Source organism: Ignatzschineria larvae DSM 13226 (assembly GCF_038500265.1).
GTDB lineage: Bacteria > Pseudomonadota > Gammaproteobacteria > Cardiobacteriales > Wohlfahrtiimonadaceae > Ignatzschineria > Ignatzschineria larvae.
This window is the reverse complement of record NZ_CP150637.1, coordinates 2,050,514-2,281,199: the sequence shown is the minus strand read 5'-3', so window position 1 is coordinate 2,281,199 and position 230,686 is coordinate 2,050,514. Positions and strand designations below refer to the sequence as shown.

Genomic DNA, 230,686 nt, shown 5'->3' with positions numbered 1-230,686 from the left:
AATGATGGTATTCAAGATAGTATTGTTCTCCTTGAAGGTGCTGAATGGTGTGGTTCAGGCGGTTGCACAATGTTAGTGTATGAAGGCTTACCGAGTGGTGATTATAAGTTAGCCTCCTCTTCAACGGTTGCAAGCGCACCGATCTATGTATTAGAGCAAACCTCGAATGGTTGGTCAGATCTATCTGTTTATAGCACCGGTAAAGGGCAAGTAGTGATGAAGTGGGGTGGCTCTGGTTACCCATCTAATCCCTCTTTACAGCCAACCTTAATTATCGATAATAAAGCTGTTAAACCGGCGATTCCTGATATCAAAATTCCTTAATGATAAATGGCTTTGAGGCCAAGCTCCAACCATTAAATGATGAATCCTAAACGCTACCGAGAATGATCTTAGTAGCGTTTTTGTATAAGGGCGCTTTCTATTTTTTGATAAAAAATGATAGACATTCCAATCGGCTTGCATAATGATATGAAACAGTACGGTTTTTACTTGATAGAGAGACATAGGACGGATTTTAATCGATCAAATAGCGCCTATTTTGGCGATCCATATCGTTCTCTTTGTGAAGTGATAGAATTGTGAATCCTAAAATAAAATAAATAACGCAGAAGATAACGCGAGGAGCAGTAATGGATGTAGCAGCACAATTGAGATCTTTAGTCACCCAACGGATTTTAATTTTAGATGGTGCAATGGGAACAATGATCCAGAAGCACCGTTTAGAAGAGGCCGATTTCCGTGGGGAACGATTTGCCGATTGGCCACAAGATCTCAAAGGTAATAACGATCTGCTCTCTATTACCCAGCCCGATATTATTCGCAATATCCATCGCGCGTATCTCGAAGCCGGCGCTGATCTATTAGAAACGAATACTTTTAATGCTACCCGAATGTCGATGGCCGATTATGGGATGGAAGCGCTGGCCTATGAGCTCAATTTTGCTGGCGCGCAATTGGCCAAAGAGGCTTGCGCCGAATATTCAACGCCGGAGAAACCTCGATTTGTGGTCGGGGTTTTAGGCCCAACGAGTAAAACAGCTTCGATCTCGCCTGATGTTAATGATCCTGGGTTTCGTAATACTAGTTTTGACGCATTAGTAGAGGGTTATCTTGAAGCACTTGCCGGCTTAATGGATGGTGGTTCTGATATTTTGATGGTGGAAACGATCTTCGATACGCTCAATGCTAAAGCCGCGCTCTTTGCGATAGAAACGATCTTTGAAACCCGTAATATTCGTCTGCCGGTGATGATTTCCGGGACGATTACGGATGCTTCAGGCAGAACACTTTCCGGTCAAACGACAGAAGCATTCTACAATGCGCTACGTCATATTCGGCCATTTTCAATAGGGCTGAACTGTGCGCTAGGCCCTGATATGCTACGGAACTATGTGGCTGAATTATCGCGGATATCAGAATTTTATCTCTCGGCGCATGCTAATGCCGGCTTACCGAATGCCTTTGGCGAATATGATCTTGGGCCTGCGGAGATGGCGGCTGAAATGGCCGAGTGGGCAAAATCGGGATTTTTAAATATTGTCGGCGGTTGCTGTGGTACCACGCCGGAGCATATTGCCCAAATCGCAGCAAAAGTCGCCGGTATCGCCCCTAGAGTGCCGGAAGAGAAACCCAAATCATTACGTTTATCGGGATTAGAGGCTTGTAATCTCACGATTGGGCAATCGCTCTTTGCCAATGTGGGAGAGCGAACCAATATTACCGGCTCTCTTCGCTTTAAACGATTGATTAAAGAGAAAAATTATACCGAAGCTTTAGAAGTTGCTCGGGATCAAGTGGAGAATGGCGCGCAAATCATCGATATCAATATGGATGAGGGCATGCTTGATTCTAAAGCGGAGATGGTCACTTTCTTAAATCTGATTGCCTCTGAGCCGGATATCTCAAAAGTGCCTATTATGGTGGATTCTTCTAAATGGGAGATTTTAGAAGTGGGGCTCAAATGTATTCAAGGGAAAGGGATCGTCAACTCTATTTCGATGAAAGAGGGACTTGAACCTTTTATTGCCCAAGCGAAATTAGCCAAAAAATATGGAGCCGCTATTGTTGTAATGGCATTTGATGAGGATGGACAAGCGGATAATTATGAACGGCGCGTAGAGATCTGCTCAAAAGCGTACCATATTCTTGTGAATGAAGTAGGTTTCCCGGCGGAAGATATTATCTTTGACCCGAATGTATTTGCCGTAGCAACGGGGATTCCTGAGCATAATCGTTATGGTTTAGATTTCTTAGAAGCCACAAAATGGATTCGGGAAAATCTCCCTTATGTGCATATTTCAGGTGGCATTTCCAATGTCTCTTTCTCTTTCCGTGGGAATAACTTTGTACGGGAAGCCATTCACGCGGTCTTTCTCTATCACGCTATTGCACGAGGCCTTTCAATGGGCATCGTCAACGCCGGACAATTAGCGCTCTATGAGGATATCCCACAAGAATTACGGGATGGTATTGAAGATGTCTTATTTGATCGCAATCCTGAAGCGAGTGAGCGATTATTAGAGCTTGCACAAAAATATCAAGGTGAGGGGGCAGAGCGTAAAGAGGAGAATCTTGCGTGGCGGGAATTACCGGTTGGAGAGCGTTTAACTCACGCCTTAGTGAATGGTATTGATAGTTATATTGAGGAAGATACTGAATTAGCACGGCAGAGTTTTGCCCGACCGATTGAGGTAATCGAAGGGCCTTTAATGACCGGTATGAACGTTGTCGGCGATCTATTTGGCGATGGTAAGATGTTCTTGCCACAAGTGGTAAAATCGGCGCGCGTTATGAAGCGAGCAGTGGCTTACTTGATTCCTTTTATCGAGGAAGAGAAGAAAAAATTTGGCGATACGAGTCAATCAAATGGCAAAATTCTGATGGCAACGGTCAAAGGCGATGTGCATGATATCGGTAAAAATATCGTGGGCGTTGTGTTGCAGTGTAATAACTTTGAAGTGATCGATATGGGCGTTATGGTGCCAACGCCGGCGATTATCGAAAAAGCTTTGGCAGAGAAAGTGGATGTTATCGGGCTTTCCGGTTTAATCACACCATCACTAGAAGAGATGGTGGGGTTTGCGAAAGAGATGGAACGCTTAGGGCTTGATATCCCGGTGATGATTGGCGGTGCAACTACTTCACTTGCCCATACGGCGGTACGCATTGCCCCACAATATAGCCATACAGTGATACATGTCCGCGATGCTTCTCGCTCTGTGGGGGTTGCACAGTCGTTAATTAGCCCAGAATTACGGGATGAATTTAAACGGAATGTTAAAGCGGATTATGAAAAGCGCCGAAAAGCATATTTAGAGCGGCAGCGCGATATTAAGTTAATTCCTTTTAATCAGGCAGTTGAGAATAAATTAACACTCACTTTTGATGCCATTGTGAAGCCAAAACAGTTGGGGATTTTTGAATTTGAAGTACCGCTCTCTGAATTAGTGGATACAATCGATTGGACACCCTTTTTTGCCTCATGGCAATTACGGGGGAAATTCCCCGATCTCTTGCAAGATGAGGTGATCGGTGAGGAGGCAACTAAGGTCTATCACGATGCGCAGAAGATGCTCACTCAAATTTTAGAGGGCAATTGGTTAACTGCAAAAGCGGTGATTGGGCTATTCCCTGCGCAAAATGCCGGTGAAAGCACTATTCTATTTACAGATGAAAGCAGAACGGAAGAGCTAGCGTGCTTACATCATCTTCGCCAGCAGACAGAGCGCCCAAATGGTATGCCGAATCGCTCTCTTGCGGATTTTGTTGGCGAGGAAGATTATATCGGTGCCTTTGCGTGTACTGCCGGCATTGGGATTGAACCCTATATCGAAGCCTTTGAAGCAGAACACGATGATTATAGTGCCATTATGCTTAAAGCGCTTGCCGACCGTTTTGCTGAGAGTTTAGCGGAATATCTGCATAAAAAAGTGCGCCGAGAATATTGGGGTTATGCCGCTGATGAAACCCTTGATAATGATGCTTTGATTCGTGAAGAGTACCGTGGGATTCGTCCGGCACCCGGTTATCCTGCTTGTCCTGAACATACTGAAAAAGCCACCTTATGGGAGCTACTAACCCCTACGGAACGGATCGGCCTTGAAATAACCGATAGCTTTGCAATGTATCCACAGGCCGCCGTTTCAGGTTGGTATTTTGCCCACCCTGAAGCCGGCTATTTCGGCGTTGGCAAAATCGGTCGAGATCAAGTCAAAGACTACGCAAACCGCAAAGGTTGGGATCTCAAAGAAGCAGAAAAATGGCTCGCCCCCAATTTAGGGTATGAGCCGGAGGAGTAACTTGATTGATCATTATAAATAAAGGGATTCGTATTTTTACGAATCCCTTTATTATATGTGATATTGCGGTGTTAGTATGAATTCAGTCTCAATAAATCAATAAATCCACAAATAAGGTCATGATTGATTGAGTGATCCATTATTTGCATATATCTATTTACTATCGATATTAAATTGATAGTTTACACCATTAGGAGATTGATGACGTGGGCCATCTTTCTTTTGGTTATAAGTTGTAAGCTGTGCCGGTGTTAAAATTTTAGAGAGTTTAAAATCATATACGGGAGATACAACTTCTTGATTAGGGATACCACCTAATGCATTAATCTCTTTGATCTGCTCTGCTGTAAGATCATTTAATACTTTTTGAGGAGGAAGTTGTTGTGCTACGGCGATATGAGCACTTGAAACAATCGCGATAGTTAAAAGAGCTTTTTTAGTGAAATTTTTCATAATATTTCCTTTGAGTAACGAATTGAATAAAAATTATATTTCCTTCATCTAGTAGGAGTAATGTACGCTTTTAAAGTTCTTACTAATATAGCAACTTAGAAAATCATTAATTCTTTTTAGGCAACAATCAACGTTGTAACCAAAAGGGTTTCTCATAGTGATTTAGAATAGGAAACGACTTATATCCTAGTGATCATAGGATTTCTGATATTAATTTTTAGGCTGTAGATCGCAACCTGTTAGATGGCAATGACTTGAATTATGGTCTAAAGGGCAAAAGTTGTATGCTTGTATTACGAATAATAGTCTGATTGATCCTTAAAAGATTGAGTATTTCTGATCAGAATGGGTAAGTTTTGTATAAATAGTAACCAATGACAAATTATGGCAATTAAAAGAATTTGAAAAATAGGGCTGAAAAGCAGTGTAGTGCTATTTTTTAGATCATTACATCCTTTAAAAAAGTCAAAATAGAGGGAATCGATATAGAGAATGATCGATTTGAGAGATTTAAAAGGATGGTTTTAGTGCTTTTTAACATAAAAATCTGTACAACAATGAACTTTTATTTCTAATTAAAAGTTTAAATGAGATTAGATGTTTGTGAATAAAATATTAATTACAAATTGAGGTCTATGGTCGCTATCCTGTCTTCTGCTTTAGTAATCAATTGTTTACTAAGTTAAAAATTAAAGTAACGTATTTAATAATCATTTTTTATTGATATCAGGGGCTTGTTTAGGGTTTGCGACTGGTATTTCCAACAGGTCAATAGTCATGGACTCCCCTAATAAAAAAGAGTGGTATTAGAAGAAATTCGTGGGTTCATTAGGGAATATTGACTTTACAAGGAGATTTATGACAGACACAGAAAAACAACATCAACCAATGGAATTGAGTGATATTACGATCGTAAAAGGGGATCAATTCAAGAAAGCGATTACCGCAGCTGCGCTCGGTAATGCGATTGAATGGTTCGACTTTGGGGTTTATGGCTTCTTAGCCTATGTACTTGGGAAGGTATTCTTTCCGGAAGCCTCACCTGGTGTACAGCTTGTTGCATCATTAGCAACATTTTCTGTTCCATTTTTAGTTAGACCGGTCGGTGGGATTTTTTTTGGAATCCTAGGGGATAAATTTGGACGTAAGAAGATACTGGCAGTCACCATTATCATTATGTCCGTCAGTACTTTTGCGATCGGTTTGATTCCATCTTATACCACTATTGGCATTTGGGCGCCGATTCTCTTACTGATTGCGAAGCTGGCACAAGGCTTCTCTGTAGGCGGTGAATATACTGGCGCGGCGATCTTTGTAGCGGAATATGCGCCGGATAGTCGTCGAGGCTTCTTAAGTAGCTGGTTAGATTTTGGTTCAATTGCAGGGTTCGTTTTAGGTGCTGGCGTAGTTGTTTTAATTACCGCACTTTTAGGCGATGCCCGTTTTGAATCTTGGGGTTGGAGAATTCCTTTCTTTATCGCAGGACCTTTAGGGATTTTAGGGATGTATCTGCGCCATGCGTTAGATGAAACACCTACTTATCAAAAGCATGCAGATACGCTTGAAGGGCAATCTGAGCCTGTTGAGAAAGAATCGCTTATTACTATTATTCGTAATAATACTAAGAGTGTATTCCTTTGCATCGGAATCGTGATTCTGACGAATGTCACCTATTATATGCTCTTAACTTATATGCCAAGTTATCTATCGCATAGCTTAGGTTATAATGCCGATCATGGCGTTCTAATTATTATTGCCATTATGATTGGTATCCTCTTTGTCCAACCTATTGTCGGCCTACTCAGTGACCGATTTGGCCGCAAAGTCTTCATTAAGATCGGTAGTATTGGGATGTTAATCGGCGCAATTCCGGCCTTTTATCTCATCAATACCGGCAATGTTGCCTTGATCTTCTTAGGACTTGTTTTCTTAGCGTTGATGTTAAGCTGCTTTACCGGTGTGATGGCTTCAATTCTACCTGCGATCTTCCCAACGAAAGTACGCTATAGTGCGATGGCTACGGCATTTAATATCTCTATTTTAGTGGCAGGATTTACGCCTACAGTGACTGCGTGGTTAATCGAGTTAACCGGTAATCTTTATGTGCCGGCTTTCTACCTAATGGTCACGGCAGGCGTTGGAATCTTCTTAACTTTTAATATGAAAGAGACAGCTAATCGACCACTTCGTGGGGAAACACCGATTGCATCTGACCGTAGTGAGGCAAAAGAGATCTTGCAGGCGCATTATGATCGCATCGAGAGCCGTATTGAGAGTATTGATGAAGAGATTGAACGTTTGCAAAAACGCCGTGAGCGCTTAATCGATCAACATCCTGAGATTGATGGCTAAAGATTCGATTCTGGTTTTATAGAGTTTGTAATTGCGACTAAATATCTATGGAATCATTACCATCCTTTAATCGATGCTAGAAGTGAAGTTATAAAACCTATTTATCCATCTGTATTAAGGGGGTAAATGGGTTTTTTATTATCTGTAATAAAAGGAGAGCCTAGAAAATAGCGATAGGGAATCGGTATTAGTATAGTAAATTTGGTTTAAGAAAAATGGCTTTTAAACAACACTTGCATGATGCCGGATAGAACGGTTTCCTTGCCTCTATCAACCGATGCGCCGGCATTTTAATAAGCTTATTTTGAACCGATCTCACTATATATTAAATAGCTATAGAAAAACCGCCCTTACGAGCGGTTAATAACGTTATTTTTGTATTACTTAATTCAGTGATAATTGATTATGCGCCAAAGACGATAAAGCGCTCATCGGTCGGCATAAAATCTTTAGGCTCTGCCGGTGATTCAATTGAACCGAAAGGCATCTGTGCACGTATTGACCAGGTCTCAGGAATATCCCAACGTGCTTTGACCTCTGCTTCAATGAGTTCATTGTAATGCTGAAGGGAGGCACCGATATTCACTTCTGCTAAAGCCATCCAGATACCATACAGCGTAATACCATGCGCATGCTCTGACCAACGTGGGAAATTGTGGGCATACGCTGGGAACTGTTCTTGTAAGTTTTTGACAACTGCTTCATCTTCAAAGTAGAGGATGGAACCAAATCCGGCACGGAAAGAGTCTATTTTTGCTTTTGTTGGAGCGAAATTTTCAGCAGGAACCACTTTGCTTAAGGCTTTTTCTACGATATCCCAAAGCGCATTGTGCTCATCGCCAAAAAGGACGACAACGCGAGAACTTTGTGAGTTAAATGCAGAAGGTGCTTGTTTCGAAATTTCACGAACAATCTCGCTGATCTCAGCGGCTGATTGTGTCACATTTTTACCGATATGGTAGATCGAACGGCGTTTAGTCGCTAATGGTAATAATGCACTCATTGAATAACTCCTTGCTTATAATAAGTAATTGAAAGTTGAATGACGTATATCATTGTATTTTTTGATCAATATCGTCAAAATGCTAATTCTCTGTTATCACATAAAATTATCATAGGCTTTTTCATTTATTGTTGCTATAGCCTCTAGGAAATTCTTTCATGCCTAATTGGCATCAATGATGCTTGAAGTCTTTTAATAAACGAAAATATTATAATTATGATCGGTCAATGACGGAGGGATAGATTTGAGTATACAAAGTAAAACGACCTACGGTTAGATAAAGCTATTGTTATTTTTAGTGGTAATTTATTCAAAAATTTTAAAAAAGAAGGTATTGATTGTAGACAAGGGGCATCTTAAGGCCTACAATTATAGTCAAGTCTTGTTACGGATGATAAAAGGACAAAATAATGAAAACGATAGATATAACTCCTGCAGAATGGGAAATTATGAGAGTTTTATGGGCAAATGGAGAATCTCGTAGCGCCGATTTAGTCAAAATTTTTCAAAAAAAACGTAACTGGCGACCAACAACGACCAAAACCTTATTGTCTAGATTAGTTGCAAAGTATTGCGTAGAAACCTTGCAGGAGGGAAATCGGTATCGTTACCGTCCTCTGGTCACAGAACAAGAAGTGTGGAATAGCGCAACACATGAATTATTTCACTTTATTTGTGATAAAGAACGAGGGACTAAAATTGCAGAATTGATAGAGTCTTGGCCATTGTCAGGTGAAGATTTGTTAAAAATACAGCAGAGCTTAGCAAAAGCTACTAAAAATAGCGTAGCTGAAGTCGCCTGCCAATGTTTTAAAGGGCAATGCCGCTGTAATTTGCAGCAGTGACAATAGTGATCGAATAACAGTAAACTTACAAGAAATCATGTGCAAAAGGAAGAGAGTATGCAAAGAGAGATGGCACAATCGATGGATACACGAGCCTTTAGTCGATTAGCGATTACAGGTATGACCTGTGCCAACTGTTCGGGTAGAATTGAACGGGTTTTAGGGAAAAAGCCTGGTATTTATCGTGCGAATGTGAATCTAGCAAGTAAAAAAGGGCGCTTTGAATATGATCCCTCACTATTAACCGAGTCTGAGATTATTGCGATGGTGGAAAAAGTGGGGTTTGGCGCGATTCCGGATGATGATGCACACCAAGCGGAATTATTAGCTTATGAGGCAAAAAATGCCCATAAGATGCGTCTGCAGCTGATCATTAGCATTATATTGAGTCTGCCGATGTTACTAGGCATGATTGCGATGATGCTTGGGTTTCATGGCGGATGGGTAGCATTTGTTCATAAACCTTGGGTGCAATTGTTACTGACCGCACCGATTCAATTCATCATCGGCTGGCGCTTCTATAAAGCAGCTTATGCTTCTGTTAAAGCAAAAGCACCGAGTATGGATCTATTAGTGGCACTTGGGACAACGGCGGCCTTTTGTTATAGCTTCTACAATGGCTTTTTAGGGGGCAATCCCGAACATCTCTATTTTGAGAGCAGTGCGGTGATTATTACACTGATTCTTTTAGGGAAATATCTCGAAGAACGGGCAAAAAATCGTACCGGAGCTGCAATTCGTGGATTGATGGCTTTACAGGCGAAAACAGCTTTGCGCTTAGAGCAATACACTCGATCAAATGGAGATATTGAAACTCGAATGATCGATGTACCGATTGATGCGGTGATGGTGGGCGATCAGTTACTCGTGCATCCCGGGCAGCATATTCCGGTAGATGGCGTTGTCATTTCAGGGCAATCCACCATTGATGAGAGTATGCTAACAGGGGAAAGTCTACCGATTGATAAGACGGAGGGAGATCCTCTTTATAGTGGTACGGTGAATCAATCAGGGTCGTTGACGATGCAAGCGACTAAGATGGATAGTGATAGCACTTTGGCGAAAATCATTGCACTTGTGCAAGAGGCGCAAGGGAGTAAAGCGCCGATTCAGAAAGTGGCGGATCGTATTTCGGCGATCTTTGTGCCGGCGGTGTTAGTGATTGCGCTTGTAACTCTATTGATTACTTGGTGGGTGACAGGCAGCGGAGAGTCGGCGCTGATTCATAGTGTGGCAGTATTAGTGATTGCGTGTCCTTGTGCATTAGGATTAGCCACACCGACAGCGATTATGGTGGGTACCGGCGTGGGCGCTCGTAATGGGATCTTGATTAAAAATGGGGAATCCCTCGAGCGAGCAGCAAAGATTAATGCGATCGTTTTAGATAAAACCGGCACGATTACCGAAGGAATGCCAAAAGTCACCCATTTTGCTACGAAGATGGATTTAAAAGCAGGAATGGAAGTTGATGTAGAAGGAATTATTGAAACAGAAGGGCTATCGACAGAAGTTGAATATAAAACAACTATCTTAACCCAATTAGTGGCACTAGAAGCACATTCTGAGCATCCTCTTGCGAAAGCGATCTTGCGCTATGGAGAATACTGTGGAATCACATCTCGGCCTGTAGTTGAGCATTTTAAGGCTTTAGTGGGTGCCGGTATTGAGGGAAAAATTGAGGGGAAATCCTATTTTGTAGGTTCGCCTCGATTAATGAAAGAACGAGGGATCGAGGATCGATTATTTGCTGACTTGATTACTAAGCATGAATCGATGGGGGAAACTGTAGTATTGTTGGCCGGTGCTTCGAAAGGCGCTCTTGCGGGATCTCAAATCAGTCAATCTCAAGCATCTGAATCTCAAATATCTGAATCTGAGGAATCTGAAATTCTCGCGATGATTGCCATTGCTGACCCTGTGAAGCCTAATGCAAAATTAGCCATTGAAAAACTACAAAGTCGAAATATTGAGGTGTGGATGTTGACCGGCGATAATGCTCGCACGGCCGCTAAAATTGGTGCAGATGTGGGCTTAGATGAAGCGCATATTGTGGCTGAATTAAAACCGGAAAATAAAGCAGATGTTATCGCACGTCTACAGAAAGAAGGGCGAATTGTCGCGATGGTGGGTGATGGCATGAATGATGCACCGGCGCTTGCATTGGCTGATGCTGGAATTGCGATGGGAACGGGAACCGATATCGCCATTGAATCGAGCGATGTGACGATTATGAATGGCGATTTAGAGAGCTTGCCGAAGATGATCGAGCTTTCCGAACAGACGATGCGTAAGATTAAGCAGAATCTCTTCTGGGCTTTTATTTACAATGCAATCGGGATTCCTTTTGCCGCATTTGGTTTCTTAAGTCCTATTTTGGCAGGTGGTGCGATGGCCTTTAGCTCTGTGAGTGTGTTGCTCAATTCTCTCAGTTTGAATCGTCTTCGATTAGGATCGATGCAGGCGAAAATAGAGGGTAAGTAATAGCTAAAGATTAATATTATAGTAAGACTGGCTCAAAATAAGCTTATCCAAATGCCGGCGCATCAGCTGATCGAGGCGAGAAAACTGTTCTATCCGGCATCTTGCAAGTGTTGTTTAGTACGGTGTGATGTTCTTTTAAAGCGCTATATTAGCTACATAAAAAACATTTTTCTTAAACCAAATTTACTATAAAAATAAAAATGCAACCCTAACTGAGGCATCAAAAAAGCGTTTCAAGGAGCCTTTCTTGAAACGCTTTTGTCTATTTTAATGAATCATTTATGTAATGAATCTTTTATGAACTTTCTACATAAAGGAGAAGGCAAATATAATCAGAATCAATGCCGGAATCACATATTTAATATGATAGAAGAGCAGCGTTGCCACTTTTTGATTGCAAGAGCCGTCATTGGTGATCTCTTTGATTGCAAGCTCTTTACGAAGCACAAAACCGATAAAAATGGCGCAAAGTAGGCTTGTGGTAATAAAGAGAATATTGGCGCTAATGTAATCAAAGGCATCAAAGATCGACATGCCGAAGATATGAACATCTTGCCATACGCTACTTGAGAGAATGCTCGGCACATTACCGAAGATAAAGACTACGGCTAAGGTTAAAAATGTGGCAACCGCACGTTTCATTTTGGTCTTTTCAATCAGCGTTGTGATGGCCACTTCATAGATAGTTAAAGAAGTGGTAAGCGCTGCTAATAAGAGCAGTAAAAAGAAGAGTACTGCAAAGAAGGCACCGAAAGGGACTGTAGAGAAGACTGCAGGCAATACTTGAAAGACAAGAGAGGGTCCTGATGCTGGCTCAATGCCTGCAGAGAAGAGCGCTGGGAAGATAATAAAGCCGATCGCAAGCGGAATCAGCGTGTTGATGATGCCGGCACTGACACTGATGCTGACGATATTCTCTTTTTTACTAAGATAGGATGAGAGTGTAATCATGACGCCAAAACCGATACTTAAAGCGAAGAAAACTTGTCCGAGTGCGAGCAGAATAACTCGTGAAGTGATCTTACTAAAATCAGGAATAATGTAGAATTTGACCCCTTCCATTGCATTTGGCAAAAATAGTGCACGAATCATTAAGGCAACGACAAGGAGTAAAAAGAGCGGCATGACCCAACGGATCACTTTCTCAATACCATCAATAATCCCTTTTACGAGAATATAGTAGTTTACAGCGACGAAGATAAAGGTATAGAGGATCATCTTCCAAGCGTTATGTGTCGAGCTCTCAAAGAAGTTTTTGGTGACTTCTGCGGAGAGGGGTGTGGAGAGGTCAATTTCGCCAAATGAGATACCGCCCATATAGCTCATGACCCAGCCGCCTAGAACCATGTAATAGGCAAGAATTCCAAAAGCGCCTAGAAGGGCTAATATCCCTACACCTTTCCACCATTTTGAAATGGGGTGATCAATCTCTTTATTACTGAAAGAGTCAATGACATTGGTATGTAGACGCCGGCCAATAAGGTGCTCGGCGACCAACATCGGTACACCTAATACTAACATGGCGATAAAAAAGACGAGTAGATAGGCTCCACCACCATTTTCACCAACAAGGTAGGGGAAGCGCCAGGTTGCGCCAAAACCAATCGTTGCGCCCGCAACGGTTGAAATATAAATCAGTTTGCTGCTCCAGCTTTCGCGAGCCATGAATAAGATCCTCCAAAACAGAACCATCTGCTATTACGTTATCTGATTTTGAATAGATTATAACGAGCCTTGTTGCAAAGCGTGCTCGATTGCCTCTATTAGTAGAATAAGATTGTGCGCCAGCAGAACAAAATGTTCAAAAATGATAAAAGTTACTTTATTAGTAGCACAATGGTCAAACTTGTGAAGTTTTATTTTTGCCTATCGGGTTTAAAGCGACCCTTAAAGAATAAAAAACCGGCGCTATGCCGGTTTAATTTTATTCATTTATTTTGATATTACGATATTACAAATACAATTTCTTAATGATTAATTTTTATAATCATCTTTGGGCATCTAATAGATAACGTTTATCATTTGCATGTTGTTATTACTATGTTGTTACTATTTTTGTGCTTCTGCTTTCACCATATCTTGATCTAAGAGCATGGTGCCATTTTTAGCAAGATTGGTATGCCAAGAGAATGCTTCTTCTAACAGATGAGGCGTGTTACCTCCGCGCTCTTTTTTCGCTCGCTCAAAATAGTCACGCGCTTGTTGTTTATACTTTGGATGCATACAGTTTTCGATAATCTTCTCAGCCGCTTCTACAGGGCAAAGACCGCGAATATCGGCATAACCTTGCTCGGTAACAATGACATCAACTTCATGATTGGTATGGTCAACATGGGTCACAAATGGGACGATTGCCGAGATTTTGCCATCTTTTGCGGTTGATTGCGTTACGAAAATGGTGATACGGGCATTACGAGCAAAGTCGGCAGACCCGCCGATTCCATTCATAACATGAGTACCGCTTACATGGGTTGAGTTGACATTACCGTAGATATCGACTTCAAGCGCAGTATTGAACGCGATAACACCTAAGCGACGCACAACTTCAGGGTGATTGGTGATCTCTTGCGGACGGAATAGAATCTTATCTTTATACTTTTCAAGATCCGAAGCAAGATTCTCAACGCGTTTTTTGGAGAGTGAGAAAGCGGTTGCCACAGCAAAATCCACAACGCCGGCATCGATAAGGTCAAAGATGCCATCTTGTAATACTTCAGAGGAGACTGTGAGGTTTTTGAAGCGATCTGATTTAGCCATACCGCTCAATACGGCATTTGCCACAGAGCCTACGCCTGATTGTAAGGGGGCAAGGTTAGGGCCTAAACGACCATCTTCAACCTCTTTACCGAGGAAGTGAAGAAGATTATCCGCAATGGCTTGCGTTTCTTCATTGGGTTCAAAAAGCGGTGATGGAATATCAGGGCGATCAGAGAGGATTACGCCTTTCACCTTGGCAGGATCTACTTTAATACCGATGGTGCCAATGCGCTTGCTTAGATCATCATAAACAGGAATAGCTTGACGGTTATCCCCTTGATCTTTCGGGATATAGATATCATGAATCCCCTCGTAGCTATCCGGCGTTGAGGTATTGAGTTCAATAATAACGTGTTTAGCGCGTTCAACAAAGATCGGTGAGTTTCCGACTGAACCTGTCGGAATAATCATGCCATCTTCGGTAATAGCCGCCGCTTCAATGATTGCATAATCAATCTCCCCTAAGTTTCCTTGACGAAGCGTCTCTGCGGTATGAGAGAGATGCTGGTCAATATACTTGATTTCTCCGGCATTGATCTTCTTGCGAAGAACCGGATTCCCTTGATAAGGTACACGAAGATTAATGATGTCCGCCTCAGCCATAGCTTGGTCGGCGTCAGGGCCGAGAGAGGCGCCTGTGTAGAGATTCACTTTAAATTTCTCTTTTTTACCACGCTCAGCAAGAGCTCTAGGGAAGACCTTAGGTTCTCCAAAGAGGGTGAAACCACTCATTCCTAGAGTCATTCCATCTTCAATCCAGCTTGCAGCCTCCTCTGCAGAGACAATTTTGTTTAGAAAATCTGCATGTCGAATCTTTTTACTTAAATCTTTTGTCATAATGTCGATCCTTTAAGGTTAATTGCTTCTTTATTGCTTCAATTCTTAAATATAGCTTGTCATTAAGGGGGCTACCCTCTATTTTAAGACACTATTTTTATCCATTTTAGGCTATGAAAAGGTTATTTATTAATATAGGCAGATAATGGATAATACTTCAAGTATAAAAATAGTTTTTTTAGAAGGATGTGATGATTCAAAGAATAGAGAATAATAGGTACGATTTCGATATCATTAACCTATTATTGGAATTATTTTTGGATTTCGTTAAATATTTTCTTATAATTTAAGTGTTTATTTGTTAATATGTGTTAGTTGTAAGGGCTAATATAGTATTATACTTCACGGTTAATAGAATTAGTGAAGATAAAAAGACACTGTTATATGACCATATTTTATATGACGCAATGACGAAATAATCGTTTAGAATTATTACAACCTGATTCATTAAAGTGTAATTATTGAATTCTTTATTTGAGAGAGTCTATGTCAAAATTTTATATAACCTGTGCCCAAGGGCTTGCACCTTTTGTGAAAGGGGAGCTACTCGATCTTGGATTAGATGCTAAGGAAGAAGGGACAGGGGTTTCATTCACAGGAGAACCTAAAGATGCTTATCGGGCATGTTTGTGGGTTCGTTGTGGATCGCGTGTCTTATTAGAGCTTAAAACTGGGAAGTTTATTTCGCTTGACCAATTGCATGAGGAGCTCTCGCTCTTCTCTTGGTCAACGCATATGAAAGAGACAGATACCTTTGCTACCAAAGTGACAACGCGAAAGGCGGGGAATATCCATACGCATTTTGCGGCGCTTCGGGTCAAAGATGCAATTGTCGATTATTTTAATGAGTTAATGGGGACACGTCCGAATGTGAATTTAGACGCACCTGATCACCGTTTCTATCTGCATATCGATGAGAAACAATATACGCTTTATCTCGATATGAGTGGAGAACCTCTGCATAAACGAGGATTTAGAAGTGAGCAGGGAACAGCGCCTATTAAAGAGAATCTGGCGGCAGCACTCCTCTATCGCTCTAATTGGCCGGAAAAAGCGGCGAATCATGAGCATTTTATTGATCCTTTATGTGGCGCCGGTACTATTTTGATTGAGGCGGCACTTATGGCAAGAGATATTGCGCCGGGTCTGTATCGTAATGATTTTGGTTTTATGCGTTGGCGCCGATTTAATGCCTCCGATTGGGAAGCTTGTTATCAAGAAGCTAAACGACGAGCTACTGAAGGGGAAGCGCGTTATCAAGGGCAATTAGTAGGTGTTGAGCGTAGTTCGATGATGATCGGAATTACTAAAGCCAATGCGGATCGTGCGCGAGTTTTGAAAAATATGTGCTTTAAACATATGCCATTTCAAGATTATAGTCGCGATCCCGCATTGACTACAGGATTGATTGTTACGAACCCTCCTTATGGTGAACGGTTAGGTGAGAAAGAGACGCTCGTTGAAACCTATCAAGATTTGGGGGATTTCTTAAAACGCTATGAAGGTTTTACAGCCGGCGTGATCACCTCTTCACCGGAGCTTGGACGCGTGATGGGGCTTCGGGCAAAGAAGATCAACAAGTTTTGGAATGGGGCGCTTGATTGTGTTTATCTGCAATTTGAGATTACGCCTGAATATTTCGTTGACCGAAAAAAGGCAGATGCGAATGATCGCCGTGTTGCCTTAGAAACCTTACTTGAAGATGGGGGCGATGCTTTTATGAATCGCCTCACAAAGAATTATAAACATTTAGCAAAATGGGCTAAGCGGCAAAATATTGAGGCGTATCGGCTTTATGATGCCGATATCCCGGAATTTAATGTTGCGATTGATCTTTATAACGATCAGATCGTAATTTATGAATATGAAGCGCCTTCGACAGTGGACAAGAAGCTATCTGAAGTGCGTTTTAATAAAGTTGTACAGCTGATTCCTCATGTTGTAGATGGGATTACTCCTAAAGATATTCACATCAAACAGCGGGCAAAACAACGGGGAAAAAGGCAGTATGAGAAGCTTTCTGAATCGGAGGGAGAGCTCTTTCCGGTGAAGGAGGGTGGTGCAGAGTTACTTGTGAATCTCACTGATTATCTCGATACAGGACTCTTCCTAGATCATCGGGAAGTTCGAATGATGATCGGTAAGATGGCAAAGAGAAAACGTTTTTTAAATCTCTTCTGTTATACCGCAAGTGCGACTGTACATGCCGCAAATGGGGGCGCATTAAATACGCTCTCAGTGGATCTTTCTCGCACCTATTTAGCTTGGGCAGATCAAAACTTGGCACTCAATGGGCATTTCGATGGTCATGCGTTAATCCAAGCAGATGTGCTGAAATGGCTCAAAGAACGTGTAGAGAAGATGCGTGCAAAGCCGTTATTGAAACGAAATGAAGATAAGTTTGATTTGATTTTTATGGATCCTCCTACATTCTCAAATTCTAAACGGATGGAAGATGTATTGGATATCCAGAGAGATCATATAGCACTGATTAGTGATGCAATGCGTCTATTAGCGCATGAAGGAGTGCTTCTTTTTTCGACAAATCTGCGGCGGTTTAAAATGGATAGTGAATTATTGGAAATATTTGATATTACGGATATTTCTAATAAAACATTACCCGAGGATTTCAAACGGAATCCGAAAATTAGACAATGTTTTTTGATTAAACATAAAATAAATATTTAATGTTATTAATATAATTTATATAATAGTAATAACTAGTTTTGCTAGTTATAATTAGATAAAGATTATTGGAAATAGTCATTTTATTGAATGGAGACATGTAAGTGATGAAAGATTTAGATTTAGATGGACTAAGTATTGACAAGATGGAGACGCTTATTACTGAATTAAGTCAAGAGATTGAGAGTCGTCGTGCTGCTGAAGCGGAGCAAGTTCGTAAAGAGATTGAGAAGCTATTAGATCATTCAGGACTCTCGTTCCACGATGTATTTAGAGATAAAGTGGGTCGTAAAGGGCGCAAGGTACCTATGAAATATGGTAATCCTGATAATCCTGAGCAACTCTGGAGTGGTCGTGGCAAAATGCCTCTTTGGATGAAAGAGAAAGTAGAAGCGGGCGCAAGCAAAGAAGATTTTCTACTCGCTACTGAAGAGTAATTTTGTACCATTGCGTTAAACAATGAGTAGTAACACGTTCAATAGTTTAAGGTTCGATCGTAAGATTTAGTAACGAGTTATTGAATAGTGATAGCGATGAAAGGCAATTTAGTAGATTTTGGCTAAAGTGAAAGAGTTGGCGTTTCATTATGAGAGATTTCTCGCATAATGATTTGCCAAAAATGCGAGGAGAATGTTGTACTGCTAGGTACAGCAGGATCGTTAGAGAGATCTGTGATACAGGTAGACTCAATCATTGAAGTGGGGAGATAAAGAGCAAATGCGCTCTTTGTCGCGCTCCTTTGATGGTTTAAAGTCTGTAGTAGAAGCGTCCCCTCTTGTAGATCGCCTTGCATTATTTGATGCTTAGGCTTTAGAAGAAGTGTGTGTAAGGCTTGTAAGCCTCGCCCATCAGCTTTGAGATAGGCTTCTTTTGCGGACCACAGAAGAAAGAAACGTTCTATCGCTTCAGGTGATAGCGTTAAATTCTTTTGGAGAGGGAGTGCCGGCTGTTCGGTTAACCCTAAAATCCATTGGATTTCGGTGATTGAAAAGGTTTTTTGTAGCAATCCGGCAAAGTTTCGTCGGGGTTTTATTGTTTCAATATCGATGCCTAATGGATGATTACCTCTGGTAATCAGAAGTCCTAGAAACTGATCTGTATGGGTGAGGTTAAAGCTGATATTGCAAGTTGGGAAGTATGGTTTCCCATGGGCAGAATAGGCGAGTTCAGGTAGTATTTTGAAATCGTAATAATTTTGCAAAACATGTAGTAGTAGTGCACGACTTAAAAGATAACTAATTTGCCGTTTCCCCCTCAATTTTTCATTGAAGAATTGAGGGTAATTTTTGTGTGCCCAATCAATAGTGGCCTCATCCACATTGAGTAGAAAGACTCGCGGTGCTTCTTCTGCTAGATTTCTATTAACAGTGATCGATGATGGGGTCATAATGGCAATTTTAAGGGTTATAACAGGTTATAACTGGTTATAACTCAATTTCAGCATTCCAGAAGATCTCTTCTGTATGGGTGAGTTTTGCAATCGTTCTGGCCATGACAAAGAAATAGTCCGACAAGCGATTAAGAAGCTTGAGTGAGTACTCATTGACTTGCTCATCTTGACTTTTAAGTGCCCAAAGCGCTCGTTCACCTTTGCGACTAATCGCGCGGATATAGTGTGTTTGTGCGACTAATAGTGAACCACCGGGGAGAATAAATTCTTTAAGTGGCGCAAGATTCTCATTGTATTCAGTGAGTGCGATTTCCAATTTAGTCACATGATCTTCTTTGATCAGATCGATGCCGGGCATTGAGAGCTCACCACCAATGTTAAAGAGAAGGTGCTGAATAAAAGACCACTCTTTCTCAATAGTGCGAAGTTGCGTTGCCGATTGAGGTGCATTATTACCTTCGTAATGGGCAATCTCTTGATGAAGATGGGCAATACCCACACCGAGTAGCGAATTGAGTTCATCAATTAAACCAATGGTTTCAATGCGTGGATGATACTTCTCAAGGCGAATATTACCGGTAATCCCCGTTGTGCCATTGTCGCCGGTTTTTGTCACAATCTTCGATAAACGATGTCCCATAATGTCCTCTATCCTTTTGTTATTGTCTGTAAAATCCGTACTATTTTGTAGGGTTGTTGAAATTCTTATGACTGAAATAGTTATGGTAAATAATTGAGGAAAAGCCCAATAAATATCACTAATCCCACGTAATGATTGTGCAAAAAAGCTTGAAAGCAACGTATTTTATCGTGTGTTTTAATGAGTGTAACTTGATAATAAAACAGAATGATGACAAATAAAATGGCCCACAGGAAGTAGGTTGTTATTTGTAACTGTAGTGCGATGATGATGAGGCATAAAACCATCAGGATCTGTAGTGCGATAATCAGATAATAATCCCGTTTACCCAGTAATGCTTCAAATAGCAGGGCGGAGGATTTGATATTGAGCGCTTTATCTTCTTCACGATCACTCATTGCATATTCAGTATCATAAATCAGTGTCCATAGAATGTTGGTCACAAAAAGGAGATAGCCCACCGCCGGAATTCTGCCTTGAATTTCCATAAAGGCCATTAATATCCCAAAGGCAAAGGCCACGCCTAAATGAGCTTGTGGCAGTGAATGAAATCGTTTCATAAATGGGTAAGAGAGCGCAATTAAAAGCGCCGGAATAGAGAGTAGTAATGTCTTCCAAGAGAGAAAAAGCGCTAGAATGCCGGAGAGCACCACTAATAAAACAAGGAGTGAAATCGCCTCTTTTAAGCTGACTTTCCCGGCAGTTAAAGGACGGTCTTTAGTTCGCTCAACATGTTTATCAATATCCCGATCGGCAATATCATTGATGACACATCCTGCAGAACGCATCAGAAATACGCCGAGCATAAAGATCACCACAATGTGTGCTTGCGGTGCTCCTTCGCTTGCCATCCAAATGGCCCATAATGTCGGCCACATTAAAAGATAGCTACCAATAGGTTTTTCCACTCGCATGAGCTGTAAATAGTAAGGGATATGTTGAATTTGTAGCATCAGAATACTCTGTATCGGTCTATTTATGGATGAATGTATGGATTGATGAAATATCGATCGCCAAAAAACGGTATTTTAATTTCACGAAATCTTCTATCAGGAGATAGCGGTTGTCTCTAGCGAAATTTTGATTAAGAGAGAGTACCGTCTTGTTACCATACCACATTATACAGCTTATAATATGCAGAATAGAATAGGCAGATAGTTAAAATCGCATGGTTAGAGACAGAGGGCTAAGGCAGAGATTTTAGATAGATAGCTCTAAGATATAGATATCTGAGGGCGGAATCCAATTCCTAGCGCAACACTTACTTAAGGAGTAAAATGTTGCCATGAACTATTCAAGATTATCACTTAATGAACGGATCAATATTGAAGTTGGTATACAACTTAATAAAAGTATTCGAACCATTGCTAAAGAGCTAAACCGATCGCCTTCGACAATTTCCAGAGAGTTAAAAAGAGTTGAGGATAAAGATCACTATGCTGCAACAAAGGCACAGTACGCCTATTTACAAGCTAGAAAGAGATGCGCCCCTGATGAAAAACTAACGCCAGGAACGGTCTTATTTGGTTTTGTGGAACAGTGTTTACGTGCTAAATTATCTCCTGAACAAATATCCGGGGTACTTAAAAAGATGGCTAATTCTAGTTACTATGTTTGCCAAGAAACAATCTACAATGCCTTGTATGCTTTACCCGTTGGCCAATTAAAAAAAGAATTACTCCAATGTTTAAGGCAAGGACGTACCACACGAAAACCCCGAAAAGGAACTGTGGATAGAAGAGGGCAAATTCCTGATTTAGTAAGTATTCACTTACGTCCTCCAGAAGTTAAAGATCGTTTAACACCTGGACATTGGGAAGGTGATTTGATCAAAGGAAAAGGCAACGCTTCAGCTGTCGGCACATTAGTTGAGCGCACTAGTGGTTATGTTATGTTAATCAAAATGGAAGATGCAACCGCAACCTCTGCCGTTATAGGGTTTAGCGCAGCACTCAATCGAGTACCTTTAACATTTGCACGAACAATGACCTATGATCGAGGGAAAGAAATGGCTTATCATGCTCAAATCACGCAAAATACGGGAGTTGCTATCTACTTTTGTGATCCCCATAGCCCCTGGCAAAGAGGGAGTAATGAGAATATCAATGGTTTGATACGACAATACTTGCCCAAAGGGACAGATCTTTCTATTCATAGTCAGGAAGAGCTTGATGAAATAGCGCTATCACTCAATAGTCGACCTCGAAAACGCTTTAATTTTAGATCGCCTATCGAAGTTATTACAGAACTATTTCACAAGGAATATGAAGCTACTCAGATGACGAAACATTAACTGTTGCGTTAGAAATTGGAACTCAAGGAGATATAGGGTTGTAATAATCAGCGCTTAAAATATGATACAGTAAGAGCTCCATTTAGCATCAGATAATATGTAAGGTAATGGCTATGATCGATACAGCACATCTCTCTCTTTCTTCCTCTTTTCAACCCTTTACCTTTAGTAGTGCATCATTGGCTCGTTTGGTTGAAAGTTCCGCCTATACTCTAATCGGTAAACGGGTGCTTTTTGGAATTCGAGGGGCGACCTTAGTGGCAGGAGAGTATGGGCAATTTAGCTCAGAGGTGACCCTAGTTGAATCGATTTTAGATGGTGAGAATCTTCGGTGCTTAATGGGGATTTGGGATTTAACCAATGGCAAAATTGCGCTGTTCCCTGCTTCCACTATCCCTCATCAATATTGGCAACAAAAGCAGATCGATTCCCCGAAAGAGGCAATCGCGAATTGTCTAGGAATGGGCGCATATGATTATCGTATTGGTGCTCATGAACCGCATAATCGGCCCTTTGAAGAGGGGGCATTCCGCTTAACTCGACTCCAACCTGTTTTTGCTTGGCGTTTTTATCAAGCAGATCATCAATATCGGCTTAGAAATGGCAAGGGAACACTTGGCATTGTGAATGATAATATCCATAGCGCACAAACAAGTTCTCAACCACAAGGAATCTCTTTTGCTTCTGCGGGTTGTCAGGTGATTGAAGGAGATCATTGTCCACCGGAGATGCCAAACGGATATTATCAACAATTTCGGATATTATCAGGACAATCTGCCATGCCATCCCCTTTAGAAGTAGGGCAATCCTATCGTTATCTACTGACCTCCGCCCGAAAATTAGAGAACATCGTTGCTGGCGATAGTGCACCTGAATTATTACAAGGTTCCACCGGATATGCGGTACGTCTGTTGCAGGAATATCTACTCAAAGAGGGCTTGCTGGACGAAGTATTGATTGATAAAGGCTATTTTAACGGTCATACTGCTTATGCGCTCTACCAGTTACAGCAAGCAAAAGGTGTTTTAGCCAATGGCATTATGACCACAAAATTGTGGCACATGCTAAAGTTGCCAGAAGCCTATTTTAGTTAAATTTGGATGAGCCCATTACCCCGAAAGTCTGCAAATTGGTCAACTCTAATTAATTGATGATTAGAGATCTATCATCTGTTTCTGATGAGGTTTGATAGTGGTAGAAGAGTAGTCAAAAGGGCGTAGCAAAAAATATTCTACAGTAAGATTGGTTCAAAATAAGCTTATTGAAATGCCGGCGCATCGGTTGATCAAGGCAAGGAAGCCGTTCTATCCGGCATCTTGCAAGTGTTGCTTAGTGAGGTTTCATGTTCTTTTAAAATCCCATGCTAGTGGCTTAAAAACCATTTTTCTTAAACCAAATTTACTATTCATGGTGTAATTCATTCCTTTTAATAGTAGATATCTCTTTATTTATCAGTGGTATAGTGAGTGGAATTAGATGTTCTATTTTTAGCTTATTGAGGATTGAGATGAAAAAAGATTCATTTACGGCTATTTTTGCAGACATTAAAGCAGATCCGATGAACGCAACTTATGAGCAGCAAGGGATTGCCCCCTTGTATAGTGTAAATAAACAAGCCAAGATTGTGATTGTGGGGCAAGCGCCAGGGAAGCGGGCAGAAGAGAGTGGACTATATTGGAATGATCCTAGCGGGGATCATTTGCGAGAATGGCTCAATGTGAGTCGAGAGGATTTTTACCATCGTTCTGAATTTGCTATTTTGCCAATGGATTTCTATTTCCCAGGAAAGGGGAAATCAGGGGATCTTCCACCTCGTAAAGGGTTTGCAGAAAAATGGCATCCACGACTATTACAATTAATGCCGAATGTTGAATTAATCCTGTTAGTGGGAAATTATGCAGTTCATCGCTATTTACAGCAACCAAGTAAAGTTTCATTGACAGAGATCGTGCAGCATTATCGGGATTATCTACCGGAATATTTCCCGTTGGTGCATCCATCGCCTCGCAATCGTATTTGGGAGCGTAAAAATCCTTGGTTTGAAACAGAGGTGATTCCTGAATTACAACGGCGGGTAGCGAAGATTTTACAAGGGTAAAAAGTAGGGTAAGCAAGAATATTTCATAGACATCTAGCGTATTCACTGAATAAGTAGAAAGTATTGGGATATATAGTAATGTCGGTTCAAAATAAGCATTATTTAAATGCCGGCGCATCGGCTGTAATAAGTAAGGAAGCCATTCTATCCGGCATCTTGCAAGTGCTGTTTAAAACCATTTTTCTTAAACCAAATTTACTATACTATAAAATAACCCCGAGTCTAAGACTTGGGGTTATTGCTTGCGACTTTTAATAGGTTGTTACCTGACAAAGTCTTTAATTTATAAAGTTGTGACTTTTACAAATGCCTTTTGACTTAGAGACCTTTGCAGGTAAAGTCATACCCTTTATCATCTGATGTACCGTCCCAGCCAGTTAAATCTTCTGCAAGAGGAATGCCCCGGGCTTTCTGCCGTTTTGCTTGCCAGAAAAAGAGCGCTACTAAGATGACAGTAATAATCGCCGCGCCAATTTGTGAAGTGGTTGAAGGAAGATTAAAACCGATCGGCTGTTCAAGGATATAGGTTGTTGTCACCATCAACATGAAGACGCCCGGTAAAAGCGAGATCCAATAGTTACGACCACCGATATAGAGGTAGATGGCACCCACGAAGAGGGCAATAACGGCTGTTGATTGGTTTGCCCAAGAGAAGTAGCGCCATAGGATATCGAAGTTTAATTGTAAGAGTACTACAGCGATTAAGAAGAGTGGAATCGCGATGACTAAACGATGAGACATCTTCTCTTGCCCCATTTTGAGGTAGTCTGCCACAATCATACGGGCACTTCTAAAGGCCGTTGCGCCAGAAGTGATCGGTAGAATAATGACGCCGAGGACAACAATTGTACCACCTACGCTACCAAGCAGCATCGTTGCAATTTTACTGACCACAACTGCAGGATCTTCTCCTGCTTGTGTAAGAATTGCACTTAAGCCAGTGCCATAAGGTGTGCCTGGTTCATAGAACATCGCCATTCCAGCGCCTGCCCAGATCATCGCAATGATTCCTTCGGCAATCATCATTCCGTAGAAGATCAGACGGCCATGACCTTCATTTTGTGCTGTACGGGAGATAATAGGTGATTGCGTTGCATGGAAGCCAGAAAGCGCGCCACAAGAGATCACTAAGAATAGAAGTGGGAAAATAGCAGTACCACGAGGGTTTAAGTTCTCGAGCGTAAGCTCAGGGATATTGCCCACTTTACCCGAAAAGAGCAGACTTACACCAATTCCGATAGCACTGAGGACTAATAGGATTCCGAAGAATGGATAGAATTTACCGATAATTTTATCGATAGGAAGGAGGGTTGCCAAAATGTTGTAGATGAAGATGGCAATGATGATAATCACAATACTGACATGCCCACCCATGAGATCGTACAGTAATGTGCTCGGTGCAGTAATAAAGACGGTTCCTACTAACACTAGAAGCACTAAGGCAAATGCATTAACGATATGGCGCATTGATTTACCTAAGAATTTTTCGGTAAGTTCTGGTAAATGCGCGCCGCGATTACGGATAGAGATCATTCCTGTAAGATAATCATGAACACCGCCGGCAAGGATACAGCCGAAAACGATCCAGATAAAGGCGACAGGTCCGTAAAGTGCTCCTAAAATAGGGCCAAAAATAGGACCTACACCGGCAATATTGAGGAGCTGAATGAGCGAGTTTTTGCGGTTAGTCATAGGGACATAATCCACACCATCGCCTTTAGTATAAGCTGGCGTTGGTCGTTTACTAACACCAAAAACCCGTTCGACAAATTTACCATAGGTAAAGTAGCCGACAATTAGTAATACAATGCCGCCAAGGAATGTAAACATATGTGTTTCCTCCGAATAATATGGAACAGATCACCTATTTTTAATCTCTTAATAAACTCAAGAACCAAAGGGGGATGATTAAAAGTATATGACTATATGTTGATATGACTCTTAATGTGGCTTAAGGGTCTAAAATTCTTTCAACTCCATTAACCATTGGCACAACTTTGCTTATCCTGAGATTAAATCAAAAATTAAACTCGAAAATTAAACTAAAACATATAATTTGTATTAATAGAGTATTTTCAATGGGCTGATTTTTCAATGAAATTTTTCGGGGAAAAGATGCTCAGAATCAGGTTTTTAGTGCCTTTTAGAATTCCTGTTAAATCAGGCATTATGGAAAATAAGCAAAATGTACTAAAATAGAGACTCGACCGGCTGCGGGAATGGGTTGATATTGACCAATTACCCGTAAACCGACAATAGGCGCTAGCCGTGATGCATCTTGATGAATAGGCTGTTTTTAGTGATAAAGAAACGAACATAGAACGCTAAAGAAAATAGAGATAAGCTTGATTGAACGCAAGAAAGCAGGAATTAAACAGAAAATCTAATATCAAATTTTGAAGATGACATGGACTATGCGTGGATTTATCATAGGAAATATCTATTATGGCTAAGAAAAAAGGTAACACGAGTGGGCAGATCGCCGGCAATAAACGTGCTTATCATGATTATTTTATTGAAGAGAAAATCGAAGCAGGGATCTCGCTTCATGGTTGGGAAGTAAAGAGTTTACGTGATGGACGTGGGCAGTTGTCGGAAGCTTATGTCTATATTCGTGATGGTGAAGTTTATCTCATCGGCTCGCATATTCCCCCCCTCAATTCCGCTTCAACGCATGTGTATGCAGATGATACAAGAACGCGTAAATTACTGCTTCATCGCAAAGAAATCGATCGTTTAATGGGCGCCGTGGATCAAAAAGGTTATACATTGGTACCTCTGAGTCTCTATTGGAAACGGGGTTTAGTGAAAGTAGAGATCGGGTTAGCGAAAGGTAAGAAAGCTCACGATAAACGAGCAACCCTGAAAGAGCGTGATTGGAATCGTGAAAAACAACGGATTTTACGTCATGATAATCGTTAATTATGATCATAATCATAATTGTTAAATCGTAGGATTGGCGAGAATGAATAAGGGAACCTTCTATATTGCGATATAGAGGGTTTTTCTTATTGTAGGAGAAGGCTAGAGCTTCCTATAAGAGAATGGTAAGGTGGGGAAGGATATGACACATAATGAGATAAGGAGTAGAGATATGACGATGAATAGAAGTATTGTTTTTTTAGATCAAGGGACTTTAACGCGAGGAAAGCTGCGCTTTAATTTCCCCTATACTCTGACGGAGATTGATAATTGTCCTCATGATGAAGTCTCAAAAGCATTACAAGGCCATGAAATTGCCATTACTAATAAAATTCCGATTAATCGAGCGGCAATGGAAGCGAATCCTCAATTGAAACTAATCGCCGTTGCAGCAACAGGCTACAACATGATTGATATAGAGGCCGCGCGAGAATTAGGCGTTACAGTCTGTAATGTCGCGGGCTATAGCCAAGTGGCAGTAGCAGAGCATGCCTTTATGATGATGATTGCTTTGATGCACCGCTTACCGCTTTATGAGGCACAAATTCGAGAGGGAGCATGGCAAAAATCGCCTTTCTTTACGATTTTTGGCGCGCCTATTTTTGAATTAAAAGGTAAAACATTAGGGATTGCCGGTAAAGGGAGCATCGGGCAACAATTCGCGCAATACGCCGAGAGTTTTGGTATGCAGGTACTTTTTGCCGAGCATAAAGATGCAAAAGAGGTGCGCGCAGGCTATCAGTCATTTAAATCGGTATTAGCGCATAGTGATGTATTCTCATTACACTTACCCTTAACAGAGAGCACACGTAATTTAATCGGCTATGAAGAGTTAACGCAGATGAAACCCGGGGCAATTTTACTCAATGTGAGTCGGGGCGGGTTAGTGGATGAAGAGGCGCTTGCAGAAGCCTTGAGAGAAAACAGAATTGGCGGTGCCGGCGTGGATGTGCTGACGACAGAACCGCCCAAAGCGAATCATCCTTTATTAGCTAAGGATTTAGGGAATTTTATTTTAACGCCACATACAGCCTTTGCGAGTGAAGAAGCATTAGCAACTTTAGTGCATTTGTTAGAGAATAACATCAATCAATTTGTCGCTGGGAACCCCGTTAACGTTGTGAGTTAAATTGGGGGAGGCAAATTTTAATCTGATTGATAATCTAATTGATTATAGGTCGAAATTTGTGATCGGCCTTGATTGATCCATTTTTAAATTTAAAAGGAATTATGATGTTAGCAACTTACTATATGGGCATTAAGCACACGCATATTATGCTTGCCTTCTTTTCGATTATCTTCTTCAACTTTCGTTTTTGGAAATACTTTTTAGTCTCTAGGCCGAAATGGGCGCGTATTATTCCCCATATTGTCGATACTTTTTTGCTATTGACTGGGGTGTTATTGGCCGTAATACTGCACATTAATCCTTTTGCACCAGGCGGTGGTTGGTTAGCTTTGAAATTACTTTTTATGGTGCTCTATATTCTCTTTGCAATTTTCGCTATGCGTCAAAAGTTTGTGCTTTCGACACGTCTTATTGCTTATTTAATCTCAAATAGTATGGCGATGGGGGTGGTCTATATGGCGATTGAGAAGCCTTTTATCTATTAGTCAATTCTCGAATTGGGATGATTTTTTGTTTGCTTGGGTAAAATTATGCTTATTTAGTGCACAAGTTAGAAAAAGATAAGATCTGCTTTTAGTTTCTCAATGATATTCGATGCACGCTTGTAAGCAAAAGCATGATAAAATTACTGTATTTTAAATTCTTTAAAAACAATTGGTTGAGTTGATAGTTGCAAAAAGATGTAAAAAATATTGCGCAAAGAGTGATCAAATTGTTGAAGAAGGCAAATTCTGATGTATACTACACATCTTAGTTAAGCGCCCATAGCTCAGCTGGATAGAGTACCTGGCTACGAACCAGGCGGTCGGAGGTTCGACTCCTTCTGGGCGCGCCATATAGATAACCCGTAACAACCAATGTTATTACGGGTTTTTCTTTATCTACAATTTAGAGTGGTATCGATATATTGGACACAAAGGGGTCTTAATATGGCGATATCAACTTTAATTAGACAAGAAGCTTGTGAAAGGCTTTTTTATCATCCTCCACATTAAATCTCTTACAATTAGGATATGCGATATTGACGGCTTGTAGAGAGTGATAATTGCATTTGCGAGCTGAATATTGAATTTTAACGAAAAGAGCACTGCAATCTAATTGCAGTGCTCTTCTAATATGGCTGGGCTACCAGGATTCGAACCTGGGAATGGCGGGATCAAAACCCGCTGCCTTACCGCTTGGCTATAGCCCAAATATGTTCTCATTCATATGAGAATGAAGATTCTACCATGTAAAAATATTTCATCAAGCTTTTTGCTATATAAAGAATCAATTTTTTTAATTGTAATGTTAGCTTGACGGACTGATTGTGTTTTTATGTTATGTAAAATTATTTTTATATAATTGTTAAAAACAGATTAGTGTCTTTGTTCGTTGTAAGTTAAAATATGGCCTTAAATTTTAAGGGGGATTTAATAACCCTTGGGCTTAGTGATAGTGGACTGATTGAAAGGATGGGAATATGTTGTGGAATGATGGTTACCGTACAGATATTGAGTATACATTTGGTTATTACCCTAATTTAAGCCCAACGCAAATGCGCTTTGCTGCACTTGTGCATGGTTATGATGTTAAGCCTGAAAGTGATCATGATGTACATCTTGAACTTGGTATCGGGCAAGGGTTGTCGGCGAATATTCATGCTGTTTCTCATAAAGGACTGTATTTTGGAAATGATTTCAATCCAAGTCATATTGCATTTGCCAATCTAATCTCTTCCCATTCCGGCGTTCAGGTAAATTTTACGGATCAAAGCTTTGAAGAATTATTGCAACGAGATGATATCCCTCAATGCGATACTATTGCTATTCATGGTGTCTGGAGTTGGATTAGTGAGAGTAATCAACGCTTTATTGTTGAGATCGTGAAAAAGTTTTTAAAGCCAGGGGGATTATTCCACATTAGTTATAACTGTAGTGCGGGGCATAATCATTTTGTAGAATGGAAAAATAGATTGCATCGCTATTACGGCGGCTTATCCGGTTCGCCTCGAGAAAAAGCGGAGAAGACATTTGCGCATTTTGAGGGGATTTTTACACAGTTCCCTGAGCTATTAGAGAATAATCCGCCACTTAAAGTGAGTTGGAATGGCATTAAGAAGCAGGTGAATTCTGGTAATTACAATTATCTGATTCACGAGTATTTGAATGAGCATTGGAAACCGATGACGTTAGAGGAAGTAGCGCAATATTTTGATGATGCGAAGCTCAGTTTTATCGGAAGTATGAATTTTAATGAAATTATAGATGCTTATCGCTTCTCGGAGTCAGTGAAAACCTTTTTAGCGACTCAATCTATTCTCGATCGAGAGATGTGGCATGATACTTTTGTTAAAGAGACTTTTAGAAAAGATCTCTTTATGAAAGGGGGGTACCGTCTAAATGGGCAGCAGCAGTTAGATCGCTTAAAAGAGTGGTATTTTATCTCTTTTGGTTTTCGGGAAGAGCTTGAGAATAAGATGTTTAAATCAGGAACGATGGAGATTAAAAGCGATCTTTTTGATCCTATTGCGGATTGTTTGTGTGCTGAGGATTATCGGCCGAAAAGTTTTGCTGAGCTTTTAGAAGTGCTTCCTTCTAACTATGGCTGGAATGATCTCCTAAAAGTATTGGTAGTTAAAATACAAAGAGGCGATTTTGCAATCGTAAATAATCCCGTGCCAGATCAGTCTGTCGTGGCTAGGAGTCAACAGTACAATGACTATATCATTCATAACTTGATGCCGAGAAGAGGTATTAATTATTTAGCTTCTCCCGTATTAGGGGCAGGTTACTCAAAAATGGGGATGATTTATGTTGCTTATATGAAAGTGGTGTCAGAGAATCCGACGATGAATGATCAAGAGATTGCCGAAGCGATGTTTGACTTTATGGATAAACTGAATGTTTATGCTCGTAAGGAGAACTCCTCTGAGTCTTGTAATCGAGAAGAGAGTATTGAACTCTTTGTGCGGAAACAGATTCCTGAAGCGAAGAAATACGCCTCTATTTGGAAGCATATGAAGTTCATATAAGAGTTCATATAAGTATTTTTAGTTGAATGTATTGTTTCGATTAATTGTGATTCGAACAATGAAGCGTCAAGGATCATTTTCTTGGCGCTTTTTATATTTGAAATGATCGAATTTTACAGGATTTAACAAGCCTCAATATCGAGATTTGATGTCGAGTTTTGATGTCGAGCTTTTATCGAATATCTGCTAATATTCATTAGGGTATGAAACGAATGTTGAGTATTAAAAATTAAATAGAGCGGTTAGAGGAGAGGGAGATGAATCGGAATCAGGTCATTGCGTTGTCGGCGGTTATGCAAGCTGCTATTTTGGTGGATCGTTTGGCAACTACAGGGTCGATTCAAAATGAGGTACGAAATCCATTGTTGCATAGTATTTTTGTATTACATCCAGAAAATATTGATGATGTCTATGATGGGATTGCCAATATTCAACCTGGTTTACAAGCTTTCGCAAATGGATTGCAAAATACTTCAGCACAAGCGAAAATCTATTTCTACTCGCTAATCGCCTTAGAAAAAAACTTAAGTAAAGATAGCGCTATGCTCAATTTATTGGGTGCGGGGTTAGAGTCTCTCTCGGGAAGATTGCAGCATTTTGAGATTGGTCATGAGAATATGATCGCCGGCATTGCAGACCTCTATAGTCAAACATTAAGTAAACTGTCGCCTAAAATTATGGTAAGAGGCGAGCAGAATATTTTAAGTCAAGCCTACATTGCGAATGAGATTCGAGCGATTCTGCTTTCCGGGATTCGTTCAGCGATGTTATGGCGACAATATGGAGGGAGTAAGTTTAAGTTACTTTGGCCTTGGAATAACTTACCACAAACTGCCCAGCAGATTCTGTTAGAAATCTAAAGTAGACTTGCTCAATGATGGAAGATTAAGCAAGTGCGCGTTTGCCTTCGCCTTCGGGGATTTCCACAATAAGGCGGGGAATGCAGATGCCGGAGATCTCTTGTCGTAATGTTTCCACTAATTTAATTGCGCGTGCCTCTTCTACTACAAAGTGGCTAGTTCCGCGTGCTAAATCCATTTGATGGAGATAATAGGGTTTAATACCATTGATAATAAAGGCGCGCATAAGGGCTGTTAATGCCTGAATTGAATCATTAATGTCTTTGAGTAAAACAGATTGCGAGAGTAGTAATACGCCGGCTTTTCGTAGTTTTTTGAGGATTATTTTTGCATCCTCTGAAAACTCAGAAGCGTGATTGGCATGAATCACAAGGGTAATGGCTTTACCTTGATCTATACAATTCTCTAGTAGCATGAGTAGCTCAGGAGTGATTTTTTCCGGTGAGATAATCGGAATTCGGCTATGAATCCGGATATTTTGAATATGAGGAATTGTGCATAGGGCTTCAAATACGATCTGCAAGCGCCGAGCGGAGAGAATAAGTGGATCACCCCCAGTTAAGATCACTTCCCATAGTTCAGTGTGCGCTTGAAAATAGGTGATGGCAGCTTTTAGTTCTGACTCTGAAAGGGTTGCACCTTTTTGACCAATCATCTCTTTGCGGAAACAGAATCGGCAATAGACTTCACAGAGTTGGGTAATTTTAAGTAATGCACGATCTTTATAGCGATGGACAACGCCGGGGATCGGGGTAAAACGTCGGTCGCCGATGGGGTCATCGAGTTCTGTGGGGAGAATATTCGCTTCTAAGGGAGAAGGGATAAATTGCCGAATTAAAGCGTCTCTCTCGTCAGCTGTGACATTTTCGAGTTGCTTTTGTATCGTGGGGCTGATCTTGATTTGAAATGCTTTTGCAACTTCTATAAGCTCAGCGGTTTCTGTGAGCAACCCTTCTTCATAAAGATCGGCAAGATTCGTCCAATATCGACTCATTACGGTATACTACTCCTCTGTTATAGGGTATTTAAGCGTGAATCATATCATAAGGGATTTTAGATGAATAAGAGAGTTATTTGTTTGATGGGGCCAACGGCAACCGGCAAAACGGAGGTAGCCATGCGCCTATCTGATCAGTTACCTATTCAGATTATCTCTGTAGATTCGGCAATGATTTACCGAGGAATGGATATCGGCACAGCAAAGCCTGATGCACAAACGCTCGATCAATATCCCCATCAATTGGTGGATATTTGTGATCCGACAGAGCGTTATTCGACGGCTGATTTTCGCCGAGATGCCTTGGTGGCGATAGAAGAGAGCTTTAATGCCGGCAAGATTCCCTTATTGGTCGGCGGCACATTTCTCTATTTTCAGTCTTTGCTTGAGGGGATCTCGCCTATTCCATCGGTATCTCAGTCGATTTTAGATGATTTAGCAGAAAAGCTTGAGTTAGAAGGCTCACCGGCATTGCATCAAATATTGTCAGAAGTCGATCCTGAAAGTGGGGTAAGATTAAATCCTAATGATTCTCAGCGGGTTGTGCGCGCATTGAGTGTCTATTATGAGACAGGAAAGCCATTAACCTATTTTTGGAGTTTACCGAAACAGGCCGGTTTACCCTATCCTTTTATAAAACTTGCGCTCGCGAATCATGATGAGAAGAAACGCAATCAACAAATTGCCTTGCGCTATCAGGCGATGATTGAGCGAGGTTTGGTGGCGGAGGTTGAGCGCTTGCGACAAATGTACCCTGAGCTTGATCTTGACTACCCTTCTATGCGAGCGGTGGGTTATCGGCAGATTTGGAATTATTTGGAAGGTGAAACCTCATTAGAAGACGCAGTTAAGCTTGCGATTATTGCGACACGACAATATGCTAAGCGCCAACGAACCTGGCTTCGTCGGGAGGTGGATCTCTTAACTTATGATGTGGGGAAGCCGAATTTTCTATCAGATTTATCTCAGAATGTAATGCAATTTTTGCGATAACTTAGATAGATATTAAGGTGTATCTGTTACGTCCGTAGGGGGATTCGTATCTGTGGATTTCTGATGCTTTTCCGTTAGCTGTAATAGTAATGCTTCACCTAGCGGATGGAGAGTTGATTGTAAGTTTTCTGCATTTTCGCTAATCGAGCGTTCAGAGATGGCTAATCCTCGCGTGTAATCAAGCTCTTGAATGAAGTTGCTCAATATTTCTGTTAATTCGCTTTCATCAATGGAATTTTGATTGATCGCAAGTAAATAACGCACGCTAAGTGTTTCAATATCGTGCGGAATACGCCAATAGTAAGATTTAGGAATTGTTGTTTGGTAGAGATAGCGGTGACGCTGAAAAAAGTTCTTAGGAAGGTTGTTCACGATGGAAACAGGAATACCGTCACAAAGAGTGTTGAGTTGGCGGATAATTTGGCTTGGTTGAATACTGGTGATAAAAGCCACATTGATATCAAAACTGCAAAATTGGTCAACAAGTGCATTTTGATCTAATGGCGTAATGGCTAGTTTTTGGGGGGATAGATTGAGCGCTTTTAGAACATCTTTGAGAACAATTTTTTGTAGCGGTTGATTTAATACGCCGTAATTGAGTTGATTTGAAAAGAGTTTATCTTGAGAGGGTTCTCGTGTGACGGCAATAAAAGCTTGTTGATAGAGAGGAATGAGTAGTTGAAATTGTTGTGCTAGTGAGTTATTGAAATACTGTTCAGAGGTAATAATAAAGTCGAAATCGACTAACTCTTTGGTTGAGAGTTCCCCTTGTTCCGCATAATATTCTTGACACCGATGAGAGGGGTGAAGTAGCTCATAGCTGTAACAGAGGTGGCTGCTTATCATACGATCAAGTTCAGAGGGTGTTTGGCGTAATATTTTGATCTCATGTTCCGCTTGAGCCATTGCGAGGCTGAATAAAAGCCCTACAAAGGCGAGCCATTTTAGTAAAGAAGTTTTCATTAGATGATACCCTTCAATTAGTCTTCGATCTTATTATTGTTTAGCACTATTTTTTATCATTGATGGATCTGTTGATGATAGATGAATCATTGATATGAAGCGTTATTTTAGCTGAAGCTAGTGAGGAATGAAATGATTAGGTCGTTGCAGGCAATAAAAAAGCCTGAATCATTGATTCAGGCTTCACTTAATTTGGCTCCTCGACCTGGGCTCGAACCAGGGACCCCTTGATTAACAGTCAAGTGCTACTACCAACTGAGCTATCGAGGAATTAAGGATTGTCATCTTAAGGGAGAAGTCCTCTTTTGTCAAACAAGAAAACTCATTTGTTGAAAAAATAGACAATTGAAGCGCTCTTCTCCCTGTTTTACCGCTTTTTTATCGATCATAAAGAGACTATCTGATGCTTGAATGAATGCCTCATTATTTCCTCTCTGATGGGATTAACTATTATTAAGCTGCTCGCTATTAAAAGTGAGTTCAACCGCTTCTAAATAGTTGCCACTAAAGGGAAGAATCTTAAATGTCATATCATCAAGTTCCACAATCGTGTTTTCCGGTGGTAAGCTTCCGGCTGTCATCATGATCAATCCGCCTAGCGTTTCAACATCTTCCTCTTCGTAGTGTCGATCAAAATAAGCGTTAAACTCTTCAAGTGGAATTAGCGCATTGACTTGATAGAGATTTTCACCAATAATTTTGACAAACTCTTGAGGTTCCTCTTTACGGTCATGTTCATCATCGATATCGCCGACGATCTGTTCTAAGAGATCTTCAATGGTAATTAATCCTGATACTGAGCCAAATTCATCCACTACTAAGGCGAGATGAATTCGTTTCATTCGAAAATCATTAATGAGCGCCGTAATAAATTTTCCTTCAGGTACATATTCTACAGGGCGAATTAGCGACTTAATATCAAGTGAAGATTCGCCTACATAAGGAAGGAGATCTTTAGAGAGTAAAATCCCCATAATCTCTTCATGATTTTCTGAAAGTACTGGAAAACGTGAGTGTCCCGAAGCAATAATACGATCCATAATTACCTCTGGTGCTTCATCGATGGAGATGGTCACCATTTTGGCTCGAGGGATCATGATGTCTCGTACGATTTGATTAGAGCCAGCGATAATAGCGCGGATCATCTCTGCTGAATCATCGCTAATAAGTCCTTGTGCTCTAACTTCCTCACAGTCACGTAATAATGTATCGATTGTTACGTCTTTATGTTTATCGAACCCTAATCGTTGCAACCAAGATTCGCCTTTCCTACTTCCGTCATCAGTCATTGTCTTAACTTTACCTCTATGGACTAATTTACAGGGTTTTTGAAATATTAATCAGGACGCTATTTACGATAATATTCATTATCATAGCGACTATTTTTATCTAGATTATACTGTTACATTGTAAAATACTACTCTATAAAGCAGGAAAAAGTATATTTTTCATTAAAGATAGTATCTTATATAATGCCATACTTGCGGTAGGTCAATTTTCTGTTTTGCCACCTAATTTACACCACTAGAAGTATTTTTGAACAGCACTCAAGGATGGGTTCTGTCAATGAAAACTTCTCATTATTGTTGGTTTATCTATCTTTATGAAAGACAAAAAGAAATATCTTACATTCGGTGAACGTGTGAATCGTGCAATTGCTTATCTAATGCGATTAATCATTTCCATTATTGTAATTTTTGCGCTGTTATCTTTACCGATATTTGCTTATTTTATTATTAAGGCAGATCATGAAGTGACGCCTGAATTTGAAAATCGGCAATGGGCGCTTCCGGCGCGGGTTTATGCTCGGCCCTTAGAACTCTTTGCAGGGCAGCATCTTAAATCGAAAGATCTACTTCAAGAGCTTGAGTGGATTCTTTATCGACCAACAAAATCGGTCTCTCAACCAGGAACTTTTCATTTTGATGAGGCGAAGAATATAGTAACGATTCATACTCGTCCATTTACCTATAGTGATGGTACTGAAGAATCTCACACGCTAGAGGTCTTTTTTAATAAAAATACCATCTCTAAGGTGATTGACCGTGCAACCGGGCATGAACTCTCTTTGACTCGTATTGAACCTCTGTTGATTGCTTCAATCTACCCTACTCATAATGAGGATCGTATTTTACTGAAGCGGGAAGATATTCCACCGATGTTAATTGATACGTTGCTTGCGATGGAAGATCGATCCTATTACCAACATTTTGGTATTAATCCGAAAGGGATTCTCCGAGCAGTTGTGACCAACTTTAAAGCAGGGCGCAATGTTCAAGGGGGATCAACTCTTACGCAACAATTGGTTAAAAACTACTTTTTGACCAATGAAAAAACATTAGAACGAAAAATTCAAGAGATGTTCTATGCAATTGTCTTAGATTGGCGCTTTGATAAAGATGAAATTTTAGAGGCTTATATTAATGAAATTTACCTATCGCAAGATGGAGACCGGGCGATTCATGGCTTTGGTTTAGCCAGTGAATTTTTCTTTGGAAAGCCAGTCAATGAACTCTCTATCGGTGAGATTGCAACGCTTGTCGCAGTCATTCCAAGTCCGAGTAGTTATAATCCCCGTCGTCACCCTGAAGTAGCCATTAAACGTCGTAATCTCATTATTGATGTATTGGTAGATCAGGGGTTACTGAGTGCCGAAGATGGTGCGTTGGTGAAAGCCGAACCGCTTAAGATTTTAGAGAATCCACCACCGGCGAATACTAAATTCCCGGCGTTTATCGAGCTTGTTTATAAACAGCTCAAAGCGCAATATAGTGCAGATCAGCTTAAAGCAGGTGGGCTTCGTATCTTCACAACGCTCGACCCGATTGTGCAGGACTATGCGGAAAAATCTGTGGTTGAGACATTAACGCAAATTGAGAAAAATAGAGGGCTCTCTTCGAATATTCTACAAGGGGCAATCGTCATTGCGAAGAATAATACCGGGGAAATCTCTGCGATTGTTGGGGATCGTAATGTGCGACAAGCAGGATTCAATAGAGCACTCAATACCAATCGTCCAATTGGCTCATTAGTGAAACCTTTTGTTTACCTGCGAGCGCTTGAAGAACCAAGTCGCTACTCATTAGCAACCCCCCTTGATGATGCCTCACCGGTGAGTCTACCTGTAGGTGGGAAAATATGGGAGCCGAATAACTATGATCGGCGACTACATGGATGGGTGCCTTTAATTACGGCATTAGCGAAATCATATAACTTACCTGTGATACGAGTAGGGCTTGATATTGGTCTTGAAAATGTGGTGGATACGCTCTATCGTGTCGGTGTAAATCCTATAAAATATACATTACCAGCAGTACCGGCTTCTCTTCTTGGTGCTGTAGATTTGCCGCCGATTGAAGTGGCACAGATGTACTCAACAATTGCAAATGGCGGGTATTTTACACCACTTAGAGCAATTCGTGAGGTGACAGATATGCGTAGTAATTTGTTAGCGCAATTAGAAGTAGACCCAATACAGGCTATTGATTCGGCGCCCAACTATTTGATTACACAAGCGATGATGGAGGTCGTCTCTCAGGGGACAGCCGGATCTGTCCGGAATAGTGTCGGAAATGTGAAAATGGCGGCGAAGACAGGGACAACGAATGATTATCGTGATAGCTGGTTTGCTGGATTTACTGGCAATTACACTGCTGTGACTTGGGTTGGGCGAGATGATAATAAATCGATTCATCGTTTAACCGGTACGGCTGGCGCGCTCCCTATTTGGGCGAATGCGATGAAAAACCTCTATTTAGAAGATATTGCCCAATCACGCCCTTCTGACGTGATTGATGTGGCCGTAGATCTCTCAACGGGCTTGTTACCGCCGATGACTGCTTGCCCAGATACTAAGATTCGAACACTTCCTTTTATTTCAGGATATCAACCGATGTTTGCGACGGAATGTTATACAGTACCGACGCCAGAATCAGGTGGATTTATTTTTGATTAATAGAGGTAAAACACTCACTGTATTAAACTGTTAACTTGTGATAAATTAGTGCAACATTATATGCATTATTGATCATGCAACAGAATTTAGTTTAAGGATATTTTCGTGAAAAGAAATGCCATTTTTTTAATGAGTTTACTCGTATTGACGGCTTGTGCCGGAACGGCGCCACAAGGTGCGCGTGTCCGTCCTGTACAAGGTCAACCTTATCAACAACCCACTTTTTCAGGTACTGATGGAACAGCGACAGCCTATGCATTAAATGATGCTCCAGCTGTTCAAGCGCCTCAAAGCAATGAAATGGGCTTCCTTGGAATGCAAGCACCACAAAACGGCGCTAGCACAGTGCCTAATGAGCCTGTTTTTCCAGAGCCTACGGCTAATTGGCCAGTTGCGGCGAATAGTACTAATAGTGGATACCCAATGCCGGCGCCAAATGCGACAGTCCCGCAGCCTAATTATGGCGGCACAACTGTTGCACCTGCGCCCGCACAACCTGTAGCGCAAGCCCCAGTGGCCACAGCGCCAACAGCTCAAGCACCAGCCCCTGCAGCAGGCAATAATGCAGTAAAAACATTGCTCGAAGATGCACGTAAAGCCGTATCTGAAAATCGTTTAGATAAAGCAGCAAGTTCACTTGAGCGTGCTGTTCGTCTAGAGCCGAGAAATGCAAGTATTTGGTATGATTTAGCGCAAATTCGCCTACATCAGAAAAATTATGCAGCGGCCGAACAGATGGCGAATAAATCTATTAGCTTTACGCAAAATGAAGAGCTTATTCAACGCAATCGCCAAATTATCGCAGCGGCACAAAGTGCTCGATCAGCGGGTAACTAGATCGCGCATGATAATTTAAGTAGCTTTCAGCAAAACATTATAGATGTAATGATCTAGCCCACTGGACGATTGTCTCTTGGGCTAATCTGCATTTTAGATTATGTTTGAAAGTGGTTTAAAAATAGTTTCAAAATAAAGTTACTTTAAAAGCAATTTGCTAAAAGCAATTTGCTAAAAGCAATTTGTTAAGAACAATTTGTTAAGCACATAATTGTTAAGAGTAACTTTAATAAAAACACCTTAAGAACAATACGTTAAGAATAATAATTACATAAATATCGGTAGTGAGCATGATCTTTTTCAAATAGGGTAATCACTTGATGAATGTCTATAATAAGGCGTTCTCTTCTATTTTCGAGACACAATTTAAATACGTAATCAATCACAAAAATCACAATTCGTGGATCATCATTTTTTAACGGCTCTTGGTAGTCTAGATGATCTAAAGCGATCGGTGGAATTTCATTACGAGACATTGAACGGGAGAATAAACCGTAATTGTGACCTTAGAAATTAAGAAGTAAACCACAAGACGTTGTGATGGAGTAATTTAATAACCTATTTACAGCGTCATAGGGCGACAGGTGTAGCCCCAAAAAGAGATGTTAGCTACTGTACTGGAGAAAAAATGAAGCGGATGCTAATTAACGCGACTCAACAAGAAGAGATGCGCGTAGCCCTAGTGGATGGGCAACACTTATATGATTTAGATATTGAAAATGTGGCAACAAAACAGAAAAAAGCCAATATCTATAAAGGGAAAATTACACGAATTGAACCTTCGCTTGAAGCATGTTTCGTAGATTATGGTTCAGAGCGCCATGGATTCTTGCCTTTTAAAGAGATCGCAAGAGAGTACTACAAAAATCCAGGCGATCATTCATTGTCAGTGAAGGATCAACTTGAAGAGGGCACAGAACTTATTGTGCAAGTAGAGCGAGAAGAGCGGGGTAATAAAGGCGCGGCTTTAACAACGTATGTCTCTCTTGCGGGTCGTTATCTTGTTTTAATGCCGAACAACCCTAAAGCGGGAGGAGTCTCTCGTCGCATTTCTGGTAAACAGCGTGCAGAGATTCGTGATGCGATGTCGGCGCTTGCAATTCCTGAAGAGATGGGGATTATCGTTCGTACTGCGGGAATGGGGCGGACAGCAGAAGAATTACAGTGGGATTTAGACTATCTCATTATGCTTTGGGAAGCGATTTTAGATGCCGGTAAAAAGCCTGCACCACTCCTTATTTTCCAAGAGAGTAATATTATTATTCGCGCACTTCGGGATTATTATCGTAGCGATATTGGTGAGATTTTGATCGATGATGAAGAGGTCTTCAAAGAAGCAGAGATCTTTATCAATAATATTATGCCGCAAATTGGCGATAAGATTAAACTCTATGAAGATCAAGTACCACTCTTTACCCGTTTCCAAGTAGAGTCACAAATTCAAACTGCTTATGAGCGAAATGTCCGTCTTCCTTCTGGGGGTGCTCTCGTTTTTGACCATACAGAAGCATTAGTATCGATCGATATTAACTCGGGGCGTTCAACAAAAGGAGCTGATATTGAAGATACAGCACTTAATACGAACCTTGAGGCAGCAGAAGAGATCGCGCGTCAGTTAAAGTTACGAGACCTTGGCGGTTTAGTGGTGATCGACTTTATCGATATGCTTGAGAGTAAGAATCAACGGAAAGTAGAGAGTGCACTTCACGATGCGCTTGCTTCAGATCGTGCGCGTATTCAAGTAGGACAGATTTCTCGTTTTGGTCTACTTGAGATGTCACGTCAACGTCTTCGCCCTTCGTTAGATGAAACATCTCATATTGTCTGCCCTCGTTGTGAGGGACAAGGTACGATTCGGGATACGAAATCATTAGCACTTGGTATTTTGCGTTTGATCGAGGAGGAATCCCTTAAAGAGAAAACCTCTGAGCTTGTCATTCAGGTTCCGGTCAACGTTGCAGTTTATCTCTTAAATGAAAAACGAGCAGATGTTGAAGACATTGAAGCGCGTTTAAATGTTCGCGTTATTATTATTCCGGATACGCATTTAGACACACCTCATTTCAAAATAACACGCTATCGTGTGAGTGACGAAATTGTTGGGGAAGATAGTGAAACGCATCTTATTAAGGAAGAAGTGACCTTAGAAGATATGCGTAGTGAGGCTGTCATACAGAGTAAAAAAGTGATGGAGAAGCCGGTTGTTTCTGGTATCTCACCCATTGCACCACCGCCAAAAGTAGTAATAGCAGAGAAAAAAGCAGACATTTTGGCTAAATCTCAAACGCTTTTGAACAGTATTCTAAGCTATATTAAAGGTTTCTTCGCGAAGGATGAGGCGCAAACAGAGAGTAAAGAGAATAATAAAAAACCGCGAGATAACAAAAATCAGCGTAACAATAAAAATGGTAATCGTGCACGGGGTAATAATAGTAATCGTCAACGTAATCAGCGCCATAATCATCCAAGTCGCAATACGATTGAAACGATTGAACGCGAGGTTGATTTAGGGGCTGAGTTTAATCAGAATGCGAATGCTGAAGAGTCAACTCGTGAAAGCAATAATCAGGGGCAGAAAGGTAATCGCCGTAATGGGCAGAATGACCGAAGTAATGATCGCAATAACGAACGTAGTGATCGTAATAATGACCGTAGACGTAATGAGCAAAATGGCTCAGGGAATGATCAGTCTCGCCGGCAATCGAAGCAAGAGAATGATAACCAAGTGAATCGTCAGCAAGATCAAAAATCTCAAGTGAGAAATAATGAGGGGAAAGGCCGTAATGATCGAAATGAGGCGAGAGATAATGATCGCAAATCTCGTAATCAAGCGGTAACGCCGGATCACGATACTAAAGAGAATACGGCTAAAGATAATGACGCGAAAAAGAGAGATTCTGTCGAGAATAATGCGCAAGAAAAAGGTGCAAAACAGGAGAGTCGTTCCTCATCTCAAAATCGTTCACGTCGCAGTAATAAGCAGAGTCGTCCTGAAAAACGGGATCCTGATAGCGTGATTAATGAGAAAGGGGAAGAGGTTATTCAGGTGACTGTCGGCGATAAAGTTGAAGAGCGGGTTATTCGTCAAGGCCGTCCTCGTATTGCAAAAGAGCAGGTTAAAGAGATCGTGAGTGAGCCGGTATCTAATGAGAAGAAAGCCGTAGAATCAATACGCCCTGTAATCTCAGATGATGCAATGGATATTATTACAAAACCTGAGAAAACCATTGCGGCAACGGTGGCAGTGATTGCATTAGAGAATGATTCTGTGCAGAAAATGACGATTAGCAAAGGTCGTAATCGTAGAGCGATAAAGATGATTGAGGCTGATGCTTTAGAATCGACAGATGCGATTGAAGCGAGTTCAGAAACCCACTCAGCGGAGAATTCAATGACGACCCCCGTTGCGGCAAATGTGGATACAGTAATTGTAGAGAGCACAACTTCTGTCGCTAATCAAGAGGCTGTTTCTGTCGCTACTGAAGCAAAACAGGATGTATCCATGCCATCGGTAGAGTCTTCTGTTATGGAGTCTGATAGCTTTTCTTCAGCACTAGAAGTCACCGAGTTGGCAGATAATAAAGCAGAGGCTGTCATTACAACTGATGTTCAAGATACTGCAGCTGTAGTGGTTACATCGACTTCAGTGGAATCTACTCATACTGCTGATACGAATCACTCAGAGGAAGTCACTGTGCCGGCAGATACTTTAGAAACCAATAACGTTGCAGAGAAGGTTGTCGAATCTGACGTAGTGCAAAATGTTGCTATGGAGCCTAAAGAAGCTGAAGTGATAAATAGTTCAGACTCTCTAACGACTGAAATCACTGCGAAGGCAGCAGAAGTATCTGAAGATTCAGTTGTACAAGAAGCTATCGCAACAGCGGCTGTAGTTGTAGAGAATGCACAAGATAGTGCGAATCAGGAAAAAAGCAACGACACAGATACGTCAAAAGCTGTAGAAACGATAAAAGAAGAAGTGGCAAAAGAGGAAAAAACGACAGAGGAAACTAAAGAAGAAGTCCAAGATAAACGTCCTTCGAATAATCGCGGGCGCAAAGGTGGCCGGACAATTAAACCGGGAAAACCTACGCGTTCAAAAGCGAAAAATCGGACGAAAGTGATTGTCTCTGATGATGTATTGCCTAATAAAAAAGGAAATTCAGAGCCTAAAGCGGCAGTAGAAGCTGGAAAATCAGAATCTACCAGTCAGGCTTCGACAGATTCAGATAAGACTTCTTCATAAGAAGCTCTCTGTTATGAGGAATAATCTAGCTTTAATAGGGGATAATTATTTTAAATTTCGCATCATTAATAATAATTATAAGAGCCTTTCGATAATTCAATGAGTCTATCCATTGAATTGTCGGAAGAAAGCCCCTATTATAGATTATGTCGAGAGTGGAGAAATAATCTTCATTCCAATTAGTTTCCGAATCACTTTGTTTAAATAAGGAGTTTTCAATGGCTTTTGAAACAGACTTTACATATCGTATTCCTAAAACAGTAGGTGACACTTTAGAACCATTTGAAGTGGTTGCTGCTAAACCAGGTTTTAATAATCCTGAAGAGAATGGTGAATCTGCATTTGAAACAATCACAGAAAAATCATTCCCAGGTAAATGGAAAGTGATTTACTTCTATCCAAAAGACTTTACATTTGTTTGCCCAACTGAAATCGTTGAGTTCGGTAAAATTGCAAAAGAATTTGAAGATCGTGATGCAGTATTAATGGGCGGTTCTACAGATAACGAATTCTGTAAACTTGCTTGGAGACGCGACCATCCAGATTTGGATAAATTAAACCATTACTCATTTGGTGATCCAGCGGGTGAATTAGTGGATATGCTTGGTGTTCGTGATGAGAACTCAGGTGTTTGCTTACGTGCAACTTTCATCGTTGACCCACACAATGTTATCCAACACGTTTCTGTAAACCCAGATAGCGTTGGTCGTAATGTTCCTGAAGTTTTACGTATCCTTGATGCACTTCAAACTGATGAGCTTTGCCCATGTAACCGTCCTGTTGGTGGTGCAACACTTTAATTTGAATCGTCAAATCATACCGAATCCTTGTGATACGATGATTGGTTAGATGACAATTTAAAGATTTATAGTCAATAGGCTATAAGCATATGATAATGATAGAGCCGGGTATTTAAATACCCGGCTCTTTTTATTACCCTAGAGAAATCTGAGTTTGGGAGGGAAGGGTAACCTTATTAAACAACACGTACAAGATGCCCGATAGAATAGCTTCTTTGCTTCTGAGAACTTGATGCGCCGGCATTTGAATAGATGTATTTTGTACCGATCTTGCTATAAAAAACCCCTCCGACGAGATTAAAGCTGATCGAAAGGGATTTAAGAGATGATCACTAGTGACCTGTTTCTAGAGATCTGTTTACTCGAACTATCTTGAAGACTGCAGTTTTATTGTAGTGCCCAAAAGCAGAGTAGGCTTAATGGAATCAATAGAATGATCGCATACAGTAATCTCTGCCAGATCGAACTTAAAAATAGACTTCGTGATTGTTTCATGTGGAACCTATATTGCTGTTTATACAACATTAAAGAGAATATAGTAGGTTAGCACAACAATCGCAATCAGTAGAATAATACCGATCAGTGAGCGATCTTTTTGAATCGCTGCATGATTAGGTGTATGAGCCTGTTTCAGTGCGCGTTTACCTGTGACCATTGTGCGAATTAAGTTTTGTTTTTTAATGATGAGATAAGCAAATACGGCGGCGATATGTAGACCAATTAGCCAAAGAAGTACGGCGCGACCACCGGCATGGATAGAGAGGAAATCTCCACGTAATGCGCCGCTAATATGTTCTGAAAGGGGAGCATTAGAAAAGAGATAAGTATTATCTTCTAGAAATAGACCTGTTGCAACTTGTACGAGTAACATCAGGATTAGTGCCACAACCATTAAAGCCCCTAAAGGATTGTGTCCTTCTGTTGGGGTTTTTGATGCTTTGAGATAATTAATGATATGAGATGGGCCTTTGATAAAGTCACTAAAACGAGATGTTGTAGAACCAAAAATTCCCCAAATCACACGGAATATTAAGAGCGCTACAATGAGTATGCCGGCATATTGATGAAGCGCCATTGCTGAATAGCTACCAATGGGACCGAAATTATAATAATCAGAAAAATTATAAGAGGTATAAACACAGACAATCATCGCTAAAACTAGCGTCCAATGAAAAACACGGGTGGGTAGATCCCAAACCTTAATCATGATAACTCCTTTATGCTATCAATATTTGTAACGGAAGTTAGTTTTTTGATTTAAAAACTAACTCAAATCCCTCTTTTGCGAGGTATTTTCTCACAAGAGGGTCATCAGGCATAGGGATTTTTGTGGCGGTCAAAATAGCAACAAACACACTATCATCAAAATTTTCATTGCCACTGCTTTTAACGATTTTAGGATCCCCAACAATGGTGCCATCTTCTTTGACTTGAAATTGTACAGTCGCTTCTAGACCATAATTTCCAATCGGATTTGTCCAGAATGATTCCAAATAAGATTGAACTTTTGCAAGATAATCATTATTAAGTGCGGCGGCAATACGAGCATTTTCATCGGCAATGCGTGCCGCTTCCGCCTCGGCCTTGGCTTTCTCTTGTGCTAATCGTTTCTCTTCAGCGGCTTTTTTCGCGGCTTCCGCTTTGGCTTTCTCTTGTGCTAATCGTTTTGCTTCAGCGGCTTTTTTCGCGGCTTCTGCTTTGGCTTTCTCTTCCGCTAATCGCTTCTCTTCAGCGGCTTTTTTCGCGGCTTCCGCTTTGGCTTTCTCTTCTGCTAATCGTTTTGCTTCAGCGGCTTTTTTCGCGGCTTCTGCTTTGGCTGTTTCTTCGGCAAGTCGTTTTGCTTCAGCTTCCTTTCTAGCCGCTTCCGCTTTGGCTGTTTCTTCGGCTATGCGTTTTGCCTCAGAGGCTCTTTTCGCAGCTTCTGCTTTGGCTGTTTCTTCGGCTATGCGTTTTGCCTCAGCTGCTTTTTTAGCAGCTTCCGCTTTGGCTGTTTCTTCGGCTATGCGTTTTGCCTCAGCTTCCTTTCTAGCCGCTTCCGCTTTTGCTTTTTCTTCAGCAAGTCGTTTTGCTTCAGCGGCTCTTTTCGCAGCTTCTACTTTAGCTTTCTCTTCTGCAATTCGACGCTCTTCTGCCGCTTTACGCTCAGCGGCAACTCTCGCTTTTTCGGCAGCAATACGAGCTTCTTCTGCTCGTTTCTCTTCAGCGAGTCGATTGAGTTCATTCTCAACGACTTCAGTATCAATGCGCTCGCTCTGCTGCACTTTATTTTCATCGCTGATTTTAAACTCAGGATTGATAGAGGCCGGCTTTGGCTTCTCATAGTTACTGTAAGTGAATAACCCTACACCGATAAAGACTAAACCGGTGAGAACTGCGCTGACAATATTGATAATTTTATCTTGATTTTGACGATTCATAATAGATCCCCGCCTTAGAGTGGGTTGCGTTACTCTTCAAATGGGGTAGTCATAAGCTGTACATTTTGTTGCGTAACCCGCTGCAGTAAGCTCATAGCATCAATGATTCGACCATAAGGTGCCGTCTTATCCCCTTTGACAAGCGCTTTAATATTCGGGTTTTCGGTAAAGAGCAGGTGGGCAAGATCTAAAATTTCCCCTTCGCTGAGCACTCGATCTGGCTCATCGGCGAGATTAAAGTAGAAATTCCCCTCACTATCTACAGAGATCACCATCATCTGATCCCCTTCTACGGCAACCGCTTGACTGCTATCTGTTTGTGGCGGATCGACATCGATTCCGACAGAGATAGTGGTTGCAGTGACCATAAAGATTGTTAACAGTACAAACATGACATCGACATAAGGGACGATATTCATATTGGCATTGAGTTTTGCTTCGCGTCGCTGGCGTCTCATTGATTAACCTCTATTCACGTATCTTGATATGGGCAGACTATGATTAACAAGCTTTACTTGTGAATGCTCGGTTTTTGTACAAGCTGTACATATTGACGTGCAAGAATATTGGCAAATTCATCAATAAAGCTATCATAGCGAGTCATGGTGCTGTTGATATCATTGCTAAATTTATTGAATGCCATCACTGCCGGAATCGCTGCTAATAGGCCAATGGCTGTTGCAATAAGCGCCTCTGAAATTCCCGGCGCGACTTGAGCAAGCGTGACTTGTTTGACCGCACCTAAAGCGCTGAAAGAGTTCATCACCCCGATCACTGTTCCTAATAGACCAATATAAGGCGCTACAGAACCGATCGTTGCAAGCCAAGGTAGGTATTTTTGAATGATGCTCTCTTCCCGTTGTGTCTCTGCGAACATCGCATTTTTAACACTTGAAACGATAAAATCAGGGCTATATTGAGCATAGTTTTTAAGGCGAATAAATTCTTGAAATCCTGATAAGAATACTTTTTCAAGACCACTACAGCTTTTCCCTTTTCGGGCTGCATCTGCTGCGAGTTGATTGATATCAACGCCGGACCAAAAAAGTTTTTCAAATTGATTGATACGGTGTTTTGCGAGCTTAATAGAGATATATTTCTTCCAAATTAAGAAGATGGTGATCACCAACATTAAAGCCAAAATCAACATAATGATTTTGACAGGAAAACTCGCGCTGGCAATGAGGTGCCAAAATTGTAAATCAGAAGTCATCTCAAAATCCTCGTTTAAAAGAAGTCAGGAAGGGGTTTAGGACGTTTAGTAACACTATTGAGTGTTACGATCTCCACACGACCAATGGTTAAAATAGTATCATCTCGCAAAATCGTTTGTTCAAACAGGGCGCGAACCTTCTCTCGTTGAATCAGACGAGTGCGAACGATGAGCTTATCACAAAGTACCGCCGGCTGACGATATTCAATATCGAGTTTACGCACGACGAACATTGTCTCATCGGTTTGGGCATAAGTATTGAGGTTAATTCCCTTACTCATAAGCCATTCACTGCGTGCCCGTTCCATATAATGTAGATAGGTTGCGTGATAGACGATACCACCGGCATCAGTATCTTCATAATAGACTCGAACCGGTAGTTCAAATAGTGCCGTTTCCTGATCTTGTTGCGTCATCCTTTTGCCCTATATCTATGTATATCTAGAATCTTATATCGATATGCGATTGAGGTGTTTGTTAACAATCTTGTTGAAATCCTTATTAGAGTGATGACATTTATATCTGTGCATTAAGGATCATCATCTATTTTAAATTTGCTCTATTTTACCTGATATCTTTGAAAATTTCGTCGTTTATCAAAATATACACTAATGATTTACAATTTTACTTTAAAACTTAAATCTTGCTAATTATTTGATTTATTGATGTGTTTCTATGCATTTCTAAGCGTTTCTATGGTTTTACTAGTAGCTTATGAAGTTCTATGGGGAATGGGGAATTAAATTCATAAGCTTTCCCATCTAGATTAAAGCAGAGTCTAACCGCATGGAGCGCTAGACGTTGATGTGCAATATTTTCGAGATTAAAATGTGGGTTATAACGACTGTCGCCGAGCAACGGGAAGCCGTGATGGGCACTATGTACTCGAATCTGATGGGTTCTCCCGGTTTGAAGATCGGCTTGTAAATGAGAGATTCTGTTCGTTGCATCAAGACAGGTAAAGTGTGTTTCTGCCGGTTTTCCTGATTCTGAAACAATCACATGTCGCTCACCATTCTGTCGGTTTTCTGTGTCTAAAGGATCAGTAATAATTGTTGTTTTTTCAGTAAATCGATCCGCCCAATTGCCGGCGACAAGTAGCTCATAGGTGCGAGCGAGTTTATGTTCTTGCAGTTGTCGTAATGCTTGTCCTGTTTTGGCAATCAGTAGAAGGCCACTTGTAGCTCGATCAAGCCGTTGGACTAATTCATAGAAGTCATTTCCTCCAAAAGCTTTGAGGATTTCAATAATACCAAAAGGGACTTGGGAGCCCTTGTGAACAGCAAGTCCGCTGGGTTTATCGATTACTAAAAAATCATCATTCTCAAAAATAATGGTAGGTTTAAGTGCACGCCATGCCGATTCTGGGATCTCAACTTCTATTTTAGTGGCTATTTTAACGGGGGGAAGACGGACAAGATCTCCGGCTTCTAATCGTGTTGTTGGCTTTGCACGGCCTTTATTAATACGAACTTCACCCTTACGAATCATCTGATAGATTCGGCCTTTGGGTAATCCTCGAAATTGCGCCATCAGGAAATTATCAAGGCGTTGCCCGGCTTGATGTTGTGATACTTCTACCATAGAAGCTTGCTGAAACTCTGTAGTGTTTGTTTGCATAGAGATGAGTAATCAATGGGTAATAATCTGAAAATTTAAAGAAGATGTTTTTAAATAGGCTTATCCGTCGTTACTGTGTTATTGATGCGCTTTATTGATAAGTTATTTTGAATATGAATGATTTTAAGATAATGGATAAATCTTAACGAAATCTTAACGAAATCTTAACGCAATATTCAGGTCATATTAAAGCGCATCATAACAAAATAGCGCCTTAATAGCGCTATTTTAACCGTGATTAGAGATGTATTGCTGGTAAGTAATTTGAGTAACCGTCTAATTTACTCATCTATACTTAAGAGATCATCTTCTTCATCATCGATTTCACCGACGAGAGGCGCTGGCGTTGTGATGTAATGCTCACGAACTTTTTGTTCTACTTCTTTCGCTAATGCTTCATTCTCTCTGAAGTATTGTTTCGCATTCTCTTTACCTTGACCAAGACGGGTATCATTGTAGCTATACCAAGCACCGGCTTTATCCACGATACCTGCTTCAACACCGAGATCAATGACCTCACCTAATGTATCGATACCTGAACCATACATAATTTCAAATTTTGCTTCTCTGAAAGGTGGCGCAACTTTATTTTTTACGACGCGAACGCGGGTATCTGAACCAATCACTTCATCACCTTTCTTGACAGCACCGGTGCGACGAATATCAAGGCGAACAGAAGAGTAGAATTTAAGCGCGTTACCGCCCGTTGTTGTTTCAGGGTTACCAAACATCACGCCGATCTTCATCCGGATCTGGTTGATGAAAATCACAAGGGTATTGGATTTTTGGATATTGGCTGTTAATTTACGTAAGGCTTGACTCATCAAACGAGCTTGTAAGCCCATGTGGGAATCGCCCATCTCACCTTCAATTTCTGCTTTAGGAGTGAGCGCCGCCACGGAATCGACGACGATGATGTCAATCGCACCAGAGCGCACTAAAGTATCGGTAATCTCAAGTGCTTGTTCGCCATTATCGGGTTGAGCAATGTAGAGATTCTCAACATCCACCCCCAGTTTTGCTGCATACGTAGGGTCAAGGGCATGCTCTGCATCGATAAATGCAGCTGTACCACCGGCTTTTTGTGCTTCTGCGATCACATGGAGTGTAAGTGTTGTTTTACCTGATGATTCAGGACCAAAAATTTCAACAATTCGGCCTCTCGGTAGACCGCCGATGCCAAGGGCAATATCTAGCCCTAATGAACCCGTTGAAACAGGTGTAATATTAGTTGCGGCTTGTTGGTCGCCTAAGCGCATTACCGATCCTTTTCCAAATTGGCGATCGATCTGCCCAAGAGCAGCCTGGAGGGCTTTGCGTTTATTTTCATCCATCTTAATAAGTCCTTATTAATGTTAGGGCCAAAATAGTAATGACTATCTAATACATAGTGTTTGTGATGATTTCTGCGAGCAGTATTTCAACCTTTTATGGAGAAGAACTAGAGTAGAGACAGTAGTTCAACGCTCATCGATCCATACAAACGTTTGAAAATTAACTTCTGATGCAGATAATTATGGCACATATTTTGACTTTTGCGCAGAGGCTTTGCAAATTAATTATTACATTTTTGTATTATTTTTTATTCTTTATTGATACTAGCACGTTATAATCAAGCTTTTGAAGCTTCTGCTTGTAAGCTTGCTTTGATTTTTTCAATCGCATTTGTTGTGGAGTAACCATCAATAAAATCGATTAACTCTACGCGCCCCCCATGATCAATGACGGCTTGAGCACCGGCAATTTCATTCACTTGATAGTCACTTCCTTTGACTAACACATCCGGAAGTACCGCCTTAATGAGCGATTCAGGTGTCTCTTCATCGAAGATAGTGACCCACGCAACAGAGGAAAGCGAGGCAAGAACGGTGGCTCGGCTCACTTCATCCATAATGGGGCGCGTTTCCCCTTTAAGGCGCTTCACAGAGGCATCAGAGTTGAGGGCAACGATGAGATGATGCCCAAGTTTGCTCGCCTCTTCGAGATATTTAACATGACCACGATGTAGAAGATCAAAGCAACCATTCGTCATAACGATTGTCTCTTTGTTCATTTTGGCGCGTTTGACTTCATGAAGCAGCGCTTCTTTCGAGAGTACAAGATTATGGGGGCGATCCGATTGACCAAGGGCATAATCGAGCTCTTCTTGGGTGACATATGATGCCCCCATTTTTCCTACAACGATGGATGCGGCTACATTGGCAATTTTACATGCTTCCGGTAACGGCGTGCCTTTTGCTAACTGGGTAGCGATCATTGCAATGACTGTATCGCCGGCCCCCGTCACATCGAAGACATCTTGCGCTTTAGCTGAGAACGTAACAGATTCTTTATTCTCTTCAAATAGTGTCATTCCTTTTTCACTGCGTGTTACTAATAGAGCATCGAGTTGTAGCTGATCTCGCAGGGCTTCTGCTTGCGCAAAAAGTATCGCTTCATCAGGGCATTTGCCGACAACTCCCTCAAATTCACTGGTATTCGGTGTAATTAAGGAAGCGCCACGATATTTGCTAAAATCACTGCCTTTCGGATCGATGATTACTATTTTTCCTTGGCTTCTCGCATATTGAATCAGCGTTTGTGGATCTGTGAGAAAACCTTTGTTGTAATCAGAGAGGATAATCAAATCATGCTGATCAATAATGGCTTTAGCTTGGGTGATAATACGATTTTTGAGAGCTTCAGTGAGCTGAGGTTTCTCTTCAAAATCACAGCGAACAATGTGTTGTTGCCGGCTAATGACCCGAAGCTTAACGATCGTAGGGAAGGAAGCTTCGGCAATGAAGTCTGTTGCGATCTGATTCTCTTGACATAAGGCAATGAGATCCGCAGCATTTTTATCCGTTCCCACTAAACCGCAGAGCGTTACATCAACGTTCATTTTACTAATATTAAGGGCCACGTTGGCCGCACCGCCAAGGCGATTTTCAGTGTGATTGACATTCACTACAGGGACAGGGGATTCAGGAGAGATACGCTCTGTTGAGCCCATCCAGTAACTATCGATCATAATGTCGCCAAAAACGGCAATTTTAGCAGTGGGTTGTGTCATAACATTCTCACAATTTGATATTCAAGCAATGACCTTAAAGGGCTTTGCGAGATGAATAATAGGTAACAATGGATAATTTACAGTAATAATTTGTAGGGTTAGCTATACGCAATTAACTATATAAAATGAGTGATTCAAAATCAGATATTTAAAGTCAGCTAGTTAAAATCAACTATTCAAAGAATCGTGATAGCGAGAGATCGGCTTAGCAAAGAGCTTATGGAAATTATCTGTGGTCTGTCTTGCCACTTCTTCCACGGAGATCTGTTTCACTTCTGCAATCATTTTAGCAACATACGGCACTAGCCCTGGATGATTTGCTTTTCCGCGATAAGGAACCGGCGTTAAGTAAGGGGAATCTGTCTCAATAAGCATTCGATCTAAGGGGGTTTTAGCAACCACTTCTCGCAGTTCTGAGGCATTTTTAAAGGTGATAATGCCACTAAAGGAGAGGTAAAAACCTAAGTCTAATCCTTTTTTACCCATTTCCCAATTTTCCGTAAAACAGTGGAGGATTCCACCGACATCATCGGCTTTTTCTGCTTTGAGAATCGAGATCGTATCAGCTCGGGCATCTCTTGTATGGATAATGAGCGGCTTTTGGTGATTTCTAGCAATCTCAATTTGTGTAATAAATGCCGCTTGCTGAGCAATTTTATGATCCGCTCCATAATGGTAATCAAGCCCGGTTTCACCGATGGCAATCACTTTAGGATTCGCAAGCATCGGTGCAAAATGGGTTTCGGAAGGGGCTTTAACCTCGGGAATATAGCCAGGGTGAACACCCACCGAGAGATAGATATTAGGGTAGGGGGTGACAAGTTTCGCCATCGCTTCCCACTTCTCTATATTGACGCCAACACAGAGCATCTCTGTTACATTTTCAGCTTTAATGGTTTCCAATAACGGGGCAATATCGCCCTCAAAAGCCGTTAAATCAAGCATATCAAGGTGGCAATGGGAATCGATAAAAGTCGGTTTCATAGTCGTCATAGTGGTTGTTATTATATTGCTTATAAGGGGTCAACAGTTCTTTAGGCTGATGTTTGAGATTGTGTTGCTTGATGCATTTTGAGAAGGGATTGAATACGGGTAAAGAGAAAATCAGGTGCTTTATCGATTGCTACAGCCAATCCTTCAAAGTCGGTGATATGGTGCGGTTTTTCGGCATTAGCAATATTGATCATCGCAACAATACCTTCAGCCTCAATCGGTGTTGTATCCCCATCGGGTAATTCAATAGAGAGTTGAACTCGCTCATGGAGATTGACTTTGTCGTGCTCATTTGTAGCAAAGTAGAATCCGCCTCTTTTAAGGAATGGGAGATAAAATTCAGCTAGTTGTTTTGCATTTTTGAATTTTACAGTCACAAGTCTCATCGTACTCATATTTATCTGCCTTATATCGCATATTTGACCCAAGGATCATCTGAAACCAATGGGCTATCTGAATAATCATTGTTGATAATGGGAAGTATTGTATCACTCTCATGAAGATCGGTGAAACTTATCCTTTTTGATCTTATCAATAGGATATTTTAGGGCAGGTTACCTGCTTTTTTAGGGAAAACGGTGAGAAAACGGTGAGAAAATACTGGGGAAAGAGACATCTTAGAGGGTTTTGCGGTATGATATGGCAGTTCTGTAGTATGAATTATCTATAGTATATCTATAGTAATTGATGGTAAACGGACGGTGAAATAGAGCGTAGATAATTAGGTTGTAACGGAAGTTATAAGCGGGTTATGACTTGTCTTTACTCGCCAAGGGCAAAGTGGCGCATAGCGTGACATATATTTATATAGGTATCAAAAGAGGAAGTAGGTCAATGAGAGAGCGTGCGATCAAACTCAAAGCATTGAAGCAGTGGGTTTATTGGGATAAGGTGATCGTATGAATGCCCTAGAGATTTCCAATTTAACGGTAACCTATAAGAAATTTCCTGTAGTGCATCATCTATCAGTAATTTTTCCTAAAGGTGAAAGTAGTGCCATTATCGGTCCTAATGGCGCCGGGAAGAGTACGTTGCTGAAAGCGGTGATGGGGCTTGTACCTTTTTCGGAAGGCGAGATTATTAAGTCGGCCAATTGTAAGGTGAGTTATCTCTCGCAAATTTCGGAGATTCGTCGGGATCTGCCATTAACTCTTTTTGAGTTGGTGAGTGCTGGCGCATTGGATCAAATGGGTTTGCTAAGTCGTCTATCAAAAGAGGCTTATGCGCGAGTCGAAGCGGCGCTTGCTTTTGTTGGGTTAGAGCATTTTGGAGATCGCAGTATCGATTCTCTTTCTGGCGGGCAATTTCAAAAGGCCCTCTTTGCGAGAATCGTGGTAGAAGAAGCGGATCTGATACTGCTCGATGAGCCCTTTAACGCAATGGATGCAAGGACAACACAGGAGCTTTGTGGGCTGATTGCTAAGTGGGAAGCGCTCGGTAAAACGGTGATTACCGTATTACATGATCTGACACTTGCGAAACAGTACTTTAGCAATACGCTTATTTTGGCGCGGGAGAAGATCGCTTTTGGCCGAAGTAGCGAAGTTATTAATGATCAGAATCTATTGAAAGCAGAATCCGTTTCCCTTGGTTGGGAGAGTGATGCTTGGTGCGAGGTGCCTTAAGTGAGTGTAATGAGTGAGATATGGGCATTATTGCAGGAGCTTTTGATTGATCCTTTTATTATGCTGCCCTTTTTAAAGCGAGCTTTAGCGGCTTCTATTATGATCGCGGTCTCTTCAGGCTTGGTCGGCGTATTTTTACTACTGAATCGTATGAGTTTAGTAGGGGATGCGTTAAGTCACGGTGTATTGCCGGGAATTGCGCTCGCCTTTCTCTTTTTTGGCTTTAATATTTATGCAATGAGTCTCGGAGGCGTGTTGGCCGGCGTATTCATTGCGATCTTAGCCTCAATTATTGCCCATTATACTAATCTTAAAGAGGATGCGAGCTTTGCCGCGCTCTATCTCTTTTCGTTGGCGCTTGGTGTTGTACTCATTATGCAGATGGGGACGCAAGCAGATCTATTGCATATTTTATTCGGTTCGGTATTAGCTGTTGATGGGGAATCGCTTCGATTTATCTGGATTGTGTTGGTGGCAACTTTGATTCTATTGGCACTGATTTATCGGCCACTATTACTCTATATTATTGACCCACTCTATTTGGCACTGAAAACACCTCGAGGTCTCTTTTATTATGGAATGTTTCTCTTTTTGGTGGTACTCAATCTTGTGGCCTCATTTCAGGTACTTGGAACATTAATGACGGTTGGTATGATGATGATTCCGGCCATTTGTGCAAGGCTCTGGAGTAATCGTATGGAGCGCGTGTTGTTGATCTCAATGGCACTTGGAATTTTGGGGGCTTATATTGGATTGGTGGCTTCTGTTCACTACGACATTGCTTCAGGGCCGATGATCGTTTTAGTGTTGGCTGGTTTTTACCTTATTTCATTACTATTAGGTGCTGAAGGTGGGGTTTTACGACAAAAAAGTGGCAAGAGGCATCGAAAAGGATGACATTTGTCCCCATAGTGGGAAGATGATGCGAATAACATTGAACGTTCTATTGAAATAGATATTGAACGAAATATTGAAAGAAAAACGCTTGATGGAGATAGAAGACCATTAAGCTTATAAATGAAAAGCTGAGCAGGCTATAGAGATTGTATGTGTTCAGTGAAGGAGAAAAGATGATAACAATTACCTATTTTGGCAATCTAAAAGATCAGCTACATTGTAATGAAGAGTCTATTGCTTGGGAATCGGGTGATACAGAGCAGCTTTTAATGCAATTGAGAGCGCGAGATGAGGCTTGGAATAGTGCCTTAGCGCCGGAAAAGATCTTCCGAGTGGTGGTCAATGATGAGATTATCTTTACACCGGTTGCGTTAAAATCAGGGGATCGCGTCGCCTTTTTACCGCCAGTAACAGGAGGATAATATTGTGTATTGTGAAGTACGAATTCAAACAGAGCCCTTTGCCTTAGAAGCTGAGAGTAAGCGATTACTTACGCAATCAGGCGATGCCGGTGCGTTAGTCCTCTTTCAAGGAATGGTACGGGAGTTTGATCAAGCGGTTGCATTAGAAAAAATGGAGCTTGAGCATTTCCCCGGTTTAACAGAGCGAGAGATTACACGAATTATTGAGCTAGCAAGTCAAAAGTGGGCAATTGCCGGTTGTAGTGTCATTCATCGTGTGGGGGAATTATACGGCGATGAGGCGATTGTGCTCTTAATGGTGACGGCGAAACACCGGTTAGATGCCTTTTTAGCTGCGCAATTTATTATGGATTACCTCAAGACTGAAGCGCCTTTCTGGAAGAAAGAGCATCTTAAAAATGGTGAGAGTCATTGGGTTGAGGCTAAACAATCGGATCAAGATGTCCTTGCGCGTTGGGACGTGTAGTAAATAGAGAGCAGATAGAGAGCGGATAGAAAGATCACGAGGGGAGTAATGAGGCAAACAGCGCGGAAAGCGAACGATAACGAGATCAATAAAGAAGCTGATAAAGCAATCGATAATCTGAGGGATGAAGAAGCCCCCCAAAAAGCCTCTCGTATGATCGGTCTCATTCTTGCCGGCGGAGAAGGGCGACGGATGGGGTATCGTAATAAGGGGTTAGTGTCGCTTGAAGGAAAACCTTTAGTTGCATACGTGATTGACCGTTTACAACCGCAAGTCGATCAGCTCTATCTCTCTGCAAATAATGATATTGCAATGTATGAAGCCTTTGGGTTGCCGGTGATTCAAGACTTATCAAAATGGCGTGGTAAAGGGCCATTAGCAGGAATTGCTTCATTGTTGCCGCATTTAAAAGCAACCGATTGTCTACAAGTTGTGAGTTGTGATGGACCTTTTATTCCGACAGACCTTGTTGCAACTCTACAAAGGGCAAGGGAAGAGAGCTCTAATGGAGTCAAGACAACTTATGCCACGACAGCAGAACGGGGGCACTATCTCTATCTGCAAGGAATGGTGGCCGATCTGCAATGTATCGAGGCATTATTAGAAACAGATCAACTACGGATTCGAGCATTACTTGAAAGTGTAGAAGCTCAACCTGTCCGCTTTCAATCTGAAACAGCTTTTTTAAATTGTAATAGTATCGATGATATTCATAAGTTAGAGGAAAAATAAGATGAAAAGTTATGATGTAGCATTACGGGAATTGCTTGCGGGAATGACGCTTGAGCGTACAGTAGAGCGCCTGCCGCTCTCTCAGGCTTATAATCGACAACTCGCTATGGATGTCGTTGCGAATTACGATACGCCACAATTTGATAACAGCGCGATGGATGGTTATGCGCTCTGTGATCCTGAGGGGGATCGTTTAGAGTTTCGGATTGTTGAACGTATTTTAGCAGGGGATGCGGTCTCATCCTCGTTAGAGCCGGGGGAAGCTGCGCGTATTTTTACCGGTGCAAAGGTTCCGGGGAATAGTACCACCGTTGTAATGCAGGAGCAGACAAAGGTTGAAGGCTCGACTTTGATGTTGATGGAATCGATCGCAAGCGGGCAAAATATTCGTTATAAAGCGGAAGAGATTAAAAAGGGTGCGGTACTATTTCATAAAGGGCATCTGCTTGATCCTGCAGCAATTGCGCTTCTGGCATCCCAAGGTGTTTGGGAAGTGGATGTTTATGCGCCGCTTCGTATGACGGTATTCTCAACGGGGAATGAACTCAAAGAGCCTTGGGAAACCATTACGGAGAGTGAGATTTTTGATGCCAATCGTTATCAGTTGTTGGCGTGGACTCATGAATTAGGCAATGTCACGGATGGTGGTATTTTACGTGATAACTATGAGGATGTATTGTCGGCATTGACTCGCGCTGCAAAAGAGAATGATCTGATTATCCTAAGCGGTGGTGCTTCAGTGGGTGAGGCAGACTTTATTGCTAAAGCGATCACAGAATTGGGCGAGCTGAATATGTGGAAATTAGCCATTAAGCCCGGAAAACCTTTTGGTTGGGGGAAAATTGGTCAATGCCATATCTTGATGTTGCCGGGAAATCCTGTTTCAGCTTATGCAACCTTCTATCTATTGGCTTACCCGGCGCTCAAAAAATTGATGGGTCTTTCGCCACAATTGCCACAATTAATGGCAACGATTAATTTTGGAAGTGATAAAATTCAACCTCGCCGGGAATTTTTACGAGGCAATTTCTATCAAGATGAGCGTGGTGAATATTTTGTGGATTCTGTCGGACGACAAGGGTCGGCGATGCTTAGTGGTTTGAGTGATGCCAATTGTCTAATTGAGATGAAAGAGAATCAGGCAACTGCTAAAGGTAGTCGTGTGAGAATTTATCCGCTACCTAAAGAAATGCCGCTAAAAGGGTGAATATCATCGTAAATAAATTGTAATATGAAATAGCGAATAAGGGATGCAGATTGTATCCCTTGTTGCGTTCAAGAATTATAGAATTGTAGAGTAGAATTTGAGGCGGCTTAAAGAGTTGAAGTGCAGTAAAAATAGGCGCTTATTTGATAAATGTGCCTACTAATAGATAGAGAATAAAGGATAATACCCGATGAGTATCAATCAAGAGATGGTGAAGCTTGCATTATCAGAGCTCACTTTTGTCATTGACGATGTAGCTTGTGATAAACTGACCCGCTATTTGCAAGGGATGCTCTTGTGGAATCGGGCTTATAATTTGACTGCGATTACAGAGCCTAGGGAGATGATTATCAAACATCTCTTAGATTCTCTAGTTTTAGTGCCTGAGCTTCGGGTGCGTTTTCCGGAGGGGCGATTCATTGATGTAGGAACCGGTGCCGGATTGCCGGGGATTCCGCTCTCTATCGTGATGCCGGAATGCGCTTGGACGCTACTTGATAGTGCCACAAAGCGAACACGATTCCTCACGCAGATGAAGCTTGAGCTGGGGTTGGATAATGTCACGATCATTACTTCAAGAGTGCAGGATTATCAACCTGAAGAGAGGTTTGATGCAGTGCTTTCTCGTGCTTTTGCAAGTGGCGAGGATATGGTGAAGTGGTCGGAGCATCTTTTGAAAGCTGAGGGGAGTATGGTCGCAATGAAAGGCAAGTGGATCGATGCCGAGTGGCAAAATGTCACAGGATTTCCACATCGTGAAATTATGACCTTGCAGGTTCCTCATTTAGAGGAAGAGAGACATCTCATCCTTTTGAAAAGATAGGATAAGATTATCATAATAGATGAGTTGTTATGTTCAAGATGGGTCAATTGCATATATTGAGATGCAGTGAGCGTGCATTGAGAATGGGTCTTTATGATTAGAATCAGTGTAAATGCGTAAAATCTATTTGAAACATAATGTTATTTGAATGAAAATAAACAAAATCAATATTGAGATAGTGAGATTTTCCGTTAGTCGGAGAGTGATCATGATATTGAATGATGAGTTGAAACAGATAAAGGAAGGCGCAATTGGCAACCATTATTGCAGTAGCAAATCAGAAAGGTGGCGTTGGGAAGACAACAACGGCGGTAAATTTAGCCGCAGCTTTAACGCAGAGTAAAGTTCGTCCGAATGTACTTTTGATCGATCTCGATCCGCAAGGTAATGCAACGACCGGAATAGGCGTTGATAAGCAGGCATTAGAATATGGGATTGTTGATTTATTATTAGGAGAAGCCTCTTTAGCGGATGCCATTTTAGATTTAGAGCAAGCGAATATGCGCCTGATTGGTGCAAATGGCGATTTAACAGGAGTTGAGGTGATTCTTGCGCAAGAAACGAATGGTGTTTATCGCTTAAAAGAAGTGTTAGCGCCTATTTTGAGTAATTTTGATTACATCGTGCTCGATTGCGCTCCTTCATTGAATATGTTGACACTTAATGCGTTTGCAGTAGCGACAGATCTGATTATCCCAGTGCAGTGTGAATATTATGCTTTAGAAGGGATTTCTGGGTTAATTGAGACCATCTCGACAGTGAAAGAGAGTACTAATCCGGCGCTTAATATTATGGGTGTATTGCGGACGATGTATGATGGTCGTAATACGTTAGCCGTACAAGTATCTGAGAATTTAACAGCGCATTTTGAAGAGAAGATGTTTGAAACTATTATTCCTCGAAATGTGAGATTGGCGGAAGCACCGAGTTATGGTGTGCCCATTACGGTTTACGATGCAAAATCCAAAGGAGCAGAGGCATATATCGAGCTTGCTCGAGAAGTGATTGCCCGCAGTAAGAAAAAGAGGTCAGCGTGAAAAAAAGAGGATTAGGTCGAGGCTTAGAGATGCTTCTAAGCCAAAAAAGCACAGAAGTTGCGACAGATAGCCAGGCGAATGTGGATAAATCTGTGGTGAAAGAGTTAGCGATTGATAAATTAATGCCGGGGCAATATCAGCCTCGCCGTTTCTTTGATGAATCGGCGCTTGAAGCATTGGCGAATTCCATTAAATCTCAAGGGATTATTCAACCGATTGTAGTGCGTAGCGTGAAAGGGGATTCTCGTTTTGAGATTTTAGCCGGTGAAAGACGCTGGAGAGCTGCGCAACTTGCAGGGTTAGAGCGTGTGCCTGTAATCTTTAAAGAGATGAGTGACCAGGAAGCCTTAGCCGTTGCTCTCATTGAAAATATTCAGCGGGAAGATCTCAATCCTGTTGAAACGGCGATTGCATTGAAACGCTTAATCGAAGAGTTCTCTTTGACGCATCAAGAGGTAGGTGATGTGATTGGGCGTTCTCGTTCATCAATTACCAACACGCTACGACTTTTAGATCTTGCGCCGGAAGTGCAAGTCTTACTCTCTGAAGGTAAACTCGATATGGGCCATGCAAGAGCCTTATTACCGCTTACTGCAAAGAAACAACTTCTGGTTGCAATGCAAGTGGTTGAGCAATCTTTGACGGTTCGTGAAACTGAGCGATTGGTAAAGCTTCAGCTTGCGGACAATGTTAAAGATATGAAAAAAACTGAAAAAGACCCTGATCTTTTGTCGCTTGAACGCAATTTAAGTGAAATTTTGGGGGCGATGACGGAGATTAAGACACGTAAAAAAGGAAAAGGGGAAGTCGTGATTCGATATAACTCATTAGATGAATTAGATGGTATTTTATTGAAAATTAAACGATCCATGTAAAAGCCTACAAAAAGGCTACTAATAAGTTGACCTTGGTTCATTGCCCGACTATAATCTTGGCAAGAATTTAAAGGCGAGGATCGTATGATTCCGAAGATTGTGGGAGTACAACTTGCTGTTTTATTAATTATATCGATTAGCGCTTGGCTACTATATGATGGTGTAACAGCGATTTCTCTATTAGCTGCCGGTATCTCTATTTTGATACCCAATATATTTATGGCGGCTAATATTTCGTTGTTAAAATTCCACAAAGTTTTCTTTTGGATCGGCGTCTTTTTAAATAAATTTGTTATTGTGTTACTCTTCGGTATCAGTATCATGATAATTAAGGAGCCGAATTTGTTGGCTTTCCTGATAGGAATCATCATTGTGACACAGGTGCCATTGGGGTATGTGTTGGTATCTTCCTTAAGAAAAGATAAAGTAATTATATAGAGAGAGCTATGGCTAGTGAATTAACAAACGCATCATATATTGGACACCACCTTGTTAACCTGAATCAAAGAGGCACGCCACAAGCTGCTGATGAATTTGTTAACTTTGGGCTCATCAATCTTGATACTGTTTTCTGGTCTGTTCTGTGTGGTATCGTTGTTGTGCTCTTTCTTTATGCAGCATCGCGCAAAGCGACAGCAGGCGTTCCTGGACGCTTCCAAGCATTTGTTGAAATTCTTGTTGAATTTGCAGAAAAACAATCAAGAACTCTAGTGAATGGCCCTCAAGGCTTTATTGCGCCATTAGGTTTAACTGTATTTCTTTGGATCGTGGTGATGAACTCACTCGACTTCTTACCGATTGACCTTGCGGATAAAATCCTTGATGTATTTGGTCTTAAAGAATCAATTCCCTATCACAAAATTCTTCCTACCGCAGATGTAAGTGCAACCTTAGGGATGTCATGTGCTGTATTAGCCGTTGTGATTTTCTACTCAATTAAAGCGAAAGGTATGGGCTTTGTAAAAGAGCTATTCTGCGCACCTTTCGGTATCTGGTTAGCACCTGCAAACTTTGTGCTAAATCTCGTTGAATTTATCTCAAAAGCATTCTCATTAGGAATGCGACTTTTCGGTAATATGTTTGCCGGTGAGTTAATCTTTATGTTGATTGCACTTTTAGGCGCAACAGGCACTCTTTGGGGTATGGGTTTACATATCTTCGCAGGCGCTGCTTGGGCAATCTTCCATATCTTAATCGTAGTATTACAGGCTTATATTTTCATGACATTGACATTAGTTTATCTAGGTCAAGCGCATGAATCTCATTAAAGAATCAATCGTAAGATTGTGTTTTGTCAATTATTGTTAACATTAGTGTTTTCTTAAATTAAGGAGTTATATTATGGGTTTAGTTGCAATCGCTTGCGGTATTATCGTTGGTCTTGGTGCAATTGGTGCGGCAATCGGTATTTCTATGTTAGGTTCAAAATACATTGAAGCTTCAGCAAGACAACCAGAAATCATGGATTCATTATTACCAAAAGTATTCATCCTTGTTGGTCTTATCGATGCGGCATTCTTAATCGGTGTTGGTATTGCTGTATTCTTTGGTATGACTGTATTCGCAGGTGCGTAATTACACAATTACATTACACTTAAGCTTAAGTGGTAAAGACATTTGTTATACAGGCATATAAAGGATAGGTAGTAAAATGAATATTAACGCAACCTTGATTGCCCAGTTTATCGTCTTTTTCATTTTGGTTTTGGTGGTTATGAAGTTTATCTGGCCACCTTTAATCAAAGCTATTGAAGAGCGACGTGCAAAAATTGCTGAAGGTTTAGCTGCAGCAGAAGAGAGTGTCGCGGCTCAAGCAACGACAGAAGCAGAGATTAATGAGCTTATGAAAAAGGCTCATCTTGAAGCTGCAAGTCTTGTGGGTAAAGCTCAAAGCCAAGCAGATAGTTTGATTGCAAAGTCAAAAGAAGATAGCAAAGAAGTTGGGCAAAGAGAGATCGATGCGGCGCATGCGAAGATTGAAGCAGAAGTGAATCAAGCGAAAGAAAGTTTGAGAAAACAGGTTGTTGCTTTAAGTATCTTAGGTGCGAGTAAGATCATTGAAAAAGAAGTTGATGAGAAAACTCATGCTAAGATGTTAGAAGAGTTAGCCAATCAGCTATAGTCGCCTGCTCTTCACTCGAAGAGCATTTTGATAACTAATAAACGATGTAAAGTAAATATGTCAGATTTAGCAACAGTAGCAAGACCTTATGCAGAAGCCGTGTTTATGGTTGCCAAAGAGGATTCTCAAAGCGAAGATCGTTGGAGAGAATTTCTTTACTCATTAAAAACCTTAATGGGTAACGAGGCAACTTGTGAAGTAATGAGCTTACCTGAGCTAGGTTCCGAAAAGAAAACAGCATTCTTAGGTGAATTAGCAGCTAAGATTTTAAATCGTGATCTCACAAAAGAGGAGGAGAACTTCCTGCTTACTATTTGTGACAATAAACGTTATGAGATTTTGCCTTCTGTTTATGACGAGTACAGAATGCGTTTATTAGAAGAACGAAATATCCAAGAGGTGGAGTTGCAAAGTGCATATCCATTGACGGATGGGCAGAGAGAGATGTTTGTTAAGGCTCTTCAAAAACGTTTTAATAAAGAGATCGAATTAACAGTAACCATTTCGCCTTCCTTGTTAGGTGGTGCTATTTTAAAAATAGATGATTTAGTCATTGATGGTTCAATTTTAGGTCGTTTAGACGGCATGATCCGATCAATGAATTAAGTTTAATGAATATAAGAGGAAGATTTAAAAGATGCAATTAAATCCATCTGAGATCAGTGATCTCATTAAATCCAAGATTGAAGAATTTCAGCTCAAGCCGGAAGAAAGAACGGAAGGTACCGTTGTTAGTTTAACTGATGGAATTGCGCGCGTTCACGGAATTAATGCTGTGATGCAAGGTGAAATGGTTGAATTACCACACGGTGTTCGTGGCCTTGCGCTCAATCTTGAGAGAGATTCTGTTGGTGTTGTACTTCTCGGTGATTATGAAAAAATCACAGAAGGCGATAAAGTAAAATGTACTGGCCGTATCCTGGAAACACCAGTCGGTCCTGAATTATTAGGTCGTGTTGTTGACGGATTAGGGAATCCTATCGATGGTAAAGGTGAGCTTGGTACTAAGTTAACTGCGCCTATCGAGCAGATCGCACCAGGCGTTATTGATCGTCAATCAGTTGATCAACCAATGCAAACAGGTTATATCGCAATTGACTCAATGGTTCCAGTCGGCCGTGGTCAGCGTGAGCTTATCATCGGTGACCGTCAAACAGGTAAAACCGCAATCGCAATCGATACAATTATTAACCAAAAAGGTAGTGGCATTAAATGTATCTATGTCGCTATTGGTCAGAAGAACTCAACCATTGCGAATATCGTAACAAAGCTCGAAGAGCATGGTGCGATGGAACATACGATTGTGGTAGCTGCAGGTGCTTCTGATTCAGCAGCAATGCAATACCTTTCAGCTTACACAGGCTGTACAATGGGTGAATATTTCCGTGATCGTGGTGAAGATGCGTTAATCATCTATGATGACCTATCAAAACAAGCGGTTGCCTATCGTCAAATTTCCCTTCTTCTTCGTCGTCCTCCAGGTCGTGAAGCATATCCTGGGGATGTATTTTACCTCCATTCACGTCTTCTTGAGCGTGCTGCACGTGTTAATGCAGATTACGTTGAAAAATTCACAAATGGTGAAGTAAAAGGTAAAACAGGTTCATTAACCGCATTACCCATTATTGAAACACAAGGTGGAGACGTATCTGCATTCGTTCCAACAAACGTTATTTCAATCACAGATGGTCAGATCTTCCTTGAGTCGAATCTCTTTAACTCAGGTATCCGTCCTGCGATGAATGCTGGTATCTCAGTATCTCGTGTAGGGGGAGCGGCCCAAACTAAATTAATTAGTAAATTAGGTGGTGGCGTTCGTCTTGCGCTTGCACAATATCGTGAATTAGCCGCGTTCTCACAATTCGCTTCTGATCTTGATGAAGTCACTCGTAAGCAATTAGCGCGTGGTCAACGTGTCACTGAGCTTATGAAACAAGCACAATATCGTCCATATAGCATTGCTGAGATGGCTCTAATTCTCTATGCAATTGAGTACAAATATGTTGATGATCTACCTATTGAAGAAGTTCGCCCATTTGCACAAGGTCTTATCGCTTCAGCAAATGCGACAGAGCAAGAACTCTTACAAGACCTCAATAGCAAAGGTGCTTACAATGATGAAGTCTTAGCATCACTTGACAAAGTTGTAAGTCAATATAAAAAAGGTGAAACCTGGAAAGTTGCATAAGTAACTTTCTAGATTGTAACAGATAGCAATTAGGTAGGGATTTCATGGCTGTTGGAAAAGAAATACGTGGCAAGATTAAAAGCATTAGTAATACGCAAAAGATTACTAGTGCGATGGAGATGGTTGCAGCAAGTAAAATGCGTGCAACTCAGCTTCGTCGTGATAAATCTCGCCCTTATGCGCAACAAATTATCAAGCTTGCAGCGCATTTAGGTGAGGCAACACCTGAAGAGTTCAAACATCAATATCTGATTCCACGGGAAGTCAAACGTGTGGGCATTATTGTTGTGAGCTCTGATCGTGGTCTAGCGGGAGGGTTGAATAATAACTTATTTAAACTTGTCGCGACTCAGATGAAGGTTTGGCAAGAGAGCAATATTGAAGTAGATGTTGCAACCATTGGAAATAAAGCAAATGCATTTTTTGCCCGTTTCGGGGGGGATCTCGTAGCAACTGCAAATAATCTTGGTGACAATCCTGCTTCTAAAGATCTTATCGGTGTTACAACCACTATGTTAGATCTTTTCCAAGACGGCAAAATTGATGAGCTTCATGTCTTTGCAAATGAGTTCGTTAATACCATGACGCAGAAACCAACAACGATTCAGGTGCTACCGGTTATTCCCGGTGCTCTGCAAGAACAGTTGGGATTTGAGAGTGTTACGCCAGGCGATTCAAACTTAGCGTGGGACTATGAGTATGATTCTGCGCCTGCCGAATTGATGAGTATCGTGTTAGACCGTTATGTTGAGTATGCAATTTACCAAGCTGTGGTAGAGAATGTTGCCTGTGAAATGGCCGCTCGGATGATTGCAATGAAAGCAGCAAGTGATAATGCAAGCGATCTGATTGATGAGTTACAGTTAGTGTATAACAAGGCTCGTCAAGCAGCGATTACTCAGGAGATTACTGAGATTGTTAGTGGTGCAGCCGCAATCAATTAATATGACGTTAACAAAAATTTGGGTAAATGAGGTTTAGATAGAGTATGTCAGGAAAAATTGTACAGATAATTGGTGCGGTTGTTGACGTGGAATTTCCACGTGATGCCGTTCCAAGTATATATAGTGCACTGAATGTTGTTGGATCAAAGGATGATCTTGTACTTGAAGTACAGCAACAACTCGGTGATGGAATTGTTAGAACGATCGCAATGGGTAGTTCTGATGGCCTACAAAGAGGACTTGAGGTTATAGATACTAAGAGTCCGATCTCTGTACCTGTCGGTAAAGGCACATTAGGTCGTATTATGGACGTTTTAGGTCGTCCTGTGGATTACGCAGGTCCAGTTGAGGCAACTGAGCATTGGGCGATTCACCGTAAAGCGCCAAGTTATGAAGATCAAGCAGGTTCTACAGAAGTATTAGAAACAGGTATTAAGGTAATCGATCTTCTCTGCCCATTTGCAAAAGGTGGTAAAGTTGGTCTCTTCGGTGGTGCGGGTGTTGGTAAAACCGTTAACATGATGGAATTAATCAACAACATCGCTAAAGCACATGAAGGTCTTTCAGTATTCGCGGGTGTAGGTGAGCGTACTCGTGAAGGGAACGACTTCTACTACGAGATGAAAGATTCTAACGTATTAGATAAAGTTGCGATGGTGTATGGCCAGATGAATGAGCCACCTGGGAACCGTCTTCGTGTAGCACTCTCAGGCCTTACTATGGCTGAGTATTTCCGTGACGAAGGTCGCGATGTTCTTCTCTTTATCGATAATATTTATCGTTACACGCTTGCAGGTACTGAGGTATCGGCGTTATTAGGTCGTATGCCTTCAGCCGTAGGTTATCAGCCAACGCTTGCAGAAGAGATGGGTGTATTACAAGAACGTATTACCTCAACTAAGAAGGGTTCAATTACCTCAGTACAAGCGGTTTATGTTCCTGCGGATGACTTAACTGACCCATCACCAGCAACAACGTTTGCGCACTTAGATGCAACAATCGTTCTTTCACGTGATATCGCATCATTAGGTATCTACCCTGCGGTAGATCCGCTTGATTCAACTTCACGTCAGTTAGATCCATTAGTGATTGGTCAAGAACATTATGATACAGCACGTGGTGTTCAGATGATTCTCCAACGTTATCAAGAACTCAAAGATATTATCGCGATTCTTGGTATGGATGAGCTGTCAGAAGATGATAAGTTAACTGTATCTCGTGCGCGTAAGATTCAACGTTTCTTATCACAACCATTCCATGTTGCCGAAGTCTTTACAGGTGCACCTGGTAAATATGTTTCATTGCAAGATACGATTACAAGCTTTAAAGCGATTCTTGCTGGCGAAGGGGATCATATTCCTGAGCAGATGTTCTATATGACCGGTAACTTTAATGAAGTTCTTGATCGTTACGCGAAAGAGAATAAAAAGTAATAAGGGGATCATATGAAAACTATCAATGTCACTGTTGTAAGTGCTGAAAAAGAGCTCTATTCAGGCGTTGCGACGTTTTTTGCGGCGACAGCAATTACAGGTGAGATAGGTGTTTATCCTGGTCACGTACCCACTTTAGCACAACTTAAAGCAGGTCAAGTCCGCTTGACCTTAGAGAATGATAAAGAAGAGGTGTTTTGGATCTCAGGTGGTTTACTTGAAGTCCAACCGCAAGAGATTATTGTTCTTGCAGATAGTGCTGAGAGAGCAAAGGATTTAGATGCCGCTGCTGTGCAAAAGGCACAAGAAGAGGCTCGTAAAGCGATCGAATCTGGTGGGCAATCACTTGATATTGAAAAGGCGCTAATAGAGCTGACACTTGCTCAATCGCAGCTTGATGCAGTAAATAGATTGAAAAGTTTTTAATTAAATAGTGAGAGCCCGCTATCATTGATAAGCGGGCTTTTTTATGTCGATAAGGGAATTAGATGTGATGGAATTACCGTTAATTAATCGAGAAAAATCTATCTTAGCTTTTCAAGAACGCGTTTTAAAACAGGCTGAAAATAAAATGACACCGCTATTAGAGCGGCTTAATTTTATTACCATTGTCTCCTCTAATTTAGATGAGTTTTTTGAGGTACGTTTTGCCAATATCAAAGAACGTATTTTCGCAGGAGAGGACAATATTGATGGTGAAAGCGCTCATGGTTGGCAAATGGATATCTATGAGCGAGTATCTGCTTTAGTGCATGAACAGTATGAGGTCTTTTCTCACGATATTCTACCGCAGTTAGAGAAGGAGGCTAGTGTTAAGTTTATTAAGCGCAAAGATTGGACCGTGGACGATCGTGCGCAATTAGATCTCTATTTTCAGGAATTTATTAACCCCTTATTGACACCCATTGCATTGGATGTTGCCCATCCTTTTCCACATATCTATAACAAATCTTTAAATTATATTATTGAATTAAAAGGGAAAGATGTCTATGGGCGAGAGGTCGATACCGCGATGCTCTCGTTACCTAAAAACCTTCCTTCTTTAGTATTATTAGCTAGTTGCAATGGAGTTGTTCGTTTCACCTCTATCTGTGAAGTGATCCGCGATAAACTCAAAACGATCTTTAATGGCTTTACTGTAAAAGCAGCTTACCAATTTCGAGTGACGAGAAATAGTCATCTTTTTATTGATAAAGAGGAATTAACCAATTTACACCAGGCGTTGAAAGGGGAGCTTCATCAACGTAATTTTGGGCATGCGGTGCGCTTAGAGATTAGCAAACATATGCCCAAAAAACTGATTCAGTTTCTAATGAAAGAGTTTGAGCTTGAAGATTATGAGGTCTATCCGATTGCCCATTTTATTGATTTGACTCGCTTTAGAGAGTTACGGGATTTTTTAAAGGGAAAAAGTGAGCTATTTTATCCAGAGTTTCAACCAAAGTTTGCAGATAAATGGAGTGATGGACATGATCTATTTGCTGTGATTCGACAAAAGACGCAACTATTCCATCATCCTTTCGATAGTTTTGCCCCCACTGTAAAATTATTAGAAGCGGCAGCAAAAGATCCTCAGGTGCAGATGATTCGAATGACGATCTATCGTACAGGAACAGAATCGCAATTAATGCAACATCTTATTACCGCAGCTAAAAATGGTAAAGAGGTGAATGTTGTTTGTGAACTCATGGCTCGTTTTGATGAAGAGACAAATCTTGCTTGGGCTTCGGTATTAGAGGAGGCGGGTGCGAAAGTAGTATATGGGATTTTTGGTTATAAAACCCATGCGAAAATGTTATTGATCGTACGGCATGAACCAACGGAGAACAATCCTGATCATCTTGAATATTATACCCATGTGAGCACAGGGAATTATCATACCGGTACAGCAAGAGTCTATACTGATTTTGCAGTGATGACTTGTGATCGAGAGATAGCGCAAGATGTAACCGATATTTTTGTCAATTTAGGGAGTTTAGGGCGTCCTTCTCATCTAAATAAACTATGGCAAGCACCTTTTACTCTTTATGATAATATCATTGAACATATTGAGTATGAGATTGCAGAAGCACAAGCGGGCCGGCCTGCCTATATTAAAGCACGGATGAATGCATTATTAGAGAAAAGTATTATTGAAAAGCTCTATGAAGCTTCTAATGCTGGGGTGAAAATTGATCTTCTAGTTCGAGGGGCTTGCTCATTGCGCCCAGGATTACCTGGATTTTCAGAAAATATACGAGTCTTTTCTGTGGTTGGGCGATTTTTAGAGCACTCACGAGTATTCTACTTTTATCATAGTGGTGAAGAGCTGCTCTATATTTCGAGTGCTGACTGGATGCACCGCAACTTTTTCAGACGGATCGAGATTGCAACACCTATTTACAACGAATCAATTAAGGCGCATATTATACGAGAAGGATTGCAGTACTATTTTGAGGATTATACTGCCTGGCATCTAGATGGAGAGACAGGCGTATATCATCAGCAATCATTTACAGATGAAGAGAAGGCAGGAATGCTTTCTGCTCAAGAAAAACTCTTAATTTCTCGTCAATAATTGCATCAATGATATAACTTATGCTGACCCTATTTTCAGGCCCTTTGATTCAGGGAATCTCTAATGTGCAACTCTACGCACTATTGATTCTACTCTGTAGCTTTATTGCCTTTATGATTGGTAAATGGCGCTACGATGTTGTCGCGCTAGGCGCATTATTAGTGATGGTATTAGTCGGCGTCGTTCCGATTAATAATGCATTTTCAGGATTTAGTCACCGAGCTGTGATTACGGTTGCCTCTGTATTAGTACTAAGCTATGCATTAGGCAATACTGGGGTAACTTACCATTTATCACAACACTTGAGTCGTTTTTCAGATCGGCCGGCACTATTAGTCTTAACGCTCACAGGACTTGTGGCATTTTTCTCGGCATTTATGAATGATGTCGGGGCACTTGCACTGATTATGCCTGTGGCGTTACAGGTTTCACAACGTTATAAAATACCAACCTCTAAGCTTCTGATGCCGATGGCCTTTGCTTCTTTATTGGGTGGAACTGCCACTTTAATCGGAACGCCTCCTAATATGATTATTGCGCAATATCGAGAGACTGCAGATCCTGTTGCTGGTGCTTTTTCGATGTTTGACTTTTTACCTACCGGGATTGTGGTGGTGATCGTTGGTCTTATCTATATCTCCTTTATTGGTTGGCGTCTGATTCCTGTACGCGGAACGGAGAATAGTAGTCGGCTGTTTGAAACGGATGACTATCTTTTAGAAGCACGAATTGTTCCGAATAATAAATTTATCGGTAAAACGATTCGAGAACTAGAGAAGGTGACGGAGGATCATGTTAATGTGGTGACGCTCCTTCGAGGTGCAAGGCGTATTTTATCGCCGAGTAAAGAGGAGATTCTGCGGGAGAAAGATGTGCTTTTGATCGAAGGTCAGCCGGAAGATCTCAAACAGTTAGAATTATTAACGGGTGTGGATATTGAGTTTTCTAAAGCGTCAAAAGAACATACGCCCGATTCAATTGAAGTACTAGAAGTGATTGTTAACCCCGGTGCACGTATTACCAATGGCACGATTTCAGAGCTCTACTTAAAAGAGAAATACAATATCAATATTCTCGGTATTTCCCGGCAAGGGGAGAAAATTCGACAACGATTTTCCCGAGTGACCTTGAAAGCTGGGGATATTCTGCTGATACAAGGTTATAAAAAAGAGCTTCCGGAGATGATGAGCTATCTAGGATGCTTGCCACTTGCTGAACGTAATATTCGCCTAAAGCCCTCTTCAAAAATGTGGCCAACGGTCATTATCTTTTTGTTAGCAATCTTAGCAGTCGCCTTGCAAATTCTCCCACCCCATATTGCATTTCCCTTGGCAATTTTCTTGATGATTATCTTTAAAATCATTACATTAAGAGAAGTTTATCAGAGTATTGATGGGCCGCTTGTTGTGCTCTTAGGTTGTTTTATCACCGTAGGCGCGGCGCTAGAAGCAACGGGTGCAACCAATATTATTGTCGCATTGATTATCCCGCTTTTAGAGGGGCTTCCCGGTGTGGTAGTATTAGCTATTGTCATGTTGATTACGATGTTGATAACAGATGTAATTAATAGCTCGGCAACAGCGGTGATTATGGCACCGATTGCGGTAGGGATTGCGAATATGATGGGGCATAATATTGACCCTTATCTAATGATTATTGCGATTGCTTGTTCGTGTGCATTTAATACACCGATTGGCCACCATTCAAATACATTAGTGATGGGGCCGGGAGGCTATCAATTTGGGGATTATTGGCGAATGGGATTATTGCTTGATTTACTACTCATTATTACAGTAGTACCAACGGTGATCTTCGTTTGGCCGTTATAACAAGAGAGGAAAAGATGAAACTATTTAATGAAGTACCATTAGCACCTGATGATGCAATTCTAGGGGTTGTAGAGGCTTACAAAAAAGATCCTAGAGATCCAAAAGTCAATTTAAGTATTGGGATCTATTCAGATGCCAATGGCCAAGTGCCGATTTTAAATGCGGTAAAAGCGGCTGAAAAATATCTTTATGAGCATCCTACACCTAAAGTTTATCTACCGATGAGTGGTTTGGGGAGTTATGTTGATTGTGTGCAAAAACTGCTTTTTACCGAAGATCATGCACTCTATCAAGAGAAACGTCTTGCAACGGTACAATCATTAGGCGGAACCGGTGCACTTAAAGTCGGCGCTGATTTTCTTCATACAATTGTGCCAAATAGTACCGTTTATGTCTCTGATCCTACTTGGAATAACCATATTGCGATTTTTGAGGGTGCAGGATTTAAAGTGGCGCGTTATCCTTACTTCGACCCTGAAACTAAAGGCGTTGCTTTTGATAAATTCTATCAATTTATGGAAACATTGCCGGCCAATAGTATCGTCATTTTGCATGCTTGTTGTCATAACCCAACAGGGGCTGATTTAACGACAGAACAGTGGCAGAAAGTTGCGAAGCTCTTTAAAGAGCGCGATTTGATCCCATTTTTGGATATGGCTTATCAAGGATTTTCAAAAGGTATTCGTGAAGATGCTGAATCAATTCATATCTTTGCAGAGCAGAATATCCCGGTCTTTATTGCCACTTCTTTCTCTAAATCATTCTCTCTCTATAGCGAGCGTATTGGCGCATTAACCGTTATTACTTCTGATGCAAAAGAGCAAGAGCGAATTACATCGCAACTTAAAACAATGGTGCGTGCGATCTACTCTTCACCTCCATCATACGGGGCGCAAATCGTTCACTATGTCTTAGCAGATCCCACATTAAGAGCATCTTGGGAGCAAGAGCTGGCTGAGATGCGTGATCGCATTAAGGATATGCGTGCTAAATTTGTGAAGCTTTTAAATAGCAAACAAGATAAAATTGATTTTGAGTTTATTAATCAACAAGCTGGAATGTTTTCTTACTCAGGTCTTAATGCAGATCAAGTAGAGAAAATGAAAAAGGATTACGCTATCTATACAGTTGGTTCTGGTCGAATCTGTATCGCAGCGCTCAATGATCAAAATATTGAACTTGCGGCAGATGCTGTTGTTAATGTACTATAATTAGTATTTATTTCCTGAACAAGAAGGGGAAGTCATGTCAGAAAGTGTATTTTTATATAGATTACCACTCTTTATTATTGGTGGTCTCTGTTTTGTAGGTTGGCTTTTACTATTTAGCGTGATTTTCTTTAGCTAAAATGAGAAGTTGCTTATTGATGGCTGATCAATGTTGAATAGTCATTCAAAATCGTAGAAGAGTGCTCAGTTGAGCGCTCTTTTTTATGGGGTATAGTTAGAGAAAAGGGTAGCAACGATGGGTGAGCAAAAGAATTTAATACAGGAAGTAGAAAAGAATCACGCTATCAATACTCGTATTATTGAAGGGGCTAGCCTGCTTTTTCCTTATCTTTCAGAGCGAGAATCCTATGTATTACCGGCATTATTAATATTCCATCAAATCTCCTTATCACTCGAACAGGCGATAGCAAGTAGTCAATGGTTAGCCAAGCAAAGTGAACTTTTTGAATTTAATCCTGGCGATAGTGATGATCTGAATCCAACAATAACGACACTTAAACGATATCAGCCGCTTGATGAAGCTGAAATTCGTAGTTACCTACCTCAGATTATTAACCAGCAGTGTTATATTTTGAACAACTTTATAACGGAATCTACAAATGCGGATCTATTGATGCTGAATATCGATGCTGCTGAAAAGATTGCCCCAATTGCGATTGCTGTTGCAGAGATGCAACAAAGTGGCAGGGGGCGAAGAGAGAAACAGTGGATTTCTCCATTGGCGGTCAATCTCTATTTTTCCTTGAGAGTAGAATTCCCCTTAACTGCGATGGCTCTTTTACCGAGTCTGAGTGTGCGGGTGGGCATTATTCTATTAGATACGCTGCGTAATATGGGGCTGACAGATATTAAGCTTAAATGGCCTAATGATATTTGGTATCAAAATCGGAAGCTCGCCGGTATTTTAGTGGAAACAAAGATTACAGTTCAAGGGATTGTCGTCGTGATTGGTATTGGTGTTAATAATGATCAACCTCTTACTCAAGCAGTGCAAGCTGCTCAAAATGAGTTAAGTAATAATCCTGCTTGTTGTGAGGAGATTGTGGGGGAACCCATTGATCGCAATATTTTAGTGGCCGCATTAACAACGGCGCTTTATCGCCTGTGGCAAGATGTTGTTAATCCTGATAGAAATCCTGTGGATATTACCCAAATTTGGCCTGATAAGAGCTGTTTTTATGGTCAAGATGTAGCGATCTGGCGCGGGAATGAGTTGTACAGTAAAGGGAGAGAAATTGGGATTAATCGAGATGGAGCACTGCTGGTGCAAACAGAAGAGGGGCTTCAAAGAATTACTTCGAGTGAATTCTCTTTACGAGGACAATAAGGTCAAGAAGGTCAATAAGATGTATGAAAGGAGTTGCCGGAGTGAACTTGCTTAATCTGCTGAAGATATAAAAAATCCTAAGATTCTCAGGAAATCTTAGGATTTAATTTTTATGATGACCTTGTCGATTTATAGCGAGCGACGAGGATCGGGATTGTTGGTTTCTTCTGCCGTATCAGTTGTTGTCTCTGATTCAGGATCAGCATCCATTGTTGTGGCATCTTGCATGTCATCAACAATTTCACCCTCTACGACTTCGATCCCTGCTTTTGCATGACCAAGTTTATCAGTGGATTCAATCAGTAGCTCACCATCTACGACTTTTACATCTTTAGGTCGTTCATTGAGCATGATTGTAATCCCTTGCTGGAAGACCTTTAATGCCCCTTCCTTGTCCCCTTCAGCGAGCAATACTTCCCCGAGTAGCTGATAGGCTTTTGCAAATTGGGAATCAAGCTCAATCGTTTTTAAGAGGTGAGTCTTAGCTTCTTCAAATTGCTGGCTTCTAAAGAGCATATTCGCTAATGTATATTGTGTAATAGCGCTGTCAGGTTGTGTTTCATGGAAACGTTTCGCATGTTTGAGTAATTTAGGCTGATCCCCACGATAGAGATGGGCATAAGCTAAGATTAAGCGATCATTTTGTGTGCGGTTAATCTCTTTACGCAATAATCCTTCTGCTTGTTTGGTATCCCCTACATCAAGCAGACGATTGGCATAATGGATTAAAAGATCAGGGTCATGCTGTAAACCTTTGGGGAGACGATTCCAAACAATTTTAAGTTGATCGGAATCATGACTAATCGTACTTGCATAATCAAAGAGTGCTTTGTAGATATCTTGCGTCAATTGCGTAACATCTTCTGAAGGTGTTAAACGAGGAATTGCTCGCTGTAGATCTGGAAGTAAACGGAATAACTCCTCATTTTTGCCCTGACGTTGCAGTGTAACACCCAGCATGAGCACAGCAGGGAAGCTTTTATGGCGTGAGAGTAGATCTTTGAGAAGCTTTTCAGCTTTATCACTCTCATCTGCCTCGATAAGAATCTCCGCACGTTTAATTTCTGCAATTTCACGATCATGTTTAGATCCAGAAAGATCGATTTCTCGTAAATAACGATCCCGGCGATCTTCTTTGCCTAATAATTGGGCTGCTCGTGCTGCACCTACATAGCAGAGGTTTGGACTTTTACTCCCTTTTGCTGCCGTCAAGAAGAGATCTTCTGCAACATCGGGTTTATTCTCGAGTAACGCGATTTCCGCTTGAGCAAACTTTTTGTCTGCTGTTCGTGCTTTTCGATTAAGTGAAAAACGACGTAAATGGTGTGGTGTTTTAATAATCGTAATCACCACTCGAATAATGACGTAGATAATCAATACTGCAATGGCGGCAAGAAGCAATCCCCCTACGATTGTGGTATGGATTGTCTTTGGGCCAATGATTGGAAAAGTACCGGTAATGAGTACTTGTCCCGTATCATCTTTCACGGTGTAAAAGAGTAAAATGGCGAGGATTGGAATCAGTATAATCCAGCCTAGGGTTTTCAATAATCGTCCCATGATTACGCTCCTTTATACGCTCGAAGGGTTGCTTCGAAATCTGTTAAGGTTCGTTGGATATTTGGCGGTGTTGTATCAAATTTCGCATCAAGCATCCACTGCAATTGCTTCAATGCTTCACGAACATCTGCATTATCTTCATCAAAATAGGTGGTAATCCAAGATTTGACGGTATCTAATGAATGATCAAAGAGATCGAATTGATCCTGTTGCGCTGCGATTTTAGCAGATGTTAATTCGAGCTGAATATTTTGCACTAAGAAGAAACGATCCTCTTTTGCCATAAGCTCAGGCACATCAGCACGTTTATCTTCGATCACAATAAGATGCTTGAGTGAGTTATGAAGCTTATCTCCCCAAGAATTGCCCTCATCAGTAGGCTGATCGAAGATCTCTTTTTTGAGATTCACAAGTGCGCTATCGCTCTTAAGCGGTGCATGCTGTGCAAGTGAGGCTACCTTTTCAAGACGTTCTGTAATCATCATCATATTGACAGGATTGAGTGCTTTCAGATCTGTGATATTAGATTCTAAGAGCTGTTTTGTTTCTGTGAAGTTAATGCTATTAATTTGACCAAGACGATCAATGGCAGTCGTTAAAAGATCCGCAGCACCTTTATAATCTTTATCGTACTCTACTTTTTGTACGGCAATTTTAAGGAGATAATCCACTTCTGTCGTGCGAAGGAGCTCAAGATCAGTAATGCTCTTAATCGTGGTGATCAGCTCTTTCGCTTCATCTAAAACGACTGCTTGTTTGAGATCTTGCTCTGCAAGTTTCTTATCAAAACTATTCGCAATAGTGATCGCCTGATCACTGACTTTAGCGATATTATCAATCTGTGTTGTTTTCTCTTCTAATGCTTGCTGTGCTGTCTTCAGTGTATCGAGTTGACCTTGTAAACCTTTTGCAGATTGTGCCAAAGCATCATTGAGTGAATCATATTTCTGTGCAAGCAGTGTAACTTGTCCTTGAACAGAATCATCGGCAGGATTGGTAGAAGGCGCTTTATTTGCGGTTGCTTTAAGGGCATTCAACTCTGATTGAAGCTTACTGAAGTTTGTAGTGAGTGTTTGCAGATCGCTTTGGCTACTTTGTAATGAGCTTTTAAGTCCTGTGAGCTGGTCATCTTTACCGAGCGTACTTTGATAGTAAGTAAATCCACTAACACCTGCTGCCGCAAGTGCGACTAAGAGTGCAATATAACCAACAACTTTTCCTCCACTGCCAGAGGCGTGTGCTGTTGTTTTTGGAGTGATAGGTGGTGATGTCGAATCTTGATCATTGTCATCAAAATGCTCGTCCTTAGCATCACTGATGTTTTCTTGAGTGATTGCTTCTTTAATATCCCTATTATCATTTGATGTAGCCTCATCCTGCGCTACAGTGTCAACCACGTCTTCTGTTTTTTGCGCTGCTGTAGCTGCCATTTCTGGTGCTTTAGCGTCATCAATCACGACAGCATCTCCTGTTTCAGCTGCGTTTGTTGTGATTTCTGCGGTATTTTCAGAAGAGGTTGCAACTTTATTTTCAGTTGCGCGGTTTTTGTTCTGCTTTTGCTCTTTTTTAGTCATAGAGAGCTCCTTATCATTATCAGATGAGATCGTTAAAGGGGAGTCCAAATTAGGGGTTTGAGAGAGTAATTGCATCTCAATAGCCTGCCAAAGGTCACTTTCAAGTGCCGATTTAGCGACAATAATATTCTCAAATCTCTCTGATTTTACAATGTTTTGCAAACGATCGCTAGCGACAAATACGCCATTTATCGAGGATCGTACGTTATTTTTTGTTATTTCAGGGAGTAAATTATGAAAAGCTTCTTGGCTTGAGATTACAAGGTAGAGTTGTTTATCTGTATTGTTCTGCGTATTTTTGAAAGCCGTAATCGCTGATAGATCCGTATTTACAGGTGCTTTTCGGCAATAGAGGTCGCAATATTGTGCCTTGCCTCCTAGATTAATAATGGCTTTTGCCAATAATCGGCGTCCGCCTTCACCACTCATAATGAGGACTGATCGGTTTTTTACAAGGTGCTTCTTCTTGAGTAATGCAATTAACGCCTCAGAGGTATAAGGCTTCGGCGCGGTAATAATCCCGGTCTGCGTTAGGAATGCCCGCAGGGCACGTTCGGTACCCCGGCCAAGCGCTATACAGCCTTTAATTTTATCAAAGGGAATCTGGAAATAATCGGCATATTTAACAGCATTCGGACTTGTAAAGAGTAGATAATCATATTGTGTTATCTGCGCCTTAGTCTGTTCAATTTCAGCGGTATGCGTGGAGGGTTCAATGGTAAAACCCGGCAATGAGAATGCGTGCATTCCACTCTGAGTGATCTTTTCTATTAGCCATAGACCTTGTCCTTCAGGGCGTGTGATAATAATGCCGATCTCTGAAGGGGAAAGGTTACTATGAGATTGCTTAAGCTTGTCCATAGATCTTGTCCAGAATCTCTTTCGCTCCCTGCGCTAATAGATGATCGGCAAGTGCCGTTCCAATGGCTTCAGCATCTTCAGGGCGTCCTGTGATTTCATGGAATAAAATAGTGCCATGATCTAAGTCGCCGACTAATCCACGAAGATAGAGGCCTGACTCCGTTAATTGTGCAAATCCGGCAATGGGTGCTTGGCAACCGCCGTTGAGTCTTGCATTAAATGCTCGTTCAGCCTTAACACAAATCGCAGTATCAGGGTCATTAAGCGTCATAATGAGCTTTAACACCGCTTCATTATCTGATTTACACTCAATGCCAATGGCGCCTTGTCCCACTGCCGGTAGAGAGACTGTATCAGCTAGATACTCACTAATTTGATCTTCAAAACCAAGGCGTTTAAGTCCTGCCGCTGCAAGAATAATGGCATCAAATTCGCCATTATCGAGTTTTTGTAAACGAGTATTGACGTTGCCTCGTAAGTCTTTTAGGACGAGATCAGGGCGTAGTGCCTGAATCTGTGCTCGGCGACGTAGCGAGCAAGAGCCAACGATAGCCCCATGCGGTAGTGATTCAAGAGAAGTGTAGCGCCTTGACACCAGCGCATCTCGGGGGTCTTCTCGCTTCATAACGACCGGTACAGATAATCCATCAGGTAACTGAGATGCCATAGGGACATCTTTCATAGAATGTACCGCAATATCGGCATGGCCTTCTAACATGGCAACTTCAAGCTCTTTGATAAAGAGCCCTTTTCCACCAATTTTACTGAGTGGAGAAGAGAGAAGCTGATCGCCTTTCGTGGTCATTCCTAGAAGTTCTACTTGTAGATCTGGGAAGTGCTTTAGAAGCGTTGTTTTTACATGATTGGCTTGCCAAAGAGCAAGAGGGCTTTCGCGCGTTGCAATGGTTAATTTCATGAAATAGATCCTATTAGTGTTTTGTAATCATAGTGGCTAAAAGTCAGGGGTAAAACCACGCTTTCATTCAAAATATGCTACATTTAACAATGTGTTTATATGTATTGATATACATATTTTATGTACGTCTTTATATTACTTATTTATTGAAAATTAATATGCATATTAGGATAGCATAAAGTGGACAATAATAGTGCTTTCATGGATGGAAAGTTCCTGAAAAAGCGCAGTGACAGAATTTTTCATAAAAAATAGATTTCATAAAAACTAGGATAGATCTATGCAAAATATTATTACAGTAGATGGCCCAAGTGGGGTCGGGAAGGGCACTTTATCATTGCAGTTGGCGCAAAAGCTCGGTTGGCATTTTTTAGATTCTGGCGCGATTTATCGGGCATTGGCTATTTTTGCACAATCTCAAAATATCGACCTTGAAGCAGAAGATAAGGTAGCTGATCTTGCTGTGAATCTACCTTTAACCTTTAAGATCGAAGATGAAGTGTTGGAGATCTATCTGGGTGTGGAAAAAGTGACCGGTAAAGTACGGGCTGAAACGACGGGAAATATGGCATCGATTGTTGCGAAACACCCTAAAGTTCGCAGTCATTTATTGCAGCGACAACGAGATTTTGCGCAGGATCCGGGGCTTATTGCTGATGGTCGAGATATGGGAACGGTGGTCTTTCCTTCAGCGCCTTTGAAGCTTTTTTTGACAGCGAGTGCGAAAGAGCGAGCAAAAAGACGGCATAAACAGTTGTTAGAAAGCGGTATTTGCGCTAATATAGAGCAGATTTTATCCGAGGTAGAAGCAAGAGATGAGCGAGATCGGACGCGGTCAGCCTCGCCTTTAGTGCCTGCAGAGGATGCACTCATTATTGATACTTCCCACTTAACGGTGGCAGAGGTTTTACAAAAAGCGTGGGATGCGGTTGTAGAGCGATTCCCTAATTAGTCGATTTGTAACAATGCATTAGCTCAATATGAGTAATGTACATTTATTAATGTATGCATTTCATTGTAGCGGATTATAGGTATTCATCTTGTAATTTCTAGGATAAAAAGCAGGTTTCATAGATCAGTTCGCGGGATAATCTCATTTGATCTATGATTTTTTATTACCCTTAAACAAGTCGTAGGCAGATCACAGCGATCTTTGAAACGATAGAATCGAGATCCTATCTGATCCAACGTGGCCTATGCATTTTAAATATATATGTCATTAAGTTTTGCAGATTTATTTGAACAATCAATTGCCGAAGAACAAGCACGTGAAATCGGTGGAATTATTAAAGCAACAGTTGTCAAAATCGAAAATGGTTTTGTCATTGTTGATGCTGGCCTTAAAAGTGAAGGTCGTATCCCTGCTGAACAATTTCAAGATTTGAATGGTGAGTTAGAAGTTCAAGTTGGCGATAAAGTTGATGTTGTCCTTGAATCACTTGAAGATGGTTTCGGTGAAACACGTCTTTCTCGTGAGAAAGCGAAACGTGCAGAAGTTTGGGCGTTCCTTGAGAAAAAACTTGAAAATGATGAAATCATTAAAGGTGTTATCTCTGGTCGCGTTAAAGGTGGTTTCACTGTGGATATCGGTACAGAGCGCGCGTTCTTACCAGGTTCATTAGTAGATGTTCGCCCTGTTCGTGATATCGCTTACCTCGAAGGTAAAGAGCTTGAGCTTAAAGCCATTAAGCTTGATCAAAAGCGTAACAACATCGTTGTTTCACGCCGTGCGGTACTTGAAGAAGAGTATTCTGCAGAACGTGAAGAGCTTCTCAAAAATCTTGAGGAAGGCGATGTGGTTAAAGGTGTGGTTAAAAACCTCACTGATTACGGTGCGTTTATTGACCTTGGCGGTATCGATGGCCTTCTTCATATCACTGATATGGCTTGGAAACGTGTTCGTCATCCTTCTGAAATTGTTGAAATTAACCAAGAGATCGAAGTTAAACTTCTTAAGTTTGACAAAGAGCGTAACCGTGTATCTCTAGGTCTTAAACAACTTGGTGAAGATCCATGGAAAGATATCGCAATGCGCTTCCCAGCGGGACTTCAAACTAAAGGTAAAGTGACTAACATCACTGATTACGGTTGTTTCGTTGAGATCGAGCCTGGTATCGAAGGTCTTGTTCACGTTTCTGAAATGGATTGGACGAATAAAAACGTTAACCCTTCTAAAGTTGTTACAGCGGGAGAAGAAGTGGGCGTAGTTGTTCTTGATATCGATGAAGAACGTCGCCGTATCTCTCTTGGTATGAAACAATGTATGCCTAATCCATGGGAAGAGTTTGCGGTTAAATACAACAAAAATGATCGTATCAGCGGCACGATCAAGTCAATTACTGATTTCGGTATCTTTATCGGTCTCGAAGGTGGTATTGATGGCCTTGTGCACTTATCGGATATCTCTTGGAGCATGCCAGGGGAAGAAGCGATTCGTGATTATAACCGTGGCGATGAGATCGAAGCAATGGTATTAGCAGTAGATGCTGATCGTGAACGTATCTCTCTTGGTATCAAACAACTTGATCAAGACCCATTCTCTTCATTCTTAGCAGAACATGAGAAAGGTTCATTAGTGAAAGGTGTTGTTACTGAAGTTGACGCAAAATATGCAGTTGTTGATCTTGGTGATGGTGTTGAAGGTAACCTTCGCGCATCAGAGATCTCTTCAGAGCGCGTTGAAGACGTTCGTAACGTTTACAATGTTGGCGATGAAGTTGAAGCACGTTTCGTGAGCGTTGATCGTCGTAACCGTTCAATCGTTCTCTCTGTAAAAGCAGTGGACGAAGTAAGTGCACAAGATATCGCTGAGTATGCAAATGACCAACAAGTGGGTGCAACATTGGGTGATCTCTTAAAAGAGCAATTGAAACAACAATAATAGTTTGGAGTTTTTTTAGAACTATAAATTGTAAAAAAATGTAATAAAGAGGCCATGAGAGCAAGTTTCTCATGGCCTTCTCTTTTGATGACTTTGATTTCAAAACAAAAAAAATAGTAGAATCCTGTTTTCAGATCTTGCGGAATCGCGTGATAAATTGTATTATTTATCAAAATATACATATATTTACCAAATATCAATATTTTTATGGAGCATAACGCATGAATTTCAAGGAGAAAATGCTGTGACAAGATCAGAATTAGTCCAAAAACTTAGCGCAAAATACCCTCATTGTTCAGTTTCTGAAATTGAGAAGAGTGTTAAGAAAATTTTAGAACATATTACAGATACATTAGGAAAGGGTGGGCGCATCGAAATTCGTGGCTTTGGTAGCTTTTCTGTTCGCTACCGTGAGCCTAAAATTGGCCGTAATCCTAAAACGGGGGATGCAGTAAAATTAAGCGGTAAATACACAACGCATTTTAAACCAGGTAAGTTATTGCGTGAAAGAGTAGATGAAAGTCGTGAGCATTTTCCTTTACAAAAATAGGTCTCTATAAAGGTTTAACTATCATTGCAGGAAGAATGATGAGCGTAGGGCGTTACGAGTAATAATGACTGAATTCAATAGTTGTTGAGATTGAATGTTCGGAGTTATCTGTAAACCTCAGTTTTAGAAACTGAGGTTTTTTTATTGATGTTTTAGAGTGGTATCGATATATTGGATAAAGAGTATAAGCAGATAAATGTTACAAAAACAACTTTGTGAGAGTAGTAATTAGGTTAGATTGAGCTTATATTGATTTAAGCTAGGTCTCTTGCAAAGCTTGATGCCTCTTTTACTAGATCTAAAGAGGGGCGAATGCCTGTATAGAGCACAAACTGTTCTATGGCTTGAATGACGGCGATATCTGCACCGCTAATGATGATTTTATTGAGCTGTTGTGCGAGTTTAATCATCGGTGTTTCTACAGGGAGTGCTACAACATCAAAGATGATAGAAGCATGCTCGATATTCTCTTGAGTAAAGGCAAGATCATTGACCTCTTCGCCTCCTTGCATGCCTAGTGGGGTAACATTGATAAGCATCATTGCTTGCACTTTTTTGAGAGAGGGTTCCGTGGCGCTATAAGAGAATTGATAGAGTTCTGCAAGATCTTGCCCTTTTTGCTTGTTTCGGGCAACAATTGTGCCATTTTTAAAACCTTGATGATAGAGCGCACCTGCTACCGCTTTTGCCATTCCTCCACTTCCCTTGAGAATAAAAGGGGTATCAGGCGATATTTGATTCTTTTTAAGAAGTTCAACTACGGCAATATAATCTGTATTATAGGCAAAGAGTTCTCCGTCATTATTAACAATAGTATTGATAGAATCAATGGCTGCTGCTGAGTGGTCGATCTGATCGACTAAGGGGATCACCGCTTCTTTAAAGGGCATAGAGATTGCACAGCCTCTAATACCTAAAGCACGAACCCCTTTAATAGCATCTTCAATATTGCGAGTAGAGAAAGCTTTGTAGATATAATCGAGTTCTAATTGTTGATAAAGGTAATTATGAAAGAATGTCCCAAAGTTGCCGGGGCGGCCGGAGAGAGAGATGCAGAGCTGAGTATTCTTATTAATCATCATCATTCCCTTGTATTTTAAAGTAGCGCTTAAAAAGTGTGATAAAAAAGTATCTGTTTCATCATAGGGGATATTGGGAGATTGATAAAGAGAAATGAGGAGAGAAGTTAACGATGATCACTTTATATCAAGGTAGGAAGCATTAATGGTAGAGAAAGTAGCGATGCCAGAAATTTATTTTGTCATCCCCGCGGCGGGAGTAGGAAGTCGAATGGGAGCAGATTGCCCTAAGCAATACTTAATGCTTGCCGGGAAGAGCGTGCTCTATCATACGCTCTCTCTCTTCTTATCGGTAGATGCCATTGCCGGGGGAGTGGTTGTACGGTCTCAGGGAGATTCAACACCTTTGCCGCTTGAAAGTGAGCGATTATGGGAGACAATCGGAGGAGAAACTCGAACAGCGTCCGTCACTGCTGGGCTTCAGTATTTGGCTAATCGGTTATCGAAAGCAGGGAAGTCTCTCGATGATGCTTGGGTCCTGGTGCACGATGCGGCAAGACCTGGATTAAAATCTTCGGAATTAACCCTCTTTTGTGAGCATTTAGTATCAACGCAACCAGAAGCTGGATTGATTATGGCGATGCCGGCACAAGATACGGTGAAGAGAGCGGATACTGCTGGAAGAATTATACACACGGAAGATCGTTCAACGTTATGGTTAGCACAAACCCCACAAGCAGCGAAGCTGAATCTATTGCTCGAGGCAAGTGAAAAAATCTTAAAGGATGGCGTAAATGTCACAGATGAAGCTTCAATTTTGGAGTATAATGGCCTATTTCCCCAACTATATCGAGGTTATAGCCATAATTTGAAGATCACTTACCCTGAGGATCTTGAATTAATGCGCCTCTATTTTACAGCGAGAGAAGTATGAGGATAGGATTTGGATTTGACGTTCACACGTTTGAAGAGGGTGATCATTTGATGATTGGTGGTGTACGAATCCCCTTTCACAAAAAATTTAAAGCGCATTCAGATGGTGATGTTGTCTTACACGCTTTAACAGATGCCATTTTAGGTGCGGCAAAAGCGGGGGATATAGGGACATTATTCCCTGATACAGATCCCGCTTTTAAAGGTGCAGATAGTCGAGTATTGCTAAAACAAGCCTATAAGTTGGTATTTGATAAAGGTTATCGAATTGGCAATATCGATATTACAGTACTCGCAGAGCGCCCTAAAATTTTACCACATCGAGAAGCGATTGAGCAGATTATCGCCGGAGATTTAGCGATTTCAATGAATGATATCAACGTTAAAGCAACGACGATGGAAAAGATGGGATTTGTCGGTCGAGAAGAGGGGATTGCCGCACAAGTCGCTGTATTATTGATAGAACGATAACTCTTGATCGCTGAGCATTTATTGATTAGCTCGGCTATGAATAGATTCAATAGAAAATTCAATAGAAGATTCAATAATAAATTAGTGCATAAGCACTCATTTTGCTAATGTGAGTATAGATCGCATCCACATTACACAGATAAATAGGAATTAGTAGAGTATGCAACAAAAGAGAGAGATTTTAGTGACAAATGCTTTGCCCTTTGCCAATGGTGATATCCATTTAGGGCATCTTTTAGGTTATACCCAAGCGGATATTTGGGTACGCTTTCAGCGGTTATTAGGCAATGATGTGTACTATATCTGTGCAGATGATACTCATGGTACACCGATTATGCTTAAAGCCGACTCTTTAGGGATTACCCCAGAAGAATTGATTGCAAAAGCCCATGCGGCGCACTCTGCTGATTTTGATAGTTTCTATATTAACTTTGATAATTACTACACGACTCACTCAAAAGAGAATCAAGCTTTAGTAGAAGAGATCTATCTTGCGCTTCAAGCAGAAAATCTCATTGAAACGAAGACAATTGAGCAGTTTTATGATGAAACTCGAAAAATGTTCTTGCCCGATCGTTTTATCAAAGGCGAATGCCCGAAATGCCATGCAAAAGATCAATATGGGGATAACTGTGAAGTGTGTGGTGCTACCTATCGCCCGACTGAGCTCATCAATCCATTCTCTGTAGTCACTGGTAAAACGCCGGTAATGCGTCCTTCGGAGCACTTCTTCTTTAAACTCTCAGATCCTCGTTGTGTGGCGTTCTTGCGGAAGTTCTTAGAAGATAAATCCCGTCTGCAACCTGAAGCTGCGAATAAAATGCGTGAATGGATTGGAGAAGAGGGGGATTGTAAGCTTTCTGATTGGGATATCTCTCGAGATGCGCCCTATTTTGGTTTTCCGATTCCGAATGCCGAGAACAAATATTTCTATGTTTGGTTAGATGCCCCGATCGGTTATTTTGCTTCTTTCAAAAACTATTGCGATAAAACTGGTGGCATTGAGTTTGATCGTTTTGTCAAACGAGAAGCAGCAAAAGAAGCCGGGACAGAGATGGTACATTTTATCGGGAAAGATATTATGTATTTCCATACGCTCTTTTGGCCGGCAATGCTCAATTTTTCAGGTCATCGTGTGCCCTCACAATATGCGATCAATGGTTTCTTAACGGTTGATGGTTCTAAAATGAGTAAATCTCGAGGGACTTTTATTACGGCAAATTCTTATATTAGTCAAAATTTAGATCCTGAATGGTTGCGTTACTATTTTGCCGCTAAATCAAGTGCGGCAATCGATGATTTTGATCTCAATTTAGAAGATTTTGTGAATCGTGTGAATGCAGATTTGATCGGTAAATATATCAATATCGCCTCTCGAACTAGCCGTTTTATTGCGAAAGAATTTGAGAATACTTTGGGGAACATTGCACCTGAAACGGTATCGCTGATTGCTTCATTAAAAGAGCGCGCACCCCGTATTCAAGCGGGTTTTGAACAACGTAATTTTGCGGCAAGTTTGCGGGAAATTTCTCAAGCGTGTGATGCAGTGAATGAGCACTTTGACCAAATGAAGCCGTGGGAAGTGGCAAAGGATGAGAGTAAGCGAGAATTACTTCAAAATCTCTGTACGGGCTATTTAGAAACCTTTAGAATTTTGACGCTCTATCTCAAGCCGGTGATTCCTGTAGTGGCTGCGCGCGTAGAATCTTTCCTCAATATTGCACCGCTCTCTTATGCTGATTTAGAGCAAGGATTGAAAGTTGGGCATCAAGTGGAGCCCTATACTCATTTGATGACACGTTTAAATCGTAAAGATCTCGATCTTTTAATCGAAGCGAATAAAGAAGCATTGAGTACAGAGCGTAAAGACAGTGCGCAGTCTGCGAAATCCGATAAAGTTAAAGCAGATAAAGAGAAATCAACTCAAGAGAAAGGCGCTCAAGCAGCCGGGGACTATATTACAATCGATGATTTTGCGAAAGTCGATCTGCGTTTAGGGAAGGTCCTAGAGTGTGATTTCCTAGAGGGCTCCGATAAATTACTTACTTTCCAAGTGGATTTAGGGGAAGCGCGTCCTCGGACAATTTTCTCAGGGATTCGTAAGTTCTATGAGGATCCTGCGGCTCTAGTTGGAACTTATGTGGTGGTTGTGGCGAATTTAGCGCCCCGTAAGATGCGTTTTGGTGTAAGCGAGGGAATGATTTTATCGGCCTCTAAAGATGAATCATTAGCACTTTTAACGTCATTAGGTGAGTTAAAGCCCGGCGCAAAAATCTCATAAGATGTAAGAGTGATAGCATCATAAGATCCTCACTAAAGAGAGTGTTTTACCTTTTGATGCTTTTATGGCTGAGCTTTTATGAATTAAGAATAAAAAAATCCCAAAGTGTTGAGCTTTGGGATTTTACATATTGCAGTAAAAAATACTACTGTAAAAAATATTATCGGCTTATGGTTATTGTTATGAATGCCTAGGACTAAAAAGGTGTAAGTAATAGCGCATTCATCAAATATGTCATAGCTGGTAGGCTATATGAGAATCTTGATATTACCTACGATTTTTACCCAATGATCGTGAAGAAGAGACGTTTGGTAAAGATTGCGCTTCTTATGGAGAACACGATATATATTCATTGAGTAAAAATAAGGGTTACCTTTTCAGGTAGTATTTGATAGAGGTTAAACTGATTACTGTTTAGTATAAGTATTAGCTTAAAGTCATAAATGCACTTGCAATACCGAAGTAGATAAAGACACCGACAATATCACAAATAGAGGTGATAAGCGGTCCACTTGCTGTTGCAGGGTCCATTTTTAATTTACTGAAGATAAATGGAAGTGAAAGGCCGATTAAGCTACCGATCATAACAACACCCACCATTGTTAAGGCTACCACAAAGGCAATTTCAGGGCCACCGCGGTAGATACCGATGAGGGAAACCGCAAGCGCCATCGTAAATCCCAGTAGGCCTGATACAAGGATCTCTTTACTGATCATCTTAAACCAGTCTTTCATGCGTACTTCCCCTAATGCCATTGCACGAATCACAAGTGTTGCAGACTGAGCACCGGCATTACCGCCACTATCGACGAGCAGTGGCAAGAAGAAGACAAGGGCAACATTACTCTCAATCAACTCTTCAAATGTGGCAATTCCGGCACCTGAAAAGATATTCATAAAGACGAGAATAATCAACCAAGCAACCCGTTTACGGTAGAGAAGGCCGATCGTCGCAGTGAGGATGTTTTGACTATCGAAATCATCACTTTTGATCGAAGCCATACGATAGATATCTTCCGTACCCTCTTGTTCCATAACATCAAGCATTTGATCCATATGGATAACACCGAGGAGGTGTTGAGAGTAATCTACGACAGGAATCGTCACTAGCTCAGTTTCTTGGAATAGCTGTGCAACCTGTTCTTGGTCGATATCAGGAGATAAGGTTTTGATCTTAGTCTTCATGATCTCTTGGAGTGTTGCGTCCCCTTTCGCAGCTAAAAGCTCCCGAATAGCGATTACGCCGGCCAATAATTTATCGTCATTTAAGACATAGATGTAATGAATATCTTCCCGTTGATAGAGTGTTTTACGAAGATAATCGATGGTTTGATCAACGGTATCTCTCATAGGGAGAGTGATGAAGTCATCTGACATCATTGACCCCGCGGTCTCGATGCCAAATTTTTGATTGCGGTCTTGTACCATTAGCTTAACTCCTATCTTTTATTTGCATAAATTATATTTTGTTAAGCGTAGCTGGGCGCCTCAGCCAACGCAGGTATCCATGAGCAAAGAGCGAATAGATGATCAGTCTATTTTTGAGATCGAAAAAAACACCCAACCACAGTGTGAGGAGGGTGTTTTATGCCACAAAGCGATCGGCTTTGCTGGCGATCTCTCCTCTTTCGTACAGCTTTAGCACTATATGGCATGAAAGTGAGTCATGATCTAATCTATAAATAGATCAAAAATGATACTTTCGGCTACATTAGATACTGCCTTAGCTCGACAGTTTCTGCTGACCCGTTGGTGTCTCTCGACGTTTCTGGGCAGTAGCTTGCCTCCATATAGGAGCCTCACCTAACGAGGATAGTTAATAAGCGATTATCATATGATCGTACATCTTATTAACACAAAATAATTTGAGGGCGCATTATCACCTATAAAAGATTTATTATCAAGAGTTAATTAGTATTACTATAAATTTTATAGGGGTAAAAAATTTAATATACTGTTTTTTAAAGAAAAATATTTTTTATCATTCTTTTTCTATTGAATCTCTGTAGGTACCCGATTTTTTTATTCAAAGTATTATTCAAAACGAACTATTGAGTGAAACTTTCAAGAAATAATTAAAATTTATTATTAAATACAGTAAATCATCCCTTATTTACGCTTTATTTAGTACAATTTTCCTTTGTTTATCAATGGCAAATTACGGTCATAGAATAAGTTATAGAAATTCAATGTAGAAATTAAATTTAGAATTTAGAAATTAGATTTAGACATATCGCACAAGGAGATCCTTATGAGTAATGGTTATCCGCTCTTAATCGGCAAAACTGCAGATCATCAAGAGCTTAATTTATTATCGAATTTAGCAAACCGCCATGGTTTAATTACAGGTGCCACAGGGACGGGAAAGACGGTCACGTTGCAAAAATTAGCAGAGAGTTTTTCTAAAATTGGCGTCCCTGTCTTTATGGCGGATGTTAAAGGGGATCTCTCTGGAATTGCTGCTGCAGGTACCATTAACCCCAAATTGCAAGAGAGATTAGATGCAACGGGGTATACTGATTGGGATCCTCATGATAATCCTGTTACTTTTTGGGATGTATTTGCCGAAAAAGGACACCCGATTAGGGCAACGGTGTCTGATATGGGGCCTCTTATCCTTGGACAGTTAATGGGGCTCAATGAGATTCAACTTGGTATTTTAAATATTATTTTTAAAGTCGCCGATGATAACGGTCTACTGCTCATTGATTTTAAAGATCTTAGAGCAATGACACGTTATGTGGCAGATAATGCGAAATCTTTACAAAAAGAGTATGGTAATATCGCTTCTGCCTCTATTGGCGCGATTCAAAGAGGATTATTGCAGTTAGAGATGGAAGGCGCTGAACTCTTTTTTGGCGAGCCTAATCTTGATATTTTTGATTTTATGCGTGAAAGCAACGGGCGAGGGATGATTAATATTCTCTCGGCGGAGAAGCTATATCATCAACCTAAACTCTATGCGATGTTTTTACTCTGGACAATGTCAGAGTTATTTGAAAGATTACCGGAAGTGGGTGATATGGAGAAACCTAAAATTGTCTTCTTTTTTGATGAGGCACATCTCCTTTTTAAAGATGCTCCGAAAGCATTGCTCGACAAAATTGAGCAGGTCGTTCGCCTTATTCGTTCAAAAGGGGTGGGAATTTACTTTATTTCCCAAACGCCTTTAGATATTCCGGATAATATTTTAGGGCAGTTAGGCAACCGTATTCAACATGCATTAAGAGCCTTTACACCACGAGATCAAAAGGCTGTAAAAGCAGCCGCTCAAACGATGCGCGCGAATCCTAATTTTGATGCAGAAACAGCGATAGGTGAGCTTGGTACAGGGGAAGCTTTGATTTCATTTTTAGGGGGAAAGGGTGCCCCGAATATTGTCGAGCGTGCTTTTATTTTAGCACCCGAGTCTAGAATGGGGATATTAACACCAGCGGAGATTAATACGATTATTAATCAATCATCTATCTATGGACGTTATGAGGAGATGATTGATCGTGAATCTGCTTATGAGTTACTTGAAAAAGCTGAATTAGAGGCGGCGAAAGAAGCAGAGATCGCTGCGACTTTGCAAACACGAGCAGAGCAAGCGGAGAATACTCCAACAGGAAATGCTCAATCTACAGATAGCGGTTTATTGGGTATGTTAAAAACGTTTCTCTTTGGCTCAACTGGCCCAAGAGGTGGAAAACAAGAGGGATTAGTGCAACAGACTAGTAAACAATTGATGCGACAATTGAGCAATGAGATTGTTCGTGGCACATTAGGCGGTCGAAAACGGCGATAAGTATAAGTGCTGTAATTTATGGTGATCAGTAAGATTGGAAGTACCCTAAGAGCTTAATTTTTTTAGGGTATTTTTTTATGTTGATACAATCGAATTTATTTTGATCTTATTGATTTTGTGCAAAAATAATAATAAGTAGTTTTTTAATAATTGATGGCTCTAGCAATCATAAAGGCTATAGGGTATTTTTTAATACTGTATATATGGGTAGATGAGGAGATAGATTTATTTCAAGAGATATCTCTCTTTAAATAGAATTTTTCTCAGCTATTTTTATAGGTTATTGAGCTAACACATAGTTTATGAAAAAGGATTTCAGATGGCAGAAACGATTGAGCCTTTCAAGAAAAAAGGCTTTTTGAATACCGTAGAACGATTTGGGAATAAGATGCCGAGCGTCACGATGCTCTTTATCTATGCATTAGTGATCTGTTGGATACTCTCATTTTTACTCTCATTTATCGATTTTGATTACTATCTTCCCCCGACAAAAATGGGGGCTACCCCCCAAAAAATTGAGGTGATTAATCTTTTCACCTACGATCATATCGTCACTTTTATTATCTCGACGGTGAAGAACTTTATGAGCTTCCCACCGCTTGGGATCACCATTGTGGCAACTTTGGGAATCGGAATTGCAGAGCGTAGTGGATTTATTCATACTGCATTAAAGAAATTATTGAGTTTTATCTCTCCTCGATTTTTAACGCCGACAGTGGTATTTGTATCGGTAGTTGCCCACGTTGTCTCTGATTCCGCTTATGTTATTCTGATGCCGGTTGCGGCTCTGATGTTCTATGCTAAAGGTCGTCATCCACTCGCTGGGATTGCCACTGCTTTTGCCGGGCTTGCTGGAGGGTTTAGTGCAAGCTTTACACCATCACAAATCGATCCAATTATGCAGTCCTTTACCGAAGATGCCGCTCGCATGATGATGCCGACTTACAATGTGAATGTGCTGGCTAATTACTTTTTAAGTTTTGGTAGTGCATTTGCCGTTATTTTAATTTGTTGGTATGTGACTGAAAAGGTGGTAGAGCCGTGGCTTAATAAGAATTGCCCGATTGATTCCCATGCTTCTGATGATGAAGCAGAGAGCTTATCGCAAGTGACAGCGCTTGACCAGAAAGGCTTTCGTTGGGCGGGATTATCAGTGTTCGCTTTAGTAGTGCTTATCACAGTTTTATTGATCCCAGAAAGCTCGCCTCTTCGAGCTCCCGATGGCAGTATGACCAGTTCGCAGGCAGGAATCATGCAGATGATCGTACCTCTGTTATTTCTATTTTTTGCAATTCCCGGCGTTATTTATGGTTTTATCACAAAGTCTTTCACTTCGACAAATGATGTGATTCATTCCATGGAAGAGATTTTAAAGTCACTCATTCCTTTTATTGTCTTTGCCTTTTTTGCAGCGCAGTTCCTCTATTCATTTAATTTTTCCAATATCGGTAAATTGATCGCACTAGCGGGCGCCGATATGTTGACCACTTTGAAGATTCCGGCAGAGCTCACAGTATTACTAGTGATTGCTTTAGTCGGGATTGTAAATATTCTCATTACTTCAGCAACTTCAAAATGGGCGATTATGGCACCGGTATTAGTGCCGATGCTCATGGCGGTAGGGATCTCCCCTGAATTGACGCAAGCGGCTTTTAGAATTAGTGACTCTGCCGTGAATGTGAGTACGCCGATGTTCCCTTTCTATCCGCTTATTATTATGTATTGTGCTCGTTACTACAGTAAGGCTGGCGTGGGGACACTCTGTTCGATGATGTTACCTTATACTGCCGGATTATTCATCGTCTTAACGGCGATGCTCTTTATCTATTGGGGACTAGATATTCCGCTTGGTTTTGAGAGTAGCTATACCATTCCGGTACTCCATTCAACACCATAGTTGTCATGGTCATCGGCTGAATATGTAAGTTATGAGCTATTTAATTGAGAGTATCAATAGATGGCAAATGAAATAGAGAATTAATTAGTAATAATACTTTGAAAATAAGAGACCATTATTGCCGAGTAACATTATCAATACTCGGCAGATAATGGATCAACAAGAGGAATTTATAATGTCATTAGGTGAAGCGTTAACCACGCGATTTTTCCGTTATTTAGCCATTGAGAGCCAAAGCTGTGCTTCATCGCCCACCATTCCCTCTACTGAGAGTCAGTGGAATATGGTGAATGCATTGGCAAAGGAGCTAGAACAGTATGGATTAGCAGATATCCATATCGATGAGCATGGTGTCTTGACCGCATTTCGTAAAGGGGAGCTTGAGAATGTACCGACAATGGGGTTTATTACCCACGTGGATACGGTTGATGTGGGGTTATCGCCGGATATTCATCCTCAGCGGTTACGTTATAACGGTGAAGATCTCTGTTTAAATAGACAAGAGAATATCTGGTTTAAGCGGGATGAACATCCGGAAGCTGAGCGTTATATTGGCGAAGAGATTATCTTCAGTGATGGCACAAGCGTATTAGGTGCTGATAATAAAGCAGCGGTAACGGTCGTAATGGAGCTATTATCACGCTTATCACAAGGGAAATGTGCGCCGATGGGGGATCTCTATGTAGCGTTTGTTCCCGATGAAGAGATTGGTCTTCGGGGGGCAAAAGTGATGGATTTAGAGCGATTTAAGGTGGATTTTGCTTATACGATCGACTGCTGTGAAGAGGGAGAGATTGTGTATGAAACCTTTAATGCCGGTTCGGTTGCGATTACTATTACCGGGGTGACAGCCCACCCTATGTCTGCAAAAAATGTGTTAGTCAATCCGCTTCGAGTCGCGCAAGATCTAATGGGCTGTTTTGATCCTTTAGATACGCCAGAACATACGGAAGGCCGGGAAGGGTATTTTTGGTTGACTTCATTAAATGGCAATGCGAATGAAGCGGTATTACAAATTAATATTCGTGATTTTGATAAAGCGAGTTATGCCGCGCGTAAAGCTTATATTGAGTCGGCTGTGACAATGATTCAAGCGCGTCATCCTCGTGCGAATATTGTGTGTGAAATCACAGATGTCTATAGTAATATTCAAGATTCAATGGGCGATGATCAGAGTGCTCTCGATGCCTTATTTGCCACTTTTGATGCCTTAGATATTCCTAAAAATGTGATCCCGATGCGCGGCGGAACGGATGGCTCTGCGCTCTCAAAGCGGGGGATCTTTACGCCTAACTATTTCACTGGCGCATTGAACTTCCATTCACGTTTTGAGTTTCTGCCGATTAGTGCTTTTGAAAAGAGCTATCAAGTGACTGAAAAACTCTGTGCAATGGTCGCCACTTATCCAAAGGCTGTTTAGCCGTTATTCAAGTATTGAACAGTTTGTTGATGGAGAGAGAGGCAATTTACCAATAATCGTTATCCCAAGTTGTGGGGATTAATCCCCAATTTCTGTGGATAACTTTCGGGATAACAGTTGTGTAAAATTGGCAAAACTTGCAAAACATAGAAAAACCCTGCGAAGTGCAGGGTTTTGTTTTTTGGCTAAAAAATAGTCAGTATCGGCTTATTGTTCAACGCCTCTCTTTTTTTAGGTGATCTCTTGGGCAAAAATCTGATGGCGATAGGCTTCATAGAAGAGCGCGATAATGGCCACTAAAAAGAGTCCGCCGAAGATGATCATTAAGGTCAATACGGAGAAGAATCCGAAGCTAGTGAGAAGTCCAAAGATAGCGATCGAGCTGAGCATAAAGATATTTTCAATCAAATTCTGAATAGCAATCGCGCTCCCCACACTCTGAAATAGCCCGCCCCGAGTCTGTAGTAGGGCATTGAGGGGAATCATAAAACAGCCACCGAAAGCGCCTATTAATAGCAGAGTGATATAGGTGAGGTAGAGATTATTTTGTAGTACAAAGAGCACGATCGTTAAGCTCATCCCAATCCCTGCCCAAAGGCTAATACGCGTTCTCTCCGGCTTAATGACCATAGCGGCAAAGGCTGCACCGATAATCACGCCTAATCCGACCACCACACTCATTTGGGAGACCATTTCTGTCCCCTCACCAAGCACATCCCGTACCCAATCGTTGAGCAGTAATTTAAGGGTTGCAACGCCAGCCCAAAAGAGGCTCGTGCCGATAATGGCAAACCGTGCTTTTTGATCTCGAAATAGGCGAAGAAAAGCGAGCATAAATTGCCGAACGATCAGTTGTGGTTTCAATGATGGACCAATTTTCGGTGCAATTTTGGGCATATAGTAATTAAAGATCGCCGCCACAATGTAGGTCACAATGGTTAAAGCGACAGCGTAGTAGAGATTCAGCTCTGCCAATAATCCCCCTAAAGCGGCACCTGAGAGAATAGCGATAATGGTGGAAGCTTCGATTAGTCCATTGGCTTTAATCAGGAGTTTTTCGCTAACAAATTCACTCAACACCCCAAATTTCGCCGGCGAATAGACAGCTGCCCCAAATCCTACAATGGCGTAACAGATAAAGGGATTAATCTCTAGAAAGAGCAGGAGAACGCCGAGCAGCTTAATACCATTGCCCACCATTAAGACCTGAGATTTGGCAATATGATCGGCAATATAACCGACAATAGGCGCTAGGAGAATATAGAAGAGAGCAAAGGTGCCTTGTAAAATATAGGTACTCTCTTTACCATATAATCCTTGTTGCAGAATCTCTAGGAGCGCAAAGAAGAGCACATTATCCGCAAATGCCGAGAAAAATTGGGCATTGAGAATGGTGATCATACCTCGGTTCAAAAGTTTCTCTTTAGGCGGTAGGGATTTAGGAGAAGTGACGGACCTTAGACTCATAATATGCTCACTTTAGATTGATAAATGGTAGGCAGCAGATCAAGCTAGGGAAGCTCTAGGAAATAGTTATTCCGTGCTTTTATCTTTATCTTTATTTTCATTTTGTTCTGCTAGGACGAGGTCATTGAGTGCTTGATAATTAATTTTGCCTGATCCAAGGCGAGGTAGTTCTTGTAGAAAACGGATATCACGGCTGATGGCTAGTTCTGGTAGTCCTAAGCTACGCGCAGTTTGTGCGAGCGCTTTTCTGTCTGTATCCATGGGCGCTGTGGTAAAAATAACGATAGCTTCCCCTTTGCTTTGATCGGTTCGAGTTGCTGCTGCATGTTGGTAATCGGGATAAGTTTCTCTAAAGATTCGTTCCGCTGTTTCAAGGGAGACCATCTCACCGGCAATTTTGGCAAAACGTTTGGCGCGTCCAATGATTGTTAAGAAACCGTCATCGTCAATTTTAACGATATCACCTGTATCATACCAACCATCATTTTGTTCAAGGCTCTCCCTAGAAATGATCCCTGGTGTTTGATAGTGTAGGTAGCCTTCCATAATATTGCCTCCTTTCACTAACAGCTTTCCACCTTCTTCAATACCCTCTATTGGGAGAAGTTTTGCATCTAATCCAGGAAGAATCTTACCGATAGTATTCTCTTTATAGTCTGTAGGAACATTGATTGAGATAACCGGGGCGCATTCTGTTGCACCATACCCCTCTAAAATACGAATACCAAATTTCTCTTGCCAAGTCTCTTTTACATTTTGGTTGAGTTTTTCCGCTCCCGCGACAACGTAGCGTAAAGAGGCAAAGTCGGCCGCATTAGCATATCGTGCATAATTTTGTAAAAAGGTAGAGGTTCCAAAAAAAACAGTCGCCTGAAGTTCATAGATCATTTCGGGAATGACACGGTAATGCAAGGGAGAAGGGTAGAGAAAGGCTTTAGCTCCAGAGATTATAGAGGTAAGCAGCCCTGCGGTAAGTCCAAATGCATGAAAAAGAGGTAAGGCAACCATGAAGGTATCTTTGGCCGTAAAATCAGCAATTGTACGTAACTGTTCCACATTGGTTAACAGAGAACGATTTGTATGGACCACGCCTTTGGGTTTACCTTCAGAACCAGAAGTAAAGAGAATAATCGCCTCATCTTCTGCGTTAACTTTAGGTAGATATTTAGTGGGCTTTCGACGACTCCACCAAACCCAGAGTTTATCTCTAATGGTAAGTGCTTGGCGTAGATCTTCTAGATAGAGCCACTGTATTTGAGGAAAATGGTCAAGCAGAGGCTGTAATTTTGCCTCTTTTATGAATTTTCTTGAGGTAACAATTGTCTTGATCTTTGCAGATGTAATAGCGGCATCGACACCTTCAATGCCTGCACTATAATTGATAAGTGCTGAAACTCGATTAATAGCATTGAGGCCAAAAATGGTAATGGCTGCAGCATTAGTATTAGGTAGTAAAACACCCACCCGTTCTTGCTCATCGGTATGTTTTTTAAATAGGCGAGAGAGAGCTAATGCAGATTCTATTAATTTTTGGTAGCTCAGTGGTTTGCGAGTAATATCTTCTATACAGAGTTTTTCTTTACCAAATTCATTTCGAGCTTCTAAGATGCTTGTAAATAAAGAAGTGGGTTTAAAGATATCAAGGCGTGTATTCATAAGAATCTCCTGGGTAAATTGAGCTAAATAGTGACGTGTTTGTGCTACTGGTAATTCTTTAGGGAGGGTTATGTCATGAGGTGCTTGCATTGTGATACGGATTTTGGGGAATAATCGACGTTTTACTAGTCCTTTTAGTCGACTAAAATAGCTATGTTCCGCACCTTCAATGTAGACAGGGATCAATGGTTTATGTGATTTATAAGCAACGAAGGCAGCACCTTCATAAATTTTCATCAAACTCCCTGTTAAAGTGATTCGACCTTCAGGGAAGATCACAATACTTTGATCTGATTTTGCAACCTGAATTAATGTCTTGATAGACATTGGGTGAGTGGAATCGAGAGTTAAGTGGGGGATAAATTTAAGCGGCCATTTAAAATACCATCGTTCTGCAATAAGACGATCTATTACGAAGAGCGGTTTTTGAGGAAGAAATAATCCTAAAAGAATTCCATCGAGAAAGGATTGGTGATTACAGATAATGATGCCTTGCATCTTTCGACTAGTGGGATCAATTTTTAAATCCACTCGATAAAAAAAGGTAAAAATTGTTCGAAGTAGCCATTTCATCTTTGAAATTTCCTTTGTAAATCCGGTGATCGACCTTTATTTATCTATGTATTATCCATGATAGAAAATGCTATAAACCTAGATAATACACGATTGATACGATATATATTTATGTGCAACCACTAAAGTAAACGATAGTTAACTTCAATAGGTTAATCTGTGTGAAAGGAGAAGTCAAGAAAAAAGTAATCAAGCGTTAACCTTGTGGGCTCTTTAGAGAGTGTTTCGTTCAATAAAATATGAAGTAGTCCTTCCCTACTTTTAATTACCACAAAGATTTTTATTACAATGTCTATTTTCGCTCGAGCTTGCCTCTGTTACACTATAGTTAACGAATGTTAGCTATTAAGAGGCCTATATGAAGTTTGATTTTTCAACAGAGGGGAGTAAATCCCGCTATTTAGAAGCAAGTTTAAAGTTATTTGCAGAACGTGGCTATGACCTAGTCTCGGTGCGTGATATCTCTCGAGAAGCAGGTACTTCAGAGGCTGCACTCTATAAGCATTTTAAGAGCAAAGAGGAGATGGCACTCTATCTCTTTAGATTAATCCTTCGTACATATACTGCCGAAATTAAACGAATTGCTGAAGATCGGGAAAAGACTGCTATTGAACGACTGCAAGAGATGCAACGTTATACTTATCAATTGTATGCCGCTGAGCCTGAAAGTATTCGTTTTGCTCTATTATCGCAATATAAATTTTGGCCTACAGTAGAAGATGATCTTAAACCTCATTTTTGGATGCAAAATGTGTTAGCAGAAGGACTTGAAACTGGAGAGATAGGCAATAAAATCACGCTATTAACGCTAGTATCGCTCTATACAGGATTAGTATTAGAACCGCTTATTCAGTATCACTTCTTTAAAGAAGAACATTCTTCATGGAAAGCGTTTACGGAAGAAGTCGCTTTAAGTATCCATAAGTTGTTAGCCGCTTAAATGGTTGAATAAAAATTTTAAACGAATACAGTAGCCATAAAAAAGCTGATTTGAAACTTGGGCATCCAGGTTTTTCAAATCAGCTTTAACATTTGAAGAATGTTTTAATGTGGTGATATCCATCATATGATTACAATATCAAGCGCATCACTGATAGATTCCCTAATTTAGATAAGATTAATCTTCTTTACGGTAAGCAATTGCTTCGATTTCAACGAGTGCACCCATTGGTAATGCTCCTACTTCAAAGCAAGAGCGCGCAGGTGCATTTTCTGTCCCGAAAAAGTCGGTATAGACTTCATTAAAATCGGCAAAATCATTGATATCATCAAGATAACAAGTGACTTTTAGAACAGTTGAAAGATCTGCATCGGCCGCTTGCAAAATCGCCTTGAGATTCTCGAGCGCTTGAGCTGCTTGCTCTTTAATGCCACCTTCAGGAAACTTCATGGTTTCAGGATTTAAGGGTAATTGGCCGGATGTGAAGACAAGGTTACCTAATGCATTACCTTGTGAATAAGGGCCTACCGCTGCAGGCGCATGATCGGTATTAATAATTTTCTTCATAATACTCTCTCTTAATTACCTTCTGATACATTTCAAATAAACAAGAATAGGATGGTATCAGTTTTTCCGATAACATCCTAGTTTTTTCCCCTTGAGTTTCTTCGGTCAATAGACCTAAATCAATAGAAAATCAATCATCTGAATTTAGATACCCATACAGATATTGGTCGCTTTCATCGTCTCAATTAATGGGTGATCTACTGGTAGAAGACGAGGATTACCGGCAACCTCTTCAATCGGAACCGGCACAAGGACACGACCTTGCTCTGCGACCATGACACCGAATCGTCCTTCCTTGACGAACTCAATTGCTTTAGTACCACATTGCGTTGCAAAGATACGGTCAGTTGCCGTAGGGGATCCTCCACGGCTGACGTAACCTAAGGTTGTTAAACGAGATTGCATGCCAGTTAATTCAGGAATACTATCCACAAGTTTTATCGCTTCTACATGTTTTTTCGGGGTTAAACCTAATCGATAATTCTCTTGTGAAATGGCTCCTTCCGCAACTACTAACAGTGCAGAGCGGCGATTGCGAATATTTTCTCTGATATAAGAGACAATCGCTTCAAGTGAGTAGGGAATTTCGGGAATTAGACAAATATCGGCAGATCCAGCTAATGCGGCACCGGCAGCTAACCAACCGGCATCTCGTCCCATGACTTCTAAAATCATCAAACGATGATGGGAATCTGCAGTAGTACGGAGGCGATCTAGCGCCATTGAAGAGACATGAACGGCAGTATCGTAGCCAAAGGTCACATCTGTATGGGCAATATCATTGTCGATCGTCTTAGGGAGTGTGACGACCGGAATCCCAGCTTCGTGAAGATAAGAGGAGAATCTTTGTGTACCATCGCCTCCTAAGCAGATCAGTGCATCTAACCCTATTTCATGAAAGCTCTCGACACACGCTTGAACGGCTTCTTCTGTATTGCGAGCACGACCACCACCACGACCGGTTCCAAGAATGGTGCCGCCTGTTCCGGCAATATCATAGACATCTTTGAATGTTAATTCACTGTGGGATTTCTCGGCAAGACCGACAAAACCATCATGAATGCCGGTCACTTTCCATCCTTCTCTGAGTGCAGAGAGGGTAATACCACGAAGTGCGGCATTCAGGCCTTGGCAATCGCCGCCGGCAGTTAAGATTCCAATATGCTTTGCCATAATTTGCTATCTCCTTCCTAATGCTATGGGTCAATTAATCTATGGGGTAATTAATACTCTAGCGTAATCTCCATCATCTTGATATGACAAGATACAAATAATCTTGTTCAATGTTATTTGATCGATTTCCTGATTCGGTTAAGATTAGAGAATATAGCGTTTCATTAATAGCTAATGGATCTAATTTTCATCATTCTCTTCATGGTCATCTTCTTGATGATCAAGAGTATCTGTTTCATTCGCCTCATGCCAGATATGACGTAATGATACCGAAATCTCGGGATGATCAGCTAAAGTGAGTGGTTTATTCTGTTCAGAAAGTCTAAGAACAACAAGTGCCTTATCTCTATCAAAATAGACAATATCCCCGGCATCTATCCCTGATGCAGCGATCAGTTTTCCGTTGATTGTGAGGGCATCTTGTGATGAAACTTCAATGAGTGCGAGTCTACGCTTGTGTTTTCCGAGATATTGCATCCGTGCCACAATCTCTTGTCCGGTATAACACCCTTTTTTAAAGCTAATAGCACCAAGAATATCAAGGCTTAACATTTGTGGCACATAAGCTTCGCTGTTGCTTTCTGTAATCCAAGGAATAATGAGTTCAGAGGGCAGTGTTATAAGATCTGCTTCTGTTACATCTTCAATAGTTAGAGTCACTTTTGCTCTAAAGATAAAAATTTTGAGATATTGTGCGACTTTTTCCGCAAGAGCCGATGGGAGAAGAAGATTAAAACCACTGTCTGTTTTGATAATCCAAAAGAGGGTAATCACGCGACCTTGGCGATTACAGAGCGCCGCAAGCCCGGTAGTTCTCTCATGGTTTTGGCAAGGCAAAAGAAAGTTAAGATGGTGAATATCTGCTGTAATTTGCCCTTGTAAAAACGTGGCCGCATCTTGGCCCTCAACGCGTAATCGGCTTAGGGAAATTGACATGAAACACCTCCGTAGTAAATCTGTCATCAATGAATATGATATAGGTAAGGTATAGATAAGATATAGATAAGATATAAATATACCTAAGTTAAATATATGTAAGGTCAATATTTTTAAAGAGATCTATTGGAATTGTAATAGAAGTTTGTATAATCGGCCTTATTTATCATCTAATATGATAGACTAAATAAAGCTATTTACCTATCGTTGTGCTTTATTTTAATTAGAGTTGCTGTTCGATAACAATTGTTAGTGGAGAATGTATGAGTTACCAAGTTGTGGGGTATCCCTTTTGTCCTTATGTGCAAAGAGTTTTAATTACTTTAAATGAGAAAGCGGTTGATTTTGAATCCATCTGGCTAGATCCTCATGCAGAGCTCCCGGAATGGTTTAAAGAGTGGTCACCTCTTGGAAAAGTACCGGTGATGAAAGTCACAACAGGGGAAGTACTTTTTGAGTCTATGGCGATTGTTGAATATATTGAGGAACTCAATAAGGTACCTTCTATCTATGCTAAATTACCTGCTAAGAGAGCATTGCAACGAGCATGGGCAGGGGTTGCCGGAGAGCTTTATGGGCCGCAGCATCTTTGCATGCGAGCAACTAACAGGGATGAAGTTAATGCTCAGATGACGTTGATGCGGGATAAATTAGCGATTCTTGAAGCGCGTTGTGGCCGTACCTACTTCAGTGGTGAAAGTATGACGGCGGTAGATGTTGTTTTAGCACCATTTTTTATTCGTCAAGATGTGCTTCTCTCATTAGGTGCTGAAGATTTATTGGCGGATTTCCCAAAATTACAGGCGCTTAGCAATAAATTGTTAACGCATCATGCGATTTTACAAATCACAGCGGGTGATTGGACAGCACAATTTATCGCACTACAAAAAGCAAATGGTGGTATCTTATTTCAGGATGCATAGAGTGCTATGAATTCTCAGTTAGGATTTGTGATATAAGATCTCCGATTTCTGATCGATTGAAATAATCCTTGAATGTTATTTGTCATGGCTACTCTATGTCGATGGAGTTGACCGATAAGATAAAACATATAGGTAATTATGAGACCTTTGATTGCATATTTCTCTGAAACGGCACTACGTAACAATTTAGCTGTTTTAAAATCTAAATCTCCCCATAGTCGTTATTGTGCTGTCGTAAAGGCTAACGCCTATGGGCATCGTGTGGAAAATCTTCTGCCTATTTTGTCGCGATCCGTAGATTGCTTAGCAGTTGCCATGCGGGAAGAAGCTGATGTGATTAGATCCCACGGTTGCCAGCTACCTATACTCTTATTAGAAGGGCTCTTTTCTCAATCTGAGTATGAAATTGCAGCTAAAGCCGGATATTGGATTACTATTAGTAATGTGCGGCAATTAGAGATGCTCAAAAAAGCTCAACTCTCATTACCTATAGACGTATTTGTAAAGGTAGATACAGGAATGCATCGCTTAGGTTTTAAACCTGATGAGGTTCTTTCGATATTAGCAGCCTTAAAGCATATCCGAGTCGTTCGACAAATAACCTTGATGACACATTTCGCAACATCTGATGAAAAAGATTCTTCGCTATTTTTACAGCAAGTTGAGCGTATGAAACCGCTTACAACCCTTGGGTATCCTCTCTCATTAGCGAATTCTGCTGCTATTTTAACAGCTTCTGATACTCACTATCATCTTATCAGAATGGGTATTTCACTCTATGGAGTATCGCCGATCGATGGTACTATTGGAAAAGATTTTGATTTACAACCACTTTTATATTTAGAATCGAAGATTATTCATACAATGGAAATTCAGGCAGGAGAAAGCGTTGGCTACGGTGCTAAGTTTATTGCGCCAGAAACAATGTCGATTGGTGTGATTGCTTGTGGCTATGCAGATGGCTATCCTCGGGAGGTCAGTGAAGAAGCATATGTTTTAGTAAATGGATTCAAAGCACCTATCATAGGCAGACCTGCGATGGATATGATGATGATTGATTTGCGTGCAGTTCCTCCTGAAAATTGGGATCTTTTTGTAGAAGTCTTTGGAAGAGATATTCCTATTGAACATGTTGCACGATGGGCAGGAACAATTCCTTATACTATTTTGACCCATGTCTCGAATCGAGTGCTTTTTCTGAGACAATCTTAGCCTTACTTTACAATAGTTGATGAAAAATAGGTAATACTGTGGTATTTAAGTAACCTTTTAAAGTTAGGTCGAAAATTAATAATATAAATGTAAGTGAATAGGGGCTGTTGAACATTCATAACTTCAGCCAAATATAGGCACAAGCTAAAGCAACGTTGTTTTCATAATGTTGTTTTAGCTTGTCATATCTTGTTGCTATACTTCTAAAATGTTTCAGCCTTGCAAATGCATTCTCCACTAAATGCCGAGTTTTATAAATATGCCAGTCCATATGATTATTATTCGTAAGAGTATTCCTCTTTTTAGGAATAATAGCTTTAGCTCCTTGATTTATAATATCTTCTCTAAAACTCTCAGAATCATAACCTTTATCTGCACTAACGTAATCTGTCGTATTTAAATGAACCCTGCTAAGTAGCTCTGGAGCGACCTTGATATCGTGGGTCGTTCCATCTGTTACGATAAATTCACAGGGATTACCGCAAGCATCTACGATCATATGAATTTTTGAACTATTTCCACCAACACTTTTAGATATTGCTTGAGGATTATCTGCGGTTGCTCCTGTGCTATGCTGGTGAGCTCTAATGTGAGTTGCATCTATAAACAGCCATTCATAGTCAACATCTTGTGATAGTTTTTTAAATAATTTCAAGAGCTTGTTATTTTTAGACCAACGACTAAAAGTTTTAAAAATAGTATTAGGTCGCCCAAATTGCTCAGGAATATCCCTCCAAGGAACACCTGTTCTCATTCTAAATAGAATACCCTCAACGATATTTCTTAAATTTGGTTTGTCATAGATATTCAAATCTAGGAGAATAGGCTTCAGTTTCAGCCATAGTTTATCTGTAAGCATGGTTCGAGACATAGCGAGAGGTAGGTTTTTTTTGACGATAATATTCTACCGCTCGCTTTTTTTATTTTGAACTGCAATGTTCAACAGCCCCTAGATATTACAATAATTAGAGTATTCAGTTTATAATAGCAACCAACAACTTCTTATACAGGGAAAAGGTAATATGAAAATCCGAGCCTTACTAGCTGCTACATTACTATTAGGGGCAGTTTCAAATGCAGAAACTGATATCACCAAGGGATTTTATGTAGGTGCTGATATCATTGCGGCCAAAAAGAAAGCAAAAGATATGCATAATTCTCCTCAACTCCAAGACAGTACATTTACAGTTCATAAGAATAGTAAAAGCTTTGTAACGGGTTCTTTAGGTGTTGGTTATCAGTTTAATGACTTATTCCGATTGGGTTTTGAGTATGTGCTGCCTAAGAAAAATGAGTTTACCTCTTCCCAAGGTTTAGATATGAACTATCATAAGGTTAAGGGACAACGGATCATGCTTAATGGTTATCTTACGTATCCTGTTAATGATCTGTTTTCTATTTATGGTACGGCCGGTGTGGGTTATGCACGATTAAAATCTTCGGGTTATCAAAATAGTGAAGCTTATAGTTTCAATACTAGTAGTAATGGTAATTTCGCTTGGTCGCTTGGCGCTGGAGTCTCTTTTAAACCCATTGATAATACGCATATCGATTTAGGGTTCCGATATGTTGATATGGGGAAAGCTGATACTGGAGTGAGTCGATTTGGGACACAAAACCAAAAAATGAAAGCGAAAATCTCTTCTACAGAGTTTACTTTAGGTGTTCGTTATATGTTGGGGGAGTTATATACTGAGGATGATTCTAATTATCAAGAAAATATTTATGCTGATCATGTAACACCAGAATTGAGAGATAGTTTTGAGCGTGCTAATCAAGGACGTGAAGGTCGTGTGAGCTTTAAAGAACATCGTCAAATGATGGGCGATGAATATCAAGAATTAAAATAAGTGATGTTTGAGTGGTCAGGATCTAGTAAGTGAATTAACGCTCGGTAGGCTCACAAAGTAGATATGAATCCTCTTGAATCTCTCTATAAGCTTATAAAGCCTTTTTTATTGAAAAGGCTTTATTTTTGCGCTTAGTGTGCTTAACCTTTTTTGGCAAAAATATTCAAAATTCCGATGCGTAAAATCAGCAATTTCTTCATTACTATAATGAGTCTGTAGTGATGTAATGAGATTGTGATACATAGAGGCATCTTCTAGTTGCTCAACTTTTGATTCAATGCCATCAAAGTCGGAGCCTAATCCAATATTTTTTTGCCCTCCTAATGCAACAATATGATCAATATGCCTAATAAGATCTTTAATAGTTGCTTTTCCACCTTCTTTAACAAAGGCAGGACAGAAGACAATATGAATCATGGCATCCCGCTCAATCATCGCCTTAATTTGTGCATCATCTAAATTGCGGCGGTGATCACAAATGACCTTACTATTGGAGTGGCTTGCAATAGGATATTGGGCTAACTCCATGACATCCCAAAATCCTGATGGGTGTAGGTGGGAGACATCGACAAATACTTGATGATGATTACACCATTCAACGATCTGTTTTCCAAAGCGACTTAAGCCTGCACCTCGAGCCTCAGCAACGCCATCGGCAGCGAGATTACCACTATTCCAAGTCAGCCCAATAGAACGAACCCCTAATTGATAGAGGATGGTCAATTTGTGGAGATCATTACCAATGGGATCAACACCTTCAAGTGTTAAAATTGCGCCAATCTCACCTTCTTTTAATTCGCTTAACTCAGACCATTTTCGGATGAGTTTCATTTCAGGATGTTTAGCCAACACTTCTGTATAGAAATAATGAATTTGATCTAATACTTCTTGAAATTGATTATTTGACGGCATTGATGGATAGACGAAGATGGCAAAGGCTTGAAGCTTTACATTGCCTATTTTCAATTTCTTAAAATTAATATCGAGGGATTCTCCATCGGTAAAGGAGAGCTTCCCCTTACCATCAGAGAGCTTCATTAACGCATCACAATGAAGATCAATAATGGGGAAAATTAAGGGTTCAGAATTCGTGGTTGTGTCGTATGATTCAGGTTTTATAGTCTGTGTCATGATGAATGGCTTGTAGAAGTATAAATTAGGTCAATAAAATCTCTTATTCAGGTCTCTTATCCACTCTAATATTAGATCACCAATAATTTCTCGAAAGCTTTTGTTGAGAGATTATTTTTGAGATAAAGCATACACAATTTTAAAGCATTAAAACTTCAAAGCTGCACGATCGTATTATGTGTTGTCTATTATGAAGAAGATTCAGATTGTTTCACGACTTTCAAGCCCGCAAAGGTCTGCATGGTCGGCATAATTTCAATACGATTCACATTGAGATGCTTAGGCTGTGTCGTGAGCCAGTAGAGAATATCTGCAATCTCTTTTCCGGTAACGGCATCGACATCCGCATAAACAGCTTCGGCTTTCGCATCGTCGCCTTTAAAGCGGACATTAGAAAACTCTGTTTCGCCACAAAGCCCTGGTTCTACATTAGTAACACGAATATTTTTCCCCACTAAATCAGCCCGTAAGTTAAGTGAAAAACTGGTGATAAAGGCTTTCGTTGGCCCATAGATGTTCGAGCCATAATAGGGGTAAGTGCCGGCAGTGGAGCTGACATTAATAATGTAGCCATCATTACGCTTAACCATCTGTGGAAGAATCAGGTGAGTAATATAACTTAATCCGCGAATATTCACATCGATCATCGTTTGCCAATCGGCAAAATCTGCCTCAAAAGCAGGGGACAAATTAAGTGCTAAACCCGCATTATTGATAAGGACATCGATCTGGTCAAAGGGCTCAGGGAGGTTATCAATCCCTTGTTTAATCGATGCTAAATCTTGCATATCTGCCATTAAAGGATAGAAATTATCCCCTAATTCAGCTTTTAGTGTCATTAAACGATCATGTCGGCGAGCAAGGCCAATGACGGTATGCCCATGCTGAATGAATAGACGGGATGCTTCTAGACCAAAGCCAGATGATGCGCCGGTAATTAAGATATTCATATTCTCTCCTCTCTTATTGTGGTGTCTTTTTTGTGTATTTGGCTCTTAGTAATGTATTCAAGGTAATTTTATCCTAGCACAAAATAACATCTGTTATGAAGAATTAGAGATAACGGGGAATATCAGTTTAGTAGAGAGTTATAGAATTAGTTAGAGACTCTTAGAGCCAAAAGAGCATTCCACGATCAATCATACTAAAGAAGCAGAGCGCCATAATGACCCAAAGAGAATTTAAAAATTGCTCTTTTCCCCAACCTTCTGTTGATCGGCGAATTGGAGCAATAATGCTACCAAGCCAATAAACCATAATAATAATCGCGCCCATCTGTGGAATGATGAAATAAAAAGTAGTAAAGATCAGCAATAATACTGCCACGAACATGATAAACGTATAACCGAGCATCTGTTGTTGGATTCGATTACGAGTCATAAAAAGCGGTGGCATCGGAATATTCGCTTTTTGATAATCTTCCCGGCGATAGAGCGCGATGGCATAGGAGTGAATGACTTGCCAAGAGGAGAAGATGATAAAGAGATAGAGCATGGTAAGATCAAGTTGCTCGGAGACGGCAACATACCCGACTAAAGGGGGAATAGCGCCGGAGATACTGCCAATCAAAATACTATACGATGAGTGACGTTTAAAGATAAGGGAGTAGAGTAATACATAATCAATAAAGCCAATGAGTGCCAAATTCCCGGCAATGAGATTGACCTTATAATAGAGGATCATAAATCCGCATAAGCCACTCAAAATAGCTAAAATAATGGCCTGAGAGAGTTTGATATCACCATTAATGAGCGGTCGATTTTGTGTACGAGTCATCTTTTGATCAATATCTTGATCAATAATATTGTTGATGATCGTGGCAGAAGCAATCACCAAGCTTAAGCCGAGCAGTGTCCAAAGTAGCAGTATCACATCACTTGTATGGGTTAACGATAATCCTAAACAAAACCCAGCAATTACGGGGACAAGATTTCCAAGAATAATGCCGTGTTTTATCAATTTTAAGTAAGATTGCATAATGGGTTTTGCCACAACAAGTACCGCTCCGAATGATGATCAGTGAAAGATGGGAAAATCCCCTTAAGGTATTTTTGCAAACTTTAAGGGGATTACGTAGATCCGTTACATCATATTAATGATGTATAGATTAGATCGGCAATTCTGGCATCATATTCATATGTAAGTAATACATGACCCACCCAGATCCTCCAATAACCATCAGTAGAATTACTGCAGTGAAGAGGAGTGCAGCTAAGTTCCAACCGCCATTTTCATTACGTTTAATATGTAAGAAATAGACGAGTTGTACAAAGACTTGTGTTACAGCACATACGGCTAGAATTGAAGCAATAACACCAATAGAAGCAATATGTCTGAGGTAAACCACTACCGCAAATGAGATCAGGGTTAAGATAATCGAGAACCCATAGCCGATAAGGTAATCCCAAAGCTCATGTTTATGGGCTTTAAGATCCATATCATCTCGATCTATTTTTGGCTGAAGCTCTACCTGATCGATATTATTGATACTCATAGCGATACCCCCATTAAGTAGACGATTGAGAAGATACAGATCCAGATAATATCTAGGAAATGCCAAAAGAGACTAAAGAGTTTCAGGCGGGTTCTCGTTTCAAGTGTCGAGCCTTTGAAAGCTAACTGAAACATCATGACTAACATCCAGACCATTCCAATCGATAGATGCGCGCCATGAAGGCCAACTAATGAGAAAAAGCCTGAGAGAAAACCACTACTTTGAGGCGTTGCACCGATATCAATAAAGCCAATAAACTCTTTGACCTCTAAGGTTAAGAAGATACCTCCAAAAATAAAGGTGACGATCAAGAGCCAAATAGCCCGTTTGACGTAGCCTTTTTTGAGTGCGAGCATTGCTAAGCCACAAGTTAAGCTACTGGTTAAGAGCGCAATAGTCTCGGCAAAGGCATTACCAAGGTCAAAGAGTGTTTGTGGTGTATGCCCATCCATGGTGTTACGAATGAGCACCACAAATACCGCGAAGAAAGTTCCGAAGATAATGGAATCCGCCATAATGTAGATCCAGAATCCAAAAATCTTATTATTGGCACTCTCTTCCTCTTGAAGGCGCTTGATGTCAGAGTGTTCTAATGTCGTTGTTGTCATTAGTGTTCTCCTTGTGTTAATTGATATTGTTCAACCCGTTGTAAAAAGGCTTGATCGGCTTTTTCAACCTCTTCTTTCGGGATTAATACCTCTTCATGTTCTCTAAAGCTTTCGATAATCCAGAAGATAATCGCAGCTGCTAAGAAGATAATGGCAAGCCACCAGATACTCCAGACTAAGCAGAAAGCGGTTAATCCTGCTAATATGCCGCCAGAGACAAAGCCAAGCGCGGTATGTTTTGGAACATAGATATCTTCATACTGCCGATCTTTACTATAAGCAGTACCTTGTTGCTTCTCTTCCCAGAATGTATCAATGGCATCGACTTTAGGAATCGCTGCAAAGTTATAAACAGGGGGTGGAGAAGGAATCGACCACTCGAGTGTTCGGCCATTCCAAGGATCTCCTGTCTCATCTTTGAGTGCTTCTCGTTGATGAATACTCACAAAGAGTTGAACGAGCATTGTGATAATGCCAAAGAGAATCATAATAGCGCCAAAGAGGGCAATGACTAACATCGGTCCATAACGATAATCAATATTTTGACTAATACGACGCGGCATACCATCAAAGCCTAGGATATAGAGCGGAATGAAGGCAAAGAGGAAACCAAAGAACCAGAGATAGAAGGAGGCAATTCCCCAGTTACGGTTGAGTTTAAAACCAAAGGCTTTCGGGAACCAGTAGTTATAACCGGCCATGACGCCAAAGACTACGCCGCCGATAATGGTATTATGGAAATGCGCTACAACAAACATCGTATTATGAACAGAGTAGTTCACACCAGGAATAGCGAGCATAACACCGGTCATTCCCCCTAGTACAAAGAGTACTAAGAAGCCAACGGCCCAGAGCATCGGTGGTTCCATGACAACTTCACCACGATAAATAGTAAAGAGCCAGTTAAAGACTTTCACCCCTGTCGGAATCGCGATGAGCATTGTGGTAATTCCGAAGAAGGTATTGACGCTCACACCCGCACCCATCGTGAAGAAGTGATGTAGCCATACCGTTAAGGACATAAAGAGGATGGCAATAATGGCCCAAACCAATGCTTTATAACCAAAGAGATATTTTCGACTAAAGGTGGAAACCACTTCAGAGAAGATACCAAATACAGGGAGAATCAGAATATAGACTTCAGGATGTCCCCAAGCCCAGATGAGGTTGACATACATCATCTGACTACCGCCCCCTAAGCTATTAGTAAAGATCTCAAAGCCTAAAATTCGGTCTAACCCTAAGAGTAACATTGTGGCCGTTAGAATCGGGAAAGTCGCAAGAATGAGGATTGAAGTACAGAAGCTTGCCCAAGTAAAGAGAGGCATCTGAAACATTTTCATACCCGGCGCACGAACCCGAAGAATCGTGACAAACATATTAAGCGCTGCTAGGGTTGTCCCGAGCCCTGATATCTGAATACTCCAAATATAGTAGTCAACTCCAACACTCGGGCTATAGAGGCTTTCAGAGAGTGGCGCATAGGCTACCCAACCTGTTTTAGCAAACTCACCGATTCCAAGAGAAAGGTTAATGAGAATCGCACCTGCAACCGTTAGCCAGACACTTACCGCATTCAACACAGGGAATGCCACATCTCGACGACCTAATTGTAGAGGAATCACCACGTTCATAAGGCCGATGATAAATGGCATCGCCATAAAGAAGATCATAATGACACCATGGGCAGAGAAGATCTGATCATAGTGTTCAGGTGGTAAGTAGCCGACGCGATCACCTGTTGAAGCGAGTGCCATTTGGGAGCGCATCATAATCGCATCAGAGAATCCGCGAAGTAGCATAATAATGGCCACAATAATGTAGATGATGCCGATTCGTTTATGATCTGTGGTTGTCAGCCAATTAGTCCAAAGCCATTTCCAACGCCGGGTGAAGGTGATTGTGGCGAGTACAACAAGGATAATCAGAATAATGAAACCAAATGCCGCAAGCGGAATAGGATGGCTCCATGGAATACTATCGAGAGTTAATCGTCCAAACATTTTTAGTTCCTTTTGTGAAGGGCTGTTTAGTAGGAATAATGGTGGGATTCCATCTCATGTTTCATATGCTCTTCAACCTCTTTGAGATCTAAGAATTGACTAATGACACGTAGATAGATTCCTTTATCTATAGGGTGGAAATATTGAATGGGCGCGTTAATCGGGAGTGCCGCCACCATTTCTTGATACTTCGCCCAAGTAAGCGGGTTTTGATCATTCGATTGTAACTTTGCGACCCAAGCATCAAATTGATCTTCAGGAACGGCGATCACAGGGAATTTCATATCAGAGTAACCTGCGCCACTAAAACCATAAGAGGCACCTTGAAACTCGCCTGGTTCATTCACGATAAGATGAAGCACATTTTCCATGCCAGACATCACATCTAGTTGTGTGCCTAACTGAGGAACAAAGAAAGCATTCATCACCGTTTGGGAAGTAAGGCGGAATTTGAGTGGGCGATCTACCGGTAAATAGAGCTCGTTAATGGTCGCAATTCCCTCTTCAGGATAGATAAAGAGCCATTGCCAATCCATAGAGATGACTTCAACCACTAATTCTTTCTTGTCAGATTTGATCGGCTTTTTAGGATTGAGGTCAATGGTACTCTGAATCACAATAAAGGCTAATACCGCCGTAATGACGATCGGAATCCCCCACATCCATTTTTCTAGTGTGCTAGATTCGCGCCAATTGGGTTGATATTTTGCTTTTTGATTCGATTTGCGATACCACCAAGGAAAGACGATCGCCATGATAATGCAGGGAATAATCACGATGAGCATTACCACAGCACTTGCAATTAAGAGCCACATTTCGTAGGTGGCAATCTCCCCTTTCGGGTTAAAAAGAGCGAGATCGCATCCGGAAAGAATTAAGAGGGAGAGTAGAATCAGGCTCCCTCGGCGTAGAATTTTCGTAGAGGTTTTACGCATTTTAGTTACCTATACTCGATTATCTGCATTAATTTGATAGATAATTTGTATTATCAGAAATGAAAATATAATTTATAGAATTTAAAAATAAAAAAACTAATAGGCATTATAAATGAAATAAATTAAAAGTATAAATTTTTGTAAAAAATATTATAAAAGCTCTAATGGGTGGCTATTAATATAAGTAATTCACCTCAATAGAGCTTTTAAATTTTAATAGAAAATGATTTAAAAAATGATTTATTAATTGATCGCTATCACTAGGTAGCCCTTTAAATGATTCATCCTATGCTTAAAGAGCTTATTGACTAAGTGCATCCTGCACCTCTTCTAAAGAGACTGCTTTACCTTGATTTCCCCAACTTGTACGGATAAAAGTTAAAACATCAGCAATATCTTGCGCATTAAGACGAATTCCCAATTCATCGGGCATAACATAAGTAGTGACTGCATGTTGGGTTCCTTGCAGTGTACTGCCTTGTGAGACGATATGAATGAGTGAAATAGGATTATCTGCCTGAACAGCAGGGTTACCGGCTAAGGCAGGGAATACCGCGTCATAACCTAAACCATCTGTTCTATGGCAAGCCGCGCAAGAATCTAGATAGATTGCTGCTCCTCGCTGTGAATCATTCCCACTTGCAAGGGCTTTATGAGTTGCGTCATCATACACAAAGGGGGGATTTTTAGGGTTAGCAGGCGCAAGCGATTTAAGGTAATGTGCAATAGCATTGATATCTGTTTCTGTAGCATATTGTAGAGAGTTATCCACGACTTCTCTCATGCCACCAAAGACGGCATTATGATCACTACGTCCACTCCAAAGTAGCATCTTAAGATTCTCCTGATCGATTCTACCTAAGCCTGTAAGATCATCTCCTCGCAAGTTAATGGGCATCCAACCATCGATCGGCGCATTGCTCCCTGATAGATAGAGTAAGCTGGTATCATCGTAAGCTTTTTCATTCATAGCCCAACCTCTTGGTGTATGACAGCTACCGCAGTGACCTAATCCTTGCACTAAATAAGCGCCCCGAGCGGTGGTAGCATCAGGATATTTTGAGGCATTAAAAGCTTTAACCTCAGGGCTATATAGTATACGCCAAGCGGTTAGAGGCCAGCGCATCGAGAGAGGCCACATAATGGATTCTGATTTATTAGGAATCGCTAATGGCTGTACACCATGCATAAAGTATGCATAAAGTGCTTCGACATCTTCATCATTGATAACGGCATAATCAGGGTAAGGCATCGCCGGATAGAGGGTGTCGCCATCTTTACGGATCCCATGCCGAACGGCATTATCAAAGTCCCGTAATGAGTAGTTACCAATACCATACTCAGGATCTGGCGTAATATTGGGCGCATAAATGGTTCCGATTGGAATTTCAAAAGGTACGCCTCCTGCAAAGGGTAGTTGTGGGTCACTCGTATGGCAAGAGGTACAATCTCCAAGTCGAGCAAGGTATTCCCCTTTCTGGACTAGCTCTTTCTCATTTTGTGTAGTAGGCATTAGCTGCGATGTAGTGCCACGGTAGAAACTTAAAGTCACTATAGTGATAATAATTAGAGCCACAATCACTAAAAGAATCGTATAGATAATTGATCGAATTCTCATTGTTGTATCTCCTTATTTGACTAGTGGACCTGGATTTTTAAGGTAACGATTTTTAATCTCTTGTGCTGAGAGATAGGTCATCGCCCCAATCAAACCCGTCGGATTATAGGCCATGTTTTGTGGGAATGCGCAAGCGCCATAGACGAAGAGATTAGGCACATCCCACGATTGCATATACTTATTGACAACACTATTGCTAGGGGAGTCGCCGGTAATAGCACCCCCTGTAATATGGGTTGATTGATAAACGCGAGTATCCCAATTGCCCGAGGTCGCAGATACTTGATAGGACTCTACATCATCCATTGCTTGGCAAATCTTCTCCATTTGCGCTTTCATATAGGCACCTTGACGGAATTCATTATCATGCCAATTAAAGGTCATTCTCGCTAATGGTAAGCCCCAGGCATCTTTATAGTTCGGATCAAGATCAATATAGGCATTACGATAGGACATAACAGAGCCTTCTGCACTAATTCCCATTGAACGTTGATACGCACTTTTTTTACCCTGTTTCCACCCCTTACCCCAACGTGGTGTGCCAGGAGCTGTTCCTACTTGACTGATTGGACGTCCACCAGTATTCGTGGCTGAAATATAAGCACCACCAATAAAATTCCCTTCTCTATGGTTGAAATTTAGACCATTAAAATCATCAATAACGGTGCCTGCAGCACCGGCTCCGATAAATGGGTTATTTACTGCTCCCTCTTTTAGATAGATAGATGCGCTTGTGTAATATTGATAGGCAAAGTTTTTACCGACAACACCATCTCCCGTTTGAGGGTTATATGGTTTCCCAATTTGTGAAACAAGCAACAACTTAACGTTATGCACCTGGAATGCGCAGAGTAATACCATTTCAGCGGGTTGGAAGATCAATTGACCATCGGCATCTACATACGTCACGCCTGTGGCTTTTTTGCCAGAATTATCGGTATTAACCTGGATTACTTCACTTTGAGTCCTAAACTCAAAGTTAGGCATAGGGATTAAGGCAGGAAGAATACAAGCTTGAGGGCTTGCTTTAGAATACATATAGCAACCAAAATCCTCACAGTAACCACAGTAATTACAAGGCCCTAATCGGACACCATAAGGATTAGTGTAAGGCTTTGAAGCGTTGGACGCCGGTAATGGAAATGGATGTAGCCCTAATTTTTCAGCGGCTTGCTTGAAAAGCGAGCCACCATAAAGTGTTTTAAGCGGGGGATTGGGGTAATTACCACTTCGTGGCGCCTCAAAAGGATTGCCGCCCTGGATGATTTTCCCCTTAATATTCCCTGCTTGTCCAGATGTTCCGCAGACATCTTCAAACATTGTGAAATGAGGCTCGAGCTCCTCATAGGTGAAGGGATAATCTTGAATTGTCATCTCATCTGGAATGAAGTCAGCGCCATATTTCTCGCTATACATTGTACGAATTTTAAGATCTTCCCTTAATGCCCGCCAAGTCATTCCATTCCAATGAAACCCGCATCCTCCTACGCCTGTCCCTAAATAGAAAGAACCAAGCTCTCTGTAAGGAACGGCAGTTTCACCGATTTTATAGCGAATGGTAACGGTGTTATTTTTCATTCGTTGGAAGAGCTTAAAGCGCTTCACATAAGCTAATTCATCAGCCACGCTAGGATAAGGTGCTGCTTCAGATGTGGGCCGATGTTCTCCTCGCTCAAGTGCTACAACCTCTAAGCCTGCGTCGGCAAGCTCTTTAGACATAATAGCGCCTGTCCAACCAAGGCCGACGACAACCACATCTTTTTTAGGCATAATTTTATCAGGTGTTCTATTTAACATATTCATTAACCTCGTTTACCAGCAATATCAACAGGACCATAGGGGTAGGGTTCGCCGGGTTTATCGACAAAATCCATAAAATCAGCACGAGCCCCAGGGAAGCCCACGAGTTTCCAGCCAATCATCTCTTTGTTACCCCCATATTTAGGGTCAGAAAGGAAACCTTCTTGGGTATTTTTCCAGAGAAGGTTAAAGAATGTTGCGGAAGAGGAGATACCCTCTAATGGGATTTTACCGGCCTCCATACTCTCCATTACTGCGATTTGTGTCTCGCTTGGGAGCTCATGGAATTTTTTCTGATATTTCTGCGATATATATTGCTCAATTTGGGCAATAGCATGTCGGTAAAGCTCATTTGGTGGGTATTGTTCTTGATAACCTAAAGTGGGTGCTGAATGGATATAGTAAGGGGGATGCATATAGAAGAGTTCCCCTTTACCAAATTCGGTCATCATTTGCCGATCAATGAACTCCGGAACGCCAGCGGCGGTTGCACCACCGCCGAGTTCATCTTCAGGGATAAGTTGATCTGTAATAGCCACAATAAATTGCCATTCTTCAGGAGTGAAATATTGGGGTTGATAACCCTCTCCTTTAGATTGGGTTTTGTCGGCGAGAGCCATTGACGGTAATAGGCAGACGGAGGATGTTGCCACTGCCGCTGTCTGTATGAATTTACGGCGCGTAGGGTCGTAACGTTTCATGGAAAATTCTCCCTATAAATGATCGAATTAATGACGTAGATAACGATATTTGATGAATTAATAGAAATATATAATTCATTATTAATACAAATATAGCATTAATATATAAATATTTTTATAGAATTGTAAATATGATTATTAAAGAGAGATCGATAATTTTAAAAGGGAGTTTAGGAGACAGAGGTGAAGAGAAGAGGTGAAATAGATGATAGTTTGTTATAGATAACTATTGATTACAATAAGTTATAAGGAGATTAATCTGTTTTAGTTTAATTGCTTTGAAGATAATATTATTTTTGTTGAAAACAATGTGCTATTGATGAAAATAATCATTTTCGAAAAATGATAAAGGTGATCTATATCAAGTTCATAGGTTATTTTAAAACTCTAAGTTTATGGGGTCACTTCAATATAATAGTAGACCATTGGTTTATATAGTAAATTGGGTTTAAGAAAAGTGGTGTGTAAGCAGGTAATATGGAACGTTAAATAGAACAGGAAACCCTACTAAAGAACACTTGCAAGATGCCGGATAGGAATAGCTTCCTCGCTTTGATCAGCCGATGTACCGGCATTTAAATGAGCTTATTTTGAACCGATCTTACTATAAATAGGAATTCTGATTAAAATAGAATTTACAAAATATAGAGTCTGCAAAATACAAGCCCCTTATAAATTATAAGGAGCGCCATTCGTCTGTATTATGATCGGATTAAAAGTGATCCGTTTAAGCGTGATCTAATTAAGAGTAATCTAATTAAGAGTAATCTAATTAAGAGTAATCTAATTAAGAGTAATCTAATTAAGAGTAATCTAATTAAGAGTAATCTAATGAACGCATTACTGTGCCAATTGTTCTGTGAGTGCTTCGACTCTTTCAGAATCGATAATCCATTGCTCTTCTGTCGCTTCGAGTTTCTCTTCTAATTGCAGTTTCTCTTCATTGAGCTTTTGGATCTCATCGGGGCTTTTACTATCGTATGTTGTGGGATCCCCTAAGATTTGGTCAATCTTCTCAATATCTGTGGTGAGCTTTGCGATATTTTTCTCTGCCTGTTCAGCATTTTTCGTTAAACGGCGTAACTCTGCTTGTAGCTCTTTCCGGGTTTCCCGATCGAGTTGTACCACTTCTTTCGGTGTTTCGATAATGGGTTCGGGTTCTTTCTCAATACGATCCCCTTTCTTATTTTGGCGCTCTTCTCGTTGGATTTGTCGATTTTGTTCAATCAAATATTGTCGATAATCGTTAAGATCCCCTTTAAATTCTTTCAAGGTTTTATGAGCGACTAAAATAAATTGATCACAGCAGAGCTCAAGAAGTGACGCATCATGGGATACCATTAAAACGCCGCCCTCAAAAGATTGTAGCGCCATCGCAATCGCTTCACGCATCTCAATATCTAAATGGTTCGTAGGTTCATCGAGTAGTAGCAGATTGGGTTTTTGAAAGACAATCATCGCCAATGCTAAACGGGCTTTTTCACCCCCTGAGAAAGGGGCGATCTTCTCAATCACTTTGTCGCCATGAAAACCAAAAGAACCTAAGAAATTACGGGCTTCTTGAGTAGAGAGCGTGCTATCTAATTGGGTCAAATGCCAAATAGCATCAGCATCAAGATTGAGATATTCCACCTGATGCTGTGAAAAATAACCAACTCTAAGATGCTCTGAAGCGATAATTTGCCCGGCAGTGGGCTTATTCTCGCCGGCAATGAGTTTTATCAGGGTGGATTTCCCCTCGCCATTGCGTCCTAAAACCCCTAAACGAGTTTCGGGGGTAATCGTCAGATCGATAGTTTCGAGAATATTGTGAATTCCATCATAACTAAAGCTTACTTCATCGAGGCGAATAAGCGGATCGGGTAAGCGATCGGGTGTTTGGAAATTAAAGGTAAACTCATTTTCTGCCATAACGGGTGCAATATCTTCAAGTTTTTCCAATGCTTTCACACGACTTTGAGCTTGTTTCGCTTTTGTCGCTTTGGCACTAAAACGATCGACGAATTTTTGTAAGTGTGCTTTCGTGCGCTCGTTTTTCTCAAATTGGGCTTGTTGATGTGCTAATTTTTCTGCTTTTAAGCGTAGGAATCCGGTATAGTTTCCGGTATAAACGGTGGCTTTCTGCTGATAGAGATGAATGATATGGGTACAGATATTATCGAGGAAATCACGGTCATGGGAGATCACGATCAAGATTCCTTGATACTGTTTGAGCCAATCTTCGACCCAAACAACGGTTTCAAAGTCCAAATGGTTGGTCGGTTCATCGAGTAGAAGAATGTCAGAGCGACACATTAAGGCTTTACCGATATTAAGGCGCATCCGCCACCCCCCGGAAAATGCTTTCACCTTTTTATGGTAATCTTCCTGCTTAAAGCCTAAACCTGCTAAGAGTTGATAAGCGCGGCTATCAGCCCGATAACCATCGATCTGCGCTAAACGTTGATGAATTTCACTGATCTTCATGCCATCTTCGGCGATGAGCGCTTCTTCCTCTTCCGCACGAAGCGCCACCAATTCGGCATCGCCACTTAAAATATACTCAAAAGCGGTCAACTCGGTATTAGTAACTTCTTGCGCCACTTCAGCCATGACCGCAGATTTAGGAATTTGAATATCCCCTTTATCGGGCTCTAATCGACCTAAAATTGTATTAAAGAGCGTTGTTTTGCCGGTACCATTTTTGCCCACTAATCCAACCCGCATTTTAGGGGTCACGGAGAAGCTAAATCCATCAATGAGGACATTGGCATTCATTCGAACGGTTAAACCTTGAAATTCAATCATAATTATCTGCTTTGACTCGAAGAAGTGAAACACGCCGATGACGTGTTCGATTTGTAATAAGGGGAATATTATACCGAAAAAGTGACATCAATATGGGAATAGGATAGAAATTAATTGCTACATTTTAACTAGGGCAAGATTCTATTTATCACTAAAATCTTGTATTCGCGTTTTGTACTATAGTAAATTTGGTTTAAGAAGAATGGTTTTTAGCTGTCAGTATCGGATTTTCAAAAGAATATAAAACCTTATTAAACAACACTTGCAAGATGCCGGATAGAACAGCTTCCTTATTTCTAACAACCGATGCACCGGCATTTAAATAAGCTTATTTTGAACCGATCTTACTATAGATTCTCATCGTAAATACTCATTGTAATGAGCCCTTTTAAGTCCGAGGACTATCGCAATGAAGATTATCGAGTGGGAATCTGTGCACTTTGCATTGCTTGCCACATTAAGAACGCTTCTTTAGTGGCTTTCACATCGTGAACCCGTAGAATTTTTGCCCCTTTCTCAATAGACCAAAGAGCAATGGCAAGATTGCCGGCAAGACGCTCTTTCGCTTCTGTCACGCCGGTAATGGTACCGATAAAACGTTTGCGGGATACACCTACAAGATAAGGGTAGGGCGATTGGGTCAGTTCCCCTAATTGATGAAGTAGTTGCAGTTGCTCTTCCGGCGACTTATCAAATCCAAAGCCAGGATCAAGGATAATGCGTTTGGGCGAGATATCGTGTTGTAGGCAAAGGTCGATTCGTTCAGCTAAGCGTTTTTTGACCGAGCGTGTTACGCCCCCTTCAGCTTCATAATTGCCGGTAATATGCATCTTCGTGTGATCCCCTAACATATGCATCAAAATCACCGCAACGTCTGATTGCTGAATATACGCTATCGAGTTAGGATCGCTCAGTGCCGTAACATCGTTGATAATATCAACGCCCTCATCGATCATTACTCTCATTGTCTCGGCGCGAAACGTATCGATAGAGAGCGGGATTGAGAGAGATTGCTTGAGCTTACGAATGATCGGCAATAAACGTTTAATCTCTTCAGTACTGCTAATCGGGCTTGCTTTAGGATTGGTGGATTCAGCACCAATATCGAGAATATCCGCGCCTTCCTCAATCATCTCGTAAGCACGCGTTAAGGCTCGTTCAGGGTCGTAATAATCGCCACCATCTGAAAAAGAGTTCGGCGTTAAGTTTAAAATACCCATAATTTTGGGTTCATTTAAATTGAGTGTTTGGCGGTTAAATTCAATATGCATCGTGAATCATTCCTTTTAATCTTGTTTTATTTATTAAAATCTTACTAAATAACGCTTGCAAGATGCCGGATAGAACAGCCTCCTTACTTCTTGCAACCGATGCGCCGGCATTTATAGTAAATTGGGTTTAAGAAAAATGTTTTTAAACAGTTATTGTGGGGTTTTAAAAGAAGATAAAACCGTACTAAACAACACTTGCAAGATGCCGGAAAGAACAACTTTCTTACTTCTTACAGCCGATGCACCGGCATTTGAATAAGCTTCTTTTGAACCGATATTACTATATTAAATAAGCTTATTTTAAGTCGATCTTACTATATAACAATTCAGCCTCTTCAATTCGAGATTAAAGAGGCTGATATTAAAATGACGGTTCAAATGGATAAGAACTCAATAATCGAGAGCACTATTTACAGTTCATTGATAGTACCCGACCATTTTTGTAGAGGACACGACAGCTAGAGCCATTACGTTTACCTGTACACCAATCGGCAGCCATTGTAATATTTTTCACTTTACAGCCTACGATATTATTTCCATTTTTGATTACTTGCAGTGGACCATTGACTGTGCGAGTTGGTGCTGCAGTTAAGATGCCTTCCTTCTGTAAACCTTTTTGTAAGCGGGGTGCAGTACCTGTTTTACGTGGTGTAGAAGTGCTACTTGAAGCGGTAGAGCTACTACTTTTACTGCTTAAACGTTTTTCAACAGCTTGTTTCAGATCCATTAAGATTGTCGCGGTGACGATATCTGATTTTGCTTTACGCTGACTTGTTAAGAACGCATTGAGCTGTTTCTTAGAGTTTGCACCAAAGATACCATCGGGTTTAATCGGATAGCCTAATTGTTGTAGGTAAGCCTGCGCTTGTTTAGGCGCATTTTTCTTGAAAGATTCAATGAGTGCACTATCGATCTGGCTCCCTTTTTTCAGACCTTGTTGTGAACGGTAAGTGGCAATCGCTTTCTCGGTTGAGGGACCCATTTTGCCATCAACTTTACTATTGAGAACACCGAATCCCACAAGATAAGCTTGCGTATCTTTGAGTTCTTGCTCTTGCTCACGTGCCTTAATCTCTTTCTCGTAATAATCCTTAGCAAAGCGACTATTTTGCTCTTCATCAATTAGAATCAGATAGGCCGGAAGATCAAGATTATTATCGACTTTATAACCGTAACGATTTTTTAAGATCCCAATGGCGCGGCGAGTTTTTGGGCCGAGTGTACCGGTGGGATTATCTTTCATATAATCGGTACGTTGTAGATAACGTTGGAATTTATTGATATTTTCCTCTTCCAATTTTGCTTCCGTTTTCTTATCAAGCTTACCTGTTTGTGGCAGATTAAACGCTTTTTGGAAAGCGGTAATGGCACGAGTTGTTGCAGGCCCCGTTAACCCATCAACATCACCGGTTAAGAAGCCAAGATAGGCGAGTTTAAGTTGGAGTAGTGCCGTATCCTCTTTACTCTTAGGATGGGAAAGGTCAAATTTTTGCACATTCGTACGAAGGAGCTCTTCCTCTTTCTTGCTATCTGTTTTGAGTGTTTGATCTTCTTCTGCTGAAACGGGAGATGTACCATCATCCGTCACATCTTCCGGAGAATCTGTAGGGATTTTTGCATCCGTTACTGCATTATTGAGCCCCTCATTAAAGAGCGTTAAGAGCAAGGCGGAGGTTAAACGACCGACTTCTTCCGTATCATTCGCTTTTTCATAAGCGATAATGGCATTACGTGTACCGGTGCCTGTAATCCCATCGATAGCGCCATCATAGAGACCATCTTCTTTGAGTTTATATTGGACAAAGCGATACATTAATTGGCGAAGCGGTGTCTGCCAACGTGGGAGGATCTGGCCTGTTTCGGGTTGCCCTAATTCTTTCTCAAGGGTGCGGATTGCATCTCGTGTCGCAGGGCCATTCGCACCATCGAGTGGACCATCATAGATCCCTAAGAGATAGAGAGAAATTTGGGTAAAGAAGATCTCGGAGCTTTTCGCTTTAATAAGAAGATCATCGACCTGTGTGCGGTTAAGATCAAAGAGCTGAATTGGGGCTTCAAGATCGATAATTTTTTGTAGCTGTTTGAGTTTATCTTTCGCTTCTTGCGGATCAACTTGCAGTGTTTCAGCGACAAATTCAACATCATCAATATCCGCCTCATCAAGGGCTGCTTCATCCTCTTCACTCACTGTCTCCTCATCCTCATCGCTATCGGGTGGGAGAATAATTCGCTTCGAGGGTTCTTGTGTTTCGACCGTTGTTTGGGGTGTGCCTGCAACATTCTCGATGGTTTTTTGTACTATCGGTGTAAAGAGTAATAGTTCATTGCTATTATCGAGCGCACTTTCTGTTTCAATCACTTCTGCGACAGTAATTTCAGTGTTATTCGCTTCCGTTTTATTCTCTTCAGCTTTGCTCTCTTTCGGTTCGCTTACTTCTGGCGCAGTGCTTTCCGCAATCGTCGTGGCAGTCGCAGTTGTTGCTACAGGTTCCGTGCTATTTTCTGCTGTATCTGCAGCGGCTTTCATTGTTTGAGTGATTGTTTTGACCGCAATCTCTTTGGGTAAAAACTGGCTATTAAAGAGATGGAAGAGCAGATTCGGAGAGAGTGTGCCGGTTTCAGGGATTTGAATACTCTTCTCATAAGCCTTGATGGCATTGCGTGTTGCTGTGCCATTACGACCATCAATATCCCCCTCATAGAGACCTAATAATTGAAGTTGTTTCTGTGCTTCTTTACGTACAATAGTTTCAAGGGGGACCTCCCATTTGACATTAGGAACCCCATCTGCAGGCGTATAGTTGATTGATTTTTGGAAATGAATAATGGCGCTACGAGTATTACCCCCTGCTTGACCATCAATGACTAAAGGTTCAGGGAAGAAGCCTGCAACTTTAAGCCACGTTTGTAGGGTTAATGTTTTAGCAGAGCGAGCCGAGCTAATGAGCTTTTGAATCTCATTTTCAGAGAGGTCAAAGAGCGAAATGAGCGGATTACTGATCTCTGTAGCACTGACTGTTTCGGTTCTATTGGTCGTTGGGGTCTTATTGAGATAGCTCAAATCAAGCATCAACTCATAAGGATTCTCTTCTGTTTTTTGTGGCGTAATTTTAAAGATGACTTTATTATTCGTCGCCGGCAATAGCGTATCTAGGGTAATCAAATCTGCAACATTGACATTCGCCGGGAGTTTTTCCCGTAGTTTTTTCACAAGTGCTGCTTGTAACTCAATATCCGAGAGATTAGGATTCTCTTTGTTGACTTCATCAAGGAGTGTATTAATCGCACGCTGTTCAAGATCGATAAACCACTCTGGTACAATATCGGCAATGATGGGGAGATTATTTTTCTTTTGATAATCAACAATATGTGCTTTAAAGGCTTCACTCATCTTGCCATCTAAGTTATCAATAGGATAGTCAAGTAGATAGAGCCACACTTGTGCCCGTTGAATCACTTCGGGCGTTACGCCTGTTGCGATATTTTGGGTTTCTAACCACTTTTTGAGCGCTTCATTTTGTTTCGGCTTAGTATAATCATAGAGCGTAAAGCCGTAGATATCTTTGAAGTAGAGAACATTATCATCCTGATATTCTGTAAGAGAACCCACCTTGGGATCTTGACTATCTTTGAGAAGGTCAATCAAACTGTTGGCAAACGTGGGGGACAGCAGCAGCAATGATGATAGTGCTACGTTCAATACAGCTTTACGCATAATATAATTAATCCTTTCGACTATTTTGTGTAGGGAGTTTCCCTTTTCTTAGATGTACTAGAATCAGTGAGATGGCTGCCGGCGTGACCCCTTGAACTCGAGAGGCTTGGCCAATCGTTTCAGGTTGTGCTTGATTGAGGCGTTCTTGAATCTCAATGGAGAGTCCTTCAATTTGGCTGTAATCCACGTGCGCCGGTAATGGTGCATTTTCAAATTTTTGATTTCGCTGAATATCTTCGAGGTTGCGATTAATATACCCTTCATATTTGGTATGAATTTCAATTTTTTGTAAAATTTCTGCAGGATAATCGGCAAAATGAGGGCCATTGTCATCCTGAAGGCTCTCTAAAACAGAGAGTGTGACCTCTGGGCGTTTTAAAAGATTGAGCGCCCGGATATTCTGTTTAAGCGGGAGATTGTGCTCTTTTTCTAGTTTTTCACCGGCGGGTGATTCTGCTTTGACCATCCAGTCTCTAAATTGTTGCTCTGCCTTTTCGATCAGCTCTTGTTTCTCAAGGAATGCTTCCCAACGATGATCATCCACAAGTCCTAATTCTCGACCAATCGGGGTTAAGCGCTCATCGGCATTATCTTCTCGCAGAATGAGGCGATGTTCTGCCCGAGAGGTAAACATACGGTACGGTTCGCGAACCCCAAGATTAATCAGATCATCAATCATCACGCCGATATACGCCTCGTGACGTTTAGGATACCAAGCTTCTTGTTCAAGATAGCGGCGCGCGGCATTTAATCCTGCAATTAGTCCTTGAGCTGCGGCCTCTTCATAACCGGTTGTGCCATTAATTTGGCCGGCGAAGTAGAGGTTCTGTATTGCTTTGGTTTCAAGGGTAAATTTAAGATCTCGAGGATCGTAAAAATCATACTCAATCGCGTAACCTGGGCGTGTGATATGGGCATTTTCCATACCGGGAATGGATCTGACTAATTGTAATTGGATATCAAAGGGCAGGCTAGTTGAGATACCATTAGGGTAATATTCGTGCGTTTCGAGCCCTTCAGGTTCTAAGAAGACATGATGCTGATCTTTATCTGCAAATTTCATAATCTTATCTTCTACAGAAGGGCAATAACGCGGGCCTAAACCTTCGATGGTTTTATTATCGGCATACATCGGTGAACGATCTAAACCACTACGAATAATATCGTGGGTGCGCTCATTGGTATAAGTAGTCCAACAAGAAACTTGGCGCGGGTGCTCTTCTACGCGACCTAAATAGGAGAAAACAGGGCAAGGGGTATCGCCGGGCTGTTCTGTCATATTGGAAAAATCGATACTTTTGCCATCAATGCGCGGCGGTGTACCCGTTTTAAGGCGGCCTTTACGAAGATTTAGCTCTGCTAATTTATGCGATAGTGTAATAGAAGCGGTATCGCCCATTCGGCCACCGCTATAATTAGACATTCCGATATGAATTAAGCCTGATAGGAAAGTGCCGGCAGTGAGAACGACCGTTTCACTATGAAAGCGAATACCTGTTTGGGTAATCACGCCACAGACCTTATCGCCTTTCAGGATAAGATCATCGGCAGCTTGTTGGAAGATGTAAAGATTCGGTTGATTTTCGAGAATTTTCCGCATCGCTGTTTTATAGAGTGTGCGATCTGCCTGTGCGCGGGTTGAGCGAACGGCAGGGCCCTTTGAGGCATTTAAGATACGAAATTGAATACCGGCAAGATCAGTGACATGCGCCATTGCCCCGCCGAGTGCGTCAATCTCTTTTACTATTTGACCTTTTCCAATGCCACCAATTGCAGGATTACAGCTCAATTGCCCTAAGGTTTCGATATTATGAGTCAAAAGAAGGGTTGGAACGCCTAATCTTGCAGATGCAAGGGCTGCTTCTGTACCGGCGTGGCCACCGCCGATGATAATAACGCCAAAGTGTTGAGGATAGTCCATAGATAAACGGCTTCTCTTAATTAGGTAGATCGATACAAAAAGGGGAAGGCCAACTCTTTATTAAGCGATTTAAAATGCTATTGCACAATTAAAGTAGAAGATCACAATGCGAAAAGAGCAGCTAATAGTAAATTATAATCTAAAAAAGGGATCAAACCAATGTTGATCCCTTTCTATTGACGATTTTATTTGTGAAAAACTATTTAGTTTCTGATTGTTTTGCTAAATCATCTAATCCATTCGTGAAGCCTTTCATAGAAAGGTCAATTTTCACATTGTTTGGTTCAGGGCCTAAGAAATCATGAGTATAGCTCACATTTAATTTGCCTGATTTTTTGAGCGTTTCAAGGACTTTAGGGTCATTAATTGGCAGGCCTGTGATACAACCATCAGGTAAACAGCGCTCAAAACTTAAACCGGTGACTTTATTGCCTTCGATCTCAAGTTGATTACCATCAATTTTAAGCTCAAGGCCAGGAATCAAGAGCGCGCCGGGTAATGCGCTGAAGATCAGTGTTGGATTACCATCAAGATAAACAACTGAAGCTCTTAGTGCTTTAATTTTTTGCTTCTGTGTCTCATCGTTAGGGTTTGTGAGTTCAATATCCCCTGTAGTAGACATGAGGCAATTTTCAAACGTACCTTCTGGCGATTCATCTTGTAAGCATTCAACTTTCCAGTCCCCATGCTGCTTGAGATAGATCACCTCAGTTTGACCTTGGGCAGAAGCAACGCCGCCGAGTAGAAGCGCGATGCTTGCGCTTAAGAATAATTTTTTCAACATAATTGGGTTTTACTCCGTATACATACAATAGGAAACGCTAGCGGTTTTGATTTTTAGTAAATAGAATAATCATTACTAGCAGTTTATTATATACTACTTCAATAATCCTTCAAGAAAAGCATATTGTTATTGATATTTCATGAGAAATAGAGAGTTAAAGTGATGGGACAGATGCAACAAAAAGCAGAGAACATTGGCCGTGTTTATGTGATTTCAGCGCCTTCTGGTGGTGGTAAAACAAGTCTTGTGGATGCCTTAATGGCACAAGACAAAGCAATTACTCGTGCAGTGACACATACGACTCGTGCACCACGTAAAGGGGAGCAAGATGGTTATGATTATCACTTTGTCACGCGAAATCGATTTGAAGAGATGATCGGGCAAGGTGCATTTTTAGAATATGCTCAAGTGTTTGATAATCTTTATGGAACGTCGCTTCAAGAGGTTGAGAAACATACGGCAACAGGTCATGACGTAGTGCTTGTCATTGATTGGCAAGGTGCTGAAGCGGTCAAACGTATTATGCCAGAAGCCGAGCTTATCTTTATTGTACCCCCGTCAATTACTGCACTTGAAAAGCGGCTCTCTGCACGTAAGCAAGATGAGCCGATGGTTGTGGCAAAACGGATGGAAGATGCGGTGAATCAGATAGCACATTATGAACGTTTTGATTACTTAGTGGTGAATGATGAATTTGAGGTAGCGCTTCAAGATTTGCAAGCGATCTTTTGCGCAAACCGCTTGAGAACGCACTATCAGAAGTCGCATAATAAGGCACTATTGCATCAGCTTCTTGTGGAAAAAATCTAAATTAATAATGAATTTAAGGGTATAATGTCGCCCCTTTATTCGCTGTTTAGTAAATGAGTAATGAAGTAAGTCTTGAGTCTTTAGTTTTTGTAGTAATTGCGTCATTATCAGATTGTTTCCATAGTTAATGAATAGGTGATCTAGGCTGTTTTATCGATAGTGAGATATCACACCTATTTGAAATGGGGTATAGTGAGTAAGGATCTACCAAAATCGTAGATTGTGAAGAAAATTGAAGTATATGTAGGAATAATTTTAAGGAGTGAGAAACCAAATGGCACGTGTAACTGTACAAGATTGTTTAGAGAAAGTAGATAACCGTTTTCAATTAGTGACGGTTGCCGCGAAGAGAGCAAGACAACTTGAGCGCGGAGAAGAACCAACAGTACCGAGAACGAGTAAAGCTTCTAAACCAACCGTCATTGCACTAAGAGAGATCGCAAAAGGTGGGATTAGTGCAGATGAAATCAATGCTAAAGAAGCAGCGTATCACGTTGAGTTTTAATCAGTATTGAAATTAGTATTGATTTATGTAGGTCGTAACGGTAAAAATCGTCTTGGTAAAACCGAGCGGTTTTAGAGGGGATATTTATGGAACAGTACCAGCTTCCTGCGAATCTTCTGCCATGGCGTGCGGAGTTTGAGATCAAGGTTGATCGTTTACTTCGGATTATTGGGCGCTATTTGCCAGAGGATGAGGTTAAAGAGGTTGAACGAGCATGTATTTTTGGTGCCTTTGCGCATCAAGAACAATTTCGTTCATCTGGAGAACCTTATATCTTCCATCCGATTGCGGTTGCATTAATTCTGAGTGAAGTTCAGATCGATAAAGCATCATTAGTGGGCGCCGTACTGCATGATGTCATCGAAGATACTGAGATTGGTTACGATGAGATTGCCCTCGAATTTGGGGAAGATGTTGCGAAGATTGTCGATGGCGTTACCAAACTAACACAGATGAAGTTTCGCTCGAAAGAGGAAGCAAAGGCGGAGAATTTCCGTAAGATGATCTTGGCCATGACTAAAGATCTTCGGATTATCATGGTCAAGCTTGCGGATCGTCTTCACAATATGCGCACCTTAGGTTCCCTTCAACCCTATAAAAAGCGTCGTATTGCCAATGAAACTTTAGAGATCTATGCACCGATTGCCGCTCGACTTGGAATGTATGTACTGCAAGTCTATCTTGAAAACCTCTGCTTTGAGAATATCTATCCTATGCGCTATCGTGTTCTTGCAAAAGCGATAGAACATAAATATCAAAATGAGAGCGAAAACTTAACACGAATTAAAGATACGATCTATGATCGCTTGGTGCGCAGTAATATTCTCTCTCGAATTTCAACCCGGAAAAAGCATCTCTGGAGTATCTATAATAAGCTGAAGGTCAAAGGTAAGATTGAGCTGGTTTACGATATCTTTGCCATTCGCGTTATTGTCGCAACGGTAGATGAATGTTATCGTGTTTTAGGAATGGTGCATCAGCTCTATAAGCCGATTATTGGTGGCTTTAAAGATTATATTGCGATTCCTAAAGGGAATGGTTATCAAAGTTTGCACACGATTGTTTTTGGCCGTAATGGCTTGCCGGTAGAAGTGCAAATTCGTACGCGAGATATGCACGTCATTGCCGAAGCGGGTGCAGCTGCCCATTGGCGTTATAAAGATGCTTACGAAGGGCAAGGGCATAATCAGAGCCGAACCAATCAATGGCTCGATTCCGTTAATGAATTACAAGATTCTGGTATTTCATCGCAAGAATTTATGGAAGCGATGAAAGCGAATCTCTTCCCGAAAGAGATCTATCTCTTTACACCTAAGGGCAAGATTATCGAGCTTCCGAAAGGTTCAACAGGCATTGACTTTGCTTATGCGGTACATACTGAAGTAGGGAATCGCTGTAAAGCAGTAATTGTCGATGGGCAAGAAGTCCCCTTTTCTCAATCTCTACACAATGGACAAGCCGTTGAAATTGTCACTGAACAGGGTATAAGACCAACCGCCAAATGGCTTGATTATGTCGTAAGTGCAAGAGCTAGAACGAGTATCTTGAGTTATCTCTCTCGTCTGACAGATGAAGAGGCTTACCATGCGGGTGAGTCATTGCTGTTTTCCGAGTTAGAGGGGAAAGGCGTTCAATTGGATGACTTTACAGAGCAAGACAAGGACTTGTTGCTTGAAGAGGTCGAGTTAGGGACGAAAGAAGAGTTGCTTATTGCCATTGGTCGGGGTAAATATCCGATTCATTACATTCTCAATCGTTTCTTAGTGAAACAAGGCTTAGAAGTGGAGATGCATGATGGTATTGAAGATGAGGATGATGGCTTAGAGGTTTCTAACGATATTATTATCGGCGCGGAGAAGATGAAAACAACCTTAGGTCGTTGTTGTTATCCGCTCCCTGGCGAGTCTATTATTGGCTATTTGAGTCAACGCCATGGCATGGTGATCCACCAAGTAGATTGTGCGAATGTTGAAAACTATAAGAAACAGACGGATCGCTGGATTCCCCTTGCTTGGAGTAAGAAAGCACAAGGCGATTTCCCGGTACAATTGACCTTAATTGCCAAAAATCGCCGAGGCGCTATTGCTTCAGTGAGTGCCAAGGTGACCGAGATGAATCTCGATTTCGGCGAATTTACTTCAGAGCCTATGAGTGATGATTTAGTAAAAATCCGCTTTGTCGTGGATGTCAGTGATCGTAAACATTTAGCGGATATTATGCGTGAACTTCGATTATTACCCCTGGTTGAGCGAGTATCTCGCCGATAAAATCTATGGGGCTTCCCACCGCTCAATCATCTCTAGAAATGGCGCTTTAATAATGCCTTTTAGCGCTTCTTTAGGCACCGTGATTTCAATAGTGCCGAGTGCATAAGGCGCTATTTCATAAGGATTATATAAAAAGGTTAATCCTGCTTTGCTAGGGATAAAGTTTGTGGAGGGTATAAATTGCCAAGTATTCTCTGCAAAGTGCTCTTGAATATCAATATCGAGTGTTTTAAAGAGTTGTTGTAGCGCACTATATTGTAATTTCGCTAATTTTTTTTCGGCAGCAGTATCTATTAGTAATGCCTTAAGTGGCACGATTTTCTGAGTTTCGGTATCTAGGAGATAGAGCGTTTGTTCGCTATTACCATGGGCTGCGCCTTTAAAGTAGGTTTCATTGCTATTCACAAGTGCAAAAAAGTGTTGAAAATGACCTTTAGGGGTAATCGTTTGCCCCAAAAATTGCGTCTCTATCGAGTCATATTCAGCATCATACTCAATCATATCGGCAATGGCTCTGCTCAAGAATTGCTTGATCTGTATTTCAATCGGCTGATCGATCTGAAACTGAGAATTCCCAACTAGATTATGGACAATATAAGTATTAAGCCAAGGTTGATCTTTGTAAATAGGGAGCGATAAATCGATGATTGAGCACTCATCCTCATTCTGCTGATTAGAAAGACATGCTTCCTCTTGATATTGCGCTATGGTGTAAGGAGACACAATCTGCGCTTGGAGAGCGAAGGGGGTATTGAAGAATATTGGGAGTAATAGTGAGAGAATTCTTTTTTTCATAGAGCTTGGCTTAATGTGGTTACAAAAGATGACAGAACTCATCAATGAGGAGTTGCCCTGCCATACTATAACAGATCTATTTGCAGACTAGAATGGAGACATCGCATTATTGTGGTAGATCAAAATAAGGGTGAAGAGGCGTAAGCTTATGCTGAAAATAGCGTACTATCTCTTATTATTTTAATAGTCTTTCTACTACTCATTCGAGTATCATTATCTGATACAAGATATAGATAGATATAGATAGATAGATATAGCGATATATTAATTTTTGAAAAAGCGATAGATATTATGACACAAGATAAACCCCTTTCATTCTTAGGTGGCTTGACTGCTCGAGAATTTTTAACTGAATACTGGCAGAAGAAACCCCTCTTTATTAAAAATGCATTTCCTGATTTTGAAGATCCGATTGATGCTGATGAGATTGCCGGGTTAGCGTTAGAGCCTTTTATCCCCTCTCGTTTTATCTTTGAATCAGGGGGAGAGCGCCCATGGCAATTGAAGATGGGGCCGGCTGTAGAGGATGATTTTGCGTCCCTTAAAGATAAGAAATGGATGCTCGTGATTAATGATGTGGAGAAGAATCTACCGGAATTAAAAGCGATGACTGCGCCGTTTCAATTTATTCCCAATTGGCGTTTAGATGATCTACAAGTGAGCCTTGGGGAAGATGGGGGCAATGTCGGTGCCCATTGGGATGATTATGATGTCTTCTTGATTCAAGGAATGGGAAAGAAGCGTTGGCAGATTAGCTATGCGCCGGTCTCCGAAGATGACTTTGTCGATGGTGTGGATATCCGTCTGATTGAGAATTTCAAAGCGGATGAAGAGTGGATTGTGGAGCCTGGCGATATGCTCTATCTACCCCCGAGAATTGGTCATTACGGCGTGAATATTGGTCGCAGTGTAACCTGGTCTGTGGGCTTTCGCGCACCGAAGCATCGGGAGATGTTCCGCGATTTTATCGAAATGCAGTTTGATAAGATTGCTGAGGATGCCCGTTTTAGCGATCCTACGCTGCCGGTCTCTTCAGAATATGGTCATTTAACAGATGATGCGATTGATCGAGTGATGGCGGTATTACAAGAGAGCTTAACCCATAATCGGGAGATGGTGAGTGAATGGTTTGGGGCTTTCATTACTGAACCTAAGATGTTTCAAGCGCCGGAGCCCCTCGATGAGCCGATGGATGAAGAATCACTCGTTGAGTTCTTAGATGATGGCGGCGCGCTTGAAGTACATCCCGGCATTACACTGTTACATCGTGAGATCAATGATGCAATCTATCTCTTTGCTGCCGGTAAATCGTACTCACTACCGAAGTCAGAAAAGGCGCTTGTCACCTACATTGTGAATTCAGAATTTTTGGAATATGAAGCACTTGAAGAGGCTTTAAGCTCTGATGTTGCCAAGCAATTTCTGGTGCAGTTAGTGAATGATGGCATTTTACTCTGCGAAGATGAAGAGATGGCCGAAGGTGCTGATTGGGATGATGAGGAGGACGAAGCATAATATGGGACTATCAGAGATACAAAAATCGATCAAGCTGTGGAAACGGACATTACTACTGGCGGTGGTTGGCACATTAGGGCTATTAATAGTCACTAATAACTTTGCCATTGGCCAACAAGCGGTGACACAGAGTCCTGATCTAGTGGCCTTCCAACAAAATCGTGCGGGTATTGTCAAACCAAGCTTTGGCTTATCACCTATTTCTGGGTTACGGGAAGGGGAGATGATTGTCGGTGGGCAACCTATTTTAGTGGAGTTAGCGCTAGATGGCTATGCACAGGCTAAAGGCTTGATGTATCGAGAATCAATGCCGGAAGATCGGGGAATGCTCTTTATGTTTCCAGCCACGCAGCCACTCTCTTTTTGGATGAAAAATACGCTGATTCCATTAGATATTATCTATATTGCCGAAAATGGCGAGATTGTCGATATCGTAACTGCTGAGCCTTGCAAGAGTGCTCATTGTCCATCTTATCCCTCAAAAGCGCCGGGGAAGTATGTGCTTGAACTTAATGCCGGTATGGCTGAAAAGCTTGGATTACAAGCAGGCGATAATTTAAATAGGCAATGGAATTAGTTTGGTATTTTAACGGAATCATACTATAATGCCGGCAGTAAATGCTGTCATCGCCATTGACACTTTTATATTATTTTGGAGTTTAAATTTATGTTATCAGTTGAGAAAAAAGCAGAGATCGTTAAAGATTTTGGTCGTGGCGCAAACGACACAGGTTCACCAGAAGTGCAAGTTGCACTTTTAACATTCAATATTAATGCACTTCAAGCGCATTTTGCTGTGAATAAGAAAGATCATCACTCACGTCGTGGTCTTCTTCAAATGGTAAACAAACGTCGTAAATTGCTCACCTACTTAAAATCAAAAGATCTAGGTCGTTATCAAGATCTTATCGATCGTTTATCATTACGTCGTTAATTGATAAAGATGCAGTTTCTCGCAGATTATATTTCGCACACAATCTATGCGCTAGGTGTAATCTGTCTGTGAAATGTAGCCCTCGCATAAGCTTTATGTGAGGGTTTTTTATATATTTTACTGTGAAGTTATACTCAATGAGTGATCAGGGAGAATTCTTCGCAGAAAAATAGTGGTAAAACAGATCGATAATCGATTTGTTATGTTGGCCTTTAATAGAGATATCTATAGGGGCACTGTTTTAAGGCTCTGTGATGATCTTTGTCAGTCAGAGCACTAAAACAGTTCCCTTAGATTCTATAGGCTTTATTAAAGGCTTTGAGAATTAAAAATAAGAGGAAATTATGAAATTAGAACCAATCGTACAAGAATTTACCTATGGTGGTCGTAAGGTTACGATCGAAACTGCGGAAATCGCGCGTCAAGCAACCGCTGCGGTTATGGTGGATATGGAAGGCACAACCGTATTTGTCTCTGTTGTAGCTGCAAAAAGCGCAGATCCTGGTCGCGACTTCTTTCCATTAACAGTGGATTATCAAGAAAAAACCTATGCAGCCGGTAAAATCCCGGGTGGCTTCTTCCGTCGTGAAGGGCGTCCGTCTGAGCAAGAGATCTTAATCTCACGTCTGATCGATCGTCCTATCCGCCCACTATTCCACGAAGCATTCACCAATGAAGTGCAAATCGTGGCGATGGTTGTATCAATCAACCCAGAAATTAGTACAGATATCGTGGCTATGATCGGTGCATCGGCGGCTCTTTCTATCGCAAAATTACCTTACAATGGCCCATTAGGTGCTGCGCGCGTTGGTTATAAAAATGGTCAATATATCATTAACCCAACACGTACAGAGCTAGAGACGTCTGATCTTGATTTAGTGGTGGCCGGTACTGAAAATGCAGTATTGATGGTGGAATCTGAAGCGAATCTTTTAAGTGAAGAAGTGATGCTCGGCGCTGTGATGTTTGGTCATAACGAATTCCAAGTGGTGATCGAAAATATCAAAGCGCTTGCAGATAAAGTGGGTAATGATCCATTCCCATTTGAAGCGCCTGAGGCAAATATTGCGCTACAAACTGCAGTATCAGATATTGCGCGTAAAGATTTAGAAGCGGCATTCAAAATTACCGTTAAACAAGATCGTGGTGCGGCTATTAATGCAGCAAAAGAGAAAGCGATTGAAGCCCTAGTTTCTGATGATGAAGATAGTTTTACAGCAGCAGAAGTCTCGGCTGAAATTGGCCGTATTAGCGCGGATATCGTTCGTGGTCAAATTATTGCCGGCGAGCCACGTATCGATGGTCGTGATACTAAAACGGTTCGTCCTATCGTATCGCGCGTTGGTGTATTAAAACGCACTCATGGTTCTGCACTCTTCACTCGTGGTGAAACGCAAGCAATGGTGGTCGCAACATTAGGTACTGAGCGTGATGCACAAATTATCGATGCGCTTTCAGGTGAGTATAAAGAGAGCTTTATGCTGCACTATAACTTCCCTCCATATTCAGTAGGTGAAACAGGGCGTGTAGGTTCACCAAAACGCCGTGAAATTGGTCATGGTAACTTGGCAAAACGCGGTGTTGCTGCGGTATTACCGAATATGGATGAGTACCCATACACGATTCGTGTTGTCTCTGAAATCACAGAATCCAATGGCTCAAGCTCAATGGCCTCAGTCTGCGGGAGCTCACTTGCGCTTATGGATGCCGGTGTACCTTTAAAAGCACCTGTTGCCGGTATTGCGATGGGGCTTATTAAAGAAGGCGAACAATACGCTGTATTGACCGATATTCTTGGTGATGAAGATCATCTTGGCGATATGGACTTTAAAGTCGCTGGAACAAAAGAGGGTATTACAGCGCTTCAGATGGATATCAAGATTGATGGCATCACAAAAGAGATTATGGATACTGCATTGTCACAAGCTAAAGTGGCAAGATTGCATATTCTCGATGAGATGAATAAAGTGATCAGTGAATCACGGGATTCAATCTCTGAATTTGCACCACGCATCACGACTATTCGTATCAATCCGGATAAGATTCGGGATGTGATCGGTAAAGGCGGCGTAACAATTCGTGCTATTATGGAAGAAACGGGTGCTATTATCGAAATCGAAGATAGTGGTGAAGTGCGTATCTCTGCAGTGAATAATGATCAAGCAGAAGCTGCGAAAAAACGTATCGAAGAGATTACCTCTGATATCGAAATCGGTTCAGTATATGAAGCGCCGGTTGTTCGTCTCATGGACTTCGGTGCATTTGTAAATCTTCGCCCTGGTCAAGATGGTATGGTTCACGTATCACAAATCCCTTCAGAAGAGCGTATCTCTAATGTCGGCGACCATTTAGCGGTAGGTCAAGTAGTGAAAGTAAAAGTACTTGAGATTGACCGTCAAGGCCGTATCCGTTTAACAATGAAAGATGTTGAGTAAATATAATTCACGTAATGTGTGTTGATTATATTTAATTTTTAATGATATACAAAAACGCTAAGCTATGAAAAATGGCTTAGCGTTTTGTATTGATCAAAATTTATGGATTAGATAGATGGTGAATGACTACGATGAAGAAAATTACGATATATAGACATGCAGAGAGTGAAACAAATATTGGCGGTATCAGTAAACCTAATGCAGAGATATCAATTACAGATGAAGGTCAACAAAAAGCGAAAATTTTGGCTCAGTCAATTGTTGAAAAGCCAACAAAGATTTATATATCCGAGTTTATACGAACAAAACAATCAGCGAAGCCATTATGCACTAAATTCAATCTAGAGCCTCAGCCTTTAGCGCAATTAAATGAATTCAATACAATTAGTTTTGAGTTAGTAGAAGGATTAACAGGTGAGCAGAGAGTGCCGTTAACTCGTAAATACTGGGTTGAATCCGATCCAAATGCCCGATTTGGGAAGGGTGCGGAGACGTTTAATGAGTTTGCTAAACGCGTTATTGACTTTACCCAGGTGCTCAAAACACTTGAAGATGGAAGTATTATCTTTTGTCATGGTATGTGGATGAGTTATTTTTTATGGAGCCAGCTAGGTAAAGGAAAAGAGAATAACCGATATGTAATGCGGAACTTTTTCCGATTCCATCAGAGTATTAAAATTGGTAATTTAGAGCCATTAACTGTTCTTATTCAAGGCGATGAACTTTTTATAAAATTGCGTTAAAACAATGCAATCACAACGACTTTATAATGTTTTTTTGATAAAAAACATCGCTAATTTGCGGACGATAGGTAGTAAAATTAGCACCGAAGGAAAGGCGATGAGCCAAGAGAACATCCAAGCACCTAACCATTCTATAAAGACAAATCCTGAGAAGCCGACACTCATCAGTGTACTCACTAATGAGACAATACAGGACATACTACAGGAGAGAAATAGCGGTACTAAAATATGGAGTGCTTGCGGAGGCAGTTTGTAGCGATCAGAAGGATGGGACATAGGATTCACCTTAATTTTAGAATATGATTATATCTATCTCTTTATATTATTATATATATAATTTATTACTATAATACAAACAGAGAGTTGATTGTCAATTGTGAACTAGTTAATGATTTTATTTAGAATCAATCATCTCAATCCGCCTTTTCTTGTACGATCTTGTATCATAACCTTATATTCTGAAGAATAATTGATGAGAAAGGATCGATATGAATGCGCGCCATTTAGAGGCTTTTTACGCAGTAATGCTGTGCGGATCTATTTCAAGAGCCGCGGATATGCTCAATATCTCGCAACCTGCGGTGAGTAAAACGATTAAGCATGCGGAGATGCGCTTGGGCTATCCTCTTTTTGAACGTGTACGGGGGAAGTTAATTCCGACTAAAGAGGGGCTGATTCTCTACGATAAAGCCAAAACGGTTTATGAGGAATTGAGTGGTTTTCAAGCCATTGCTGAGAATCTAGCTGAAAAACCTCAGGGCGATCTTTCGATTGGCTGTTTGCCGAGCCTAGGATTAAGTTTAATCCCAGAAGTGACTGCTGAATTTATCCGATTACACCCTCAGGGTAATATTGAGGTGAGTACCTATCATACAACCGAATTATTACGTTTACTCAATAGCTATCAGCTCGATTTCGCTATTAGCTTTAAGCCGCTTAAAGAGCAGGGAATCTCATCGATTCCGATCGCTAAGGTACCACTTGTGTATCTTGATGCTTCTCCTATTGATGGCGATCAGATGCCGGTAGAAGCGATTGATGAATCGCGTTGGATCAATCCTGGTGCAGATTCTCTTTCGATGTTAATTCACCAATATCGCACCTTTAAAACGCCGCAGCTGAATGTGCATACTTATTATATGGCGGCAGAATTTGTAAAACGGGGGATTGGTTGCACGATTAGTGATATCTTTTCGGCGATGGAAGTTCTGCCGTTATCGATGATTCATCCATTGTCGGAGCCTTTGATGTTGGATCTCTGTATTATGCACCAAGCAGAGCGTCCCTTGCGTAAAATTGCCCAAGATTATCAGCGACTACTGCATCGCTTTTTACAGAAGCGGCTTAAAGAGCATAACCAAAAGTTATACCAATCACGATAATGTCAATTGTGGTTATCTTTTAAATCCTCTTTAATGATCCTTACCGATCTTAGAGGTTTAAATAATAAAAGATGGCAAAATATATCACTATTGTAGGTGGAGGAGTAATTGGCCTATCGACAGCATTAGCGCTCATTCTAAAAGGGGCGCATGTGACGCTCTTAGATGCTGAAGATGGCGTTGGGCAAGGCGCAAGCTTTGCTAACGGGGGTCAACTAAGTTATCGGTATGTTTCACCCTTAGCCGATCGGGGCGTGATTTGGCAAGGGATTAAGTGGATGGGGAGGATTAGCTCCCCACTTAATATGCGGCTACAACCCTCGCTCACTCAGTGGCGTTGGTTATTGCAATTTATGCGCGCTTGCAATAGGCGACAACATCAGATCACAGAGGCTCACCTCTTACGGTTATCGCTCTATAGTCAATCGATTTTAACTCACTGGCGCCGAGAGGTTTTGACACAGGATTTTCATTGGCAACGTTCTGGAAAATTGATTCTTCATCGTAGTGCACCTGATTTCACGCATGCGAAGGAGAACATCGATCCTGAATTTCAACAGATTTTAAATGCCGATGAGGTATGTGAATTAGAACCGGCATTAATAGATATTCATTCTGATATTCAAGGCGGAATCTATGCCCCTTTTGATGAAACAGCAGATTCTTACACTTACTGCCTATCGCTCTTAGATTATCTACAGCGCTCTTCACAATTTACTTTAGTGACGGATTGCAAGGTGAATCAGTTAGTCGCGCGAGAAGGGCGGGTTGTTGCATTGCAAACGTCTCAAGGGGAGATACTAGTGAAACACCTAGTGATCTGTGCCGGCAATGAGAGTCGAGCGTTAGTCAAACCTCTGAAGATTGATCTACCGATCTATCCGCTAAAAGGCTACAGCTTAACACTTGAAAATGCTGAATCCCAATTTGCAGCGCAAACCATCCCCACCTTAAGCGTGACCGATTATGCCCATAAAACCGTTTATGCACAATTAGGGGATCGATTACGTATTGCCGCAATGGTGGATATCGGATATGACAAGAATGGCATTAGAACTCGGCGAATAGATGCCCTTAAAACGCAGGTTCAAGCAACGTTTCCCGAAATTAAAGGATTAGATCAGGCGCGAGCTTGGAGCGGTCTACGTCCTGCAACGCCGAAAGGATCCCCTATTTTAGGGCGAACTCAATATCGCAATTTATGGTTGAATGTCGGCCATGGTAGCTTAGGATTTACCTTAGCTGCCGGCAGCGCTAATATTGTTGCGGACTTAATTACTGATTTTCGTTCGAGTATTAATTTAGAAGGTTTATCCACTTCATTATGATAATTTGCTTTATGATCTTTATGGTTATGATAAATAAATATCATAAAAGATTTTAAATGAATATCGAATAACCTCAAAATAAAATTCGAATAACCTTTTGATATAAAAAGGTAATTTATATTTTGTATGACGTTCCACATAAATGGTTATATAACTGTTGTGAGCTAGGAATAACTCTATTCACGGCGATCGTGTTATTATATGAAACCTAATTTTTATTAGATTTACTCTTTGGATAACGATCAATTAAGGTTTAATCCTATGCAAAATATCAAAAAAACTGTCGCAATTTTGGTGGGAATTATTGTCCTACTTATTGTTACGCTCTACTATATCTCTAATCATCGACCAGAGCTTGTCTTCCAAGGGGAAGTCGCGGCAAACCGTGTCGATATTTCTGTGCGAGTACAAGGTCGTGCTACGGAATTACATGCTGAATTAGGGGATAAAATTAAGAAGGGGGATCTCCTTCTAAAACTAGAAAGCCCTGCACTTGAGAAGCAACTAGCCACGGCACAAGCGCAATATAATGTGTCAGTTGCTAATCGTGATGTGGTCTATAGTACTCGCCCTGAAACGATTGAAGCGATGCGTGCACAATATGAAAAGGCGGAAGCGGACCTTGCACTTGCGAAAAGTAACCTTGAACGAATGGAGCAAGCAGCGCCCAAAGGTGGGATTTCCCAACAAAACTTAGATGTTGCACGAAACTCTTTTAGTGCCGCAGTAGATGCCGCATCTGCTGCAAAAGCAAATTATGAACTAGCTGTGAATGGTAGTAGTATTGAACAGAAGCGTTTAGCGGATGCTCAGGTAGATCAAGCACTTGCGGCTCTTAATCAAGTTAAAAATGATTATGAAACTCTAACGGTCTATTCACCGGCAAATGGGCAGGTGACTGTACGAGTCGCCGAAGTAGGACAACTCTATAACCCAGGAACACCGCTCTATTCGATTGTGAATATGGATGATTTATGGTTAACCTTCAATATTCGGGAAGATTATCTCAATTATGCGGCGGTGGGCGATCATTTTAATATCTATGTGCCGGCACTTAAAAAGAGTATCGATGTCTATATTCAAGCGATCAATCCTTTAGGACAGTTTGCGAACTGGCAGGCGACAAAAGCAACCGGCGATTTCGATCTACGGACTTTTGAAGTGCGTGCAAGACCTGTGAATAAAGATGAAGGCCTATTGCCGGGCATGAGCGTGATTGCTGATTGGAAATCACGTCGTCACGTTCAATAGATCCCTTGAAATTACCCATTGAGATCTCTAGAGGTTGCTTTCTTTAGATGAGCAGATGGCGATGATCTGCTCATCGCCCCTATAGAGCCTTTATAGATCCTTGCTAGATCAGGTTATTAGATGGAACAACGTGTTACAGAAACGGCTGTTAAACAGCACTATTTTTCGCTGCTCTTTCGGGAGATACGCGTCATTTTTCGCGCAAAGCCCTTGGCTTTTGCGCTCTTCTGTTACCCCTTGCTGGTTGTGCTCTTTTTTACATATCTCTTTCAACAAGGTGTGATCGAGAGAGCGCCGATCACAGTCGTGGATATGGATCGAAGTGTCGCATCGAGAGAAGTGATTCAGAAGATGGCTGCTAAGCCTGAAATTCTCATTGCTAAACGGGATAACTCGCTTTTTGATGCCAAGCAGGCGCTACTTTCCGGCGAAGTCTACGGAATTCTCTTTATTCCAAGCGATTTTGAAAAGAATCTATTAAGCAATAATTCACCCGAGATTACGACCTTCTATAATCAACAATATATGTCTGTTGGCAGTACGTTGAATAAAGGTTTTATGCAGACTTTAGCAGCAATTATTGCAGAGTATCAGACGGATACCATGCTTAAGCAAGGGGTTGCGCGTAAAATCGCAGAGCAACAACTCTCACCGATTAAGCTTGAAACGCATCCTGTCTTTAATCCCACGCTCAACTATGTTTATACCTTAGTCAATGGTGTTGTGCCGACGCTGTTGCAAATCTTAATTATGATGACAATGGTCTACACTGTCGCGCGGGATAAATATAAGGCCGGCGGTCTTGCCGTACCGCTTGCGATGGCTAATGGTTCTTTTATGCGCTATATCATCAATAAGACACTCCCTTATCTCTTATGGTTTGTGATTGTTCATATGATCCTTGATGCGGTGCTAATTCTCTTCTTTGGTCTTCCCGTACGTGGCTCATTAACAATTCTCTATGTGGGAACGGTGATCTTTATCTTTACCGCACAGTTATGGGCGATGTTTTTCACGCTTTGGTTACCGCAAAAAGTCATTAACTATGGTGCTGCAAGTAGTTTTTCTTCACCTGCATTCGGGTTTGTTGGGCTCTTCTTCCCAAGAATCGCGATGAGCTGGTATGCCATTGCTTGGGGGGCTGTTTTACCGATTACTTGGTATTCAGAGATCCGGCAGGATCAGACGCTTCGAGGTCATGAATTACCTTATAACTTAGAGCCTATTCTATGGATGGTGATTATTGGTATTGTGATCTATCTTTTGGTGGCGCTACGGATGCACCTACTCAAAAAGGGAGCAAAACGTGTTTAAAACAACTTTAAAAGTCTTCTTCAATGAGTTTTTGAATATCTTTCGTGTGGAAGCGGTCTTGAGTATTTTAATTTCTGGCTCGATTCTCTACTTCTTCTACTATCCTATTCCTTATAATAATGAGGAAGTACGAGAAGCGCCGACGATTGTTGTCGATCATGATAACTCGACGATGAGCCGAGAGATTATTCGTAAACTCAATGCCACCGATAGTATTAATATTGTGGGATATGTTTCGACGATGGACGAGGCAGAACATCTGATGCGTAATCGCGATGTTTACGCGATTATTTGGGTTCCTTTAGATTTTGAACAGAATATTTTAAGTGGTCGCTCTGGTGCGCTCTCTTATTATGGAGATGCAAGTTATGTCATTATCTATAGTAAGATCTCTTCGGCCGTGCAATCGGTTGTGAAAAATTATAGCCGAGAAATTGGGGCTGCGAAGCAGATCGGGATGGGTGTTGATCCGGCGATTGCGCTTGGTAACAGTACGCCAATCACGCCGGTATTTGTACCGCTCTATAACCCGCAAAATGGCTATGCAACCTACGTGATTCCTCCGGTATATGTGTTGATTGTTTATCAATGTCTATTCCTTGCGGTCGTGATCTCTATTATTCTAGGTCGGCGCTCAAACTTTGATAAAGCGCTTGTGAGTAATGAAAAAACAGCACCTTTTGCGGTGGCTTTCTCTGTCTTAATCGGGAAATGGTTGGCTTACTTTATTGTGAGTCTAGTGATTTTTGTGGCTTATATGGGGCTAACACCGATCTATTATCAACTCCCATTTCATGGTACGATTCCGCGGATTTTACTCTTTGCCATCCCATTTTTATCAAGTACGATCTTTATGGGAATCTTCTTCGGGCAATTCTTCCGGAAGTTTGATGATGTATTTTTGATTATTATGCCATCAAGTATGCTTCTCTTCTTCTTATCCGGCATGAGCTGGCCTAAGGAGTTAGTCCCGCCGTTATTGGAGTGGATCACTTATATCTTCCCCGTTTTTCCAGGGATTACCAGCATGATTACGCTCAATCAGATGGGCGGCGGTATCCATAATATTCAGTCGGAAGTCATTAATGTCATCATCCTAATGGGGGCTTATGGATTATTAGCACTCTGGGGATTATATCGATATTACAAGCGGTTACAGCAATCATTACAACAAGAAAAGTCCGTGGATCAAGCGTAATTGAATGAGATAGAGTGTCAAATAAAGCAATAAAATGAGAAAACGCCAAACAGTTCATCAATTGTTTGGCGTTTTTGTGATCACTTTTATGGATTGATTATAGAATCAATCATCATTTTAGAAGTCTAAAAATTTAGAAATTATAGTTTAATCCTAAAGCAAAGCTACTTAAGGTAGAGCGCTTGGTCATTGGGCTATCTTTCACATCACCTGGGAGAAATTGAAATTCCATACCACCAAAGACATGAAAACGATCAGTCGCTTTCACAGCCATACCGATCCCGATATGCGGCGTTACTGAACTTCCCGGACGATATTGATGAATGCCGGTGCGTGCAGATTCTTCTGCTGAAACCCCATAATAGTAGCGGTTATGTTTCTTATCATCCCAGGTTAATCCTGCTCTTGGCACTAAAGTGAAATGATCATTCACGCGATAAACATAGCCGATATTGGCATTCGCAACGACATCTTTACTGCGTCCTAAAATATCCCCTTGGATATCGCCACTAATAAAGACGTTATTATCAAATTGATGATTAATGCCGGCCCCTAATTGGATCGTGGATTTACGTTTATCCAAGCCACTATAAGGCCAATGAGAATCGCCGGGTTTAAAGTTCAGCGCTTGATAGTTGAGGTGAAGATCCACTTTCGTTTGGGAAAACTCCATGACATTTACGCCAAGTTTTAAGCCTTTAATAAAGAATGGACCTGATTGATATTCAAGATGAGGTACCGGCACCCAATCCGAATTATCACCAATATAAGGTTTCTGTTGATAACCAACGCCTAAACCAAGACTGAGTTTATCATAATAAGATTGAGCAAAACCAACACTCGAGAGTGAAAGCAGCATCGTGAGAAAGAGTTTTTTATTCATAAAATCGCGACTTTTCAGTGAAAAAAGATAAGGAACGGGTGCAATATTCTTCGTTGAGAGATCAGTATTCTGATAGCCGACAGCAGCTAGAAAATAGCACACCCAGTTTATGGTAGAGGCTACTATAGAGAAGCGATCGGTGAGCTGCAATCTTATTTGCGAAAATTTTAGAAAAATAATTATTACTCACAGATCTTAGATAATCCTAGAATATAGATATTAAAAATGGGGGATAATCGTTGGGGTTATGGCACTAAATGAATGTTGATAATCTTTCGATATTAAGTCGATTTAGGTCGCCAAAATCCATTGTCATCGTGTAGTTTTTGGGCATGAAAATAGTAATTTCTAGCAATCGATTCTGATCGTTCACGATCTACAAGAAAGCCATATTTTCCAATTTTTCTAAGGACTTTCTTATTCCGGTGCCCAATAAGAGAGCCCATTTTTATTCTGCACTTGAGTATAAGCCCAATTAGCAATAGATTCTGAACGGATACGATCGGCAATAAATCCTATTTTGCTGATCTCTTCAGTGATAAATACATCATATTCGAGGTTTCTCTCTAACCATTTTTGATAGAAGTCGAGATCTGCAAGGAAGTTACTCTTCTTACTATTACAACTATGATCAGCCAGTACGAAGTTATGTGCTGTGTCTACTTGATAGAGTGACCAAGGAATAAAATGATCAACGGCTGATCGGCTCTGCATCGGTTTATTGCAATAGAAACAACGATTATTTTGAATCTCTTGTAAGATCGGCTGTACTTTGCTGAGTTGGTTGCGATCAGTTTCAAAGAGGAAAGTATCAAGGTCAGGTAGAGAATCTAAGAGATGGGCATTTTGTTTATTTAATCGCACCGTATCGACCCATGCTTTTTGGCAAAGCTCTTCAATAATAAGATTGAAGGTTCGAAGGCAATACATCACATTGGGAAGAAGCGTAATCTCTGTAGAAGTGGATTGATCGTAATTGTAGAGAAACTCAAAAGATTCTTTTTGAATATATTGTAAGCGCCAAATCGGATTGTTTTTAATGATCTGAACGGCCGCTTTATTTAATTTATTCCACGCATCTTTATCGGAACGAGCTCTAGCAATGGTGCGATATTTTTCTTGTGCTTCTGTTAAACGTCTAATGATTGCAGCTTGAGATATATTGCTTTGAAAGAGGATAAAAGGTTCTTGCTCTTGAAAATGAAAAGGTTTTGCTTGATTCCAATAGAGTTCGATAAATTTATCGGCAATATCAGAAAACTTTAAGACAAGACGATCGCCAGTGGGTTTCCCCTGTTCAATAGCAAGGCGCGTGATACTTAAGAGAAGGGCATATTTATAGGTTGCTGTTGTATCAGCAAAGCTAATTAATTGTTGAATATTATTGAGAAACGCTAACTGTTTTTCGGCGGATGGAATCGGTAATGATTCCGCTAAATTCTCTTGAATGATCTCTGTTGTAATCACGCTCTAATCTCCTCTTTTTTGAAAAATAATATTGAGCCACTCATCATCTCTATCGGGTCGATTATCTGATGTAATCCATTGTTGTAATAGCAGAATGTTTTTGTGCGGACTTAATAATTGAGCCATCTGCTCTTCATTAAGATCGGTAAAGTGTCGTCCCTCTTTCTCTCGATCTTCTGAGCCATATTTGAAAGAGAGATAACAGACGCCTCCATTTTGAAGCGCATCAATCAATGATTGTAAAACCTCTGGCAAACGATCTCTTTCACAGTGAAGAAGCGAAGCACAAGCCCAAATACCGGCATATTGATTCTTTGCTGTGATCTCATAAAAGCTTCCTACTTGAATATCGAGCTTAGTCTTTTCCCGCGCCAATTTCACAAGCGCTTCTGAATAATCAAAAGCCTCAACTTGATAACCTTTTTGAGAGAAATAGAGCGCATCTCGACCGGAGCCACAACCCACATCAAGAATGATTCCTTCTGCCGGCAAATAACGAAGGAATGCACGATAGAGTGGTTCCATATCCACATAGAAAGTATTTTCAAAAAAGGATTCAGATTCGTTGTTGTAGTAGGTTTTGGTTGTCATAAGTTTTAGATAAATTCTGTCTAGAGGTAGGCTGCTAAGAAGGGATAAAGAGGATACTACCAATAGTAACACTATGTTTTGATTTATTTAAAAAAAATATAACTTAAAATAATTATATAATTGATATTAAGATTTCTATATGAGTTTTAATTACGATGGCTTATTGTTTGTTGAGTTAAGTTAAATTTATTAAATAGATAGGAGTGTTTAAAATGGTTCAGCGCCAGTTAAAAAATAATTTCAAAGAAATAGGATTTCAGGTAGATGGGAAAATTATAAATGAGCTTTCAAAGCAGGTATCTAGCCATTTGTTTGCTTTAGGTGAGTTAATGAAGAATAGCTATGATGCTAAGGCAACGAAAATTAACATTGTTTTTGATAAGAAAAATAAACAGTTAATTGTAGAAGATAATGGAACAGGCATATCTGAAGAAAATTTTAAGTCTCTTTTGCATATAGCTAAGAGTGGCAAAGAGTATGGTAGGGAGTTTGAATTTCGTGAAGGTGAAAAAACTATCACTAGATATACTCAAGGATCAAAGGGTTTAGGTTTATTTTGCGCTTTTAAATTTGGAGATTTAGTCACATGGGACACAATGTTTGAAGGTGGGAGTTATAAGATAACGGTGAATAAAGCAGAGATAATTAAGCTGTCAGATATCTCTAAAATTAAGATACCGTTAGAAGCCGGTAATAGAGTATTTCAGGGAACAACTATTACGATATCTTTCGAGTTGGACAGTGAAATCAATTATATTTATTCATTTTTTTTAGAAGGTGAAAATTCCAAAAAAATTGTAAAATACTTTTATGCAGAGGATATGGAAGTCTCAATAAATCTAATTAATAAAGATGGTAATAGTGCTTGAGTTCCAATTTCTAACGCAACAGTTAATGTTTCGTCATCTGAGTAGCTTCATATTCCTTGTGAAATAGTTCTGTAATAACTTCGATAGGCGATCTAAAATTAAAGCGTTTTCGAGGTCGACTATTGAGTGATAGCGCTATTTCATCAAGCTCTTCCTGACTATGAATAGAAAGATCTGTCCCTTTGGGCAAGTATTGTCGTATCAAACCATTGATATTCTCATTACTCCCTCTTTGCCAGGGGCTATGGGGATCACAAAAGTAGATAGCAACTCCCGTATTTTGCGTGATCTGAGCATGATAAGCCATTTCTTTCCCTCGATCATAGGTCATTGTTCGTGCAAATGTTAAAGGTACTCGATTGAGTGCTGCGCTAAACCCTATAACGGCAGAGGTTGCGGTTGCATCTTCCATTTTGATTAACATAACATAACCACTAGTGCGCTCAACTAATGTGCCGACAGCTGAAGCGTTGCCTTTTCCTTTGATCAAATCACCTTCCCAATGTCCAGGTGTTAAACGATCTTCAACTTCTGGAGGACGTAAGTGAATACTTACTAAATCAGGAATTTGCCCTCTTCTATCCACAGTTCCTTTTCGGGGTTTTCGTGTGGTACGTCCTTGCCTTAAACATTGGAGTAATTCTTTTTTTAATTGGCCAACGGGTAAAGCATACAAGGCATTGTAGATTGTTTCTTGGCAAACATAGTAACTAGAATTAGCCATCTTTTTAAGTACCCCGGATATTTGTTCAGGAGATAATTTAGCACGTAAACACTGTTCCACAAAACCAAATAAGACCGTTCCTGGCGTTAGTTTTTCATCAGGGGCGCATCTCTTTCTAGCTTGTAAATAGGCGTACTGTGCCTTTGTTGCAGCATAGTGATCTTTATCCTCAACTCTTTTTAACTCTCTGGAAATTGTCGAAGGCGATCGGTTTAGCTCTTTAGCAATGGTTCGAATACTTTTATTAAGTTGTATACCAACTTCAATATTGATCCGTTCATTAAGTGATAATCTTGAATAGTTCATGGCAACATTTTACTCCTTAAGTAAGTGTTGCGCTAGGAATTGGATTCCGCCGTGAAAAAGGATTTCCAATGGTGTCTAGTCCTGCTAGCGTATTAAATAAAGAACACGATGAAGCGAAGGTTTTAGATATTGATTATGACTCTGAGAACGGTAAAATTATTTTCACCAACAAAAATGGGCGAGCTAAAGCGATAGAGTATCCTTTTCCTGACGATATAAAAGATACGGCTATTAAATTTCATATAAATGCTTATTCGTTAAAGCGAGGAGGTATAAAAAAAATCGATGAGATTTTCTATAACAAGAGAGGTGAATTATTTCCTTTAACTTATATTAATGGTGTTATGTTCAATAATGATCAGTTTTTTGATCCATCAATTACACGAAAGATAAAAAGTAGCAAAACTCTTCCCCAACTTACTGGGTTTGTAAGAGTTGTATGTACTAATCCAGATCTTCAATTTAACAATGAACGAACAGATTTAATACAAAATTCTTTTAATAAGAAACTTAAAGATATTGTAAATAAATTGAATGAATTGATCCAAGAAAAAGGAAAAGAGTTTTTAACAGAAATACAGCTAAGTGAAGAGGAGGGGATATCTCAGGATAAAAATGCAGTAGAAATTCCGCAGGTCAACTCTCAGCCTACTGGCGAGCCATCAACAGTAGATGCGCCTCCAATAGAGTTAATTCCTGAGCAGGATGATGAGTTATTGTTAGAAGAAACGCAGTTAAACCTTTACAAAGAAAGCGATCCAATTATAACTCTGACCCAAGATAAAGAGACTCTCTCTTTTGATGAAGAGTCGGACTCAATAAATCTATATGATTATTTTGTGAATGCAAAGGATAGTCTAGAGAATGATGTGTCTATCGAGAAAATTAAAATATTTGTAGATGGTAGTTTTGTGTCCTCTCCATATATTCCCCCTGTAAGTACGACTAAACAGATGTCCGTTAAGTTTAGCTTTAACGATCCTTTTAAAAAGGATTTTCAAGGGAATGCTTTCGAGGTTAGTAAGAGTTTAATGTTGAGATTTAAGAAAAAGGAGAAAAAATTTGGTACCGGTAGTGAGACAAGCACAGAGAAATTTATTCAACCTCTTAGACCAGGTTACACAGTGAGGACACCTGGTGTTGATAGGTTAATAGAGCAAATTAATAAATTAGCTTATAGCTATGAAGATTATGATATTTGTATTTCATCATCTATTAGACTTGTCTTTGATTTGGCAACTTATAGGTACCAGCAGTATGCAGAGAAAAAATTAAATAGTAATCAACTTCACGAGCAAGTTAAAGAGGTTGTTACTTCCATTACTCAAACAGATAAAAATCATTTTAGTGAGGTTACGGCACTTCTGGCTCCAAGACATAGAGTTCTGGTGAATGTTTTTGATGACCCTGGACTTTTTGAAAAAAAGGTATCATTTTCTAATTTAGGGGCGCATACAGGTACAGATCATGTAAGTCTTGAAACCTTAAAAGACAGTGCATTATATGCAGGATATTATGCCCAATTAGTTGATGCTCATTTGAAGGTTAAAGGAATCATATCAAAATGATAAATATCTCATTTCGGGATTATAGAAAAAATGATATTCATGGTGTCAGCCTATATCCAGCAACTATGATAGCTCCTGTTCAAAATAAAATTATGGCGAGATTATTCATCTCAGATGAAATAAAGACAGTTTATGATCCATATCATGGTTCAGGTACTGCTTTGTATGAGGCAGCTAAACTCGGTAATGAATGTGAGATCATCGGATGCGATATTAATCCTTTAGCTAATTTAATTACTTATATTAAACTCAAAGGTGTCACTAATAATATTAAAAAAGATATTAAGCTATTATTTTCATTAATTAATGAAGCTCCTCAATATACTTTTGAGTTTAACAACATAGATAAATGGTTTAGAAAAGATGTTATTGAAACTTTGAAAAAAGTGAAGTGGGCGATAGGGCAGATTAAAAGTAAGCGAAATAGAAGCTTCTTTTGGGTTGTTTTATCAAATATTATAAGAAAGTATAGCAATACAAGATCATCAACATATAAGCTTCATGTAAAACAACAATCTGATATTTTGAAGTTTAAAAATAACCTAGTAAGTGATTTTAAGAAGCAAGTTTTGAGGGATGCTCCAAAGTTTAATCTTAAAATAAGAAATGTGACTTTATTGAAAGGGGATGTATTGAAGTTGGGTCGAAAGATCCCTGATAACAGTATTGATTTGACTATAACATCCCCCCCTTATGGAGATAACCAAACAACTGTAACTTATGGTCAATTTTCGACTTTAGCTTTATTTTGGATAGATGAAAGAGATCTTAATCTTGAAGGGTGGGAGCTAGATAATTATTCAAGCATAGATAGAATGAGTCTTGGTGGAAGAAAGAAAAATAATATTAGTGAGTTAGGTAAAAGGCTCTTAGATCCATATTTAAGTAAAATTTCTGAAAGAAAACAAGATAAGGTTATAAGTTTTTTTGCAGATTATTTTTTATCCTTGGATGATATTTGTAGGGTTACAAATAAATATATCGTTATGACATTAGGTAACCGTACTGTAGATGGGGTCAATATTAATCTCACAGATATTACATCACTTTATCTTGAAACCAAAAATTTTATAAAGTTGGATTTATTAAGTAGAGAAATTCCTTTGAAAAGAATTCCTCGAGTGACTTCATCTGTGAATAATGAGTCAGTGCCTTCAATGACTAAAGAATTTGTTTTGATACATCGAAAAGATAGATTATAAGGTCTTTAGAAATATGTCTGAGGTTAAATGAAAGATAATAAACGAGAGTGATTTATAGTAAATTTGGTTTAAGAAAAATGGTTTTAAACAACACTTGCAAGATGTCGGATAGAACCGCTTCCTTACTTATTACAATCGATGCGCCGGCATTTAAATGAGCTTATTTTGAACCGATCTTACTATAATTTAATTTTTTTGGAATTACGTGCTGACATATATCACTCGGCAGAATAGAAAAAGCAGACTACAAAGAGCCTGCTCATTGCTATAACAGCTGAACCATTGTGATGAAGTTATCTATTATGATTCGGTTGTTTCTGGATGCAGTAGGGCCACAAGCCATGCGGCGATATCTTGTAGCTCTTCATTAATGACTTCATGTGCCATTGCATAATCGTGCCAAGTGGTTTGTATGCCTCGGCTACGAAGGAAGGTTTCTGCGGCGCGTCCTAGATTAATATCCACCACATTATCTTGTCGTCCATGAAGATGAAGCGTTGGAATGGCTGTTTTATTCTCACCAATGGCAAGTTCATCGTTGAAAGTGGCGCTATAGGTTGAGAGCGCCATCATGCCGCCAACAGGTTCTTCATAAGCGATAAATGCTGTATGAAGTACCACCGCACCTCCTTGCGAGAAACCGGCAAGAACAATACGCTCAAGGGGAATCCCTTTCGCTTTTTCCGCTTCGATTAAAGAGATCACATATTGTGCCGATTCATCAAGCTCTGATTGTTTGATTTCACGAGGAGAAGTAAGGGCGATAATGTCATACCAAGAGGGCATCGGGAAGCCATTATTGAGCGTTACCGGGCGTACAGGTGCTTGCGGTAAGATAAAACGGGTTGTAGGTAATAGATCTTTCTGTAGAATCTCGGCGACAGGTAGAAAGTCTGTTTTTGAAGCGCCAAGACCATGAAGCCAAATAATTGCTGAATCCGCCGGTTGTTTAGGATCTAAAATAATAGGTTGTTCCATTTCAACTCCTTATCCAGTGATGAGTAAAAGTGATATTTATCCGGGTATTATAACGCCGATTGTCTAATGATGCCGGCAACGCTTTTTTAGCTGAATTAAGCATCTAAATGAGTATCAAATCCTAAGCTTTCGCCAGCATCTTTAAGCAGATCGAGCCAAGTCGGAATGACAAAGCTCACCATTAAAGGCGCAAGGTTCATGCCGGCAACATCTTGCGGTGTAATCCATTTTGCTTCGGCGATCTCGGCACTTGGGGTAATCTCAACGGGCATGGGTAGCAGTACAAAGAAGAGGTTAGAGCGGATAAAGTAACCGGGTTCATTCGCTGCCGGGGCTTCATAAGTTTTGATGAAGTTCGCTAGATTAGGCGCAATCGTCAGATCAATCTCCTCCTTAAATTCTCGAATAAGCGCTTCTATGGGGCTTTCCCCTTGATCAATTTTGCCGCCAGGAAGCATAAATTTCTCGGTATTTTGTTTGCGGACAACGAGTAATCGACCGCGAGGATCAATCACAATGCCGGCGGCAAGGATAAAGAGTTTATCGGGGTCAATAATCGAGGTTTGAGTCTGTGTTGCTGATGACATATGTTTCCCATTAATAAGAGTGGAAAAAGAATAGCGTACTGCAAAAAATAGATCATTCTATTGTACGGGAACTAGCGGGTATATTTGTTAAAATTATTCTCAATCGTATCAAAATTGGTTTGTGATCAGAACTTAAGTGGCTAAGCGCTAGATCAATTGCTTATTAATTTTTCGGCTAAATACTCAGAAAAAGCGTAAAATAGCGTCAATTCGATTAATTTTAATAATTTTTAATAATCGGCATGTCGGCTATTATCCTAAGATCTATTTTGCGATATAGGTTGTAATATAGCTTGTGACATAGGCGCACGATTATTAAAAGCGATAGAAATAAATCAATAAATACATTGCAAGACAATGTCCCCTTGAAATTTTGTGATAGAAAGGAGCAGCAGATGAGTGAATTAAATTTTCAGGAAGGTTTGATTGTAGAGAATCGTGATCATGCTATTTTCATGGAAATCAATTTCAAAAGCGATGATTTAGATGCGATTAAAGAGGCCATCGCCGGTTTATTAGCGCGTCAACGGTCATATAACGTCCGTTTTGGAGATTGTGGCTTGCAAATCGTGGTGGCTTTTGGACGTGATGCATGGACTCAGTTATCCGGCAATCCTGAAAGTGCACCGGAGCTTGTGGATTTTAAAGAGCTTGGATATGGCATGGCACAAGCAACACAAAGAGATATGTTTGTTCATATTAACTCCCACTCTCACCGTATTAACTTCTCTGTGGCACAGGACCTTGTGAAGCTCTTTAAAGGCTTAGTGACGATTGAAGAGGAAGTTCACGGTTTCCGTTGGTTAGAAGCCCGTGATTTAAGTGGCTTTGTCGATGGTACGGAGAATCCTAAAGGCTGCAAAGATCGTACAGAAGTTGCAGTTATTCAAGAGGGTGCAGATGCCGGCGGAAGTTACGTGATTGCGCAAAAATGGATTCACTCTCTTGAGCAAGTGGAACATTTTGATCTGAAAACACAAGAGAATATCTTTGGACGGACAAAAGTCGATGATATTGAAATGGATGATGATGAAAAACCTGTCGGCGCGCATACTGAACGGGTGGTGATTGATGAAGATGGGGAAGAGCTTGAAATTGTTCGTCATAGCTTACCGTATGGTTATGCAAGCGGTGAGAAAGGGCTCTACTTCTTAGCTTATAGTGCGGAATTAACCCGCTATGAGAAGATGCTTGCGCGTATGTTTGGCGATGAGGATGGTCATTTTGATCACATGCTCTCTTATACTCATGCGGTAACGGGGAGTTTCCTCTATGTGCCATCACTTGATCAGCTTGAAGAGATCGGCGCTGCATAACAGTGGATACCTTACTTCTAAAGATCATAACAGCAGTAGAGGCGTTATAGATGGTTAGATAAATAGAGGAAGCGAAAGAGTATCTGTAGCCATACAGATGCTCTTTTTTATTGTTGGATTTTATGGCTTGATATTCGTCAAAGGAAGATGGAATTCTTGTATCAGCCTATTTTTGCGCTTAGCTGTTATCGGGGCTAATTCTCTAATTGTGGCGAGTTATTTTAAGCAATCTAATTACTGTGATGGTTAGAGGTTTGTAGAGAAGAGTGGTAGTATGGAGATAGGAGATTAGCTTCCTGATTTTAAGAAATTGAATGACGGATCAAGAGCTATCTTATTCAAGAATCGGAATCCGATTTGTGGGTACACAACTGAAGGAGTTTATATATGTTAAAAGTATTACAATCACCAGGAAAGTATGTTCAAGGCCCGAATGCGCTTCATTCTATTGCAGATTATGTGAAACCATTAAGCGACAAGGCATTTGTAATTGCCGATGCTTTTGTCTTTGGCTTAGTGGAAAAAACAATCGAAGCGAGCGCAGCCAAAAGTGGTATGCAATTAACAAAAGCAACTTTTGAGGGCGAGTGCTCACAAAATGAGATTAAACGTTTAGGCGAACTCTTTGCGAAAAGTGGGGCTGGCATTGTCGTAGGAATCGGAGGCGGTAAAACACTCGATGCTGCGAAAGCAGTGGCTTATTATGGCAAAGTGCCGATTGTTGTTGCACCTACAATTGCTTCAACTGATGCTCCGACTAGTGCGTTATCTGTGATCTATACAGATAGTGGTGAGTTTGAGAGTTATCTACTCTATCCTAAAAATCCTGATATCGTGGTGATGGATACCACGATTGTTGCTAATGCGCCGGTTCGCCTCTTTGTGGCCGGAATGGGCGATGCGCTTGCAACCTATTTTGAGGCTCGTGCATGTACCGAAGCCCAAAAAGGGACGATGGCAGGTGGTTTAACGACATTAGCGGCAATGTCATTAGCAACACTCTGCTATGAAACATTACTTGAAGAGGGTTTAAAGGCCAAATTTGCCGTTGAGAGTAAAGTGAGCACGAAAGCGGTAGAAAACATTGTAGAAGCCAATACATTATTGAGTGGGCTTGGTTTTGAAAGTGCAGGATTAGCCGCTTGTCATGCGATTCACAATGGCTTAACTGTGATCGAAGAGTGCCACGATATGTATCATGGTGAAAAAGTCGCTTTCGGCGTACTTGTACAATTAGTGCTTGAGAATAGCCCTCTTGAAGAGATTGAGGAAGTGCTAGAGTTCTCCACATCTGTAGGATTACCAGTCACATTTGCAGAACTTGGCTTTGAAGATGATGCGCCTAATTATCATGAAAAATTGAAAGAGGCGGCCAAATTAAGCTGTGCTGAAGGGGAAACTATTCACAATATGCCATTCAAAGTAACGGTGGATGATGTTTATGCCGCGATGATTACTGCGGATCGTTTAGGGCGTACTTGGTTACAAGGTGAATAGTAGATCATGTAGAGTCTCTTCTAACTAAATAGAAGATTAATAGGCTGATAAGATGAAATTATAGGCTGTAAGTGTTCTGCTTACAGCCTTTTTTAGTGTTTTCAGTAATGAGTAGATGAATAATCTATAGTAAATTTGGTTTAAGAAAAATGGTTTTTATGCAGCTAGTATGGGATTTTAAATGAACATAAAACCTTACTAAATACCCCTTGCAAGATGCCGGATAGAACAGCTTCCTTGCCTCGATCAACCGATGCGCCGGCATTTAAATAAGCTTATTTGGAATGATCTTACTATATATTGAGACATTACTAAGTAGATCGTCGTCTTATAAAATCAGCTCATAAAAAAACGGCACTCAATTGAGCGCCGTTCTACATTGTCATACTATCAACAAGTTTGTAAGATCAATCGGGTATGATGATAGTACCTACAAAGTTTATGATAACTTATAATAAGATTATAACTAGATTATAACTAGATTATAATAAATTACATTGCTGCTTTAAAGATATTTTCAACATCTGCTTGTGTGCCTTGAACGGGATTCGTTGCGGAGCAGACATCGAGAAGCGCATTTTTAGAGAGTAATGGGATATCTTCCGCTTTGGCATTTAACGCTGTTAAGTTCGCAGGAATATTGATTGCTGCTGATAACTCGCGGATTTTTGCAATCGCAGCATCTGCTGCATCCATATCACTCATATTGGCAACATCGATATGCATTGCTTTTGCAACCTCTTTGAGGCGACCAGAAGCGGCTGATTTATTGAAATCTAATACATGTGGTAAAAGAACCGCATTACAAACGCCATGTGGTAAGTCATACATACCGCCCAATTGGTGCGCCATTGCATGAACGTAACCCAATGATGCGTTGTTAAATGCCATACCCGCTAAGAATTGTGCATAGGCCATGTTGTCGCGTGCTTCGATATTATCGCCATGTTCAACGGCAGCTTGTAAATTCTCAATAATTAAAGTGATTGCTTTCAGCGCACAAGCATCTGTAATAGGGTTTGCTGCTGTTGAGATATAGGCTTCGATAGAGTGCGTTAATGCATCCATCCCTGTTGCGGCCGTTAAACCTTTGGGCATACCTTTCATCATGTGCGGATCGTTTACCGACAGAATAGGCGTGGAGTTTTTATCCACAATGGCCATTTTCACATGACGCTCTTCATCAGTGATGATACAGAAACGGGTCATTTCACTTGCAGTACCTGCTGTCGTGTTGATTGCAACCATCGGTAATTGTGGATGTTTAGTTTTATCTAAACCTTCAAATGCGCTGATATCATCGCCATTCGTTGCACAAAGTGCAATACCTTTTGCACAGTCATGGGGTGAACCGCCCCCTAATGAGATGACAAAATCACATTTTTCTGCTTTTAAAATTGCTAAACCGTCAGCCACGTTTTTAGTCGTAGGGTTAGGATTGGTGCCATCAAAGATTGCCGCTTGGATATCGACTTCATTTAGAAGCTTAATCACTTCATCAGCCATACCTGATTTAGAGAGGAAACTATCAGTGACGATTAACGCTTTTTTAAAGCCATAACCTTGAAGTGTTGCAACTGCATCAGCAAGAGCATTTTCACCAATGACATTGACAGGGGGCATAAAGAAAGTACTACTCATAATAACTTCTCCTTCATTCGATTAGCTAAGAGGCTAATACTCGTTAATAAAACTGATTATGACATTACAATCGCGCACTTAAGTGTCAATTGATTGTCAAAATTTATCCATAAACTGTGATCTATTGATTGTTAAGTCTATTATAGCGTAAATATTCTTTTTGTGAGGAAGATCTACAAGATGACTACATTATATGCTTTCTATACTGTGTTGTGTGAAAGGTAAATCGCTTTTTCAAACATTCTTTGCCATAGATTAATTTTTTTGATCATTTTAGGCGATCAAAAAATTTAATTTTTGGAATTTTTTTGTAGTCCATTTTGTAGCGATTTCGGGATATCTTTGGTAATGGTTACCATATGTTGTGGTGTGTAGAGATGTTGATAACGGGCTTTATCTTTACTATTCCAGGCTTGCACCATTGTTGTGACATAGACCGTAAAAATGGGGAAAACAGTAATGCCGGTGACCGCAAGAATGACAGTACTCACTTTCCCCATATCGGTGATAGGAATAATATTAGAACCAAGCGTAGTGACCGTCATTGAAGCCCACCAAAGCACATCATAGTAATTTTTGACATCGGGGTTCACCGGCGATTCAAAGAGATAGAAAATGAGCGTTTGAATATAAGCAACCGAGATAAGCAGCGAAAGATAGGCGATAAAAAGTGTGGTGATTTTGTTGCTAATTAAGAGATTAATGAGTAGTATCAGCGCAACAACGCCCCGCAGAATCGGGAGGAATTTGAGTAAGTAGAGCAGGTTATTGTGTAGATCAATCTCATAATAAGAGAGCAGATTGAGATAGGGAATAGAGAGGGGCACCAGCAGAAAATAGCGCCTAAAGTAGCGCCATTTATGATCGGCAATTAACATTAACAGAATGAAATCAATGAGAAAATAGATACAGATCCAAAATTGCAAACGAGTCGGCGTAACATCGAGATTGCGCTGAATATTAGGGAGATCCACAATCGTAATATCAATCAGCAGAATGATTGAGGCGAGGATTGTCAGTGTATAGAGTATTTTTTTGGCAATCAGTCGATAGTTAAAAGTAATAGTACGATCCAGTAATTTCATAAAATAGTACGTTCAGTCAGTATAAATTAGGTAAGTCCAAAATTGCATGTATTCATATGTATTCAGGGTAGGATTCGTAAGATAGTCATATCCTTAAAACCATATCTTGAAAACGACATAGAATTTCATATTGAAATTGTTGTGTGTCAATCTTTGTCGATAGAAGGGCTATTATAGGATCTCCCGTTATAGAAAGATATCTTTGAGATGGTCGCTAGGCAGGTAAAGTTGTGTCTGTTGTGGTCTGTTATTGATTTCTAATTCAATCAGGATAATAACGGCAGTGAATCACTTGATATCCCCTTTATAACAGGCTATTAATAGAGAAAGATCTTTTAATGAATCAGCTCAAATGTCATTACCCTAGGAGAGAATTATGTTGGAACACTTTAATTTGACGCAACTTTACCAACTTCATCCGCAAAAAGTACGCTCTTTAATTCGAGAAGGCCGAATTCGTCAACCTACCGCCGGTATTTCAGGGGGATTTGCCCAAGGCAATTTAGTCGTACTTCCTAAGAAATATGCCTATGATTTTCTCCTCTATACACAGCGTAATCCTAAGCCTTGCCCAGTATTAGAGGTGAGTGATGTGGGTTCGAGAGAGTTTAAATTAACGGCGAAAGGCTCAGATATCGCGCGGGATATTCCCCGTTATCGCATCTTTAAAGATGGACAATTGCAAGGTGAAGTTGATGATGTTGTGGATTATTGGCGAGATGATCTGGTGAGCTTTCTTTTAGGATGCAGCTTTAGCTTTGAATCTGCGCTTATTGAGGCGGGCATTAAAATGCGCCATATTGATGATGGTTCGAATGTGTCGATGTATGTCACTAATATTCAGACAAAGCCGGCCGGTATTTTTAGCGGGCCGTTAGTGGTCAGTATGCGCCCTATCCCTTATCAGCAGGTTGTAAAAGCCGTTACGATTACTAGTCAACACCCTGAAGTTCACGGTGCGCCGGTGCATATTGGGGATCCTGCACTTATTGGCATTCAAGACATTAGCAAACCCGACTTTGGCGATGCGGTACGTATTCTCCCCGGTGAAGTCCCTGTCTTCTGGGCGTGCGGCGTGACACCTCAAGCGGCGGTGATTCGTTCTAAACCGAGCTTTGTCATCACTCATGCACCGGGGCATATGTTCATTACCGATATTAAAAATAATGAGCTAGATTCGTTGTAATTAATATTATAAAAAATACTTATTTCCTTATAAGGCCTCAATTTTGGCGGTAAATCTGCTAGAATTGAGGCCTATTTATCAATATACTTAATCATTGGGTCAACTATGTCAGAGCAAAATTCTAAAACTTTATATAGCGCACTTTGGGCATCTGCCGATATTTTACGTTCCAAAATGGATGCCAACGAGTATAAGAATTACCTATTGGGGATTATTTTTTATAAATACCTCTCTGATAAAATGCTCCATTACGCAGTAGACCAGCTAGAAGATGAGATCGAAATGCTTCTACCGGAGAATATACTCTCTCAATGGAAAGAGAGTGAGCGACAGGAACTGAATTTTAAGCAAGAAGTTTATCGCGCTGCCTATGAAAATCCCGAGATTCAAAATGATCTGAAAGATGCGCTTAGAGAGGAATTTTCCTATGTGATTGCGCCGGACTATACTTTTACACACTTGATTAATGAAGTATTTAATCAATCTTTTCAGCTTGAGAGTTTACAACAAGGATTTCGGAATATTGAGCAATCGTCCGAAGCCTTTGCCAATCTCTTCCAAGATATTGATCTCTATTCCCGTAAATTAGGCTCGACACCTCAAAAGCAGAATGAAACCATCTCCGGCATTATGAAAGCCCTTGCCGAGATCGACTTTGCCGGCCATTCGGGCGATATTCTCGGCGATGCGTATGAGTATATGATTGGGCAGTTTGCCTCCGATTCAGGGAAAAAGGCCGGGGAATTCTACACGCCGCAACCAGTTGCCGAGCTGATGACCAAAATCGTCATTCATGGCAAAGAGAATCAAAAAGGCTTTAGCGTATATGATCCCACAATGGGCTCAGGTTCGCTCATGCTCAATATTAAAAAAGAGACAACCGAGCCCAATACAGTGCTCTATTTTGGGCAGGAGATTAATACCTCTACTTATAACTTAGCGCGCATGAATTTGATGCTTCATGGTGTGCCGATCGCCAATCAACATTTAAGCAATGCCGATACACTCGACGAGGATTGGCCGACAGAAGAGCCTACAAACTTCGATGCGGTATTAATGAATCCGCCTTATTCTGCGGATTGGAGTGCGGCAAAAGGGTTCTTGGATGATGTGCGCTTTGCACCTTATGGCGTATTAGCGCCGAAGTCGAAAGCAGATTTTGCCTTTCTTTTACATGGTTTTTATCATCTGAAATCATCCGGCACGATGGCGATTGTCTTGCCGCATGGCGTTCTATTTCGGGGCGGTGCGGAGGAGAAGATCCGTAAAATCTTACTGGAAAATGGTCATATCTATGCGGTGATTGGGCTACCCTCAAATATCTTCTTTAATACCTCCATTCCTACAACGATTATTGTCCTCAAAAAAGATTATGATCAGCGCGATGTACTCTTTATTGATGCCTCAAACGAGTTTGAAAAAGTACGCACACAAAATATCCTCACCGCCGAGCATATCAACAAGATTTTACAAACTTATGTGGAGCGTAAAACGATTGATAAATATAGTTATGTGGCAAGCTTTGAGGAGATTGTTGAAAATGAGTTTAACCTCAATATTCCGCGTTATGTAGATACTTTTGAGCCAGAGCCTGAGATTCCACTTGCCGATATCTCTGCCGATCTTTTAGCGGTTAATAGCGAACTGCAAAGCGCCGAGCAAGCGCTCTTTGCCATGCTCGATGAGCTAACCGGCACCAATGCCGAAGCCGAAGCCGAGCTGACCGCCTTTAAAGCAGCACTGAAAGGGGAATAAGATGGCGAAGGATAAAATGAATATTCCGCAAATTCGGTTTAAGGGATTTGAGGGGGAATGGGAGAAGAAAAAATTAGGATTTTTCGGAAAAATACGAATGTGTAAACGTATTTTTAAAGAAGAAACAACGGAGATTGGAGATATTCCTTTCTATAAAATAGGGACTTTTGGAAAAGAGCCAGATTCATTTATTTCTGAAGAGATATATGAAGAATATGTAGAGAAATATCCTTATCCTGAGAAGGGGGATATTTTAATATCTGCATCAGGAACGATTGGTAGAACTGTTGTTTATAATGGTGAAAAAGCATATTACCAAGACTCAAATATTGTTTGGTTAGAACATAATAGAAAAAAACTATTGAACGAATATTTACTCCAAGTATTAAACAATACATCTTGGAATGAGTTAGAAGGTAGTACTATCAAAAGGTTGTATAATAATGACTTACTAAATAAAGAGTATTTTTTCCCTAATATTAAAGAACAAACCCAAATCGGCAACTTCTTCCAAAAGCTTGATCAAGTGATTGAGCTACAACAAAAGGCACTCGATACGGCGCGTGCTTATAAACAATCGATGTTGCAAAAGATGTTCCCACTAAAAGGGGAAAAAGTTCCGCGTGTGCGTTTTGCCGGATTTAGTGGGGATTGGAAAGAGGAGAAGCTGGGAAATGTGGCAACTATCTATAGAGGATTGACTTATAAACCGACAGATGTTGTAAAACCGGGCGACGGTATCAGGGTTTTACGTTCATCGAATATAGATGAAGATATCCTTGTATTAAATAAGGATGATGTTTTTGTAAAAAAGAGTGCAGTGAAATTAGAAAACATTAAGGTTGGGGATATCCTCATCACTGCAGCTAATGGAAGTAGCCGATTAGTAGGTAAGCATGCCGTTTTAACAACTGAATTGCAAAATACTGTACACGGCGGATTTATGCTTATAGCAAGGACAAAAGTGCCATTTTTTATTAATTCTTGGATGAATACTTTTGAATATAAAGTAATGTTGCAATTAGTTCAGGGAGGGAATGGTGCAATTGGTAATTTATCAAAGTTAACTCTGGAAAAATGCAAAATGCATATACCAAAATTAGAGGAACAAATCCAAATCGGCAACTTCTTCCAAAAGCTTGATCAACAGATCGAACAACAAGCGCAGAAACTCGCCACTTATCAACAGCTGAAAAAAGCAATGTTACAACGCATGTTTGTGTAAAGGGGCGATATGGATATCTATAAAATCAGTGCTCATCATTTAGATGCGATTAAAGAGGAGAATAAAAGTGTTTTTTAAAAATTGGTTTAAGGGAAAGAATAGTGTAGAAGATGTTCAAAAAATGCCGGAAATTCGGTTAGCTGATTTACTCGCTTGTGATAGTGATGAACCTTTAGATCTCATCACCGCTATTCAGAATTTAGATATGAGGAAATATGATCGGAATGTTCCACCTCAAGATTTAAATGAGATTGCAAAAGCAATTTTGGAAAAAATAGGGTATAACGCCGAGATTGTCGATGGAATGAGAGATGGCGGGATTGATGTTGTTGGCTATCAAAATAATGTGCGTAAAATCGGTGTGCAATGTAAACAGTGGAATCCTAAAAAGCTCAATAAGCGCATTAGTACTCAGGAAATTAATGCTTTTCGAGGTTCACTTTCGAGTAAAAAAATTGAACAAGGAATATTTATCACGACACACTATTTCGATGATTATGCTCTAAAAGCAGCAGATGATAATTTGATCTTAATTGATCGCCGGCAACTCTACGCACTTTTAACCCGCTTCTTCCCGCAATCAATGAGTAAAATTGCATATACTCAAAATTTAGAAGATCAAGCTAATTGCCCCAATTGTAAAGAAGGAAAACTCTTCAAACTATATCGAGAAAAACAAAGTAACTACGATTGGTGTGAATCGTGCCGTGGTGTTCCCGGAAGTCGTAAAGGGTAGTGATTGAGGATTAAATCATCTAATCATTTGGTGAATGTGTGGAGGATGAAAGCCGTGAGCTTTGAGACAATTCGAAAAATGGATGAATTTGGTAATGAATATTGGTTAGCACGTGAGCTAGCGCCATTATTAGAATATAAACAATGGCGTAATTTTTTACCGGTTATTGAAAAGGCAATGGAGGCCTGTAAAGCCTCTAATAATGACGTTTTTTCCCATTTTGCGGAAGTGCGCAAAATGGTTGGGTTAGGGCTTGGAACAAGTAGAGAAATTTCAGATATAAAACTTTCTCGTTATGCCTGCTGAACACATTTTGATGTTGGGAAAAAAGTACGGCAAACAATTAGTGAATTAGGTGGCACTATGCCGGAGGATTTAGAAACCCCTACAAAAGGTGTTCAACAATTAGAGAGAGTAAGAGCAAAAATAGAGGAGAAACAAAAATCTGAAATTGATAATCAGCCTTTATTAATCGATGAATCGTTACAGAAAGAGTAAACATGGTTAAATTTACAAAAGAAGCAAAGCTTGAAGAGAATCTCATTAATCAATTGACCTCCGGCGAATCCCAATGGATTTACCGTGAAGATCTGCGGACCGAAAAAGATCTCTGGACAAACTTTAAAGAGATCCTAGAGCGCAATAATCGTGCGGTATTAGATGGTGAAAATCTTACCGAGCAGGAATTTAATCAGATTAAAGCACAGCTTACATTCCCCAACTTCTATGAAGCGGCCAAATGGATTTCAGGGGAAAATGGGATTGCAAAAGTGCAGGTACAGCGGGAAGATGCAAGTCTGGGTACTATTCGCCTAAATGTGATTAACCGCGCGGATATCGCCGGTGGTACGACGGTTTATGAGGTGATTAATCAATATACGAGTCGGCAAGAAGCGGGGCGGGAGCGCCGGTTTGATGTTTCATTGCTCATCAATGGATTGCCGATGATTCATGTGGAGCTTAAAAATCGTCAGCACCCTTACATGGATAGTTTCCGGCAAATTAAAAAGTATCTTAAAGAGGATAAGTTCAAAGGGATCTTTTCAAGTGTGCAGATGTTTGTGGTGAGTAACGGCACAGATACCCGCTATATTGCATCGAGTAATTACAAATATCTCAATGAGAAATTTTTAAGTAAATGGGTCGATGCGGATAATAAGCCGATCACGGATTATCTCGATTTTGCGAAACAGGTGTTATCAATCCCGCAAGCGCATCGAATGGTGACCCAATATTCTATTACTGATCGGGATAAAGAGGCGTTGATTCTATTACGGCCTTATCAAATTCACGCCATTGAAGCGGTTAAAAATGCCTCGCGCGTACAGGAATCAGGTTACGTTTGGCATACAACCGGTTCGGGAAAAACGCTCACATCCTATAAGGTGGCCTGTAATCTGCTTCAAATACCCGCAATTGATAAAACGGTCTTTATTGTAGATCGTGTCGATTTAGATCAGCAAACAACAAGCTCTTTTGCCTCTTATGCCGAGTTTGACCCTATTTCAATTGATGAAACGGATAATGTCAATGATCTAGTCAAGCGTCTTACCAGCGATGATCGAACGGTAATTGTGACGACAATCCAAAAGCTCAATCATCTGATGAAAAGAATGGCTGAAGAGGAGATGAGTGAACGTAGTGCCAAGCGTTATGCCAAAATTAAAGCATTAAAAGTGGCCTTTATTGTGGATGAATGTCATCGAGCAGTGACACCGCAAAAGAAAAAGGAGCTAGATCAGGTTTTTCGCTATGCATTGTGGTACGGATTTACCGGTACACCTATTTTTGGAGAGTTGAAGAAGAAAACAACCACGGCAATGCTCTATAGTAGCGCACAAAATAGACCGACTGAAGCAGATAGCGATCGTTCATGTCTACATCAATATACGGTAAAAGAAGCCATTAATGATGGCGCGGTGCTCGGGTTCCAGATTGAATATAAAAATCCGTTTCAAGAAGATATGATTGATGAGATTGTGGAATATTATCATCCCAATAAGCATCCTGAGTTTCTTTCCGATATTGAGAAAGAACAACTCATTCCTAAAACAGTGTACGAAGAGAAAGATCATCGTTTAAAGGTGATCGATTCCATTGTGAATCAGTCGCGCAGTAAACTTGGGTTCACTACTGAAAATGGTATTGGTAGAGCCTATGGGGCGATCTTAACTGTTTCGAGTATTGCTGCTGCACAAGATTATTATGCGCTTTTTCAAAGTGTGATTGCCGGCAATGAAACGGTAAAAATTAGTGAACGAACCAAAGCGATCTTGCCCGATTTTCCTAAAGTGGCGATTACTTACTCGATCTCTGAAAATGAAGAGAGCTCTATTGATAATCAGGAGAAGATGGCCGCCTCAATTGCGGATTATAATGCGATGTATGGCACGAGTTATACTTTAGAGACGATTCGTGCCTACAATCAAAATGTGAATTTACGCCTTGCACGCAAACAGGAGCGCTATCAGCATCGAGATGAGCAGATTGACATTATTATCGTTGTCGATCGTTTATTAACAGGATTCGATGCGCCGGCAATTTCAACACTCTTTATTGATCGTCCGCCGATGAGCGCGCCTAATATTATTCAAGCTTTTTCTCGTACTAATCGACTCTATGATCAGGGGAAGAAGTTTGGCCAGATCGTCACATTTCAAACGCCAGAGCTGTTTATGCAAGCGGTGAATGATGCGCTTTTCTTATATTCAAATGGGGGTGAGAATTATGTGCTTGCACCGAGTTATAAAGAGGCAGCGCAGAATTTAGCAGAAGCCTTTGCGGCGTTAAAAAATATAGTGCCAACGCCGGCGGTTGTGGATGAGCTCTTAATTGAGGAGAAACGCAAATTCGCGAAAGCCTTTCAGGAGCTTGATAAAGCTCTGAGTGCCATTAAAACCTATTACGAATTTAATCCAGACAGCCTAGCAGAGGAATTTGGCATTATTGATAGTGAGATGGAGGAATACTATGGGAAATATCAAAATGTTCTAGAAGAGCTACGGAAAAATATTGCCGAAGATCCTGAAATAGAGCCGCTTGATATTGAATACGATCTGCAAACCCATCATAGTGATGAGATCAATTATCACTATATATTATCTCTGATTCAGCGTTTTGTTCCAAAAGAGCGCTATACGCCGGAGCCACAATTTGATAGCGGTGTTAAATCACAAGAGGTTGATGATTATATTGCACAATTACGGATCGAAAATGGCAAGTTGGCCGACTTGATGGCACAGTTATGGCGCAATATTCAACAATCGCCGGAAGCCTACCGAGGGAGAAATATCAATGAATTGCTCGGTGAGATGGTGAACAATACGATTGAGCATTTAGTAGATAATTTTGCCAAAAGGTGGGCGGTTCAACCAGAGCAATTACAGTTTGTGGTAGATAACTTTAATCCGAGTAAAATCGATGAACCTCAAATTGGTGAAGATGATCTGCGTAAAAGTAGCAATTACGAGCAATATCGAGAGATCACCGAAAAACCGGTAATGCGTTTGCGTTATAACAGAGCTGTCAAAGAGGCTTACACGAAAATGATTATAGAGGATATTTTACCATTGAGGGTACAGGGGTAGGGTTTGAGTCGAGATGCAATAGGTTAGGGTGTTATGTAACGGTTATAAGGTTAATAGATAAATATTAAAAAATATAAATGTCGATATATATAAATATTGATATGTATATCGATATATAAAACACTAATATATAAAATATTATTTTGTTACAATAGTCACTATTATTCACTAATCTAGCAAGGAAAGGTTCATCAAATGACGGATACGCCGAAGCCATTTTGGCAGACATTACGTTTTATGTTGAGTAGTTTAATGGTGTTAACCTACTATCTCGATCGATTGTTGGCGCCTTCAGCAGGTGTTGAGGGCTTGATGATTGCTTTCAATACCACGTTAATTCCGATGTTTGTCTTTATCTCGGGATATTTAGCGAAGGATATTACAAAGACCGAAATCCGTCATGCTGTAATCCCGGCGATCATTACCTGTTATGGCTTTCAGATGATCGATACGATTCCGCTTATTATGCGTGGTGAATTCTCTTGGTTAAACTTCTTTATCATGCCGCTAGATGGGGTTTGGTTTATTCTTGCTGTGCCTGTTTGGCAATGGGTGAGCGTGATGAATGTCGAGCTTCGGCATCATCCGTTGATCTCTTTTTTAATACTCTTTGCAATTGGATTTGCCGGGCTCTATTGGTTGCAGCCTTATACAGGATTTGCCTTAACACTCGGTTATTTCCCCATCTTCTTCTTAGGTCGGCGTATTCCGGCTGAGACAATTATGCGCTGGCGTAATCAATCGTGGATGGTATTTACGCTATTTTTGTTAGGCACGATTCTGCTCTTCTTATGGTGCTACCACTATTTGCCGCTTGCGCCCGATTTTATGACGCTTTGGCAGTGGCAAATAGATGAGGCGCTTCTAACATACTGCGTTTTTACCTTCTTCAATCTACTCTTTGGCGCGCTTTCGCTCTATCTGATTCGATACAGCACTTTACTCAAAGATATCGCCCCGAAATCGCTGGGTGTTTACCTTATTCACCCGATCTTATGTATCATTATTCTAACGCTTCTAGAACGAACAGGATTGCGCTTAGATCTACCGATGGCGATTCTTTTTACCCTCATTACAATCACTATTGCTGTAGGATTAGCGAGTATTTATCCATTTAAATGGTTATTAGCGCCCAAATTACCGACACGAGAAGTGGTTGAAAAAGCCTAAGATTGAAAGCCTGATTGCAAGTCTAGTTGGAAAACATAGGATTGAAAAATTAGGATTAAAAATCCATAAGATCTTTGATCGAGATTGATTGCGGATATTAACTCCAGACAAATTGTCCGCTCTCCCCAATCCAACGATCAATGAGCTTTTGAGTTAATTGGGGATCATCGATCACCCGATTGGCAATCTCGGTGGCGCGTTCAATCAGCGGTTGATGATGAAAGAGATCGGCCATACGGAAACGAAATTCTCCTGTTTGTCGAGTACCGAAGATGTCGCCGGCCCCGCGCAACTCAAAATCTTTCTCGGCAATCTCAAAGCCATTATTCGTCGCTTGCATAATCTCAAGGCGCTCTTGCGTCATCTGTGATAATGGCGGTGAATAAATTAGTAGACAGAAAGAAGCTTTAGAACCTCGCCCAACACGCCCACGAAGCTGATGGAGCTGAGATAAACCAAGTCGCTCGGCATTTTCAATAATCATAATGGAAGCATTCGGCACATCAACACCCACTTCAATGACCGTTGTTGCCACTAAAATATCCAGCTCATGGGCTTTAAAGCTCGCCATAATCGCCTCTTTTTCAGAGGCTTTTTGCCTGCCATGAATGAGCCCGATGCGTAAGTGCGGCAGTCGTTCACAGAGATCTTCATAAGCCTTTTCAGCAGCCTTTGCCGGCAAAACTTCAGATTCTTCAATTAACGTACAGACCCAATAGACTTGCGTTCCCTCTTGGCACTGCGCTTTAACGCGTTCAATCACTTTATCCCGCGCTTTATCACTTACGACAGTCGTAGTAATCGGGATTCGATTAGGCGGATACTCATCAATCACAGAGCTTGAGAGATCAGCATAGAGCGTCATGGCCAATGTTCTTGGAATGGGGGTTGCGGTCATCATCAATTGATGGGGCGTAAAACCTTTGGGCGCTTTGGCTTGTAAGGTTAAGCGCTGCTCAACACCAAAGCGATGTTGTTCATCGATAATCACGAGATTGAGCGCTTGATATTCTACGCTCTCTTGAAAAACGGCATGAGTGCCGATAATCACAGAAACCTCCCCCGATTTTATTTTCTGCTGTGCTTCTCGTTTCTGCTTTTCGGTGAGTTTACCAGTTAAGAGAATCGTAGGGATATTGAGCGGCGTCAGCCACTTTTCGAGATTAATAAAATGCTGTTCGGCTAAGAGTTCGGTGGGCGCCATAAAGACCGCCTGAAAGCCTGCTTTGGCCGCGTGAATCAGCGCACTTGCGGCGACAACGGTTTTACCTGAACCTACATCACCTTGTACTAAACGCATCATCGGCGCTTGAGATTGTAGATCTTGCTCAATCTCGGAAATCACGCGGTTTTGCGCATTGGTAAAGGTAAAGGGGAGATTTTCCCGAAAAGTGGCTTGTGCTTTAGGATCAAGATGAATCGGTTGAGAGCGCTCTTTATGAAAATGGGCGCGGGCGCGTTTAAGCGCAATTTGATGGGCAACAATCTCTTCAAGGGCGAGAATCTCCTGTACAGGATAGTGTTTCTGTTCAAGCCTTTCGATATTGACATCGGTCGGGGGTTTATGGAGAAAGTAGAGCGCATCTTTAAGGTTGATATCTTCATCTTCGAGATAGGCGGGAAAGTGTTCATCCTTTAATTCGCTGAGCAGATTATCGATAAAGCCTTGCATCTGCCGCTGTGTAATGCCGGCCGTGAGGGAATAGATCGGCGTCATTCGCTCTTCAAGCTCGCTATTTTGATCTAAGAAATTAAGCACCTCCGGATGACTCATCTCAAGGCGATTTAAACCATAACGCACTTCACCATAGCAGCGGAGCACCTTGAGCGCTTCAAAGCGTTTGACCATATTGGGGAAGAAGTTAAAAAATCGTACTGCCATGACGCCGGTCTCATCTTTAAGGTAGATCAATAGCGTCGGCTTTCGGCCTTTACTCATCTCTTTTTTGATAATCTCCCCTTCAATAATGGCAATCTGTGAGGGTTGCACCATCGCAATAGGGGTAATACGGGTTCGATCTTGATAACGAAAAGGCAGATGAAAGAGCAGATCGAGATAATTATGAATCCCGAGCTTACCGAGTGTTTCAGCCATTTTCGGCCCAACACCTTTCAGTTTTGTAATCGGTCTATTCTTGAGCGTTTCCACGTATAAAGATCTTCAATTTTGGTTAAAAGAGAAATAATAACTTCACTAAAAGATACCACAATAGGATTAGTTTAACTTAATATAATGCCTTAAGCATAGTCAGGATAAGTCTATTTTGGGTATTTTGAGCGGTGATTGGGGATGTTTGAAATAAGAAAATTGACCGCATCGCCGGGGGGAAATATCCCGTTCTTCCATCGATCGCGCGCCGGCAGTTGTGGCGCTTTCGCGTCGGGTAATATCTTGAATGCCGGAATCTGCACTATCACCGAGAGATTGAGAATCGCTCATCTGCGGGATCGGCGCTCTTGCCGAGAGATTGAAAATTGCTCATCCGCGGGCGCTCGATTGTTCTGGTTTCACGATCATTCCCTCCCGCCGCAAATCGGCTTTGATTTAGAACGACTAAGAAAATTGACCGCATCGCCGGGGGAAATATCCCGTTCTTCCATCGATCACGCGCCGGCAGTTGTGGCGCTTTCGCGTCGGGTAATATCTTGAATGCCGGAATCTGCACTATCACCGAGAGATTGAGAATCGCTCATCTGCGGGATCGGCGCTCTTGCCGAGAGATTAAGAATCACTCATCCGCGGGCGCTCGATTGTTCTGGTTTCACGATCATTCCCTCCCGCCGCAAATCGGCTTTTAATAAGAATGAAAAAATTTCAGAAAGTTTTCCCATATCTGAAAAGTGGGTACTATCTTTATTGAGTAAAACAATAAAACCCCATAAGGCACTAAAATAGAAGTCCTTATGAGGTTCTAGATTGCTATTGTATCGATAAAAAGCTATTTAGAATTACAATACACCTTGTGCAAGCATTGCATCTGCAACTTTCACAAAGCCGGCGATGTTCGCGCCTTGAATGTAGTTGGTCTGTTTCGCTTCGCCACCAAATTCGACGCAGTGATTATGGATATCTAACATAATGCGGTGTAAATAGCGATCGACTTTTTCAGCATCCCAAGACATACGAGCAGCATTTTGCGCCATTTCCAAACCGGATGTGGCAACGCCGCCGGCATTCGCGGCTTTACCGGGGGCAAATAGTACGCCCGCTTCAATGAAAAGCTCTGTAGCCGGGATAGTCGTCGGCATATTAGCGCCTTCAGCAACAGCTTTTACGCCATTTTTGATTAATAATTGTGCTGCTTCTACATCTAACTCATTTTGAGTTGCACAGGGTAGAGCAATATCAACAGGAACACACCAAGGTTGTTGATCCGCTAAATAAGTTAAGCCAAACTCTTTTGCATAAGCTTCTACCCGACCATAATTATTTTTGATCTCTTCTAAGCGAGCAAGCTTTTCTGGGGTAAAGCCCTCTTCATCGACGACCGTACCGTTTGAGTCAGAAGCCGTAATGACTTTTGCACCCATCTCCATGCACTTTTCAATGGTGTATTGAGCCACATTACCGGAACCTGATACAGAAACGCGCATCCCTTCAAAGCCTAACCCATGACGTTGTAGCATTGCATTGGTGAAATAGACAAGGCCATAACCTGTTGCTTCTGGTCGAATTAAGCTTCCACCGAAAGAGAGCCCTTTGCCGGTAAAGACACAGGAGGTATCATTAGATAGCTTTTTCATCATGCCGGTCATAAAACCGACTTCACGTCCGCCGACACCGATATCGCCGGCAGGTACGTCCGTATTTGCACCTAAATGGCGATATAATTCGGTCATCAATGCTTGGCAGAAACGCATCACTTCGCCATAACTTTTCCCTTTAGGATCAAAGTCAGATCCACCTTTTCCGCCCCCCATAGGTAATTTGGTCAAGGCATTTTTTAATGTCTGCTCAAAGCCTAGAAATTTGAGAATAGAGAGATTCACTGAAGGGTGAAAACGCATTCCCCCTTTAAATGGGCCGATTGCAGAGCTATATTGCACGCGCCAAGCTCTATTTACCCGCACTTTACCTTGATCATCCACCCAGCAGACACGAAATTGGATCGCTCTTTCTGGTTCTACGAAACGTTCAAGTAGTGCTTGATCTCGATATTTAGGGTTATTTTCTAAGAATGGCCAAAGCGAGGTAAATACTTCGCGGACAGCTTGTAGAAATTCAGGTTGTAGGGGATCCCTTTTTTGTACAGATTCTAGAAATGATGATAATGAACTCATCGTTTCCCTCCTTTTATATTGTGAGGTAATACTCCTCATTTCCGTGTTGTGAGAATTTTAGGAAATGTGAGAATGATTTGCATTTGCTTGTTAATTATTGTTTTTATTGAGCAACTACCCATTGAATATAGCATTAGTTTTAGGCTATATTTCAAGCTTTTTTTATTTTAATGTGAAAAAAGTTTTAAGTGATACCTTGTGAAAAACTATTTTTGCGGAGATTGAAGGCGCTAGGTTTATTGTGTTAGATCCTAGATTTTATCTGCATCTATCGGATAATTGTTGTGACTGATTAATGATAAATTTGAGGTTAAAATAGGATCATAGATAGATAGCCTTAACCGATTAATATTACTGATTGTTTCTTTCTTATATAACGATGATATGAAAACACCCCAAAAGTTGTCTCTAACTTCTGAGGTGCGGTTCACTATTGAGTTTTTTTGATAGTTTGATCTTTTATTCGCTCTGTTCTTTATGATCGAACAGCACAAAAACTTACGCTTTCACATTCCCAATAGAGAGATATTTCGTTTCAAGGTAAGGTTCAATGCCTTCAGATCCTCCTTCGTTGCCAATGCCACTCTCTTTGAGTCCACCAAATGGCGCTTGGGCAGTGCTGGGTAAACCATCATTCCAACCGAGAATACCGAAAGTGAGGTTCTCTTGGCAGTAGATGCCGGTTTGATAATTGTTGGTGAAGAAGTAAGCAGCTAGGCCAAAAGGTGTGCTGTTAGCAATTTCGATGGCTTCCTCAATGGTTTTAAAGGCGACAATCGGTGCCACAGGGCCAAAGGTCTCTTCTTGCATAATATTCATATCAAGCGTGACATCCGCAAGTATGGTAGGATCGATAAAGTAGAATCCTTTCTCATCGTCAAAATGGGTAGTACCGCCGGTAAGGACTTTTGCACCTTTCGCTTTGGCATCTTCAATTTGTGCCACCACTTTTTGGAAACCTTTTTGATTAATGAGTGGACCTACATCGACGCCTTCTTCTAAACCATTGCCCACTTTGAGCGCTTTAGCGGCTTTGGCAAATTTCTCACTAAATTCGGCTAATACATTTTCATGGACTAGGAAGCGATTAGCACAAACGCAGGTTTGGCCAGCATTGCGGAATTTTGAAGCGATCGCTTGCGTTACAGTGTAGTCGATATCGGCATCTTCACAAACGATAAAAGGCGCATGACCGCCCAACTCCATAGAGACATGTTTAACGCTATCGGCACTCTCTTTCATCAGTAATTTACCGACCGGCGTTGAACCGGTAAAGGTGATTTTACGCACATAAGGGCTTGCCGTAAAAAGTGGACCAATATCTGCCCCCTGACCATTGACAATTTGAATCACATCTTCAGGAATGCCTGCTTCATGAGCAAGTTCCACTAAGCGAATCATCGTTAGAGGGGTATCTTCGGCGGGTTTAACAATAAAGGTACAGCCGGCTGCTAGGGCAGGACCTGCTTTACGGGTCATCATCGCCGCCGGGAAGTTCCAAGGGGTAATCGCTGCCACTAAGCCTACGCCTTGCCGGGTAACTAAAAGGCGCTTATTGGGGCTACTTGCGGGGATGGTACGTCCATAGATACGCTTTGCTTCCTCTGCATACCAAGTAAGGTAACTCTTGGCATAGAGCACTTCCCCTTGTGATTCTTTGAGCGGCTTCCCATTCTCTTTGGTCATAATCTCCGCAAGCTCATCTTGATGCTTCATAATGAGTTCAGCCCATCTTTCAAGTAGGGCGGCTCGTTCATACGCATCCGTTTTGCTAAAATGTGCGAAAGCTTTTGCGCCTTTTTCTAATTTGGTATTCACAACTTCAGCGCTATCGGCTTTGACGGTGGCAAGAATTTCGCCGGTAGCTGGATTTTTAACAATAATATCGCTCATATTTTCTCCCTTAAGTGTTTAATTTTATCGCTATCTTTTAAATCCCTAAAGTCTGAAAGTACTTCATATTAGGGAATGATATCGTATTCATTGTAGAACAAAATAATCTCTTTTTGTGCGATTAAATGGGATTCTTTTATGATTGTTGTAAGACTTTAAATTTACAAAAGGCCTACCTAATATGATAGTAGACCTCTATTTTATGAATATTAGTCACGACCTATAGTCGTTTTCTCTAAGTATTGCATTGAAAGTGATTAAAATTGCAGTAAGGTAAGTGTGGTTACTTTTCGATCAGCGTATACTCATAGCGAGGACGATCCCCAACGCGGTAGTAGAGAAAATCCTTCTGGTAGCTATCGAGGAATTGCTGACGCTCAGCTTCACTATTAAACCAGCGTTCTGCACTGAAGTTATCGCCAAGTAAATTCTCTCGACGAAAGGTTGAGAGTTGTGGAAGGGTCATTTTGACACCGTATTGTTTACTCATCTTTAGGCTCCCTTTAAAGTTTATTATTGATCTACTATCATCATTGATCTATCTAATAGTACTAAAATTCAGTGTATAAGCACAAAAATTGTATGACTTGTACCGATAGGACTCATTAAGATTAGCCACCTGTCATGGACATAATCCGTTTAATCTTAGTGGCATCGGTACGGAACTCATGTTTTTGAGGTTTAAGATCAATTGCTTTGCGAATGGCTTGTTGAAGCTCCTCATCACTACAGTTATCTCGAAGCATATCACGAAGTGGGTAGGCTTCTTCTTGCCCTAAGCACATATAGAGTGTGCCATCGACCGCTAATCGAACACGATTACAAGTATCACAGAAATGTTGACTCATCGGCGTGATTAATCCCATTGTAAATTTACCATCGGGGGATTCATAGTAACGAGCGGGACCTTGTCCTAAGGTTTTTGTTGAATCGATAAGGCCATACTTCTGTCGTAAAGTCTCTAGTAGCTTGGTGAGATTATCCCCTTGTGTCTGCTGACCTGTAACTCCCATTGGCATCGCTTCAATAAGGCGGAGAATTAAACCATTGTCCATACAAAATTGGATCATAGAGTCAATATCTTGATCATTGACGCCAATCATAGGCACCATATTGATTTTGATCGTTTCAAATCCCGCCTCTTTAGCGGCAAAGATCCCTTTTTGTACCTTTTCAATGCAGTCATTGCCGGTGATTTGATGTACGGTTAGCGGATTGATAGAATCTAAACTGATATTGAGTCGATTAAGCCCGGCTTCTTTAAGTGCTTTGGCATGACGTTCAAGCTGTGTCGCATTAGTCGTCATCGATAAATCTTTAATGGTGGGAATAGCTGCCATTCTAGCGATCAGTTCTGTAATATCTTTCCGCAGTAAAGGCTCACCCCCGGTAATTCGGTAGTGGTCTGTTCCCATTGATGAAAATGCGGTAACGACTCGCATAATCTCATCAAATGTGAGCCAGTTCTTATTGACCTCAAATCCTTTGAAGCCTTTGGGGATACAGTAAGTACATCTCAGGTCACAGCGATCTGTAACCGAAATACGTACATAGTCTATTTTCCGACCAAATTGATCGATTAACATCGAATGCCTCCTACGACGGGAAAGAAATGGCAAAAATTAAAGCTTGAGATCTAAAATACATTGGGCAATCATCTCTATTTTACGCATTTGTGTGAACTCTTTGCGATAAATGAGCGCTACTTTACGGGTAGGCACTGGTTCTGTAAAAGGGATGTAATGTAGTAACTCACTTAAGTGATCATCCATTAAAGCGTATTTAGGGAGCACGGAGATTTGATGACCTGCGGCAACAATATTACGAATTGTCTCTAAAGAATGATGATGCGAGTTTGTTGCATTGATCTCTTTACAGCTATCTAAAACCTGATCTCTAAAGCAATGACCAATATTGAGGAGTAATGGATCATACTCATGGATTTCTTCTGGTGAGATAATCTCTTTCTCTGCTAAAGGATGATCTTTAGGTGTTACAACATAAAAAGGTTCCTCATAGAGTTCGATTACTTCAAAAGTTGGATCAGAAATTGGAAGGGCTAAGATCGCAGCATCAATCTCTCCCGTCTTAAGCATTGGAAGTAGACTGTCTGTCATATTTTCATAAATATGAAGCTGGATTTCTGGCGCATTTTTGCGTAAAACAGGAATCATACGAGGAAGAAGATAAGGTGCGATTGTGAATATCACGCCTAAGTTAAAACGTCCTTCCATGGAATTTGATTCATGGCTTAGCGTAAAGAGCTCATCAACAAGCTCAAAGATTCTTCTTGCTTTAGGAAGCGCTTTCTCTCCTTCCGGCGTGAGTAATACTTCATTGGTAGTTCTTTCAAAAAGAGAGACTTCCATTGAAGCTTCTAGGTTTTTGATACCGATAGAAAGAGCAGGTTGGGAGATGAAGCACTTTTGGGCAGCACGTCCAAAATGTCGCTCTTCTGCGACGGCGATAAAGTAACGAAGTTCATTCAATTTCATGCAACAACCTCATAAAGAAAACTAATTGTGTTTATTATTTACATACTATCATATTTAGATTAAGGTAAATTTAAATAAGCATCGGAATAATAAAATTTGTCAGCTAGGGAATATTATTGTACGAATAGTGAAAGCGGTTAGAAAATGCGCTAAATCGTCAAATATAGGGTATAATAAAGATAATTTCTTTCTTTTTTAGTTCCTGTCAATTTTTTTAATCCAAGGTAAATGTGAGCGATAATATGAAACTAATAGATAAGTTCAGAGAAACGTCGGCACTCAATGGTGCAAATCAGACCTATGTAGAAGAGTTATTCGAATCCTATCTGGAAGATCCTCAATCTGTGTCAGAAGAGTGGCAAAAATATTTTGCTGATTTCAAAAATGAGGATGGTCAAGATGTGGCACAAGGTCCTGTGAAAAGAGCATTTGAACAGATGCGCCATAGAAGCGGAGTTTCGCAAGGTAATGAAGTTGATGAGGTACATCTTGCAAAACAAGTGGGTGTTTTACGTTTAATTGAAGAATATCGTCGAAGAGGGCATCAAGTTGCAGACTTATGCCCTCTTCATTTGCGTGAAGAGAAAGTAGTTCCTGAGTTAAATCCTGCCTTTTTTGGTTTAACTGAAATGGATATGGATACCGTATTTAAGACGGGGGGGCTTGCGGGTAAAGATGCAATGCCTTTACGCGAAATTCTTGACACTGTAAGACGTACTTATACCGGTCATATTGGTGTTGAAATTGAGCATATCGGCAATGATGAAGAGCGAATCTGGCTTAGAAAACGTTTAGAAGAGGTGAAAGATAACTATCGCTTCTCAAATGAGGAGCGAGTTGAGATGCTCAAAGAGCTCGTTTCAGCAGATGGTTTAGAGCGTTACTTACATACTCGTTATGTGGGACAAAAACGCTTCTCACTTGAGGGGGGAGATGCACTAATCCCAATGCTTCATGAAATGGTTGTCGGCGCATCTGACTTTGGTGCTGAAGAGATTGTCATTGGCATGGCGCACCGTGGCCGTTTGAATGTATTGATCAATATCTTAGGAAAAGCGCCAAAACAGCTCTTTGATGAGTTTGAAGGTCGTCCTACTTTTACAAAAGGTTCTGGTGATGTGAAATATCACATGGGTTTCTCGTCATCAGTACAGGCAACACCCAATAATCCGCCAGTCCATTTAGCGTTGGCTTTTAACCCTTCTCACTTAGAAATTGTCAACCCTGTAGTTGAAGGGTCTGTGCGTGCACGTCTTGAGCGCCGTGTTGAACCCGGTACGCCGATTGGCCAATTGCCATTTAATACTGTTTTACCCGTTTTAATTCATGGGGATGCTGCATTTGCAGGGCAAGGTATCGGTTTAGAAACGCTTCAGCTGTCACAAGTTCGTGGCTATACCACCGGCGGTACAGTTCATATTGTAGTGAATAACCGTGTTGGTTTTACCACGTCAAATCTATTAGATGCCCGCTCTTCCGAATACTGTACAGACCCAATGAAAATCGTCCAAGCGCCGGTATTGCATGTTAATGGCGATGATCCTGAAGCGGTGAAGCATGTGACGCAATTAGCTTTAGGTTTCCGTAATACATTCCATAAAGATGTAATGGTAGATATCGTTTGCTATCGTCGTCTTGGACATAATGAAGCGGATGAGCCAAGAGCAACGCAACCGATGATGTATAAAAAAGTGGGTAATCATCAGACACCTGCGCGTATCTATGCGGATAAGCTCATTGCAGATGGTGTGATTACAGAAGAAGATTTCAAAAAATTCACCCAAGAGTATAAAGAGAAATTAGAAGCAGGTACTCCTGTTGGCTTCCCAACGATTGATTCGATCAATAGCTCTTACATGCAAAAATGGGAAAAAATTGCTAAAGCGCATGATAAGTTTGATGAGGAAGGGCCTATTGTTCCTGATACAGGCGTTGTAAAAGCACGTATTACAGAAATCGCGCAAATTATGAATCAATTGCCGGATGGTTTTAAACTTCATAATCGTGTTGAGAAAATCCACGAAAATCGTTTAAAAATGGGTGAAGGCGAGATCGAAATGGATTGGGGTTTTGCGGAAGTGATGGCTTATGCAACGCTTCTCGAAGAAGGATATCCAGTACGTATTTCTGGCCAAGATGCGGGTCGTGGTACTTTCTTCCATCGTCATGCGGTTTATCATAACCAAGAAGATGGTAATACTTATATTCCACTCCAACACCTCACTAAAGATCAAGCTCGGTTTACTGTAATTGATTCTATTCTGTCAGAAGCGGGTGTTTTAGGCTTTGAATTTGGTTATGCTGCAACAGAACCTAATGCGCTCGTGATTTGGGAAGCGCAGTTTGGGGATTTCGCTAACGGTGCGCAAGTCGTGATCGATCAGTTTGTCGCTGCAGGTGAAACTAAATGGCGCCGCTTTAATGGCCTTGTAATGCTGTTACCACATGGTTATGAAGGTCAAGGGCCTGAGCATTCATCAGCAAGACCTGAGCGTTTCTTACAGATGTGTGCCGAGAATAATATGAGCTTTGTTGTACCGACAACACCGGCACAAGCATTCCATATGTTCCGTCGTCAAATGTTGCAAGAGTACCGTAAGCCGCTCGTGGTAATGACACCTAAGAGCTTGCTCCGCCATAAACAAGCGGTTAATGTCTTAGATGATCTTGCGAATGGTAAATTCCATTCAGTATTACCTGAGATTGATGCGATTGAGACAAACAATGTTGAACGCGTTGTGATCTCTGTGGGTAAAATTTTCTATGACGTAAGAGATCGTCGTGAAGCTGTCAAAGATAGCAAAACTGCGATTATCCGCCTTGAAGAGATCTATCCATTCCCAACAGCGGCCTTAAAAGCAGAATTGGCGAAATATCCAAAAGCAGCAGAAGTGATCTTTATCCAAGATGAGCCTGCAAATCAAGGTTATGCAACATTTGTTCGTCCATACTTAGAAAATGTAGTGACTGATGAGCAAGAATTAGTCTTTATTACAAGACCGGCAGCAGCAGCGCCTGCGGTAGGTTATAACAATGCGCATGTAAGACAAGAAAAAGCCTTATTAGATGCTATTTTCCCTCTTGCAGATGCATAGTTTGTTACAGCGTTATTGATGAAGCGTTGCGATTTTGAAATTCAGAAATGAATTAAAGTCGCAACGAGTTTCATAAATGAATTGATGTGATTTTTAAGATTGTACTTGTTATGTGAGATGGTTGACTAAAGTAGACTATAATTAAATTATCAGTAATAGTATTTTAATAGGTTTCTTTAATAGTTTTCTTTAATAGGTCTATTAAAGGCTGTTTTAAAACATATTTTAATGTTTTTGAATGATTTGTATTGGTTTTACTAGATTGATTGGTTTTACATAGAGAAGAGACGCTCTTAAAGATCCTAAAAATATTTTCAAAATTATCTTTAAGGTTATGTTTTTAAATAGGAGAAGTTAATATGAGTATTGAGATTAAAGTTCCAGCGCTTCCTGAATCTGTTGCGGATGCGCTTCTTTCTACTTGGCACAAACAAGTGGGTGATCACGTTGAAGAGGGTGAAAATCTTGTTGATCTTGAAACTGACAAAGTGATGTTAGAGGTACCTGCAACTGCAAGCGGTACGATCAAAGAGATCAAAGTCACAGAAGGTACGGATGTCACCGCAGGTACTGTACTTGCAATTATTGAAGCAGGTAGTGCGCCAGCAGCGAAAGCAGAAGAAGCACCCAAAGCGGAAGCACAAGCAACAGCGCCGGCAGCAAATGAAGATGATGAAGTGGGTATGTCACCTACTGTACGTCGTTTAGTGGAAGAGAATAAACTCGATATTACTAAAATTCCTGCAACAGGCAAAAATGGTCGTCATTTAAAAGAAGATATTGAAAACTTCTTGAAAAATGGTGGAGCTAAAGCGGCACCTGCAGCTAAATCGGCATCAGTTGCAGCAATGCCTGTAGGTGAACGCGTAGAGAAACGTGTTCCAATGACACGTTTACGTGCGCGTATTGCTGAGCGTCTTTTAGATGCAACAAACACCACTGCGATGTTGACTACATTTAATGAGATCAACATGGAACCTGTGATCAGCATGCGTAAGAAATACCAAGATCGCTTTACTAAAGTGCATGGTGTGAAATTAGGCTTTATGTCTTTCTTCGTGAAAGCTGCGGTAGAAGCATTGAAAAAATACCCTGCAGTGAATGCCTCAATCGATGGTAATGATATTGTTTATCATGGTTATTTCGATATCGGTATCGCAGTATCATCACCACGTGGTTTAGTAGTACCTATTATTCGTAATGCGGATCAATTAAGCCTTGCAGATATCGAGAAACAAATCATCGAGTATGCAACTAAAGCGAAAGAGGGTACGTTAACCATCGAAGAGATGACTGGCGGTACATTCACAATCACCAATGGTGGCGTATTTGGTTCAATGTTATCAACACCTATCATTAACCCACCACAAAGCGGTATCTTAGGAATGCATAACACTTATGAGCGTCCTATCGTCAAAGATGGTCAAATTATTGCAGCACCAATGATGTATGTTGCACATTCTTATGATCATAGAATTATCGATGGTGCAGAAGCGGTTGGTTTCTTAGTTTCTATTAAGAATGCCTTAGAAGATCCAGCAAGTATGATTCTTGAGCTCTAATATTCTCAATTATTTTGAGTCTATTCAATCATCATTAAGATGAGTTGATTGCGGTCGTAATAAGTGATAAATCGCTTACGCAATCTCTCAAACTTGAATTAAAACTGAAGAATCCTTTATTGCATTAGTCGATAAAGGATTCTTTTTGAAGGAGAAATATAATCATGGCACAAAAAGAATTTGATGTAATCGTTATAGGTGGCGGTCCTGCGGGTTATGTAGCGGCGATTCGTGCAGCGCAATTAGGTTTAAAAACAGCTTGTGTTGAGAAGTGGATCGGTAAATCAGGCAAGCCTGCATTAGGTGGTACTTGCTTAAATGTCGGTTGTATCCCATCTAAAGCATTGCTGGAGTCTTCTGCGCTTTTTGAAGAAGCGAAAGATCATTCAGCGGTTCATGGTATTACAGTGGGTGATATCAAAATGGATCCTAAAGCAATGATTGAACGTAAAGATAAGATTGTTGCAGAATTAACCGGCGGTATCGCGATGTTATTCCAAGCGAATAAAGTGGAATGGCTACAGGGTACCGGTAAATTACTCAAAGATAATGTTGTTGAAGTGACAAGCCATGAAGGTAAAGCAGAAACTTATAAAGCGAAAGATATCATTCTTGCCACAGGTTCTGTACCTATGGATATTCCGCCTGCAAAAGTGGATAACAAACGCATTATCGATTCAACTGGTGCACTTGATCTCACTGAAGTACCCAAACGTTTAGGTGTGATTGGTGCCGGTGTGATCGGTCTTGAGATGGCAAGTGTTTGGTCACGTTTAGGGGCTGAGGTTGTAATTTTTGAAGCAATGGATCAGTTCCTTTCAGCGGCAGATCAGCAAATTGCGAAGGATGCTGCGAAGCACTTTAAAAAACAAGGATTAGATATTCGTTTAGGCGCAAAAGTCACGGGCTCTAAAGCAACGGATAAAGATGTCACTGTTCAATATAGTGATAAATCAGGGGAGCATGAAGAGACTTTTGATTACCTGCTTGTTGCCGTTGGTCGTCGTGCCTTTACGGAAAATATCGTCGATCCTACCGTTGGCCTTGAAATGGATGGTCGTATGGTGAAAGTGGATGACCAATGTAAAACAAATCTACCCCATGTGTGGGCTATTGGTGATTTAGTACGTGGTCCTATGCTTGCGCATAAAGGTTCTGCAGAAGGGATTGCGGTTGCACAGTGGATTGCTGGGCAATATGGTCGTGTGAATTATGATGTGATTCCTTGGGTTATCTACACTCATCCTGAAATTGCTTGGGCAGGTAAAACTGAAGAGCAGTGTAAAGCAGAAGGCATCGCTGTGGTTACGAGCTCATTCCCATTTGCAGCATCAGGTCGTGCAAAAGCGATGGGAGCGACTGAAGGGATGGTTAAAATGATTGCTGATGCAAAAACGGATAAGTTGCTCGGTGTTCATATTGTAGGGGCAAATGCTTCAGAATTAATCCATGAAGCGGTGATCGTACTTGAATTTGGTGGTACTTCTGAAGATATCGCAAGCACGATCCATGCTCACCCAACGTTAGCGGAAGGTGTGATGGAAGCAGCTCATGGTATTCATAAGAGCGCTATTCATATGATGAATCGTAAATAGGTAGTGACAATATTGTAATTATGACGATAGATACGTTGTAAAGAGCGCTGTAAAGTGTGAATCAATAGAAAATAGATGCCATTGATGAAAGTCAGTGGCATTTTTTATGATTATTGATGAGATATAAGCACTTTTTTATGAAATTCGTGAATACGCCTAATAAAACTTTGCGATAAATTACGAAATAGCGATATTATTTTTGAGCTTTTCATGACCTTCTTATGAGTATATCCTTTTGATATCGTTGGTATAAATAGGACTGTTTAAAAAACAAGCAAAAAAAGCTTTAAGAATGTTTGACATAGTAGGGTACCTATACTATTATAGCCTCCTGTTCACGAGGAACACCTAGTAAACAGCGACGATAAGTCCCTATCGTCTAGTGGTTAGGACACTGCCCTTTCACGGCGGCAACCGGGGTTCGAATCCCCGTAGGGACGCCAAATTAAGAAGCCTACTGTTTCAGACAGTAGGCTTTTTTGCGTAATCGACTTTTATTGTACAAGCAAAATTTATAGTGGTTAAGAGGAGTAATGTTATGGCGAAAATCTTGATCTGTTCCATTTCTGATGTTGCACCGGGAGAGATGCGTAAGTTTGAAACAGAGGTCGGTGATCTATTGTTATTTAATAGAGATGGTGAGTTTTATGTCACTGATGATCAGTGTACCCATGCAACGGCATCACTCGCAGAAGGGGATTATTTTGATGATACGGTGAGCTGTCCTAAGCATTGGGGAGAGTTTAATATTATCACGGGTGAAGCAACAGCCGCGCCTTGTCGAAAACCCTTGAGAACCTATTTTGTGATGGTCGAAGATGATCAAATCTATGTAGATAGTGAGCGTGAAGCAGCGGGTGCTTTGAAGGCTTAAATGCGCTTTTATAGTAATATCGGTTCAAATAAGCTTGTTGAAATGCCGACGCATCAGCTGATCGAGGTGAGGAAGCCGTTCTATCCGGCATCTCGCAACGGTTGTATAGTACGATTGTATGTTTTTTTAAATTCGGCACTATAGCTGTCTAAAAATTATTTTTCTTAAACCATATTTACTATATTTTTAAGCGATATTAGATGTAGAGTTGAAACTCAAAAAATCCCCGAAGAATGAAGACTCCTCGGGGATTTTGCTTATCAGTGTTTTGTAGTTTTACGCTACTTAATCGTGAAAGATTGCGTTTTCAACGACTATTGAGTGACTCTTTTATTGTCCGAAACTTAGATATTGTTCGAAGCTTAGATTAATTATAATCGATGATCACTTTCATCGCTTTCTCATCCGCTGCATTTTTGAAGACCTTATAAGCATGCTCAAGATCCTCAAATTTAAAATGATGGGTAATCATCTTATCAAGAGGTAATTTGCCTGAACAGCACGTTTTAAGGAGCATATCAGTGGTATTAGCATTCACTAAACCGGTAGTGATTTTTAAGTTTTTAATCCACAATTTTTCAAGTGCAAAATCGACAGATTGTCCGTGTACACCTACGTTAGCGATGTTACCACCCTCTTTTACAACGTGCTGACAGACATTCCAAGTCGCCGGAATACCCACTGCTTCAATAGCGCAATCAACGCCTCGACCATTTGTGAGTTCCCGAATCTTAGCAATGGCATCCTCTTTACCTGAATTTACCACTTTTGTTGCCCCCATTTCAAGCGCCATATTGAGACGGTTTTCATCCATATCAACAACGATGATTTCGCTAGGAGAGTAGAGCTGTGCCGTTAAGAGCGCCGCCATACCGATAGGGCCTGCGCCGACAATCGCCACAGTATCACCAGGTTTAACATCACCATACTGTACACCAATCTCGTGAGACGTAGGGAGTGCATCAGAGAGAAGAACTGCGATATCTTCATTGAGTTCTGCAGGAATATGATAGAGCGAAGTATCCGCAAATGGCGTGCGCACATATTCGGCTTGGGTTCCATCGATCATATACCCCATAATCCAGCCACCCTCATTCATACAATGGGCATTGAGCTGTTTTTGACAGTTTTCGCAAGTACCACAGCGGCTCACACAAGAGATGATGACTTTATCCCCTTTTTTGAACTTCTTAACAGCGCTACCGACTTCCTCAACGATACCGATTCCTTCATGTCCCAAAATACGGCCATTGAATTGCCCATTTTTTTCGATTTCAGTAGCTTCAATTTCAGGATTTTTGCCCTTCATAATACCAAGGTCTGTACCACAAATAGTGGTTTTGGTCAGTTTGATAATCGCATCGGTTGGTTCGATGATCTTAGGGGTCGGGCGCTCTTCAAAGCGTAGATCATTTTCACCATAATAAACCATTGCTTTCATTGTATCTTTCATAGACAAACTCCTTGCTATCAAGTGGATAAATAAGTGTTGTCTATCTATATTAATGGATAATATAAAAAATAACAATTTATTAAAATTATTGAAATTAAATATATATTAAATATAAATTTATTTTAAATCAATGGGTTGTTCCAATAGAATTTATCAGCTTTGATCGGAGGATTTTAATATCTTTTAATTCAATACATTATTAAGGCAGATTTCAAAAGTAGTAGGCAAAAAATATCCTCAGTAGCTGATTTATATCAAATAAGATCAATACTGAGGATAAGTGTTTATTAATTGTTTTTATGACGATTAGCTATCTGTTTTTTAAGCTTTTTTCATAAACTCTGATTTAAGCTGTAGGCTAGAACCATTCACCTTGCAATCGAGGTTGTGATCGCCTTCAGTGATACGAATGCCTTTAATCATCGTGCCTTGTTTGATCACCATAGAAGATCCTCGAACCTTGAGATCTTTAATCACAGTGACTGAATCACCATCTTTAAGAATAGTGCCATGTGCATCGCGTGCTGTGAGCCCTTCATCTTCAACAGCTTCCTCTGAAACAGACCATTCATAGCCACAATCAGGGCAGAAATAGAATTCGGTATCACTATAAGTGTGATCCATTCCACATTGTGGGCAAGCGGGCATATTTGTCATAGTTTTATCTCCAAAAAATTCATAATCGGCTATCGATTAGTATTTGATTTGATCTTGAACGATCTTAATATAAAGGGGCATCCTTAATATAAAAGAGCAATATTAATAATCTAATGAGTCTAAAGCTTAATATTGATAAATATTGCTTACATTATTCTATTTAATCTTATCTAATCGACTTATGCGGGCAATATACCGAAATAAAATCAAAAAATCGAGGAGTTTTGCCTTTTATCCTCAGAGAATAAGCCTTGAGATTCAAGGGAAGTGTGGATTAAGATGAAGGCAGATATCCCATTTTCACATTTTTCAGAGAGGTTAATATGATGAAATCAACCGTAAGTAGTACTCCTCAAGTAATCATTAAAGGAATTGCATTTGATCTTGATGGTACGCTGATTAATAGCGCCGCAGGGCTTGCTGAAGCTGTGGATATGATGCTAGCTCGCCTAGGCTATCCGGCGGCCGGCGTTGATAAGGTATCGCTCTGGATTGGTCACGGGGCAATTAGCTTGGTAGAAACTGCGCTAAAATCTGCCGGCGGGGAGGTCGCTATGCAGCAATTCCCGCAAGCATTTGCGCTATTTAATCAATTTTATAAGGCAGTACTAGAGAAAGGCAGCGAACTCTATCCTGATGTGCGAGAGACACTGTTGACCCTAAAAGAATCGGGATTACGATTAGGGATTGTGACCAATAAACCGACTCAGTTTTTGCCGGATCTGCTTGATGAGTTACATTTAACTACGCTCTTTGATCTTGTGTTAGGGGCAGATGATGTGGCGATGAAGAAACCCCATCCTGCACCGCTTTTTAAAGTTTTAGGGGAATGGGGATTATTGCAATCAGAGCTGCTTTTTGTAGGAGATTCTCGCAATGATATTCAAGCGGCGAAGGCTGCCGGGGTTGCCTCAGTGGGATCAACGTATGGCTATAATTTTGGTGTTCCGCTTGCGGACTCAAATCCCACCTATCTCATTCGAGATTTTAAATCTTTATTACAGATTGAACCTCTCAAAGCCTTAGTCGCACCCTTAGTTAAATCAGAATAGAGATCATATTTAGTATTTAGTAAGTTCAGGAAGATCAGTAACAGTAGCAAAATTGAGTATCGTAATATCGGTTCAAAATAAACCTTAAAATAATCCTTATTGAAATGTTGGGCATCGATTGTCAGAAGTAAGAAAACTGTTTTATCCAAGATCTTGCTGCTATGGTTTAGATAAGGTTTTATCTTTTAAAGTCCCATAAAATAGGCAATAAAAAATCCGTAATCGTTGAGGTTTTAAATGATCTCAATATTACGGATTTTGATGATATGAATGATTGAATCTGCCGCTAAGAGTAGTAGACTAGCACTTTATAGCAGATTGATTATGCGCCAATTGCCGGGAAGATAGGAAGCATCAGGAAGACCTTAATGACAATTACATTCACTAAATCAATAAAGAATGCACCCACCATAGGCACCACTAAGAAGGCTTTCTTCGAGGGCCCAAAGCGTTCTGTAACCGCCTGCATATTCGCAATTGCAGTAGGCGTTGCACCAAGTCCAAATCCACAGTGACCTGCGGCAAATACTGCCCCATCTAAATTACGCCCCATTACATTATAGGTGACGAAAATTGCATAGAGCGCCATAAAGCAGGCTTGAACTGCGAGGATAATAATCATTGGGATGGCTAATGATTTGAGTTCCCACAATTTAAGGCTCATTAAAGCAAGCGCAAGGAAAAGGGAGAGACTGACGTTACCCACGAGGGATACCGAGCGCTCAAAGATAATCTGATCACTAATCAGAGAGAGCACGTTATTGATAATGACGGCGACAAATAGTACACAAACGAAAGTGGGTAGGGCAAATTTCGTGCCATCTAGCGCATCTGAAATGATAATCCCGAGGGTAATTGAGATCAGGATCATCGTAATAGTTTCAAGCAGTGCGCGTGAAGTGATCCGGCGACTTGCCCGAGGTTGCTCAAACGCGGTGCTATCGTCAGAGGCTTCTTCCGGTTTCGGGTCATCTAAAATAGAGCTATCAAGTTTCGGTTGACGTTTACGAAGTAGGAATCGAGCGACCGGTCCACCGACAAGTCCCCCTAATACTAATCCGAAGGTTGCACAAGCCATCGCTAATTCAGTGGCATTGGTGAAACCATATTTTTGGGCAAAAGTCGTTCCCCACGCAGCACCGGTTCCATGACCGCCGGCGAGTGTAATGGATCCTGCTAAAAGCCCCATTAATGGATCTAAGCCTAAAAGCGAGGCCAGGCCAACACCCACACTATTTTGGATAATGAGGAATACGATAACCACAACGAGGAAGATGACGAGCGAAAGACCGCCGGAAAGCAGGCTCTTGAAGTTTGCATTAAGGCCGATGGTTGCGAAGAACATCAGCATTAAGGGCGTTTGTAAAACGGTATCGAATTTGATTTCAAAATCGAAGAAGCTTTTGAGGATTAGAATACTAAATGCGACAATTAGACCGCCGGCAACGGGACTTGGGATTGTAAATTTATCAAGCGCAGGGATCTTCGCGACCACTACGCGTCCTAGTAGCAATGTCAGACACGCCATAACCATCGTGCCATAGACATCAAACGAGATCATACTTGAACTGATCATATTGTGACTCCTATGTTTGCAATATTATTAGAATAATTTTTGCCATAAAATCTAGCATACTTATTGACTATTTTATAACTAAATTTAAATTAACTTACAATTGATAGGGGTTATTCTAGCCCTTAACTAATCTATTTTTGAGACTTTGAAGAGTATCTCTGGCGGGTAGGGCGATTAATGAGAGGAAAATGCCGAGTAACGTTGGGCAGAGAAAGTATTCCTTGAATGCGATCGGATAGGTAATCTATGAATCTGTTATAATAATTCAATCTTTGCGGATTAAAAATTGGGCTACTTCAGCGAGTTATTGATGAGGATAATTCAGAAATAGTAGAAAAAACCTGAACCGAACTTTTAATCATGGCATTAAAGAAGAAACATTTATTGAATTTTTCAGCCACTGAAAAGGTGAGAATCTATGTATAGAAAAATTTCGCAACAAGCTAAGAAGCGCTGTTTATTAGCGCTATCAAGCTTTATATTCATGATATTAACCTCGCAGTTGAGCTTAGCTGATGAGCGTTTTATTGTGGATTATTTTAAGAATTTCCAAACGTTAGAGGCGAATTTTACGCAGGAAATTACTACTAAAGAGAAAACAGATAAAACAGCGGGGCATCTTATCATTGAAAAGTCGGCAGATACCGATACTGAAACTTCGACAAAAGCAGCTGATCAACCGCGCTTTATCTTTGACTACACAGAGCCTTATCATCAAATCTTAGTGAGCAATGGTCAAAAATTTTGGTTCTATGATGTTGACTTGATGCAGGTAATTATTAAGCCTGTGCAGAGTGTCTTAGAGAATCCTGTCTTGCAGATTCTATTGAGTGATCAACCTTTAACGGCGAATTTTGATATTAAAACAGTACGTGATCGCCGGGAATACCTCTTAACGCCTAAACAGAGTTACAATGATCTTCAAATCAATGATATCCAAGTCGTATTTGCCAATCGTAAGATCTATTCCTTTAAAGTAGAAGATGTTACCGGGCAAACAATCTCATTTGTGATGAAAAAAGTGGTTGAGAATAAGCCTGTCGATGCAAATCTGTTTGATTTTAAAGTTCCACAAGATGTGGATGTGATTGATGAGAGCAAGTAACAATGGCGGATCTATTTGATGCGTTACAAGAATCAACGCAACAACAGTTTGCCCCATTAGCGGATTTAGCGCGGCCCAAAGATCTCTCTGAAGTAGTGGGTCAACGGCATCTACTTGCCGAAGGAAAACCACTCTATGAAGCCTTTAAAAGCGGTATTCCCCACTCAATGATCTTTTGGGGGCCACCGGGGGTTGGTAAGACAACGCTTGCGCGTTTAGTGGCGAAGGCTTTTGATGCCGAGTTTATCGATCTTTCCGCGGTATTTTCAGGTGTGAAAGAGATTCGCGAAGCAATCAAAGAGGCAGAAGTGTATCGGCTACAAGGTCGGCGCACGATTCTTTTTATCGATGAAATTCATCGGTTTAACAAAGGGCAACAAGATGCATTATTGCCTTTTGTGGAATCAGGATTAGTGACCTTTATTGGGGCAACTACTGAGAATCCCTCTTTTGAAATTAATCAGGCACTCTTATCTCGTGCTTTTGTTTATGTCCTACAACCGCTTGATGAAGCAGCAGTCACAACGCTTTTAAATCGGGCTTTAACGACCTATTATCCTGATTATCAATTAACAGATGATGCGATGGCCTTATTGGTGAGTTATGCCAGCGGGGATGGTCGGCGTTCACTGAATCTATTGCAACAACTCTTGATTGTTGCGCAGAGTAATGAACTCACAACTATTGAAAAATCACTTGTAGAGCAGATTCTAACGAGTCAGCCGAAGAAGTTTGATAAGGGCGGCGATTACTTCTATGATCAGATTTCGGCATTACATAAATCCATTCGGGGCTCAGATCCTGATGCGGCTCTCTATTGGTTCTGTCTGATGATGGAGAGTGGCGTTGATCCGCGCTATCTTGGGCGAAGAATCTTAATGATTGCTTGGGAGGATGTGGGGCTCGCTGATCCACGTGGAACACAAATCGCCACCGATGCTTTAACCACTTATGAGCGCCTCGGGAGTCCTGAGGGCGATTTAGCACTAGCACAAGCTGCGATCTATCTCGCTTGTGCCGCAAAATCAAATGCCGGTTATATGGCCTTTAAAAAAGCTCGAAAATTTGTCGCCGAAGACCAAACAAGGCCGGTTCCTTTTCATCTACGCAATGCTCCCACGAAGCTTATGGCAGAGATGGGACATGGCAAAAATTACCGTTATGCCCATGATGAACCCGGTGCTTACGCTGCCGGCGAATACTATTTCCCTGATGGAATGGAAGAGATGCAGTGGTATCATCCTACCGAGCGTGGTATTGAGAAACAGATTGGCGAGAAGTTAAAGTACCTTAAATCGTTAGATGAAGAAGCTCGGCGGGGATCTTAAAACATTATTACACGTATTAAAAAAAGCAGTCTTCAATTTGAATGACTGCTTTTTAATGTAAGTATTTATTATAGTAAGATCGGTTCAGAATAAGCATTATTTAAATGCCGGTGCATCAGCTGATCGAGGCGAGGGAGCTGTTCTATCCGGCATCTTGCAAGTGTTGTTTAGTACGGTTTGATGTTCTTTTAAAATTCCACTCACTGCATAAAAAATATTTTTCTTAAACCAATACTATAAATGTTAAAACATAAACGATCTCACTAACCCTCAATCATCGCAATGGCTTTACCAAGACGATCAAGCGTTCGCTCTTTGCCCACTAAGAAGAGGGTTTCATCGAGATTAGGGGAATTGGTACGACCCACGATTGCAGTACGAAGTGGCATACCCACTTTTCCCATACCCACTTCAAGGGCTTGCGTGACTTCTTTCACTGCAGCATCGAGATTGGCCGGTGTCCACTCAGTAACATTGCCGAGGATTTCCACGAGCTTCTCAAGTACAGGTTTTGACACCGGTGTGAGTTGTTTTGCTTTCGCTGCTTCATCCATCTCAATGGTATCTGTGAAGAGATAGAGGACCATTTCGGCTAGCTCAACAAGTGTTTCACAGCGCTTCACATGGGCTTCCACTACTTTAGTGAGATAGTTATCAAACTCTGGTGATGTTTCCGTTTGAACGCCGAGTTTCTCTAGGAATGGTTTGAGTAACATTGCAAGCTCTGCAGGGTTTTTCTCAATCATATAGTGTTGATTGAGCCAACGAAGTTTAGAAGTATTAAAGGCGCTTGCTGATTTATTCACATTGTTTAAATCAAAATATTGCACCATCTCTTCAAAGGAGAAGATCTCTTGATCGCCATGTGACCAACCGAGACGGACGAGATAGTTAAGGACTGCTTCAGGTAGATAACCTTGATGGTAATACTCCATCACGCCGACTGCGCCATGACGTTTTGAGAGTTTTTGGCCATCATCGCCGAGAATCATTGCTAAATGGGCAAATTTAGGGACCGGTTTATTCATCGCTTTGAAGATATTGACTTGGCGATAGGTATTATTGATATGGTCATCACCACGAATAACGTGGGTTATTTCCATATCAACATCATCGACAACGACACAGAAGTTATAAGTCGGAGAGCCATCCCCTCGAGCGATAATCAGATCATCAAGCTCACTATTTTGTACACTTAAATTGCCATGAACAAGATCCACGAAGGTGGTAGCACCTACTTGGGGTTGTTTAAAGCGCACCACCGGTTGAATCCCCTCAGGAATCGCCGGTAGTGTCTTACCCGGTTCAGGGCGCCAAGTACCATCATAACGGGGCTTCTCTTTTTTCGCTTCCGCTTTTGCGCGCATTTCGGCAAGTTCTTCTTGTGTGCAGTAGCAGTAATAGGCATGACCTGATTCGAGTAGCTCGGCAATCACTTCTTTGTAACGGTCAAAACGCTTTGTTTGATAGTAAGGACCTTCATCATAGTGTAATCCTAACCATTCAAGGCTCTCAATGATCGCCGCAACGGCTTCCGGCGTTGAACGCTCAAGATCCGTATCTTCGATTCGAAGTACCGTTGTCCCTTTATTGTGAAGGGCATAGAGATGAGAGAAGAGGGCAGTTCTAGCACCGCCGATATGAAGATAGCCCGTTGGAGATGGGGCAAAGCGAGTTTTAACCATCATAATTGTTTTATATTTCCAATAATTAAATAGTAGGTAAAAATAACGAATATGTCTCTAATTGTAACACTGATAGTGACAAATCGCTGATTAATCCCTTGATTCTGCTCTTGATAAGGGGTTGATCGTGTATTGTTGTAATTGATTATTATTTTAGGAATTCAACGTGTTGAATCACGGGGATTCCTCTTAGATTATTTTGTTGTCTCTTTCTATTGCGCTTATGACTCTTTTTCTGTCGTTTCCGCCGGAACATTAGGGGTTTCATTCTCATTTTCGATCTCTTCGGCTTCGGTCAAGGCGCGTTTCTTCTCAATGCGCTTGCCAATATAGAGCCCTAATTCAAAGAGTAGAATTGCCGCACTTGCGAAGATAATCATTGAGAAGGGATCGGGAGGTGTAGCGATCGCCGATACGGTAAAAATCCCGACAATAATGTAGGGACGTTTACTCGTTAAATTCTCAGTTTTTAAGATTCGTAGAGAGACGAGAATAATGAGAATAATTGGAATTTCAAAGACCACACCAAAGAAGAAGAAAAGGCGAAGGACCGTTGAAAGATATTTGTTAATATCAGTGGCAATCTCAACGCCAGCAGGAGCTGAGCCTGAGAGGAATTTGAACATCACCGGCATCACTGCGTAGTAGGCGAAGCACATTCCAAGATAGAAAAGCAGAACACTCGTAAAAATAATCGGGAATGCAACCCGCTTTTCGTGCTGATAAAGCCCCGGTGCGACAAAGGCCCACACTTGATAGAGAACCCAAGGAATGGCGATAAAGAATGAGACCCAGAGCGTCAATTTAATCGGGGCAAGAAACGGCGCAACCACATCTGTGGCAATCATTCTGCCACCCTCCGGCATCACTTTTAATAGTGGTGTTGCCACAAAGTTATAGATATCATTCGAGAAGTAAACAAGACAGACAAAGACAAGTAATACGCCGACACCTGCACGAATGAGACGATCTCGAAGTTCGATCAGATGATGAATAAAAGTCTGTTCTTTTGTGGGGTTCGTGGTCATAGTTGTAATCAATATTCTTAATATAAGATGAATCGAAATAGATTAATGGAGGATACAAATTGTATAACAGTCGCAAGGTCACTTTAAGTTATTATCTGCTTTGAATGTGACAAGGATACGATTTTAGAGATTAACTTGTTGATTGTATTGTGCTTGACAGCGCCGATATCTCAATCGTTGTTTCAGGGGTAAAGAGAAACTCCTGAATTAACCTTGTACCTGTAATCCCTAATAGTAAAATGACAGCGGTAATTAAAATATATTTTGCCGCCGCTTGCCCGCGTAAACCAAATTTGTAGCGTGCGAAAAGGATCGCGCCATAAAGTAGCCAAGCAAAGCCTGTTAAAATAGTTTTATGGATAAAGTGTGCTGTAAACCATTGGTCAAAAAAGGCAAGGCTCGTCAATAGGCTAATAGTCAGCATAATAAAGCCGATCAGGAGCAGCTGAAAAAGGAGATGCTCCATTCGCATAATCGGTGGTAGCCGATGAGCAATCGAGCGCTTTTGTTTGAGAGAGCGATCTCTAAAGTAGACTAATAGCGCTTGAATCGAGGCTAATAGCAAGATTGCATAGGCAACAATTGAGGTCAATATGTGAATACTGAGCCAAGCAGAGGGGGTGCCAAAACTCACATCATTGGTATCAAAGAGCGATAAAACTTGTGTTGCCGCCGCAAAGAGCGTGATGATAATCGCCGTATTTAAATGGCGCTTGAGATAAGGAAGGACGAGTAATACCATAATTAATGAGGCGAGTGAGAGCGCTTCAAAGGCACTAATCTCATCAAAATTACCGAGCGTTAATTGGAAGCTTAAATTATAAGCTTGTAGAATCAGGCCGGCGATGATGGTTATACAACCAAGGGGCCAGCAGTATTTTGGGCCTTTTCTTAACAGCGTTCCAATGAGAAAGAGCGTTGCGAGAAGATAGAGTCCGATATTGAGTGATATTAACGTCATAGTCTTACAAATCATCCCTTTTTATATCTAGAAGTGAGCCTTTAAAGAACTTCCTATTTCAAGTAAACTATACAGTGATTTTACTAGAAATTTTATAAGAATTATAAATAAAAGCTAAAAAGGGTTTTTATGTTTGAGAATTTAAGCGGTCGTTTACGACAAACGATGCGTTCACTGCGTGGACAAGCAAGATTAACCGAGAGCAATATTCAAGATGCATTGCGTGAAGTGCGGATGGCACTCTTAGAAGCGGACGTTGCATTACCGGTGGTTCGGGAATTTATTAATCAAGTAAAAGAGCGAGCTGTTGGACGTGAGGTCGTTGAGAGCCTCAATCCTGGGCAAGTTTTTGTCAAAGTGGTACACGAAGAGCTCATCAAAATTATGGGAGAGGGTAATGAATCCCTTGATCTTCGTACTCAGCCACCGGCGATTATTTTAATGGCAGGTCTTCAAGGGGCCGGTAAAACAACGAGTGTTGGTAAATTAGCCCGCTTCTTACACGAAAAAGAGAAGAAAAAAGTGGCGGTGGTGAGTGCGGACGTCTATCGTCCTGCGGCAATTGAGCAGCTTCGCACCGTTGCGAGTAAAGTCGGTGCTGAATTTATCCCCTCAACGGTAGATCAAAAACCGGCAGATATTGCACGAGATGCGATTGAGAAAGCAAAATTGATGAATGCCGATGTGTTGATTGTCGATACTGCCGGTCGTTTACATATTGATGAAGTCTTGATGGAAGAGATTAAAGAAGTTCATTCGGTGCTTAATCCGATTGAAACGCTCTTTGTGGTCGATAGTATGACGGGGCAAGATGCGGCGAATACCGCGAAAGCTTTTAATGATGCCTTGCCTTTAACCGGTGTTATTTTAACGAAGATCGACGGAGATGCACGCGGAGGTGCGGCGCTTTCAATTCGTCATATTACACAAAAGCCGATTAAATTCTTAGGTGTCGGGGAGAAGCTCGAAGCGCTCGAGCCATTCCACCCGGATCGTTTAGCTTCTCGTATTTTGGATATGGGTGATGTCTTATCGCTTGTGGAAGAGATGGAAGCGAAAGTTGACCGAGGAGAAGCGGAGCGTTTAACGAATAAGTTTAAGAAAGGGGAAGGCCTTGATCTCAATGACTTTAAAGCACAGATGGAACAGATGCTCAATATGGGCGGTATTAATACCTTATTGACCAAACTTCCGGGAATGGGCGATATTGCCGAAAAGGCGAAAGGTAAAGTAGATGATAAAATCTTCGTTCAAAAAATTGCGATGATCAACTCAATGACACCTGCAGAGCGTGCAGATCACAAAATCATCAAAGCCCCACGCCGGAAACGGATAGCAGATGGTGCCGGTGTGAATATTCAAGAAGTGCATAAACTACTAAAAGAGTTTGATCAGATGCAGCGGATGATGAAGCAATTTAAAGGCGGCGGCGTACGTAAAATGATGCGCTCTCTGAAAGGTAAATTGCCAAAACGATAAAATCTATTATCGTTCCTATATTAACGGCTTAACAACCATTTTTCTTCAATCAAATTGACTATCCCTTTATGAGTGAAAGAGGCGAACGATCACCTTATGAGCGACCAAAATCCCCCACCTTTAGATAGCGGTGCATTGAATCATCAGCGTTCAGCGAATCAAAATCATTCCTCCCAAGCAGAATTATCGCAAGCGCTTTTAGCACAAACTTTAGCAGCAGCACTCAATAGTGCCACTGTGGAAGCGCGCCGGAAGCGTCGTTGGGGAATCTTTTTTAAGCTCCTATTTGGCTTCTTCTGTCTGCTCTTTTTAGTGATCTTTATTGGGCTTAAATCTTTAAGTAGTAGCGATCTCTACTTGGATAGTAATGGAAATGTGGTGGATCGTTATAGCGCTGTGATTGATGTTAAAGGGGTGATTGCCGATAATAGTGAAGCAAGTGCAAGTCGTATTATCAAAGGCTTACAACGGGCTTATCAAGATCCGAAAGTGGCGGGCATCATTCTTCGGATCAATTCAGGGGGTGGTTCTCCAGTACAAAGTGGTTATGTCTATGATGAGATTCAGCGTTTGCAGAAGCTCTATCCTAAGAAGAGAGTGATTGCGGTGATTGAAGATATTGGAGCATCTGGTGCTTACTATATTGCCGCTGCAAGTGATGAGATCTATGCGGATAAGGCGAGTTTAGTTGGCTCTATTGGTGTCACGGCGGCAGGTTTTGGCTTTACACAGCTCATTGATAAAGTGGGAATTGAACGCCGGCTCTATACTTCCGGCGAATATAAAGCCTTTTTAGATCCATTCTCTCCTCAAAATGCAGTGGAAACAGAGTTTTGGCAAGGGGTGCTTGATGGGGTACATCAGCAATTTATCAAAGCTGTAGAAGCTGGTCGGGGAGATCGTTTACAGCGCAATTATCCTAATCTCTATAGCGGTTTAATTTGGAATGGGGAACAAGCGTTATCAATCGGTCTGATTGATGGTTTAGCCTCGCCGCAGTCGATTGCGAGAGAAAAATTCGCCGCGCCTTTTATGGTGGACTTTACCGAGAAAGAAGATCCTTTTGTTAAACTGATGCAAGCGATGGGAATGGGGATTGCAACAGGTGTCAAAACCGCCTTCCCGGATGTGGGTTGGCAGTAGTTGATTGCTTCTATTGTGCTGATTTTTCCTTTTGATCTTGGGCGGTAAGATATTGCCGAAGGCCCTCTTCTAACTCTATTTGCAGATGTTGAGGAGCAATAATTTCGACATTAGGAATCCAGTAACGCATCAGCGCGAGGATCTCTTGTGCGGCCACATTTTCGCTAATCACGATAAGATCCCCCTCATCATTCTCTTCTTGAATGATTTGATTGGGGAGTAATTTACGCCGAATAAAATAGTTTGCGACCGAAGCATCGACTTTGATGGTGACTTCATCGATCTGATTACCGTAATAGATGCTATCGTTCTGTTTGATCTCTGCAAGAAGGTGGGGATCGATGGTAAAAGTCTCTTTTAAGACACTAATTTGACTAATTTTAGCAAAACTAAAGGTTTTTACCTGCCCCGAGTCAATCGCAATTAAATACCAAATACCGGAACGGTTGAGAAGTAGATAAGGGCTAACACGATAGTTTTTAACTTCTCCCCCATTTTTGTGATAAGAGAAATCGAGATATTGATGGGCTTCAATAGCGGCTTTGATGAGTTCAAAATCAGCAGTTTTATGAGAGATATCCTCATAATTATGGCCTTTTACATAGATGCTCTGCGTGAGTTGCTTCTGGAAAAATTCCCGATCAATTTTAGGGAAGAGATTCTGAATACTTGCAAAATGAGCAAAACGCTCAATATCCTCTTGGTAAAGCTGTCCAAGCGTAGATTTGGATAGACTATAATATCTAGGTCCACACTCTTCCCATTGTAGAAAGACAAGTCGATCTTTGAGATCACGCATAATAGTGCGTGGTGTAACATTAAACTCTTCGGCAAGTGCATTCACTTCAAGGCGCTCCCCTTGATTGAGCTTTGCGAGAATATCGGCTAACCGGCAGGCTAAATTAAGATTTTTACTGGACATACAATACCTTGAGAGAAGCAGTGTTGAGAAATAGACGTATCTGTACGTTTAAGATTTGAAGAGATTTTTAATTTTATTGAGTAGGCTATCGCCATTTGATTGCTCTGAATCAGCGCCAAAAGGGTTTCCCTTCGCAAAAGAAATTTCTAATGCTTCGCTGCCACATTTAGGGCAACTGCTGAAAGTTTCAATGACATCACTACTTTGTTTGTGAGACCAACCACATTTTTTGCAACGGGTGATCATAGGATTGGGTGGGGCAAAGGCCATAGAGTACTCCTGATAAGAATGAATATATTTATATGCTGTTAATTATCTGATTTTAATCGATTGTTACTATTAATAACTTATGATTATAACTTAGCATTATGACAAGTTGTGACATCTAACTTAATGGGCGTATTTTATGAGACGATCAATAATAGAAAGTTAAGGAAATGCAATCAGCGCTACGATCACAATGGGCATAGAGCTGACTGCATTGATTTAGTTAGATATTGCTCTGAGGAATGATAGAACTCAATTACAACGCATCACACTGAGTGATCTTATAAGGGCCACCACTGATAATTTTGAGCGATTTGATGTCGGTAAAAGGTTCACCTGCATCAGGCAAGTAGAGCCCCATACCGATAATTTGGAATGTTGCAGGCCCTTTGAGAGTACAGAGGTTATCGGCAAAATCAGGTTCGATAAGGTTATTTTCAATTCCTAAATAGTAAGATGCACCGAGCAATTGATTTTCCGACATTTCGCTATATTCATTGAGAATAAATTGTCTTCCTTGCGCCATTGGGGGAAGCTTACTTTGACTCTTTTGATCGGGTTTGAATTCAAAACGATAACCATACATATCATTGGGTTCATAGATCACTTCACCACTAATAATTTGTGAACCTAGATAGTAGGTATAAGGCTCATCTTGATAGGCAACTTGATAAGGGATTTCGGCGATGAGCTCTTTCTGCATAGCGGGTGTCGGTGCTACTGTTTGAGCTTCAAATTGATTTTGGCAATCTCTATCGAGTTGGCGTTTTTCTTTAAGATTATAGCCAATCATTATCCAATCGACTTTTTGACCTTTGAGTGCCTTTTCTGCCACATTATGGTATTTTTGAGGATTACAATTATAATTCCCATCCATTACCCAATCCTCACCTTCTTTCGTAATCATTGCATCAACCCATTGGCTAGTCGCTTCATAGGGCACAATAGATGAACCTAATAATATCTCTCTGAATCCTTCTACACGAGCCCCTTGATAATGTTCATATACCGAGGGATCATAAGCATTGCCGCAAAGATAGAGACAATCCGCATAGTAATTTACCGGTCCGGTCATTCCAAAAACAACCTGATTGGTATTAATAGGAGAACCCATTGGAATATCGTCGATCGTAAAATTACATTTACCGCCTGTTGAGACAGCCATTGTTGTAATTGAATTGCCTTCATACCCGACTTCTAATTCACATCCATCGACTATATATATTTTTGTTTGGGAATAGGTATTTGTACTTTTAGCAATGCCAATAAAGCTCTCAAGATAAGGAATATCAGCTCCGATCATATCGTAAGAAAAGACCTGTTCAATCTTCTTTCCTTGCCCAAATGCCAATGACATTGAAGAAGCCAACAAAGTGAGCGTAGCTATTTTGAGTAGTTGTTTCATTTTGTTCCTCGCATAATGATAATTTAGATTAGATTGTAAGAGTTAGTGGTTAACCAATTTCAGCTAATAACGCTTTATAAAGGGCGATATTTTGTTCTTTATGAGCAAACTCTTCTTCCACTTTACTTAAGTCCGCTGTGAGTCGCTCAGTCAATATTGATCCTAGAGAGTCTCTAAGGTTTTCAACAGCGTGAATAATCACTTCTGTTTTTTGACCATAATCTGTCACAAGGCTATTGAATATCTCAGCAACTGTTTGCGCTAATGTCTCTTTTAGACGATCGATATTACTTCCTGTTACTTCTCCTTGGAAATTTTGGGTGATATTTTGTACCAAATGATCACAAGAGAGATTCAATTCAGGGATGGTAATTTGATCAATTTCACCATCGATAATATTGCGGAAGAAAGTAGGGTCAAAATCTTGGCTATCAACAGGAAGATGGTCAAGTAATGCTTTCTTTAATGTCGCTTTGATTTGACGAATACTGATAATTTGATCAAAAGCATCTTGAATCGAGTTTACACATTCATAGGCAAAATCTCTCACTTGAGAAGCCGCCTCTGAGGCCGATACATATTGATAATTGATCGTACGAGTGGTGTATCGAGTTTCACTACTGCCCCAAGAGAAAGGATTCCACCATTTAGATGTACTTACGGTATAAGAATCCTCCTCAATTCTTGTGCCTGTTTGCTCTTGAACCTTGCTGTAATGCTGTTGTGATTTTCGAAGATCAGCAGAGACCTCATTACGCATTTTTTCTGCTTCAATGGCAATTGCCCCTAATAACTCTTCAATTTTACGAATAATGGTGTTAATTTGGGCTAAATAGTGCGATTTTTGTGTTTGTAATGTATCGAGATCTTCTTGTGTCAGTACCGTAATACGATTACTCACATTATCCTGTAATTGTTGTGTAAATTCTGTTAAGCGACTTCTAGTTGCCGGTAGTAGGGAATCGATTTGTGCTTGAATAATCGCAACTTTATCTTGACGTGCTTGCTGATAGGCTGCTTGTAAGGGGGTAAAATTGGCAATACGTTGCCAATCTTCAGATTGCCAAACATAATCATCCCATTCATCTTCTCCTAAGGCTACCAATTCATCATAAACGTGCTTCATTCCTGCGTGTTGTTGCCATTGAGCTTCCGGGAAATTCGCAAAATTGTAAGCATAGGTACTTACTAGAATCGGTGTTTTTAGACTACGAATTAATGTCGCTTTTTCAGGATCTCTCTCTTCAATGCGAGAAGCGAGCGTTTCCATCTCTTTTGCTGCGCGTTGTGAAAGCCTTTGGAAAATACGTTCTTCCGTTTCTTGTAAGCTTTTACGATCATAGCCATCATCTAGAATAGTGGAGTCAAATTGTGCGCCCACGAGGATTAACCGTTTGACACCTTTACTAGGCAGTTGTTCAGAGAGCAGTGCCATATCAGATACATCGAGGAATTGACTACAGCGAGAGAGGAAGAAGACTACATCAGAGCGGGACATCTCTTCTTGTGTGCGAATAGTTCGACTAATAACAGGGTCATTCATTCCCGGTGTATCGACAATATCAAATCCTTGCAATTCTTCTAAAGGCAGATGCAGGTGCGTCATCTTTACAAGTGCAGTATAAGCTCCATTATTGCCGGTATATTCATTAAGAACGCCCATCAATTCATCAATATTTTCCGCAGGAATGACTTCTTTTTGCTTTTGTAAAACCGCCGGGATATCGATATTGTGTTCTTCAATGAGCTTAACGAGTTCTCGCGCTGCTTTAGTTGCAGAGTCATTGCCACCACTTTGAGCGGTTTCTTGAATGCTCTCCCACTCCTCATTACTGTAATATTCAACCGTTAAACTAGGTTTTTCAGCATAAGAGATACGGGTAAGGTTGGCTGTTTTGGGGGTTGCTGCTTCAGGAAGAATATTTTTACCATTGAAGAGTAGGGCATTTAAAAAGCTAGATTTTCCTGCTTTGACTTGCCCCATAATCGCAATATTGAGGTTACGCCCCGCATCTTGTGCTTGTTTAAAACGCTCTTTAAAATCTTTCTGAATCTCTTTTAAACTAGAAATCGCCGGCGATAGGAGATCTGATTCCGGTAACTTTTGTTGATAATCCTCAAGGATTCCCTGTAAACGAGATTGCTCTTGAGTCATTGCTTGAATCGCTTGTTCCATAATTATTGTCCTTGAATAAGTGCATCAAAATCGATAAAGGAGAGCCAGAAAAGGGCGAAGTGAGGGAGAGGATAGTAGTGGCCTAATAAGATATTTTCCTCAGAGGACTGGTCATTAGAAGCGCTGACTCCGCGATGTAAGGCTTTTCTAATATGCTCGGGAACATCCGAACTAGACATAGTAGAGATCCATGAGTTAGTCGTTCTTCCACTACTACTGCTACTGCTGCTACTAGATTTTTTTGTGAACTCGATTTCTTCCCCAACTACTTTGGTTGTAACAAAATACCCTAGAGGTGCCGGTGATTGAATTGTATATTTCTTTAGAGTCTCAGAATTACTCTTATTACTCTCTCTCCCCCAAGAAAAAGGTTCATACCATTTTGAGCTAGTATCTATAGAATATTTGAGAAGAGGTTTTTTCTCCCCATTAATCATTCCCGTATTTACTTCAGTAATAATTGCTTTTTTTTCTCCAAGATCGGAATGACTAGCGGATCCGATATCTTCTTGAATATTGATCTTTTCTATCGTAATTGTTTTAGATAATCCCAACAGATAAGCGCACCATTCATCAATTTCTCGTAGTTGTTTCGCAGTCAATCCTAATAACTCACTGAGTTGTGAGAAGAGTTGCAGGCTCTGTGCTGAGAAATTGCCGGGAATTCGGGCAATGAGCATTAGATCCATCATAAAGCTTGCAGCACTATCAGATATATTTGCTTCTTTAAAACGTAGGAGAAAGTCGCTATTGATCTCTTGGCTACTTTCAAAATAGGCACTATTTTTTTGCGGTAACTTCATTGACCGTAGCAGTAAGCCTAATAATGTATATTGCGCTTCTGAAAGTAACGGTGTTGCAGTTTTGAGCGCGTGGATGAGAAGTGCTACATATTGCTCTTTAAAATGCTCCGGCATTGTGGCAATAGTATGGTCTTGTAATTTGATCTCATTAATCATTGCGCCACTGATGATGCTATTGAGATCTGTTTTCTTGCTTTGTGAGTCTAAAGCATCTAGCTCTAACTCATCAATACATTGAGAAACGGCAAGATTGAGCGCCTTTTTTTGTTGAAGCAGTGTTTGTAGTTGTTGAAGAGAACTCATAATTATTGTCCTTGAATAAGTGCATCAAAATCGATAAAGGAGAACCAGAAAAGGGCGAATCGAGGGAGGGGGTAATAATAGCCAAGTAGGATGTTTTTTGATTTAGATTTTTTTAGATAGTCAGAAATTTCTTTTAGCATATCGTCTTTCTCCTCTCTGTATACATCATCCATCAGGTTAGAAATTTCTTTTAATACAGCTTCATTTTTTTGTTCTTTTAATAGATCCCCTTTGATGAGATCCCCTTTTTTAAAATTTGAATAAAAATATCCGGGGTAAGAAAGTAGGAAGAGATTATCGGAATAGCATTTTTGTTTTATATTTTCTATAAAATATAGATTATCTTTAAATATATTTAAAATGAGTGGGGAGCAATCAACTTTAATGAGAGGAGTTTCTGAATTAATAATAAGTCCCGTATTAATTTTAGTGACAAGTAGAGAAAACTCTTCTTGTAATCCGAACTCTTCTTCCAATGCCAATTCAATAATTTCCAAGAATGTACATAGTTTTTTTACCTCTTCTTTTACCTCTTCTTTTTTTAGAGAAACTTTGTCCGACAACCCCAATAGATAAGCGCACCACTCATCAATTTCTCGAAGTTGTTTCGCGGTCAATCCCAATAACTCACTGAGTTGTGAAAAGAGTTGTAGGCTCTGTGCTGAGAAGTTGCCGGGAATTCGGGCAATGAGCATCAGATCCATCATAAAGCTTGCGGCGCTATCGGATGTATTCTCTTTTTTGAAGCTTAGAAGAAAATCGCTATTAATCTCTTGGCTATTTTCAAAATAAGCACTATTTTTTTGGGGTAACTTCATTGATCGTAGCAGTAAGCCTAATAAGGTATATTGCGCTTCTGAAAGTAATGGCGTTGCAGTTTTGAGTGCGTGGATCAAGAGTGCAACATATTGCTCTCTAAAATGATCCGGCATTGTGGCAATAGTGTGATCTTGTAATGGGATCTCATTGATCATCGCACCACTAATGAGGCTATTAAGATCAGCCTTCGTACTTTCTCCTTGTGATTCTATTGCAGCGGCACATTGATTAACGGCGATATTTAAAGCTTTTTGCTGTTGCAGGAGCATTTGCAGTTGTTGTTGAATATTGCTCATTATTCTCCCCTTAACCTACAGTAATAATATTTTCTTTGCCGGCATTATCGAATTGGCAATTGTTGGTTGTTAGCTGTGTATCTTTGTGTGCAATGATTGGAGAATTTTTAAATTGGCAGTTTTTGAGGGTTGTTTTATAGTGACTGTACCGCAGATAAAAACAAGATAGATTAAGACCGCTATTGGTAAATCGGCAATTATCGAGCAACGTAATATCATCGTGGTGCTTATCTTTATCAGAAACAAATCGTAGGCCAGGACTTATTTCTGCTAATTCTTGCCATTGCTCAGACGTAATCTCTTGATTATGGCAATCGATAAATTGGGAGTTGGTAATAATAGGATCTTTAGAGTTTTGGTTATTAAGGCTGAAAAATAGGGAGAGATTAATAGTGTGGATTTGAATAATTGCATTCCCTTTTTTTGCGATGCATTGTTTAAAGGTTGAGTTGTTAATGGATGCTATTACATCACTATTTATAGCGCCATTGCCTTTAGGATTTCCACACTTAATAAATTGGGAGTTTTCTACGGTCAAAGAACCACTTTTATTATCAATGGTAGGGATATTTTCTAATTCGAAAGTACATTGATCTATTATGGTAACTCTAGAGGATAATTTTAAATAGGCAGGATGTTCATCGTCGAGGGGGAAAGTACGTTTAAATGTACAGCTTATAAAGTTAATAGTCGCATAGTGATTTATTTCCATTGAGCTATTGGCGAAATGACAAGATTCTGCCAATAACTTATTCCCAATTTTTTCAAAATTAATAGTCAAAAAGCTCTCTTGTAGCTTCATTTCAGATTCTTCACGAGAAGTAATTTTAAATTCCTTTCCTAGACAGACTATTTGAGCTTTTCGGATTTTAATATCTACATTGAGATCGAAATCTTGTGTAGCAATCCACGATCCGCCCTCAATTCCATTGGTTAATGCTTCTACGGTCAGGACTTGATAACTCAATTCGTGCCAATGACGAATAGTGTTGTAGTTGAATGCGACAAGATCTTCGGCATCCGTAGTGAGGTTTAAGATCCGATCTGATAGGTGGGTAATTGTTTGTAAGTCATCTGTATTCAATTCAAAGAGTGCAAAAAATTCCGCAATCACTTTTGCTTGAGATTGAGTGACTTGATTGAGTCGAAGTAGGACAAAGAGATCAAGAAGAAATACAAAAATAAGATCCTTTTCCCGGCAAGTTTTGGCAAATTGCTCAATAACCACTTGATCTACGGTACCGGTAGCGCTCTCTGTCTCCATAGAGTTAACTAAGAGTTGCCATACTCGTTGCTGCGCTTCGTTGAGTTGATTTAATGAGACAATAGCATAGAGCATTTGTAGATATTGATGACGGGTACTTTCGGGGAGATCAGCCAAATAATGTTTTTGATAAGGACGTTCGGTAATTTGTAATTGATCTAAAGTGGCGATCATTTTTTCAGCTTTCATTATAAACTCCTATGAATTTGCGACATTCAAAGTCGTTAAAAGGTTATTCAGTAAGTTTGATTTACTAGAGCGTGTCAATTGCGTGATATCTGCATCTTTTTGCTGAATGGAGAGGGATTCCAATAAAGGAATAAATTGCCCGCTATCTTTGCGAATAAGTTGCTGTAGAGGAATGGAATCACTCGCTTTCGTTAATTTAGGGAGATAGACTTCGGCATCTTGTGGTCTAATATTGAGCTTTTTGCAGACGGCACTTAACTCAGCCATAAAGTTGTGAGAGGGGTTGAGTTGCATGACCTCAAGATCTGTTGGTTCTTTAAGTTCAATGCCGAGGGATTCGCCAAGGAGATTGAGTTGTTGGAAAAATTCTACTTGGGCTTCTCGTAGCTCTAGCTGTAATTGACGGAGATTCTCTTGTCTTTGGAAGAAGTTCGCTTTTAAGGCTTCAAGCTCTGCTGCTTGTTCATCATTATCCGCTAACATTACGATTCGATTGAGATCAGAAACGCGAGTTTGTGCTTGGGTTAATTGCGCTTGATAATATTGATTAATCGCAAGCCAATGCTTTTTAAAATCAAGGGCAAGTGGGTGATAACCACTTTCATCATTCCATTGATCAAGTTTTTCAGCAATCACATCCGTTGTAAAAGGGGAGCGAGGGCGGGCAGATACCGGAATGACATCTTCATATTGAATGTTGCGCTGTTGTAAGGTGCGTTTAATAAGCGCTACGATATCAACAATATCTTCTTCACTCTTCTTATCGGCTTTATTGAGTAGAATGAGTTTAGGGATATGAGGGTAGAGGGAGGCTAAAAATTGTAGATCTTCTTCTGTGATTGTGCCATCTTCAGCAGAGATGAGCCAAAGGATATAATCAGCTGAATTGAGCTGTGACTTTGCGATATTTTTATCGGTCACCGTCTCTTCTTCATTGTCGGGTTTACTATATCCCGGTGTATCAAGAATCGCGAGATTATCCCATTTGAAGTTTTCTTGCTCGATATAAACCGAGGTAAAGAGACGTGAAATAGAGCTACCAAATTCATTATCTTCATCGTGGACTAATGAAGCAAACTCAGTTTCATTCAGTGCAACGACTCGCTCTAAGAAGTTTTGTGCATAGATAATATTCTCTTCGCCTTTAAGCAGATAGGTGGGTACAGAAGTGGTAGGATTGACATCCGCAGAGAGCTGTTTATCGCCGAGTAATCGATTGATAAAAGTCGATTTTCCGGAACTAAAGCGACCACCGAGAGCGACAATATTTTTGCTAAAGAGCGAGGGGAAATGGCAATAATATTTTAGAAGCTCAAGATCTCGGCGAAAGCTATCATAAATTGCTAAATCATTGGCAGGCGGTTGCTCTGTGAGAAGTTGTGGTAACTCCTCTGTTAAGATTTGGCGCATTCTTCGGTACATTGGCGGTAAGGCATTGTAGGGCATACCACAGCTTGCTTTACAATAGAGATGATATTTCTCTTGATAATTTGTTTGATCCATGATGATTCCTTGAAATAAAAGAGGATGAAAAATTGAAAAAAGGGGCTCTTCTTTATTTTTTATTCCGAAATGGCTTTTAGAATGTGATTAATCTCAGCAAGATCTGATTCGTAAGTAGCCTGTTGGCGTTCGAACTCTTCTTTGCTCTCTTTAAGCTGTGTTAAAAGCGTATTAATCGTATGTTGCAACTCCTGCTCTCGTTCAGTCGCTTTCTCTAAGATTGCCTCTTTCGCTTTCAGAATCTGTTCATTGAGATAGCTACTAACAACAGAATTTACTTGGCTCATTACCTGTGGAATGACACTGCCTGTAATGTGGCTACAAGCCTCTTCAAATTGTTGTCGGCGAGCATCTTCTTTGGATTGTTTATTAGTAAACCAAGAAGCAATAGCACCAAGAATAGGGGCGATAATATTGACAAAAGGAATCGCTACAAAGACTTTACTTAATACAGGAAGCAGGGTTGTTCCGATTTGAGCTAAAGGAAAACTACTATCGCCATCTAATCCTACGGAGGCGTTAAAATCGGAATTTACAGAGATATCCGCCGGAACATTTGCATCAATACGGGCTAAATAACGCTCAACTTTTGGGATGAATTGGGATTGAATTCCTTCAGTAATGGCTAGGCGAACGGTAGGCATAATCATGGGTTCAAGACTCGATTGATTTAGTGCGGCTCGTGCTAAGCTATCGCGTTGAGAGAGGAGGCGTTGTTGCACGATGTTACAGATAGAGGGGATTGCTTGGGCGCAAGCATTCTCTAGTTGGACTGTTTCGTGTTCTACTTGATCTCGAAATTGTTGGAGTGATTTTTTGATCTCTTCTTGTTTTGCTTCAAGCTCTTCGCTCGTTAAATCTTCTTGATTGAGTAGAATTGCTAATTGCGCTCTTACAGAAAGGAGTTGCTCTTTCACTTTGCTTGCAACGTGTGAGATAAAAACCGATTCTGCTCGAGATTCTAAGAGTGAAAAAGCTTGTTGTAGCTCTTCTTGTAATTTTCCTTTTTCTCGGCGAGAGGCAATAATGCCGGCTAAAGGTTTTTGTCCCATCACACGTTCAACGGATTGCGATATTTTAGTAAAGACAGCCTCTGCATCGCTACCTACGCGTTTATCTGCTTTGGTCATCACTAAAACGATGGGCAATTTAAATTGAGCAAGTTCTGTTAGGAAGGCTTGAGTAGAAGCGGTCAGATCGCCATCTTCAGCGCTTACAACAATACAGTAGGCAAGGCTTCTTGCAATATATTCATCAATCGCTTTACTATGAATATCTTGGCCTGATCCTAATCCTGGCAGATCCACAATTGTAATATGGGGCATATTGGCCAATATCGATTTATTTAAATCAGCTTCTAACCACGCATCTTTCTCTACCATTTTCTTGGCAAGATCTGCAGATTTAAGATCGTCTGCTTGTAACATTTGTACAACACCGCCCGCATTAACTGCGCGGAATTGGTTCTGATTAGCATAAGAGATTTCGATCGCAATTCCTGATTCGGGGGTGATATCTAAGGGCAGTAGTGAATCATCTAAGAATCGATTAAGAAGAGAAGATTTTCCCGCACTAAAAGCGCCGATTAAGGGAACCCGAATCTTAAAATGTTCGATATTATTCCAATTAATCGGTATATGATTAGGGGTGTAAGTCGTTAGCCATTGATTTATATTCTCTTTGTTATTGAGCAACAGTGTTTGTATAGGATACATAATTATTATTCCTGTGATAAAAGAAAGTTAATAGCTTAATAAAATATTACTATCATCATATGACAGGTTGTGTCTAAGGTTAATAATAAATATTAATTTTAATAATATTTATTCATATTTTTGTTTTTTTACTTTTATCTATCCCAAACCAGAAAACCCGCTTACGCGGGTTTCTCTCTTCTTTCTTCTATCTCAATTACTGTTTCTTACAATAGTTCCTACTCAGGAAGAATGGCTTCTCCTAAATTGAGCATTAAGCGATTTGCCCAGCCGAAGATTGAGACTGCTTGGATGAGATCTAGGATCTCTAGTTCATCTAGGCCGGCGGTTTTGAGGTTTTCGATATATTGCGGATTGAGTGTGCCAGGTTGTTCTGTTAGGGCAATGGCAAGGTCAATAATGGCGGCATCGCGGGCTGTTTCTGCGGCAGCTCTTGGATTCTCAAAGATCGGTTGCACGAGTTCCGGGCGTTTTGAGGCCATTACAAAACGTTGAGAATGAACAGAAGCACAGTAGATACAGCCATTGATCTGAGAGACTGTTAGTGCGCCGAGTTCTCGTTCTGCTCTACTTAAACCTTCGGGTGCATACATAATTTCATTATAAGTTTGAGAACGGTGATGCAAAATTTCAGGTTGATGCGCAAGTAGTAGGTAGTAATCCATCGTTTTCGCTTTAGGATGACTTTCTTCTAAAACAGTGATCTGTTCCGGCGTTGCCTGTTTGAGATCAAGGACTTTGAGCCAAGCTTTCCAGCCGAGCATTTCATTGGTAAAGCCATTGGCTCTAATTGGGTTTTTCATTGGGTATCCTCCAAGGCTTGCATTGCTTTCAGACCGGTAACTAACCGAATTTGATAAGAGAGAAAGGCGATTAATTGTGCTAAAGCGATACAATCTTCTGTTGCAACACCGACGCTTTCAAGGGTAAGTAGGGCTCTTTGATCCCCTTCAATTGGCTTGAGGGTTAAGGTGCGGGTGAAGTGTAAAATAGCGTATAAAGTAGGCTCAGAAATGAGATCAAGATCATCCTGCAAAACCGCTTGTAAAGCCTCTTCAGTAACACCTGCATCCTCTGCTTCATTGAGGTAATGACGGGTTAATTCGTGCGATTGTGTCAGTTGAGCGGCATAGAGTGCAACAAGCCAACGGGTTTGCAGGGGGAGACGTAGTTTATTGCTAAAGAGCGCATCATAGCTGGCTTGAGTGCTGTGACAGATATTATCTCGAAAATGGCGCGCGCGATAGGTGCTTCCTGCAGGATTGAGTTTTAATAGCGTATCGATGAGATCAAATCGATGCGCCTGATTTTCGGCTTGATGCTCGGCGGGATTGTCCGCACCGATCTGTATCGTGGGATTCAATTGTGTCATAGAGATTCCTTGAGTAGATCTGTTAAAAAGGTTTGTACTGCCTGCCAACTCGCTTCATTTGCCTTGGCATTGGCTTGAGGGCAACCCCCATTACTATTAATGCGCCCTGAAACAGGATGTGTATGGGTGATTTGTGTTGTGGGTAGATAAGGGAAGAGAATGCTATGTCCGGCATTAGGGGTATCGCACCAGTGGACAGCATAAGGAAAATCATATTGTGCCAATCGCTCAATAATCATTTGGCAATACCGGCTTGAGGGCCAAGCGCCATCATCGGTGCCGGAGATTAAGAGAATCGGCGATCGGATCTTCTCCACAGGAATCATCGCGCGTTCAACCGCTTCCGGGTCATCAAGGGCTGTTAAGATAGCCCATTCGTGTCGATGAGGATTAGGGCCTTCATCAAAAGGTGCCCAGCTCGCAGTGCGATTATTCTCCCAAAGGTGGGGGAGCGCTTTCCCTTGATAGTACCAAGTAGGTGCTTCTCGCCCAATTTTCGGATCGGCCGCATTTTGTCCGGAATGAATTACAGCGCCCGGAACATAGGCGATTACAGCGGAAACATCATCAGGAAAGAGGCTTGCTAATAGTAATACAAGCTCGCCCCCTCGAGATTGTCCGTTGAGTGCCACAAAATTATCGAGAGGATTATAACGCTGACGTAGCCAATCAAGGCCACTTTTAAAATATTCCAAATTTGTATTAGAAATATAGTCCGATAGTCCCGGTGCTTTGAAATAGGCTAAGGCAAAGGCGATATATCCTCGACTTGCATAGAGTGCCGCTCGTGGTTCATTCATTCCGCCACCAGAACCATTGAGAATCATTATTGCCGGATGAGGCCCTTCTGTTTTCGGTTGATATATTACACCAACTAATCCCTTTTCTCGTACTTCAATACGGCGAATCCCTTGATCTGCAAGTTGTTGCCAGAAGGTTGCCTCTATAGTGCCTTGTACCCCAGTAACCCTCACTTTGGTCGCAATAGGTTCGAAGAGATCTTGAGAGAAAATTGGTGTATCTCTCGCGTTCTCTTGTGCGATCTGATCCGGTGTTTGAGACCAGATTAGTCCCATAGGATCGATCGTTTGATAATCTTGGTTTTTATCGGGTAAAGGGGCTTGTTGAGTGAGATCAACAATGCCTTTTGCATCGGCTTTAAATCGTGCGTGACTGCGCCAAGGAATGCCCGCGCGGAGTGTTTCTGTGGATATTTCGATCGTTTCAAATGGTTGTAAACCACTGACTCGAATCTCTCGAGGAGTATCAATGGCCGCTTTAGTGGGCGTAATGGTCAGTTCCATTGGATGAATGCTCCTTTTAGATATTTTAAAATTGTTTAAGATTTTGCAATCTTTGAGATTCGATGACAGTGATCTATTTACGACAATGGGATACTTGCCGTATTGTTTCTAGGGATGATTGCTATGAATTACTTTTGTGGCGTAACCATTTGCGGTACTGTTCGATCTGAACGAAGGGGTTTTACGATTAATCCTTTTTTTGCTGCCCAGATATTTTTGTAATGAAATAGCGGAATAATACCCACTTCCTCACTCACAGTAACCGCTGCCTCTTGCATTAAGGCTTCTCGTTTTGCACTATCAAATTCAGTAGTGACCGCTTTCAGGCTATTATCGAGTTTTTCACTACTATAGTGTCCCCAGTTAGATGCCCCTAAACCCGCTTCAGGATTCACCGTTGCGAGAATATTAACCATTGCATAAGAAGCCTCGCCGGTACCATTTCCCCAAGCAATGACAGATACGGCATACTCATTTTGACGAGCCGCAGAGGAGTAGACCGCCCAAGGCACCACTTCTACCTGTGTTTTAACACCAATGCGCGTCCAAAATTGTGCAACGGCTTGGACTGTTTCCGGCGCTAAAGGATAGCGATCTGTCGGCACGTGAATGGTAATTTGGAAGCCATCAGGGTAACCCGCTTCCGCTAAGAGGGCTTTTGCCTTTGCTGCATCAAAGGGAATGGGCGCGATATTAGGGTTATAACCTGTACTATCTTTCGGCATCCATTGATTGGCAACGGTTACGCCATTTTGTAAAATACGATCGGCAATGGCTTCCCGATTAATAGCGATTGATAATGCTTCTCGCACTCTTTGATCGAGGAGGGGATTGGTTGGTAGAGGCTTCCCGTTATTATCGGTAATATATTGATTCACCGCAGGATTGAAGCTCGGTTGCAGTAGGAATACCCGTAAACCATCATAGGGGAAGACTTCTACTTTTGACTCTTTCTGTAAGCGGGCAAGATCTGAAACTGACACTTTATCGATTACATCAACACCGCCGGATAGGAGTGCAGCCGTACGGGAAGCGGCATTTGGCATATAGAGATATTCTACCGTATCCCAAACCGGTGCTTCTCCCCAATATTGCGGATTCTTCTCAGCTACGACTTTTTCCCCCGGTGTATAGCTCACCAGTTTATAAGCCCCTGTACCCACTAACGCTTTCCCCGAGTTAAAATCTTCGCTACTCGCTTGCTCAGTAACCGCTTTATTGACAATGTAGACGGAAGTGAGATTGAGCGGTAAGTCAGGATTGGGCACATTCGTTTTAATTTCGAGCGTTGTAGGATCTAGAATCGTCACCGTATCAATGGTGCGAACATAGCCGGTAAAGGGCGCAACAGAGCCGGGAACATTGCGAATACGTTCAATGGAATAGACCACATCCTCGGCAGTGACAGGCGTACCATTATTCCAAAGAATATCGCTACGAAGCTTAATCTCCCACGTTAAGGGATCGATATTGCGCCAGCTTTCAGCAAGTGCAGGATAGAGTTGGCCGCCATTTTTATCTTCTATTAAAGTATCAAAGAAGAAGATACTGGCAGAGCGATCGCCGGCGAAATTATTGAGCTGTGGATCAAGTGATGAGAGGTTATCGGCAAAAGCGATTTTGAGATGATTCTCCTGCGCTAGTGCCCCGGTGCCGAGTAGCCCTGAAAGTAGGGCGATAGTCAGTAATTTTTTCATAATGTCTCCTTGGGGTTTGTGTTTATATTTTGGTGTTATTGGGGATGTTGCCTAGTTGTTATCTTATTCTTATCGTTCTTATCGCTAGCTACGATTGATAATAATTTGAGTAAATGAGTGGTATTCAGCATTGTGGCACTACGCCTGATCATTGAGATGACACGCACTAAAATGTTGAGGGCTTACCTCTTTTAATAGGGGCGCTTCTACTCGGCACCGCTCTGTGGCAAGCGGACAACGTGGGTGGAAATGGCAACCTGCCGGGGGATTGAGGGGGCTTGGAATCTCACCCTTAATGGCGACAAACTGTTTTTTGCGATCGGTAATGCGTGGGATTTCAGCTAATAAAGCTTGGGTATAAGGATGATTAGGATGCGCATAGATTTCTTCAGTTGCGGCAGTTTCTACAATACGGCCTAAATACATAATCGCCACACGATCAGAGAAATGCTCAACAACGCCTAAATCGTGACTAATAAAGAGATAAGTGAGATCTAATTCATCTCGCAAATCCATAAAGAGATTTACGATCTGTGCTTGAATCGAAACATCGAGCGCCGCCACTGCTTCATCGCAGACCAACATATCCGGTTGTACGGCTAAAGCACGGGCAATACCAATTCTTTGTCGCTGTCCGCCACTAAATTGGTGCGGAAACCGCTGACGGTAGCTTGCATTTAAGCCGGCGCGTTCAAGTTGTTCACTGACATAATGATCGACAGATTTGGTAGAGACTAAATGATGAATGAGCGGTGCTTCCCCGATACTATTCGCAACACGTTGCCGAGGATTAAGACTTGCATAAGGATCTTGAAAGATCATCTGAATGCGCAGTTGTGTCTCTTTCCACTCTTGCCGATTCATTGTTTCAATGGCTTTACCCTCGACACGCATTGTGCCGGCCGTCGGTGGAAGAATCCCAGCGACAACTCGACCTAATGTGGATTTGCCGCAACCTGATTCCCCAACTAATCCTACAACCTCACCTTTCTGAATTGTGAGATTGACATCATTAACGGCTGCCGTAATGGTAGGGGATTTCTGTAAACCTAAGTGGGTTAAATAGTGTCCAATCCAGCCCTGTTTTTTTGCACCAAAATATTTAGAGATGCCTTCTAATTGGACTAATGGAGAGTTCATAGTGTCGGCTCCTTTGCTATTGTGGGCGATGAAGTGGTCGATGATGAGATAGGGGACTTGCTGGGTGTATTCTCAATCGAATGACTCGGGAAGAAACAACTAACCTGATGAGGAATATCGTGGGTATCAGTTGAAATGGGGGTAAGGTGCGGTTGAGTATGGCACTGTTCGGTGGCGCGTTCACAGCGAGGCGCAAAGGCACAGCCGCTAGGTAGATCGGCTAAATTAGGTGTCATACCATTAATCTGTGTTAAACGTTCGCCCCGAATATTATGGCTCGGTAAGCTATTGATTAAGCCTTGTGTATAAGGATGTTGCGGATACGATAAAACGGCTTCGCTCCGTCCTGATTCTACAATTTTACCGGCATACATTACGGCAATACGATCGGCTAACCCCGCAACAACAGAGAGATCGTGGGTAATCCAAATCAGCGCGGTACCATAATTATGCGCAAGCTTCTGTACTTCCGATAAGATCTGCGCTTGTATCGTGACATCGAGTGCTGTCGTCGGCTCATCGGCGATAATCAGATCCGGTTGCAGTAATAGAGCAATGGCAATGGCAACCCGCTGACGCATACCGCCGGAGAGCTGATAAGGGTATGACTGCAGTCGCTCTTTAGGGCTAGGAACTCCCATTAGGGCTAAGGCCTCTTCGGCGCGTGCTCGAGCGGCTTTATAGCTGATCTTTTTGTGAGCTTGTAATGTCTCTATCATCTGCACATCAATGCGTAATACCGGATTGAGCGTCATCATTGGATCTTGAAAGATCATTGCAATTCGATTGCCCCGAAGAGAACGCATTGCTTTTTCGGGTAATGTTAGCAGATCTTGTCCTTTAAAATAGACGTTCCCATTCACCACTTTTCCCGGCTTATCAATGAGATTCATCAAGGAAAAACCGGTCACCGACTTCCCTGAACCTGATTCGCCGACAAGCCCTAAAATTTCCCCAGGTTGTAACTGTAAACTGACATCATTGACCGCAAATAGCTCCCCCTCTTTACTTGGGAAAGCGGTTTTGAGATGTTGCACATCTAAGAGTAATGATCGATCCATTAGCGTAACCTCGGATTAAACAGTGTCCGGCAACGATCGCCGATTAAGTTTAGAGAGACAATCGTTAAGAGCAATGCAATGCCGGGAAAGAGGCTAATCCAATATTGTCCTGATAGTAGATATTGATAGCCATTTGAAATTAAAAGACCTAATGAGGGCTCAGTAATCGGAACGCCAAGCCCTAAGAAACTCATCGTTGCCTCAAGGGTAATCGCTCTTGCAATTTGTAGGGCACCAATGACAATGAGTGCAGGTAAACAGTTGATGAGAATATGTTTGAGCATAATGCGGTATTTAGGAATCACAAGATTTTGTGCTGCTTCCACATACTCTTTTTGTCGCTCGATTAAGGCTTGACCGCGCGCAGTTCGAGCGTAGTAAGCCCATTCAAGGATCACCAAGGTTAAAATGACATTACTCACCCCTTTTCCGAGGTAGGCGAGAATCATCATCGCAATTAAAATAGAGGGGAAAGAGAGCATCAAATCTACGGTTCGCATTAAAATTGCATCGATCCGGCCACCAAAGTAGGCAGAAGTAATACCGATTGTGGTACCTAAAATACTCGCGATAATCGCTGAGCCAATGCCGACAATAAGGCTAATACGAAGTCCATAGACAATTGCCGAGTAGAGATCCCGACCTTGTCCATCGGTGCCCAACCAATAGGTGTAACTTCCTAAACCATTTTCACTGCCGGGCGGTAAGCGGGAGTCGAGAATATCGAGTTGTAATAGATCGTAAGGATTTTGTGGAGTAATCCAAGGCGCTAAAATGGCAGCCAATAAGAGAATCAGCGCCATTACAAATCCGACAAGTGCGAGTTTTGAGGCAAAGAAAGCTTGCAAGTTTTCTCGAAACAAGGATGGCGCTCGTTGAGGGGACGGATGATTGGCAATATTTTGTGGGGTCATACTGTCGTCTCCTTACGGGCACGAGGATCAACAATGCGATAAGTGACATCGACAAGGAAGTTAATCGTGACAAAGAGACAGACAATAATAATGAGATAGGCCAAAATCACAGGGCGATCGAGTTGATTGATGCTATCTAAGATCAATTTACCCGCTCCCGGCCAAGCAAAAATACTCTCAGTCACTACAGCACCGGCAATCGTCGCGCCGAGCTCTAATCCCACAACGGTCACAAGAGGAATCAGCAGATTCCGAAAAATATGAACACGGATAATGCGTGCCGGCGATAAGCCTTTTGCCCGGGCAAATTTAATATAATCTTGTGGCACAATCTCTTGCACGCCGGCAAACGTGAGCCGAATGACCAGAGACATCTTGAAGAGTGCTAAATTAAAAGCCGGTAAAATAAGATGATAGAGACCATCGCCGGTTAAAAAAGACCACTCTAAACCAAAGATAGTCACTGTATCTCCCCGACCGCCCGCAGGAAGCCAGCCGAGTGAAACACTAAAGGCCATAATGAGCATTAACCCAATCCAAAATGTAGGAAGTGAAAAGCCTAAGATGCTGCCGGTCATCACAATCTTCGAGAAGAGCGATTCAGGGTAGAGTCCGGCAATAAGCCCAAGTGGAATCCCGATCACAAGCGCAATAATCAAGGCAGCAAAAGCCAACTCAATGGTGGCCGGAAGTCGTTGTAATACGAGTTCTAAGGCAGGTTGATTATAGACGAAGCTATTGCCAAGATCTCCGTGAAGTGCGCTCACTAAAAATCGCCAATATTGCTGCCAAATAGGGAGATCTAAACCAAGTTGAGAGATCAGCATTTCTCGATCTCGTTGATCTGTATCGGGACCGATTAAGATATCCGCTGGGTTGCCAATGAGATGCAACCCAATAAATACAATAATAGTCATTAACAGGACAATAATACCCGCCTGTATTAAACGCCTTAATCCCCAGCCAATCATTGATTTCTCCACTCAATCCTTGTGTGATGAGAAATCGCAGCGTGACGTACTCAATAGCGCTCAGTTATCGCCGGCGCATACGCTTCCCCATCCTTGGTATTCCCATTACATACTTTGGTAGTATTGTTTAACATACTTTTTTTATATGAATTATATGTATTGAAAATACAAATTATTTGCCACAGTGTCAATGAATTTTTCGTGAAATGGATTAAATAGTCTATAAAATAACGAGTTAGGTAGGTAATATAGGATCAATAGCCGGCAATTTTTGAGTAATGCTGTGGAAAATAGGGAGTAGATTGCTGAATAGGATTATTCATAAACATCACAATTGGAGACAGTCTTAGTCTTTTTTTTACACAGTTACCCTGAAAATAGCTCAAATAATGCGATGATAAGGATATTAAAAGGTGCAATTTGCACTCTCTGACCTTGATGAAGGCTTTACAATAGTAGCCTTTATTAGTAATAAATATCATTGATTTTAAAGGTAAAATAACGATGACAGATATTAGAAAAAAAGTGATTTTTGACACCGATCCCGGCATTGATGATGCAATGGCGATTCTTTTTGCCGAAGCGCATGAGTCGATTGATTTAATCGGTATTACAACGGTATTTGGGAATGCGACCATCGAGAATGGTACGCGGAATGCCTTATTTATCAAGAAAAAATTTGGGTTAAAAGCTGACGTGGTACAAGGAGCGGATATTCCACTTGTGATTGAACCTGGGGAGCCAACAGTTGTGGTTCATGGGGACAATGGATTAGGGAATATTGAGATTCCAGATGAAGATTTTGGGGAAGTTGACCCACGTTCAGCACATGATTATATTATCGATCAGGTGAAAGCAAATCCTCATGAGATCACGATTATTGCGGTTGGTCGTTTAACTAATCTAGCCTTAGCAATGCAGAAAGATCCGTCTATTATACCATTAGTGAAAGAGATCGTTGTCATGGGCGGTGCTTTTGGTTTCCACGGTCATACAGGTAATGTAACACCATTTGCAGAGGCCAATATCTTAGGTGACCCGCATGCTGCTGATATCGTCTTTACTGCACCTTGGCCCGTGGTTGTCGTGGGGTTAGATGTAACACAATTAAGTATTATGGATCCTCAATATTTAGAAACGTTACGGGATTCTTCAGAAAAATATGGTGATTTTATCTATCAAATTTCCCGTTATTATGCAGATTTTCATAAAAAATCAGTTAATTTAGATGGCTTCTTTGTTCATGATGCTTCAGCGGTTGCTTATGCCATTGATCCAAGTCTTTTTACCACTAAAAAGGGTAATATCCGCGTAGTGACTGAAGGTCCTGCCATCGGACATACTATGTTTAAAGGAAATCCTCGCGTTTTCCCCGTAGATGAGTGGAGTAATAAACCGCTTCAACATATCTGTGTCGATGTGAATAATGACGCATTTTTAGAGCTCTATATGAAAACATTAGTCGGTTAATATAAACAGTATTGATTGGTCATAATTTGTAATAATACGTACAGATAGAAGCACCGCTAGAAGGGATTTTAGCGGTGTTTTTTGGTTTGAGAAAAAGAGTTTTAAGCTGCTAGCATGGGATTTAAAAAGAACATAAAACTTGACTAAATAACACGTGCAAGATGCCGGATAGAATTGCATCCTTGCTTTTTACAATCAATACGCTGGTATTTAAACAAGCTTATTTTGAACCGATATTACTAGATTGTCCGATTCTTGAGTAAGAATATTCTTGTCACCTTCTAATGTGTGATATTTTGTTATTAGTCTAAAATTAAAACCAAGAGAGGGAATTATGAATAGAGTCAAACAGTTAATGACGAAATGGTTGCTATTAGGAGGTATTGTTTTGGTGGTAGGACAGATGGCAGGTTATGCTAAGGGTGAGAGTAATCTTCATCAGGCAGTGCTTGATAATGATGTGGCAACCGTTGCTCAATTGGTATCAGAGGGGGATACTTTAGAGGCAAAAGATTTTCAAGCGCGTACGCCGTTGATGATTGCCACTCAAAAGAATAATCCCGAGATTGCTAAAATCTTAATTGAAGCCGGAGCGGATGTGAATGCTAAAGATGCGATTCAAGATACGCCTTATCTTTTAGCCGGAGCCCAAGGTTACAATGAAATCTTACTATTGACATTAGCGCATGGTGCTAATTTAAAAGATACCAATCGTTATGGCGGGAATACCATTATTCCCGCAGCAGAAAAGGGGCATCCTGAAACGGTTAAAATTCTTCTGAAAGCCGGTGTTGACCCCAATCATGTGAATAATTTAGGTTGGACGGCGCTGTTAGAAGCTGTGATTTTAGGTAATGGTTCCGATCTTTATGCCGGCATTATTGAAACGCTTCTTGAGGGCGGTGCAGATCCCAATATCCCCGACAATAAAGGGGTAACGGCCTTAACGCATGCTAAAAATAGAGGTTATACTAATATCATTGAAATTTTAGAGCGTTTTAATGCTAAATAACTATAATTCACATAATTTGCTATAAATTATGAAAGAGATCTGCTTCGATCTCTTTTTTATTGTTGCAAAAAACGGCATAATAGCGATTTAATTAATGCTTTATTAACGTCCATATATTTATGGATAAAACGTTACATAACACGTGAATATTGCTGAATTGCTCTAATATGAAATGAGTAATAGTAATCAATCATAGATCATCATAGGAAATAGCTATTATGCGTTGGGAAAATGAGCGTCGCAGTCAAAATATCGAAGATCGTCGTGGTAAGTCAAGCGGTCGTGCTAGTGGGGGTGGAATGCCTCTTCCATTGAAAGGCAAAGCCGGAATAGCACTATTTGTCGTAGTTTTAGCTGCAGGATATTTTGGTTTTGATTTGACCCCATTATTAAATGGACAGATGGCATTGACAGGTCAAACGACTGATGGGCAGCCTTATACCCCCACGGCAGAAGAGCAGGAAATGGCAGATTTTACGGCGGTTGCCTTAGCGAAAACAGAAGATCTCTGGCGTACTCAGTTTAGTGTACAAGGCATGCAATATCGAGAGCCCACATTAGTGATTTATAACGGGAGTACTGGAACAGCCTGTGGTTATGGGCAGGCGGCAATGGGGCCTTTCTACTGTCCTGCCGATGAGAAGGTCTATTTGGATCTGAGTTTCTATAATGATATGAAACGCAATTTAGGCGGTGGCGGTGATTTTGCCCAAGGTTATGTCATTGCCCACGAGATCGGTCATCACGTGCAGAATTTGCTCGGGATCTCAACAAAGGTTCGAGAGTTACAATCAAGGGCTAAGAGTAAAGCCGAGGCGAATCGTCTTTCGGTGCAATTAGAGTTACAAGCAGATTGTTTTGCCGGTATTTGGGGTAGATCAGTGCAACATCAAAATCTCTTAGAGGCAGGTGATGTGGAAAAGGCGATGAGAACAGCCGCTGCAATCGGGGATGATCGCCTGCAGAAAGAATCACGAGGCGTAGTGGTGCCCGATAGCTTTACCCACGGTACATCGCAACAACGACAACAATGGTTTATGCGCGGTTTTAATAGTGGCGATCTTAACGCTTGTAATACTTTTGCGCAATAATGAGTGATTATAAGGGGCACTGTTGGATGGTTGCCATAAAAGAAGTCCCATAAAAGAACCCCCATTTATCACAAATTCATTTATAATGAGGGAAGTTTTGGTTAAATTGTAACTCATTAAAACTGATTGAAATTTCTTATTTTGAGAATGTAAGGTATCTACACAATGTCAATAGAAGCAGTTCAAGCGCTTGCAAAAGATGATTTTTCCGCGGTTAATCAGAAGATTTTAAGTGCGCTTCATTCCGATGTCGTCTTGATTAATCAAGTCGGGCAATATATCGTCTCTTCAGGGGGCAAACGTCTACGTCCTTTAATCACGCTACTAGCGGCAAGAGCTGCGGGTTACGAGGGAGAAGGACACATTACTGCAGCCACATTGATTGAGTTTATCCATACGGCGACTTTGCTACACGATGATGTGGTCGATCACTCTGATATGCGCCGTGGACGGGAGACTGCCAATGAGCTTTGGGGGAATGAGGCCGCTGTTTTAGTGGGTGACTTTATCTATACTCGATCATTTCAGATGATGGTCAGCCTTAAATCGATGCCGATTATGAATATTCTTTCGGATGCGACCAATATTATCGCCGAAGGGGAAGTGATGCAGCTGATGAATATCGGCGATCCTGATACCACCGAAGAGAATTATATGAATGTTATCTATTCCAAAACGGCTAAGCTCTTTGAAGCTTCCGGCGCTGTAGCGGGGATTTTAGCAAGAGAGGCGGGCGGGGATGATTATGAAACGGCGCTTGCGACTTACGGAATGTATTTAGGGACCGCTTTCCAATTAGTGGATGATATCTTAGATTACTCGGCAAGCGCGGCGGAGATGGGTAAAAATACCGGCGATGATCTTGCGGAAGGAAAGCCCACATTACCGCTCATTTATGCGATGCGTGTGGGAACGCCGGAAGAGGCAACACTGATTCAAGATGCGCTTGTGAATGCTGATATCTCTAAATTAGAGACGATTTTAAAAGTCGTTGCGCGTACAGAATCGCTGGAATATACGCACCAAATGGCAGAAAAACAGGCGGATCTTGCGGTAGAAGCATTAGCCCCATTGCCAGATTCCCCTTATAAAGAAGCCTTAAAAACATTAGCTTACTATGCAGTTGAACGGAAGTTCTAAGGGCTCTTAAAAGGGTTAACCCCTAATGATGAGTAAATTGAAGCAGTAAAGTGATACAGTGAACGTTAGAATTGAGCGTTAGGGTTGAATTTTCGAATTAAATCTCGGAAAAGACCTTATTAAATAAGAGAATTTTTACCGGAAATTCATAGAGTTGCTACAATAAAGTATCACAGCAATATCACATCAATCGATGACGAAGAGATGGCGATCTGAAGATGGTCATCTCTTTTTTTAATGTATTCAATATATTCATGATCAATAGCGTGATGAGCGCGTTTCATACATTGACTATTTTTAAGATGACAAGGAAGAATGATGAGTCGATCAAAGCGTAGAACAGAGAAATGGTTAAATCGCCTATTATGGATGGTGGCGATTCTATTTGCCTTTTTCTTAACAGGCATAGGAGAGCGTGTCATTAGCGATCTGCCGGCAGTGACAGAGCGGTTAGAGGTTGAGAATTTCTATCAAGAGCCTGATTATAGTCAGTTATTGGCCCAAAACAATCAATTAGCGGAGCAACTGAATGCACAGGAACTTGTCAAAAATGGGGCGGCAGAGGCTTTAACGATCGCCCAATTAGCCTATGGTAATGAGAAAGAGATCTTTGAAAATTGGCTGAAAACGCGGGGAGCGACCTTAGATCCAAAGCGAGATCCTGAGTTAATGACCCGAACCGAAGCCTTAGAAGCAAGCCGGAATCGAATTGCGGAGCTTGAACGAGAGAATCTCTCGGCACAGAAAGATTGGCAAGCTATTTTGAATAAGCGAGAAGCGTTACTGCAAAAGGTCAACACGCTCACCGATCAAGCTTGGGAACGCTATTATCAGGCCGATCGGCGACAGGTTCTACAGATTTTCCTGATTCGATTAGCAGTCACTTTACCGCTCTTAGTGATTGCCGGCTATCTCTTTGTGAAGCGCCGAAACGGTCGCTATTGGCCTTTTAGTTGGGGATTTATCTTCTTTGCGCTCTTTGCCTTTTTCTTTGAATTAGTGCCCTATCTTCCAAGCTATGGGGGTTATGTGCGCTTTAGTGTGGGCTTGATCCTGACATTCTTAGGCGGTTATTATGCGATTCGCACTCTCAATCGTTATCGCGAAAAGCAGCGACAAGAAGAATCGGCGACGGATGTGGAGCGCCGGAAGATGCTCAATTATAGCTTTGTATTACAACGGCTTGATAAATCACTCTGTCCCTCTTGTGAAAGAGGCATAAATTATCGTGATCCCTCAATTGACTATTGTCCACATTGTGGTATTACTCTCTATAAACGATGTCCTACTTGTCATGTCCGTAAAAACGCTTTTCTTAATTTCTGTCCTACTTGCGGTACAAAAGAAGAGGCGCAAGTGACAAATGAATAACGGATGTAATTTTGATTGCACCACTGATGATTTAAGTAAGAAAGGCTTATTTGAATAAGTGATAAGGCTATACTATTCAATAAGTTATTTTATTATTTAGGGGCTGTTGGGGGGTGCTTATTCTACTTTACCAATGATATTTGATCCCTTTGATTAATCGTGGGAACGGTTATTGTTCGTGTGTTGAATGTCAATATGTGTAGAATAGAGCGCTTTATTGTCAAAAAATGTATAAAAAATAGCAATTTAGCGATAAAAAAAGTAAAATAAAACGCCAAGTTGATAATTAATAATTATCGTCAGATATTGACGTTGGTCAACTAGGAGATCTTCATCTGTCAAGGGCGCGTTGCCTGCGATAGTTTATATACCACTTAACAGATAAGGAGATATTAATGGGATTAATTGATGGTCAAAAATATAAAGGAACTCGACATAAGGAGTATGCGGTTATATTAGCTATAGCCGTCATCTGTTTTGATCTTTTCTTTGGTTCAACCCAATCTACAGCATTTCTCTTTGTGATCAACATTATCTCCTTGATCGCAATTCTCTATAGTGCATTTAGTGTGGTGCGTCACGCAGACGTCTTTGCCCACCGTCTTGGAGAACCTTACGGCTCTCTGATTTTAAGCCTTTCTGTGGTTATTCTGGAAGTGAGCTTAATTACTGTTGTTATGTCATCAAGTCCAGGGCCCGGTCCTGATGGAATCGATCCTTATGCCACCTTGATGCGTGATACGCTCTACTCATTGATTATGCTGGTGATCAGTGGATTTGTGGGAATTTCACTACTGATTGGCGGTAAAAAGTTTAAAACACAACACGTTAATCTTGCCGGTGTTACCCAATATACTACGGCGATTATTCCACTTGTTTTAGTGGTGCTCATTCTTCCAAGCTTCTTAGAGGGCGGAAGTTATAGTAATGGTCAACTGATCTTTGTGGCACTGTTATCTGCTGTGCTTTATGCCGTATTCTTAGTAATTCAAACGAAAACACATCAAAGCCTCTTTATCTATGATGATGAAGACCAAGATGAGAATCATAAAGGGATGCCTTCACCGTACTCAAATACTTGGCACGGTATCTGGTTGATTGTTCATTTAGTGTCGGTTGTTGCGGTTACAAAAGTGGATTCAGCGCCACTTGAGTCTCTACTTGCAAACCTCAATGCGCCTAAAGCGTTAACGGGTTTGATCGTCGCGATTTTGATCTTCGCACCGGAGGGATTAGGTGCTATTCGGGCGGTATTGAATAACAACCTGCAACGAGCGATCAATATGTATTTCGGTTCGGTGCTTGCAACAATCTCATTGACCGTTCCGGCAGTTGCGATTATCTCGCTCTTTACGGGTAGCCAAATTATTCTAGGCTTGCCAGTTACAGATGTGATTCTCGTGAGTGGTTTGTTTGTACTGTGCCAAGCAACATTTGACAGCGGACGGACCAATCAGGTCGATGGGGTTGCGCACTTAGTGATCTTCTTCGCTTACCTGATGTTACTGCTCGGTAGTTAAGAGAAAATCTATCGATCGGTAGGATGAGTACCGATGATATAGCAGTACAGCTCAATAATTTAATGCAGCGATATTCTGAAAGGGGTGTCGCTTTTTTATTGACTCTCTCTTTAGAAAAGAGAGTTGCCCATTGTCAGAAGATCTTCTATACTCGATGATTCAACGCGATATTGATCGTATTACAAACAGAATTACAAATTGCGCATTGTACGCTGATAGGTAGAGGATACACCTTTTTATCAGTGCCATAGCGCAGACAATATTCCCCTAGAGGTGCTGTTATGAACAGCTGAGATCGAAGTGGTACTTCGGGACTCTTAGAACCTGATCTAGTTAATACTAGCGGAGGAAAGTGGCGAATAATGGATCGGCAGAATCCCTCTGCAGGTCGATTATGATCTTATCTCCGCAACGGAGAGAAGATGTTACAGTCCTTACAGCTACACGCAGTCACACGAGATATCCCCACGATTGCTGATCAAGCATTGGTGGCGCATATTGGTGCGCTTTTGCCGTATGTGGATGCGATTCAACTACGGGAAAAATCTCGCTCCCCTAAAGCGCTTGCGCTATTGATTGAACGGCTATTACAGGCAGATATTCCTGCGGATAAGCTCATTATCAATGATCGAGCAGATATTGCGCTGACCTTTGGCATTCAGAAAGTTCATCTAACTGAGCAGAGCTTACCTTTAAGCCGATTAGAAGCCACTTTTCCCACTTTGCAATGGGGGAGATCGTTTCATTCTGTCAATGCCGTGGAGAAGCAACTTTCCCATTATGACTATGGTTATTTAGGGCACATTTTTCCCACAGAAGCGAAAGAGTATGCACCATTAGGTGTTGATTATCTGCGGTTAGCCTATGAAGCCATCAATGCAGAATGTCGCCTCAATGGAGGGAATAATGCCTCTGCCGGCAAACTAATTGCTATTGGCGGCATCAATCTTGGCAATGTTGAAAGCCTATTCCCCTTTGTCGATGGCATCGCCTTGATGTCGACTCTATTTCCCTTGAGAGATTACCGCTTAGATACCGATCAAGCCATTCGACAAGCCACACAATTTCAGCAGATTTTGATGAAGAAAGAATAGAGAGAAAAGAGAGAGAAAAGAGAGAGAAAAGGAGCGGTAACGATGATACCTAAAAATGCAATTGCCGAGGATATGAATAAGATCACGATTCAAGTGAATGGTGAGTCGATGCAGGTTACAGCGGAAGTGAAATCGGTGGCGGATCTGATTGAGAAGCTCAATCTTTCACATCGGCGATTTTTTATTATTGAGAAAAACAGGACAGTCATTTCCCCGGAGAATTACAAGGTAGAAACAGTTTCTGCCGATGATTGTTTTGAAATAGTCCATTTTGTAGGAGGTGGTTAAGATGACTTTAAAAATAGGAAACTTTGAATTTAACTCTCGGCTCTTTTTAGGCACAGGGAAATATCGCAACTTTGAGGAGCAGAAAGGGGCTGTGGAAGCGAGTGAAACAGAAGTTTTGACCTTTGCTGTTCGGCGTATGAATATCTTCGATGAGAATCAGCCCGATCTATTAGAAGCGCTCGATTTAAGCCGTTATAAATTATTGCCCAATACCGCCGGCGCTTATACCGCAGAAGAAGCCGTACGTACCGCAAAGCTTGCTCACGCGTCAGGGCTATGCGATATGATCAAGGTGGAAGTGATTGGTTGTCAGAAAACCTTACTGCCCGATCCTATAGAAACCTTGAAAGCCACAGAAATTCTACTTAATGAGGGAATGACCGTTTTAGTCTATACCTCGGATGACGTGGTATTAGCGCGCAAATTGCAAGAGATGGGTTGTCACGCCATTATGCCGGGCGCATCTCCTATTGGTAGCGGACTTGGGATTATTAATCCGGTCAATTTACACCATATTATTGAGCAAGCAACGGTTCCTGTGATTGTCGATGCCGGCTTAGGCAGCCCGAAAGATGTGGCTTTTGCAATGGAATTGGGGGCTGATGGTGTTTTGATGAATAGTGCAGTAGCTTATAGCGAAGATCCTATTAAGATGAGCCGGGCAATGAAACTTGCAGTAGAAGCCGGGCGGTTAGGTTATGAAGCGAAACGAATGCCGGCAAAATTAACGGCCACAGCGAGTAGCCCTTTAACGGGCTTGCTTACAAGCTAGAAATTCATTTTTGAAGAGGTGCGTTGGTGGATAAAGTGGATCAGCATTCTGTTTTGACAGAAGTAGAAGAGGTGCGATATAGCCGGTTGATGCGATTTCATCGTATTGGTGAATCGGGTTTGATGCGCTTTCGGCAAGCGAAAGTGGTGATTATCGGTTGTGGTGCATTAGGAACGCAGCACGCGGAAACTTTAACGCGCGCCGGCTTTGGTCATTTAACCTTGATTGATCGAGATTTTGTAGAGTATTCCAATCTACAGCGCCAAACGCTCTTTACCGAAGCAGATGCTAAGCAAGCCCTGCCGAAAGTGATTGCCCTTAAACATCATCTTCAGAGTATTAATCCTGAAGTTGAGATTACAACGCATTTAATGGATGTGGCTAGTGATAATATTGAAAGATTAATCGCTGGCCACGATCTGCTGCTAGATGGAACGGATCATCTCTCACTAAGGCTTTTGATTAATGATGCCTGTTATAAGTTAGATATACCTTGGATTTTTGGTTCTGCTTTAGAGAGCTATGGCATGAGCTATAACTTTAATATTCCAGCGCACAATAGCCCTGAAGAGAATCGTCCTTGCCTTCGCTGTTTATCGGATTATCTACCATTAGATACGCAAGATAGTTGTAGTTCTGTCGGTGTCATTCAATCGATTTTACAGATAATTTCCGGGATTCAAACAACGGAAGCGATGAAGTTGTTGATCGACCCTTTAGCATTGAGGAACACTCTTTTAACGATTGAACTATGGCCTTTTCATCAACAAAATATCGCCATTGAGTCCCTTAAAAAGCCCAATTGCCCAACCTGTGGCGATCATCCCACTTATCCTGCACTCAATCGCCCTAAGCGTAAAGTACAAAAGCTCTGTGGCGAGGGAACGGTGATGATTAGGGAAGAGAATCCTCTTGATCTTGAGATGCTAAAAGTTGCCCTCGATAGCGATAAGGTCAGTTATCAATACAATGCTTACTTTCTCAATATTCATCTAGCCCAACATCGAATTATCCTCTTCGCAGATGGTCGAGGAATTGTCTATGGCGCACGTGATGAAGCAGAGGCGTTGAGGGTTTATGAGGAGATCATGATGCATTACACAAAGCCGTGATAAGGTGAGGGATCTACGCTAGGTGTAGGGGTCAGGATCGTTTCTTATTTGCGAGTTTAGTTCAGGATTCATTGTATAGGCAGATCGGTTCAAAGTAAGCTTATTGAAATGCCGGCGCATCGGCTGATCGAGGCAAGGAAGCTGTTCTATACGGCATCTTGCAAGTGTTGTTGAGTAAGGATTTTATCTTCTCGTTAAAATCCCATACTAACTGCTTAAAAACCTTTTTTCTTAAATCCAATTTACTATAGAATTTATTCCATCAGGATTAAAAAATCCCCTTAATAGAGAAGCTACTAAGAGGATTATTGATGTGATCTAGATTTTGATATAGTTTTTTAAACTAGTCGTCATTTAGCGCGTCTTATTTTTTTCTAAAAAATATTAGCTTTAAAATATACAAAATCACTAGTGCCGCTACAATAAAACCAGCAATGGCTAATAATGAAGCGTATCGAATTAAGAATGGTGACTCACCACCTTGAGCGATCACAACCACATCATTTTCAG

General features: G+C 41.0%; 187 protein-coding genes, 4 tRNA genes, 1 pseudogene and 2 riboswitches (2 of these 194 cut by a window edge). Of the genes and pseudogenes, 103 read left to right on the top strand and 89 right to left on the bottom strand.

Going from position 1 to position 230,686, the window contains the following annotated elements; translation table 11 throughout:
• Both WMO13_RS09425 and metH read left to right on the top strand, forming a co-directional pair.
• Positions 1–324, top strand: partial view of a hypothetical protein gene (locus WMO13_RS09425; protein ID WP_051396327.1) — the 3' portion only. It extends 174 nt beyond the left edge of the window; the window shows 324 of its 498 coding nt (coding positions 175–498); its start codon lies beyond the left edge, outside the window; its stop codon occupies positions 322–324.
• A 308-nt stretch (positions 325–632) separates the two neighbouring features.
• Positions 633–4,301 (top strand): methionine synthase, encoded by a 3,669-nt coding sequence (gene metH / locus WMO13_RS09420; protein WP_026879524.1) that lies wholly within the window; start codon positions 633–635, stop codon positions 4,299–4,301.
• A gap of 153 nt (positions 4,302–4,454) precedes the next feature.
• Here metH and WMO13_RS09415 read toward each other — a convergent pair whose 3' ends face one another.
• Positions 4,455–4,754, bottom strand: a complete 300-nt coding sequence (locus WMO13_RS09415) for a hypothetical protein (protein WP_026879523.1) — start codon at positions 4,752–4,754, stop codon at positions 4,455–4,457.
• A gap of 858 nt (positions 4,755–5,612) precedes the next feature.
• Here WMO13_RS09415 and proP point away from each other — a divergent pair.
• Entirely contained in the window at positions 5,613–7,106 is a 1,494-nt protein-coding gene (gene proP / locus WMO13_RS09410; RefSeq protein WP_026879522.1) for a glycine betaine/L-proline transporter ProP, read from the top strand.
• Positions 7,107–7,509: 403 nt separating this feature from the next.
• Here the strand turns inward: proP and WMO13_RS09405 are convergent, their stop codons facing one another.
• Positions 7,510–8,109 carry a nitroreductase family protein gene (locus WMO13_RS09405; protein ID WP_026879521.1) on the bottom strand — a complete coding sequence of 200 codons (600 nt, stop codon included), beginning with the start codon at positions 8,107–8,109 and terminating at the stop codon, positions 7,510–7,512.
• A gap of 410 nt (positions 8,110–8,519) precedes the next feature.
• Between WMO13_RS09405 and WMO13_RS09400 the strand changes: the two genes are divergently transcribed.
• Positions 8,520–8,954: a CopY/TcrY family copper transport repressor gene (locus WMO13_RS09400; RefSeq protein WP_026879520.1), complete on the top strand. Its 435-nt coding sequence runs from the start codon at positions 8,520–8,522 to the stop codon at positions 8,952–8,954.
• Between the two features lie 57 nt (positions 8,955–9,011).
• Positions 9,012–11,435: a heavy metal translocating P-type ATPase gene (locus tag WMO13_RS09395; protein ID WP_270049133.1), complete on the top strand. Its 2,424-nt coding sequence runs from the start codon at positions 9,012–9,014 to the stop codon at positions 11,433–11,435.
• A gap of 306 nt (positions 11,436–11,741) precedes the next feature.
• Here the strand turns inward: WMO13_RS09395 and WMO13_RS09390 are convergent, their stop codons facing one another.
• Together WMO13_RS09390 and WMO13_RS09385 are read right to left on the bottom strand one after the other, a co-directional pair.
• Positions 11,742–13,100 (bottom strand): sodium-dependent transporter, encoded by a 1,359-nt coding sequence (locus WMO13_RS09390; RefSeq protein WP_026879519.1) that lies wholly within the window; start codon positions 13,098–13,100, stop codon positions 11,742–11,744.
• Between the two features lie 384 nt (positions 13,101–13,484).
• The gene (locus WMO13_RS09385) at positions 13,485–15,029 is read right to left on the bottom strand and encodes a succinate CoA transferase (protein ID WP_026879518.1); all 1,545 of its coding nucleotides are present in this window, start codon (positions 15,027–15,029) and stop codon (positions 13,485–13,487) included.
• 486 nt (positions 15,030–15,515) lie between these two features.
• Between WMO13_RS09385 and rlmKL the strand changes: the two genes are divergently transcribed.
• Together rlmKL and WMO13_RS09375 are read left to right on the top strand one after the other, a co-directional pair.
• Complete coding sequence (gene rlmKL / locus WMO13_RS09380; protein WP_026879517.1) at positions 15,516–17,717, top strand: bifunctional 23S rRNA (guanine(2069)-N(7))-methyltransferase RlmK/23S rRNA (guanine(2445)-N(2))-methyltransferase RlmL; 2,202 nt, start codon at positions 15,516–15,518, stop codon at positions 17,715–17,717.
• A gap of 104 nt (positions 17,718–17,821) precedes the next feature.
• Entirely contained in the window at positions 17,822–18,151 is a 330-nt protein-coding gene (locus WMO13_RS09375; protein WP_026879516.1) for an H-NS family nucleoid-associated regulatory protein, read from the top strand.
• Positions 18,152–18,273: 122 nt separating this feature from the next.
• Here WMO13_RS09375 and WMO13_RS09370 read toward each other — a convergent pair whose 3' ends face one another.
• The 3 genes from WMO13_RS09370 to ubiA form a co-directional block, all read right to left on the bottom strand.
• Positions 18,274–19,101, bottom strand: a complete 828-nt coding sequence (locus WMO13_RS09370) for a 4'-phosphopantetheinyl transferase family protein (RefSeq protein ID WP_026879515.1) — start codon at positions 19,099–19,101, stop codon at positions 18,274–18,276.
• Between the two features lie 37 nt (positions 19,102–19,138).
• Entirely contained in the window at positions 19,139–19,744 is a 606-nt protein-coding gene (locus tag WMO13_RS09365; RefSeq protein WP_026879514.1) for a cob(I)yrinic acid a,c-diamide adenosyltransferase, read from the bottom strand.
• Between the two features lie 80 nt (positions 19,745–19,824).
• Positions 19,825–20,697 carry a 4-hydroxybenzoate octaprenyltransferase gene (gene ubiA / locus WMO13_RS09360; protein WP_026879513.1) on the bottom strand — a complete coding sequence of 291 codons (873 nt, stop codon included), beginning with the start codon at positions 20,695–20,697 and terminating at the stop codon, positions 19,825–19,827.
• A 332-nt stretch (positions 20,698–21,029) separates the two neighbouring features.
• Between ubiA and WMO13_RS09355 the strand changes: the two genes are divergently transcribed.
• The 3 genes from WMO13_RS09355 (at position 21,030) to WMO13_RS09345 (ending at position 24,135) form a co-directional block, all read left to right on the top strand.
• Positions 21,030–22,037 (top strand): IS30 family transposase, encoded by a 1,008-nt coding sequence (locus WMO13_RS09355; RefSeq protein ID WP_342386846.1) that lies wholly within the window; start codon positions 21,030–21,032, stop codon positions 22,035–22,037.
• A gap of 113 nt (positions 22,038–22,150) precedes the next feature.
• Positions 22,151–23,131: a peptidoglycan-binding domain-containing protein gene (locus tag WMO13_RS09350; RefSeq protein ID WP_169727766.1), complete on the top strand. Its 981-nt coding sequence runs from the start codon at positions 22,151–22,153 to the stop codon at positions 23,129–23,131.
• Positions 23,132–23,544: 413 nt separating this feature from the next.
• On the top strand, positions 23,545–24,135 hold the full coding sequence (locus WMO13_RS09345; RefSeq protein ID WP_034855634.1) for a uracil-DNA glycosylase family protein: 591 nt from the start codon (positions 23,545–23,547) through the stop codon (positions 24,133–24,135).
• 318 nt (positions 24,136–24,453) lie between these two features.
• Here WMO13_RS09345 and WMO13_RS09340 read toward each other — a convergent pair whose 3' ends face one another.
• Positions 24,454–25,965, bottom strand: a complete 1,512-nt coding sequence (locus WMO13_RS09340; protein ID WP_026878862.1) for a carbon starvation CstA family protein — start codon at positions 25,963–25,965, stop codon at positions 24,454–24,456.
• Positions 25,966–26,580: 615 nt separating this feature from the next.
• Between WMO13_RS09340 and smpB the strand changes: the two genes are divergently transcribed.
• The 4 genes from smpB (at position 26,581) to WMO13_RS09320 (ending at position 29,021) form a co-directional block, all read left to right on the top strand.
• On the top strand, positions 26,581–27,057 hold the full coding sequence (gene smpB / locus WMO13_RS09335; RefSeq protein ID WP_026878861.1) for an SsrA-binding protein SmpB: 477 nt from the start codon (positions 26,581–26,583) through the stop codon (positions 27,055–27,057).
• Positions 27,058–27,235: 178 nt separating this feature from the next.
• Positions 27,236–28,186 carry a D-2-hydroxyacid dehydrogenase gene (locus WMO13_RS09330; RefSeq protein ID WP_026878860.1) on the top strand — a complete coding sequence of 317 codons (951 nt, stop codon included), beginning with the start codon at positions 27,236–27,238 and terminating at the stop codon, positions 28,184–28,186.
• Positions 28,187–28,290: 104 nt separating this feature from the next.
• Complete coding sequence (locus WMO13_RS09325) at positions 28,291–28,671, top strand: SirB2 family protein (protein WP_034855632.1); 381 nt, start codon at positions 28,291–28,293, stop codon at positions 28,669–28,671.
• Between the two features lie 273 nt (positions 28,672–28,944).
• Positions 28,945–29,021: transfer RNA gene (locus WMO13_RS09320), tRNA-Arg, on the top strand.
• A 282-nt stretch (positions 29,022–29,303) separates the two neighbouring features.
• On the opposite strand, the gene WMO13_RS09315 is transcribed toward WMO13_RS09320, so the two are convergent.
• A tRNA-Gln gene (locus WMO13_RS09315) sits at positions 29,304–29,378 on the bottom strand.
• Between the two features lie 270 nt (positions 29,379–29,648).
• Between WMO13_RS09315 and WMO13_RS09310 the strand changes: the two genes are divergently transcribed.
• Both WMO13_RS09310 and hflD read left to right on the top strand, forming a co-directional pair.
• Positions 29,649–31,199 (top strand): class I SAM-dependent methyltransferase, encoded by a 1,551-nt coding sequence (locus tag WMO13_RS09310; protein WP_026878858.1) that lies wholly within the window; start codon positions 29,649–29,651, stop codon positions 31,197–31,199.
• Positions 31,200–31,456: 257 nt separating this feature from the next.
• Complete coding sequence (gene hflD / locus WMO13_RS09305; RefSeq protein ID WP_026878857.1) at positions 31,457–32,059, top strand: high frequency lysogenization protein HflD; 603 nt, start codon at positions 31,457–31,459, stop codon at positions 32,057–32,059.
• A 25-nt stretch (positions 32,060–32,084) separates the two neighbouring features.
• Here the strand turns inward: hflD and WMO13_RS09300 are convergent, their stop codons facing one another.
• On the bottom strand, positions 32,085–33,053 hold the full coding sequence (locus WMO13_RS09300; RefSeq protein WP_026878856.1) for a KamA family radical SAM protein: 969 nt from the start codon (positions 33,051–33,053) through the stop codon (positions 32,085–32,087).
• A gap of 63 nt (positions 33,054–33,116) precedes the next feature.
• Here WMO13_RS09300 and miaA point away from each other — a divergent pair, with 63 nt between their 5' ends.
• Positions 33,117–34,049: a tRNA (adenosine(37)-N6)-dimethylallyltransferase MiaA gene (gene miaA / locus WMO13_RS09295; protein WP_026878855.1), complete on the top strand. Its 933-nt coding sequence runs from the start codon at positions 33,117–33,119 to the stop codon at positions 34,047–34,049.
• Positions 34,050–34,061: 12 nt separating this feature from the next.
• Here miaA and WMO13_RS09290 read toward each other — a convergent pair whose 3' ends face one another.
• The 3 genes from WMO13_RS09290 to WMO13_RS09280 form a co-directional block, all read right to left on the bottom strand.
• A complete protein-coding gene (locus tag WMO13_RS09290) occupies positions 34,062–35,012 on the bottom strand; it encodes a TAXI family TRAP transporter solute-binding subunit (protein ID WP_026878854.1) in 951 nt (316 codons plus the stop codon).
• Between the two features lie 193 nt (positions 35,013–35,205).
• A tRNA-Asn gene (locus tag WMO13_RS09285) sits at positions 35,206–35,282 on the bottom strand.
• Positions 35,283–35,455: 173 nt separating this feature from the next.
• Positions 35,456–36,301 (bottom strand): transporter associated domain-containing protein, encoded by an 846-nt coding sequence (locus tag WMO13_RS09280; protein ID WP_026878853.1) that lies wholly within the window; start codon positions 36,299–36,301, stop codon positions 35,456–35,458.
• 314 nt (positions 36,302–36,615) lie between these two features.
• Here WMO13_RS09280 and mrcB point away from each other — a divergent pair, with 314 nt between their 5' ends.
• From mrcB to WMO13_RS09260, 4 genes are all read left to right on the top strand, one after another.
• Positions 36,616–38,967, top strand: a complete 2,352-nt coding sequence (mrcB, locus tag WMO13_RS09275) for a penicillin-binding protein 1B (protein WP_084331474.1) — start codon at positions 36,616–36,618, stop codon at positions 38,965–38,967.
• A 105-nt stretch (positions 38,968–39,072) separates the two neighbouring features.
• Positions 39,073–39,804 (top strand): tetratricopeptide repeat protein, encoded by a 732-nt coding sequence (locus tag WMO13_RS09270; RefSeq protein WP_026878851.1) that lies wholly within the window; start codon positions 39,073–39,075, stop codon positions 39,802–39,804.
• A 628-nt stretch (positions 39,805–40,432) separates the two neighbouring features.
• A complete protein-coding gene (locus WMO13_RS09265) occupies positions 40,433–44,050 on the top strand; it encodes an Rne/Rng family ribonuclease (RefSeq protein WP_051396208.1) in 3,618 nt (1,205 codons plus the stop codon).
• Positions 44,051–44,268: 218 nt separating this feature from the next.
• Positions 44,269–44,850: a peroxiredoxin gene (locus WMO13_RS09260; protein WP_051396207.1), complete on the top strand. Its 582-nt coding sequence runs from the start codon at positions 44,269–44,271 to the stop codon at positions 44,848–44,850.
• A 514-nt stretch (positions 44,851–45,364) separates the two neighbouring features.
• On the opposite strand, the gene WMO13_RS09255 is transcribed toward WMO13_RS09260, so the two are convergent.
• The 10 genes from WMO13_RS09255 to WMO13_RS09210 all read right to left on the bottom strand — a co-directional run bounded on the left by WMO13_RS09255 (position 45,365) and on the right by WMO13_RS09210 (position 54,540).
• Positions 45,365–46,057: a cytochrome b/b6 domain-containing protein gene (locus WMO13_RS09255; protein ID WP_051396206.1), complete on the bottom strand. Its 693-nt coding sequence runs from the start codon at positions 46,055–46,057 to the stop codon at positions 45,365–45,367.
• Between the two features lie 37 nt (positions 46,058–46,094).
• Positions 46,095–47,267, bottom strand: a complete 1,173-nt coding sequence (gene tolA, locus WMO13_RS09250; protein WP_342386845.1) for a cell envelope integrity protein TolA — start codon at positions 47,265–47,267, stop codon at positions 46,095–46,097.
• 29 nt (positions 47,268–47,296) lie between these two features.
• Positions 47,297–47,725, bottom strand: coding sequence for a biopolymer transporter ExbD (locus tag WMO13_RS09245; RefSeq protein ID WP_026878848.1), 429 nt, complete (start codon positions 47,723–47,725; stop codon positions 47,297–47,299).
• Between the two features lie 53 nt (positions 47,726–47,778).
• Entirely contained in the window at positions 47,779–48,480 is a 702-nt protein-coding gene (gene tolQ / locus WMO13_RS09240) for a protein TolQ (protein WP_026878847.1), read from the bottom strand.
• A 14-nt stretch (positions 48,481–48,494) separates the two neighbouring features.
• Positions 48,495–48,896 (bottom strand): tol-pal system-associated acyl-CoA thioesterase, encoded by a 402-nt coding sequence (ybgC, locus tag WMO13_RS09235; protein ID WP_026878846.1) that lies wholly within the window; start codon positions 48,894–48,896, stop codon positions 48,495–48,497.
• A gap of 277 nt (positions 48,897–49,173) precedes the next feature.
• Positions 49,174–50,100 (bottom strand): RluA family pseudouridine synthase, encoded by a 927-nt coding sequence (locus WMO13_RS09230; protein ID WP_026878845.1) that lies wholly within the window; start codon positions 50,098–50,100, stop codon positions 49,174–49,176.
• A gap of 281 nt (positions 50,101–50,381) precedes the next feature.
• On the bottom strand, positions 50,382–51,434 hold the full coding sequence (gene recA, locus WMO13_RS09225; RefSeq protein WP_026878844.1) for a recombinase RecA: 1,053 nt from the start codon (positions 51,432–51,434) through the stop codon (positions 50,382–50,384).
• A gap of 278 nt (positions 51,435–51,712) precedes the next feature.
• On the bottom strand, positions 51,713–53,152 hold the full coding sequence (gene hldE / locus WMO13_RS09220; protein WP_026878843.1) for a bifunctional D-glycero-beta-D-manno-heptose-7-phosphate kinase/D-glycero-beta-D-manno-heptose 1-phosphate adenylyltransferase HldE: 1,440 nt from the start codon (positions 53,150–53,152) through the stop codon (positions 51,713–51,715).
• A gap of 168 nt (positions 53,153–53,320) precedes the next feature.
• Positions 53,321–54,145 carry a TatD family hydrolase gene (locus WMO13_RS09215; RefSeq protein WP_026878842.1) on the bottom strand — a complete coding sequence of 275 codons (825 nt, stop codon included), beginning with the start codon at positions 54,143–54,145 and terminating at the stop codon, positions 53,321–53,323.
• Between the two features lie 41 nt (positions 54,146–54,186).
• On the bottom strand, positions 54,187–54,540 hold the full coding sequence (locus tag WMO13_RS09210; protein ID WP_026878841.1) for a hypothetical protein: 354 nt from the start codon (positions 54,538–54,540) through the stop codon (positions 54,187–54,189).
• A gap of 504 nt (positions 54,541–55,044) precedes the next feature.
• Here WMO13_RS09210 and WMO13_RS09205 point away from each other — a divergent pair.
• From WMO13_RS09205 to WMO13_RS09100, 22 genes are all read left to right on the top strand, one after another.
• A complete protein-coding gene (locus tag WMO13_RS09205; protein WP_026878840.1) occupies positions 55,045–55,770 on the top strand; it encodes a metal ABC transporter ATP-binding protein in 726 nt (241 codons plus the stop codon).
• Positions 55,771–55,779: 9 nt separating this feature from the next.
• Positions 55,780–56,667 carry a metal ABC transporter permease gene (locus WMO13_RS09200; protein WP_034855648.1) on the top strand — a complete coding sequence of 296 codons (888 nt, stop codon included), beginning with the start codon at positions 55,780–55,782 and terminating at the stop codon, positions 56,665–56,667.
• A gap of 173 nt (positions 56,668–56,840) precedes the next feature.
• On the top strand, positions 56,841–57,089 hold the full coding sequence (locus WMO13_RS09195) for a MoaD/ThiS family protein (RefSeq protein ID WP_026878838.1): 249 nt from the start codon (positions 56,841–56,843) through the stop codon (positions 57,087–57,089).
• 4 nt (positions 57,090–57,093) lie between these two features.
• Positions 57,094–57,555 (top strand): molybdenum cofactor biosynthesis protein MoaE, encoded by a 462-nt coding sequence (locus WMO13_RS09190; protein ID WP_026878837.1) that lies wholly within the window; start codon positions 57,094–57,096, stop codon positions 57,553–57,555.
• Between the two features lie 48 nt (positions 57,556–57,603).
• Positions 57,604–58,287 carry a molybdenum cofactor guanylyltransferase MobA gene (mobA, locus tag WMO13_RS09185; protein WP_051396205.1) on the top strand — a complete coding sequence of 228 codons (684 nt, stop codon included), beginning with the start codon at positions 57,604–57,606 and terminating at the stop codon, positions 58,285–58,287.
• Position 58,288: 1 nt separating this feature from the next.
• Entirely contained in the window at positions 58,289–59,494 is a 1,206-nt protein-coding gene (glp, locus tag WMO13_RS09180) for a gephyrin-like molybdotransferase Glp (RefSeq protein WP_026878836.1), read from the top strand.
• A 190-nt stretch (positions 59,495–59,684) separates the two neighbouring features.
• Positions 59,685–60,317: a 16S rRNA (guanine(527)-N(7))-methyltransferase RsmG gene (gene rsmG / locus WMO13_RS09175; RefSeq protein ID WP_026878835.1), complete on the top strand. Its 633-nt coding sequence runs from the start codon at positions 59,685–59,687 to the stop codon at positions 60,315–60,317.
• A 251-nt stretch (positions 60,318–60,568) separates the two neighbouring features.
• Entirely contained in the window at positions 60,569–61,354 is a 786-nt protein-coding gene (locus WMO13_RS09170) for a ParA family protein (protein WP_026878834.1), read from the top strand.
• A 29-nt stretch (positions 61,355–61,383) separates the two neighbouring features.
• A complete protein-coding gene (locus WMO13_RS09165; protein WP_051396211.1) occupies positions 61,384–62,229 on the top strand; it encodes a ParB/RepB/Spo0J family partition protein in 846 nt (281 codons plus the stop codon).
• 84 nt (positions 62,230–62,313) lie between these two features.
• The gene (locus tag WMO13_RS09160; protein ID WP_026878832.1) at positions 62,314–62,667 is read left to right on the top strand and encodes an ATP synthase subunit I; all 354 of its coding nucleotides are present in this window, start codon (positions 62,314–62,316) and stop codon (positions 62,665–62,667) included.
• Positions 62,668–62,675: 8 nt separating this feature from the next.
• Entirely contained in the window at positions 62,676–63,497 is an 822-nt protein-coding gene (gene atpB / locus WMO13_RS09155) for a F0F1 ATP synthase subunit A (RefSeq protein WP_026878831.1), read from the top strand.
• A 73-nt stretch (positions 63,498–63,570) separates the two neighbouring features.
• Positions 63,571–63,804, top strand: coding sequence for a F0F1 ATP synthase subunit C (atpE, locus tag WMO13_RS09150; protein ID WP_026878830.1), 234 nt, complete (start codon positions 63,571–63,573; stop codon positions 63,802–63,804).
• Positions 63,805–63,880: 76 nt separating this feature from the next.
• Positions 63,881–64,351, top strand: coding sequence for a F0F1 ATP synthase subunit B (locus tag WMO13_RS09145; protein WP_026878829.1), 471 nt, complete (start codon positions 63,881–63,883; stop codon positions 64,349–64,351).
• 57 nt (positions 64,352–64,408) lie between these two features.
• Positions 64,409–64,957 (top strand): F0F1 ATP synthase subunit delta, encoded by a 549-nt coding sequence (locus WMO13_RS09140; RefSeq protein WP_026878828.1) that lies wholly within the window; start codon positions 64,409–64,411, stop codon positions 64,955–64,957.
• A gap of 31 nt (positions 64,958–64,988) precedes the next feature.
• A complete protein-coding gene (atpA, locus tag WMO13_RS09135) occupies positions 64,989–66,539 on the top strand; it encodes a F0F1 ATP synthase subunit alpha (RefSeq protein ID WP_026878827.1) in 1,551 nt (516 codons plus the stop codon).
• A 44-nt stretch (positions 66,540–66,583) separates the two neighbouring features.
• The gene (gene atpG / locus WMO13_RS09130) at positions 66,584–67,483 is read left to right on the top strand and encodes a F0F1 ATP synthase subunit gamma (RefSeq protein WP_026878826.1); all 900 of its coding nucleotides are present in this window, start codon (positions 66,584–66,586) and stop codon (positions 67,481–67,483) included.
• A 44-nt stretch (positions 67,484–67,527) separates the two neighbouring features.
• Entirely contained in the window at positions 67,528–68,916 is a 1,389-nt protein-coding gene (gene atpD / locus WMO13_RS09125) for a F0F1 ATP synthase subunit beta (RefSeq protein ID WP_026878825.1), read from the top strand.
• Between the two features lie 12 nt (positions 68,917–68,928).
• Complete coding sequence (locus WMO13_RS09120; RefSeq protein ID WP_026878824.1) at positions 68,929–69,342, top strand: F0F1 ATP synthase subunit epsilon; 414 nt, start codon at positions 68,929–68,931, stop codon at positions 69,340–69,342.
• A 67-nt stretch (positions 69,343–69,409) separates the two neighbouring features.
• Positions 69,410–71,473, top strand: coding sequence for a polyphosphate kinase 1 (gene ppk1 / locus WMO13_RS09115; protein WP_051396204.1), 2,064 nt, complete (start codon positions 69,410–69,412; stop codon positions 71,471–71,473).
• 65 nt (positions 71,474–71,538) lie between these two features.
• Positions 71,539–73,302, top strand: coding sequence for an SLC13 family permease (locus WMO13_RS09110; protein WP_342386843.1), 1,764 nt, complete (start codon positions 71,539–71,541; stop codon positions 73,300–73,302).
• Between the two features lie 14 nt (positions 73,303–73,316).
• Positions 73,317–74,513, top strand: a complete 1,197-nt coding sequence (locus WMO13_RS09105; RefSeq protein ID WP_026878821.1) for an aromatic amino acid transaminase — start codon at positions 73,317–73,319, stop codon at positions 74,511–74,513.
• A 253-nt stretch (positions 74,514–74,766) separates the two neighbouring features.
• A complete protein-coding gene (locus WMO13_RS09100; RefSeq protein ID WP_026878820.1) occupies positions 74,767–75,858 on the top strand; it encodes a biotin--[acetyl-CoA-carboxylase] ligase in 1,092 nt (363 codons plus the stop codon).
• A gap of 129 nt (positions 75,859–75,987) precedes the next feature.
• Here the strand turns inward: WMO13_RS09100 and WMO13_RS09095 are convergent, their stop codons facing one another.
• The 3 genes from WMO13_RS09095 to hemC are packed head-to-tail and all read right to left on the bottom strand — an operon-like array spanning position 75,988 to position 80,769.
• Entirely contained in the window at positions 75,988–77,418 is a 1,431-nt protein-coding gene (locus WMO13_RS09095; protein WP_026878819.1) for a heme biosynthesis HemY N-terminal domain-containing protein, read from the bottom strand.
• Positions 77,419–77,420: 2 nt separating this feature from the next.
• Positions 77,421–79,853, bottom strand: coding sequence for a uroporphyrinogen-III synthase (locus WMO13_RS09090; RefSeq protein WP_026878818.1), 2,433 nt, complete (start codon positions 79,851–79,853; stop codon positions 77,421–77,423).
• Positions 79,840–80,769, bottom strand: a complete 930-nt coding sequence (gene hemC / locus WMO13_RS09085; protein WP_034855619.1) for a hydroxymethylbilane synthase — start codon at positions 80,767–80,769, stop codon at positions 79,840–79,842. The genes WMO13_RS09090 and hemC overlap by 14 nt, the downstream gene beginning before the upstream one ends.
• A gap of 280 nt (positions 80,770–81,049) precedes the next feature.
• On the opposite strand from hemC, the gene cmk reads away from it, so the two are divergent.
• The 3 genes from cmk to WMO13_RS09070 all read left to right on the top strand — a co-directional run bounded on the left by cmk (position 81,050) and on the right by WMO13_RS09070 (position 84,200).
• Positions 81,050–81,721 (top strand): (d)CMP kinase, encoded by a 672-nt coding sequence (gene cmk, locus WMO13_RS09080; protein WP_026878816.1) that lies wholly within the window; start codon positions 81,050–81,052, stop codon positions 81,719–81,721.
• Between the two features lie 261 nt (positions 81,722–81,982).
• A complete protein-coding gene (rpsA, locus tag WMO13_RS09075) occupies positions 81,983–83,650 on the top strand; it encodes a 30S ribosomal protein S1 (protein ID WP_026878815.1) in 1,668 nt (555 codons plus the stop codon).
• Between the two features lie 244 nt (positions 83,651–83,894).
• Positions 83,895–84,200, top strand: coding sequence for an integration host factor subunit beta (locus WMO13_RS09070; RefSeq protein ID WP_026878814.1), 306 nt, complete (start codon positions 83,895–83,897; stop codon positions 84,198–84,200).
• 254 nt (positions 84,201–84,454) lie between these two features.
• On the opposite strand, the gene WMO13_RS09065 is transcribed toward WMO13_RS09070, so the two are convergent.
• Positions 84,455–85,279: a shikimate 5-dehydrogenase gene (locus tag WMO13_RS09065; protein ID WP_026878813.1), complete on the bottom strand. Its 825-nt coding sequence runs from the start codon at positions 85,277–85,279 to the stop codon at positions 84,455–84,457.
• A gap of 145 nt (positions 85,280–85,424) precedes the next feature.
• Between WMO13_RS09065 and ispD the strand changes: the two genes are divergently transcribed.
• From ispD to metG, 3 genes are all read left to right on the top strand, one after another.
• Complete coding sequence (gene ispD, locus WMO13_RS09060) at positions 85,425–86,153, top strand: 2-C-methyl-D-erythritol 4-phosphate cytidylyltransferase (protein WP_051396203.1); 729 nt, start codon at positions 85,425–85,427, stop codon at positions 86,151–86,153.
• Positions 86,150–86,623 (top strand): 2-C-methyl-D-erythritol 2,4-cyclodiphosphate synthase, encoded by a 474-nt coding sequence (ispF, locus tag WMO13_RS09055; RefSeq protein ID WP_026878811.1) that lies wholly within the window; start codon positions 86,150–86,152, stop codon positions 86,621–86,623. The genes ispD and ispF overlap by 4 nt, the downstream gene beginning before the upstream one ends.
• Before the next feature lie 160 nt (positions 86,624–86,783).
• Positions 86,784–88,904 carry a methionine--tRNA ligase gene (gene metG, locus WMO13_RS09050; RefSeq protein ID WP_026878810.1) on the top strand — a complete coding sequence of 707 codons (2,121 nt, stop codon included), beginning with the start codon at positions 86,784–86,786 and terminating at the stop codon, positions 88,902–88,904.
• Between the two features lie 426 nt (positions 88,905–89,330).
• Here metG and mgtE read toward each other — a convergent pair whose 3' ends face one another.
• Complete coding sequence (gene mgtE / locus WMO13_RS09045; RefSeq protein ID WP_034855616.1) at positions 89,331–90,332, bottom strand: magnesium transporter; 1,002 nt, start codon at positions 90,330–90,332, stop codon at positions 89,331–89,333.
• Positions 90,333–90,520: 188 nt separating this feature from the next.
• A riboswitch (M-box (ykoK) riboswitch) is annotated at positions 90,521–90,722 on the bottom strand.
• A 433-nt stretch (positions 90,723–91,155) separates the two neighbouring features.
• Between mgtE and WMO13_RS09040 the strand changes: the two genes are divergently transcribed.
• From WMO13_RS09040 to pepT, 3 genes are all read left to right on the top strand, one after another.
• A complete protein-coding gene (locus tag WMO13_RS09040; RefSeq protein WP_026878809.1) occupies positions 91,156–92,691 on the top strand; it encodes a helicase HerA-like domain-containing protein in 1,536 nt (511 codons plus the stop codon).
• Positions 92,692–93,010: 319 nt separating this feature from the next.
• Positions 93,011–94,588: an AbgT family transporter gene (locus WMO13_RS09035; RefSeq protein ID WP_026878808.1), complete on the top strand. Its 1,578-nt coding sequence runs from the start codon at positions 93,011–93,013 to the stop codon at positions 94,586–94,588.
• Positions 94,589–94,763: 175 nt separating this feature from the next.
• Positions 94,764–96,008 carry a peptidase T gene (gene pepT / locus WMO13_RS09030; RefSeq protein WP_034855614.1) on the top strand — a complete coding sequence of 415 codons (1,245 nt, stop codon included), beginning with the start codon at positions 94,764–94,766 and terminating at the stop codon, positions 96,006–96,008.
• Positions 96,009–96,239: 231 nt separating this feature from the next.
• Here pepT and lplT read toward each other — a convergent pair whose 3' ends face one another.
• Together lplT and aas are read right to left on the bottom strand one after the other, a co-directional pair.
• Positions 96,240–97,475, bottom strand: a complete 1,236-nt coding sequence (gene lplT / locus WMO13_RS09025) for a lysophospholipid transporter LplT (RefSeq protein ID WP_051396202.1) — start codon at positions 97,473–97,475, stop codon at positions 96,240–96,242.
• 66 nt (positions 97,476–97,541) lie between these two features.
• The gene (gene aas / locus WMO13_RS09020; protein WP_034855610.1) at positions 97,542–99,704 is read right to left on the bottom strand and encodes a bifunctional acyl-ACP--phospholipid O-acyltransferase/long-chain-fatty-acid--ACP ligase; all 2,163 of its coding nucleotides are present in this window, start codon (positions 99,702–99,704) and stop codon (positions 97,542–97,544) included.
• A gap of 358 nt (positions 99,705–100,062) precedes the next feature.
• Here aas and WMO13_RS09015 point away from each other — a divergent pair, with 358 nt between their 5' ends.
• Positions 100,063–100,644 carry a TetR/AcrR family transcriptional regulator gene (locus WMO13_RS09015; protein WP_051396201.1) on the top strand — a complete coding sequence of 194 codons (582 nt, stop codon included), beginning with the start codon at positions 100,063–100,065 and terminating at the stop codon, positions 100,642–100,644.
• Between the two features lie 177 nt (positions 100,645–100,821).
• Here the strand turns inward: WMO13_RS09015 and WMO13_RS09010 are convergent, their stop codons facing one another.
• The 3 genes from WMO13_RS09010 to WMO13_RS09000 all read right to left on the bottom strand — a co-directional run bounded on the left by WMO13_RS09010 (position 100,822) and on the right by WMO13_RS09000 (position 103,320).
• On the bottom strand, positions 100,822–101,211 hold the full coding sequence (locus WMO13_RS09010; protein WP_026878804.1) for a RidA family protein: 390 nt from the start codon (positions 101,209–101,211) through the stop codon (positions 100,822–100,824).
• 144 nt (positions 101,212–101,355) lie between these two features.
• Positions 101,356–102,384 carry a 6-phosphofructokinase gene (locus tag WMO13_RS09005; RefSeq protein WP_026878803.1) on the bottom strand — a complete coding sequence of 343 codons (1,029 nt, stop codon included), beginning with the start codon at positions 102,382–102,384 and terminating at the stop codon, positions 101,356–101,358.
• A 180-nt stretch (positions 102,385–102,564) separates the two neighbouring features.
• On the bottom strand, positions 102,565–103,320 hold the full coding sequence (locus WMO13_RS09000; RefSeq protein WP_051396200.1) for a YgfZ/GcvT domain-containing protein: 756 nt from the start codon (positions 103,318–103,320) through the stop codon (positions 102,565–102,567).
• A gap of 263 nt (positions 103,321–103,583) precedes the next feature.
• Between WMO13_RS09000 and WMO13_RS08995 the strand changes: the two genes are divergently transcribed.
• Together WMO13_RS08995 and alr are read left to right on the top strand one after the other, a co-directional pair.
• Positions 103,584–104,243, top strand: coding sequence for a glutathione S-transferase family protein (locus tag WMO13_RS08995; protein ID WP_051396199.1), 660 nt, complete (start codon positions 103,584–103,586; stop codon positions 104,241–104,243).
• Positions 104,244–104,381: 138 nt separating this feature from the next.
• Positions 104,382–105,455, top strand: coding sequence for an alanine racemase (alr, locus tag WMO13_RS08990; protein WP_026878802.1), 1,074 nt, complete (start codon positions 104,382–104,384; stop codon positions 105,453–105,455).
• A 115-nt stretch (positions 105,456–105,570) separates the two neighbouring features.
• On the opposite strand, the gene WMO13_RS08985 is transcribed toward alr, so the two are convergent.
• Positions 105,571–106,326, bottom strand: a complete 756-nt coding sequence (locus WMO13_RS08985; protein WP_342386815.1) for an IS5 family transposase — start codon at positions 106,324–106,326, stop codon at positions 105,571–105,573.
• A gap of 151 nt (positions 106,327–106,477) precedes the next feature.
• On the opposite strand from WMO13_RS08985, the gene WMO13_RS08980 reads away from it, so the two are divergent.
• On the top strand, positions 106,478–107,305 hold the full coding sequence (locus tag WMO13_RS08980; protein ID WP_051396256.1) for an outer membrane protein: 828 nt from the start codon (positions 106,478–106,480) through the stop codon (positions 107,303–107,305).
• A 105-nt stretch (positions 107,306–107,410) separates the two neighbouring features.
• Here the strand turns inward: WMO13_RS08980 and WMO13_RS08975 are convergent, their stop codons facing one another.
• The 10 genes from WMO13_RS08975 to WMO13_RS08930 form a co-directional block, all read right to left on the bottom strand.
• Positions 107,411–108,436 (bottom strand): dipeptidase, encoded by a 1,026-nt coding sequence (locus tag WMO13_RS08975; protein WP_084331501.1) that lies wholly within the window; start codon positions 108,434–108,436, stop codon positions 107,411–107,413.
• Positions 108,437–108,624: 188 nt separating this feature from the next.
• Positions 108,625–109,386 carry an SDR family NAD(P)-dependent oxidoreductase gene (locus WMO13_RS08970; protein WP_026879120.1) on the bottom strand — a complete coding sequence of 254 codons (762 nt, stop codon included), beginning with the start codon at positions 109,384–109,386 and terminating at the stop codon, positions 108,625–108,627.
• A 160-nt stretch (positions 109,387–109,546) separates the two neighbouring features.
• A complete protein-coding gene (gene cyoE / locus WMO13_RS08965; RefSeq protein WP_245601162.1) occupies positions 109,547–110,428 on the bottom strand; it encodes a heme o synthase in 882 nt (293 codons plus the stop codon).
• Between the two features lie 115 nt (positions 110,429–110,543).
• Positions 110,544–110,930: a cytochrome o ubiquinol oxidase subunit IV gene (cyoD, locus tag WMO13_RS08960; RefSeq protein WP_245601163.1), complete on the bottom strand. Its 387-nt coding sequence runs from the start codon at positions 110,928–110,930 to the stop codon at positions 110,544–110,546.
• Positions 110,927–111,538, bottom strand: coding sequence for a cytochrome (ubi)quinol oxidase subunit III (locus tag WMO13_RS08955; protein WP_034855856.1), 612 nt, complete (start codon positions 111,536–111,538; stop codon positions 110,927–110,929). The genes cyoD and WMO13_RS08955 overlap by 4 nt, the downstream gene beginning before the upstream one ends.
• Positions 111,538–113,541, bottom strand: a complete 2,004-nt coding sequence (locus WMO13_RS08950; RefSeq protein ID WP_026879124.1) for a cbb3-type cytochrome c oxidase subunit I — start codon at positions 113,539–113,541, stop codon at positions 111,538–111,540. The genes WMO13_RS08955 and WMO13_RS08950 overlap by 1 nt, the downstream gene beginning before the upstream one ends.
• Before the next feature lie 26 nt (positions 113,542–113,567).
• Positions 113,568–114,476 (bottom strand): ubiquinol oxidase subunit II, encoded by a 909-nt coding sequence (cyoA, locus tag WMO13_RS08945; RefSeq protein ID WP_026879125.1) that lies wholly within the window; start codon positions 114,474–114,476, stop codon positions 113,568–113,570.
• A 301-nt stretch (positions 114,477–114,777) separates the two neighbouring features.
• Entirely contained in the window at positions 114,778–116,094 is a 1,317-nt protein-coding gene (locus WMO13_RS08940; RefSeq protein ID WP_034855858.1) for a c-type cytochrome, read from the bottom strand.
• A 12-nt stretch (positions 116,095–116,106) separates the two neighbouring features.
• Entirely contained in the window at positions 116,107–117,891 is a 1,785-nt protein-coding gene (locus WMO13_RS08935; RefSeq protein WP_156923275.1) for a GMC family oxidoreductase, read from the bottom strand.
• A gap of 5 nt (positions 117,892–117,896) precedes the next feature.
• On the bottom strand, positions 117,897–118,595 hold the full coding sequence (locus WMO13_RS08930) for a gluconate 2-dehydrogenase subunit 3 family protein (protein ID WP_026879127.1): 699 nt from the start codon (positions 118,593–118,595) through the stop codon (positions 117,897–117,899).
• Between the two features lie 675 nt (positions 118,596–119,270).
• On the opposite strand from WMO13_RS08930, the gene WMO13_RS10680 reads away from it, so the two are divergent.
• On the top strand, positions 119,271–119,522 hold the full coding sequence (locus tag WMO13_RS10680; protein WP_084331502.1) for a pentapeptide repeat-containing protein: 252 nt from the start codon (positions 119,271–119,273) through the stop codon (positions 119,520–119,522).
• On the opposite strand, the gene WMO13_RS08925 is transcribed toward WMO13_RS10680, so the two are convergent.
• From WMO13_RS08925 to WMO13_RS08905, 5 genes are all read right to left on the bottom strand, one after another.
• Complete coding sequence (locus tag WMO13_RS08925) at positions 119,436–121,382, bottom strand: ABC-F family ATP-binding cassette domain-containing protein (RefSeq protein ID WP_026879128.1); 1,947 nt, start codon at positions 121,380–121,382, stop codon at positions 119,436–119,438. The genes WMO13_RS10680 and WMO13_RS08925 overlap by 87 nt on opposite strands.
• Before the next feature lie 416 nt (positions 121,383–121,798).
• Positions 121,799–122,653, bottom strand: a complete 855-nt coding sequence (gene folP / locus WMO13_RS08920; RefSeq protein WP_026879129.1) for a dihydropteroate synthase — start codon at positions 122,651–122,653, stop codon at positions 121,799–121,801.
• A gap of 406 nt (positions 122,654–123,059) precedes the next feature.
• On the bottom strand, positions 123,060–126,368 hold the full coding sequence (locus WMO13_RS08915; RefSeq protein ID WP_026879130.1) for a peptidoglycan-binding domain-containing protein: 3,309 nt from the start codon (positions 126,366–126,368) through the stop codon (positions 123,060–123,062).
• A gap of 7 nt (positions 126,369–126,375) precedes the next feature.
• Complete coding sequence (gene mnmG, locus WMO13_RS08910; RefSeq protein WP_026879131.1) at positions 126,376–128,289, bottom strand: tRNA uridine-5-carboxymethylaminomethyl(34) synthesis enzyme MnmG; 1,914 nt, start codon at positions 128,287–128,289, stop codon at positions 126,376–126,378.
• A 199-nt stretch (positions 128,290–128,488) separates the two neighbouring features.
• Positions 128,489–129,073 (bottom strand): invasion associated locus B family protein, encoded by a 585-nt coding sequence (locus WMO13_RS08905; protein WP_026879132.1) that lies wholly within the window; start codon positions 129,071–129,073, stop codon positions 128,489–128,491.
• A 162-nt stretch (positions 129,074–129,235) separates the two neighbouring features.
• On the opposite strand from WMO13_RS08905, the gene gmk reads away from it, so the two are divergent.
• From gmk to WMO13_RS08890, 3 genes are all read left to right on the top strand, one after another.
• On the top strand, positions 129,236–129,883 hold the full coding sequence (gmk, locus tag WMO13_RS08900; RefSeq protein ID WP_245601164.1) for a guanylate kinase: 648 nt from the start codon (positions 129,236–129,238) through the stop codon (positions 129,881–129,883).
• Positions 129,884–130,157: 274 nt separating this feature from the next.
• Positions 130,158–130,388, top strand: a complete 231-nt coding sequence (gene rpoZ / locus WMO13_RS08895; protein ID WP_026879134.1) for a DNA-directed RNA polymerase subunit omega — start codon at positions 130,158–130,160, stop codon at positions 130,386–130,388.
• An 86-nt stretch (positions 130,389–130,474) separates the two neighbouring features.
• Positions 130,475–132,655: a RelA/SpoT family protein gene (locus WMO13_RS08890; RefSeq protein WP_034855863.1), complete on the top strand. Its 2,181-nt coding sequence runs from the start codon at positions 130,475–130,477 to the stop codon at positions 132,653–132,655.
• A gap of 3 nt (positions 132,656–132,658) precedes the next feature.
• On the opposite strand, the gene WMO13_RS08885 is transcribed toward WMO13_RS08890, so the two are convergent.
• Positions 132,659–133,450: an RsiV family protein gene (locus tag WMO13_RS08885; protein ID WP_026879136.1), complete on the bottom strand. Its 792-nt coding sequence runs from the start codon at positions 133,448–133,450 to the stop codon at positions 132,659–132,661.
• A 291-nt stretch (positions 133,451–133,741) separates the two neighbouring features.
• Here WMO13_RS08885 and WMO13_RS08880 point away from each other — a divergent pair, with 291 nt between their 5' ends.
• From WMO13_RS08880 to WMO13_RS08860, 5 genes are all read left to right on the top strand, one after another.
• Complete coding sequence (locus WMO13_RS08880) at positions 133,742–134,965, top strand: JmjC domain-containing protein (protein ID WP_051396258.1); 1,224 nt, start codon at positions 133,742–133,744, stop codon at positions 134,963–134,965.
• Between the two features lies 1 nt (position 134,966).
• Complete coding sequence (locus tag WMO13_RS08875; RefSeq protein WP_169727772.1) at positions 134,967–135,542, top strand: DUF192 domain-containing protein; 576 nt, start codon at positions 134,967–134,969, stop codon at positions 135,540–135,542.
• Between the two features lie 90 nt (positions 135,543–135,632).
• Positions 135,633–135,899, top strand: coding sequence for a 30S ribosomal protein S15 (gene rpsO, locus WMO13_RS08870; RefSeq protein WP_026879137.1), 267 nt, complete (start codon positions 135,633–135,635; stop codon positions 135,897–135,899).
• 344 nt (positions 135,900–136,243) lie between these two features.
• Entirely contained in the window at positions 136,244–138,334 is a 2,091-nt protein-coding gene (pnp, locus tag WMO13_RS08865; RefSeq protein ID WP_026879138.1) for a polyribonucleotide nucleotidyltransferase, read from the top strand.
• 131 nt (positions 138,335–138,465) lie between these two features.
• The gene (locus WMO13_RS08860; protein WP_169727773.1) at positions 138,466–139,077 is read left to right on the top strand and encodes a histidine phosphatase family protein; all 612 of its coding nucleotides are present in this window, start codon (positions 138,466–138,468) and stop codon (positions 139,075–139,077) included.
• A gap of 21 nt (positions 139,078–139,098) precedes the next feature.
• Here the strand turns inward: WMO13_RS08860 and WMO13_RS08855 are convergent, their stop codons facing one another.
• Entirely contained in the window at positions 139,099–139,353 is a 255-nt protein-coding gene (locus WMO13_RS08855; RefSeq protein ID WP_026879140.1) for a DUF2798 domain-containing protein, read from the bottom strand.
• A 212-nt stretch (positions 139,354–139,565) separates the two neighbouring features.
• On the opposite strand from WMO13_RS08855, the gene WMO13_RS08850 reads away from it, so the two are divergent.
• From WMO13_RS08850 to WMO13_RS08830, 5 genes are all read left to right on the top strand, one after another.
• Entirely contained in the window at positions 139,566–140,459 is an 894-nt protein-coding gene (locus WMO13_RS08850; RefSeq protein WP_026879141.1) for a LysR family transcriptional regulator, read from the top strand.
• A 71-nt stretch (positions 140,460–140,530) separates the two neighbouring features.
• Positions 140,531–141,787 (top strand): D-amino acid dehydrogenase, encoded by a 1,257-nt coding sequence (locus WMO13_RS08845; RefSeq protein ID WP_026879142.1) that lies wholly within the window; start codon positions 140,531–140,533, stop codon positions 141,785–141,787.
• Between the two features lie 261 nt (positions 141,788–142,048).
• Positions 142,049–143,038 (top strand): HlyD family secretion protein, encoded by a 990-nt coding sequence (locus WMO13_RS08840; protein ID WP_034855865.1) that lies wholly within the window; start codon positions 142,049–142,051, stop codon positions 143,036–143,038.
• A gap of 120 nt (positions 143,039–143,158) precedes the next feature.
• Positions 143,159–144,352 (top strand): ABC transporter permease, encoded by a 1,194-nt coding sequence (locus WMO13_RS08835; protein WP_026879144.1) that lies wholly within the window; start codon positions 143,159–143,161, stop codon positions 144,350–144,352.
• Positions 144,345–145,550 (top strand): ABC transporter permease, encoded by a 1,206-nt coding sequence (locus WMO13_RS08830; RefSeq protein ID WP_051396259.1) that lies wholly within the window; start codon positions 144,345–144,347, stop codon positions 145,548–145,550. The genes WMO13_RS08835 and WMO13_RS08830 overlap by 8 nt, the downstream gene beginning before the upstream one ends.
• A gap of 133 nt (positions 145,551–145,683) precedes the next feature.
• Here WMO13_RS08830 and WMO13_RS08825 read toward each other — a convergent pair whose 3' ends face one another.
• From WMO13_RS08825 to WMO13_RS08815, 3 genes are all read right to left on the bottom strand, one after another.
• Positions 145,684–146,433 (bottom strand): MipA/OmpV family protein, encoded by a 750-nt coding sequence (locus WMO13_RS08825; RefSeq protein ID WP_245601165.1) that lies wholly within the window; start codon positions 146,431–146,433, stop codon positions 145,684–145,686.
• 417 nt (positions 146,434–146,850) lie between these two features.
• Positions 146,851–147,900 (bottom strand): HNH endonuclease, encoded by a 1,050-nt coding sequence (locus tag WMO13_RS08820; protein ID WP_245601166.1) that lies wholly within the window; start codon positions 147,898–147,900, stop codon positions 146,851–146,853.
• 3 nt (positions 147,901–147,903) lie between these two features.
• A complete protein-coding gene (locus WMO13_RS08815; RefSeq protein WP_026879146.1) occupies positions 147,904–148,491 on the bottom strand; it encodes a class I SAM-dependent methyltransferase in 588 nt (195 codons plus the stop codon).
• 212 nt (positions 148,492–148,703) lie between these two features.
• Between WMO13_RS08815 and WMO13_RS08810 the strand changes: the two genes are divergently transcribed.
• Positions 148,704–149,360: an ATP-binding protein gene (locus WMO13_RS08810; protein ID WP_051396261.1), complete on the top strand. Its 657-nt coding sequence runs from the start codon at positions 148,704–148,706 to the stop codon at positions 149,358–149,360.
• 22 nt (positions 149,361–149,382) lie between these two features.
• Here WMO13_RS08810 and WMO13_RS08805 read toward each other — a convergent pair whose 3' ends face one another.
• Positions 149,383–150,390 (bottom strand): IS30 family transposase, encoded by a 1,008-nt coding sequence (locus tag WMO13_RS08805; RefSeq protein ID WP_342386827.1) that lies wholly within the window; start codon positions 150,388–150,390, stop codon positions 149,383–149,385.
• Positions 150,391–150,458: 68 nt separating this feature from the next.
• Between WMO13_RS08805 and WMO13_RS08800 the strand changes: the two genes are divergently transcribed.
• Positions 150,459–151,958 carry a hypothetical protein gene (locus WMO13_RS08800; RefSeq protein WP_026878232.1) on the top strand — a complete coding sequence of 500 codons (1,500 nt, stop codon included), beginning with the start codon at positions 150,459–150,461 and terminating at the stop codon, positions 151,956–151,958.
• Positions 151,955–153,160 carry a restriction endonuclease subunit M gene (locus WMO13_RS08795; protein WP_034855141.1) on the top strand — a complete coding sequence of 402 codons (1,206 nt, stop codon included), beginning with the start codon at positions 151,955–151,957 and terminating at the stop codon, positions 153,158–153,160. Before WMO13_RS08800 ends, WMO13_RS08795 begins: the two co-directional genes overlap by 4 nt.
• Before the next feature lie 300 nt (positions 153,161–153,460).
• On the opposite strand, the gene WMO13_RS08790 is transcribed toward WMO13_RS08795, so the two are convergent.
• Positions 153,461–154,138 carry an alpha/beta hydrolase gene (locus WMO13_RS08790; RefSeq protein WP_026878230.1) on the bottom strand — a complete coding sequence of 226 codons (678 nt, stop codon included), beginning with the start codon at positions 154,136–154,138 and terminating at the stop codon, positions 153,461–153,463.
• Between the two features lie 95 nt (positions 154,139–154,233).
• Entirely contained in the window at positions 154,234–154,725 is a 492-nt protein-coding gene (locus WMO13_RS08785; protein ID WP_051396047.1) for an NUDIX hydrolase, read from the bottom strand.
• A gap of 395 nt (positions 154,726–155,120) precedes the next feature.
• Here WMO13_RS08785 and WMO13_RS08780 point away from each other — a divergent pair, with 395 nt between their 5' ends.
• Positions 155,121–156,041 (top strand): Dyp-type peroxidase, encoded by a 921-nt coding sequence (locus WMO13_RS08780; protein ID WP_026878228.1) that lies wholly within the window; start codon positions 155,121–155,123, stop codon positions 156,039–156,041.
• A gap of 387 nt (positions 156,042–156,428) precedes the next feature.
• Positions 156,429–157,538, top strand: a complete 1,110-nt coding sequence (locus WMO13_RS08775) for a glycerol dehydrogenase (RefSeq protein WP_026878227.1) — start codon at positions 156,429–156,431, stop codon at positions 157,536–157,538.
• Positions 157,539–158,030: 492 nt separating this feature from the next.
• Here the strand turns inward: WMO13_RS08775 and yiaY are convergent, their stop codons facing one another.
• Positions 158,031–159,182, bottom strand: a complete 1,152-nt coding sequence (gene yiaY, locus WMO13_RS08770) for an L-threonine dehydrogenase (protein ID WP_026878226.1) — start codon at positions 159,180–159,182, stop codon at positions 158,031–158,033.
• A 287-nt stretch (positions 159,183–159,469) separates the two neighbouring features.
• Complete coding sequence (locus tag WMO13_RS08765) at positions 159,470–160,264, bottom strand: potassium channel family protein (RefSeq protein ID WP_084331402.1); 795 nt, start codon at positions 160,262–160,264, stop codon at positions 159,470–159,472.
• A 376-nt stretch (positions 160,265–160,640) separates the two neighbouring features.
• On the opposite strand from WMO13_RS08765, the gene WMO13_RS08760 reads away from it, so the two are divergent.
• The 8 genes and pseudogenes from WMO13_RS08760 (at position 160,641) to WMO13_RS08725 (ending at position 169,923) form a co-directional block, all read left to right on the top strand.
• Positions 160,641–161,450 (top strand): putative hydro-lyase, encoded by an 810-nt coding sequence (locus WMO13_RS08760; protein ID WP_034855139.1) that lies wholly within the window; start codon positions 160,641–160,643, stop codon positions 161,448–161,450.
• A 105-nt stretch (positions 161,451–161,555) separates the two neighbouring features.
• A complete protein-coding gene (locus WMO13_RS08755) occupies positions 161,556–163,205 on the top strand; it encodes a type I restriction-modification system subunit M (RefSeq protein WP_026878224.1) in 1,650 nt (549 codons plus the stop codon).
• 1 nt (position 163,206) lies between these two features.
• Positions 163,207–164,430, top strand: a complete 1,224-nt coding sequence (locus tag WMO13_RS08750; protein WP_026878223.1) for a restriction endonuclease subunit S — start codon at positions 163,207–163,209, stop codon at positions 164,428–164,430.
• A gap of 67 nt (positions 164,431–164,497) precedes the next feature.
• Entirely contained in the window at positions 164,498–165,166 is a 669-nt protein-coding gene (locus tag WMO13_RS08745; protein ID WP_051396046.1) for a restriction endonuclease, read from the top strand.
• Positions 165,167–165,220: 54 nt separating this feature from the next.
• The gene (locus WMO13_RS08740) at positions 165,221–165,472 is read left to right on the top strand and encodes a hypothetical protein (protein WP_270049088.1); all 252 of its coding nucleotides are present in this window, start codon (positions 165,221–165,223) and stop codon (positions 165,470–165,472) included.
• Positions 165,473–165,664: pseudogene (locus WMO13_RS08735) on the top strand (hypothetical protein); the annotation flags it as partial. It lies immediately after the preceding gene.
• A gap of 2 nt (positions 165,665–165,666) precedes the next feature.
• A complete protein-coding gene (locus tag WMO13_RS08730; protein ID WP_026878220.1) occupies positions 165,667–168,753 on the top strand; it encodes a type I restriction endonuclease subunit R in 3,087 nt (1,028 codons plus the stop codon).
• A 195-nt stretch (positions 168,754–168,948) separates the two neighbouring features.
• Entirely contained in the window at positions 168,949–169,923 is a 975-nt protein-coding gene (locus tag WMO13_RS08725) for a hypothetical protein (RefSeq protein ID WP_026878219.1), read from the top strand.
• 97 nt (positions 169,924–170,020) lie between these two features.
• Here the strand turns inward: WMO13_RS08725 and recG are convergent, their stop codons facing one another.
• The 6 genes from recG to WMO13_RS08695 form a co-directional block, all read right to left on the bottom strand.
• Entirely contained in the window at positions 170,021–172,072 is a 2,052-nt protein-coding gene (gene recG / locus WMO13_RS08720; RefSeq protein WP_026878218.1) for an ATP-dependent DNA helicase RecG, read from the bottom strand.
• 800 nt (positions 172,073–172,872) lie between these two features.
• Entirely contained in the window at positions 172,873–174,204 is a 1,332-nt protein-coding gene (gdhA, locus tag WMO13_RS08715; protein WP_026878216.1) for an NADP-specific glutamate dehydrogenase, read from the bottom strand.
• Positions 174,205–174,702: 498 nt separating this feature from the next.
• A complete protein-coding gene (locus WMO13_RS08710; RefSeq protein WP_026878215.1) occupies positions 174,703–176,097 on the bottom strand; it encodes an NAD-dependent succinate-semialdehyde dehydrogenase in 1,395 nt (464 codons plus the stop codon).
• A 283-nt stretch (positions 176,098–176,380) separates the two neighbouring features.
• Positions 176,381–176,587 (bottom strand): hypothetical protein, encoded by a 207-nt coding sequence (locus WMO13_RS08705; protein ID WP_026878214.1) that lies wholly within the window; start codon positions 176,585–176,587, stop codon positions 176,381–176,383.
• A 121-nt stretch (positions 176,588–176,708) separates the two neighbouring features.
• Positions 176,709–177,683 (bottom strand): GTP 3',8-cyclase MoaA, encoded by a 975-nt coding sequence (moaA, locus tag WMO13_RS08700; protein ID WP_026878213.1) that lies wholly within the window; start codon positions 177,681–177,683, stop codon positions 176,709–176,711.
• 36 nt (positions 177,684–177,719) lie between these two features.
• Positions 177,720–178,592, bottom strand: a complete 873-nt coding sequence (locus WMO13_RS08695) for a LysR substrate-binding domain-containing protein (protein WP_026878212.1) — start codon at positions 178,590–178,592, stop codon at positions 177,720–177,722.
• 242 nt (positions 178,593–178,834) lie between these two features.
• On the opposite strand from WMO13_RS08695, the gene WMO13_RS08690 reads away from it, so the two are divergent.
• From WMO13_RS08690 to WMO13_RS08670, 5 genes are all read left to right on the top strand, one after another.
• A complete protein-coding gene (locus WMO13_RS08690; RefSeq protein ID WP_026878211.1) occupies positions 178,835–181,687 on the top strand; it encodes a 2-oxoglutarate dehydrogenase E1 component in 2,853 nt (950 codons plus the stop codon).
• Positions 181,688–182,046: 359 nt separating this feature from the next.
• Complete coding sequence (odhB, locus tag WMO13_RS08685; protein ID WP_026878210.1) at positions 182,047–183,249, top strand: 2-oxoglutarate dehydrogenase complex dihydrolipoyllysine-residue succinyltransferase; 1,203 nt, start codon at positions 182,047–182,049, stop codon at positions 183,247–183,249.
• Between the two features lie 164 nt (positions 183,250–183,413).
• Positions 183,414–184,844: a dihydrolipoyl dehydrogenase gene (lpdA, locus tag WMO13_RS08680; protein WP_026878209.1), complete on the top strand. Its 1,431-nt coding sequence runs from the start codon at positions 183,414–183,416 to the stop codon at positions 184,842–184,844.
• A 368-nt stretch (positions 184,845–185,212) separates the two neighbouring features.
• Positions 185,213–185,287, top strand: a tRNA-Glu gene (locus tag WMO13_RS08675).
• A gap of 95 nt (positions 185,288–185,382) precedes the next feature.
• On the top strand, positions 185,383–185,718 hold the full coding sequence (locus WMO13_RS08670; RefSeq protein WP_026878208.1) for a non-heme iron oxygenase ferredoxin subunit: 336 nt from the start codon (positions 185,383–185,385) through the stop codon (positions 185,716–185,718).
• A 367-nt stretch (positions 185,719–186,085) separates the two neighbouring features.
• On the opposite strand, the gene WMO13_RS08665 is transcribed toward WMO13_RS08670, so the two are convergent.
• Together WMO13_RS08665 and WMO13_RS08660 are read right to left on the bottom strand one after the other, a co-directional pair.
• Positions 186,086–187,159, bottom strand: coding sequence for a zinc-dependent alcohol dehydrogenase family protein (locus WMO13_RS08665; protein WP_416224370.1), 1,074 nt, complete (start codon positions 187,157–187,159; stop codon positions 186,086–186,088).
• 333 nt (positions 187,160–187,492) lie between these two features.
• On the bottom strand, positions 187,493–187,828 hold the full coding sequence (locus WMO13_RS08660; protein WP_026878206.1) for a zinc ribbon domain-containing protein YjdM: 336 nt from the start codon (positions 187,826–187,828) through the stop codon (positions 187,493–187,495).
• A 326-nt stretch (positions 187,829–188,154) separates the two neighbouring features.
• Between WMO13_RS08660 and WMO13_RS08655 the strand changes: the two genes are divergently transcribed.
• Positions 188,155–188,880: a phosphoglycolate phosphatase gene (locus WMO13_RS08655; RefSeq protein ID WP_051396049.1), complete on the top strand. Its 726-nt coding sequence runs from the start codon at positions 188,155–188,157 to the stop codon at positions 188,878–188,880.
• A 322-nt stretch (positions 188,881–189,202) separates the two neighbouring features.
• Here WMO13_RS08655 and gltS read toward each other — a convergent pair whose 3' ends face one another.
• Positions 189,203–190,441 (bottom strand): sodium/glutamate symporter, encoded by a 1,239-nt coding sequence (gltS, locus tag WMO13_RS08650; RefSeq protein ID WP_026878204.1) that lies wholly within the window; start codon positions 190,439–190,441, stop codon positions 189,203–189,205.
• Between the two features lie 433 nt (positions 190,442–190,874).
• Between gltS and lolA the strand changes: the two genes are divergently transcribed.
• Positions 190,875–191,561, top strand: coding sequence for an outer membrane lipoprotein chaperone LolA (gene lolA, locus WMO13_RS08645; RefSeq protein ID WP_026878203.1), 687 nt, complete (start codon positions 190,875–190,877; stop codon positions 191,559–191,561).
• 2 nt (positions 191,562–191,563) lie between these two features.
• Complete coding sequence (locus WMO13_RS08640) at positions 191,564–192,889, top strand: replication-associated recombination protein A (RefSeq protein WP_026878202.1); 1,326 nt, start codon at positions 191,564–191,566, stop codon at positions 192,887–192,889.
• Between the two features lie 263 nt (positions 192,890–193,152).
• Here the strand turns inward: WMO13_RS08640 and gltX are convergent, their stop codons facing one another.
• From gltX to WMO13_RS08625, 3 genes are all read right to left on the bottom strand, one after another.
• Positions 193,153–194,577 (bottom strand): glutamate--tRNA ligase, encoded by a 1,425-nt coding sequence (gene gltX, locus WMO13_RS08635; RefSeq protein WP_026878201.1) that lies wholly within the window; start codon positions 194,575–194,577, stop codon positions 193,153–193,155.
• 218 nt (positions 194,578–194,795) lie between these two features.
• On the bottom strand, positions 194,796–195,602 hold the full coding sequence (gene tatC, locus WMO13_RS08630) for a twin-arginine translocase subunit TatC (protein WP_034855135.1): 807 nt from the start codon (positions 195,600–195,602) through the stop codon (positions 194,796–194,798).
• Between the two features lie 130 nt (positions 195,603–195,732).
• Positions 195,733–196,563 (bottom strand): cytochrome C assembly family protein, encoded by an 831-nt coding sequence (locus WMO13_RS08625; protein ID WP_026878199.1) that lies wholly within the window; start codon positions 196,561–196,563, stop codon positions 195,733–195,735.
• Positions 196,564–196,692: 129 nt separating this feature from the next.
• Between WMO13_RS08625 and ffh the strand changes: the two genes are divergently transcribed.
• Both ffh and WMO13_RS08615 read left to right on the top strand, forming a co-directional pair.
• A complete protein-coding gene (gene ffh, locus WMO13_RS08620) occupies positions 196,693–198,042 on the top strand; it encodes a signal recognition particle protein (protein ID WP_026878198.1) in 1,350 nt (449 codons plus the stop codon).
• Between the two features lie 96 nt (positions 198,043–198,138).
• The gene (locus WMO13_RS08615) at positions 198,139–199,185 is read left to right on the top strand and encodes a S49 family peptidase (RefSeq protein ID WP_084331399.1); all 1,047 of its coding nucleotides are present in this window, start codon (positions 198,139–198,141) and stop codon (positions 199,183–199,185) included.
• A gap of 10 nt (positions 199,186–199,195) precedes the next feature.
• Here WMO13_RS08615 and WMO13_RS08610 read toward each other — a convergent pair whose 3' ends face one another.
• From WMO13_RS08610 to WMO13_RS08530, 17 genes are all read right to left on the bottom strand, one after another.
• Positions 199,196–200,107 carry a helix-turn-helix transcriptional regulator gene (locus WMO13_RS08610; RefSeq protein WP_026878197.1) on the bottom strand — a complete coding sequence of 304 codons (912 nt, stop codon included), beginning with the start codon at positions 200,105–200,107 and terminating at the stop codon, positions 199,196–199,198.
• Positions 200,108–200,155: 48 nt separating this feature from the next.
• Positions 200,156–200,377: a hypothetical protein gene (locus WMO13_RS08605; RefSeq protein ID WP_026878196.1), complete on the bottom strand. Its 222-nt coding sequence runs from the start codon at positions 200,375–200,377 to the stop codon at positions 200,156–200,158.
• A 253-nt stretch (positions 200,378–200,630) separates the two neighbouring features.
• Positions 200,631–201,779 carry a hypothetical protein gene (locus WMO13_RS08600; RefSeq protein WP_026878195.1) on the bottom strand — a complete coding sequence of 383 codons (1,149 nt, stop codon included), beginning with the start codon at positions 201,777–201,779 and terminating at the stop codon, positions 200,631–200,633.
• Positions 201,780–201,828: 49 nt separating this feature from the next.
• Positions 201,829–203,955: a dynamin family protein gene (locus WMO13_RS08595; RefSeq protein ID WP_026878194.1), complete on the bottom strand. Its 2,127-nt coding sequence runs from the start codon at positions 203,953–203,955 to the stop codon at positions 201,829–201,831.
• Between the two features lie 2 nt (positions 203,956–203,957).
• On the bottom strand, positions 203,958–205,061 hold the full coding sequence (locus tag WMO13_RS08590) for a hypothetical protein (RefSeq protein WP_026878193.1): 1,104 nt from the start codon (positions 205,059–205,061) through the stop codon (positions 203,958–203,960).
• A 2-nt stretch (positions 205,062–205,063) separates the two neighbouring features.
• Complete coding sequence (locus tag WMO13_RS08585) at positions 205,064–206,176, bottom strand: hypothetical protein (protein WP_026878192.1); 1,113 nt, start codon at positions 206,174–206,176, stop codon at positions 205,064–205,066.
• A 10-nt stretch (positions 206,177–206,186) separates the two neighbouring features.
• On the bottom strand, positions 206,187–207,629 hold the full coding sequence (locus WMO13_RS08580) for a hypothetical protein (RefSeq protein ID WP_026878191.1): 1,443 nt from the start codon (positions 207,627–207,629) through the stop codon (positions 206,187–206,189).
• A gap of 9 nt (positions 207,630–207,638) precedes the next feature.
• Entirely contained in the window at positions 207,639–209,132 is a 1,494-nt protein-coding gene (locus tag WMO13_RS08575; protein ID WP_026878190.1) for a dynamin family protein, read from the bottom strand.
• A 59-nt stretch (positions 209,133–209,191) separates the two neighbouring features.
• Positions 209,192–210,847, bottom strand: a complete 1,656-nt coding sequence (locus WMO13_RS08570; protein ID WP_026878189.1) for a dynamin family protein — start codon at positions 210,845–210,847, stop codon at positions 209,192–209,194.
• Between the two features lie 218 nt (positions 210,848–211,065).
• Positions 211,066–211,650 (bottom strand): peroxidase-related enzyme, encoded by a 585-nt coding sequence (locus tag WMO13_RS08565; protein ID WP_026878188.1) that lies wholly within the window; start codon positions 211,648–211,650, stop codon positions 211,066–211,068.
• Positions 211,647–212,219: a CMD domain-containing protein gene (locus tag WMO13_RS08560; RefSeq protein WP_051396045.1), complete on the bottom strand. Its 573-nt coding sequence runs from the start codon at positions 212,217–212,219 to the stop codon at positions 211,647–211,649. Before WMO13_RS08560 ends, WMO13_RS08565 begins: the two co-directional genes overlap by 4 nt.
• Positions 212,216–213,532, bottom strand: coding sequence for an acyl-CoA thioesterase/bile acid-CoA:amino acid N-acyltransferase family protein (locus WMO13_RS08555; RefSeq protein WP_156923234.1), 1,317 nt, complete (start codon positions 213,530–213,532; stop codon positions 212,216–212,218). Before WMO13_RS08555 ends, WMO13_RS08560 begins: the two co-directional genes overlap by 4 nt.
• A gap of 119 nt (positions 213,533–213,651) precedes the next feature.
• Positions 213,652–215,220, bottom strand: a complete 1,569-nt coding sequence (locus tag WMO13_RS08550; RefSeq protein WP_026878185.1) for an ABC transporter substrate-binding protein — start codon at positions 215,218–215,220, stop codon at positions 213,652–213,654.
• A 138-nt stretch (positions 215,221–215,358) separates the two neighbouring features.
• The gene (locus WMO13_RS08545) at positions 215,359–216,360 is read right to left on the bottom strand and encodes an ABC transporter ATP-binding protein (RefSeq protein WP_026878184.1); all 1,002 of its coding nucleotides are present in this window, start codon (positions 216,358–216,360) and stop codon (positions 215,359–215,361) included.
• Positions 216,357–217,421 carry an ABC transporter ATP-binding protein gene (locus WMO13_RS08540; RefSeq protein WP_084331398.1) on the bottom strand — a complete coding sequence of 355 codons (1,065 nt, stop codon included), beginning with the start codon at positions 217,419–217,421 and terminating at the stop codon, positions 216,357–216,359. The genes WMO13_RS08545 and WMO13_RS08540 overlap by 4 nt, the downstream gene beginning before the upstream one ends.
• Positions 217,421–218,335 carry an ABC transporter permease gene (locus tag WMO13_RS08535; protein ID WP_051396044.1) on the bottom strand — a complete coding sequence of 305 codons (915 nt, stop codon included), beginning with the start codon at positions 218,333–218,335 and terminating at the stop codon, positions 217,421–217,423. The genes WMO13_RS08540 and WMO13_RS08535 overlap by 1 nt, the downstream gene beginning before the upstream one ends.
• A complete protein-coding gene (locus tag WMO13_RS08530) occupies positions 218,332–219,306 on the bottom strand; it encodes an ABC transporter permease (protein WP_026878182.1) in 975 nt (324 codons plus the stop codon). The genes WMO13_RS08535 and WMO13_RS08530 overlap by 4 nt, the downstream gene beginning before the upstream one ends.
• Before the next feature lie 513 nt (positions 219,307–219,819).
• Between WMO13_RS08530 and WMO13_RS08525 the strand changes: the two genes are divergently transcribed.
• From WMO13_RS08525 to WMO13_RS08480, 10 genes are all read left to right on the top strand, one after another.
• Positions 219,820–220,776, top strand: a complete 957-nt coding sequence (locus tag WMO13_RS08525) for a nucleoside hydrolase (protein ID WP_026878181.1) — start codon at positions 219,820–219,822, stop codon at positions 220,774–220,776.
• A gap of 334 nt (positions 220,777–221,110) precedes the next feature.
• Positions 221,111–221,788 (top strand): ankyrin repeat domain-containing protein, encoded by a 678-nt coding sequence (locus WMO13_RS08520; protein ID WP_156923233.1) that lies wholly within the window; start codon positions 221,111–221,113, stop codon positions 221,786–221,788.
• A 218-nt stretch (positions 221,789–222,006) separates the two neighbouring features.
• Positions 222,007–222,879: a KPN_02809 family neutral zinc metallopeptidase gene (gene ypfJ, locus WMO13_RS08515; RefSeq protein ID WP_026878179.1), complete on the top strand. Its 873-nt coding sequence runs from the start codon at positions 222,007–222,009 to the stop codon at positions 222,877–222,879.
• Positions 222,880–223,044: 165 nt separating this feature from the next.
• Complete coding sequence (gene ispB / locus WMO13_RS08510; RefSeq protein ID WP_026878178.1) at positions 223,045–224,019, top strand: octaprenyl diphosphate synthase; 975 nt, start codon at positions 223,045–223,047, stop codon at positions 224,017–224,019.
• 318 nt (positions 224,020–224,337) lie between these two features.
• A complete protein-coding gene (locus tag WMO13_RS08505) occupies positions 224,338–225,390 on the top strand; it encodes a zinc ribbon domain-containing protein (protein ID WP_026878177.1) in 1,053 nt (350 codons plus the stop codon).
• Positions 225,391–225,785: 395 nt separating this feature from the next.
• Positions 225,786–226,910 carry a calcium/sodium:proton antiporter gene (locus WMO13_RS08500; RefSeq protein ID WP_026878176.1) on the top strand — a complete coding sequence of 375 codons (1,125 nt, stop codon included), beginning with the start codon at positions 225,786–225,788 and terminating at the stop codon, positions 226,908–226,910.
• Between the two features lie 259 nt (positions 226,911–227,169).
• Positions 227,170–227,278: riboswitch (TPP riboswitch) on the top strand.
• Positions 227,279–227,332: 54 nt separating this feature from the next.
• The gene (locus tag WMO13_RS08495; protein WP_051396043.1) at positions 227,333–228,004 is read left to right on the top strand and encodes a thiamine phosphate synthase; all 672 of its coding nucleotides are present in this window, start codon (positions 227,333–227,335) and stop codon (positions 228,002–228,004) included.
• Between the two features lie 42 nt (positions 228,005–228,046).
• The gene (gene thiS, locus WMO13_RS08490) at positions 228,047–228,292 is read left to right on the top strand and encodes a sulfur carrier protein ThiS (protein ID WP_245601130.1); all 246 of its coding nucleotides are present in this window, start codon (positions 228,047–228,049) and stop codon (positions 228,290–228,292) included.
• Position 228,293: 1 nt separating this feature from the next.
• Complete coding sequence (locus WMO13_RS08485; RefSeq protein WP_026878174.1) at positions 228,294–229,064, top strand: thiazole synthase; 771 nt, start codon at positions 228,294–228,296, stop codon at positions 229,062–229,064.
• A gap of 26 nt (positions 229,065–229,090) precedes the next feature.
• A complete protein-coding gene (locus tag WMO13_RS08480) occupies positions 229,091–230,176 on the top strand; it encodes a ThiF family adenylyltransferase (protein WP_245601129.1) in 1,086 nt (361 codons plus the stop codon).
• Between the two features lie 364 nt (positions 230,177–230,540).
• Here WMO13_RS08480 and WMO13_RS08475 read toward each other — a convergent pair whose 3' ends face one another.
• On the bottom strand, positions 230,541–230,686 hold the end of the coding sequence (locus WMO13_RS08475) for a cytochrome c (protein WP_026878172.1). 1,309 nt of this gene lie beyond the right edge of the window; the window shows 146 of its 1,455 coding nt (coding positions 1,310–1,455); the start codon falls outside the window, past its right edge; the stop codon is at positions 230,541–230,543.

Bases quoted from the DNA above. Each gene is read 5' to 3' on its own strand.
- metH (WP_026879524.1), top strand. From the start codon at position 633: ATGGATGTAGCAGCACAATTGAGATCTTTAGTCACCCAACGGATTTTA.
- WMO13_RS09415 (WP_026879523.1), bottom strand. From the start codon at position 4,754: ATGAAAAATTTCACTAAAAAAGCTCTTTTAACTATCGCGATTGTTTCA.
- proP (WP_026879522.1), top strand. From the start codon at position 5,613: ATGACAGACACAGAAAAACAACATCAACCAATGGAATTGAGTGATATT.
- WMO13_RS09405 (WP_026879521.1), bottom strand. From the start codon at position 8,109: ATGAGTGCATTATTACCATTAGCGACTAAACGCCGTTCGATCTACCAT.
- WMO13_RS09400 (WP_026879520.1), top strand. From the start codon at position 8,520: ATGAAAACGATAGATATAACTCCTGCAGAATGGGAAATTATGAGAGTT.
- WMO13_RS09395 (WP_270049133.1), top strand. From the start codon at position 9,012: ATGCAAAGAGAGATGGCACAATCGATGGATACACGAGCCTTTAGTCGA.
- WMO13_RS09390 (WP_026879519.1), bottom strand. From the start codon at position 13,100: ATGGCTCGCGAAAGCTGGAGCAGCAAACTGATTTATATTTCAACCGTT.
- WMO13_RS09385 (WP_026879518.1), bottom strand. From the start codon at position 15,029: ATGACAAAAGATTTAAGTAAAAAGATTCGACATGCAGATTTTCTAAAC.
- rlmKL (WP_026879517.1), top strand. From the start codon at position 15,516: ATGTCAAAATTTTATATAACCTGTGCCCAAGGGCTTGCACCTTTTGTG.
- WMO13_RS09375 (WP_026879516.1), top strand. From the start codon at position 17,822: ATGAAAGATTTAGATTTAGATGGACTAAGTATTGACAAGATGGAGACG.
- WMO13_RS09370 (WP_026879515.1), bottom strand. From the start codon at position 19,101: ATGACCCCATCATCGATCACTGTTAATAGAAATCTAGCAGAAGAAGCA.
- WMO13_RS09365 (WP_026879514.1), bottom strand. From the start codon at position 19,744: ATGGGACATCGTTTATCGAAGATTGTGACAAAAACCGGCGACAATGGC.
- ubiA (WP_026879513.1), bottom strand. From the start codon at position 20,697: ATGCTACAAATTCAACATATCCCTTACTATTTACAGCTCATGCGAGTG.
- WMO13_RS09355 (WP_342386846.1), top strand. From the start codon at position 21,030: ATGAACTATTCAAGATTATCACTTAATGAACGGATCAATATTGAAGTT.
- WMO13_RS09350 (WP_169727766.1), top strand. From the start codon at position 22,151: ATGATCGATACAGCACATCTCTCTCTTTCTTCCTCTTTTCAACCCTTT.
- WMO13_RS09345 (WP_034855634.1), top strand. From the start codon at position 23,545: ATGAAAAAAGATTCATTTACGGCTATTTTTGCAGACATTAAAGCAGAT.
- WMO13_RS09340 (WP_026878862.1), bottom strand. From the start codon at position 25,965: ATGTTTACATTCCTTGGCGGCATTGTATTACTAATTGTCGGCTACTTT.
- smpB (WP_026878861.1), top strand. From the start codon at position 26,581: ATGGCTAAGAAAAAAGGTAACACGAGTGGGCAGATCGCCGGCAATAAA.
- WMO13_RS09330 (WP_026878860.1), top strand. From the start codon at position 27,236: ATGAATAGAAGTATTGTTTTTTTAGATCAAGGGACTTTAACGCGAGGA.
- WMO13_RS09325 (WP_034855632.1), top strand. From the start codon at position 28,291: ATGTTAGCAACTTACTATATGGGCATTAAGCACACGCATATTATGCTT.
- WMO13_RS09310 (WP_026878858.1), top strand. From the start codon at position 29,649: ATGTTGTGGAATGATGGTTACCGTACAGATATTGAGTATACATTTGGT.
- hflD (WP_026878857.1), top strand. From the start codon at position 31,457: ATGAATCGGAATCAGGTCATTGCGTTGTCGGCGGTTATGCAAGCTGCT.
- WMO13_RS09300 (WP_026878856.1), bottom strand. From the start codon at position 33,053: ATGAGTCGATATTGGACGAATCTTGCCGATCTTTATGAAGAAGGGTTG.
- miaA (WP_026878855.1), top strand. From the start codon at position 33,117: ATGAATAAGAGAGTTATTTGTTTGATGGGGCCAACGGCAACCGGCAAA.
- WMO13_RS09290 (WP_026878854.1), bottom strand. From the start codon at position 35,012: ATGAAAACTTCTTTACTAAAATGGCTCGCCTTTGTAGGGCTTTTATTC.
- WMO13_RS09280 (WP_026878853.1), bottom strand. From the start codon at position 36,301: ATGACTGATGACGGAAGTAGGAAAGGCGAATCTTGGTTGCAACGATTA.
- mrcB (WP_084331474.1), top strand. From the start codon at position 36,616: ATGAAAGACAAAAAGAAATATCTTACATTCGGTGAACGTGTGAATCGT.
- WMO13_RS09265 (WP_051396208.1), top strand. From the start codon at position 40,433: ATGAAGCGGATGCTAATTAACGCGACTCAACAAGAAGAGATGCGCGTA.
- WMO13_RS09260 (WP_051396207.1), top strand. From the start codon at position 44,269: ATGGCTTTTGAAACAGACTTTACATATCGTATTCCTAAAACAGTAGGT.
- WMO13_RS09255 (WP_051396206.1), bottom strand. From the start codon at position 46,057: ATGATTAAGGTTTGGGATCTACCCACCCGTGTTTTTCATTGGACGCTA.
- tolA (WP_342386845.1), bottom strand. From the start codon at position 47,267: ATGAATCGTCAAAATCAAGATAAAATTATCAATATTGTCAGCGCAGTT.
- WMO13_RS09245 (WP_026878848.1), bottom strand. From the start codon at position 47,725: ATGAGACGCCAGCGACGCGAAGCAAAACTCAATGCCAATATGAATATC.
- tolQ (WP_026878847.1), bottom strand. From the start codon at position 48,480: ATGACTTCTGATTTACAATTTTGGCACCTCATTGCCAGCGCGAGTTTT.
- ybgC (WP_026878846.1), bottom strand. From the start codon at position 48,896: ATGACGCAACAAGATCAGGAAACGGCACTATTTGAACTACCGGTTCGA.
- WMO13_RS09230 (WP_026878845.1), bottom strand. From the start codon at position 50,100: ATGCAAACAAACACTACAGAGTTTCAGCAAGCTTCTATGGTAGAAGTA.
- recA (WP_026878844.1), bottom strand. From the start codon at position 51,434: ATGGATGAAAATAAACGCAAAGCCCTCCAGGCTGCTCTTGGGCAGATC.
- hldE (WP_026878843.1), bottom strand. From the start codon at position 53,152: ATGACACAACCCACTGCTAAAATTGCCGTTTTTGGCGACATTATGATC.
- WMO13_RS09215 (WP_026878842.1), bottom strand. From the start codon at position 54,145: ATGACGACTATGAAACCGACTTTTATCGATTCCCATTGCCACCTTGAT.
- WMO13_RS09210 (WP_026878841.1), bottom strand. From the start codon at position 54,540: ATGAGTACGATGAGACTTGTGACTGTAAAATTCAAAAATGCAAAACAA.
- WMO13_RS09205 (WP_026878840.1), top strand. From the start codon at position 55,045: ATGAATGCCCTAGAGATTTCCAATTTAACGGTAACCTATAAGAAATTT.
- WMO13_RS09200 (WP_034855648.1), top strand. From the start codon at position 55,780: ATGAGTGAGATATGGGCATTATTGCAGGAGCTTTTGATTGATCCTTTT.
- WMO13_RS09195 (WP_026878838.1), top strand. From the start codon at position 56,841: ATGATAACAATTACCTATTTTGGCAATCTAAAAGATCAGCTACATTGT.
- mobA (WP_051396205.1), top strand. From the start codon at position 57,604: ATGAGGCAAACAGCGCGGAAAGCGAACGATAACGAGATCAATAAAGAA.
- glp (WP_026878836.1), top strand. From the start codon at position 58,289: ATGAAAAGTTATGATGTAGCATTACGGGAATTGCTTGCGGGAATGACG.
- rsmG (WP_026878835.1), top strand. From the start codon at position 59,685: ATGAGTATCAATCAAGAGATGGTGAAGCTTGCATTATCAGAGCTCACT.
- WMO13_RS09165 (WP_051396211.1), top strand. From the start codon at position 61,384: ATGCTTCTAAGCCAAAAAAGCACAGAAGTTGCGACAGATAGCCAGGCG.
- WMO13_RS09160 (WP_026878832.1), top strand. From the start codon at position 62,314: ATGATTCCGAAGATTGTGGGAGTACAACTTGCTGTTTTATTAATTATA.
- atpB (WP_026878831.1), top strand. From the start codon at position 62,676: ATGGCTAGTGAATTAACAAACGCATCATATATTGGACACCACCTTGTT.
- atpE (WP_026878830.1), top strand. From the start codon at position 63,571: ATGGGTTTAGTTGCAATCGCTTGCGGTATTATCGTTGGTCTTGGTGCA.
- WMO13_RS09145 (WP_026878829.1), top strand. From the start codon at position 63,881: ATGAATATTAACGCAACCTTGATTGCCCAGTTTATCGTCTTTTTCATT.
- WMO13_RS09140 (WP_026878828.1), top strand. From the start codon at position 64,409: ATGTCAGATTTAGCAACAGTAGCAAGACCTTATGCAGAAGCCGTGTTT.
- atpA (WP_026878827.1), top strand. From the start codon at position 64,989: ATGCAATTAAATCCATCTGAGATCAGTGATCTCATTAAATCCAAGATT.
- atpG (WP_026878826.1), top strand. From the start codon at position 66,584: ATGGCTGTTGGAAAAGAAATACGTGGCAAGATTAAAAGCATTAGTAAT.
- atpD (WP_026878825.1), top strand. From the start codon at position 67,528: ATGTCAGGAAAAATTGTACAGATAATTGGTGCGGTTGTTGACGTGGAA.
- WMO13_RS09120 (WP_026878824.1), top strand. From the start codon at position 68,929: ATGAAAACTATCAATGTCACTGTTGTAAGTGCTGAAAAAGAGCTCTAT.
- ppk1 (WP_051396204.1), top strand. From the start codon at position 69,410: ATGGAATTACCGTTAATTAATCGAGAAAAATCTATCTTAGCTTTTCAA.
- WMO13_RS09105 (WP_026878821.1), top strand. From the start codon at position 73,317: ATGAAACTATTTAATGAAGTACCATTAGCACCTGATGATGCAATTCTA.
- WMO13_RS09100 (WP_026878820.1), top strand. From the start codon at position 74,767: ATGGGTGAGCAAAAGAATTTAATACAGGAAGTAGAAAAGAATCACGCT.
- WMO13_RS09095 (WP_026878819.1), bottom strand. From the start codon at position 77,418: ATGGGACGATTATTGAAAACCCTAGGCTGGATTATACTGATTCCAATC.
- WMO13_RS09090 (WP_026878818.1), bottom strand. From the start codon at position 79,853: ATGGACAAGCTTAAGCAATCTCATAGTAACCTTTCCCCTTCAGAGATC.
- hemC (WP_034855619.1), bottom strand. From the start codon at position 80,769: ATGAAATTAACCATTGCAACGCGCGAAAGCCCTCTTGCTCTTTGGCAA.
- cmk (WP_026878816.1), top strand. From the start codon at position 81,050: ATGCAAAATATTATTACAGTAGATGGCCCAAGTGGGGTCGGGAAGGGC.
- rpsA (WP_026878815.1), top strand. From the start codon at position 81,983: ATGTCATTAAGTTTTGCAGATTTATTTGAACAATCAATTGCCGAAGAA.
- WMO13_RS09065 (WP_026878813.1), bottom strand. From the start codon at position 85,279: ATGATTAATAAGAATACTCAGCTCTGCATCTCTCTCTCCGGCCGCCCC.
- ispD (WP_051396203.1), top strand. From the start codon at position 85,425: ATGGTAGAGAAAGTAGCGATGCCAGAAATTTATTTTGTCATCCCCGCG.
- ispF (WP_026878811.1), top strand. From the start codon at position 86,150: ATGAGGATAGGATTTGGATTTGACGTTCACACGTTTGAAGAGGGTGAT.
- metG (WP_026878810.1), top strand. From the start codon at position 86,784: ATGCAACAAAAGAGAGAGATTTTAGTGACAAATGCTTTGCCCTTTGCC.
- mgtE (WP_034855616.1), bottom strand. From the start codon at position 90,332: ATGGTACAAGACCGCAATCAAAAATTTGGCATCGAGACCGCGGGGTCA.
- WMO13_RS09040 (WP_026878809.1), top strand. From the start codon at position 91,156: ATGAGTAATGGTTATCCGCTCTTAATCGGCAAAACTGCAGATCATCAA.
- WMO13_RS09035 (WP_026878808.1), top strand. From the start codon at position 93,011: ATGGCAGAAACGATTGAGCCTTTCAAGAAAAAAGGCTTTTTGAATACC.
- pepT (WP_034855614.1), top strand. From the start codon at position 94,764: ATGTCATTAGGTGAAGCGTTAACCACGCGATTTTTCCGTTATTTAGCC.
- lplT (WP_051396202.1), bottom strand. From the start codon at position 97,475: ATGAGTCTAAGGTCCGTCACTTCTCCTAAATCCCTACCGCCTAAAGAG.
- aas (WP_034855610.1), bottom strand. From the start codon at position 99,704: ATGAAATGGCTACTTCGAACAATTTTTACCTTTTTTTATCGAGTGGAT.
- WMO13_RS09015 (WP_051396201.1), top strand. From the start codon at position 100,063: ATGAAGTTTGATTTTTCAACAGAGGGGAGTAAATCCCGCTATTTAGAA.
- WMO13_RS09010 (WP_026878804.1), bottom strand. From the start codon at position 101,211: ATGAAGAAAATTATTAATACCGATCATGCGCCTGCAGCGGTAGGCCCT.
- WMO13_RS09005 (WP_026878803.1), bottom strand. From the start codon at position 102,384: ATGGCAAAGCATATTGGAATCTTAACTGCCGGCGGCGATTGCCAAGGC.
- WMO13_RS09000 (WP_051396200.1), bottom strand. From the start codon at position 103,320: ATGTCAATTTCCCTAAGCCGATTACGCGTTGAGGGCCAAGATGCGGCC.
- WMO13_RS08995 (WP_051396199.1), top strand. From the start codon at position 103,584: ATGAGTTACCAAGTTGTGGGGTATCCCTTTTGTCCTTATGTGCAAAGA.
- alr (WP_026878802.1), top strand. From the start codon at position 104,382: ATGAGACCTTTGATTGCATATTTCTCTGAAACGGCACTACGTAACAAT.
- WMO13_RS08985 (WP_342386815.1), bottom strand. From the start codon at position 106,326: ATGTCTCGAACCATGCTTACAGATAAACTATGGCTGAAACTGAAGCCT.
- WMO13_RS08980 (WP_051396256.1), top strand. From the start codon at position 106,478: ATGAAAATCCGAGCCTTACTAGCTGCTACATTACTATTAGGGGCAGTT.
- WMO13_RS08975 (WP_084331501.1), bottom strand. From the start codon at position 108,436: ATGACACAGACTATAAAACCTGAATCATACGACACAACCACGAATTCT.
- WMO13_RS08970 (WP_026879120.1), bottom strand. From the start codon at position 109,386: ATGAATATCTTAATTACCGGCGCATCATCTGGCTTTGGTCTAGAAGCA.
- cyoD (WP_245601163.1), bottom strand. From the start codon at position 110,930: ATGAGTATCAATAATATCGATCAGGTAGAGCTTCAGCCAAAAATAGAT.
- WMO13_RS08955 (WP_034855856.1), bottom strand. From the start codon at position 111,538: ATGACAACAACGACATTAGAACACTCTGACATCAAGCGCCTTCAAGAG.
- WMO13_RS08950 (WP_026879124.1), bottom strand. From the start codon at position 113,541: ATGTTTGGACGATTAACTCTCGATAGTATTCCATGGAGCCATCCTATT.
- cyoA (WP_026879125.1), bottom strand. From the start codon at position 114,476: ATGCGTAAAACCTCTACGAAAATTCTACGCCGAGGGAGCCTGATTCTA.
- WMO13_RS08940 (WP_034855858.1), bottom strand. From the start codon at position 116,094: ATGAGAATTCGATCAATTATCTATACGATTCTTTTAGTGATTGTGGCT.
- WMO13_RS08935 (WP_156923275.1), bottom strand. From the start codon at position 117,891: ATGTTAAATAGAACACCTGATAAAATTATGCCTAAAAAAGATGTGGTT.
- WMO13_RS08930 (WP_026879127.1), bottom strand. From the start codon at position 118,595: ATGAAACGTTACGACCCTACGCGCCGTAAATTCATACAGACAGCGGCA.
- WMO13_RS08925 (WP_026879128.1), bottom strand. From the start codon at position 121,382: ATGATTGAATTTCAAGGTTTAACCGTTCGAATGAATGCCAATGTCCTC.
- folP (WP_026879129.1), bottom strand. From the start codon at position 122,653: ATGCATATTGAATTTAACCGCCAAACACTCAATTTAAATGAACCCAAA.
- WMO13_RS08915 (WP_026879130.1), bottom strand. From the start codon at position 126,368: ATGCGTAAAGCTGTATTGAACGTAGCACTATCATCATTGCTGCTGCTG.
- mnmG (WP_026879131.1), bottom strand. From the start codon at position 128,289: ATGGACTATCCTCAACACTTTGGCGTTATTATCATCGGCGGTGGCCAC.
- WMO13_RS08905 (WP_026879132.1), bottom strand. From the start codon at position 129,073: ATGTTGAAAAAATTATTCTTAAGCGCAAGCATCGCGCTTCTACTCGGC.
- gmk (WP_245601164.1), top strand. From the start codon at position 129,236: ATGGGACAGATGCAACAAAAAGCAGAGAACATTGGCCGTGTTTATGTG.
- rpoZ (WP_026879134.1), top strand. From the start codon at position 130,158: ATGGCACGTGTAACTGTACAAGATTGTTTAGAGAAAGTAGATAACCGT.
- WMO13_RS08890 (WP_034855863.1), top strand. From the start codon at position 130,475: ATGGAACAGTACCAGCTTCCTGCGAATCTTCTGCCATGGCGTGCGGAG.
- WMO13_RS08885 (WP_026879136.1), bottom strand. From the start codon at position 133,450: ATGAAAAAAAGAATTCTCTCACTATTACTCCCAATATTCTTCAATACC.
- WMO13_RS08880 (WP_051396258.1), top strand. From the start codon at position 133,742: ATGACACAAGATAAACCCCTTTCATTCTTAGGTGGCTTGACTGCTCGA.
- WMO13_RS08875 (WP_169727772.1), top strand. From the start codon at position 134,967: ATGGGACTATCAGAGATACAAAAATCGATCAAGCTGTGGAAACGGACA.
- rpsO (WP_026879137.1), top strand. From the start codon at position 135,633: ATGTTATCAGTTGAGAAAAAAGCAGAGATCGTTAAAGATTTTGGTCGT.
- pnp (WP_026879138.1), top strand. From the start codon at position 136,244: ATGAAATTAGAACCAATCGTACAAGAATTTACCTATGGTGGTCGTAAG.
- WMO13_RS08860 (WP_169727773.1), top strand. From the start codon at position 138,466: ATGAAGAAAATTACGATATATAGACATGCAGAGAGTGAAACAAATATT.
- WMO13_RS08855 (WP_026879140.1), bottom strand. From the start codon at position 139,353: ATGTCCCATCCTTCTGATCGCTACAAACTGCCTCCGCAAGCACTCCAT.
- WMO13_RS08850 (WP_026879141.1), top strand. From the start codon at position 139,566: ATGAATGCGCGCCATTTAGAGGCTTTTTACGCAGTAATGCTGTGCGGA.
- WMO13_RS08845 (WP_026879142.1), top strand. From the start codon at position 140,531: ATGGCAAAATATATCACTATTGTAGGTGGAGGAGTAATTGGCCTATCG.
- WMO13_RS08840 (WP_034855865.1), top strand. From the start codon at position 142,049: ATGCAAAATATCAAAAAAACTGTCGCAATTTTGGTGGGAATTATTGTC.
- WMO13_RS08835 (WP_026879144.1), top strand. From the start codon at position 143,159: ATGGAACAACGTGTTACAGAAACGGCTGTTAAACAGCACTATTTTTCG.
- WMO13_RS08825 (WP_245601165.1), bottom strand. From the start codon at position 146,433: ATGAATAAAAAACTCTTTCTCACGATGCTGCTTTCACTCTCGAGTGTT.
- WMO13_RS08815 (WP_026879146.1), bottom strand. From the start codon at position 148,491: ATGACAACCAAAACCTACTACAACAACGAATCTGAATCCTTTTTTGAA.
- WMO13_RS08810 (WP_051396261.1), top strand. From the start codon at position 148,704: ATGGTTCAGCGCCAGTTAAAAAATAATTTCAAAGAAATAGGATTTCAG.
- WMO13_RS08805 (WP_342386827.1), bottom strand. From the start codon at position 150,390: ATGAACTATTCAAGATTATCACTTAATGAACGGATCAATATTGAAGTT.
- WMO13_RS08800 (WP_026878232.1), top strand. From the start codon at position 150,459: ATGGTGTCTAGTCCTGCTAGCGTATTAAATAAAGAACACGATGAAGCG.
- WMO13_RS08795 (WP_034855141.1), top strand. From the start codon at position 151,955: ATGATAAATATCTCATTTCGGGATTATAGAAAAAATGATATTCATGGT.
- WMO13_RS08790 (WP_026878230.1), bottom strand. From the start codon at position 154,138: ATGGAACAACCTATTATTTTAGATCCTAAACAACCGGCGGATTCAGCA.
- WMO13_RS08785 (WP_051396047.1), bottom strand. From the start codon at position 154,725: ATGTCATCAGCAACACAGACTCAAACCTCGATTATTGACCCCGATAAA.
- WMO13_RS08780 (WP_026878228.1), top strand. From the start codon at position 155,121: ATGAGTGAATTAAATTTTCAGGAAGGTTTGATTGTAGAGAATCGTGAT.
- WMO13_RS08775 (WP_026878227.1), top strand. From the start codon at position 156,429: ATGTTAAAAGTATTACAATCACCAGGAAAGTATGTTCAAGGCCCGAAT.
- WMO13_RS08765 (WP_084331402.1), bottom strand. From the start codon at position 160,264: ATGAAATTACTGGATCGTACTATTACTTTTAACTATCGACTGATTGCC.
- WMO13_RS08760 (WP_034855139.1), top strand. From the start codon at position 160,641: ATGTTGGAACACTTTAATTTGACGCAACTTTACCAACTTCATCCGCAA.
- WMO13_RS08755 (WP_026878224.1), top strand. From the start codon at position 161,556: ATGTCAGAGCAAAATTCTAAAACTTTATATAGCGCACTTTGGGCATCT.
- WMO13_RS08750 (WP_026878223.1), top strand. From the start codon at position 163,207: ATGGCGAAGGATAAAATGAATATTCCGCAAATTCGGTTTAAGGGATTT.
- WMO13_RS08730 (WP_026878220.1), top strand. From the start codon at position 165,667: ATGGTTAAATTTACAAAAGAAGCAAAGCTTGAAGAGAATCTCATTAAT.
- WMO13_RS08725 (WP_026878219.1), top strand. From the start codon at position 168,949: ATGACGGATACGCCGAAGCCATTTTGGCAGACATTACGTTTTATGTTG.
- gdhA (WP_026878216.1), bottom strand. From the start codon at position 174,204: ATGAGTTCATTATCATCATTTCTAGAATCTGTACAAAAAAGGGATCCC.
- WMO13_RS08710 (WP_026878215.1), bottom strand. From the start codon at position 176,097: ATGAGCGATATTATTGTTAAAAATCCAGCTACCGGCGAAATTCTTGCC.
- WMO13_RS08705 (WP_026878214.1), bottom strand. From the start codon at position 176,587: ATGAGTAAACAATACGGTGTCAAAATGACCCTTCCACAACTCTCAACC.
- moaA (WP_026878213.1), bottom strand. From the start codon at position 177,683: ATGTTAATCGATCAATTTGGTCGGAAAATAGACTATGTACGTATTTCG.
- WMO13_RS08695 (WP_026878212.1), bottom strand. From the start codon at position 178,592: ATGAAATTGAATGAACTTCGTTACTTTATCGCCGTCGCAGAAGAGCGA.
- WMO13_RS08690 (WP_026878211.1), top strand. From the start codon at position 178,835: ATGAAACTAATAGATAAGTTCAGAGAAACGTCGGCACTCAATGGTGCA.
- odhB (WP_026878210.1), top strand. From the start codon at position 182,047: ATGAGTATTGAGATTAAAGTTCCAGCGCTTCCTGAATCTGTTGCGGAT.
- lpdA (WP_026878209.1), top strand. From the start codon at position 183,414: ATGGCACAAAAAGAATTTGATGTAATCGTTATAGGTGGCGGTCCTGCG.
- WMO13_RS08670 (WP_026878208.1), top strand. From the start codon at position 185,383: ATGGCGAAAATCTTGATCTGTTCCATTTCTGATGTTGCACCGGGAGAG.
- WMO13_RS08665 (WP_416224370.1), bottom strand. From the start codon at position 187,159: ATGAAAGCAATGGTTTATTATGGTGAAAATGATCTACGCTTTGAAGAG.
- WMO13_RS08660 (WP_026878206.1), bottom strand. From the start codon at position 187,828: ATGACAAATATGCCCGCTTGCCCACAATGTGGAATGGATCACACTTAT.
- WMO13_RS08655 (WP_051396049.1), top strand. From the start codon at position 188,155: ATGAAATCAACCGTAAGTAGTACTCCTCAAGTAATCATTAAAGGAATT.
- gltS (WP_026878204.1), bottom strand. From the start codon at position 190,441: ATGATCTCGTTTGATGTCTATGGCACGATGGTTATGGCGTGTCTGACA.
- lolA (WP_026878203.1), top strand. From the start codon at position 190,875: ATGTATAGAAAAATTTCGCAACAAGCTAAGAAGCGCTGTTTATTAGCG.
- WMO13_RS08640 (WP_026878202.1), top strand. From the start codon at position 191,564: ATGGCGGATCTATTTGATGCGTTACAAGAATCAACGCAACAACAGTTT.
- gltX (WP_026878201.1), bottom strand. From the start codon at position 194,577: ATGATGGTTAAAACTCGCTTTGCCCCATCTCCAACGGGCTATCTTCAT.
- tatC (WP_034855135.1), bottom strand. From the start codon at position 195,602: ATGACCACGAACCCCACAAAAGAACAGACTTTTATTCATCATCTGATC.
- WMO13_RS08625 (WP_026878199.1), bottom strand. From the start codon at position 196,563: ATGACGTTAATATCACTCAATATCGGACTCTATCTTCTCGCAACGCTC.
- ffh (WP_026878198.1), top strand. From the start codon at position 196,693: ATGTTTGAGAATTTAAGCGGTCGTTTACGACAAACGATGCGTTCACTG.
- WMO13_RS08615 (WP_084331399.1), top strand. From the start codon at position 198,139: ATGAGCGACCAAAATCCCCCACCTTTAGATAGCGGTGCATTGAATCAT.
- WMO13_RS08610 (WP_026878197.1), bottom strand. From the start codon at position 200,107: ATGTCCAGTAAAAATCTTAATTTAGCCTGCCGGTTAGCCGATATTCTC.
- WMO13_RS08605 (WP_026878196.1), bottom strand. From the start codon at position 200,377: ATGGCCTTTGCCCCACCCAATCCTATGATCACCCGTTGCAAAAAATGT.
- WMO13_RS08600 (WP_026878195.1), bottom strand. From the start codon at position 201,779: ATGAAACAACTACTCAAAATAGCTACGCTCACTTTGTTGGCTTCTTCA.
- WMO13_RS08595 (WP_026878194.1), bottom strand. From the start codon at position 203,955: ATGGAACAAGCGATTCAAGCAATGACTCAAGAGCAATCTCGTTTACAG.
- WMO13_RS08590 (WP_026878193.1), bottom strand. From the start codon at position 205,061: ATGAGTTCTCTTCAACAACTACAAACACTGCTTCAACAAAAAAAGGCG.
- WMO13_RS08585 (WP_026878192.1), bottom strand. From the start codon at position 206,176: ATGAGCAATATTCAACAACAACTGCAAATGCTCCTGCAACAGCAAAAA.
- WMO13_RS08580 (WP_026878191.1), bottom strand. From the start codon at position 207,629: ATGAAAGCTGAAAAAATGATCGCCACTTTAGATCAATTACAAATTACC.
- WMO13_RS08575 (WP_026878190.1), bottom strand. From the start codon at position 209,132: ATGGATCAAACAAATTATCAAGAGAAATATCATCTCTATTGTAAAGCA.
- WMO13_RS08570 (WP_026878189.1), bottom strand. From the start codon at position 210,847: ATGTATCCTATACAAACACTGTTGCTCAATAACAAAGAGAATATAAAT.
- WMO13_RS08565 (WP_026878188.1), bottom strand. From the start codon at position 211,650: ATGAAAAACCCAATTAGAGCCAATGGCTTTACCAATGAAATGCTCGGC.
- WMO13_RS08560 (WP_051396045.1), bottom strand. From the start codon at position 212,219: ATGACACAATTGAATCCCACGATACAGATCGGTGCGGACAATCCCGCC.
- WMO13_RS08550 (WP_026878185.1), bottom strand. From the start codon at position 215,220: ATGAAAAAATTACTGACTATCGCCCTACTTTCAGGGCTACTCGGCACC.
- WMO13_RS08545 (WP_026878184.1), bottom strand. From the start codon at position 216,360: ATGAACTCTCCATTAGTCCAATTAGAAGGCATCTCTAAATATTTTGGT.
- WMO13_RS08540 (WP_084331398.1), bottom strand. From the start codon at position 217,421: ATGGATCGATCATTACTCTTAGATGTGCAACATCTCAAAACCGCTTTC.
- WMO13_RS08535 (WP_051396044.1), bottom strand. From the start codon at position 218,335: ATGACCCCACAAAATATTGCCAATCATCCGTCCCCTCAACGAGCGCCA.
- WMO13_RS08530 (WP_026878182.1), bottom strand. From the start codon at position 219,306: ATGATTGGCTGGGGATTAAGGCGTTTAATACAGGCGGGTATTATTGTC.
- WMO13_RS08520 (WP_156923233.1), top strand. From the start codon at position 221,111: ATGAATAGAGTCAAACAGTTAATGACGAAATGGTTGCTATTAGGAGGT.
- ypfJ (WP_026878179.1), top strand. From the start codon at position 222,007: ATGCGTTGGGAAAATGAGCGTCGCAGTCAAAATATCGAAGATCGTCGT.
- ispB (WP_026878178.1), top strand. From the start codon at position 223,045: ATGTCAATAGAAGCAGTTCAAGCGCTTGCAAAAGATGATTTTTCCGCG.
- WMO13_RS08505 (WP_026878177.1), top strand. From the start codon at position 224,338: ATGAGTCGATCAAAGCGTAGAACAGAGAAATGGTTAAATCGCCTATTA.
- WMO13_RS08500 (WP_026878176.1), top strand. From the start codon at position 225,786: ATGGGATTAATTGATGGTCAAAAATATAAAGGAACTCGACATAAGGAG.
- WMO13_RS08495 (WP_051396043.1), top strand. From the start codon at position 227,333: ATGTTACAGTCCTTACAGCTACACGCAGTCACACGAGATATCCCCACG.
- thiS (WP_245601130.1), top strand. From the start codon at position 228,047: ATGATACCTAAAAATGCAATTGCCGAGGATATGAATAAGATCACGATT.
- WMO13_RS08485 (WP_026878174.1), top strand. From the start codon at position 228,294: ATGACTTTAAAAATAGGAAACTTTGAATTTAACTCTCGGCTCTTTTTA.